The following is a 166,603-nucleotide window of genomic DNA, read 5'->3' on the forward strand; positions in this document are numbered from 1 at the left end:
TGCCCGTAGCCATATGGAGCAATGTTGTTCGGACCGAAGCCATGGCCGTAGCTCGGCAGTCCTTCCGCTATTGGCGGGTTGCCCACTGGAACGTCACCCATCGGCGATACAAACGTCGGATACCCTCCGTACGGTGCATTTGCTAGCGGGAGTTGGGCACCCTGAACAGCAGCGTACGGCGGAACGGCCGCAGGGGATGCAAACGGTACGCCGTATGGCAAGCGGCCCTCCTCGTAATCATTGTCTCCGGAATGAAACTCGGCCGAGTGTTGCGCATTCGCGTCGGCGACGTAATAATATGGCAAAACCGATTGGCCTCCGCAATTGGCGCAGCCGGATTTGTACCCGCTAGGAATATCCCCTTGCGGGTTTGGTGGGCTATAGGAAATATCTTGGTGCGTATACAATCCGTTCATGTACGGATGCGCCGTATTCGCGGCCGGCATAACGCCTTGAGGATAGCCGTATCCGTGAGCGTTGGCGTGCCCGTAAGATTGCCCGTATCCGTAACCCGGGGGCATCGCCATTTCCCCACCCAGACCGGGAAGCGGCTCCGGCATGCCGTATCCGTAATGCGGATGATGTTCATGCTGCGTCTCCTGAATTGGTGGCTGCATAGGCGCATGCATTGGCGGCATGTGATACGTGTGGATCATCTCTACTTGTTCGACATGTACACCGTAAATCGGCGTCTCGACGATCGGTTGAGAGACAGGCGGCATCGGCGCCGGAGCTGGCAACGGTGTCGGTGCAGGCGCTTCCTCAGCAGGCTGAACGGCCGTGTTCTTTTTGCCTCCTGCGGCGGGCATAACCGAATTGTTCGTTTTGCCGCCCATTCCCGTACCGCCGTCGTGTGCTCCACCCGCCGCGTTCCCCGGGGATCCGCCCGTCTGAGGAATGTTTACGACCTCGCCTGTCAGCAGTGCATTCGGGTTTTTCAATTGCGGATTCGCTTTGACAAGATCGCCAAGCTGAACGCCCCAGGCTTTCGACAGCTTCCAGAGCGTGTCTCCTTGCTTGACGACATGTTGATGGATGACGCCGAGCATCGTTTTCGGATGCGACGGAATTTTTACTTTCATCCCGACGTCTATCGCGTCCGGGTTGCTGATGCCCGGATTCGCCTGAATCAGTTCCTCCAAAGGTACGTTGTATTTTTGAGCAATTAAATACAGCGTATCCCCCTGCTTCACCATATGGATTTTCACGCCGTTCCCTCCTGATAGGAAGGCAACGCCCCGGCCCGGGCGGTTGCCCTGATGCAATCCTTACATCCTATGCAGATGTTGGGCGTTTGACCTCTATTCCATACAGAAAATCCGGCAGCCGTCTGGCTTGCCGGATTCAGGTCAATTATGTCTGTTCATAAGGAAGGCTCGGATACGAACCTAGCAAACGCACTTGACAGCCGATCGCTTCGATTTCGGCAATCGCCGCCGGCATGAGCACCGTGTCAAGCGCCAATTCCACATCGATATAGAAATAATAGCTGCCGAGTTTTTTCTTCGTTGGGCGTGATTCGATCTTCGACAGATTGATGCGGCGCCAAGCGAATGCGGACAGCACTTGATGCAGCGCGCCCGGATAATCTTCCGGCAACGTGACAAGGATGCTCGTCTTATACGTCGTCGCAGTCGCATTCTCGTAAGGCGCGTTACCTACGAGAAGGAATCGCGTGAAGTTGTTATCGTGATCGGTCACGCCTTCCTCCAACACGTCCAGCTCCATGTCTGCAGCCGCCAATTTCGTACCGAACGCCGCCCAGCCTTTGCCTGGGTTCGATTTGACCGTCCGCACTGCCTCCGCCGTACTGTTTAGCGTCTCCAGCTCCGCGTGCGGCAGACGGGAACGAACGAACTGCAAACATTGCGCCATCGCGACCGGATGGCTCATCACTTTCTTGATCTTGTCCGCTTCCCAATGCGCGGGATTACCGTCCGACGACAATTCGCTGGCATCTCCGATCAAGTTCTGAATGGAAGGGAACACCCACTCCGCCCGAATCGGCAAATCTACCTCGTGAACGAGCCAGTCAATATGCAAGTTCACCGAACCGTCAATCGTGTTCTCGATCGGGATGACGCTCCAGTCGGTATGCCCGTTTGCCGTCGACTGGAAGACGTCAGCAATCATTTTGCAATAGACGAACTCTACATCCTGACCGCGAAACATATATCGTACCGCCTCGTCAGACACCGTGCCGCGAGGCAACAAAGCTACTTTTTTGCGACTGCTCATACGCTTACCTCCGCTCCCGCCAACGCCAACACTTGATGCGGCTCCATCGCGTAAGCCGGATCGTCGAAACCGACAACCCGCACCCGGGGACCGTGCAAGCAAGGTTCAAGCCATCTGGTCGATACGTCAATGCCTTCACGTGCCATCGTATCCCGAACAAAAGCAACAAGCCCTTCGTTAGCCGCATCGCCGCTTCTTGCAAGAAGCAGCAGCGTCGGCCCCGCTCCGGACAACACGGCGCCAAGTGCACCATGCTGCGTCGCTTCCTTCAGGATCGTCTCCATGCCGGGAATAAGCGCTGCGCGGTAGGGCTGATGCATTTTATCTCTCATCGCCCTGCCAAGCAGATCCAATCTGCCTGAGAACAGCGCCGCCGTTAGCAAAGAACTGTGCGTGACGTTAAAGACGGCATCTTGCATCGGTAGCGTCTTCGGCAACACATTACGCGCCTTCTTCGTCTCCAGCTCGAACGCCGGAATGGCAACGAGCACGTCCATGCCAGCGGGCGGTTCAATGCGCACATAGTCCGCACGCTCGCCGTCCCACGCCGCGGCGATAATACCGCCGAATATGGAAGCGCCAACGTTGTCGGGATGCTTCTCAATCGCCGTTGCCATCTGAAACAGCTCGTCCTCGGACAAAGGGCTGCCTACCAAGGCGTTGGCTGCGAAGAGAGCGCCGACAATCGCGGATGCGCTGCTTCCGAGTCCTCTCGTGAGGGGAATGTCGCTGCGGATGCCAATGTCGAGCTCGGGCACTTCCGCTCCCGCTCTCTCGAACACCGACTGCGCGACTTCGTATATCAAGTTTGTTTTGTCTTGCGGAACGCCGTCCAGGTTGTCACCAAAAAGCGTAATCCGCGTCTTCTCCGCCGGCGCCATGCTTACCCAGGCGTACAACGACAAAGCCATGCCCAAGCTATCGAATCCCGGACCCATATTCGCCGTGCTTGCTGGCACTTTGACAACGACCCGGCCCTGAACTGCATTTATTTTCAACTCGGCTTCCTTATGCATAACAAAGCTCCTTTTGAGTCCGTACGCCGTTCAACGTCCGCTTGCGACGGTCGTTAGCCTTCCACCCGGTATACGCTTTTGATTTCGCGTACGGCAGACAAGCCGCTGAACGCTTGCATCACTTGGTTCATCGCAGCTTTGCTCGCCTGATGCGTAATGATAATGATTTCCGTGCTCGACTTGTAAGGTGCCGAAGGTTGCATCACCGATTCAATGCTCACGTCGCAATTCGAGAATACTTGCGCGATTTGAGCCAGAACGCCCGCTCGGTCTTCGACGTGGAGCAGAAGGAAAAACTTCGATGCAATCTGCTCGTCGGTTTTTAACTTCACGACGTTATAAGGCAATTGCGCCTGGCGACCGTTAACGCCAAGCTTCATGTTCTTGACGACCGCAACGAGGTCCGCCACGATGGAAGTTGCCGTAGGCAATTCACCGGCGCCGGCACCGTAAAACATCGTCTCTCCGACCGCTTCCCCGTGTACGTAAACCGCGTTAAATACGCCGTTGACGGACGCGATCGGATGGCTCGCCTTGATCATCGTCGGCTGCACGCTGACGCTGATCATATCGTCCTGCCGTTCGGCGATGCCAAGCAGCTTCACTTCGTAGCCGAGTCTTTTCGCATAGCGGATATCTAATTGCGATACGCCGCTAATGCCCGCTGCACTAACATCTTCGAGCGACACATTCGCGCGGAATCCGAGCGAGGATAAAATCGTCATTTTGCGGGCGGCGTCGAGCCCTTCCACGTCGGAAGTCGGATCGGCTTCCGCATAGCCTAGCTCTTGCGCTTCCTTCAGCACCTCGGCGTATGCCGCCCCCTCTTGGCTCATTTTCGTCAAAATATAGTTTGTCGTCCCGTTCACGATGCCCATAATTTTCGTAATTCGATCGGACGAGAAACCTTCGACGAGCGTCCGGATAATCGGAATACCGCCGGCTACGCTCGCCTCGTACAAGACGTCGCAACCTTTCTCGCGAGCTTTGGCCAATATTTCTTGACCGTGAAGCGCCATCAGGTCTTTGTTGGCCGTGACGACGTGTTTGCCGCGCTCCAGCGCTTCAAGAATGTAATCCTTCGTCGTCGAGATGCCGCCCATCACTTCGACAATGACGTCGATGTTCGGATTGCGAACGATATCCCAAGCGTCTTCCGTAAGCTTGGCAGGATCGATCGAGACGCCGCGAGCCTTCGTGCGGTCTTTGACTAGAATTTGCGCGATAGAGATCGGGCTCCCGACCTGGTTGGACAAATCCTCTTGATGGCCTTCCACAATTTTCACGACACCGGTGCCCACCGTACCGAGCCCCAGCAATCCTACTTGAATTGCTTTCATCCTATTTCCTCCGCTTCGACTGCCGCGTTTGCGCGTACCGGTCATTATATTAGGGAATGTTGCGAAATAACGAGAAGGATATCCCGTAGCATTTTGTCCCTTAGCTGCGTCCGATCACGGTTGCCCGTTTGACGCCGTCCAACGAACGAAGCTTCTCAAGAAGTTCGGGAAGCGCCCCGTTCACGATTGTCGTGTCCATGGAGACGACGACGTTAGCCATTCCTTGCAGCGGAATGGATTGCGATATCGTCAGCACGTTTCCTTCGCTCTGTGCGAGCATGCCGAGCACTTTCGACAGGACGCCGGAGCGATGCTCCAAATCCATCGACAGCGTCGCGATCGATTCTCTCGAAGCTTGCTCGAGCGCGTACACGCCGTCTTTATATTTGTAGAAGGCGCTCCGGCTCAATCCGACGCGTTCCGCAGCTTCGTGAATCGTCGCCGCTTCTCCGCGCCTTAACAATTCCTTCGCCTGCTCGGCTTTCAGCATGCCGTCCGGAAGCAAATCCTCACGAACGGCATAATAACGTTCCGTCATTTTCCGTCCTCCTAGGAAAGACGAATGTTTGTGTATAGAGGACATTATATCGAATTGGGGATGGGACGGCAATAGGCAATACCAGTTATGACATGCCTGTTATCGCAAAAAAAAGATCCCGCAGCCGCAGCGGCCTTGGAATCCCTTTTCACTTTCACAATTAAGCATCATCGAATATATAGTCGTCCGAACCGCCTTCGAAAAACTCGAATTCGAACTTGCCGATCCGGATTGTATCCCCGTTCTTCGCTCCCCGCTTGCGCAGCGCATCATCGATGCCGGCTCCGCGCAAAATGCGTCCGAACCGCATGATCGCCTCGTGAGAATTGAATTGCGTCCTCCGCATCAACTTCTCGATGGCTTCGCTTTCAACGACGTACACTTCATTGTCGCGCTTGATCTCGAAGTCGAGGTCGCCGCTCGCCTCGTAACGGTAAACGACTCCTTCTTCGGCTTTCGCCTGTTTCTCAATCTCCTCGAGCTCCGACGGCTGTGGCAAGGAGTCGAGCAAGTCCGCGACACGGAACAGCATTTCCTTAATACCTTGTTTCGTCAGCGACGAGATCGGCATAATGACAATATCCGGGCGCGTCTCAGCGACTTGCTTGCGGAATGTCTCGAGATTCGTTTCCGATTCCGGCATGTCCATCTTGTTCGATGCGACGATTTGGGGCCGTTCGGCGAGCCTTGGGTTGTACAACTTCAACTCATCGTTGATTTTCACCCAATCCTCGTATGGATCGCGCCCTTCCATACCGGACATGTCCACGACATGTACGATAATTCTCGTCCGCTCGACGTGACGCAGAAATTCGTGACCGAGACCGACGCCCGTGTGAGCGCCCTCGATCAAGCCCGGTAAGTCCGCCATTACGAAGCTGCGATCGTCGCCGAGATCAACGACGCCGAGATTGGGCGTAATCGTCGTGAAATGGTACGCACCGATTTTGGGCTGCGCGCCGGACACGACGGACAACAGCGTCGACTTGCCGACACTCGGGAAACCGACGAGGCCGACGTCCGCCATCACTTTAAGTTCCAGTGTGACCCAGCGCTCCTGGCCTTCTTCCCCGTTCTCCGCAATCGCCGGCGCCGTGTTGACGGAGCTCTTGAAGCGGATGTTGCCACGTCCGCCACGTCCACCCTTGGCCACAATAACTTCTTGCCCGTGGCGCGTCATATCGGCGATCGTCTCTCCCGTATCGTCGTCGACGACAATCGTGCCGGGCGGCACGCGAACGATCATATGCTCCGCATTCGCCCCGTGCTGCGACTTGTTACGGCCTTTCTCGCCTCTCGTCGCCTTGAAATGCTTCTGATAGCGGAAGTCCATCAGCGTACGCAAGCCTTCATCCACACGAAAAATGACGTGTCCGCCATTGCCGCCGTCTCCGCCCGCCGGTCCGCCTTCCGGTACGTATAACTCCCTGCGGAACGCGACAAGGCCATCCCCGCCGTCTCCGCCTTTTACGAATACTTTCGCTTTGTCCACGAACATCGATTAGTTCACTCCAAGTTGCAACCGGTCTGTTCGGGATTGCGAGCCCCGTATCCGGTAATAGTGTTTGTCAAGCCGATACAGGGAAACGAACGACCATCGTTCGCGCCTGCCCCGTCAATCCAGTCTCATTTTCGACGACCCTGATCGTTCCAAGCCCTTCAACGCATTTCTCCATCTCTGGAACAACGCTGTCCGCCGCTGCCAATTCGCCCTCGTACGAGAGCGACACCGTAACATCGCTCCCATCGCGTGAGAAACCAAGCTTCAGCACGTTTTCTACACCGTTCACGGAACTTGCGGCGCGATAGCGAATAACGCCGACGATGCCGATAATCGCCTTCGCAAGACGATCCGACTGATCCGCGTTCCGATCAAATTGAAAACCGTTCTGTACGGCCACTTCGAGGCGGACCGTATCGCACATCGTGCGGAACGACAGCAAGAATGTCGCCAGCTCGGGATCGCCGATCTGGGATACCCGGCTGTCCTGCTCCATTCTCTCCCTTATTCTGTCCACAATCGCGATCGCCTTATCGGGTTTACTCAATCTCAAATAGCCGTATAAAATCTGAAGCTCGTTCATCCAATCGTGCCGGTGATGGCTTAACGTGCGGATCGTCGACAGTTGCGCCTGCGTAACAATCCTGTCGTTATGTCCGTTGTGCCATCGCTTAGCCAAGCGGACGGAGCCAAGCACGATGCCGAGCGTCCATAGCGCCAGAAAGGCATAGGACCACCATGAGCTGGACCATACCGCCACGACCGTTATCGGCACGATAAGGGAAGCCCATGCAGCAAGCGCCCAAGGCGTCCAATTCTGAATATGCATCCGTCTTCCCCGTTTCGTAGATCCTGTCAACCCGATTGCGGGAACGCAGTTCTCGCGTCTAGTATACCATGGCACGTCCGGATTTCACCATGAATAATGACACGGGCCCGGCAGCCGTCCCCATTGCGCAAGAAACCCCGGCCAATGATGTTGGCCGGGGTCTCGGATGAACCATTAAACTTCAAGCGCGGCGGCTACCGGAGCTTGCTCGACTGGATAAACGCTCACTTTTTTGCGATCGCGTCCCAGACGTTCGAATTTCACGACGCCGTGAACGAGCGCGAAAAGCGTGTCGTCTTTGCCGATGCCTACGTTAGTGCCCGGGTGGATTTTCGTTCCGCGTTGGCGGTACAAAATGCTTCCAGCCGTAACAGCTTGACCGTCCGCTCTTTTTGCGCCAAGGCGCTTGGAGTGGGAGTCCCGTCCGTTTTTCGTCGATCCGACCCCTTTTTTCGAGGCGAATAACTGAAGGTCCAACTTCAACATGGTGTCAACCTCCTTCTTGTTTAAGAATGATTTTCACGTGCTTCCCGTACGAATCTGCGATAGATTCGAGAGCGACGACCATCCCTTCCAGCAAAAGCTGGACTTGAGCGTCTTTCGCGGGATCTTCGCTTCGAGGCGCTTTCGCTTCGAGCAGTCCGCTCTTCGAGAACGCGTCGGGCTCAAGCCCTGTCAGCTTCTCGATCGCATTGACCGCTCCCACGGTTACGGCCGATACGCCGGCACAGACGATGTCTTTGCCTGGATCGTCGTAGAAAGCGTGTCCCGAAACGGTAAATCGTATAATGGCCTTCCTGTCGTCGCGCACGATCGTGACCTTGATCATCTCGGGCAAGCTCCGCTTACGCTTTGATGCTCTCGATCGTCACTTTCGTGTACGGTTGACGATGGCCTTGTTTGCGCTTGTAGTTTTTCTTCGGCTTGTATTTGAAGACGATGATTTTCTCGCCTTTCACTTGTTGCTCGACTTTGCCCGTAACCGAAGCTCCGGACAAGAGCGGGGAACCCGTCGTCAAGCCGCCGTCTTTAGAAACTGCCAATACCCGGTCGAACGTTACGCTGTCGCCTGCGCCTGCGTTAAGCTTCTCAACGAAGATTACGTCGCCCGCTTGGACTTTGTATTGTTTGCCGCCTGTTTCGATAATCGCGTACATCTGGTGCACCTCCTCGTATCTAAGACTCGCCTCGGGGGGTGTCGGTTGCCGCAGCGTTAAACACAGCCAGGGCAGCGCCGATCTTGTCGACCCTGTGGAGAGCGGTTGTAGCCTGCAAAATGTTCAGATTGCACGCACCATGGTATTCTATCACGTACGCACACTAAACACAAACTATTTTTATATGTTGTTCAAAAAACTCGATTATTTACCGAACATAAATTTTGCCTTTTCCTTTGCAAGCCGCGCACGTCTCATAAAAATAGTTCATGACATTGTCGCGGGCTTTCTTGCGTGTCATTTCCATCAGCCCGAGCTTCGTCCAGCCGACGACTTGGCACTTCGTCCGGTCCCGCTTAATCTTCGCTTCGAGCTGCTGAGCGATTCGGTGCCTATGCTCTTCCGTTTCCATATCTATAAAGTCAACAATAATAATGCCGCCGACGTCCCGTAGCCGAAGCAGTCGGGCGACTTCGTCCGCCGCCTCGAGATTCGTCTGGAATACTGTTTCCTCGAGATCGATCGATCCGGTATATTTGCCCGTATTGACGTCGATAACCGTGAGTGCTTCCGTCTGTTCCCAGACGAGATAACCGCCGCTCGGCAACCAGATGCGGGATTGGAACGCCTTGTCCAATTGTTCCTTAATTCCGTATTGCTCGAACAATGGCTTATGCTCCGTATGAAGCCGCACTTTGCTTGCGAGCGCCGGCGCCGCCTGGCGTAAATACGCTTTGGCCGAGAGCATGCTGTCTTCGTCGTCGAAAATCAGCTCTTCCGTATCCGGTGTCACCACATCGCGCACGAGCCTGCCGACGAGCCCCGTATCTCGATGAAGCTCTGCAGGGGCCGGAGCAGATTTGCCCCTAGCGACAATGTCTCGCCATAGTCGCCTCAGATGATTCAAGTCTTCTCCCAGCGCTTCAAGGCTTTCTCCGCCGGCATTCGTTCGCAGAATGACGCCCTCACCCTCCTGGCGGATCGACTCCGCCAGCCCGCGAAGCCGTGAACGCTCCGCCTCGTGCTCGATTTTCTTCGAAATGCCGATATAATCGGCTTCGGGCATATATACAAGCCAACGACCGGGAAGCGAGAAATGCGTTGTTACCCTTGCTCCTTTACCCCCGAGCGGCTCTTTCATCATTTGCACGATCAACTGATCGCCAGCCTTGAGCAAGTCCGAGATCGAAGGTTTCTCTTTCGGCTGCTTGTCCAAGTGCGGATGAAGCACGTCGTCCACGTACAGAAAAGCGTTTTTCACTAGGCCGATATCAACGAATGCCGCCTGCATGCCAGGAAGCACGTTTACAACACGGCCTTTGTACATATTACCGATCAAAGACGACTGTTCTGTTCGCTCGACGCCGAACTCGGTCAGCACCCCGTTCTCGAGCAACGCCGACTGCGTCAAGTTCTGCGAGCTATGGATGAACAACTGCTTCATGCGTACCTCCCGCGTTCGACTCTTTCCTCCATTTTACCTGAAAAGTTTCAAATCCGCATTCCCCGGCGTCAATCCGCCCAGAAATCCGTCGATAATCGTCTTTTCCGGCACGACGTTGGCGATTTTCCCGCGTTTCATGACATAGACGAGGTGGTACTGTTCTTTCATAAACAGCCGCAGAATGGAGGAAAGCGGACGATTGTCCGAGATGACAATGGGCCGCGACAGCTTGCCCTCGTCAATACGGCGCATGCCGGATTCGCTTCTATGTACGAGGAATCGTAAAAACACGAATGGCACGTTCCTCCAGTACGTCCAATTGGATGCAAACAGAAACACGCCGACCGCAAGCAGGTTTAATTGCAGCAATCCGCCCCGAAGCAGCGGCACGAGCGATGCCAAGACGATGGACGCGCTGAACAACAGGCTCGACTTCACGCTCCATAGAAGCGCCTTGTGAAACGGTACGCGAAGGCTTAGCAATGCTTGCGCGATTTTTCCGCCATCCAAGGGAAGAACGGGCATGAAATTAAAAAGGCCGATCAGCGCGTTCGTTTGCACGAATTCGTCCGACCATGCCCGATCAACCCAACCTACAGCCCCGAGCGCGTAGGCGATGCCAGCGAGCAGTGCATTCTGCGCCGGACCGGCCAGCGAGACGATGATCTCCTCTTTGACAGGCAGCGAACCCGCTTCCTCGACTTCAAGAACTCCGCCGAAAGGCAGCAGCTTCACTTCCTTAATTCTCCACCCATATCGAAGGGCTGCGGCCATGTGGCCGAGCTCATGCAATAGTACGATTGAGAACAGCGTAAGCAGCTCCGCAAATCGTCCCGTGACGATCGAAGCTAACATGACAAGCATAAACAACGGATGAAGACGAAACGCGATTCCCCGCCACTTAACCAAAGTTGACCACTTCCGCCGGGTCAAGCGACTTGCCGTTCTGCTGAACGGCGAAATAAAGCGCCCTGTCCGCAAGTTTGCCGCCGGATGCACCGAGCGTGCCGAGCTTCTGCCCCCTGTCCACCCAATCGTTCGTTTTCACAGAAGTCTCAGCCAAGTTGCCGTACACCGTAACGATATGGTTTTCATGCTGCACGATCACTGTAATACCGCCGCTTTTGTTCATGCTCACTTGTTGAACGCGTCCTGTATAAACGGACAACACGCTGCTCCCGGCAGGTGCGGACACTTTCACGCCGGTTCCGTTCTGAGCGAACGTCTGCAGCACTTTGCCCGTTACCGGCGCAACCGTGTCGCTCGCATTAAAAAGCGCCGCTACTTCTTTCGTATCCGGCTCGTCCCGATTAAACGGGAAAAACGTTGGAGAACCGCCGAACGTCGAGCCGTACCACGCTTCTATCGCTTGAAAGTCCATATCCTGCGTTACAGAAGAAACCAGCCACTCTTTCGCATCCGCGCTGCCTGGCAATTCCCATTTGAACCAGCTCCAGGCGCCCCCGAACGCGAGAATCGCCACCGCGAGTTGGATCGCGAAACCTCTTTTCAGCTTATGCCAGCCAGAACCGATGGAGCCGCTGCTATGTACCGAAGGAGCGTTCGATGTCGGCGGAAGCCCTCGGATGCCTTGCCAGCCATCCGCTCGACCGGCTTGCAGCTGCTTCTCCCGCTCTTTCCACCACCGCTCCGGATCATTCATATCGACTTCGCGCTCCCCTGCTGGCGCGCCTTCTTCAATCATTCGAGTCGTGCGTTCCCGAATGCTATCGTGAACCGTCATCGCAAGCCCTCCTTGTCCGCCTGTCGCTCTTAACAATTTATGGCGTACAAGCAGGGAATAGACCTCCGGCCGTCTCGGTACCCATGGAAGTCCGTTGAATTCACGAAACCACAAAATAAACCCAGGCCATATGACCTGGGTTTATTCCTATTCATCCATTTCGAACTTCTCCTGATGCGATTTGATACTGAATATGATGCCGATACACATCATGTTCAGCAACAACGACGTTCCCCCGTAACTGATAAAAGGCAACGTAATGCCTGTAACCGGCATCATGCCGATCATCATCCCAACGTTCTGGAAGATCTGGAACACCATCATCGAGGCGATGCCGATAATAATATACGACCCGCGCCTGTCGAAACATTGGTAGGCAATCAGAATCATTCGGTAAATAAACAAGAAGTAGAGCAACAGCAGCAGCGCCGCTCCCTGAAAACCGAATTCTTCGCCGACGACAACGAAGATCGAATCCGAGTACGTATACGGAATGAAGTTGCGCTTCTTGGACTCGCCTTGCATGTAGCCGTCGCCGGTCAATCCGCCCGAACCGATGGCGATCTGCGCATATTCGGACTGGCGCCGATCGTCCGCGGATGCTTCGCTTGGGTGAATATACGTGTTTATCCGACCATACCAGTGCGACTTGTTGTGCTCTTTTAAATACTGCTCAATCTCTTTGTTGTACGTATTAAACAACGAGACGAACAGCATCAGACCGCCAACGACAACGGTAACTCCGATCAAAACATAGCTGTACCGGATGTTGCCGATCCAAAGCATGCCGAGCACGATAAAAATATAAATCATCGCGTTCCCGAGATCTGGTTGAACCATGACAACAACAAACGGAATAAGCGTCAACGCAGATACGAACATGACGTCCGAACGCATGCGAAGAGGGTCTCCTAGCCGTCTGCCGATCACCGCAGTAACTGCAATGATTAGGAAAATCTTCATCACTTCCGCCGGCTGAAACGACAACCCTCCCGGCAGTTGAAACCAGCCGCTAGCGCCATTGACTTTCGGCGTGAACAAGACAAGACCGCATAAGATAAGACCGATCGCATACCAGACATACCATATTTTCATAATAAGCCGATAATCGATCAGCGTCATAAACAAGACAACGCAGAAGCCGAGCGCATAAAATACGACAGTCGATTTGTCCAGCCCCGTGAATTTCGGGTTGTTCAACGTCGCGCTCCGGACCAGAAGGGTACTGATGCCCATAAACAAACAAAGAATGGCGAGCATCATCCAGTCCATTTTCTTCCATCGGTTCAACAAACTCCGATCATCCCATTCCCAGAAGCTTCTTAACCTTGCTAAACACGCCCGATTTCTGTTCGATCTGCGTGAGCGGCACGGTCTCTCCTAATATACGCCGCGCGATGTTGCGATAGGCGAGCGCGGCGCGCGAATCCGCGTTCATGACAGTCGGCTCTCCGGAGTTCGCCGCTTTGATGACAAGTTCGTCATCCGGAACGATGCCGAGCAGATCGATGGCGAGTACTTGGCAAATATCTTCAACTTCGAGCATGTCCCCGCTTCTGACCAAGTTCGGACGAATCCGGTTAATGATCAGCTTGGGCGAAGGAAAATTACTCTTCTCGAGTAAACCGATGACTCTATCCGCGTCGCGCACGGCCGCATTCTCCGGCGTCGTAACAACGATGGCCTGAGATGCTCCTGCTATCGCATTGCGGAACCCTTGCTCGATGCCTGCGGGACAGTCGATAATAATATAATCGAAATCCGGCTTCAGGCTTTCGATAATCTGACGCACCTGTTCCGGCGAAATGTCGTTTTTGTCTTTCGTTTGCGCGGCGGGGAGCATGTACAGTTCATCGAAGCGCTTATCTTTGATCAGCGCTTGATTAACCCGGCACCGCCCTTCAGCAACGTCAATAAGGTCATAAACGATCCGGTTTTCCAAACCCATGACGACGTCCAGATTGCGCAATCCGATGTCCGTGTCGACCATGCATACTTTTTTTCCGAGCATCGCAAGCGCCGTGCCCAGATTCGCGGACGTCGTCGTCTTGCCGACGCCGCCTTTCCCCGAAGTAACTACGATCGCTTCTCCCATGATCTACACTCCTTTGAACTGCATAACTTCCTTGCGATGCCGGCTCAAGCTCGACATTTTGTCAATGGCCATCGTTCCTTCTCGCAAAAATGCATACTCCATCCACGGCTCCGCGCTCGTCCATTCGTCTGGCGGGCGGCTGATCACATCCGCGATGCGAAGCTGCGTCGGTCTCATGAGCGAAGCTGCGATAATCGCATCGGCGTTGCCTTCCGCCCCGGCATGTACCGTCCCTCTAAGGGCGCCGATGATGTAAACGTCGCCGGTGCAACGGATCGTGCCACCCGGATTTACGTCGCCTAGTAGCAGCAAATGACCGTCGACTTCCACTGTCTGTCCCGAACGAACGATTGTCGACATCGATTGGAGCATCAGAGTCTTTATGACATTCGGGTCGTCCGCGGGAGGGTCGCTCTCTATCGATTGAATGATCAAGTTGCCTTGCTTTCGGAAGATTTCCCGAATGTTTTCCTTATCTTCTTCTATTAGCTGCCTGGAACCCAGCTTAATGAAAATATGAATGATCGGTCCCGTGAACTGCTGCTCATGCTTGGCCAGCTTATCATTCAGCTCTTCCAGCATCGCAGCGAATTCGCATTGATCGTCCAATAGAAATACGAGTCCGTCCTTCGTTCCTTTGATCGTTACGTACGATTTGCCGGCCAATTGTTCCGCTCCTCTCTACGGGTAATGAAATTCTGCCTAAGAGAGCCGAATTCCTGCCTTCCGCGCCAAACGAAGCTAATCTTGCTTGTCTTCGGAAGAAGACAGATCCGGTTTGACCAGGAAACGACGAACCGGAACATAGAACAGGAGAGCAATCAACAGCTGCAAGATGGCCGTCGGAGCGATCTGCCAATAAAATACATAGGAGAACCGCAAGCTCGTTAGACTGAACAGCTTATAAATGCTATACGAGATGGAATCCAGCAGCACTCCGCCGACCAGGGCGACCGGAACGAAAAATCCGATCGTAAAGCTTTTGCGTTCCGCAAGCAGTCCGGCCAAATAACCGATTAACGCCATGCCGAAACCGTACGGCCCGATCAAGTGTCCGTAGGATAGCGTATCCTGGAGCAATCCAAATCCAAGGCCGAACAGGAACGCGGCATGTCGGCTGGCAAAACCGGCAACGAACAGCGTCATGATGAACCCAAGGTGCGGGAGCAGCCTTTCGCTCCACGACGGCGGCACGATCCAGGGCACTATCGCATTCTCAAGCACTAGCAGCACGAGCGTAATCAGAATAAGCCCGTTCATTCTCACTTTCACGGCTCATCCACCCCGGCTTGAGGCACAAAGATAACGAACACTTCTCTCAGATGATCGAATTTCGCTGCCGGCTCGATAATCGCCGTGTACGTCAATCCGAAGTCGCCCACTTGGCTGCTTTTGACGGTACCGATCATTATCCCTTTAGGGAATAAGCTGCCAAGGCCGGAAGTGATAACTTTGTCTCCGTCAGCAGGTTTATCTTTCTCGCCGATCTTGGTCATTTGCAATAGGCCGTTCTCATCATCGTATTCTATAATGCCGAAAGAATCGGGTTTGCCGAGGAATGTCGCCGATACAGGCGTCCCTTTCGAAGAGTTCGGATCTAGATCGGTGATCAGCGTCACAGTGGAAGTAAACGTTTTGACTTTGCTGACGAGTCCGACAAGGCCGTCGACGGTACGAACCGCCATATCCGGCTGAATGCCGTCTTTGGAGCCGAGGTTGATCGTGATCGTTTTCTCGTACGGATTGGATGTACTGCCGACCACTTGCGCGATCACGTAACGATAATCGTCCATTTTTTTCTGCTGCTCCGTAAAATGAAGCTCGTCTTCCAGCCGATTGTTCTTCGCTTCAAGCTGGTTGAACTTGATCTGATCTTGCGTGTACTGAGCAACCGTTCGTCTGAGCTGTTCGTTCTCCTTGTACACGTCGGAAAGTCGGCCGAGGTCGCGGAAGAAATCCGCGACCGCACCGACCGGCTGATAGAGCACCCCTTGCGTGGCGCCGAAAGCGTCGTTAATGAATTTCTCCGGCCAGGTCAATCGTTTCCGGCCTAATGTGAACCCCATAAGGGCGATGAACAGGATCAGCCCGATCATCATAATGAACAAGCGCTTGTTGCGCATGAATCGAAATATTTCGCCCACCTGCTTTCCCCAACCAGTCTAACACCTTTATCGGCTGGACCGGGAAGCGCCGCCTTTGGATTTGAACAAATGGATGTTCTCCAACGCTCGCCCCGTGCCGATCGCCACGCAGTCAAGCGGATTCTCGGCGACGAGAACGGGCATGCCGGTTTCGCGGCTTAACATCTTGTCCAGGTTGCGAAGAAGCGCGCCGCCGCCGGTCAGCACGATGCCTCTGTCCATAATGTCGGCGGACAGCTCCGGCGGACATTTCTCCAACGTCACCTTGACAGCGTCGATAATAGAGTTGACCGTGTCGGACAACGCTTCCGTTATCTCGTCGGACGTAATTGCGAGCGTCTTCGGCAAGCCGGTCACGAGATCGCGGCCGCGAATCTCGATCGACTCCACTTTGTCGAGAGGCATTGCCGATCCAATTTCCATCTTAAGCTGCTCCGATGTTCTCTCGCCGATCATCAAATTGTACAGGCGTTTAATATAGGCGATGATCGAATCGTCCATCTCGTCTCCCGCGATGCGGATCGAACGGCTCGTAACGATACCCCCAAGGGAGATAACCGCCACTTCCGTCGTGCCGCCGCCGATGTCGACTACCATGCTGCCTGTCGGTTCCCATACAGGCAGATCGGCGCCTATTGCCGCTGCGAAAGGTTCCTCGATAATGTAAGCCTCACGTGCACCCGCTTGCTTGGTCGCGTCTTCGACTGCGCGTTTCTCGACGGCTGTGATGCCGGACGGCACGCACACCATGACGTTAGGATGGCGCTGGAACATCGCGCGCGGCTTCTGCGCGTTGCGAATGAAGTATTTGATCATCGTCGCCGTCGTCTCGAAGTCGGCGATAACCCCGTCCTTCATCGGCCGGATAGCCACGATGTTACCCGGCGTACGACCGATCATTTTTTTGGCGTCGGAGCCTACCGCTTCGATTTTTTTTGTATCGGTACGCAGAGCGACCACGGACGGCTCCCTGACGACGATTCCTTTGCCTTTCATGTATACGAGCGTGTTCGCTGTTCCGAGATCGATACCGAGATCCCTTGTAAATCCTCCAACCATGCTGTTACCTCCTGCTATGACCGCGACCGTTATGTAGCGCCTCTGGGGAGCGTCAGTCGTCGGGACAATCTTATTTATTATATTACAAGCAGCCTAGCTCCTTCAAACTGATAAAGCGATTGTCACCGATTACCAAATGATCGAGCAGCTCGATGCCGAGCAGTTTTCCGGCTTCGCCGAGACGTCTCGTCAATTGAATGTCTTCCGGGCTGGGCGTCGGGTCGCCGCTCGGATGATTGTGCGCGCATACGATAGACGCGCTGCTTCTTCGAATCGCCGCTTTGAACACTTCGCGAGGGTGAACGATCGACGCGTTTAAGCTGCCGATCGACAGCGTTTGTCTGCCGATCACTTGGTTTTTCGTATCGAGGAACAAGCAGACAAAATGTTCTTCCCGGTGATGGCGGAGCTCTTCCATCAGCAAGTCGGCAGCATCTTGCGGGCACGTGATTTTCGCCGCCTCCGGCAGCCTCGATCTGGCAGCCCTTCTCCCTAGTTCCAGCGACGCTTGAAGCTGCAGCGCCTTCGCCGGGCCTATGCCGTGAATGTGGGTCAACTCCTCCCACTTGCACTCGGCCAATCTACGCAAACCTCCAACGTCATTTAAGATGCGCTGCGCCAGATGGAGTGCCGATTCCTTGGACGAGCCTGTTCGAAGCAGAATTGCGAGCAGTTCGGCATGACTAAGCGACTCCGCGCCATTCTTCTGCATTCTCTCCCGTGGTCGTTCCTCTGCAGGAAACTCCCTTAATCTTAACGAACGTTGCTGCATGTTTGTTCAACCTGCCTTCGTCATGCCGCGTCGGCCGCGGATTTGGCTTCGTCGTTCAAGCTTTCAAGGAATTGTAATGCCAAAAAGCTCCAATTGAACCGCAAGCTGCGATACTGGCAACCCGACGACGTTAAAATAGCAACCTTCGATCGACTCGACAAGCAGCGATCCGATCTCTTGAATCCCGTACGCCCCTGCTTTGTCCATTGGCTCGCCGGTCGCTATGTATCTCGCGATTTGGTCGTCCGACAGCTTGCGCATCGTTACTTTCGTCACGCGATGGGCCGTGCTCGTCTTGCCATCTGAGACCCGGATGCATGTTACGCCGGTATACACTTCGTGCGTTCGGCCGGCTAACGCGCCAAGCATTCTGAAAGCATCCTGCTCATCACTAGGTTTTCCCATCGCTTCGCCGTTCAACACGACGATTGTATCGCTCCCTACAACGATCGCATCTGCGTCCACTGCGACATCGAGTTCGTCCTTGACGGCTTCTGCTTTACGAAGGGACAATTGCTCCACGATCATGGCCGGCGACCAGTCTGCAGGCGTTTCTTCCCCTACGAGGCTCGGCTTGACGACGACCGGTAGACCAAGAAGAGCGATCAGTTCCTGCCTGCGGGGAGAAGAGGAAGCGAGTACGAGATGAGGCTGCTTTGTTATCGAACTAGGCATCGAACTAGGTTTGGACATGAAATCTTCCTTTCGAAAATTACATTTTGCGGTATAACCAAATGCCTACGCCAGCTCCGATGACGCTGAGCAACGTAAAGTTCACTTTGAGCGTCAGACTATACTTAATGACGGCCAAATCCGCCGCCGGAGACCAGTCGATCGTAATCGCGCGGGTCAGGAACGACAGTCCCTGAACGTCCCGGAGCCCGTTCGCGACAAGTGCGCCGGCCAGCAGCCCGAGAAATACAAACAACAGCAGAATCCAACCGTTTTTCTTCATCGATCTACGTCTCCCACCATTTTTTGACACCCGTCTATTCATTATACGTCCATCGGACAAGCCGTACAACGAATAAAACAAAGACAGCCCCAATGAATCAGGCTGTCCCGTTCGGAAGTCCCTATTCTGTTGCCGTCAATGCGGCCCGAACCCGATGGTCGGCAAGAAGCGCCTTCATCGCTTGGGCCTGAACGCTCCATAAACGAGCGCGAGAAGGCTCTCGAGCGTAATCGGACAATGTCAGCGAAGCGGCGTTCAGCGCCTGTGCAATCGCCTTGGCTTCAGCAACCAGCCCGTCTCCGAATTTGTCCGCCGCAGACGAGGTTTGGCGCCACAATCGCTCGGCTTCCGCCAAAGACTCAGCCGTGTCCTGATCCGGCTTGCCGGCGTCCTCGGCCATCAGCGCATCCTGTGTGAATGTGATCAGCCGGAGCGTGAACACGGCGCTGGCATTCAAATAGGCTGCGCCGGACGAAGGAAGATTGTTTGCCGGTACGTCGATCTCTTGCGATCCGAACGGCTTCACGTATAGTTCCGCCCCCGTCAAACGGGCCGCCAGCCGCTTCGCGTCGTCCTGCGACGAGGCTACTCCCGCGAACACGCGATAACCGTCGCTCGCATCGGTTGCGTACACATAACCTTTCTCTTTCAATTGTTTGACCGCTTCCTGCATGCTTTCTTTGCTCTGAAACTTGCCGAATTGTAACAAATACGCCGGACTAGCGGCGAGTTTCACTTTTCCATCCACCTTCGCGCTTCCTTCTGGACCGGAGACTGTTGCCTTTGGCTCGTCAGAGCGAACATCCGGGGATGAAGGGGAAACCGGGTATTTGCTGAACGTCTCCGCTGACTGCAAGGGGAGAGGTTCATTCGTTCCGGAGGCGGGAATGTCACCCGACGATTTCCCCGGAAACAACGGTTCGCCAGTAAACAGACCAAGCACCAAATATCCAAACAATGCTCCTGTGACGATTGCCGCCGCAACCGATACAAATACACGTCCCCAGGAAGGCCCACCGCTGGAAGGAAGTCGCTCCAAGTCAATCTCATCTCCGTAGCCGGATGCCTGCTCTTCCCGCATTTTCGCATACCAGCTTGAGCTCTCGTACGCAGAAACGCTGGTACCGGCAATCGTGTCGGTCAAAGATTTTGTCCGGAGGGCTTCCGAGGCTTCGATCTCCGAGAGGTCGATTGCCGGTTCCAGACTGGCGACGGTAGAGGCAACCTTCTTCGTTTTCCCTGTGCCCATGGCAGTCGGTTTCCGAAAAAGCGAAGCGGAGTCGATCGGTTGTTGAGGCCGTTCCGTCATACGGATCATCTCTTCCAATGCGCGAATATCGTCTTGATAGGGGCTGTCCCATGCGACGAACGGGCGAACCGGATTTTCGCTGCCATCTTCTGTATGACCGGTCCCGGCAGCATCCTGCGAATCTTCCGCCCAATCGCCCGAGAGCGGACCCGGTGTATTTACGCCATTTCGGACATCCATAGTAATCTCCGTGAATCTTTCTATTCTATCTCCGCTCGCCGCCACATCGTATAAATCGGCTCCTTCGTCCGAAGCCGAAGGCGCTCGCGTCTGTCTAACCGGCTGCTCGATCGCTTTCAGCTTCGGCTTCGGCGGCTCGAATCGGAACGTCATTTTCGTTTTTGGTTGCTGCATGCCGTGCCACCCCTTGTCCCTTAATCTACTAATTAGATTATGAGAGAGCAGGAATAAATATGTTCGGTACAGGCGCGCAACAACGCACAAAAAAACCGCCGGTGCGCCCGGCGGTTCCGAATAAACATCTTAATCCCGCTCCCGAAGGATGCGCGACAGCTCGACGGCCGTTTTCCAAATGTCGCCCGCTCCCATGGTGAGCACGAGATCACCCGGAGCGATTTTGTCCGCGAGCAGATCTCTGACTTCTTCTTTCGTCGGCACATAGGCGACGTTCGGGTTGCTGTTCTGAGCAATCAACTCCACCAGCTTGCGCGAATTGATGCCTTCGATTCTTTGTTCGCCTGCCGGAGAGTAGATGTCCGTAATGATGACTTCGTCGGCGTCGGCGAACGCGCGGCTGAACGCGTCCAGCAAGAAATACGTCCGCGTATAGCGCTGCGGCTGGAACACCGCGATAATGCGCTTGCCCGTCGCTTTCGCTGCCTGGATCGTCGCCTGGATTTCTGTCGGATGATGCGCGTAGTCGTCGACGACCAGCATGTCCTTCACTTCGCCAAGCACTTGGAACCTGCGTTTGGCGCCGCGGAACTCGCGGATCGCTTCCGCGATTGCGGCGAAAGGCACGCCCGCCTCCAGGCATACAATAACAGTAGCGAGCGCGTTATACACATTATGTCTACCCGGTACGGAAAGCGTGACGGAGCCAAGCGACTCTCCTCCGCGATAAACGGCGAATGTCGCGCAGCGATCGCCAAGTTCGATGTCCGTCGCGCGATACTCCGCATCCGCGGAATCGACGCCAAACGTGACTAAACGCCTACCTTGAACTTGGGGAATCAGCTCCCGGACGTTGTCGTCGTCTACGCATACGACGGCACAGCCATCCGCTTTTGTATTGCCTAGGAAAGACACGTAAGCTTGTTTCAGCTTCCCGAAGTCTCCGTCGTAGTTTTCCAAATGATCGGCTTCGATGTTCGTGACGACGCCGATCGCCGCTTCGTACTGAAGGAAGGAGCCGTCGCTCTCGTCCGCTTCCGCTACGACATAATTTCCTTTGCCAGCTTTAGCGTTCGTGCCTACATTTACGATTTCTCCGCCGATAATATACGTCGGATCTAGCCCACACGATTCCATCACGAGCGCAATCATCGAAGATGTCGTCGTTTTGCCATGAGCGCCCGCAACCGCGATTCCGTTCCTTGCGTTCAGCAGACGGGCGAGCATCTGCGCCCGGTGCAATATTGGAATATTGAGCTGTTCCGCTTCCTGACGTTCGACGTTGTCTTTTGACAGCGCAGTCGAATAGACGACGAGATCGGCCCCCCGGACATGCTCCGGTTCATGACCGATATAGATTTGAGCTCCTTTGGCGGCCAGCTTGTCGGTTAATTCCTGGCCTACCACGTCGGAACCGGATACTTGGTAACCCATCTCCAGCATAACGCGGGCGATGGCGCTCATACCATAGCCTCCGATACCGATAAAATGCACATGCTCAGCGGTTCGCAACGACGCTTCACCAGCCTTTTTCTGAATTCTTCCCCTCGAGCAACCAAGACCGAACATCGGCGATCAAATACAAAGTTCCGGTAACGACCGTTAACGTTCGCACGGCGTCCGGCGAGCTTCCGGATAGCGCCGTCAGCCTCTCCAGCGCCTTGCGCCAGTCCGGCTCCACGATGACATCGAGCGGTCTGCCGATCTCCGTGCGGAGCGATTCCGCGACGTCGGCCAGATCGACGGCGTTCATCTTTTTATGAAAATCGGGTTCCGTCACCACAAGCGTATCCACCATTGGTAGTATATGCCGCAATGTCATCTCATGATTCTTATTCGGCATCATCGCCATCATAACGTTAAGCCGGTCGAAACGATAAACTTCCCGCAAAGCGCGGGTCAACGCTTCCATGCCTTCCGGATTATGGGCTCCGTCGATCAGCACGCTCGGCTGACCGGATATCATCTCCAGCCTGCCAGGCCATGCCGTCAGCCGGAGACCTTCACTCAAATCTTCGTCGTCAACGATTAGCGCGTAATATTGCCGCAGCACTTCGAGCACCATGACAGCCGTTGCCGCATTCTCGACCTGGTGCGCTCCATTCAGGGAGATCGTTAACGATTGTACCTTACGAAACGGCCCTTGGAAAATAAACGTTTGCTCATTTTCCTTAGAAGAAGTCGTTTCGTACGTAAATTCGTTGCCAAGGCCGTATACGGTCGCCTTCTTCGCTTTCGCCGTTTCTCTGACAATATCTAGCGACTCGGACGGCTTCACGGCCGTCACGACGGGAACGCCGGATTTAATAATTCCTGCCTTCTCCCGCGCGACATCCGCAAGCGTCGGACCAAGAATGTCCAAATGATCGTGCCCGACATTCGTGATGACACTGATGACAGGCGCAACGATGTTCGTCACGTCGAGCCTGCCGCCAAGTCCAGTCTCCCAGACGACATAGTCGGGGAAAGCGACCGTACCGTAATAAAGCAATGCCAGCACAGTCGTAACCTCGAATACGGTCGGGGAACCGAGATCGCTGAGCGCCATCCGGTCGACAGCCGGCTTGATCCGATTCGCCAAGGCGATAAGCGTATCTTCGGGTATATCCTGACCGTTATATTGCATCCGGTTAGAGAACGACGTCAAGTACGGTGAAGTAAACGTACCTACATCGTAACGTGCCTGACGCAGGACGCTGGTTAAATAGGCGCACACGGAGCCTTTGCCGTTCGTTCCCGCGACGTGGATGAATTTCAGCCGCCGCTGTGGATTGCCGAACTGCTCCATCAACATATTAATCCGATCCAGGCCGGGTCTGATACCGACCGGAATCAAACTGAGAATCCACGCCAGCGCTTCGTCTGCCGAGCGAAACTCGGCATTATCATTTGCCTGTGCCTGCGTCATGATTGCAGCTCCGAGATGCGCGCGAGCACTTTATCTCTCTTGTCGCGGTAATCCGTGCCCTTTGCCCGCTCTTGTTCGACCACGTGCGCCGGCGCTTTAGCAATGTAGCCCTCATTGGATAGCTTCTTCTCGACGCGTTCGACTTCGGCGTTCAAGCTCGCAAGCTCTTTCTCAAGACGGGCGATTTCTTGACCAATGTCGATCAGTCCGGCAAGCGGGAAAAACAGTTCCGCGCCCGTGACGATTGCCGACATCGCTTTGTCCGGAGGCGTAAGCTGGCGGTCGAGCGTATACGACGACGTATTGCAGAACCGCTGAATATATATTTCGTTCCGAGCGAAAATCGCTTCTTCGACTTCGCCTGTCGGCTTCAGCATCAGTTCGACTTTTTTGCCTGGGGACACGTTCACTTCGGCGCGAATGTTGCGGACTGCACGGATCGCCTCCATCAGAAGCTCCATTTCCTTCAGCGACTGAGCCGCCTCGAAGTCTGTGCGGTATTCCGGCCACGCAGCCAGCATAATCGTCTCGCCCGGCTCGTGCGGCAAGTGCTGCCAAATCTCCTCGGACAAATAAGGCATGAACGGATGGAGCAGGCGCAACGTACGATCGAGTACGTATGCGAGCACCGATTGCGTGCTTTTTTTGGCGATCGGATCGCTGCCGTATAGCGTCAGCTTCGAAAATTCGATATACCAGTCGCACAGATCGTCCCAGATGAAGTTGTACAGCAATCGGCCGGTTTCTCCGAACTCGTACGATTCCATCAACCGCGTAATGTCACGTGCCGTCTCATTGAAACGGTGCAAAATCCAGCGGTCGGCCGTCGACAAATCTCCGGTCAGATCGATTTCATCATAAGTGAAGCCTTCCAGGTTCATCAGAGAGAATCGGGAAGCATTCCAAATTTTGTTCGCAAAGTTGCGCGCCTGCTCGACTTTCTCGAAGCGGAAGCGCAAATCTTGCCCCGGCGTGCTGCCGGTCGAGATCATGAAACGCATCGCGTCGGCGCCATACTGGGCAATAACGTCAAGAGGATCGACGCCGTTGCCGAGCGATTTGGACATTTTGCGGCCTTCTGCGTCGCGGACGAGTCCGTGGATAAGTACATCCTTAAACGGAATCGTATCCGTAAATTCGAGCGCCGTAAAAATCATCCGGGCAACCCAGAAGTAAATAATATCGTAACCCGTGACGAGCACCGCGGTCGGATAATAGCGTTTGAAGTCTTCGCTGTTGTCCGGCCAGCCGAGCGTCGAAAACGGCCATAAAGCGGAACTGAACCACGTGTCAAGCACATCGTTGTCTTGTTTCCAAGGGGAATCCGGCGCGTCGGCACCTTCGGGCCCTTCCATGCCCACATAGATTTCTCCGGTCGTCTCGTGGTGCCACGCCGGAATGCGGTGGCCCCACCAAAGCTGGCGGGAAATACACCAGTCGCGCACGTTCTCGATCCAGTTCAAATAAATTTTCTCGAAACGGTCCGGCACGAAGTTAACGCCTTGGCTCGATTTCTGCGATTCGATCGCTCTGGCAGCCAGCGGTTTCATGTCGACGAACCATTGCGTGGACAAATACGGTTCGACAACGGCGCCGGAGCGCTCGCTGTGGCCGACTTGATGAACGTGTTCCTCGATTTTGATGCAAATGCCTTGCTCTTGCATATCTTTCACGATCGCCTTGCGGCAATCGGCTCGATCCATGCCTTCGTACGGGCCGGCGAAGCCGTTCATACGACCGCCTTCGTCCATCACCGTAATCTGCGGGAGATTGTGGCGCGCGCCGACTTCAAAGTCGTTCGGGTCGTGCGCCGGCGTAATTTTCACCGCTCCGCTGCCGAAGTCCTTCTCGACGTATTCGTCAGCGATTATCGGAATTTCGCGGTTAACGATCGGCAGCATAATCATTTTGCCGATGATCGCTTTGTACCGCTCATCTTCAGGATGAACGGCGACGGCCGTATCGCCGAGCATCGTTTCCGGGCGCGTCGTTGCCACCGTAATATGCCCGGAACCATCCGCAAGCGGATAACGCAAGTGATACAGATTGCCGTTTACTTCTTTATATTCGACTTCGATGTCGGACAGCGCCGTGCGCGCTGCCGGATCCCAGTTGATAATTCGTTTCCCGCGGTAGATCAAGCCTTTGTTATACAAACGCACGAAAACTTCGCGAACCGCTTTGGATAAGCCTTCGTCCAGCGTGAAACGCTCTCGGGAATAGTCAAGGCTTAGGCCCATTTTCGCCCATTGGTCGCGTATCGTATTGGCGTAATGCTCTTTCCACTCCCATACTTTCTCCAGGAATGCTTCACGCCCGAGATCGTAACGGCTCTTGCCTTCTTCGCGCAGCTTCTGCTCGACTTTCGTCTGCGTCGCGATGCCCGCATGGTCCGTGCCCGGCAGCCATAGCGCGTCGAAGCCTTGCATGCGCTTAAAGCGAATCATAATATCTTGCAATGTGAAATCGAGAGCATGGCCGATATGCAGCATGCCCGTCACGTTCGGCGGAGGAATGACAATCGTGTATTTCGGCGCGTCCGGACGGCGTCCCGCCTGAAAATACCCTTCCTTCAGCCATATTTCATACCATTTGCGCTCCGCGCTCGTCGGATCATAAGTCGTAGGCATTTCGGTCGCTTGCTTCTGCTCTAATTCTGACATGTGTGACACAACCTCCAAGAGACACAGTTTCGGGCTCTGAAACCTAAAAAACACAAAAACCTCCCGTCGCAAAGGACGAAAGGTTATCTTCCGTGGTACCACCTTCGTTCCGCCCGGCCTCTGCAGGCATGACGGCACTCTGTGCAAAATAACGGTTGCTACCGTTCCGGACTCACGCGCGCCGAAGCGCGGGGTCGTGCGGAAAACTCCAGGGCGACTCGCAGTCAGTCTGTTCCCGCGAAACCTTCCAGCGCCGACGTTCGGCAGTTTCGCTCTCTGTGGGTCGACACGTTTGCTCTTCCCTATCCTTGTCATTGCTAACTATTTTACCTTTCGCCCGTGAGAGAGTCAATATGGCCACATGCCCAGAAGCGAATAGACCCGTCCCCCGCCGGAGCGGAAGAACGGGTCCAAGAAGAAACGAATCGTTACATTGCAGTTCATCTTGCGGCTTTACGGAATGTACAACACTTGACCTTCGGACAAATATGGCTCGTGAAGCCGGTTATGCAGCTGCAGTTCCCTTGCTTGCACATTATAACGGCTGGCGATCGCATCGAGTGTATCTTCCTTCTGGACGATGCACATACGCACCTTACGGAACGATTGGGCTTGCGAACCTGCGTTCAGAAAAAGCCGCGTCCATTCCACTTCGTCGCCGGACGTCTGTGGATTGTTTTTGGCGGCAAGCGCTTGTTCCTCCGCAATCGCGGCTTCCTGCTCCCGCTGCTCGGCTTCCCGCTTCGCGCCCTTATCGCCCAATTGCGACAGCAGGCCAACGCCCGACTGCGCCTGTTGTGCTTGAAGTGCATAAGTATCGAACGACTTGCCTCCGAGTCCCACTCGCAATTCGGCTTTCTCTTCTGCCGGCGCGACAGACTCAACGATGCGCGGCGGCTCTTGCTGCCTGACTTCCGCCTCGGACAATAGCCGTTCCGCCGTCACGTCTCCGAAAGACGATTGCTGCGACTGTTCCAATTGCGGCTCGGCAGCCACATCCTCCCACTGCAATGCCTCCGGCTGTCGAGTTTCCTCTAAATGTTGGAACATCGACAGCCAGCCGTTTTCTCCGGACGGATCCGGGGCGATCGCTTGGTCGACTTCCGCTTGCAATCCCCAGTCATCTTCGCGGCCCTGCTCGGACAATTCGTGCTCTCCCGCCAATGCGGATATGGGCGCAGCCGCGTTTTCATCAAGCTCATTTTCCCGCCATTGACTCGCTTCTTCGGAATCAGCCTGGTGGACAACGGTGAAGCTGTCGTCCCTCCACACCGGACTGTGCGCAGCTTGCACTTGCAGCCCTCTCAAGGCGAGCACTCCCGTCACGTTAAGGGAACGATTCGATACGAGATCGATGTCGAAGTTATCGATCTCCACAGCCAGTTCCTCCACGCTTTGTACCCTGTCTAGCGGCAACGAAATTTCCACCGGGATCCAGTGTTCCAGTTGGGAAACCCCATCTGCTTCCTGCGCCTTGTACACGCCGGACAAAAGCAAATGACCCTTCAACAGCACCTGATCGTCTTCCGACAGCGCCCTCATATGCGGAACCAGCTCGATCTCTTCCAGTTCGGCGATCGCTGCAGCGTCGTCAGACAACTGGACCCGCTCGTAAATATCGAAACGAAGCCCGTTTCTCTCATCCGTCACGATGAAGTCCTCCTTTCGGCATAAGCGCCCGCTCCGGCCGCGAAGCCGGTCCGGGACATACGATTCACTAATTATCTATATGCCGGGGATGGGCGGGCATGCCTGAAATAGAAACAACCCTACTTCCGTTGGCGGCTGAAAAAAGCAAAAACCCCAAGCCATTAACAGCCTGGGGACTTGCTTTGTCCGGATTACAATTTCGCTAGAGCGAAGCGGTGGGCCTCAATCGTCGCATCGATATCGTCTTCGCTGTGAGCGGTCGAGACGAACCAGCCTTCGAACGGCGACGGCGCAATGTTAACGCCGTTGTCGAGCAGTCGACGGAAAACGGTGCGGAACCGCTCCGTGTTCGCCGTTTTCGCCATATCGTAGTTGATGACGTACTTGTCCGTGAAGAACGGACACACCATCGAGCCGACGCGGTTGATCGTCATCGGGATTCCCGCTTCCGCCGCGTTGCGTTCCAACCCGACTTGCAGACGGGCGGACAGTCGCTCCAGCAACTTGTAAGAGTCTTCCGTCATCAGTTTTAACGTCGTATATCCTGCCGCCATCGCAAGCGGGTTGCCGGACAAAGTGCCCGCCTGATAAATCGGGCCGACCGGCGCCATCTGTTCCATGATTTCCCGCTTGCCGCCGTACGCGCCGACAGGCAGGCCGCCTCCGATCACTTTACCCAGACACGTCAAATCCGGGGTAATGCCGTACAACCCTTGCGCGCAATTCAAGTGGACGCGAAAACCGGTCATCACTTCGTCGAAAATAAGCAAGCTGCCATATTTCGTCGTCAGCTCCCGAAGGCCGCTTAGAAATCCAGGCAACGGCGGAACGACGCCCATATTGCCAGCGATCGGTTCGACGATAACGGCCGCGATGTCTTCGCCGTAACGCTCGAATGCCACCTTGGCGGACTCGAGATCATTGTACGGGACGGTGAGGGTGTGAGAGGCGACGCTTTCCGGTACGCCGGGGCTGTCCGGCAGCCCAAGCGTAGCGACGCCGGATCCCGCCTTGATAAGCAAGCTATCCGCATGACCATGATACGAGCCTTCGAACTTCAATATTTTGCTCCGCTTTGTGTAACCCCGTGCAAGGCGCAAAGCGCTCATCGTCGCTTCGGTGCCCGAGTTAACCATGCGCACGACGTCTACGGACGGCACACGCTCGCATACGAGCTCTGCCATCATCGTCTCCAACTCGGTCGGTGCGCCAAAGCTCGTTCCTTTTTCCGCAGTCCGTTTGATCGCCTCGACGACTTCCGGATGCGCGTGGCCCGCAATGAGAGGCCCCCAGCTGAGCACGTAATCTATATACGTCTGCCCGTCGATGTCCGTAATGCGACTGCCGGTCGCCCGATCGATCACAAGAGGAGAGACGCCGACCGATTTGAAAGCTCGTACGGGGCTGTTAACACCGCCGGGAATGACACGTTTCGCCGCCTCGAATGCCGCCTTGGAGCGCGTATCGACGCGCGTTCGCTGATTTTCGCTCATATTCGCCACTTCCTACTATCAGAATTTGAAAAGGCTATGGTACACTGAATGGGATTAACATCCAACAGATAATCCGCCTATGGAACAGGCTTTGCGGGAGTGAACGCGATGATCGAGTGGCTGAAGAAGGTGTCGCTCTTCGACAACCTTAACGACGAACAATTGGAACACATTTTACGGATATCCCACAGAAGGAGTTTGCCCGGGGGCACGATCCTTTTTCATGAGAAAGAACTGGGTACGACGTTCTACGTGGTGCTAAGCGGCTCAATCAAGCTGTTCACAAAAAGCGGCGCCGGCGAAGAGAAAGTGCTTTCCCTTGTCAACGGAGGCGAAAGCTTCGGCGAGCTGTCCCTGCTTGACGGCAGACCCCGTTCGGCTTCCGCCCAGACGCTTGAGGCTACAACAGTGCTGGAACTGACAAGCGAGCACTTTATGACCTTGATGCAGCAACACTTCGACATTACGCGCGGAATTTTGGCCGAACTTTGCCGAAGGCTTCGCGCCACCAACGAACACGTGAACGATTTGACCTTCCTCGACGGCAGGACACGCGTGTTAAAAAGCATCATCACACTCGCCAACAAAAACGGCAAACGGGACGCCCATCTAATCTCCATCCCGATGTCGCTGAATTACGATGAACTCGCTCAAATGGCCGGCGTCGCCAAAACCGTGTTGTCGGACGTCATCCGGGAGCTTGAGCAGCGCGGCGTCCTGCTGTTCGGAATTAACGAGTACAAGCTCAACTTACAGAAGCTCCGGAGCTAAACGTTCGAGCGCGCATCCAGGCGCGCTCTTCTTCATTAGCCGCTCACGTTATTCTGCCCGCAGCCAACGAGCGACATCTTTCGCATGGTACGTAATGATCAGGTCCGCGCCTGCTCGCTTCATGCCCGTCAACGTCTCCAGCACGATCGCCTTCTCGTCGATCCAGCCTTGAAGGGCGGCCGCTTTCACCATGCTGTACTCCGCGCTTACGTTATAGATCGCAATCGGAAGCTCGTAACGATCGCGAAGCATCCGGACGATGTCCAGGTAAGCGAGTCCCGGCTTCACCATCAGGAAATCCGCTCCTTCCGCCACGTCGGATTCGGCCTCTCTCAGCGCCTCGCGTACGTTGGCCGGATCCATCTGGTACGTCTTACGGTCGCCGAACTGAGGCGTCGAATGCGCCGCTTCGCGGAAAGGACCGTAATAAGCGGACGAGTATTTGACCGAGTACGACATGATCGGCGTATTCTCGAATCCTGCAGCGTCGAGTGCTCCGCGGATGGCGGTTACGAAACCATCCATCATGTTGGAAGGCGCGATGATGTCGGCTCCCGCTCTCGCCTGGGAGACAGCCGTTCTCGCCAGCAACTCGAGCGAATCGTCGTTGCCAATGATCGCTCCGTTCTCCGTTTTGTGAACGACGCCGCAATGACCATGATCGGTATACTGACACAGGCAAGTATCCGCAATGACGACAAGATTAGGATGCAACTCTTTCATGCGGCGAATCGCACGTTGCGTAATACCCATTTCTTCAAATGCGGATGTGCCGACGGCGTCTTTACTGTCCGGAACGCCGAACACGAGCACCGCCTTGATGCCTAGCGCAACCGTCTCCGCAAGTTCCTTCTCGAGCGTATCCAACGACCAGTGATACACCCCCGGCATCGAAGCAATCTCTTCCTTGACGCCTTCGCCTTCCGTTACGAAAATCGGATAAATCAGGTCGTTCACGCCGAGAATCGTTTCCTTCACCAAATCGCGCATAGCCGCGCTGCTTCTTAATCTGCGATGTCGTACTGTCGGAAATGCCATTTTGTTATTCCCCTTTCGCTTGACGACGCCCAGCAACGAGCGCCTCTACCAATCCATCTATCGTATATTCATCGGGCATGATCGTCACCGTCAGCCCGTGCTCTTCGGCTGTTCTCGCGGTCACTGGGCCAATGCAAGCGATGTCGACGCCGTTCAGCGCCCGAATAGGATCCTCCATGCCAAGTTCCTTCAGCGCCCGAATCAGATTTACGACCGTGGAAGAACTCGTGAACGTAACGACGTGAATCTCGCCGCCAGCCAACATCTCCGGCAACCACGGATCGCTAGGCACGCACATCGACGTCTCGTATACGTCGATTTCGACCGTTCGCACGCCCTTCGCTCTCAGCTCCGCAGACAAAGTCTCCCGAGCGAGATCGCCTCTTGGCAGTAGCGCGGTTTGCCCCGGCGCGATGAGACCCTCCAGGCTGTCCAGCAGCCCTTCCGCACGGAAGCTCTCCGGCAGCAGATCGGCCCGGACGCCGCGTGCCGCCAGCGCCGCAGCCGTCTTCGGACCGACAGCCGCGAACTTCGCACGCGCGAATTTCCGGATGTCGACGCCGCACCGATCGAGCCAGCGGTAGAAATAATCGACACCGTTAACACTTGTCAACATTACCCAATCATATATTTCCGCTTGAGCGAATGCGGATTCGATTCTCGCGATCTCCCCGGCCGAAGTCGGCAACCGCGTCTCGATCACGGGGAACTCGTACGGCTCCCCTCCTAGCTCGTCTATTCTTTCGACAAGTTCGCTCGCCTGGGCGCGCGCGCGCGTCACGAGCACGCGCCGCCCAAAGAGCGGCTTGCGCTCGACCCATGCGAGCGTCTCGCGTTGTCGAACGACTTCGCCGACGACGATGACCGCCGGAGGTTTGAGGCCGGCTTCCGCCACGATTCCAACGATCGTTCCTAGCGTCCCTGTTACCGCCCGCTGCTCTGCCCTCGTTCCCCATTGAACGAGCGCGACCGGCGTATCCGCGGATCTGCCGTATTTGATCAATTGTTCGCTAATATAATCGAGTTTGGCCACACCCATCAAGAAAACGAGCGTACCCGTCGCGTTCGTCACTTTGTCCCAGTAGATCGAATGATCGAGCTTGTCCGGGCTTTCGTGGCCGGTAATGACGGAGAAAGATGACGCAAGCTCCCGATGGGTAACCGGTATGCCCGCATAGGCCGGAACGGCGATTGCGGATGTAATCCCCGGTATGATCTCGTACTCGACGCCGTTCTCACGCAGCAATCCGGCTTCCTCGCCGACTCTGCCGAATACGGTCGGGTCCCCGCCCTTCAGCCGAACGACATCCTTCCCTTGCAGAGCCAGCTTGACAAGCAGTCGATTAATCTCTTCCTGCTTCATCGTGTGACGGTCAGGCAGCTTGCCGACATAGATTCTCTCGGCATCGGACCGAACGTGATTCAGCAGTTGCGGACCGGCAAGGCGGTCGTATACGACTGCATCTGCCCGCTTAAGCGCTTCAAGGCCGCGTACCGTAATCAGTTTCGGATCTCCCGGTCCCGCGCCGACCAAATACACTTTCCCCTTGTTCATCCGGCTACTCCCTCGCTTCCGCCAGCAATTCGTCCGCGCCGCGGCTTAGCAGCGCACGCGCGACTACAGTACCGACGTTCGACGGGTCGTCGCCTTCCGCCTTTTCCTTCAACACACGCGTACCGTCCGGAGAGGCAACCATGCCGACCAGCCGAACATCATCAGCGTTCGACGTCTCAGCGAAGGCGCCGATCGGCACTTGGCAGCCACCGTTCAGCAAACCGAGAAGCCGTCGCTCGGCAGCCACGTTGCGCGACGTCCGTTCATCGTTCAATCTCGCCAGCACGTCAAGCAAATCCTTGTCGTCTCCACGGCATTCGATCGCCAGCGCACCTTGGCCCACGGCCGGCAAGACGATATCCGGAGACAAGTATTCGGTGATTCGATCTTTCCACCCCATACGGTGCAAACCGGCCGCCGCAAGGAATATCGCATCGAAGCCTTCATCTTCGAGCTTACGCAAGCGAGTATCGATATTACCGCGAATCGACTCGATGCGCAAATCCGGCCGGTAAGCTTTCAATTGCGCAGCTCTGCGCAAGCTGCTCGTACCGACGAGCGCACCGGTCGGCAACTCATCGAGCTTGCGGCCGCCTTTGCCGACAAGGCAATCTCTCGGATCTTCGCGCTCAGGTACGGCGCCGATCATCAGACCTTCTGGCAATTCAAACGGCATATCCTTCATGCTGTGAATCGCCATATCGATTTCCCCGCTCAGAAGCGCCTCTTCGATTTCTTTGACGAAGAGCCCTTTACCGCCCACTTTCGACAACGTCACGTCGAGAATGCGGTCCCCCCGCGTAATGATCGGCTTCACCTCGAACGAATAATCGAGCTTCTCCGCGGCGCATATCCGTCTCAAAGATTCGATCGTCTGGTTCGTTTGCGTAAGCGCGAGCATACTTTGTCTGGACCCAACGACAATATTGCGCATTTATATGATCCCCTTCCTGCAATCGGCGTTAGTTGTGCTTTTCCTATTCCGTCTCTGCGTTGTGCCCGTTTGCGATCTGCCGCAAAATTTCCAACAATTGTGGCAAACCCATCTCTCCGTTATGCTTCCGCCAGATCGCAATCGCTTCATCGCCAGACGCCGCGCGCAACAGCTTACGCCGTTCCGTAGCATCTATTACTTGCGTCTTCACGAACTGGCGGATCTCCTTTAAAGTGTCGACGAGACTAGCATAGTCCGGTCCGTAACTAGTCGCCAATTCTCTCGCTATGCGGGAGGCGAACGCCGGTCCCGCCCCGGAGGCGCTAGCCGCCAAGATGAGCTCGCCGCGCCTTACCGTAGCCGGAACGAGGAAATCGCCCGCCTCCCCGTCGTCCGCAACGTTAACGGGAATGCCTCGTTCACGCGCAGCGTCCGCGATCGCCCGGTTTACGTCCGGATCGTCCGTCGCCGCGAACACAAGCGTCGCCCCTTCGACATCGGTGCCTGCCGCTTGTCGCACCAGCCAGCGCAAACGACCGGTCGCCGCCCATTCCGACAATCTCGGTGTCGCGGCAGGGCTGACGATCGTAACGGAAGCGCCTGCATCCAGCAGCCCTTCCGTCTTTCGTTCGGCTACTTCCCCTCCGCCCACAACAAGACACGGTCGCCCGTCCATTCTCAGTAACAGAGGATACCATTGCGCCATTACGATCGCCCCCCCTTTCGAGTGGTTTTTCAAAAAGTCCGGTTTTGATCGCGAAAATAGTGCACTGTAGTTACGTTTAGTGTAACTAATAGCCTCTCGAAGTCGCGAACGCCCTCTATACCATTTGGTGAAAGGAAGAATCCGAATTCACGAAGAAACCAATCACAAGAAAGCTGTAGCCGAGCAAGTTCCAACCCGCGAGCTTCGAGCCGTCGTCCTTGCCTGCCAATCGGCGAACCAAGTAGACGGCATAAGCGATGCCGGCTGCGAACGACAACAATACTTTACCGTCCAGCAAATCCGCGATCGTACCTTCCGTCAATAACGCGGCCGTCCCTGTCGAAAGCGAGAGCAGAAGCAGCGGAACGCCGATTAAACCAGCCCGGTACGCATATTGATCAATCCATTCCAGGCTCGGCATCCGGTGCATGACGTGAGTCCATTTCTTTTTCTTTAATCTGGTATGAAGAAATAAATACATCAGTCCAAGAACCGCCGTCACTGTCAAAATCGCGAAAGCAAGTGTAATGAATCCGACATGAACGATTAGCAGCCGCCTCGCCACTTCCCAAGGCTGAAGCGATACGTTGTGCTGCGGACGTGCGATGAGATTAAGAGCGAGCACCGCGAAACCGACGACGTTAACGAGTAGGACGAGCAGTTCCGCTCGCATCAGTCTATTGAGTATAAAAGAGACCGACACAAGCAACCAAGAGACAAAAAACAAATAGTCTTTGATGGTGAGCTGCGGAACGGAAAAGCGATCGAACAACAACGCCATTAGGAAACCGCCCTGCAGTATCCACACAAAAACAAGCAGCCCTGTTCCGACCCTTTTCGCACTCCGATTGCCGGAGGCGGCGTCGGAAACGAAAAAGAGCAAGCTCAGGGCGTATATATAAAGAACCGCGTCGGTTAACCAATCCTGTGTAACCATGGGGGGCAACGCCTCCAAATTCCATCGCGTTATCGAAGCGCCCCGGCGAGCTGCGACAGCAACTGGTCTACGCCGCGTACGCCGCTTGCTTTATCCGCTCCATTGCCGGGGGATTCCGCAACAGCGCCGTTTGCTGCCGAAACCGAGCTTGTTTTCCGTGCTTTCTCGGCAGCTTTCGCTTCCGCCTTCAAACGTTCGACATCGTCTTCGAGCGCGAACATCTGCACGAACAGCTTCATCGCGTCGTCGCCTTTTTTGTCGACGGCCAGTTCCTTAATTCTCAATATCGGGTCGTGAATAATCTGATTCACGATGCTTTTCGTCAGCTTGCGGACGACTTTCGTCTGGCGCTCGTCGAGTTCAGGCAGTTTGCGCAGCAAGCTATCCAGCGTCTCTTGCTGGATGGCAGCCGCTTTCTCCTGAAGCGCCCGGATCAGAGGGCTGACGCCAAGCGTCGCGTACCATTGCTGATAAGCTTCCTGCTCCAACTCGATCATGTCCTCGATAATCTCGGCTTCTTTACGTCTTTTCGCCAAGTTTGTCTCTACGATACCTTCCAAATCGTCGATATCGTACAAAAACACGTTGGATAATTCGCCGCAAGCCGGATCGATGTCCCGCGGCACAGCAATATCGATCAGAAACAAAGGCTTGTTGCGCCTAACGGCCATCGCTGCCTCAACGTCTTTGCGCGTCAAGACGAACCGATCCGCTCCCGTACTGCTGATGACGATGTCCGCTTCCTTCAGCTTCACGAGCGCAGCATCGAGCGCCATCGCCGTGCCTTGGAACTTTCTTGCCAGTTCCTCCGCCTTCTCCACGGTCCGGTTCACAACGAATACTTGCTTCGCGCCGTTCGAGTGAAGGTGCTGTGCCGTCAACTCGCTCATCTTGCCGGCACCGACGATCATCACTTTCTTGTCGTCGAATCGGCCGAAAATCCGTTTGCCGAGCTCTACGGCCGCATAACTTACGGATACGGCGTTCTCGCCGATTGAAGTCTCGGAGTGGGCTCTCTTCGCCAGCGTAATTGCTTGTCGGAACAAGCGGTTAAACAACGTCCCCGTTGCTTGCTGCTCTTGCGCAAGTTGGAAAGCATCCCGCACTTGGCCGAGAATCTGCGTCTCGCCAATTATCATTGAATCTAGTCCGCTCGTCACACGGAACAAATGTTCGACAGCGCGCTCGTCCTCGTACATGTATAGGTGCGAATTGAATTGTTGGCGCGGAATGTTGAACCATTGTTCCATAAACGCGCGAATGTAATGGCCGCATAGCTGAAGCCTGTCGACGACGGCGTAAATTTCCGTCCGGTTGCACGTCGCGACGATAACTCCTTCAAGAAAACCCGTGGTCATCTTTAGCCCTTGCAAAGCCGTCGGCATCTCCGCTTCGGCTAATGCGAAACGTTCTCTGATTTCGACCGGTGCGGTTCGATAATTCAATCCGACGACGATAAGATGCATGGCATTCACCTGACTTTCTGCATGGGAGTAAGATCAGACCCGTTAAGCTCAACGATTATTATAACATAATCGCGCAGCGGCTCGTCTTCAAAATATGAAAAGTTTATGAAAACGGCTGCCTGGCATTTCTTTTATTGTCGACCAATATCGATAGCGCTATTCCGGCGTTACCGGGAAATAAAAAAGCCGGGGAGATCGCTCTCCCGGGCTTCGATCGTTGAATTATTTAACGAGCTCGACTTGCTTGATCGTCGGTTCGACGACTTGCATTTCGCCAAGTCCGCGTACTAGCTTCTTCGCGTAAGTTTTTTCCGGCTTGATGACGTCTACGAGATAGTCAATCGCCAGCTGAGGATCGACCGTCTCGCCGCAGGTGTAGCAATCGATTGCGGCAAAGCCTCTCTCAGGATACGTGTGAATGGAGATGTGGCTCTCCGAAAGCAATACCAATACGGTTGCACCTTGAGGTTCGAATTGTTTCGCTTGAACCGAGAGAACAGTCGCACCGCATGCTTCTGCTGCCTCTACCATGTGAGCTTGGAGAAGTTCAGCGTTGTTCAAGATGTCAACGTTTCCTCCCCATGTGTCTACCGCAACGTGCCGTCCGAAAGTCGAATATTCCATCTTTCGGTTCCCCCTTCCTAGGAATAAAATGTGAAACTGATTTCATCCGCTAGGACCTACGTCATTCACTTGGAGGGAATTTGCTCCACCGCATATCCTTGAGTGAATCCTGGTTCCTAATGTATTGCGTTGTCAACGAATCTAAAAATAACATCTATCCCGGGTAAATGCAACCCTTTTTTTTGACGAGTTTCATAGGCTCGTTCCCGCCCGATTTCCAGGCCCGGCTTGAGCGCGGATCCTTATTCCGAGAATGGAAAAGGAGCCATCACCATGGCTCCTTCATCCTATATGCCGTTTGTTCCGTTTTACGCTTCGAGCGCGAAAAGCAGGCGGCTATGATACTTCAATCTTTGGTCGATGTCGGAAAGCAACGCAACTTCCTTCGTCTGGTTGCGCAAGTCGAGAAGCTCGTTGACCGAGCCGCGCAAACGTTCGATTTCTTCTTCAACGCTGCATGATTGGAACCGCGATTCCAGCATGCCGACCGTATCCCGATATTCGTAAACCGTCTTTAGCTGCGTTCCCGCGCTTTCCACGATTCTTACGACACTGCCCTGGATGTAATGATAAATCATCGTAAATTCGTTATAAATCCGATTGACGACCGCGTCTCCCTTAAACGTCGAGACAAGCTTCCGCAAAACGTTGGTCAATTTCGGCTGAACGACTCTGCACGTCAGTACGCATTTGTACTGTCCGTTCATTCTTTCGAAGCGCAGGCGAATGGCTTCCCCGCCGACATCTTCTTCGAGCACGACTTCCTGATTGCCGTTGTCCAGCACAAACACTTGCTGTCTGACTTGCTGAACTTCGCACAAGGCGATCAACTTCGGCATTTCGGTTTCGGTTACTGTCAGGCTGGCATTGACATACTCCGTGGCTACGCGTTGAGCCATAAAAATCTCCTCAATTCCCGTTGTCTTGCGATTGTATTGCGCATGATCTAAATCTAATTATACGCGAATTCGCAAGACGTTTCCTGCGTTCCGAACGTGATTTTTACGGAAAAAACACTCAAAAAACGATTCCTCCCGCGATTGCGGGCGCCTTTTATGCGTTATCCTCTGTTTCCTGCACGTTGTTGGCGGGTTCGGAGGGGGATCCGGCGGCAAGAGCGGCCGATTGCTCGATCAAGCTCCATAATTCTTCTCTTCCCTGCCCTGTCTCGGAGGAAAACAACAACAGCGGAACGTGGCCGGGCATGCCTAAGCTTTGGCGAATAATCTTCATATGTTTCTGCCATTGCGACCGACTCACTTTATCCGCCTTCGTCGCCACGACGGTCATCGGAATCTCGTAGTGGGACAGCCATTCATACATCCGAATGTCGTCGGCGGATGGCGGGTGACGCAAATCGACGAGTTGGAGCACCAATTTGAGCGGCTCGCGTCCGCGCAAATAACGTTCGATCATTTTGCCCCAAGCCTCGCGTTCCGACTTGGATACCTTCGCATAACCGTAGCCGGGGAAGTCGACGAAATAAAGCTCTCCGACATCCCCGTTGATTCGGTAATAGTTCAGCGTTTGCGTTTTGCCGGGCTGCTGACTTGTTCGGGCCAAGTTACGCCGCAGCAGCATTTTGTTAATCAGGGAAGACTTCCCTACGTTGGATCGGCCGGCCAGCGCCACTTCAGGCAATCCGGATTCCGGATATTGGGCTGGACCGACCGCGCTAATGACAAATTCCGTCTGTTTGATCTTCATAACCCGTGATTTCTCCCATCAATGTGTTCCGAGCGGCGGCGTCTCCTCCGGCTCGTCATTCACCGAGGCGGGATGCACGGAAGCATCGGCATCGGCTTTCCTCGGCGAATCCCCAATGTCCGCATTGCCGGGCATTCGTTCCAAAGGCTCGACTAGCGCATGCGCCAGCACTTCGTCTATGTGAGATACCGGAACGAAAGTCATGGTCTCCCTCACGCTTTCCGGGATGTCTTTCAAATCGCGCTCGTTGTCTATCGGAAGAAGCACTTTCGTAATGCCCGCCCGATGTGCAGCAAGAGATTTTTCTTTCAACCCCCCGATCGGCAGCACTCTGCCCCTAAGAGTGATCTCGCCGGTCATCGCGACCGAGCGGTTCACTTTGCGGTTCGACAATGCCGAGATCAGCGCGGTAGCGAGCGTTATGCCTGCCGAAGGGCCGTCTTTCGGGGTGGCGCCTTCCGGGATATGAATGTGTATATCGTTCTTCTCGTGGAACTGAGGATCGATGCCGAGCTCCTTGGAGCGGCTTCGCGTATAGCTGAACGCCGCTTGCGCCGACTCTTTCATCACGTCGCCTAACTGTCCGGTCAACGTCAGCTTCCCGCTTCCCGGCATGACGGTTACTTCGATAACAAGCGTGACTCCGCCCATTTCCGTCCAGGCAAGCCCTGTCGCGGCGCCGATCTGGTCTTCCTGCTCGGCCATGCCGTAGCGGAACTTCGGCGGCCCGAGCCACTCTTTGAGTTTGTCAACGTTAACAACAATCGGAACGACCGAAGGATCAGCGACGATGGCTTTTGCCGCTTTACGGCAAAGGGACGCGAGTTGTTGCTCCATATTGCGCACGCCTGCTTCTCGCGTATAGTGACGTATGAGCGACACAAGTGCGTCCTGCTCCAGCACGAGTTGGTCCGATTCGAGGCCGTGATCCCGCTTCTGTTTCGGAAGTAAATGCCGCTCGGCGATCTGCTCTTTCTCCAGTTCGGTATAACCGGGCACATGAAGAAGTTCCATACGGTCGAGCAACGGGCGCGGAATGTTATGCACGACGTTCGCCGTTGTCACGAACATGACGTTCGACAGGTCGTACGGCACTTCAACGTAGTGGTCGCTGAACGTCGAGTTCTGTTCGGGATCTAGCACCTCGAGAAGCGCTGACGCCGGGTCGCCCCGGAAATCCATCGCCATCTTGTCGATCTCGTCAAGCAGGAATACCGGGTTCGCGGAGCCTGCGCTTTTCATCCCCTGAATGATGCGCCCCGGCATCGCCCCGACATACGTCCGACGATGACCGCGAATTTCCGCTTCGTCGCGTACGCCGCCAAGGGAAATTCGCACGAACTCACGTCCGAGTGATTTCGCAATCGACTTGGCGAGCGATGTTTTGCCGACTCCCGGAGGTCCGACGAGGCACAGGATCGGCCCTTTCAGCTTCTTGACGAGCTTCTGAACGGCCAAATATTCGAGCACCCGTTCCTTCGGCTTGTCGAGGCCGTAATGCTCTTCGTTCAAAATATGTTCCGCCTTGACGATGTCTAGGTCGTCTTCCGTCATCTTCGTCCAAGGCAATGCAAGCAGCCATTCTACGTACGTACGGATAATGCCGCCTTCAGCAGAGGCCGCAGGCATTTTCTCCAGCCTATCGATCTCTTTTGCGACTTTCGTCGCGATCTTCTCAGGCAAATCCGCTTCCGCCAGCTGCGCCTTCAGTTCCTCGACTTCGCCTGCACGGCCTTCCTTGTCACCGAGTTCCTTCTGAATCGCCTTCATCTGCTCGCGAAGATAATATTCCTTCTGCGTCTTCTCCATCTGTTTCTTAACGCGTTGGCTAATTTTACGCTCGAGCTCGAGCACTTCGCGTTCATTGTTCAGATAATCGAGCAGCTTCTCGAGGCGCGGGCGCACTTCGACCGTCTCGAGAATTTCTTGCTTGTCTTTTATTTTCAGCGATAAGTGACTTGTAATGACGTCCGCAAGCCGACCGGGATCGTCGATGTCGGTCACAGCGGCAAGCGTCTCTGGCGTCACTTTTTTCGACAGATTGATGTAGTGCTCGAACTGACTTAACACGGCTCGCATAAGCGCATCCAACTCGGAGTCGTTCGTCTGGCCTTCGACCAATTCGTGCGCGAGCACTTCATAATACTCGTCGCTCGGCAAATATTGCTCGATCTCGGCGCGGCTTACCCCCTCGACCAGCACCCGAATCGTGCCGTTAGGCAGCTTCAGCATCTGGCGTACTTTGGCAATCGTACCTATCCGGTAAATATCCTCCTGCGTCGGCTCCTCGATGTTTACCTCGGATTGAGAGCAGAGAAGGATCATATGGTCGTCGATCATACATTGCTCCAGCGCCTTAACGGATTTCTCGCGCCCGACGTCGAGATGGAGCACCATGCTAGGATAGACGAGCAACCCCCTTAAAGGCAGCAGCGGAATGGTACGGCTTTTCAGTTTGCTCGAACCCATATTTGACGCACCTCGCAGTTTTGGAACGATTTCAAACACTCCCGTCATTGTATCAAATGTGTGAGGCCGCCGCAAAAAAGCAAAGCCGCCCCTCGGGACGGCCATGTATTTACCCCTAGCTCAGTGCGCAAATTATCCTTCGATCCAGCGTCCGCCAGCAGTCGGTCCCATATCCGTGTGCGCGATGCCTGCGTGCAGCACGCCTGCGGGAGCGGCGGCGAAAGCATCCGCGCCGAGAGGCAGTTCGCCGATACGCCATCTGTCGTCCATCCAGGTCTTCTCTTCACCGAACACATGACGGAATACGTCCTCCAGCCGATCGACCGGAATCACTTTGACGCCTTCGAGTCCCTCGAAGATCGCCTGCCAGTTCTCCTTCGGAATGAGAACCGTATCCGCGCCCGACTGGAACGCCGCTTCGACTTTGGCGACGACGCCGCCGACCGGTTTTACCGCTCCGTGTATGCTGAGTTCGCCTGTCATCGCCAGTTTGTTGTCCACCGGTTGCTTCGTCATGGCCGATGCGATGGCGACTGCCATAGCGACGCCCGCCGATGGACCGTCTACGGGCGTGCCGCCCGGGAAATTGATGTGCAGGTCGAACCCGTCAGGATGGAAACCGATTCTTCTCAGCACGGTCAGAACGTTGTCGAGCGATCCTTTCGCCATGCTTTTGCGACGGAGCGTACGCTGACCGCCGCCAAGCTCTTCTTCTTCAACGACGCCGGTAATGTTGATTTGCCCTTTGCCGCTAGGCGCGGGAATGGCGGTTACTTCGATTTCGAGCAATGCTCCCATGCTCGGCCCATATACTGCGAGGCCGTTCACGAAACCGACTTGCGGTTTTTCCGGTACTTTGCGATCCGGTCTTGGCGCCAATTGGCTGCTATTAACGACCCATTCCACATCGGGAGCGCCCAAATCCTGCCGATTTTCCGAAATGGCCAGGCCCGCCGCTAACTGCACGACGTTAACCGCTTCACGGCCGTTCGTCGCATAACGTTTCACGACGTCGAGCGCGTCTTTGCGTGGCTCGAATCCGATTTTCCGAATCGCGTTTTCGGCGATCTCCGCAATTTCGTCCGGCAGCAAAGGACGGAAATAAACTTCCATGCAGCGGCTGCGAAGCGCTGGCGGAAGCTCGCTCGGGGACCTCGTCGTTGCGCCCACAAGCCGAAAATCCGCAGGCAATCCGTTCTGGAAAATGTCGTGTATATACAGAGGAATATTGGTATCTTCGGCATGATAATACGCGCTCTCGAGAAACACTTTGCGATCTTCGAGCACTTTCAGCAGCTTATTCAGTTGAATCGGATGCAGTTCGCCGATTTCATCGATAAACAGAATGCCCCCGTGCGCTTTCGTGACCGCCCCCGGCTTCGGTTGCGGAATGCCCGCCACGCCCATCGCGCCAGCGCCTTGATAGATCGGATCGTGCACGGAGCCGATCAGCGGGTCGGCGATGCCGCGTTCGTCGAACCTCGCCGTCGTCGCATCGATCTCGGTAAATTTCGCTTCCGCGCGGAACGGAGAAAGCTTGTTTTTCTTCGCTTCCTCCAGGACAACACGCGCAGCCGCCGTCTTGCCGACGCCCGGCGGGCCGTAAACGATGACATGCTGCGGATTGCTGCTGCATAGCGCGGCTTTCAGAGCGCGCAGCCCTTCCTTCTGGCCGACGATATCTTGAAGCGTAGCCGGGCGCGTCTTCTCCGACAGCGGCTTCGTCAAGGAAATCGAGCGGAGCTTACGCAGCTTCTCCATCTCTTTACGCGACTCTCTGTCTACCGCGCTGCGATTTGTTTTCTGATTGCGCAGCAGATTCCAAAAATAAACGCCGATTACGACGGCAAAAAACACTTGAACGAGCATAAGCACCATGCTTAACGTCATCTCGTCTCATCCTCCCCGAACTTGCCCGCGGGTCGCAACAAAAAAACAACCGGAACCGGGCTATACCTGGTAGTATTGCCCGATTTCCGGCGAATATAGTCACGTTCTGTTACACGTTCACTTAATCTCCAGCAACTCGCGAATGTCTTCTTCCGTCAAAGCCGACGTGTTCTTCTCACCCGGTTGAATGACATCGTCGATCAAATCTTTTTTGCGCTGCTGAAGCTCCAATATTTTCTCCTCGATCGTGCCTTGGGCGACTAGCTTGATCACCTGCACAACTTTTTTCTGGCCAATCCGATGAGCCCGGTCTGCCGCCTGCTGCTCTACCGCAGGGTTCCACCACAAGTCGAACAACACGACGGTATCCGCCCCCGTCAAGTTCAGTCCCGTCCCTCCGGCCTTCAATGAGATGAGGAAGACATCCTTCGAACCGCCGTTAAAGGAATCGCACATCGCGAGCCTCTCCTCAGACGGCGTTGATCCGTCCAAGTAGTAATACGAAACTTCCCGGTCGTCGAGCTCTTTCCGAATCAAGCCGAGCATGGAAGTGAATTGGGAGAAAATGAGCATCCGCTTGCTGCTCCCCTGGCATTCCTCAATGATTTCCATAAGCTGCTCCAGCTTGCCGGAAGAACCTTCGTAACCTTCCAGGAACAGCGACGGATGACAACAGAGCTGTCGCAATCGCGTCAGCCCGGCGAGAATCTTCATCCGGTTGCGCTGGAAGCCTCCTTCTTGCCCCAAATCGGCAACAACGTCAGATTGGAGCCGCTCCAGGTAAGCCAAATACAGCCCCTTCTGCTCCAACGTCAGCTCGGACGGCTGGACGCTTTCGATTTTGTCCGGAAGCTCCTTCAGCACATCGCTCTTCAGCCTGCGCAAAATGAACGGTCGCACGATACGCGCGACTTTGTCCCGAGGAAGTTCCGAGAACGATTTTTTGCCGCTGAACAATCCGGGGAAAATGGCCTCGAAGATCGACCACAACTCGTCGAGCGAATTTTCTATCGGCGTGCCGGTCAAAGCGAATCGCTGGCCCGCCCGCAGCCGTCTGACTGCGTGGGAAGTAAGCGAAGCGTAGTTTTTGATCGCTTGCGCTTCGTCGAGAAACAACGCGCGGAAATGCTGCTTCTCGTACCATTCGATATCCCGTCTGAGCAGCGGATACGACGTAATCCACACATCTGCGTCTCCGGCGCTAATATCCGACAGCAGTTCATTCCGCTCTTGCCGATCTCCGGCTGCGACGACCGTCCGAAGATCAGGCGCGAACCGCTTGCATTCCCGTTCCCAGTTATAGATCAGCGACGCCGGGGAAACGATGAGCACCGGCGCCGGAGCAGCCTTGCCGTCGGAGCCGTTATCCTTGGCATCGGCGTCTTTCTCCGAGAGCATATACGCAATGCTCTGAATCGTCTTGCCTAGCCCCATGTCATCCGCAAGGATGCCGCCCAGCTTGTAATGCGACAACGTCTTCATCCATTGGAAGCCGTATTTCTGATAATCGCGAAGGACCGGATCCAAGCTTGCCGGGACGTCGAAGTCGAGATTGTCGGGATTGCGCAAATTGTCCCACAGCTTGCGCAACGCCTTGCCCAGTTGAACGTTTCTCGTCGAGTTGCCGAACGGCTCCATAAGCTGAAAGCCGCGCACCGCAGGCAGCCGTATCCGATTTCCTTCGGCCGTGCCCATGTCCGGCTTCTTCAAGTCCAGCTCGTCGAACAGTCGATTGATCTCCTTAAAGCTTTCCTGCTCGAGCGACAGAAACTGTCCGCCAGGCAACCGGTAATATTTCTTTTTCTCCGCCAAATTGCGCATCAGTTGCTGGATATCCCGTTCTTCCAACCCTTCCATGTCGAACGACACTTCCAGCCAATTCGTCAACGGATCGACATCAAGACGCGCCTTCGGCTCATAGGCGACCGCTCCCATAATCGTCCGGACCGATTCCGTAGCGACGATGTCGACATCGTCTCCGAGCTGCGGCAGGATGCCATACAGAAAATCATATACGTCGTCCTCATGGTCAAGATACACGTCTTTGCCGTTGAACTTGAACGAGGCGCGCTCGATCAGCGCCATAATGCGATTTTCTCGGTCCAAATCGCGCATGAGGATGACGTCATCGCGAGCGTTCTTCACGTCCCGCTGCGGGAGCGGCGAAATGACGATGTCGGCATAGACGTATTCAAGCCGCGCTTGCAGCCTGTCGTCTTCGAAATCGAGATAAAGACGCGCATTCAGCGGCGGGTTAATGATTTTGTCCGCGATTTGCGGTGAAATACGCACATCGACGATCTGTTTTAGCCCGCGTACGACTCTGTCGATGAACGGTTCGATCTGCTCGGGAACGATGAGCAGCCTTGCCTGTTTCTCATAGTGGAACATTTTTTTCAAATCGGCGATCCTCTTTAATTGACCCGGATCGGCTTTGAACAACAATCCGTTCACGACGGCGTGTCCGTAGTCTTCCATAATAATCGAGTTTTTTAGACCGTCGATCTCGAGCTGGTAGCCTTCTCCCGCACGGCTAAGTTGGGCGCTGATCGGAAGCGCTCCGCTCATCGTCTCGAACTTCTGTACACCGACGTTTTTGTCTTCATACGTCACGTTAGCCCGTTCAAGCAAAGGGAGCAGCTTCTCCCAAATAGCCGGCGGGACAACAAGAATCCGCTCTTCTCGGTGCGAATAGGAAGAGAAGGAGTGGAACAAATCTTTATAAATTTCCTCGACTTTCATCGCTTCGATTAGCAAAGAGACGATTCGAGAGTCGTTGTCCCGAAATATGTGCTCGGTCGGATCGTAGCTGAAGTGCTTTGCAAACGGCATCGCCGTCCCCGCCCCCACATGAGCGAGAAAGTCTTTAATCCGCTGAACGATGTACATGCGCGTGACGCCGATTTTCATCGACAAAGCAAACATCGGCTTGTTCGTAAAACTTTTGACGATTTTGCAGGCGTATTCGACTTCGAGCTCCGCCGCATCCGCCAGATCGTCTTCCGTGTCATGTATACTTCCCGCTGCTTGCCTGGTCAACACCCGGTCGAACAGAAAAATCGCCTGTTTCGTCAGATGAATGTCTTTCTCGGTAATCGTCTCTTCTCCAGCGTCACTCGTGCCTGCAGCTTCGGCTTCATCGGCGGCCAGCTTTAACAGCGCCGCAGCGATATGTTTGCAATAGGCCATCGGCGAATAGGCGTCGCAACCGCACGACGCCCCGATTTCATCCGTATCGTTCCAGGCCAACTCGACCTCATGCCGGTCGCCCCGCGCGCCTCGAACGATGGCCCGATAGCCGCTGCCGCCGGCCTCTCTCCTAACGGAAAGTACTTGGCCGGCTTTCATATACGCTTCGCCACGCATCGTCGATGCCGCTCCGCATAACTGTTCGATTGCTTGCCGATCGAGAGCGAATGTTCTGGCTTCGCCGGTACGGCCCATCATTTATCAACCCGCATTTCCGTTCTGATCAGCTCTGGGGCATCGGCGTATCGGTCGCTTTTGCATACCCTTTGCTGTACTTGCCATCGATCGCTTGGCGGATTTCCAGATCGCTCTTACCTTGCTCCTTGAGCTGGGCCGTCGTTAAAGCAATCTCTACGCACACGTTACATCTCGTGCCATGATCGTCCCATTCGATCGATCCGTCTTCGCGAATCTCGTGTATAAAACAATTCATATTGCTTTGATGACCTGCACTTTCGCCGCAGCCGCAGTAACAAGGAATCCAGCGCAGCGTGTCTCCAAGAGTAGCAGCCGCCTGATAAGCCACCTGCACGATTGAAGACTGCGTATTCAGGAAGTCGGGAAGCGTGCGGGAAGATGAAGTCAATTCCCGGAGATCTCCGTTGGCCGCATGGTGTACGTTGGAATGAGGTTGTTCCTTAGCCGCGCAGCCGCCAAGCACAAGAGTGCCCAACCCAAGCAAAATAATCGTGGCTCTCTTCATCTTAACCATGTTTGCGCCCCGGAATAACGCCGGTTTCCTCATAAGCGGCGACAATTTGATCGATCTCTTTCTTAAGTTCGCTGACCAGATCCGCTTCCGGCACTTTGCGAATCATTTCCCCGTATCTGAACAACATGCCTTCCCCGCGAGCTCCGGCAATGCCGATATCCGCTTCGCGAGCTTCGCCAGGTCCATTGACGGCACAGCCAAGCACCGATACTTTGATTGGCACTTTCAGCTTCGACAAGTACTCCTCGACCTCGTTTGCCACTGCAAACAAATCAATGTCGAGCCGACCGCAAGTTGGGCATGAAATAAGCGTAGGCGCATCCGTAATGAGGCCAAATACTTTAAGAAGCTCGCGGGCCGCTTTGATCTCCTCTACCGGATCGGCGCTGAGCGAAATACGCATCGTGTTGCCGATGCCGGCATTTAACAGCACGCCAAGACCCGCCGCGCTTTTGACCGTGCCGGAGAACAGCGTACCCGCCTCCGTAATGCCCAGATGAAGGGGATAACGGATGACTTCCGCCGCCTTCGTATAAGCTTCAATTGCCATCGGAACGTCAGACGCTTTAAGAGAAACGATAATATCGTGAAAATCAAGCTCTTCGAGAATGCCGATGTGGAACAACGCGCTTTCTACCATCGCTTCTGCGGTTGGGTAACCGTATTTCTCCAGCAAGTGGTTCTCCAGCGAACCGGCATTCACGCCGATTCGGATCGGAATGCCCCGTTCTTTGCACGCCTTAACGACGGCCTCAACCTTCTCTCGGCGTCCGATATTGCCTGGATTAATCCGTACCTTATCGATTCCGTTCTCGATAGCAAGTAGAGCGAGACGGTAGTCGAAATGGATATCAGCCACGAGAGGAATGCTGATCTGCCGTTTGATTTCCTTGATCGCTTCTGCGGCTTCCTTATTGTTAACCGTTACGCGAACGAGTTGGCATCCCGCCTCCTCGAGCCGCTTGATCTCCGCGACGGTCGCTTCGACATCGGCTGTTTTCGTCGTACACATACTCTGCAGTATGACTTGGTTGTTGCCGCCGATCGTTAAATTTCCGACTTTAACGGCAACGGTATCGGTACGTTTGTACATAATTCTGATTTCTCCCCTGTATACGCCAAAGTCCACCCCGCGATTAGGCGGGGTGGAACCGGCAATGTCAGCGAACGTTATGCGCTCTCTTCTTTTTTCTTGCCTTTCTTGGTCGTGAGCTCCGGCGCCATCTTCTCCTTGATGACTTTCTCGGTCACAAGGCAAGTGACGACATCGTCGCGCGACGGCACTTCGTACATCACGTCAAGCATGACGCCTTCGATGATTGCCCGCAGCCCCCGAGCTCCCGTGTTCCGCTTGATCGCTTCGCGGGCAATCTCTTCGAGCGCTCCGCTTTCGAATTCAAGCTTAACGTTGTCCATCTCGAGCAGCTTCTGATACTGCTTGATGAGAGCGTTTTTCGGCTCGGACAGAATGCGCACGAGCGCCGGCTCGTCAAGCGGTTCCAGTGTCGAGATGACCGGCAGACGGCCAACGAACTCCGGAATCAGACCGAATTTGAGCAAATCTTCCGGTTGCGCAAGCGACAAGTATTCGCCTGGCTTCATATCTTTCTGTCCCTCGAGGACGGAGCTGAAGCCAATGACTTTCTTGCCGATGCGACGTTTAATAATTTGCTCGAGACCGTCAAATGCCCCGCCGCAAATGAATAGGATGTTCGTCGTGTCGATCTGGATAAACTCTTGATGCGGATGCTTGCGTCCGCCTTGCGGCGGTACGGAAGCGACCGTTCCTTCGAGAATTTTCAACAATGCCTGCTGTACGCCTTCGCCGGACACGTCGCGAGTGATCGAAGGATTTTCCGACTTGCGCGCCACTTTGTCGATTTCGTCGATGTAGATAATACCGCGTTCGGCTTTCTCCACATCGTAATCGGCGGCTTGAATCAGCTTCAGCAAAATGTTCTCGACGTCTTCGCCTACGTAACCGGCTTCCGTCAAGGAAGTCGCATCGGCGATCGCAAACGGAACGTTGAGGATTTTCGCCATCGTCTGCGCAAGCAGCGTTTTGCCGGAGCCCGTTGGACCGACCAGCATAATGTTGCTCTTCTGCAGTTCGACGTCTTCGATTTTCGATTGCGAATTGATCCGCTTATAGTGGTTATATACCGCTACGGAAAGCGACTTCTTCGCTTGTTCCTGGCCAATGACGTATTGATCGAGAATGTTGCGAATGTCTTTCGGCTTCGGAATGTCTTTCAGATCAAGCTCTTCCTCGTGGCCGAGTTCCTCTTCCACGATCTCGGTGCAAAGCTCGATGCACTCATCGCATATATAGACGCCGGGGCCGGCGACCAATTTTCGAACTTGTTCCTGCGATTTGCCGCAGAAGGAACACTTGAGCTGCCCTTTTTCGTCGCTAAACTTAAACATGTAAACCCTCCTTAATAAACCGCTTTTCAATGGTAGTGCCGCCCGTTCTCCGAGCGTCGCGGCATAATCCGCTTATTTGGATTCCGGAGTTGCCAGCGTCGTGATAACCCTGTCCACCAATCCGTATTCCACGGCTGCTTCCGCGCTCAAGAAGTTGTCGCGATCGGTGTCGCGTTCGATCTTCTCGTACGGCTGACCGGTGCGTTCCACATAGATCTGATTCAGCTTCTGCTTCGTCTTGACGATCCAGTCGGCGTGGATTTTGATATCCGACGCCTGACCTCTTACGCCGCCGAGCGGCTGATGGATCATGATCTCGCTGTTCGGAAGCGCAAAACGCTTGCCTTTGGCGCCCGCCGTCAGCAGCAAGGAGCCCATGCTTGCAGCCATGCCGACGCAAATCGTCGAGACGTCCGGCTTGATGAATTGCATCGTATCGAATATTCCCATTCCGGCCGTTACCGAACCGCCGGGGGAGTTAATGTACAAGTGGATATCCTTCTCCGGGTCTTCAGCGGCCAAGAAAAGCAACTGGGCGATAACGAGATTGGCGACATCGTCGTCAATCGCGCTCCCGAGAAAAATGATCCGGTCCTTCAAGAGCCTAGAATAGATGTCGTACGACCGCTCTCCGCGATTCGTTTGCTCGACGACCATTGGTACCAGCATGTTGCCAACCCCTTTTCTCATTAGACTTCAAATCTCGGTAATAGTGTATCACGTTCAAAACGGAATGTCATGTTGACGAGCAGCAAACAGGCGTTCTCACGGGATACGGCCGTTCAGGTTATGTATTCGGGGAGAAAAATAAGGCACGCGCGTTAAGCGTGCCTTATCCGTATCTTGATGTCTTTGTTACGCTTGAAAATTACTCTGTTTTGCTGCTCTCAACGAGGAACTTGACCGCTTTGCGCACTTTCAAATCTGCATTCAGCGTATCCAAGTATCCGTTGGACGCGAAAATGTTGCGAAGCTCTTCGGCAGGACGGCTATACAGCTTGGACAGGTTGTCCAGCTCTTCGTTCACGTCCGCTTCGGACACTTCGATGTTCTCGGCTTTCGCGATTTGCTCCAACACAAGGTTGTTGCGAACACGCTTCTCGGCATCCGCTTGCATTTGGCCTTTCAGCGCCGCCTCGTCCTGGCCGCTGAATTGGTAGTAAAGATCCAAAGTCATGCCTTGCTGACGAAGGCGGCTTTCGAAGTCCTTCATCATATGTGTGATTTCGGAGTCGATCATGACTTGCGGAATTTCCACGGTAGCCGCTTCGGTAGCCTTGTCGATAATCGCCGTTTCGCGAGCAAGCTCGGCATCTTTCGCTTTGCGCTCTTGCAGCTTTTTGGAGAGATCGGCTTTGAACTCGTCGAGCGTATCGAATTCGCTAACGTCTTTAGCGAACTCGTCGTCGAGTACTGGCAAGTTTTTACGTTTGATCTCGTGAAGCTTCACTTTGAACACGACAGGTTTGCCCGCCAAGTTCTCAGCGTGGTAATTTTCCGGGAACGTTACTTCGATATCTTTCTCTTCAGCGATGTTCAGGCCGACCACTTGGTCTTCGAAACCCGGGATAAACGAACCGGAACCAAGCTCAAGCGAGTATTGCTCGCCTTTGCCGCCTTCGAACGGCACGCCGTCCTGGAAACCTTCGAAGTCGATGATCGTAACGTCGCCGTTTTGCGCAGGACCTTCGTCCAACGTAACGAGCTCCGCATGGCGCTGCTGCAAGCGATTAAGCTCGGCGGAGATTTCATCCTCGGATACTTCCGCGCTGTCGGCCGGAACGACCAAACCTTTGTACTCGCCAAGGGTTACTTCAGGTTTAACAGTTACTTTTGCTTTGAACTTGAACGATTGGCCTCTGCCGAATTGCTCAACGTCCACTTCCGGACGGTCGATCGGTTCGATGCCTGCTTGATCGATTGCGTCGGAATAAGCTTCCGGAAGCAAAATGTCGATTGCGTCTTGGTACAAGCTTTCGACACCGAAACGAGCTTCGAAAATGTTGCGCGGAACTTTACCTTTACGGAAGCCCGGAACGTTTACTTTTTGCACGACTTTACGAAATGCCTTGTCCAATGCTTCGGTAACTTTGTCCGCCGCTACTTCAACTTCAAGAACCCCTACGTTCTTCTCTATCTTTTCCCAGTTTGCTGTCATCTTATGCTTTCCCCTCCGTAACATCTTGCCGCATCAGGGCGGCCGTTCACATAAACCACTCTATTATAAAACAACATCGTCCGACGTTCAAGACGATCCTTCGTCAAGTCGTCAATCCCTGCTTATCCTGGATCCGCCGAATACTGCCGAAGCCAGCGTAGCGCTTGCTCGTAACGGAACCGAAGCTCTCCCGTAATTCCGTACCGCTCGCGAATGCCGTCGTCGCCGCGCGCTCCGTGTAAACGCTCCATCAGCAATTGGTGAAGAGCCGCGCTCCATAAATCCGACGTTCCGTCGTCTTCCTCTGTCATACTGGAAAACGTCGACGTGCCGTACGCCACCTCGACGCACTCCTTCCACGTCTCTTCCGCGAAATAAGACAAGGACGGGTCGGACACTTCTGCTGCATCTTTAACTTTGTCCAACACTTGATGAATGCCGCGAGGGAACTCGCCGAATACAAGCGGCGTATCCGCGGCTTCTACGGTCACACTTTCACCGTCTCTCCAGAATGAGACCGAACCGGTGCCTCCCTGCTTTTTGATCGCTTGCAGCGCACGGAATTGAACCGGCGGAATATATTCTTGCCTTCCCAGCCATTGACGTAGGGAAAGTTCGATATCCGGATGGATGACATGCATCAGTTGGCCCAAAATAAGCATCTGTTGCTCGGGATCGTCTCCGTTATAGAGAGAAGCCAGTAATTGAGAGATATATTCTCCATCCGTGTGAAGCCGGTCTTGGACTTTGCGCTTCAGCATCGCATCTTCGTCTTCGTCCTCTTCGCCCCCGTCGTCGAACAAACCTGCAAACTCGCCGTTGCCCGCTTCCGGAAACGCCGCTTCCAGCCATCCCAACAACGCCTGCCATTCGGTATGGTGACGTTCGGCTTCGCCCCGGCATTGCAGCAGGAAGGCTAGCAACGCTTTCGCGTCCCCGTAGCGTTCCGTCTCCAACATTTTGGTCAACTGAATTTGATAATAATCCAGTGTCTTTGGGAATAAAACCAAATTATCTATCGTTTGGTCAGCCATAGGCAACCCCCTCCACTGCCGGTCTTTCCCGGCGTTCCGCTCGCCGGATCGGCGGTTAGCGGGAATTGCGATACCTTCGCATTATATCATGAACAAACGCACGATGAAAAAATGACTGACGACCGATTTTTGATCCCCATTCGTCCGGAAAAGCATAGACGATTGGCACGACTTTTGATGAACTAACTGTAGATTTCCAATTCGTCACGTTCGCGGTAAACCTGTTACGCTTCATTTAGCAACGGTACCGATTGTCCTAGTATTGCCCTTCGCCGGCAGGGCAACCGCATTGAATACTAACTCCACTTCCGACGTGGCTCCGAACAGGGAGTTACCTTCAAACTCGCACTATCTCCACTTTCGACGTAGCTCCCTCTGATCCTTCATTTTCGAAAGGGATAGCCCCGCTTTCGTCGAATCGTTGATTTGGTAAACGTCTTCATGATAATATAATGAACATATCTTGTTTTTTCTGCGGGTGTAGTTCAATGGCAGAACGCCAGCTTCCCAAGCTTGAGGCGTGGGTTCGATTCCCATCACCCGCTCCATTATGAAACAACTTCCTCGGATGGGAAGTAGAACCCGAATCTGGGTTCGACCGTCCGTGATAGCTTCCTTGATCCTACCAAGTAGGACGCGCGTCAACCTCTTCCTCTACCGTTCCCGAAGGGAACTTTTCAATCGATGAGGTTGAGTATTCCCATCACCCGCTCCATGAATCAACTTCCTCGGATGGGAAGCGGAACCCGAATCTGGGTTCGACCGTCCGTGATCATTTTTTTTAAACAAGAAGCCCGGGGGCGAGAGCCCCGGGCTTCTTGTTACTTCCTTAATCTTAGCAAAACGGCGAGCGAACGCCAGCCTTCTTCCGTAAACCGCGGATCGCCGATTTTTCCGTTCAGGTCGGCGCTTCCGAACTCTTTAACGAACCAATCTGGCGCTGCGTCCCGTTTCTCCAACTTCGCTACCCGTGCCGCCAACGCATCAAACGCCTTTTTCTCATCGGACGTCATTGCTTCTTCCACCTCCGCCCCGTCGAAACGGTAAAGCCCATAGCCGACCATAATCGACTTCAGCTTGCTCGCATAATCCGGATCGGTCGCATAACCGCACGCGAATAACGCTTCAGCTTGAGCCGACGGCGTCTGGGCCGCACATACCCGGGCATAACGCGCCGTGGCGAATAGCCTGTCCTGGTCTCGGTAGAAATCGTACACGCTGCTGTAAGAGCGCCATACGGCTACCGTCTCGATCCGTTTGCCCCCGATGACTTCCCACGTAGCGGTCGAGTAAACAGACCCTCTCCACCAGGCATTAGGTTTTCCGTCCCCAACCTTAAAACCTCCCAAATTAAAATGCCCGTTTAAATTACAGCCCGTCTCCAGCATGTTTTGCGCCAGTCTGACCGAAGGAAATAAAGGTGACCCTTCCGAACGGGCACGTATCGCTTCGGGCGCCAGCCGTGCAATAAACGCTGCCGGCTTCATTTTCGTCATCTTTTCCTCCCCCCTCAATCCGCATTCGCTATTACAATATTCGGGTTTGAGACAAGCCGTAACGGCGGCTGCATCGAGACGAAAGGCGTCAAGGCAACAACTCGTTGCCAAAAACAACATTTCTCCTTGCGAAGCTGCATTCGATGTGCTAAGATAATTTTTGCGTGTCTGAGCTAATACTTTCCATTACATCTCCCAGTAGCTCAGCTGGATAGAGCACACGCCTTCTAAGCGTGCGGTCGGGGGTTCGAATCCCTCCTGGGAGGCCATTTCACAATCGATAAAACCTGCTCCTCGGTATTTTTTATCCCGAGTGGGCGGGTTTTCTGTTTAAGGAGCATATATGACGATCAAACGGACTGCAACGATCCGGCCATCCGAACCTCGCGATTCGGCATCGCTGGCTGAACTCGTCGTTCTCGCAATCGGCGGCATCGCCAACAAACTTACCGGAGAAAAAGAAGAAACGAAAGTACTGTCGCAGCTCGAATCATGGATTAACGAGGTAGGCAATCGATTCAGCTGTTCCTGTTATCTTGTTTGCGAAGCGTCGGACGGGGTAGCCGGTATGATTTTATGTTACAGCGGGGTTGACGAGGAAAATTTGAACGCCCCGGTGCTCGAACATTTGCGGCAAGTAGGTAATCCTTTAGTAATGATCGACCGGGAGGCTGACGAGGATGAATATTATATCGATGCGCTGGCCGTTCGGCCCGCTCATCAGGGGAAAGGCATCGCCTCTGCCTTGATCGAAGCCGCTGAGCTTCGTGCCGCAGAGCTCGGGCACCCCAAAATCTCGCTTAATGTGGATTTCGATAACGATGGAGCCCGTCGTTTATACGAAAGACTCGGTTACGAAGCGGGCAAACGCATCGAAATTAACGGCAAACCGTTCCGTCACATGGTCAAACGGCTGCGATAATCCATACTTTCGATCGAGCGGGCAATACCGTCGCCAACGATCGAATCGGGAGGGAACATGATGGGCGTGTGGTTCATCTATGCGTTGTTGTCCGCCGCGACGGCGGCGCTTGTCGCCATATTCGGCAAGATCGGCCTCAAGGACATCGACGCCAATTCCGCTACTGCCATCCGCGCTGTCATTATGGCCCTTTTCTTGCTCGGCGTCGTTGCCGTTCAAGGGAAATTCAGCCAGCTCGGGGACATCGTCTCGCAGAAAAGAGCGATGGCTTTCATTGCGCTTAGCGGAGCCGCCGGCGCGGCTTCCTGGCTGTTTTATTTCCTTGCGCTCAAGGGCGGCAAAGTCGCTCAAGTCGGTCCGATCGACAAGCTGAGCGTCGTGCTCGCTGTCGTACTCGCATACTTCTTTCTCGGCGAACGAATTTCCTGGATCAATACCCTGGGCGTCGCAATGATCGCACTCGGCGCAATTTTAGTCGCCTGGAAAGCATAATTTATCACTCTATGAAAGAAGCTGCCCACCCCTGATCCAGGGAGGCAGCTTCTTCTGCTTTATTGGCGATCGTACCGACCAACCTACCGATTATGAGGCTGCGCCGGATTGTTCTGCGCGGGATGGAACGTATTGTTCTTCAACGTCTGCTCGGCGAAATCTTCACCTTTTTTCGCGTATCCGTTTCCTTTGTTTTTCTTGTACTTGTCGCCCATAGCTGTATTTCACCTCCTCGCCTTTTATAAAATCCCCATCGATTCGATATGTTTTTTCGTCTCTTGCGTACCCAGCTTATACAGCATCCGATAGACGTCTGCGAACAGTGAGTTGTACATCCCATCCTCGGAGTCGTTGGAGACGAACGGATTGCCTTCAAAATGCAGCGCTTTATCTTCGTCCGCATCCTGCAGCTCCTCGAACAATTCCTGCAATTGCCGCACTTCATCCTCATCGGCATGGATCGCGAACTCGAAAGAAGCCGCTTCTTTGTCAGCCAGCACCGTTTTCGCGCCTACCGCCACGTAATACGTTTTCTTCGGCGATATGCCCGCTTCGGTTTGATCCATCTGGAACCTTCCCCTTTCCTCGGCGTTTCGCCAACTGTTGTTCACCGTATTTTCTCCATAGGGACATACATTTTATTACCTTTTTCGCATATCCATCTTATGATCGGCTTTGCAGGGAAGGGAGAGAACGGCCCATGTGCGGAATTACCGGGTGGGTGGAATGGAACGAAGACTTGACGACAAGGGCGGCCGTGATCGAGAAAATGACGGAGACGCTCGAGCTGCGCGGTCCGGACGCGACCGGTACTTGGTTGTCCCGACATTGCGCCTTCGGGCATCGACGGCTGTCCGTGATGGACCCCGCGAATGGTGCCCAACCGATGGTTCGCCCCGCCAAAGACTCGGAGACGCATGACTGCGTGCTTGTTTACAACGGCGAGCTGTACAACGCTCCTGAGCTTCGCAAGGAATTGGAAGCTCTCGGATACAAATTCCGAACGACTTGCGACACGGAAGTACTACTTCTTTCCTACGTGGAATGGGGGCCAGGTTGCGTCGATAAGTTAAACGGCATATTCGCTTTCGCCATTTGGCATACCGCGGAAGAGAAATTGTTCATGGCCCGCGACCGTCTTGGCGTCAAACCGTTATTTTATCGTCGCGAAGAAGGACGGCTAATTTTCGGCTCCGAGCCAAAAGCGATATTGGCGCACCCCGACGTGTCTGCGGAAATCGATGCCGAGGGTTTGGCCGAACTGTTCATCATCGGGCCGGCTAGAACGCCTGGGCACGGCATATGGCGAGGCATGAGCGAACTGAAGCCCGGACATTGCGTCCAATATGACCGCAACGGTTTCAAGACGACTGTCTACTGGAAACTTGAATGCGAAGAGCATGCGGATGACGTCGATGCGACCGCCGCCAACGTAAAGCATTTGCTTGCCGATACTGTAGAGCGCCAGCTTGCTTCCGATGTGCCGATAGGTACGCTGCTGTCGGGAGGGCTCGACTCCAGCGCGCTTACCGCGCTCGCAGTCGACTACTATAGGCGAACAAACCAAGGCCATTTGTCGACGTTTTCCGTCGATTACCTGGACAATGACAAACATTTTCACGCGCACGATTTTCAGCCGAACGCCGATGCTCCGTGGATCGAGCGGATGACCGAATTTTTGTCGACCGACCATCATTCGATCCAATTCGATACACCCGATCTCGTTCGGGCGCTTGAGAGCGCAGTCCTTGCCAAAGATTCGCCGGGCATGGCGGACATTGACGCGTCGCTTCTCCTTTTCTGCCGGGAAATCAAAAGCAACGTGACGGTTGCGATCTCCGGCGAGGCCGCCGATGAAATTTTCGGCGGTTATCCATGGTTCCATCGCGAAGATGCCTTAAAGGCCGATACGTTTCCATGGTCGCTCGCGACCGGGCTTCGCGCTAGTTTGCTTTCTCCCGAATTGCAAGAAAAGCTGCGCCCCCAGGAGTATGTCGCCGATCGATACGCGCAAGCTGTCGCCGAAATTCCGACATTTCCAGGAGAAGACGAGACGCTCAGAAGAATGCGGCGCATGTCCTACTTAAACATTACCCGCTTCATGCCGACGCTGCTCGACCGCAAAGACCGGATGAGCATGGCCGTCGGTCTTGAAGTCCGCGTGCCGTTCTGCGATCATCGACTCGTCCAATATGTGTTTAACATTCCTTGGGAAATCAAGACGGCAGGCATGAGAGAAAAAGGCATTTTGCGCAAGTCGCTCGAAGGCGTGCTGCCGGACGATGTGTTGTATCGCAAAAAAAGCCCCTATCCGAAAACGCACAATCCGAATTACTTGAATGCGGTGAGGTCGCTGCTGCTGGAACGACTCGACGATCCTTCCTGCCCGCTGCTGCCGCTGCTGAATGTCACCGACATTCGCAATATCGCGGCGGCGACCGATTCCCGCTCCCATCTCCCCTGGTTCGGCCAACTGATGTCCGGCCCCCAACTGTTCGCCTACCTGCTGCAGATGGATTTCTGGCTGCGTCATTACAACGTCAAATTGGCTCTATAAATAGAAGAAGGGCCTTCCTGCGCCGTCAGAGGCGATCGGAAAAGCCCTTCTTTGTTTTATTGGATCAACGAAAGCAATGCGCGGAGCGCTTTGCCGCGATGACTGATCGCGTTTTTCTCGGCGGGAGTCAGTTCCGCCATGCTTTTGCCGTGCGATGCCAGCCAGAACAACGGGTCGTAACCGAAACCACCTTCGCCGCGAGCTTCGCGCAAAATCGCGCCTTCGACGAAACCTTCCGCATCGATCCGGCTTCCATCGGCAGGATCGTACAGCACAAGCGCACATTTGAACCTCGCGGCGCTAAGTGTCTCCGGCCCCCCGCCGGTCTCCGCCGCGCTGCCGGCGCCTTTCAGCTGCAGCAGTTCCCGCAGCAGCTTCGCGTTGTTGTCCGCGTCTTTCGCCCCTTCTCCCGCGTAACGCGCAGAGTAAACTCCAGGGGCTCCTCCGAGTTCATCCACGCACAGGCCCGAATCGTCTGCCAGCACCGGAATGCCGACTATGTCGGCTGTCTCCTTTGCTTTCAGGAAGGCGTTCTCCGCGAAAGTCGTCCCCGTCTCTTCGATATCCGGTACGCCTTCGACATCGTGCAGATCTTTCACCGCGATGCCGAGCTTGCCGAAAGCTTCGGCGAATTCCTTCGACTTGCCCCGATTGCGCGTAGCGACAAGCACCGTGGTTCCGCTGCCGATCATGGACGACCTCCTCCGATTCGCGCGCCCGCTTCGCCCAGCGTCTCTTGCTGCAGCTTCACAAGCTTCAAAATGGCTTCCTCGGCAAGCGAAAGCATAGCATCAAGTTCCGCGCGCGAGAAAGGCGATTCTTCCCCAGTGCCCTGAACTTCGACGAAAGCTCCGTCGCCGGTCATAACCACGTTCATATCCACTTTTGCTTTCGAATCTTCCTCGTAATTCAGATCGACGACCGGTTCGTTCTGAATGACACCGACGCTGATCGAGCCGAGATAATCGGTCAGCGGGTATTTCTCAAACGGCACTGTCGCCGACAGCTTATGAATCGCTAGCGCCAACGCGATATACGCGCCCGTAATCGATGTCGTGCGCGTGCCGCCATCCGCTTGGAGCACGTCGCAATCAAGCGTAATGGTGCGCTCGCCGAGAGCATGTAGATCGACGACGGAACGAAGCGCTCGACCGATCAGACGCTGGATCTCCATCGTCCGGCCCGTTAGCTTGCCTTTGGCCGCTTCCCTTTGGTTGCGTTGGTGCGTAGCGCGCGGCAGCATAGCGTATTCGGCCGTCACCCAGCCCTTGCCTTGATTTTTAAGAAACGGCGGCACCCGCTCTTCCACCGAAGCGGTACACAATACTTTCGTATTGCCCGCCTCGATCAGGACCGAGCCTTCCGCATATTTATTCGGATGAAGCTGAACCGAGAACGGTCGTAGCTCATTGTTTTGTCTGCCATCGGATCTCATCGTGTGACCTCCCAAATACTCAATCCTTCCCATTCTACCAGAGGACGCACCCAAAAGCATCCTATACGAAAACGTATGTTTCCACAGTTCATGGGCAACCTACCGAAGATGGAAAATCAAGGGATGGGAGGAAAAGGCGATGCTTGAGCAAATCCAGCGGCAATTCAAGGACGCGACGGATCTTTTCACGACGACGCTGGACAATGGATATTGGCGCATGGAGCTTGCCTATTTTCCCGCATTGTGCGACGAGAGAATTAAAGACGGATTGCTCGTCCCGTTCTCCTATCGCTTCGATCCGGACGAGTTCCGCAGAATGCTGCGATCGTTTCCGAAATACGATGTCGCGGACGACCCTGCCAAATGGGACAGCCTGCTGCTGAAAGGTTTCGTGCTCATCGAGCTCGATGGCGTCTGCTACTCCTTCAAATCCGACCGCTCGCTGTTTACCCAGCCGGATCAAACTCAGCTTGAATCGTCGCTGCTAGGGCCGCAATCGGCTTTCACGGAAGATCTCGACCTGAACATGTACATGCTGCGCAAACGTTACAACGTGCCCGAAATGACCGCGGAGCCTTACGAGAAAGGCACTTTATCGCGCACGGCGATATTTGTCGTATACGACCGCAGGTTCGTTAACCCGCAGCTTCTCAAGATGCTTCGTTCGCAAATGGACAAAATCGATTTCGATTTACTGCAATCCTCCGGACAGATGAGCAAAAAACTGACGGACAACAGCCACCGCTTTTTCCCGACGATTCTTCAGACGGAACGTCCCGATCACGTGGCAAAAATGCTTGGCAGAGGCAAAATCGCCGTCTTGCTGAACGGCAGCCGTTTCGCGCTCATTCTTCCCGTGCGGCTGTTCGATTTCATGTTCGCGACGGATGACGATTACGAATCGTTCTGGATCAGTTGGTTTCTAATCGGCCTGCGTTACATTGCCGTCTTTCTCACCATCGTGTTGCCGGCTTCTTATATCGCCATCGTATCCTACAATCCCGAAATATTCCGCGTCCAGCTCGCTTTCACGATCGATGGAAGCCGCGCAGCTGTCCCATACCCCTCCTTCATCGAGGTCGCTTTGATGTTGTTCATCGTAGAAGCGCTCTATGAAGCGAGCATCCGGCTTCCGCGGGTCGTCGGCTCTACCGCCACGACGGTAGGCGGTCTTATTCTCGGACAAGCGGCCCAACAGGCAGGGCTCGTCAGCAGCATTATGATTATTGTCACATCCGTCGTCGCCATCTCCAATTACCTCATTCCAAACTCGGCTTTCAGTCAATCCATCAGGCTGCTGAAATACGGGTTTGTCGCCATCGCCATCGTGTTTGGCATTAGCGGCATCGTCGTCCTGTTTTTCGCGATGATCGTGTACTTATGCCAGCTACGGAGCTACGGCGAACCGTACTTGTCGTTGTTCTCGGAACGACGGCAGCACGAATCCTCCCTAGGAAAGAGTTGATTCGTCTTGTCCCGATACTTCCACTATCATGTTATGTACGTCGGCATGATCAACATTATGCTGTTCGTGCCCTGGATTCTCATTCAACACCGATTTAACGGTTCCATCTCTTCGATCGCTTTGGTCATACCGGTCTGCACGGTTCTCTCCTACATCGCAATCGCGTTGTTCCGGCGTTTTCCCGGGATGGGGCTTCCCGAAATTCTTCTTGGCAACACACCTCGGGCGTTTGCGCTGCTAATCATTTTTCTTACAGCTATCTTCTGGTTTGCCGCGGGCATGCTCGTCATATACGCTTACGCCGCGACGATCCAGCAATTTTTTAACCCGGACATGAATCCTTATTTGTTCTCCGGCCTTATGGTCGTCGCGAGCATCTGGGGTTCAAGCCGTTGCACCCGCTCCGTTCAATTCACGACGGAGATCGTCCTGCTTTTGTCGGCGCCGCTTATTATCGCTATTTTGCTGAAGGCGCTTTTCAACCGATGGCTGGATTGGAACGCCATTCGCGTCGTCGCCGGATACGTTCGCACGAAACCGTCGCTCATCTCGTTCAGCGCTGCATCCCTCGTTTTCGCTGGCCATAACACGCTCGTCGTGTTTAATCGCATGATGCCTCCATCGGCAAAAATTCGCAACCGATGGATCATTCCGCTGTTTTGCACTTTTTTCCTGCTTGTGTCCGTATTCGTTCCGATTGGGTTTCACGGCACGGTCGGCGTCTCCCACTATATATACATATGGAGCATCACCGCGGACTCTATGGTGCTTGAATACGGTTTCGTCTCTCGGGTGCTGTATATTTTCCTCCTGCTCTATACCGCACTTTCGCTGCTATTCGCAATGAATACGTGGCATACGGCGATGGAACTTCTGAAAAGCTTACGCAAAGGGCATAAACCTGTTGTCGAAGAATATCCCGTCAAAGCCGTCAATTGGTGGATCAACATCGCATTCGGCGCGGCGGCGGTCGGGTACGGGATGTGGGCGAACGAGAGGCGCAACGAGTGGGTCAGCCAAAGCTGGCTTAACATCAGATTGTTTTCGGACATCGCGATCGTTTCTTTGCTGGCTTGGCTCGCGTTTCGGTCGTCGAGATCCGGATACCGAGCCAGGGCAAGCGATGGGGGCGGAACATCCGCCGATTCATGAAAGGAGGCGCAGCCGTTGTGATTCTGAGATGGTTCGCTACGGCGGCGATGTTATTGGCATTCGCGATGCTCGGAGGCTGTGGTTTCAAAGACATCGACAAACGATTTTTCGTCGTCACGATGGGAATCGATCCCGGAAGCCAACCGGACACTGTGCGTGTCACTCTCAGACTGGCAATTCCTTCCTCGAAATTCGAAAGCGGGGTGGCGAAAACGGAGATTGAGCAGGAGGAAGCGCCGACGATCGCCGAAGCGGTACGCCATATTAAAGCGCTCGTCGACAAGGAACTCGATTTCGGCCATTGCCGCGTATTCCTACTCGGCAAACCTCTGTTGGAGAGGGGGATCGATGAGCCGATGGAATGGTTGCTGCGACGACGTGACGTTCAATCGATCTCTTTCGTCGGCATTGCGGAACCGGACGCCAAAACCGTGCTCAGTCTGCGCCCGGAATCGGAACGTTATCCGGGAAATACATTGTTTCTAACTTTCGGCAATGAAGGAACGGCATCCTCTTACGTGATGACCGAGTTTATATTCGATTTGGCTAGACGAATGTCGGAAACGGGGAAAGACCCGTATTTGCCGATCGTCCAGATCGACAAAGACCGCAATTCCTACCGCGTCGACAAAGTCGCTTTTCTGGACAAAAAAAAGCTGCGTCTCATCCTAAGCCCGGAGGAGACGCAACTGTACAACTTGTCGGGGCCGCGTTTCGGTCATAACGTGCTTGCTGTCCCCGTTAATGGAACCCGCGTCGTCATGTCGTTGATCAACATCCGCACTCGTGTTCGAATTGAAGGAGGCGAGAAACCCGTTGTCAGGTTTCGCGTTAGTGCCAATGGCGTGATGGAGGAAATGCCTATCCACTTCATGAAAGGAGATATACAGAAAATCGAAAGAAAAATGGAAACCCAATTCAACGAAGAACTCGAAAAGCTGCTGCGCAAAATTCGCGATGCCGGCGTCGACCCGTACGGCCTCGGTCTGCGGTACTTGGCGAGCATTTTGGGCCGAAGCAAAAATTGGGAGTATTGGCAGCAAAATTACCCATACGTCGACTTTCAAGTGGAAAGCAAGTTTTCGATCCGGGAAACAGGCTTGATCGATTAACGTCAACGAGAAAGCGCATTGACATATGTCGGACGCGTCACCGGATGGTCATACGTGTTGTTATCCGAATCTACGAGCGCATCGTCCCCATTCATGGCGACAAGCACTTGGGGCGCCCCGGTCGCTTCGGTCAACGTCAACACGAGCGCATCCATCATTTCCGAAGGAACCGGAGATTTCGGTGCCCACTCTTCCGATTTCAGCGAGACGTCAACGGTGTCCGCAAGTTTCGTGAGTTTCTCGATCGATAAGTCGGAAGTGAGCACCGCCTTCAAAGGCGTTGATGGCAACGGCCCCGCGATCAATTGCTCGAGCGCTGCTTTGGCGGGGTCGGCTTGGCGGTTTATGAGACGGGTGACCGGCACGAAGTAGCCTTCTCCGCCTTTCGTTTGCGCCGAGAAATAAAGCGTAACACCCATGGAACGGCTCAATTCGACGTCTGCCCTTGATTCGATATTAATGCCGAAGCCGCGGGTAAGAACCGTATCTACGGGAAGGTGGGAAGCCGGCATTGCACGGATCGGCTTGCCGCCTACGGACAATTTTACTTTGTCAACACCCGGCAATTCGGTTAACGTCCAGACGAGTGCTTCGATGACTTTACGTTCCTGCTTGGCTGGAATTTGGGAGAACGGAGCGGCGAAATCGACGGAAATGGTATCCTTGATCTGCTTGACGGAATTCGTTGCAGTCCCTTCAGGCAACACTGCCGTGAATCCCGGCGGCAATTGGTCGGTCAGTTGTTTGTTCGCAGTCATCCAGGCGATTGCTTGTTCGGCGCTTGTAGCGGCCGAGTCTTGCGAGCCTCCCGTGCGCAGCGACATTGGGGCGAGGTAACCGTGCGAATCGAGCAAGTACACGGTGACGACATCGCTTGGATCACCGGGCGCGGATGCGGCTTCCGCTTTTTGCAGCATCGATTGCTCGGCGGCGGTAGGCGGAGGGTCGATGCTTTCCGCGGCGTTCTTTGCGGGAGATCCCCCGAGCCCGCATGCCGACAGCAGCGGAAGCAGAGCGAGAAGCAGCGCCCATTTGCCTAACTTTTTTCGTTTGTACAGCTTTGTTTTCATCATGGATTCCTCCTGTTCGAATAAACCGTTAAGGTGAAGCTCCATTTCGTCTTCACCGGAATTGTAGTACTATGTATACGAGCCCTTGGGACAAATATGTATGTTTGTCCCGCATGATCAATCATGACAGAAGCCTGACGGCTTCGGAAAGAGGTGCGACCATGTCCCAACCTAACGTATATCGCCTGAACAGTAAGGAAGTCGCGAAAGCGACGGAAGACTGGCTAACGAAACGGGGAGTCACCAAGGAGCAGATCGGACAACTCGTCATGCTGCTGCAAAAAGATTATTTCCCCGAATTGACGCTCGCCGAGTGCGTATTGAACGTCGAATCCGTCTTGTCCAAGCGGGAGGTGCAGAACGCTGTCCTGACTGGCATCCAGCTCGACATGCTGGCTGAAGAAGGAAAACTGCTGCCGCCGTTGCAAAATATGATCGCTTATGACGAAGGGCTGTACGGCTGCGACGAGGTGCTGGCGCTTAGCATCGTAAACGTGTACGGCAGCATCGGGTTCACCAACTTCGGTTATGTCGACAAGCTGAAGCCCGGTGTTTTGCGGAAATTAAACGATAAAAACAGCGGCGAAATTCATACGTTTCTCGACGATATCGTCGGCGCGATCGCTGCCGCTGCTTCAAGCCGCATCGCTCATCGCAAGCAAGCGGAACGCGAAGAAGCCGCCGAAGCGGGCAGCGGAGAGTAAGGCGAGCGGTTGCGGTTAGTCCAACTAATCGTCTGCTCGGAGTCGCTTTGGCGGGCCGTAGTTGCACAAAAGACAACTAACTTCCTGCTCGAGGCTCCGTGGGCATGCCGTAGTTGCGCAAAAGACAACTGACTTCCTGCCCGAAGCTTAGTGGGAATACTGTAAATGCGCAGTTGCAGAAGTATAAAAATAACGCCGATTTCTCGGGGGCAACCCTGAAAAATCGGCGTTTGCATTTTGTTCAAACAACAGTAGTTTCGTCCAGACCGACTAGTCGGTAGAAGATCCGCTTTGCTCCCGCCTCTGTCGCACCCTCCACCCGGACGGCTGTGCCCCGGCGCACCATGTGCTCGAGATGAGCGATCGTCTCCGCCAAGGCGAACCTTAAGTTGTGCGTATTGCCGCGAAGCCGCGCGCCGAATAAGAGCTCGCATACTTCGAATGCGGATTTATCACTGTCATCTCCGTCTGTGAGCAACTCCGCCATTTTGCGGAGTCGACGCTCGTGGTGTTCAAGCAGTTCAACGACTCTTCCCCGATAATCTCGAAACGGGTCCCGATGGCCGGGATAAACAAAAGTAACATCAAGCGGCTCCAGCTGCCGCAAACTGTCCAAAAAAGAGCCGAGCGGGTCCGGATCTCCTCCCGGCATCCAGCCGATGTTCGGCGAAATATCCGGCAGCACCTGATCCCCGCATAGCAACTGCCCGCTTCCCGCATCGTGGAACAGCAGATGTCCCGGAGCATGTCCTTCCCCGCCGTGGATGCGCCACTCGATTCCGCCCATCCGGAACGTTTCGCCGACGCCGAGCAACTGAATGTCTGTCGGCCTAGGCGACACTTTCGCCGCAAATCCGCTCATATGCGCCAACATATCGTCGATGAGCGCCGCATCCAGCCCATGCTCGATGAGCGCATTCGTCAATTCTTGCGAGAATGTCTCGTTGACTCCCCACAACCGCTCCGCGTAGTTCAGAGCTACTTGCGACATCCATACCGTAGCGCCTGTCTTCTGCTGGAACCAACCGGCCAATCCGTAGTGATCGGGGTGATGGTGAGTTACCACGATCGAGCGAATGTGCCCCCATTCGATGCGATTTTCACCCAGAACATTTTCCCAGAACCGCTCGATCTCCTCCGTCCGCAAACCCGGATCGATCAGCGTCCAGCAGGTCTCTTCTCTTTTCAGCCCATCCTCGTTCCCCATCTCCGGCAGCAAATAAGCATTCACCCATTTCAAAGAATAGGGCAGCGGCACTTTGACTTGAAGCCAGCCGTTCCCAAGCCTCGTAACCGTTCCATCGCCGAATCTATCGTTCATCCGGATCCCCTTCCGTCCATCGCTCTTGTTGTCTGCTGCGCAATCGCCCATTCTCGCGTCGCGACTGCGATTCATTTTCCCGCGTCAGCACTCGCATTGTTCCATCATAACATCGTTCGACGCCAAGTCCCAATCCCTCTAGGTCAATCACCGATAAATATCTGTCCTCATACAATGGAGTATTCTCGCTAGCCCTCGGGAAAGAAGCCTAGGAGAGCCTTCGTCACGTCACGACGACATTCGCAAGGTGGAAGGAGCACCCCACATGTCCACCCCGAAAATCGACGTCCAGGTCATCAGTTCCGGCATACTGTCCGACGACGTCTTGATGCTGGGGGAGTCCTTGCTGAAGCAGTGGAGGATCCCTGCACAGCAGCATCTCGTATTGCAATTCGGTTCATTCCGCCATGCGGTCACGATCGTCCCCGTCCCCCGTTACGAAGGCTTGCGCATCAGCCAGACGCTTGCAAGGCGCATGGGCATTTTCTCGGGTACCCCTCTTCGCCTGCAATATCAGGCGGCCAGCAGGACGCTCGCGCTGGGCCCTTTAATCGGCGTACTCATCAGCCGCGACAATCCGGAGCAATCGGAAAAACCGTTCGGGGACATCACGATGTTCTGCCGGGAACTGACCGACGCCTGCAGAAGCCAGGGGGCATACGTGTACTTCTTCACGCCGAACGCGATCGGGGCGAGCCTGACGACAGTAGAAGGATGGGTTTACTCGAAAGGCTGGCATCGGATGCATTTGCCGGCACCTAACGTCGTGAACAACCGTCTGACATCTCGCAAGCTCGAGAACCGGCCGATCGTGCAGCAGTTCATTCGGGAAATCAAACACCGATACGGCGCGCATGTGTTCAACGAAAAGTTTCTTGACAAGTCCGAAGTGTTCGACGCGCTGAAGAGGGACCCGACCTTGCAAAAATACTTACCCGAATCCCATCTGCTGCAAAACTATACGATGCTCAAAAGCATGTGCTCGCGTTACTCCTCCGTATTCCTAAAACCGGTCAGAGGCAGCCTCGGCAAAGGCATCATTCGGCTGACCCGCATCGGCCCGGAAAATTGGCAAGCGTCATACGCGACCGTCAGCGGCACGAAACGTCAATCGTTCACCAGTCTCGTCAAGCTTTTCTCGTCGATCGCCGGCAAAATGAAAACCGTACGCTATTTGATCCAGCAAGGCTTGAATCTGATCGAAGTCGGCGGACGGCCCGTCGATTTCCGGGCGTTGACGCAGAAAAATGCCACCGGCAAATGGGCGATCACCTCGATTGTCGGCAGAACGGCGGGCAGCCAACATTTCGTATCCAATCTGGCTCGGGGCGGCACGCTGTCCACAGTCAAGGAAGCGGTCGCCAGGTCCAATCTTCCCGCCGCCCAGCGGGGAGACGCTTCTGCGCGCCTGTCTAAGGCGGCACTGGACATCGCCCGCGGCGTAGATGCCTATATTCCGGCTCATTTCGCCGAACTCGGCATCGATCTGGCGCTCGATTCGGCCGGACGCGTATGGCTGATCGAAGTCAACTCGAAACCGTCGAAGAACGACAATACACCGCTTAAGGAAGGAAAAATCCGTCCGTCGGTACGGATGATCATCCAATATGCCAGATATATTTCCGGTTTTTAAATTCAACTCCGCCGCTCCAGACGTCCTTGGCATCCTCGTCTCTGAACGCGACATGTTGCCTCCTTTCGCCGAAAATGCCTTTCTAAGACGGCTCGACCGTATCGGAAAAAAACGAAACCTCCGTATCGTGGCATTCGCGCCGTGGACTTGGGATCGCCGCGACGGTACCGTCAAAGGCTGGACATGGGCGGACGGCGAGAACCGCTGGGTCTCTTCCCGGCAACCGCTCCCCGCCGTCGTCTACGATCGGACGTGGCCGGAGACGGATGACGAGAAGCGCCGTTGCCGAGTTGCGCTGCGCCGCATTCGGGAAAACACGAAGCTAACTCTTTTGAACGGGCGTTTACCGCACAAAGGCAAAGTATACGAATCGCTCGCGGCCATCGGGACGCTACGTAAGCTGATTCCGCCGACCGCCTTGTACCGCGGACCCGATTCGCTTTCCGAATGGCTGGACGCTTACGGCAGAACCGCTTTCCTGAAGCCGATTGCCGGCAGCAAAGGACGGCGAGTCGTCGCCTTCACCGAGCGGAGGGACGGGACTGCGACGCTTACGGGAAGATTGAACGACAATCGTCCTTTCCACATTGAAGCTGCGAATAGGCAGGAGGCGATTGCGCGGCTCGACCGCTGGATCGGCGAGCGCTCTTACCTGATGCAGCCGCTTCTTGAACTTCGCAACGAAGAAGGCGATCCGTTCGACCTGCGAGCCTTGATGCAGAAAGATGCCGATGGCCGCTGGACGCTCACCGGCATAGCAGCCCGGCTCGGGGCGCCCGGCAGCGTAACCGCAAACTTGCACGGTGGCGGAACCGCAGCTCCAGCGTTGGCAACGCTCGCCCGGCAATTCGGAGATGTTCGCGGAAGGAAGTTGCTTCGCCAAGCGACCGATGCGTCGTTCACGATTGCTTCAGGCCTGGAAACATCGTTCGGACGAATGGCCGAAATCGGTTTGGACTACGGAATCGACCGTAACGGGAAACTGTGGTTTTTGGAGGCGAACGCCAAGCCCGGACGCTCAGCCATGGCATCCGCAGGAGCGGGCGCCGCGCGCGCCGCCGCCGAGCGGCCGCTGATCTACGCCCAATCTATCCTGCTTCGACTTGCGACAACCGACAACCGCCAATCGGCATGCGCCGATAGGTAACGGTTGCTCACTTGCGACAACCGACACGCGGCGAGCGCCGCTGGGTATCGGTTTGCGCTTTATCTGGGAGGTTCATTCATGAGTTTGACAATCTGCAACGTCCATTTCACGCAGCAGCCGGAACGTATCGTTTGGTTTTCGAGCCCGCTTGCGAAGCTGCTTAAGCTCGGCGGACGCAAATCGATCAACGTCAAGCTCGGCAAAGACACCGTTCCCGCCACGGTGCGGACGATCAACCGCAAAGGCAATCACGTATACATGTCCGCTGGATTGCGCCGTTCCGTCCGAGTCCCGAAATCCGGCAACGTCTATCTCGCCAACGAAGAAGGCGACGATATCCAGCTTGGACCGTTAATCGGCGTACTGACTGACAATAGCACGCGTTCATCGACAGCTCCTTTCGGTGAACGTACCGGTTTCGTGAAACAGCTGCTCCTCCTCGGGCAGAAGAAAGCGTATTTCTTCGCTTTCACTCCGCGCGATATCAACTGGCAGCAAGAGACGATCCACGGCTGGTTTCTCGATGGCGGCGGCGGTTGGACGCGGCGGGTCGTTCCGCTGCCTGACGTCGTGTACAATCGGTTGCCAAGTCGGCGCGCCGAAACAGGGACTGCGATCGCGACTTTAAGAGAGCGGTTCGTCCGTAAGCGGATCCCCTATTTTAACTGGAGCTTCTTCAACAAATCCGACGTTTATACGATGCTCGACAACGACCCGGAGGCACTTCGCCATCTGCCTGAATCGGTCAACAATCCAAGCCCCGATAAAATCAAAGAACTGCTCGAGAAGCACCAGTTCCTTTATTATAAGCCGACCGCAGGCAGCCTTGGCGCTGGCATTTACCGGCTTACCTACCACCCTCGCAAAGGATATTTCGTCCGCTACCGGGATGGTCGGGGCAACGTGCTTCTTCGATTCAGTCAGTTTACCGGTTTGATGAAAATGCTCCGTTCTCGTCACGGCTCTCAATTAAACGGATACGTCGTCCAGCAGGGCATCCGGCTTATCGAAATCGAGAATTGTCCAATCGACTTCCGATTTCATATGCATAAAGATGGCCGCAACGAATGGGTCGTCGCCGGCATAGGCGCTAAGAAAGCCGGTAGAGGAAGCGTAACGACGCATATTAAGAACGGCGGCTCCCTTATGACGCCCGAGCAAGCGCTCAGTCGCACTTTTGGCTCTAAAGCCGACGATGTGCTCAAAGAAGCGAAAGCGGTAGCGATCAAGCTGTCCGAAGCGATCGAGCGCAACTATTCGCATACGCTGGGAGAGCTTGGGCTCGATATCGGCATCGACCGCGACGGCGCGGTATGGATGTTCGAAGCGAACGCCAAGCCGGGCAGGTCGATCTTTAAGCATCCCGCATTGAAAGAGCAAGGCAGAGCTTCGCTCGAGTATATTCTTGATCACTGTCTATATTTGAGCAAATTCCGCAGGAAGGAAGATGCGTGATGCTTCTGAAACTCCCCCCTGCGAATGTCGAATCGACTGAAGCGGCGGCCGATAAACCGGTCGTCGCGATTTTGACCATTGAAGACGATATTCAATTGTTCCGCGGCAACCGCAGCAATTTCGCGGATTTGATCCGCACAGGCGAAAGTCTCGACATCGTCACGTACGTCGTGACGGTGAAGCACTTGAAACTGGGCGCTCCCCGTGTTCTCGGCTACTCTATTCAACCGGGCGAGGACGTGTGGATTTCTTCCTGGTACCCGCGTCCGACTTTCGTCTATAACCGGATTCCTCAACGGGAAGACGAGCGCCAGCCTCATGTGAAGAAGAAGCTGGCCGCGTTGTCGCGGAGGACGGATGTTCGGCTGTTCAACCGGCGTTTTTTCAACAAGTGGTCGTTGTTTCAATGGTTAAACGAACACAAAACGACGAAAGCCTACATTCCCGAGACGAAGAAGTTGACGGATACCTACGTGCTGAGCAGCCTGCTGAAAAAACATAAGACGCTGTACTTGAAACCGGTCAGAGGCAAAGCTGGCGTCGGCATTATGACCGCATCGGTTCAAGCCGAGAAGAAGCTGCCTTATCGTCTCCAGATGCAAGAGGAGAAAGGCAGCCGGACTTTCCGCTGCGCCACAATGCGCAGACTGTGGGATCGCATCGTTAAGCAATCGGCCAATCTCGGTGAGCCCTATATCGCGCAGCAGGGCATTTCGCTCGCAGCCGTGAACAGCCGGCCGTTCGACTTGCGGGCGCTCGTGCAAAAAAACGGTACCGGTCAATGGGAGTTGTCGGGCGTAGGAGCCCGCGTCGCCGGCGATTCAAGCATTACGACCCACGTGCCGCGCGGCGGATACATCGATGACCCGGAGAAACTTCTCGTGTCTATTTTCGGGAAAGAGAAAACCGCCAAAATGCTCTTTAAGGTACAAGCGGCAGCGGTCACGATCGCCAAACAAATCGAACGTTCCTGCCACAACCGCCTTTGCGAGATGTCGATGGATCTCGGCGTAGATTCCGACGGTCACGTTTGGTTTTTCGAAGCGAACTCGAAGCCGATGAAATTCGACGAGCCTCACATCCGCGTCAAGTCGCTGGAACGGATTTTTCAATATAGTCAATATTTGCACCGGTTGAAGCAAACCGCCAAAGGAGGCACGAGCAGTTGATGCCGATTGGCCGATCGTCTGCGCCTGCCGCTTTCTTCTTCCATCTGTCGACTCACCCTCGTCCCGAAGCTGGAGGTAACCGCGCATGGCCAAACCCGTTCTAGGCATTCTCACCTTGTATTTGAACGAGTCCAGAAAACTAGAAGAACGGCCCGTCTACGCGAAAATGATCGCAGCTGGCCGTAAAATCGGCATTTCCGTGTTTGTATTCACACCGCAAGACGTCGACGACGACGAAAGCAAAATCCACGCCCTCATTTACGATCCCGATACGAAAATATGGAGTCGGCGGTGGGTTCGCTTTCCCAACGTGATTTACGACAGATGCCGTATCCAAAAAAGCGAGCGGTTTCGGCAATTGCTTGCATTCCGCAAAAAATACGCTAATCTGCACTTCTTGAACCGGCCATTGCGCAACAAATGGACCATCTATCAGACGCTCGCCAAAGTGTCCGCTTTCCGCCCTTTTCTTCCGCTTACACGCCCTTTCCAGTCGTCCGACGACGTCGTTCAAATGCTTCGCAAATTCCCGACCGTGTACTTGAAACCGATCAACGGCACAGGAGGCCGGGGCATTCTGCGTATCGACCGCACGAAAAACGGCGGCTTCTTGCTCCAAGGCCGCAACCATTCACGGGCAATCGTGCAGCCGCGCAAAGTTTCTCGCAGCGGCATAACGTCCGCATTGTCCGATTGGGACACTCGCGGTGACCGCTATATCGTTCAGCAAGGGCTTAACATCAAACTGCCGAACGGACGCGTGCACGACTACCGCATGCTCATTCAGAAAAATGGATCGGGCAACTGGCAAGTGACGGGATGCGCAGGAAGGATCGGGCCGTCGCGTAGCATTACTTCGAATTTGCACGGCGGGGGCGAAGCCGCCTCCATGAACACTTTGCTGCGGCAATGGGTCGACGACGAGGCGGACATCGAGATCATTCGGGAAACTGCGGAAAGCTTCGGCATTCGCGTCGCCCGTTATCTTGAAGCGACTTACGGCGCCCTGTGCGAGCTGGCGCTCGATCTCGCCATCGACAAGGGCGGCAATATATGGCTGATCGAAGTTAATCCGAAGCCTTCGAGGGAAGTATTCAAGCTGGCCGGCGAACAATCAACGTACCGCAACGCCATCATAAGGCCGATCGAATACGCATTGTGGTCCTACAAACAGCGCATGCAACATCGGAGCAACAAATCGTCCCAAATGTCCGATGCCCGTTGGGAACCGGACGAAGAGGATATCCCCGAACAACCTTCCATCGAGAACATCATCAATGAATATGATTATTCCCGAGCGTAATGCGTATCGCGGCCCATCGCTCAACGGATCCAGGCATTAGCCCATGCCAAAAGGGGCATCCCGTCGAACTGTGACGGGATGCCCCTCTTTGCAATAGGGATTACGGCAGCAATTGCAAAATTTCCTTGAAGTCGCGAATAACGGCATCAGAACCGTCCAATTCGCCTTCCCTGCGAAAACCCGCGTAGTCGCAACCGACGACGTACAAGCCATTGCGCTTGCCTGCTTCCACATCGGACGATCTGTCGCCGACCATCCATGCAGAAGTTAGGCCGAATCGATCAAGCAGCAATCGGACAAGATCGACTTTGCTTGCCGTCTCGTATTCCCCGGCACTATAGGACGCCTCGAACAGATCGCCGATTTCCCTGCCGGCCGGAACGCCTTTGACGTAATCCTCCAACCCATTGCTCGCAATAAACAATCGGATGCCTCTGCCCCGCAGCTCGCGCAGCGTTTCCGCGACATCCGGGTACAAGATGCCGCACCCTGCGGCCAATTCCTCCATCTCGTATTGCAGCAGCAAGGCGTTAGCCCTCTCGTGCGCTTCCGGCGTTCCTTCCGGCATGACCCGCTTCCAAATATCCGATAGCAACATGCCAAGCGAGCCGAGCAGTGTGTCGATCGGAGGTGTCGGCAACGCATAGAGATCTTCTTCCCGAAGTGTTTCGAACACGCGGCGGTGCACCGTCTCGAGCAGCGTCTCCGTTTGAAACAGCGTGCCGTCTAAATCGAATATCATTGCCTCGGGCATGCCGTGCGGTTGTGTAAATTTGTTCATGAGCGTCTCCCTTGAAATCTTGTCTATAGTTCTACGATAAGCGTCTCCTAACCAGTATAGCAAAAAAGCCCCCTGGAAGGAGGCTCAGAACGTAAACGGAACTATTTGCGGCCACAAGCCATTTCGTACCTGCGGATTTTCCGAAAGATCGAACGGTCCGGCAGTTTGCGGAATATATACGGATCGGGGCTTGTATTCACCTCGATGATCCAGGGCTTCAGCGTTCGGTCAAGCCCGATGTCCAGCCCGACCTCGCACACTCTCGGATACCGACTGCGCATAGCGACTCCCGCGCGGATGCCTAGCCGACCGAGCGAGCGAAGTTTGGCACGAGCCGCTCGCACGCCCATATAACCGGACAACAGCCTCTCCGCCGCGACTAGCTTTCCGCCTCCGTGATAGTTCGTGACGATCTTCCCTGGCGCGGCTACGCGGCCGATAATGCCCGTCGCCTCCCATCTCCGCCTGGGACTCATTTGCGCCATAATGCGCAAATCGAATCTTCTCCCGTTGTAACGAAGCAAATTAATCCCCTTTTGAATGAGGTATCGCTTTCCGCCAATCGTCGCTTTGATAGCCCCATACAGGGCATCGAACGTTCCAAACTCCCTTGCCCGCGTGCCGAGCTGGTACTTGTACCGGCCGCCTCCGGATTGAACTCTCATGACGCCTTTTCCGTGCGTACCGACTACCGGTTTGACGTACACCATGCCATGTTGAATCAGCATTTCCCTAAGGCTTGAACGGCCGAACTTGACCGTGCGGGGAATAAGCGGCCTCAGCGCGCCGTCCGTCCGCAGCGCCAACGTTTTTTTCCACTTGCTGCCCACATGTTGAGCCACGGTCGCATTCCTCCCGGATACGCATAGAGGAATTTCAAAAAGCTCAATTTTGATCACGAAGCTTTTTGAACACTCACTCACGCATTGAACGTTTCGCATCCAGTGTATGTGACGACTCGTCTCAAGGGGACAAAATCAGGCGAGCGTCGTCTATAACAGCGATCGGCAGTTCACCTCCGGTCCCGACGACGATAAAACGCAATACACAAAGCAAGCCATGTCAAACTCGCGGCATAACCCCCAATGACATCGCTCGGGTAATGAACGCCGAGATAGATACGGCTTATACCGATCATTAGCGTAATGCCAAGGCCGAGCACGATAAGGAGCCCTCGAGTTAATGCCTTGTCCGCATGTTTCCACAGCAGAAAAACAAGAACGCCGTATAGGCTGAACGCTGCCATCGAATGCCCGCTGGGAAAACTGAAACCTGTCTCTTCCGCGAGCCTATGAATCGTAGGCCGGTCGCGCCGGAACAACATTTTTAACGCAACGTTCAGCAGCGCCGAGCCAATGACGACACCCGCGAAAAAAAGAAGCTCGCCGCGATGCTTCAAGAAAACATAGAGAACGATCATCGCCGCCACAGTTAAGACGACAACAGGAAGGGTCGAACCGATGAACGAGAAAAATTTCATGACCGAAGTCAGCATTGGCGACTCGCGGCCTTGAACGGCCTCGATGATCCGATCGTCGAACCAAGCGATTCGATGCCAGCCGACCAGAGAAGCGATCACCGCGAAAACGAGTAAACTTGCAATAGCAAGCGCGAATGAACGCGCAAATCCATTTTGCATCACTTTTTTCGATTGCATCCGGGTAATGTTTGAGCTCCTCCTTACCATTCACGAGCATTAAGGGAAATGTCAGAGATCCCCTGGCGTCTATTGTTTCCTTTTCTAAGCCAAAACGTGCATGCTCGCTTTCTCGACGCGGTTCCGTCCTTTGCGCTTCGCTTCGTATAACGCCTCGTCCGCTGCCCTGAACAGCCCTTCCGGACTAACCGAGTCGTTCGGATACGTCGCCATTCCGATCGAGACGGTAATAATACCGCCGGAAGGCGTAACGTTTCCAGCAGCGAAAGCGCGGATTCTCTCCGCATCGCCATCCGTCTCGTTGACCCCTTCGCTTGGTATGAGCACAACGAACTCTTCCCCGCCGAACCTGCAAACAATTCTGTCTTCCCATAGTAGTCGACGCAAGGCGTCAGCGAGAAACTTCAACACTTCATCACCGATATCATGCCCGAACGTGTCGTTCACCTGCTTGAAATGGTCCAGATCGATCACCAGAAGAGAGAACGGTCTTCCATCCGCGATCCATGTTTTCAGAACGCGGTCCATCGTTCTACGGTTATGAAGCCCTGTCAGCGGATCGGTACCGGCTTCGGCGAACAGATCGTCATACTGCAGCCGGAAATGTCTGACCGCCCTGCCGAAAGCTTTATGTAGCTCGTTCGCCTCAAAATTCATGCCGTGAATGCGAGGCAGCTCGTCCGCCGAACTGTTTCTCGGAGAAAGCTGAGAGGCGAACGCCGCCAAGCCGGAAAGCGGCGCGGACAGTTTGCCCGTAACCCAATAGATCAGCGCCAGCAAGACGAGCATGACCGGTATCATATACATCATGATTTTCCCGACAAGCAGACGCGCGGACTCCAAAGCGACCCGCGTCGGCGTCTGTGCGACAATGCCCCAGCCGGGTTCGCGAATCGATGCGAAGCTGGCCAGCATGTCTATGCCTGCAGTATTAACGATACGCATACTGCCTTCGTGTCCCGTAATAAGACGATCAATCGCTTTGTTACCGACAACTCTCTCTCCGATTCTTGTGGCCACGGGATGATACAGCAGAGTCCCGTTCGAGCTGACGACGTACGCATAAGTGCCATTTGATACGGAAGGCATGTTGCCGAGCAGCGTCTGGAACAAACTCGTTTCATGCAGACGAATCGAGCCTCCGATAAACCCCGCGTATTGACCTTGCTTGTCCGTGAAAGGAACGCTGACCATGACGATCAACTTATTTCCCTGAACGCTCACATAAGGCTCGGACACAAGCGGTTTGCGGGCTGCAAGCGCTTGCTTGACACCGATCGATTCGACCTTACCTCCAATATTTTTCGGGTCCGCATTGGAGGCCTCGATCAATCGGCCGTCCTTGTCGATCAAGAAGACGGAGTTGAAGTTCGTTTGGCTCCTCTGATAGAAAACAAGCTGGTCGTGCAAATCCGGTCGGCTTAAATCCGCCGTCAGAAATTGTGCCGTTACGTTTAAGCTGGCACGCATGTTTACGAATAAATTATCGACGGTATCGGCAATTTTGTCCGCGTATAATTTATTCGATTGAGTCGTCATGCGAATCAACGATTCTCGTTCGCTCCGATAGGCGACGAATGAAGCGATGGCAACGGTGGAGATGACCGTCAACATTACGATCACGTTAACGATCGTCCGAAGCTTAAATCCTTTCCTCGGTCCCATTGCACCATCCCCCGCTTGCTGCGCTCGTTCGTATACTTCATTTTATATCGAATAATCGACAAAAATCTACTTCATGTTTCGTTGTATCTGGATAACACAACAAAAAACTCCTATGCTCAAGGTAACGATCAAATCACCCGGCAAAGGAGTTCTGTTGGCTAGCTTAACGAATCATGCCGTATTACGTCAATGCTTACATTGGCTTAACTGTCGTTATCCTTATGCGAACTGATCCGGTTAAGGATGAAGCCGACAGCTATTAGTAGTGGATTGCTTGAGATGATCCTACTTCAAGGGGACCGTGCCGTCCCCTTGAAAACCGTACTGGCCTGGTGTATCCCGACAAGAAGAAAGAAGCGAGGTCAGAAATTGCCGCCCCGAGAAAGTCCGCCCAAAATCGAACGAAGGACGCCTCGCTTCTTGCTCTCTATTTCAGGTCGGGTTGATGGTCTATCATGATGGAAGACACCTCTTCTGTCTGGTAGTGGTAGCTCGACACTCTCACTTTACCAAACGAAGCGGTGTTTTTCTATTTTCGTCAAGCTACGTATTCCATCACTTTCAAATTCATATTGCATCTGCTTTTAAGCTGATTTTTGATCTGCGAAAGTTGAGCTAGTAACTTCACTCGAATTCCAAGCAAATGGCTGCAACGGAATAAGGAGTCGCTTCGAATGTTACGGAATCGCCGTTTGCTTGTAGGAAACAGTCAGTAGATAATTTGCATTCGTTCGTATCTACGTAATAAGCGGCCGACACCGGCTTGAACAGACGCAACGTGGCCGTCGTCCGTTGTCCGGCGGTTTCGTAAACGCGCACGATCCATCGTTTGCCTTCGTTTTCCTCCGGCATTTTCACCGCGGACACCGCCACCGTGCCCTCCGTCAGCCGAAGATAGCTTGCATCGAGAGACCGCGTGCCCTCGTGCGGCGATCCGGAAAGCGCGTTGAACGGATGATTAAACCGGTATGCCGTTTCGATCAATTCACGGTCGCCGATCGAATCCGCAACGCATAACGCGAATTTAATCCGGTGATGATTGCCGATTTCCGGATACGGGTCCGGATCGAATGAACTGCGGATTAACGAAATCGACAACGAATCGTCCGTCCCGCGAAAACCGTATTTGTTGTTCGTGACGAGCATGATGGACGGTTTGCCCGTGTCTTGGCGCAGGCCAAGCGCCCAGCTATTGCCCGGGACATCCATATCGAGCGGTTTGCGTACGACTGTGCCAAACGGCACATCGTATTTGTAAGCCTCGCATGCATAGTCAAACGGCCAGTGGAAGTTCAGTTGAGGAACGCTCTTGTCCGCCTTGCCGATTTCGTGCCAGTCGCACTCCACTTCGAAATCGAGGCGCGAACTGCACCTGTCGAGCGAAACAACGACTTTCAATTTGGAATCGCCGAATTCGATTTCGTATTGCAGGGACTGCCGCACCGTGCCTCTTGAGACCATTTTTAATTTCACGTTGCGGTGTACGTTCTCAATGCTCATATAACGGCCAACCCACCATGCGCTCATCCCTTTGCCGGGATCTTCCTGAATAAGACGGAATAGGCCGGCGGGGCGCGCGGCATCGATCAACTGTTCACCCGTCGCTTTATCGATCATCGATACGACGAGCGCATCGACGGGGTGAAACTTCACTTGGAGAAGTTCGTTTTCCAGCACGTATTCTTCCTCTCGGTCTACCCGGGGGTCGGTCGGCAGGAACGGGGATACCGATCCTGCGCCTTCCGAAACGGTGTAGGTGCTGTACCCGCATGCCGGCGCTTTGGCATGTATGAGCAAACGCATGTAGTGATGTCCCCAATATTTGTTATAGCCTTGATCGATCATTTGATGTACCGCTTCATTACCCTTGCTATCCTTTACAACGATCGCTTTGTTCGGGTTGTTCCAATCCCAAAGCACGAACTCTACCGTCTCTTCACGGTCGTATACGGAAGGATTGAAGAAATGAACGATCCGCGTGTTGCCGCGGCCGCGCTCGACTTGAGCGATCTTGAAATCGCCGACGCCATAGCCGACGCCCGCGCCCTCCGACACCGTCAGCTTATCTCCCGAGCCTTCCAGCATCGACGTATCGATTGCAGCGGCAATGCTTTCAAGCGCCAACTTGCGGTTCGTACTCGCGATCGCCATCGTATTTTGAAACAGTCCGAGCGCATGTTCACGGGTTTCGAGTACGCCGGAGCCGGGGAGTATATCGTGAAACTGATTGAACAGCACATTTCTCCACGCTTCCTCGAACGACGCTCCCGGATAGGCGGCGTTCGCGGCGACCGCCGCCGCCGAGCTGAACGTTTCCGCTTCGTTTAATGTCGCTTCTCCGAACCGGTTTGCCGTCTTAATTCGTGTCTGGGACGTATAGCAACCGGTAAAGACGAAGTTTTGCTCGCCGTTCACGACTGGCAGCTTGTCTGCGATCGATTCGACGAGCTTATAAAACTCGCCGTATGTACCGAAGCGAATGTTCGGATAAATCGGCCAACCGTTCATATCTATAAGGCGCTCCAAATCCCGCCTTGTCGGACCGCCGCCGTGATCGCCGACTCCGTAAACGTTCAAATACGTTTTCAAGCCGGTTTGGCGGCATATTGCCGGAACGTACGATCCGAGAATCGGTTGGGCGTAATCGTTATACCAAGTAGGTTCCCGGTAGACAATGACCGATTTGCCGGACGGTGCCACCCAACGATATAAAATGCGTTCGTCGTTTCCGCGGCAATGATAGTAAAATTTGACGCCGCCATTTGCCAGAATTTCCGGAACATTAACGCTGTGCCCGAAGGTGTCCGGTTCGAAATCGAGATTCAAGCTCTCCGGATCGATGTCGAGCAACTGAGACAAATACCGTTTCGTATAAAGCAGCTGTCGGGACAAACTCTCGCCGTTCGGCATGTTTTTATCCGCTTCCACCCAATGCGACGCCGTCACTTCCCAGCGTCCTTCCTTGACCCGTCTTTTGATTTCCCGTAACATTTCCGGCGCGTATTGCTCTACGATCCTATAAATAGATGCCTGCGATTGGGAAAATTTAAAATCGGGGTACTCGTTCATTAAATTCAGCATCGTTCTGAACGTATCCAAAGTAACCGCTACCGTCTCATCCCAGGACCACATCCAGTTCATATCGATATGGGCATGCGCCGCGCAAATGATATCGTAGCTCTTCGCTTCCGAAGCCACGCTGCTCAGCATGCTCTCGGCGAGCAGCGCCGTGCGGCTGACGATGGCGCCTTCCTCGGCGATTGTACTTTCCACGAAAGCCAGCGCCGCTTCAATCGGTTCGTCGTACTTGCCGCCTTCCACCTTGGAAACTTCATAGGCGAAAACCAATTGCGATAATATCCGTTCACCCCAGTAGCCGGGTTTCGATAAAATTTTTTCATCGAAATAGCTTTCTGGCGTTTTCCCGAGAAGATTCCTGAGTCGAGATTCGATCGATTTCATCCGATATCCTCCAATCGCTGACTAACCCTTTACGCCGACCATTGCAAATCCTTGAACAAAATACTTCTGCAGCCATAAATAAACGACGATGGGCGGAATCATCGCAACCGTCGATATCGCGAAAATAACGGGATAATCCGGAGCCTGCCCGGTCGCAAATTGCCTCGACAACAGTAAAGTCACTCCCGTGGCGATCATTTGTTTATCCAGACTATTAATCGCGACGAGCGGCCACAAATAATCGCTCCAAATCGCCACGAACGTAATGATGGTGCCCGCAACCAAAATCGGTATAACCATAGGAAGATAAATCCGGAAAATTCTGCGAAAAACGCCGGCCCCGTCCACCCGAGCCGCTTCTTCGTATTCGTAAGGGAGCGAGTCCAACATTTGCTTCATTAAAAAAAGGCAATATAACGTGATATATCCGAAGAGTCCTCCCACCAAGAGCGACCCCCAAGAATCGATCATCCCATGGCCGCCTTGCCCCAACCAATTGTTTCCTCCCGCTAACGGCCAACGGGCAAACAACAAGTAGGTCGGAATAAGCGTAACCGTCGAGGGAATCATCATTAGCGTCAGCAACATGAGAAAAACGGCGTTCCTCCCTTTAAAACGAAGCTTAGAAAATACATAGCCGACGACGATCGCGATCAAACCGGTCATGGAAATAAACCAAGCGGCCCTTAGCAGCGTATTGATAAAAAGCTTATACATTTGAGGATTTCGAAACGCTTGCGTGTATCTTTCGAAATGCCATTCCGTAGGGAGCGGTACGATTAAAGTCGAATAATAATCTTTTTGCGTTCCGACGGATGCCAGTATTTGAAACAAAAAAGGGTAGAACATTATCAAGCTGCCTAGGAAAAGCACCCCGAATATGAGAAACGTTTCGAAAAACGAACGTTTGTGCGCCACTGAAATCTTCCTCCCGATAACCCCTCTATGTGATGCTGCGCTGAGAATTGCGATATTGGATGATCGAAAACGTTAAAGTCGCAAGCAGCACCATTACAGAAGACGCGCTCGCCATTCCGAAACTGAATCCTTGAAAAGCGTCTTGATAGATGCGATACAAAATAATATTCGTCTCTCCGTTCGGTCCCCCGCGAGAAATCAACTGAACAGGCTCGAAAATTTGAAAGCTTCCTATAATGCCCGTAATGAGCACAAACATCGTAATCGGTCGCAGCGACGGGATCGTGACGTGCCACAACATCTTCGGTTTGCTCGCCCCGTCTACCCGGGCCGCCTCGTACAACGTCGTATCTATTCCCTGAAGGCCCGCCAAATAAATCACGACCGTTCCCCCGACGCCTTTCCAGACGGTAAGGAGAATGATCCAGAAACTCATCCATAATGCGCTTTTCTGAAATATGATCGGCTCTAACCCGAAACGGGTCATCATTTGTTTCAACAATCCATCTACCGGATTAAGAACGGCAACCGCCATCTGCGAAACGACGGCGAAAGGGACGAGCGCCGGCAAATACCAGATCGTGCGTATCGCCGCGCTGCCGATCACTTTAAGATTCAAGAGAACGGCAATCAAAAATCCGAAGACGGTCGAAAAAAACAAACAAATGAGACCATATGCCCCGGCCCTAAGAAGCGATGCCACGTAATCGCCTTGCGTAAAAAACGCGGAATAGTTTTTTAGGCCCGCCCACACGGGAAGGTCCTCTACCCCATTCCATTCCATAAACGATAAATAGATAACGAACAGAGCGGGAAAAATCGAAAATATCGCAAAGCCCAGCAGCACGGGCGATAAGATCGCGTAACCGATAATTCCGTCCTGATTGCGGCGCAATAACACCCGAAGGCGAGAAGACGATAACTTACGCGGCTGGCTCATTTCAAGAAATCCTCCGATGTATGCAATGAAGTATGTTTCTCAACGCTCTGAAGCATATTCCAAATGGAGATGCACCAGAGAAGTCCGGCTTGTTGTTGGCCGAGCAGCGTAAAATGTTCGCTGTGGAGCTTGTCCGCGCGATGCAGACCTATGCCACCCAAAATATCGGTATCGGGTCCTGGTCCAAAACCCGGCATAGACCAAAGCTCGTTAATCGCCGAGCGGATCCAGCCTTCCTCCTCCGGCTTAATGTAAGCCGTTGGATGGAATGTCGATTTGGCGGGCAACCAAGTGAATGAGAACCCTAGCTTATCTTCCAAAGAAGATTTAATGGACAATATTCGGCTCTTATATACATCCGTAGAAGTGGACTCGATCACGTCGGATTCGCCTTGCTGCCATAACAGGCCCCTAAAGGGGCCTGCCGTTTCTCCGGCGTTGACCAAATTTTCGTACAGTCGCTCTCCGGGCAGCCATTGTCTGGATGCCGTTGCGCCAACCGCTACGTTTACCATTCCGATCGGCACCCTGATTAACGACAGCAAGCCGTTCATCGCCGCCGGCCATATCGACCCTTTGAGTCTCGTATCATTGTCGTTTCTCTCAAGAACGCCAGGCTGCGGGTCATTGGCGATTCTCCATTCTCCCGAAATGGGGTCAAGCGCGCTGATTCTTCCTTCAGGATCTTCAATGCGCAAGATTTCGTCATTGCAGTTCTCCGCATAAGATTGCCCCGCGATGACAAAGACTTCTCCGACGCCTACGGGTTCTACGGCCGACGAGATCGACGCGTTGCTCATCCCGTCCGTATACCGCAATTCCAATCGGTACCACCCTCCGGCAGGAACCGCGACTGTAGCGTTAAACATCGCTTCCGTCCAATCCGCGTCCACGGGAATCCAGTCGAACGCGGTTCCGAACGCATCCTGAAGAAGCAAAATTCGAGCTTCCAGTTTTCCTTTCGGTCGATCTGCTTCAATGCCCGAAATCGTGCCCGAAACCTTCATGGCTCCGTGCCCTAAGCAAGGACCTCCGGGATAATTAGCATAGGCCTTGGCCGGGTCGTAACCGAACCTTTGAACGACCTGATAAGGCATTGGCCGAGTAATCGTAATCGATAAAACATCCAATAGTCTTCTCGCCTCCTCGTCAAGCCCGCCAAGCCGATTGATCGTGCGGCACCGTAACGGTTACTGAACTAACCGCGCTGTTGCCTGCTTTGTCGGCAGCTTGATAGGTGATCGTATAGATTCGTCCGGTGCCTGCACCGGATCTTTCGGCACGCAAATTAAACGAATCGGCTGCCGTGCCAAGCTCGGCTTGAATGTCCCCTAGGCCGCTGTCCGGTTCATTGCTCGTAATGGAGATTAGCTTTACGGATGCGACGCCTGAACCGGCGTCGCTCGCATTGAGCGACGCATGGACGCGTACCATTTTATGATTCGCCGGCCATATGGACGTATTATCCAATTGAACGGAAAGTGATGGCGGCGTTTTGTCGATCTTGACGGTTACCGTATGTTTGGACTCCGTGTTGCCCGCCCGGTCTACGCTCCAATAGGTAAGCGTATGCACGCCGTCTGTTGTCAGCTTAACGGAAGTCCCCGTTTGTCGAGCGCCGCCGTCTACCGAATAGTAGGTTGCGGCGACTCCGGAGCCGCTGTCGCTTGCGCTCAAGTTTACCGTGCAGTCATGATTAATCCATCCGGACGGAGCGTTATCGGTTGTGACGGGCGCCATGTTGTCCGGTGTCTCGGAAGCGATGATAAGGCGATAAATGCTCGGTCCGTTCCCGTCCTGCGGAGTTCCGTCCGTAAATCGGACGAAAACCGTTTTCGACGGATTATTGACGAGCCATCCGCTCAAGTCGCTGCTGTCGATCCTCCTGCTCAGACCGCCATTGGCGCTGGCCGCAGGACTCCAACTTACGCCGTCATTGGAAATATCCACGACGTAGTTCCCGCCGATGTCCATCGTAAGCGTTGCATGATCGATATCGTCTTTCAGATCGAATTTGTATACGATCGACCGGAATTCGTCCGCATAGCGATGATCATTGTCGATCGAGCCCGAATTTTGGATAATAAACTGATTTTCCAAGTAGCTCGGCGCAAGCAAATCCAACTGCGATATTTCCGTCGATATCGTTAGATGGTATAAGCTCGGCCCGTTTCCGTCCTGCGGACTGCCGTCCGAAAATCGGACGTAAATCGTTTTCGACGGATTGTCGGTTAACCAACCGCTGAGGTCGCTGCCGTCTATCGTCCTGTTTAAACTGCCGTTGGCACGAGCCGCGGGGCTCCAATTGACGCCGTCTTTGGAAATATCCACGACATAGTCTCCGCCGATATCCATCGTAAGCGTTGCTTTGTTCACGTCTTCCGCCAGATCGAACTTATAAATCCAACTGCTCGTGCCGTCCGCGAATCTGTGGCCGTTGTCCATCGCCGAAAAATGATCCTCGTACAGGTGAATCGTTTCTTTATCGGAGTTGTCGGCATCGAAGCTGACGCCTCTCAGGTTCGTATTCAATTTGTTGATCGTGGCCACTTCGTCTTGCGGCTTGAGGAAGACGAACTTGCCGGGAAAGTCCCGGTTCAGCCGGTCCACTTCTTCTTTCAAACGATCGAAAAATAACGCTTTGCCGTCGGCATCGACGCCATAGTAGGCCAAAACCGGATAAATATTATGGAACACCGGTTGCGTCGCATCGATGGACACGTTGCTCAAAATCCGATAAATATCTCCGTATTGAAAGATCATATCGCCTTGAGGAACCGTATACATGCCATGGTACGCATTGATGCGCGATGCGTCGTCTCCCCTTAAAAGCCCCGTAACCCCCGAACCGACAAGGCTGTCCGCCATTTTGTTATGGCTTTCGCTGTTCGCCGGTATATGCCATATATTGGAGGTATGCACCCCCGCATCCGTTAACCATTGCTTATTGCGGGCTAACCAAGCGTCGTATCCGGAGCTTGAGTAATTTTCGGGATAGATGAATTGGTAACCGGAAGGTCCGGCAACGAGCTCGATGTTGCTCCCGGCTTTGGAATAAAGGTAGTCCAGCAGCGGCGATCCGACTTCCTGCAATACCGGAGCGATCGAAATGCCTACGGGAACTTGTCCGGCAGTCGGATTCTGAAAGTGGCTAATCAATTGTTGATCATATTGCAGGTTGTCCCCGTCGCTCGTCGTAATCGCTACGTACACTTTGCCGGGCTGCGCATCGACGGCTTGACCCGGCGGCTGCGAATAGGTCTTATTCCCGAAACTGGACCACACGCTGCCGTTGGAAAAGTAATCGGAAACGACGTACCCGACCCCATAAGGGTTTGTCGTCGCATTCAAATCGTCGCCGTCCGGGGAATAACCCATAACGGGAGTTCCCGGCGAATACCCTCCCGTTTGAATGATTTTAACGATCTCGTCTTTTTCGGCGGGAATGCGAGGATCCAGATAGAAAGCAAAAGATTTGCTCGCTACCGCATAATCGAATATCGTCCACGGATGCCCCGTCCAATTACTCTCGGGATTAGGCTCCGTCGTCCTCAAGCCGGCGGAAAAAAGGATTTGCTTATTGAGAGAAGGCATGAGATTGTCCAATGCCCAGTCGTACGCCTCCACTCTCCCGCTCCAGTTATTGCGGAGGTCCTCGACCGTCTTGCTTCCGAATTCGGATAGAATCGCATTCTTTAGACTATTCGTAACGGGCAGCCCGCCCTCAAGAGACCCTTTCATCAATGCGATGTTGAAAGTCCACTCTTGGCTGCCGTCCCATACGATCAGATTGTTTACCGAGTCTTGATAATCCCGGTACATCGTTCTAAATCCAGGATTGCTTCCCGTTACGAGAGGGACGGTCGCATAACTTTTGCCGCTTTCATTCAGCCAAAGTTGATCAAGATCGGCATCTCTAGTCAAAACGTAGATTCGAGCGGAGCTTTGGTTAATGAGTCCTTGCAAAGCCAGCGCGGCAAGTTTCGCCTCCGCCGAATCATTTCTGACGTCATAGACATATACCGTGTCGGCAGATGCCATCTTGGGGAACTCGCCGCTGGCTGCGCTTACGTTTCCAACCTGCAACGTCGTTGAAAGAACGGCCAGAATAAACGTAAAGATCAAGCCCAAATGTATGCCTTTGCTTCCCGTTTTTATCGTCATCATCCTTCTCCTCTCAAAAAGTCGATATGAATGGCGTTTCAGGTTTGATCACCACTTTGACCGTCTCGCCTTTATCTTCTTTGCACAAAGCCATCGCTTTCTCGATGTCGCCAAGAGGTAAGCGATGAGAAATAATGATATCGGCGGGAATCGTGCCGTTTTTCAGCATTTTCAGCACGATCGGGTAATAAAGAGCGGGACTGGCGAAACTCGCCCGAAGCTGAAGTTTTCTGAAATGAAAATCGTTGGCGTCGAATTGAATCGTTCCGGAGCCGTTCCCTATCCCGATATAAGATATGATTCCGCCGTAGGCTAGCAATGAAATCGCTTCCGGAATGATGTGAACCGGGGCGGTGACGAGCACCCGATCGAATTGATGGCGAAGCTCCGTATGCTCCAGAACGGAACGATCGCTGGCCAGCACTTCAGCACCCAGTTTGGAGGCGGCTTCCAGTCTTGCGCGGTTTCTTGTTCTGCCGATGCACACGACTTTGTCCGCGCCGCTCCTAAGCGCGATCGGTATGGCCATCAATCCAATCGGGCCCGGACCGATGACGCAAACCCGATCCCCGTGCTGAATATCCGCTGTTTTAACCATGTCGTACGCGACTCCCGCCGGTTCCGCCAGACTGGCCGCGTCCGGCGTCAAGCCTTCGTAGCGGACGACGCCGCAAGCGGGCGCAAACATATAGTCGCTGAATCCCAAGGAAGGGCCGGCATTCCAAAAATGCGGGGCTTTATTGCACAAATCCACTCTTCCGCTCCGGCACAAATCGCATCTTCCGCAAAATCCGGCCGACTCCAGCACGACCGTATCCCCGACGCTTAACCCCTCGCAGTCTGTGCCCAGCTTTTCGATCACGCCGGCGATTTCGTGCCCGAACGGCTGCCACTCCGCCAATTTGTCTTCCGCGTTGCTCAAATCCGTACCGCAAATGCCGCACGCTTCAACCCGGATCAGCACGTGTTTGTCGGGAACCTGATCCGGCAGGTCAATCTCGCGAAGCGTACATTGCCACGGCGATTTCAAATATGCGCTTCTTATTCGCATGGCTTCTATCTCCTATCCGTAAGGTGACTAGCTCCGGATGCTTGCCGCGGCAAAAATATCGTCGATGAGCCGATCCACGGCTAACGCCTCATCCGCTGTCGCCAAAGGCACTTTCTCGCCGGACAGCGCCATCTTGATCAAGCGATATTCCTCTTCGAAGTTGTCCACCATTCCCGCATTGTACGACTCTTTCGTCTTGAGCGATTCGTCCCACAGCTCCGCGACCGGAGATTCATATTGCGGCCGCTCCCAGAATGTCGTATGCAGCGTACCCAACCCGGAATCGCCGCGAAGCTCGAGCAGTTCGTCCCATCCGTTTTCCCGTTTCCCGACGCCGAATAATGGAAGCCATCCGCATTCCACCGTAACGGTCGCGCCGTTTTCCATTTCAAGAAGCGCGTGCGTCATTTGATCGACTTTCGGGCAGCAGCCTTCCTGGTACTGCATGCGGGCCGCCAACACCTTCTTTACCGGTCCCGCGAATCGAAGCAGCAAATCCAGCATATGGCTACCCGCGTTGACGAACACGCCGTCCATCGGAGCGTCCGGGAATTGCGCAAGCCGATCCCGAACGAACGTCCAACTGTCTTGAGGCGTCGGATGGTATACCCGTACCAAGCCGCTTCTCATATTACCGATACGCGCCGCATATTCTTCGAACTTCCGAACCGTTGGATGCACTCGTTTCATATACCCGACGAAAAACGGCTTTTCGGTTTGCCGGACGAGTTCCGCCAATTGTTTGGAATGCTCTGCCGAACGGGTCATCGGTTTTTCGCACAGGACGGCGTGTCCCGCCTTAACGGCCGCTGTCGCGACATCGAAGTGATAAGCGTTCGGGACCGCTACGGTCACCAGATCGGACTTCTCCGATAACAATAGCGCCGCATCCGTCGTCCAACGACAGCCGTACTTTTCGGCAAAACGCTTCGCCGAATTTTCGTTTTCGTCCGCAACGATTCCCAATTGATATCCCAATGCCTTGATCGACCGCGCATGATAATCCGCGATGTTGCCTGCGCCTATGATGTTTACCTTCATCATCAAACTCCTTTTTGAATGAATAAGAGACAGAGCAGGCAGCGGACATTTCTGTCCGCGTGCCGCCCGGCTTATAAACAACGAGTGATTATTTCAATAGTTCCTCTGCCGTCTTCTGGGCTTCGGCAAGCGACGCTTCGACCGGCTTATCGCCTACGAGCACGGACTCTTGCGCTTTGTACCAAGCCTCCCATACCTTAGGACCGTTTTTCGGATATACCGGAAGCGGACCGGCTTCCTCATTTCCCACGATCTCTTCGTATACCGCCAATTGCGGAATGGCTTTAATCAATTCGGCATTCTCGCCGGCCATTTTGTTAGACGGCATTCTGCTGGACGCAAGCGCGAATTTTTCTTGGTATTCTTGACTTGCGATAATCCTCAAAAATTCCATTCCCGCTTCTTGATGCTTCGATTGCTTCAGCACGAACCATAATGTATTTCCGACGATCACGTTAGCTCGCTTCCCGCCTTCCGGCACAGGTAACGGCGCAAAACCGCAATCGCATTTCTCGGTCGCTGACCAAGCGATATGCCAAGGTCCAGCCACGCCGAATGCCGCTTTCCCGTGATGCACCATGTTATATAAAGCGCCTTCGTCATTTAAGGCGGTGGAGCCGGTAGGCGCCGTTTTGGATAACTCCTTCAGGAAAGTCAACGCTTTCACGTTTGCCGGCGAATCGAACGTAATCTTCTGCCAGTCCGGCGTCGTCAAGTCGCCGCCGAGTTGTCTCATAAACGGCGCAATGCGGAACGTACCACCGAGACCCGTCGTTTGAACGACGGAGCCGAAATATTCGCCTTTGCCCGCCGCCGTAATTTTCTTGGACATATCCAACCATTCGTCCCACGTTTTCGGCGGCTGATTCGGATCTAATCCCGCCTTTTTCATGACGTCTTTGTTATACATCAAAGCAAAAATCCCCGTCATGCCGGATACCGCATAGTTTTTGCCTTCGTACTCAGCTGCCGCCATCGGCCCTTTTACTAAATCTGTTGTATAATCGGCAGGCACTTCGGAAAGAGCGTTCATCTTGGCGAATTCGGGTACGAAATCCTCGCCGAACGATACGTCAGGCGGATTTCCGGCCATCACGGATACCATCAGATTTTGCCGAAGATCATCCGCCCAGCCTTTATTGACGTAATCGATTGTAATTCCGGGAAACTTCTTCTCCATTTCGCCCTGAATGTATGTAAAAATGCTCTGGTTTTTGGCGATGTCATCCTCGCTGGTCAAGTTATCGTTCGTCGGCAACGATAGGCTCGGCGTCCCCCATACAGTTAACGTAATCGGTTCTTTACTGGCCGGGCTTGAATCTGTTGACGAGCCTTTTGATTCATTCGCAGACGAACAGGCTGCCAATAATAAGGTCATAACCACGGTAACCGTAAGCAAGATAAACGATGGTTTTCTGCTGCTCTTCATGTTTTTCTTCTCCCCTTTTGCGTACTGGTGTAGATGACTTTCTTCAAACGTTCTTCCAATCACGTAAGCACCCGAACCGCCTATTCACCGTTTTGAACGTCTGGTTGCGTCCCCCCTGCCTAAAAAGATGGGCAATTCATTCGACTCAACGATTACTGCTGGCAATCAGATTTTTAGCACAATAGAACAATTTAGTCGATTATTATAATACATTTAATATTGTAATGCGTCAATATACCATTTGTGACCCCATCGATCTATATACCAACGTATTCTCTAGTACCTTCTCATAATCAAGCTTAAATGTCATGGATTATTTTGGAACTTCATTGAACGCCATCCACCTTTATGCTATTATCTTATAATAATATACCATTTGGTGTTTATCCATATTTCAGTGGAGGGTTTTATGAGCGATAAAGAAAAAAGCATACCGCTTTATATTAAAATCAGAGAATACATTAAAAGCCAAATCGAGATGGGCATCCTTAAACCGGGAGACCAAATTCCGACCGAGACGGATCTGACGAATAAATTTCAAGTTAGCAGAATCACGATTAAAACGGCCTTAAGGCATTTGGTAGACGAGGGCTTGATTTTTCGCGTGGCAGGCAAAGGCTCGTTCGTCTCGTCGAGCGAGCTGCAAAGTTCCGTCCAAGAAGAATTGTCGGATTATCCGGCCAAGAAAAAAATCGGCTTTTTGATGCCGCAGCTTGGAGATTTCTTAAGCATTCAACTGCTTCGGGGAATCGAGGAAGTATGCCGCGAAGAAGGACTCCTCTTGATGGTTACCTCCGTATTGACTCAATCGGAGGAGCGTACCGCCATTCGCGAGATGATTGCAGCGGGGGCCGAGGGGTTAATTATTTTTCCGGTCGATGGCGAGGCCTATAGCGAAGAAATTCTGAAGCTTAAATCGGACCGTTTTCCATTCGTGTTGGTCGATCGTTATTTGCCCGGAATTAAAACCAACGCCGTCTTCTCGGATAATCAGCAAGGAGGAAATATCGGAACGGATTATTTGGCCAGCCTGGGACATAAAAATATCGGCATCGTATCCTTTACCAAATCCAAAACGTCAAGTTCCGAAGACCGATTCCGCGGTTATCTCGATGCCGCCAAAAAAAATCAGCTTCAGCTTCAGCACAATTATTGGTTGACCCAATTCGACGATGTCTCATATCAGGACGAGCAGAGCATGATTGAAACGATATTCGATTGGCTTCAACAAGAACAAGATATTACCGCCGTATTCGCGTTTTCTCCGCAAATCGCTATTTACATCGTTAAGGCAGCGAAAAGGCTTGGGAAAAAAATTCCCGAGGATCTTGCGATAATCTGCTTCGATAATCCGCAAATAAGGGATGTGGAGAACGATTACTTTACTTGGATCGAACAAAATTTCGAACTTATGGGGACCGAAGCCGTTCAGTTATTATTGAATGTCATTCGCGACCCTTCAACGTTAGAACAAATCGTGATCCCCGTATCTCTTCATGAAGAGCAAAGCTCCATCATCCGAGCGAGCTTGGACATCTGAAGGATGGTAGAGTTCCCAATGAGGTAAAGGCATACAAAAAGGCGCCGATTCGTTAAGAATCGCGCGCCTTTTTGTTGCTCAATACACCTTCTTCTGCTCCCGGTCCGCCTTCAAAATCTCGACCGCTTCCTTAAAGCGCAAGCTATGCACGATTTCCCGCTCGCGCAAAAATTTCAACGCATCTTGGATATCGACGTCGTCCGTATAGTCGATCAGCCACTGGTACGTCGCTCTTGCTTTCTCTTCGGCGGCGATATCCTCGTACAGATCGGCGATTGGATCCCCCTTAGCAGCAATATAGGCCGCCGTCCAAGGTATGCCCGCAGCGTTGTTATAGAACATCGCACCGTCGTGATTGACGAAATTCGCCCCCAGTCCCGCTGCTTCGAGCTGCTCCGGCGTCGCGTCTTTCGTCAGTTTGTAGATCATGGTGGCGATCATCTCGAGGTGGGCGAATTCTTCGGTCCCGATGTCCGTCAACAATCCGATGACTTTGTCTGGAATCGTGTAGCGCTGATTCAAATAACGAAGCGCAGCGGATAGCTCCCCGTCGGCGCCGCCATACTGCTCGACCAAATATCTCGCCATCCGCGGATCGCACTTGCTGACGCGAACCGGATACTGCAGCTTTTTTTCGTATATCCACATAGAACCGCCCCCTCCCTATACCTGCCAAGGCCAAGGGCTCTCTGCCCACCGCCACGGATATCTTGTAAAACTGTGACCAAATTGCATTAGCGGGCCATACTTCATCTCGAATTCCGCGGCAAGTTGCTGCCTTCGTTGCGCGAGCTGGTTAAATTGCTGCACCGCCTGCATATCGGTTGGGTGGGTATCCAAATAAAGCGTCAACTCGACGAGAGCAAAATCAACCCTTTGCAATTCCAGCAAATCCAGGTCATACGCCGCATTGTCCCGTTCAAGCTGCTCAGGCGTTTTCTTTTTGTCCGTGCGCTCCGGACGATCGGCGCGTTCGTTACGCTCCGCCATACGTCTTGCCTCCTCCCCTGGCCCCGCGTCTACTCGGATAAGGGCTATAAAGCGCCGGCCACAACGTCCCTCTCATTAGCGCTTCCTCCAACGGAAATTGAGGCAAATTGGGCGGCTGAAAAACGATAAACTGGTTCGGCGGCACGACATACCATTTGACGCGAATCGGCGGACACGGATCATGGGGGCTGACGTAAGGAAACCAGTCCCGCCACTGGGCATCGTACATAGGCATTAACCTCCTCGTGCTCATGCTGACGTTTATTCCGCGACAAGCAGCGGCGTTCTGCCAGGCGCATACTTTTTTATCCTATGGAGGCGTATGGCAAAAAAGACCGCCGGCAGAAATGCCATGCGGCCCGAGAAATCGACCTTATTGAAATTTAATTTTGAAATCGAATAATCCAGCCTTGCGCATCGCGGTGAAGACAATCACGACGATCGGGCCGAGGAACACGCCGACGACGCCGACAAGCTCGTACCCGACGTAAAGACTGATCAAGGCGGACAACGCGCCAATGCCGACTGCATCTCCGAGTATTTTCGGTTCGACGATTCTGCGCACGACAGTGATGACGAGGAACAGAATAATAAGGCCGATTCCCGTGTACGTGTCACCGATCGCGATCCGGTACGCCGCCCAAGGAATAAGGGCCGAACCGACGCCGAGAATCGGCAGAATGTCGACGACAACGATCAGAAGAGCTATCGCTAGCGGGTACCCCGTTCCAATCAGCAGCAACCCTACGAACGACATCGAATAAGTGATCACGCTAATGAATAATTGCGCCCGCAGGAAACCGAACACGGATTGTCTCAAACTGACAAGCACTTCCTCCACTTGCTGCTTCGATTTATCTTCGAACATGGAGAGGAACGAGCTTCTCATTATAGGCAAGCTGACCGTAAACAAATAGACTGCGACCAGAAACACGATAAAGAAAATAAAGAAATCTGGGATGCCGGACGCAAACCCGAACAAAACACTGGACAGCTTCGTCGATAGTTGGCCAAGCGCCCCTGTAATATTGGATAGCCATTGCTCCAGTTGATGCGGGACCGGATCCTCGCCTTGATTGGAATATCGCTGGGCCCGATCGATCAAATCGGTCATATAAGCGTTCGCGTTGTTCAGCGTATCCGGCAATCTGTCAAGGAACGTTCTCAGTTCGATTATCAGCTTCGTGCCGATCAACCCAAGCAGACCAAGCAGCAGGGCGGTGAACAGCGTGCTGGATATCGTCGATGCCGCCAGCCGATTCATTCCGGTTCGCCTGATGATCTGTTGCGTGAGAGGTTCCAGGAATATCGCGGTTACAAGCGCAAGCAGGAAAGGCGCGCCGACGGTGAAGAGCAAATACAAGAATAGAAGCGAAACGACGATGAACAGCAAGGTGCGAATCGGCATTGCCCATCCTCCCACTTGTTCGCGGTTCTTCTATGTGGCGGAATCCTCCTGCTGCTTATCCGTATCGACGCTTTTGGGCGCCGGTGTGACAACGCTTTTGTAAATATGCACCCTTTGCACTCTTAGACGCTCCGTCTGAGCGATCTCGAACACGTATCCGTCGTGGATGACTTTCTGTCCTTTGGAAATGTTGCCTTCAAGATGGTTGAACAACCATCCTCCGATCGAGTCGACTTCCTCTTCTCGAATATCAAGTCCAAGCAGATCGTTGACGTCTTCAATAAGAATACGCCCGTCCACCGAAGTTAATTCCCCTTTTACGACGACTGTAGGAAGTTCGTCGTCAAATTCGTCGTGAAGCTCTCCGACGAGTTCCTCCAAGATTGTCTCCGCGGTCAGCATCCCCGCCGTCCCGCCGTATTCATCTACGACGATAGCTACTTGCGATTTCTTGCGTTGCATGAGCTTCAACACTTTGCTGATTTCCATGGACTCCGGTACGCTAAGAATCGGCCGTAAAAATTGTTTAAGATTATGTTCTTCGTCCGGGTCGGATGTCAGCAAGTCGGTAATGTGAACAAAACCGAGAATTTGGTCTTTGTCTTCGAGCGCGACCGGATAACGCGTATGTTTGGTGGCATATACGGTTTTCATATTCTCTGCGAACGAATCATTCGCGAACAAGCAGTCCATGTCGGTCCGAGGGAGCATCACTTCGCGTGCGACGCGGTCGGCGAACTCGAACACGTTATCAAACAACGTCATTTCATCCTTGTCGATAATGCCGCTTTTTGCGCTTTCGTCCATCAGAATGCGGATTTCTTCTTCTGTGTGCGCCGCATCGTGCTCGCTCGCGGGCTCGACGCCGAACAGACGGAGCAGCTTGTTCGCCGAACCGTTAAGAAACCAAATAACCGGCAGGAACAGCCGGTAGAACAGAAGCAGAGGCCAACTTAGCCACAAGGAAACGCCAACGGAACGCTGAATGGCGAGCGATTTCGGCGCAAGCTCACCAAGTACGATATGCAGGAAAGTGATAATGCAGAAAGCAACCGCAAACGAGATCGTGTGGATGACGGTCTCGTCGGTGACGCCGAAGTCGTGCAGCAGCGGCGAGATGATCAGATCCGCGATCGCGGGTTCCCCTACCCAACCGAGACCAAGCGAGGCAAGTGTAATACCGAGTTGGGTTGCGGACAAGTATGCGTCAAGTCTCTTGTTGACTTTAAGCGCGTATTTCGCCCGCACATTGCCTTCATTGCTGAGTTGCTGCAGCCGCGACTGGCGTACTTTCACAAGCGCGAACTCCGATGCGACGAAAAAGCCGTTGAGAAAAACGAGAAACAGGACCAGAACCACGTTCCAGAAAATCATACCCCATTGAAATTCCAATTGTCTCGCGTTCCTCCTTATGTAGGAAAGGTATTCGATCGTCTCGCGGCGCTCCGTTAGACGATCGCTTTCCTTGCCTTGAAGTCTACTCCTTTATAATACATATCGGATACGAGCAGATTCGGACCGCAGCAACCTGCGGACGGGCAATGGCAATTGACTGCCTGCTGCATCGGGTGGTTCTGCCATTTGGCGAAAACATCGTCCAGCTTTTCCTTGCTGATGTTGCCGAAAGGCGGGATTGAAGCGAAGTCGGTCACGTAAACGTCGCCGGAGAACAGGTTCACGTTCACCCGGTTTCTCCCGTCGGGATCGTTACGTACGGTCACGTTAGTTTCTTCCCGAAGACGCCGGACTAACCGTTGCTCGGACTCGTCTACGGTGCATGCGAAAAACGGCAAAGTGCCGAACAACATCCACATATCAGGATCGCGAATGTCGAGCAGCGTCTCTACTGCCGCAACCATCTGATCTCTCGTAATCGCAGGAAGACCGGAAGCGAATGAGCTGGGGTACATCGGATGCACTTCATGACGGACGCAGCCCATTTCACGGATGAGTCTGTGGATGTCCGCGATTTTGTCGTGCGTGCGGTAGTTAATCATCGACTCTGCGGAAACGAACAGCCCGCCGTCCGCGAGCCTTCGTGCATTGTCGATCATACGCTCATACATTTTCGCCGACATGCCGGAAGATACATTCCTTCCGGTACGCGCAAAACCGACCTCATGGAAATCTTGCGCTTTCGTATAGTTAAATGAGATATGCATGACGTCAAGGTAAGGCGCAATCATCTCGTATCTATCGTAATCCATCGTAACGTTCGAATTGAGTTGGGTACGGATGCCCCGTTTTCTAGCGTATTTCAACACGGGAACGAGAATGTCGCGGACGGTATCCATGCTGAATGTCGGTTCTCCCCCGGTCATGCTGATCGTCTCCAGACGTTCGACTTCGTCGAGCCTTGCGAACAGGAGATCGAGCGGCAAATGCGGCGCCTCACGGGTTGTGAGACTGTCGCCGACGGCGCAGTGCTCGCATCTCATGTTACACAAGTGGGTTACGGTAAGCTCAACGCTCGTTAGTTCGTGCCGGCCGGAAGCGCCGAGCGATCGGATCGGGTCCCACGGATCGTATTCGGGCGATAGCGGGGTCCATCCCGGAGGCGCTGCGAACGGCAGCGTGCCTGCCGATCGGGAAATTGCTTGCATCGTTCATGCTCCTGTCTTCTGTTGCGTTCCTTTTATTGTACTGGGCTCAAGGTTGAAATACAAACGTTTCGGCGCAAGTAAAAACGCCTTAAGTTTGAACCAATAAATTCCATATCGTCAAAAAGGCCGTTCCGACACTTCGTCGCAACGGCTTGTAGGCTTATACGGTCAATGGGCTCAACTCTTCTTGGCCGAACGCCACCTGAGAGACGAGAACGTTCAAATGTTTGGACAAGTCCATGTCGTATGGTGCGTTCAAATTGCGCCCGTACTCATCCGTCAGTACCCGGATAACGGGGCGATGGGCGCACGTCGAGTTAATATCGGTCACTACGGCCGTCTGGCCCGTGTTTAGTTTCAACGACATCCCGATCGGATAGATTGCTACTTTGTCTCGGAACAATCTAAGCATCGAGGTCTCGTATAACGTACCGCTTCCAGAATAGAGTGCTTCTACCGCCTGGTGAGGCAGTATCGGCGTCCGGTAAATTCTGTGGCTCGTCATCGCGTCGTATGAATCGACGATGCCGATCCATTTTGCAAACTCGTGGATTTCGTTGCCCTTAATGCCGCGGGGGTAGCCGGAGCCGTCAAGACGCTCGTGATGCTGAAAAGCGCAATGCGCCGCGAGCAACGGAATGTTCGGCTCGTCTTTAAGCAAATAGTAGCCGCGCTCGGTATGCCGCTTCATCTCCTCGTATTCGAAATCGGACAGTTTGTCCGGTTTCAGAAGCACCTTCAAAGAGATTTGCGTTTTCCCGACGTCATGCAGCAAAGCGCCCATGCCAAGCGTAACCATCTGCTCGTCATCATAACCGTATGCCATGCCGAGCAGCGCCGTATAGACACAGACGTTTAGAGAATGCCGGTACAAGTAATTGTCCACCGTCTGCATGTTCATCAGCATAATCATCGCGTCTTGATTGCGGCTCAAGTCGTCCAAAATCAGATGCATCGCCTGACGCATGTTTTTGCCCACGTACGGATACGTGACGCCGCGTCCTCGACCCTGCGGATCCATGAACCCTTTGAACGCCGTCTTGACCGCCCGAAGCACGCTGCGCTGCGTCTCTTCGCTGATCAATTCTCGAACGACGACGTCAGATGTGATGTCATCTTGAATGTACAAGTAATTGATGCCGCATTCTCCAAGCCTGCGGATGAGTTTCGCATTTAGTTCGACCCCTTCCGCAAGTAACACGATGCCGTCATCGGAATATATTTTTTTGGCTAGCCTCATACCCGGCTGACTCGCTGCAATCGGCACCATGCGCATTCCGTCAATGCTCCCCCCTTCGCTGCTAGGATGCAGGCATAAAGACGCAAATATCCTTATCCCTATCATCGGTAAAATTTAGAGAGGAGTAAAGAGTTTTTCGCACTTATTCGCGCATTTTCTTCATTCAGTGACAATAATCGACACAACGGCCCGTTTAACGCATGATGAACAAGTAAAATAAAGCCGCCACCGCGAAACGATACCAAGCGAAATATTTCAGTTTCAGCTTCTGCAAGGCCCGCAAGAAAACGATAACGACAAGCCAGGCAACGACGAACGAGACGATAAAGCCGGTCAGCAGGAAGCCGACGTCGATCTGGCCGGAACGGAAATTGTCGATGTTGCTTAGCAATTCGTAACCTGTCGCAGCCGTCATGATCGGAATGGCGATAAAGAAAGAGAAATCTGCCGAGGCGCGGTAACTGACGCCGCCGAGCATCCCTGCAGCTATCGTCGAACCCGAGCGGGAGAACCCTGGCCAAAGCGCGGATAAGCATTGCAACACGCCGATTAGCAGCGCCTGCCGATAAGAGATGTCGTCCATCGTTTCCGCCGTGCGTTTGATTTTGCCGGAATCGTAGAGATATTCCGTTATCCACATGTAAATGCCCCCCGCGACAAGTGCCCAAAGGACAGGAGCGGTGTGAAACCCGATCTCCTTAATGAAATCCCGGAAGATGAACGCGATGCCCAGCGGCGGTACGATGCCAAGTATGACATGGAGCATATTTAAGCGCCGTTTCGGCATTGCGTCGACGGACAGTCCTTTGACGACGTCTTTGCGGCCTAACCCGAATACTTGCAAAATTTTGTGCCGATATACGATTGCGATGGCGAGAATGGCGGCGAATTGAATAACGATTTCGAACGTTTTCAGTTGCTCCGGCGTTTCCTCGCCGTACCCGAGCAGTTTGTTCGTCAAAATCATGTGGCCCGTTGAAGATACCGGCAGAAACTCCGTTAACCCTTCCACGATACCAAGAATAATAGAATCAAACCAATGCAGCATAACGTCAATCCACTCCTCGTCGTCATCAGTCCTTGCTCCGCTAGCGAAAGCGGGCGGTATAGCTTATAAAATGCTTATAAATAGGTCCAGCGAGAAATGTTGGCTTGTTCAACGAGCATCTCGTCGCTCAGCGCCATGGACAACAAATCGCGAATGTAATCCGGAAGAAAATAGTTCACGTTCCGACCTTCTTTCAGGCCGATGTAACCGGCGCCGAACGTAAACATGTCGAGCGTGCCGACCAAATACGACCGTTCCCGGACGAGCGGCTCGCCGCCCACCGTTGCCTTGAGCACTTTAGCGAACGGCGGCGAAGACAGGTCCGCCGTTACCTCCATCCCGTCTAGGCACAACGTGCCGAGCACGCGACCTCTGAATCCGAAGCCTCGAATTTCGAGCTGCTGGCGCTCCGGGAGCAAACTTTCTTCGAGCGCTTGAAGCAACTGGTCGCCGGTCAATTCAGTCGTGCACGGGTTGATCGGAGACGGACAAATTGCGTGAACGTCCCCCTCCGTCACTTCGCCTTCAGGCAAGCTGTCCAGCAATTGTCCCGCATTCACAAGTCCGATCTGTGCGCCTGTTGCGCGCCTTACGGCTGCGGCCAGCAACGTCGGCAGCGCCGATTCACGATCGTATCTCAGCGACAGCGGCGCCTTCAACCTAGCGATTGGCTTGCTCATCGCTTGCACCGCCTGCTCGCGATGTTTGGCGACGAGTCGATCGAAACTTTCATCGGACGGCCAATCGTCTGTAGGAATTGCCCCGCCGTCGATGGCGGTTAAACGACATGAATCGTCAAAGCGAAGCTCGAGCCTTCCAACGTAATTGCCATACTTGCTCGCGGCGCATATCGCGGTGTTGCCGACGCGGAGCGGCTTCTCCAGCAAATGGTGCGTGTGACCGCCGAGAATAAGGTCGATGCCCGGAAACGTCTCAGCGATGCGCTCATCCATGCGGATGCCGAGATGCGACAGCAAAATAAGCACATCCACATCAGGACGAAGTCGGTTCACCTCTTCCTCCAACGCCTCCATCGGATCGGCGACTTCCCAGCCCAGCAGCTCGTAATAACTTGTATATGGCGCGGTCAGCCCTATCACCCCGATCCGGACACCTCTTCTTTCCAGGCGAACGGACGGCGACATCCAGGACGGTCGCTGATCTGTAATGGCGAGTTTCATATTCGCGCAGACGATCGGGACCGCCATACCGCTGAACAAGTCATCCAGTTCCTCGATCGTATAGCTGAGCCCCTCGTTATTGCCAAATGCTGCGGCATCGTAGCCGATCAATTCTAGTGCCTCACGGTTGACTGCCGCTTGTGAGCCTTCGGTCTCCATACGTGCGCGATCGAGGAAATCCCCGCAATCGAAGACAAGAAGCCCTTCGGGATCCGCCTCGCAACGCACGTTCGAAATGTATCGGGCAATTCGGGAATGTTGCTCCAGATGACTGTGCAAATCGTTCGTATGAATCAACGAGATCGTGAAGCCTGCTTTCGTCATTGGGTGTTCAATCCTTTCCTCCTAACCGCCGATTTGCGACATCCGGCGCTCTGTCGGCCTATGACTTTGCTGCTCATCTGTGAGCCGGGCGGCCATCTCGTGGTTTTTCGGTTTGATGTCCATCGCCCTGTAGAACAGATTTTCCATCGCTTCGGATGAGCCCAGAGCGGGCTTGACGTTTAATTCGTCCACCCAGTAGAGACACGGCTTCAAATTGCCGTCGGCCGTCAACCGGAGACGGTTGCAGCTTTGGCAGAAATGGTCGCTGACCGGATGAATCAGGCCGAAAGTGCCGGCTGCGCCCACGATCCGCCAATCGTCCGAAGGTCCGCTACCGCCCGGTCCTTCCGCCTTCTCGAGCGCAAAGCCAAGTCGTTCCGCCTCTTCCAGCACACGAGAGAGCGGCAAGTAATAGCTGCGCCACCCCGAGTCGTCATGTCCGATCGGCATATATTCGATGAACCGGACGTGAAGCGGCTGATCGACGGACAGTTGAAGAAATTTGCCGATCTCGTCTTCGTTGACACCTTTAAGCAGAACGCAATTGAGCTTGATCGGTCCAAGTCCGACTGCAGCCGCAGCTTGCACGCCTTCCCATACTTTATCAAGATCCCCCCGCCTCGCGATAAACTTGAACCGAGTCGGATCCATCGTATCCAAGCTAATATTGACCCGCTTCAATCCGGCTTCTTTCAGCTTCGCCGCTTGTGGAGCAAGCAGAAGGCCGTTCGTCGTAAGCGAAATGTCTTCTACGCCGGGAAGCGCCGCGATGCCGGCAATCAGCTCTTCCAAGCCGGGCCGGACGAGGGGTTCTCCACCGGTTATTCTGAATTTGCGAATGCCGAGGCCGGCTGCCGTCCTGGCGACTTCGACCATCTGCGCATAGCTCAGCAAACGGTCGTGTTCCAAGAACTTCATCCCTTCCTCCGGCATGCAATACAGACAACGCAAATTACACCTGTCGGTTACGGAAATGCGCAAATACGTATGTTTTCTTCCAAATCTGTCTGTTAGTTGCGACATTCCGTCCACCCCCTCCCCTCCTCTTGCAAGCCCTTCTAGCATAACATTTTCACAGGCGATATGGTATGCTTGTCAAATGCAATGATGAATGCGGATTGACGTGAAGGGAAGGAAGTCGAATACCAGATGGCATCGAAATGGAACATCATCTTATTCGCTGGACTGGCCGAAAAGCTCGGAACGCGCGCGGTTTCGCTTGAATGGGAAGCGGACCGGATGACGGCTGGAGAACTTAAGCGACGTCTCGCTGAAAAATATTCGGAGCACGCAGATTTGTTGTCCGTCTGTTTCGTTGCTCGCAATCAAACTTTCGCCCCGGACGGAATGACGATAGAAGCCGGAGACGAACTCGCATTGCTGCCTCCAGTGTCCGGAGGATCGGGCGTCGAGGATCATTCGTCCACTTCTGGAGACAGCGAGGAGTTTAAACGCTATTCGATTACGGATGCGGTTCTCACCCCGAGCTCCGTCTTGAGTCGTGTCTATCATCCCGACCATGGAGCAGCGATCGCTTTCGTCGGCACGACCCGGGAATGGACGAAAGGCCAAAAGACGGTCACCCTTGAATACGAAGCTTATGTGCCGATGGCGGAAAAAGCACTCGCGCAAATCGGCGATGAAATTACAGCGCGTTGGCCGGGGACGCTGACAGCGATCGACCATCGAATCGGCACGGTCGGCATCGGCGAGATCAGCGTTGTTATCGCCGTCTCTTCCGCCCATCGCGCAGACGCTTACGACGCGAGCCGCTATGCGATCGAACGATTGAAACAAATCGTGCCCATCTGGAAAAAGGAAGTATACGAAGACGGCACGGAATGGAAAGGGCATCAGCTCGGGCCTTGGGATCCGACCGTAGCGCCCGACGCGCCCTCGACGAAGCCAGAAGGCGGCAAGTTATGACTTCGCCTCACGGAGAAGATTCGCGTTACGTCAGGCAAATGCGTTTCCCTGCGGTCGGAGAAAGCGGTCAAGCTAAGCTGCTTGCTTCGTCGGTCGCGATCGTCGGAGTCGGAGCTCTCGGCTGCGTCGTCGCGAACCATCTGACCCGGGCCGGCGTCGGCAAGCTCACACTCATCGACAGAGACATCGTCGATCGCAGCAACTTGCAGCGGCAAATGCTTTACGACGAAGCGGACGCGGCATCCGGAGCGCCCAAAGCGATCGCCGCCGCAGCCCGATTGAAGGCGATAAACGGCGACATCGCGATCGAGGCGCGCGTCGCAGATTTAAACGCTTATAATGCGGAGACGCTTCTGGGGGGCGCCGACCTGATCGTCGACGGCACCGACAACTTCGGCGTCCGTTATCTGATCAACGAATTTTCCGCGAAGATCAACGTTCCCTGGATCTACGCCGGGGCGGTCGGTTGCTCCGGCATGACGTTTACGGTGCTGCCTGGCCGTACTCCTTGTCTCCGCTGCCTATTTCCGGACACGCCCCCGGGCGGGGCGCTCGACACTTGCGAGACAGCCGGCGTGTTGTCTCCTATTGTCGATACGATATCGTCCGTACAGACAATGGAAGCAATCAAGCTGTTGACCGGCCGAACGGAAGCGCTTCGAGGGACCTTATTGCGGATCGACCTATGGGATAATCAATGGCAGTCGATCGATGTCAGCAACGCAAGTAACGAAAGCTGTCCCGTATGTGCAAAACGCGAGTTCAACATGCTGGAAGGAGACGAGCCGGCAGGGGCGGCAACCGTGTCTTTATGCGGAAGAAACACTGTTCAAGTGTCCCCTTCTAGACCGCTGTCGCTCGATCTCCAAGCACAGCAAATCCGATTGGCTCAGACAGGCGAGTCAGAGCTGACGCCCTTCTCGCTGCGGATTCGATTGTCAGGCGGCCTGACGTTCGTACTGTTCGAAGATGGTCGCGCCCTCGTCATGGGATCGGACGATCCGATAGTTGCCAGACGAATTTACGCGGAACTGATGGGCGAATAAAGCCTATCGCGACTTTCTCAGGTCAATTACAGAGCGCCTCGCAGCAGACAGTGTAACCCAAGGCAGAGCGGGCATCCAACTATTGACATCCATGCGCTCCTTCTCCTACACTGACTCTATAACAAAGCCGTTATATGGCTCGCGAAACACGCAGCCGCTTTTTCGGTCAGCCCCGCGCTGAACCGGAAGAGCGGCTTTATTTTTTCCTGAGGGGGGCAGGACTCGTGGATTTCAACACGGCTTACACGCAATGGCTATCAAAGCATCGCAGCTTACGTCAGGGCGAAAGGCTAAGGCGGCTGGATGAAGGGCATGGCTACTTGGAAAAGCTGATACTCGAAAACGTATGGTGGCCAGCCGTAGGGCATTTCGATGATTTGCATCCCGAATACGAAGTGTTCGACTTTCGAGATGGTACGCGGTTCCTTGATTTCGCGTGGCTGCCTGGCACCGTAAAACTGGACATTGAAGGTGATGGATTTGACACCCATGCCCGCAAGATCAGCTTGACCGGGTTCGACGATGACCGAATTAGACAAAATCACCTGGTCATTGATGAGTGGAAAGTGCTTCGTTTTACGCACAACATGGTCAACGAACGTCCACGCTTGTGCCAGCAAATGCTGCAACAGTTCATCGGCGCAGTATACGGCAAACGGGGGCTGAGCGAACGTGCGACAAATCGTTTAAACTCCGAGGAGAGAGACATCATACGTCTGACCTTGCGGATACGCCAGACCGTTTCTCCTGCGGATGTGTGCAAACTACTTGATGTCGAGGCGCAGAAGGCCCGGAAACTACTGCGAGGTCTGGTCGCCAAAGGCGTTTTCGTGGCGGCTGGTGCAGGTCAGCAGCGCATCCACGCCTACCGGCTGTCTCAAACGGTGCAACTTGAAGACTGGGGAATGTAGCCAGCTGCGGGTGAATGACTGGGCAGAATGGATCAGTAACGAGGAAACAGACCAGTAGGCGGATTGGTGCGATGTTTACCATCGTTATTGCCCTGTCATAGTGTGTAGACTGACCGTTTTCTTCTCGCTAGCGATGAAAAACATCGCAACAGCGGCGGAATGGGTCAGTTGAGTGAGCGATACGATGTATTTCATCGTTATTGCCCCGTCATAGACGGGAGACTGACCGTTTTCTCCTCGCCAGCGATGAAATAACAGCGGCGGAATGGGTCAGTCGGGCTAGTGCAAAGAGTCAAAACGAGAGAAACGATCAGGGCGGAGACGAGGGGTTTAGGAAAGGTGATGAAATAGAGCTTTCTGGCAGGTTAAACAAAGGGCTATCCCGCAAAATCATCGGCTGATGACTTGTGAGATAGCCCCTTTTGGCGAAAGTCGGTACAGTTATCTTTTGGCAGCGCCGCGACCTACGCCAGCCATTCTCCGATTGTAATCCGCGGCAACAACGCTTCGAAATCGTTCGCCTTCACGTCGCCGGCGACCGTAGACAATGCGTTCGCGCAGCCCGCCGCAGCGGCATGTCGCAAACAAGCTTCCGCGCTCCAGCCCCGCGAGCTGCCGTATGCATATCCCGCAACGAACGCATCGCCGCAACCGACGGTATTCACCGCCTGCAGCTTCGGAATCGTTACCCGGTAAGCAGCGCCGTCAACAATCGCCGCTGCTCCGTCGCCGCCCAGAGTGACAACGACGTTACGAATACCATGCGTGGATAATGATTTCACGCCCTCAAACAAATTCCCGTCGCACTGGCCAGCCAATAATGGGACGATTTCGTCCTCGTTCGGCTTGATGAACGCCGGTTTCGCTGCCAGCGCCTGTGCAAGCGGAGCGCCGCTTGTGTCCAGGAACGGCTCCGCGCCCGAGGCACGGACGAGCTCGATCAGCTCCGCATACAACGACGGAGGTGCACCCTTCGGCAAACTGCCCGACAACACGACGACGGCGGACCGCTGCGCCAATTCGGAGACTTTGCTCTTTAATGCGGCGATATGCTCGTCTTCGACTTGAGGTCCCGGTTCGAGTATTTCCGTCGACGAGCTGTCCGCGGCATCGATAAAGTTCAAGCAGAGCCGCGATTCTCCGTTTGCTTCCACGAATTCCGCTCCGATGCCGGACTCTCGGATTCGGTCTACAAGAAATCGCCCGTTATAGCCTGCGGCGAAACCTGTCGCTACGACATCCGAATGGCCGAGCTGGTGCAGCACGCGGGCGACGTTAACGCCTTTGCCCCCCGCCATGCTCAGCACTTCCGTCGCCCGCATCACCGTACCTTTAACGAGCGCCGGCACGTAATACGTTTTGTCGATCGCCGCGTTCAGCGTCACCGTCGTAATCGTATCGCGCATGTTCGATTACGCCTTTCCGATCGAGCCGCACAGACGCATTTTCTCGATCGCCGCCAATTTCAGCGCCTTCTTCGCAGGCACCATGTATTTACGCGGGTCGTTCTCGTCCGGATTGGCCGCGAACACTTCTTTGATCGCGTCGGAGAACACGATACGCAGCTCCGTCGCCACGTTCATCTTCGACATGCCCAGCGACACCGCCTTGCGCACTTGCGCTTCCGGAATGCCGGAACCGCCGTGAAGAACGAGCGGTACGGATACTTTCGCAGCGATGCGACCGATACGATCGAAGTCGATGTTCGGCTCGCCTTTGTAGATGCCGTGAGCGGTGCCGATTGCCGGGGCCAATGTATGAACGCCCGTCAGCTCCACGAACTTTGCACACTCGTCCGGGTCCGCGAGCAGCGCGTCGCGCTCGTCAACGACGATATCGTCTTCGACGCCGCCGACTCTGCCAAGCTCGGCTTCCACGTTCACGCCAACCGCCGATGCGGCTTCGACGACTTTACGCGTCGCTGCAACATTCGCATCGAACGGATCATGCGAAGCGTCGATCATGACCGACGTGTAGCCCGCGCGGATACATTGCATAATGATGTCGAAGTCGGAGCAGTGGTCCAAGTGGAGCGCGATCGGCACGGACGCACGGTCCGCCGCCACCTTAGCTGCTGCAGCGATGTAGTCGGCGCCAAGATGTTTGACCGTACCCACGGTAGACTGAATGATAAGCGGGGAACGCGTCTCTTCCGCCGCCTCAACGACGGCTTGCAGCATTTCAAGCGTATGAACGTTAAAAGCACCGATACAGTAACCGCCGTCTCTCGCGGTTTGAAGAAGGGGAGTCGATGAAACAAGTGCCATGATGAGTTCCTCCGTTTCGATAATAAACTCGATAATCCTTGCTGTGATGCTGGTCAAAATACGATATTAACGTCCGCTGCGCTCCGAAATCCGTTTGTTTGCGTACAACGCGCTGCCGATAATGCCCGCCTCGTCATTGTTATCCGCCACGACGACTTTTAAGCCTTCACGGAAATCAGGCAGCAGCAGTTCGTTCAATTGTTCGCGGAGCGGTCCCATTAGCCTATCGCCGGCGAGCGCGCCTCCGCCTCCGACGATAATGATCTCAGGGCTGATTGTCATGACTGCCGCGGCAAGCGCCCTGCCGTTCAATACGCCGGCGCGAGTCATAATGCCGGTCGCCAGTTCGTCGCCTTCGTCCATCGCTTTGGATAAATCCGCAGCCGTCAACCCATCGAAGTTCTCATCGCCCGGATACCAGTTACGCAATACGCTTTCGCGTCCTTCGAGCAGAGCCTTTCTAGCCTGCCGTACCATGCCGGAAGCTGAAGCGACCGTCTCCAGACAACCGTACAGGCCGCATGCGCAGTTTTCTTCCACGCCGTCCATGCGAACGTGCCCAATTTCACCCGCCATCGATTTGAAACCATGAAAGATGGTCCCATCGCTCACAAGCGCTGAAGCAATTCCGGTGCCGATCGTAATGCCGAACACGTGCCGACAATCCCGACCCGCTCCGGCAACGGCTTCTCCGTAGACGTACAGCTTCACATCATTGTCGATCACGACCGGCAGGCCGGTACGTCTCTCCAGTTCCTGAACGACCGGCACATTGCGCCAACCGAGATTGCCCGCGAACCGGGACATCCCCTCTTCCGGATCTACAAGTCCCGGAATGCCGACGCCGACTGCCGTCACTTCGGAGCCTTCGGCAATGCTTGCTTGCAAGTCCGTAACGACTCCGGCGATCCGGTCGAGCACGATGGCACTACCCGCATTCGCTTCAGTCGGACGTTTGATTTTGTGAAGGATTTCTCCCGACTGTCCGACAACGCCGCCGACGATGTTTGTTCCTCCAACATCAATGCCGATTGATACTTTCATCCTTGGCCCTCCTTTTCGCCCGTTGAACCAGCTGCAGACGGACTTGCGCGGTAAACGTCCACGTTGGCGGACATCAAAGCTTCTCCAAGCTCCGGCCCCGGAGCTCCGTCCGTAATGCACGCTTTTAGCTCCGAAAGCGATGCGACATGGAACAGCGACGGCTTGCCGATCTTCGTATGGTCGAATACGGCAATCGTTTCTCCGGATCGCTCCATAAGCCGCTTCGCAATATTAGCTTCCAGTTCGGAATACGTGCTGACTCCATGTACAGCCACTCCGTCGACACCCATGAACATTTTATGAATGTTAAGCGACTGCACCGCCTGCTCCGCCAGCGGGCCGCACAGCTCGAAGCTGTTACCGCGCAACACGCCGCCCGTCAAAACGACTTGCAGAGACTCGCTGTCCGCCAGCTCCATCGCAATGTTTACCGCATTCGTCACGATCGTCAGATTACGCTTTTTTTTGAGCGCTCGCGCGATCATGAACGTCGTAGAACCGCCCGTCAAACCGACGACGTCGCCTTCCGACACGAGGGAAGCCGCTTTCTCGGCGATCGCTTCCTTCTCGGGGTACAATTCGCTTTGTTTCTCATGAAAAGAAACTTCGCGAACGCCGCCGCTGCCGTATTTCGCCCCGCCGCCCATTGTACGAATGAGACGACCGGTTTTCTCCAGCTCCTCAAGATCGCGTCTCGCGGTCGCTTCCGAGCATTCGAACTTCTCGGTCAGCTCTTGCAAGCTGATGGCTCCGAACCGCTCCAAATAATCCAGAACAAGTTGTTGCCTTTCCGATTTGTTCCGAGTCATGAGACAAGTCTCCTTATCCGCGCCAAAATGATTAAATTTTGACGACTTGGGTCAAATTTCTCGGATGGTCCGGATCGACGCCCCGCTTCATCGCCGTGTAGAAGCCCAAATACTGCAAAGCAGGCAAATACAGCACCGAACGAGCTTCGTCGCTAACCGCCGCGCCGCCGACTTCGAACACCGCGTCCGCAAATGCCGTATCCGCTCCAGCTTTTGCAGTTACAAGCAGAACGAAAGCGCCGTACTCTTTCATCTCTTCCGCAACTTTCAGTTCATACGCTCTCGCTTGTTCCGATACAAGCAAGCAGACGAGCGTGCCTGGCTCGACGACCGATTTCGGGCCGTGACGGAACTCGAGCGTGCCGAAGCTTTCCGTCCAGACATAGGACATTTCTTTAAGCTTCAGGCATACTTCCTGCGCCAATCCGAAATAAGCGCCCATGCCCAAGTAAATATATTTATTGAAGTCGTTCTTCGCTACAAGTTCGTCAGAGAACGCATGCGCACGGGAGACTACGTCTGCATCCAGCGCCAGCACGTCTTCCATCTGCGCAGGAATCGCACCGCCCGCCGCTTGCGCAATCGCCGCTTGCATCATAAACGTCATGCTGCTGAACGACTTCGTCATGACCGTGCTTTTTTCTTGTCCGAGCGGAGATACGAGACATTCCGCCATCGTTCCGAGACGGCTTTCCTCGTAACAGGTGATGCCGCAAGTCGTCCAATTCGGAAGATCTTTCACCGAATCAAGCGCCAATATCACTTCCGACGATTCTCCCGAACGGGATACGCCGACGAGCAACGTTTTTCTTCCTTTGGCTACCGATTGATCGCGGAACAGGAACACGTCGGAAGACGGCAACGCAATTGCGCTGCGTCCGAGCCACAGCCTGAACGTAGTCGCCATCGTCTGCGCTTGATAGTACGACGAGCCGGAGCCGATGAAGACGACTTCCTCGAACGTCGCGTCTTTCAAATATTTGTTCACCCATTCGCCTTGCGCGCTCAATTGCTTCCACGCCGCCTCCAAAGCTTCCGCCTGGCTTCCGATTTCGGGCAACGTCAATACTCCTCTTGTCACTTCTCCCAGCTCCTTCGTAATCATTTAATGACTATAATGAAACGATACAGCAGAATTATGAAAAATTCAATCATAAAATGAAAAAAGCAATCACGATTAATGCGATTGCTTTGCATTGACTAGCAGTCTAAATTGCATGACGGAGTAAGCGTTTCGGGTAAAAATAAATCTTGCCTAACTCAAACATCCTGTTTTAAGTTCCTTGATTCACTACACTATCTCCGTTTCATCGCCAGTCCCTTACAATTAATCCTCGAAGTCTCTGTCCGTCCGGTACATTTTCGGGCTGATTCCCGTCGTTTTCTTGAAAATCCGACTGAAATGCTCCGGGTTCTCGTAACCGACTTTCTCCGCCACGTCATATATTTTGCTTCCCGCCTGCAAATACAATTTCGCCTGTTCGATGCGCAAGGAAGTCAAATAGGAGATAAAGCTCGTTCCCATCTCTTTGGCGAATTGTTTGCTCAAATAACTTTCGCTGACGCCAACCAGTTCGCTTAAGGAAGACAGATGGACTTCTTCGTGAAAATGCTTCTCCATGAGCGCCTTCGCTTTGGCAACCGGAAGACTGAGCCTTGTCTCTGCCGGTTTAGGCACGACAGTCAGCGCGTCGCGAATCGCGCGGAGCAGACGTTCGAGGAGACGCTTCGTTTGCTCGAGCGTGTCGAGTTCACTTGCGAGTTCGACCGGATGCAATGTCGCGGGAAATGCCCCCTTCCACGACATGCCTTTCTCGTACAGCAGTGAGCCGACGTCCCAGATCAGCCCTCCAATCGCCGCCTTAAACGGCGTCGGCTCCGCCCCGTAACGTGACTTAAGCATGGTGAACGAGTCCCGTAACGCCGATTGCCATCCTTCGCCCGATTCCTTCAGCTTCTTCGCAAGCGTCTCGCAACTTGCCGTCCACTTCGCAGCCCATTCTTCCGCCGTCTCTGCCCCGACAGTAGAGAATGATCGTTCCGCTTCTGGATAGATGAGCCTATCATAACCAAGGAAGTAGCTAAGCGCGGCAAGACGTTCCGCTTGCCCGAACAGCCGCCCCCATTGTTTGCTGCCGTCTGCAATATCGCTGACGCCGACCGACGAGCTTAAATTGAGGAACCTTTTCAAGCGGATCATGACATCGGTCAGCACGCCGTTCAAATGCTGGCGAATGTCGAGCGCGCTCGCTTTGCCCGGGAATGCGAAGAAGAGCGCGAAATGACGATCGTCGTAGCGACATGCTTGACATTTGCCCGCATTCGTTCCGGAATCGGTAACAGACCGGATTGTCTGCAAAATCGTCTTCTGGGTATATTCAAGAGGAGCGGCGGAAGCCAGTCTGACAAAAGCGACGGCTTGGTTCGTATCGCCGAGTTTCTCGCGAACGTAAGCCGCTTCTTCATCCGTGAAGGTGTCCCGCTCCGTCGAACGGTCCGCGGCGAAACGTTGAAGGATACCGCATAACGCCTCATCGTTTCCTCCCGTCTCGCCTTCGGACACTGCGCTCTCGGCCAGCTTCTCCAAATGGGCGATCAGCTTGCCCAGCACCGGCCCGATATACTCTTCATCCAAATTCGCCTTCAACATATAGTCGAAAGCGCCAAATACGAAAGCTTCCCGCACGTAGTCGTAGTCGCCGTACGCGCTAAGCATCACGACTTCGCCCCTGCTGGAGAACGGCGTTCCGCGCAAAGCGCCAAGCAGCTCAAGGCCGTTCATTCGCGGCATCTGAATATCCGCGAAGACGATGTCAACGCCGGGGCGTTCGTTCAGGAGGCGCAGCGCCTCTTCGCCGTCCCCGGCCTCGCCTACGATATCGATGGCCGACGTGGCGAGTCCGATATACTCTCGTAACGCGAGACGCACGAGCGGTTCGTCATCCACGATGATCGCTTGAAACTTCCTCAACGCGTCCCGCCTCCATTTCCTTTATCCTTTTACAGCGCCGTCCATCAACCCTTTGAAAATATACCGCTGAAACACGGAATAGACAATGATGTTTGGCAGCAAAACAAGCACGATGCCTGCGCATAACAACGTCCAATCCGAACCGCGCTCGCCTACGAACGTCATGAGAGAGGTCGACAAGGTGGCCAGATTTTTCGAAGGCAAGTACAAATACGGGGTGTAAATATCGTTCATGATCGTTACTGCTTTCAAGATCGCAAGCGTTGCGGTCGCCGGCAGCAGCAACGGGAAAATAATGCTGCGGAACGTGCGGACGTAAGATGCGCCGTCGAGCATAGCGCTCTCATCAAGTTCTGTCGATATTTTCTCCAGGAACTGCATGTAGATATAGATTTGCATTATATCCGTTCCGATGTATATCAGAAGCGGTCCCATCAGCTTATCGTAAAAACCAAGCGTATGGATAATTTGGAACCGTGCGATTTCCGTCGTGTACGAAGGAATAATCATCGCGGCCATGAACATCAGAAAAATCGGAGTTCTGAGCTTAAAACGAAAACGGTTCAGCACATACGCCGTCATCGTGCCCAGCACCGCATTAAATACGATCGTGACCGACGTCAGCGTAAATGTATTGCGCAAGCCTGTCAACAAGCGGGCTTCCTTATAGGCGTTAACGAAATTGTCCATATTGAACAAGTTGCCGGGAAGCGCCAGCGGCGAAGTGCCCGCAAGCTCGTCCGGAGTTTTAAGCGCGCCGAACAGCACGAGAAAAATCGGAACAAGCACGATGACGACGATAAATGCGTAGATCGCGTAATAAATGGCATTCGATCCGAACAAACGAATAGATCGGCTCAACGACGGCTCCCCCTCTCTTTGACTAACCAATTCTGCAAGACGGAGAAGACGATGATCATCAGAAGCAATATAACGGCCATCGCGGACGCCAGTCCGAAACTGTTAAATTTGAAAGCCGTAAACAGAGAGAAGAGACCGAACGTGCTGCTTGCGTTGCCCGGACCGCCGCCGGTCATGACGAACGGAATGTCGAACTGCAGCAGCGCTCCCGAAATATTCATGAACAGGATAATTTCCATGACGCGTCTTACGCCCGGGAACGTAATATGGAACTGTTTGCGCCAGAAGCCCGCTCCATCCACTTCGGCCGCTTCGTACAAGTCTTTCGGAATCGCCTGCAAGCCTGCCAGGAACAAAATGACGTGAACGCCGCTGAAACGCCATATGGATACGACCACGAGCGAATAATTGACAATATCGGGATTGCTTAGCCACTTCTGAATCCAGCTTTCCAGGCCGAGAGAAGTGAGCAAGACGTTTAAGGGGCCGTTAAACGGATAATAGACGTAACTGAACATATAAGCGACGGCTACCCCATTGATGATATACGGAAACAAAACGGAAAAACGGAAAAACGAGCTGCCTCTCATCGCCCGGTTCAGCAACACTGCCAGCAGCAATTCAAGCGGAATGGCTATTGCGTGAATGATGAAGTAGATCCCGTTGTTCCGTATCGCATGCCAGGCATCCGGCATATCGAAGAGCACTTGCTTGTAATTGTCGAAGCCGATATAGGTCATCGTCGGGCTGTAGCCATCCCAATTCGTGAAGCTGTAACGGAACAACTCAACCGTCGGGTACGCCAGAAACAATAACAGCAAGGACACGGGGACGAACAAAAATCCGAAGATGACCAAATTGCGTTGCGTTCGCAGATTCACTGCCATTCCTCCCCGGATATCGAAGCGGGTACTCCGACCGAAGACCGGAGTACCCGCCGCTCAATCCTCTATAATTATTTCACGGATTCGACCGCTTTCTTCCAGTTGGCGTTCAATTTCTTCTCTACATCTTCCACTTTGGCTCCCGCGAAAATATCCGCTGCCGTTTTCTTCTCGTCGTATTGCGCCGCCGCTTTCACTTTCGCGAAACGTTCGTCGCTGCTGTTGACGAAGAACGGAGTGAAAGGATGCTCGGAATCGGCTTTCACGAAGAACGGCAAGTTCGCCGTCACGTCTTTTACCGTAGAAGTGTTCAGCTTCACGTCGATATACGCTTGATATACGTCTTTGCTGAACATCCATTCGTAGAACGCTTTCGCTTCTTCGACGTTTTTGGAATCTTTGTTAATTCCGATATATTGATCGGCCATCGTCAAGGACGTAAGCGGCTCGTCTGCGGTCGCTCTCCAAGGCAGCGGGAAAGCTGCCAAGTCGTCGTCGTTGCCCGCTTTGCCGAGGTGGTCGGCGTAGTACCATTGACCAAGCGCGATCATGGCCGCCTTCTTGGCGCGGAACAAATCCGTCGCTTGGTCGTAACCGATCGCTAGGGCGTCCGGACCGGCCAGGTCGTCTTTCGCGATCGTTTTGACCATGTTCGCCACTTTATCGAAAGTCGATCCCGTACCGAACGGCTCAGGCGTAGTCGCCAAGTTTACAAGATAGTTCGAATCTTTGGACAGCACTTGTGGACCGAACTCGGAGATCGGATAGAACGTCCAATCGTCTTTGCCGCCAATCGCCAACGGAATGTATTTGCCGCCCGCTTTGATTTTCTCCATTGCGGCCATGAATTCGTCAAATGTCTTCGGCACTTCCACGCCGGCTTCCTGGAAAATGCTCGGATGATAATACACGTACTCGGAGAACGAAACGAGCGGAAGTCCAAGCACTTGATCGCCGAGCGTGCCCGGATATTTGTTGTTCGCCGTCGCTTGAAGATCGCCTACAGGAAGCAGGTTCTCTTTGTAGATCGGCAGATGGTTCGGTTTCATCATGAACAGATCAGGCAAATCGTTCGCGGCGAGACGAACTTTCAAATATTGTCCGCTGTTGTCGGGAACGGTTTCAACTTCGATCGTCACGTTCGGCTTCTGTGCCGTGTATTCCTTTACTTTCTCCGTCCAGAACTTGATGTCCGTGTCCGTCTCCCACATCGCGAACTTCAGCTTGACAGGCTTGCCGTTCGACGACGAAGCCGCAGGCGTCTCGCTCGCATTCCCGCTTGCCGGCGCACTGGCGCTTGGCGAAGATTGATCATTGTTATTACTTCCGCATGCGGTCAGCAACGACGTCGACATTAAGCCGACCGCCAAAGCCGAGCCAAACCACTTTTTGACTTTCATCCAAAAAGCCCCCCGAGTAAATATTTTTTGAGTTGGAAATGATGGCGCTTACACCAACTTGACTCTCATCATAAAGGGCGGACGCCTTGAAGAACATGACGTTTTATGAACGAATTTGATCTATTTTGATCGGAAAAATCATGAATTTGATAAAATCAATCCATTGTCCGTTCGAACGCTCCTACGTCAGTAAGCAGCAGGGGAAGCCGCAATTGAGCCTTCGTTCCCCGCGGCTCATTCTGCGAATAACTCAAGCCGTATCGGGTACCGTAGTGGAGCCTGATGCGCTGATGAACGTTCGCGATGCCCATGCCGCTGAACGAGCTGGTAACTTTGCCGGCAGGCAACTGCTCGATCAACCGATCCGGCATCCCTGCGCCATTGTCCGCGATCTCGACGATCAGGTCGTCACCCTCTGTCGTAGCCGAGATGTCTAGTCTAGCCGGATAATCGATATCCTTCAGTCCATGAATGATGCTGTTCTCCACGATCGGTTGCAGCAGCAACTTCAGCAGCATGTTGTCGGAAACGGCTTTCTCGACGCGCCATTCCGTTTGGATCGATCTGCCGAAGCGGATCTCCATGATATATAAGTAATTTTTCAGATGCTCCATCTCGTCGGCGACCGTCGTCATGTCCCCTCCGCGGTTCATCGTAGATTGAAGAAGCCCGGTCAGCGCATGAGTCATTTTGCGAATGTTGTCCGCTTTACTCATAAGTGCCATGAACTTGATTGCATTCAGCGTGTTGATCAGGAAGTGCGGATTGATCTGCGATTGCAGCGCGGCGAATTCCGCCTTGCTTTTCTCCTTCTCCTGTATTTCCCGCTGAACGATCAACTCTTGCACCCGTTCCGTCATATGATTAAACGATTGTCCCAGCTTGACGAGCTCCATACCGCCCGACACATTGATTCTGGCATCGAGATCTCCTCCTGTCACGCGGACCATCTGACGCAGCAGCGCCCGAATCGGCTTCGTGAAAGACGACACGAAATACATCGAGACGAGCACGACGGCCAAAACAACAACTCCGGTCACAAACCATACGAAAGAAGAGACATTCCGGTAATTCACGATCAAATCCTTAACCGGGATTTGCTGCACAATGCTCCAATCCGTGCCTTCGACCTTCGCGTAAGTAATCAACGTGTCGTCTCCGCTTGCGTCATCGACGAAAGAACCTGATCTCCCTGCGCTGACTTTCGATATCCAAGCCGCCGGAATGGCGCTACCGCGCTCGCTCAGCGTATTGGAAGCGACCTGGCGGCCGGCCTGTGTCACAATTGCAATGACCGATTTCTCGTTGTCGCGGTTTTGGAGAATGTTATCGAACAAACCGCTTTCAAACATAAAAAGCATCATAGACAAATTGTGCACCGGGTTAAAGCCGTCGCGAGGGGATATCGTCGCTCCCATCATGTAAGCATTGAAGTTGCCGTACAGCATATTCGGCATCATCCCTAGAAAATGGACTCGGTCCGGCGATTGAAGCGATTGCTTGTACCAATCGCTTTCCCGTACTTCCGATTCCGGGACCAGCATGTTTTTCAAATAGGAGTACGATCCGCCATCATTAAAGAAAAAGTTGATTCCAAGGACTTTGCCGCTAACGGATGCCGTATACTTCTCGATCATGATACGCAGTTCCCCGATTGCGTTCTGCTTCTCGATCCCCGTTGCAGCCTGAATGCGCGACGCAGTCGTCAGCACATCCTGATCGACGCCGATGGAGGCGAACAAGCCGACCATTCTGCTAATTTCCTGCTCTACCGAATAAGAGACCGCCTGAGCCGTCTGCAACGACCTCTCCGTGTTCTGGTTCAGCAAGTCCTGCTTGTACATCCGCAGCGTCACGAAACTGATCAGGAGCAATGGCAACACAGCGATAAGTACGAAAAAAAGTCTTAATGTTGTTGAAATTCTTCGATTGTGTCTCATCGGTTCTCCCTCTCGCAAAGGACGGGAAAGATCATCTCTGGAATGACCTTTCCCGTGAATATTCCTATTATCCCAAATCCGTCTGATCGGTCAAGATGCCCGTTCGGATCTATGTCTGAAGACCGGATAATAAGCTCGATCAAGCACTCGAAATAAAAGTTGGGACTAAATTCCTAATTGCATGTAAGCACTTTAGTTGGTAGCATAGGGAGAGGAAAATTTTAACGAAATAGCTCGAACATTCACATATTCTGCCGAGGTGTCGTATAAATGAGAGTCCATATTACCGACTTGCTGGCGGGAGATAGACTGTCCGAAGACATCTTTAACTCTTTCGGGCTTCATGTTCTTTCCAAGGGAACCGTTCTTAACGACAAAGAAATTTCAAGAATGTACCAGCATCAAATGGATTATATTGAAATCGAAAAACGCGAAAGCATTATGGCAGCCTCGGTCGATGATGAAGACGAGATCGGCGACGATTCTGCTTTCTCGTCGTACAATCCGCTTCTCCGACCGCTCTATTTCGATGCGGTCGCCGGCGCTGAGCAATTGTTCACGCGTGCGCTGGAGGAAGGGCGCATATATGAGGAAGACGTTAAGGAAAGCTTCCAGCCGCTTGTAGAAAATTTCCGCACCGAGCGGGACGTTGTTTCATTATTGCTTATGTTGAACAGCCAAGATGACTATACCTACCAACATTCTGTTCAAGTAGGCATGCTCAGCTACTATATCGCGCGATGGCTGGGGTGGCCCGAGGAAGAGACGGTCAGGGCAGGCAAAGCCGGTTTCCTTCACGATGTCGGCAAATGTAAAATCGCGGAAGCCATTCTTAATAAACCTTCCGGACTGACAAATGAAGAATATGGAGAAATGAAAAATCACCCGCGATACGGCTACGAAATTTTGAAAAACTCTTTAGACGATCCCGCCATCGCTTTAGCAGCGCTGCAGCATCATGAGCGCATGGATGGTAAAGGTTATCCGCAAGGATTAACTGGCGATCAAATTCATCCGATGGCCAAAGTCGTCGCCGTAGCGGACGTCTATAGTGCTATGATTTCGACTAGAGTGTATCGGGAGAAGCGGGATTTGCATTTTGTGTTACGCGAGTTGTACGAATTAAGTTTCGGCGAGCTTGATCCGGATATTACGCATACGTTCATTCGCCACATGCTTCCAAACTTCATCGGAAAAAGAGTCGAACTGTCTTCGGGAGAAAGCGGTACGATCATCATGTCGCATCCGCACGATTTTTTCCGTCCGCTGATCAAAGTCGGCGATCAGTTCATCGACTTGTCTGCTTTCCGCGACAAAGAAATCAAACAAGTATTCATGTAATCGAGCAATATATTGGACAAACGAGAACAGCGCCTCCTCAGAGTGGCGCTGTCCTCGTTTATTGGCATCTTTCAGTTTATTCTTTGAGAGGGTAATGCTTGGCGTAAAGGAATGTCGTTTTCCAATACGCTTTGTTAATTGGGGTAATCTGTACGCCATCCTGCGGTTTTGGGCTCGCATGAATCATGTTACCGTCACCCATATAGATACCTACATGGCCGACGGTCTCATCGCTCTTGAACCTGCCGGGCACATAAAAGAAAAGCAAATCCCCCGGATGCAAATTGTCTCTCGAGACGTACGTCCCACTCTCTGCCTGCTGTCTTGCGACCCTAGGTAAAGTGACTCCAAAGCGCTCAAAAACATACTGGGTGAACGAGGAGCAGTCGAACGTACCGCTTTCGCTGTAAGTGGCGGTGCCGAACTCGTACACTTTCCCGAGGTATTTCCTGGCGAACGCGATGACCGGGTCATCGGATCCGCTGTTGGCGTCGGCGCTGACCGTCTCCTTGCTTGCATTGCTCGTGTCCGCCGCTTCATAACTATTCGATTCTGCTATTGCGGGTTTGGCTGGGTGGGCGGACTTGATTGGCCTCGCATCGGCAAAATTCAGGCTTGACCCCGTCACTCCCGTCTCGCTTGCGGTCGGTTTCGGAAAAAAGGCGACATCGCTTTCCTCGACCGCAAATACCGTTACGTCGCCGAACAACTTCTGCAGCGCGCTAACCGGCACGAATAGCCTGCCGTCTGATTTGATCGCGGATGCCGGCATCGTCCAGTTGCGGCCCGCGATAGAGACGGTGCTTTGCCCCGTTCTGAACACCCACGCCGCATCGTAATCGCCAACTCCGTAAGCTCCGCCCCTAATCCAGGCGCCGTGAAACCCTGTCGCCTTGGCGATGTCGTCCAGGGAAACATAGCCTGTATTCTGCAGCGTTCGGATCGGCACGATATGCCGACCTTCAGTCAGATCGGATGGCGACGCGCCACCGTTTGATTGCATGCGCACAGGCGCAGGTTGGCGATTCGGCTCAGCAGTATGTCCAGTATTATGCGCGCAACCAGTCATAGTCGTTGCCACTGCGGTTAAACCGACCGTAAACGCGAGAGTGTGGATCAATTTCATCGGATCATCCGCCTTTGTGTTAGATGTTTGTCTACGTCTTTGGCGTTCTATGCTGCAGTAGTTCCGAGACGGTAACCATCTTGTATCCTCTTTTGCGCAGCTCCGGCAAAATCTTCCGAAGCGCCTGCACAGTCTGAACCGAACCGTCTACATGATCGTGCATAAGGACGATATCTCCGTTTCTCGCATTTTTCAGCACTTTGTTCACAATGCGGTCCGTTCCTGGGGCAAGCCAATCTTTCGTATCCTGGTGCCAAGACCACAAAATGACGGTGTAGCCCTGGCCCCTTACCGTATTGATGACTTTATCATCGTAAAACCCTCCCGGCGGACGGAACCATTGACAATGTTTCCCGGTGAGGTCGTCGATTTTCGCCTGTGTCAATTGGAGCTCCTCAACGAGTTTCTTCGGACTGAACCCTTTTGTGAAGTAAGCATGGCTGTACGTATGATTTGCCACTTCATGCCCTTCTAACGCTTCGCGCCGTACAATATCCGGAAAACGCTCCATCCGTTTGCCGACAACAAAAAACGTCGCCTTCGCCTCATTCTGGGCGAGCAGATCGAGGATTTGCGGTGTCGTTCGCGGGTTAGGCCCGTCATCAAACGTGAGCGCGATCAATTTTTCTTTCATCGGCACTTCCCACACGATATCGCGATGAGCCTCGTAATATTGCCGCGATTTCTTCGCCGGCTGATAGGAGAACCCGCTCGCCACTCCTATGCACGCGACGCTCAAACACGCAATCGTCTTCCACTTTATCGCCAAAGCCACCCCTCCAACGCCTTTCAGTCGTCTTCAGAGTAGGTTGCGAAATATAGTACGGAATTATGCCGACTGGGAAAACAAAAATAAGCGTCCGACCGCTGGAGCTTGTAAGCTCCAAACGATCGGACGCGTATTTCGACTTGTTAGCCGATGCTGCCTTCCATTTCCATTTTGATTAAGCGATTCATTTCGACCGCGTACTCCATCGGCAATTCTTTCGTGAACGGCTCGATGAAACCCATGACGATCATTTGCGTCGCATCGGCTTCCGATAATCCGCGGCTCATGAGGTAGAACAATTGATCCTCGGATACCTTGGATACGGTCGCTTCGTGCTCAAGCGTAATGTTGTCGTTCATGATCTCGTTGTACGGAATCGTATCGCTCGTCGATTCGTTGTCGAGAATGAGCGTATCGCATTTGATGTTCGCTTTCGCGCCTTCGGCATTGCGTCCGAAAGAAGCGAGACCGCGATACGTAACTTTGCCGCCGTGTTTGGAGATCGACTTGGAAACGATCGTCGAGCTCGTGTCCGGCGCCAGATGAAGCATTTTAGCGCCTGCGTCCTGGTGCTGGCCTTTGCCCGCAACGGCAATGGACAGAACCATACCTTTCGCGCCGCGGCCTTTGAGCACGACCGCAGGGTATTTCATCGTCAGCTTGGAGCCGATGTTGCCGTCGACCCATTCCATCGTCGCATTTTCTTCGGCGACGGCGCGTTTCGTGACGAGGTTATAAATGTTCGGAGCCCAGTTCTGGATCGTCGTGTAGCGGACGCGCGCGTCTTTCTTGACGATGATCTCAACGACAGCACTATGCAGCGAGTTAGTGCTGTATACCGGGGCCGTACAACCCTCGACATAGTGCACGGAGCTGCCTTCGTCGGCGATGATCAGCGTTCGTTCGAATTGCCCCATGTTCTCGGAGTTAATCCGGAAGTACGCTTGAAGCGGAACCGTACATTGCACGCCTTTCGGCACGTAAATGAAGCTGCCGCCGGACCATACTGCGCTGTTCAGCGCCGCGAACTTGTTGTCCGCAGGCGGAATGACCGTCCCGAAATATTCTTTGAAAATTTCCGGATGCTCGCGGATCGCAGTGTCAGTGTCCATGAAAATAACGCCCTGCTTCTCGAGATCCTCCTGCATGCTGTGGTAGACGACTTCGGACTCATATTGAGCCGATACACCGGCAAGGAATTTCTGCTCGGCTTCAGGGATACCCAGTTTGTCGAACGTCGCTTTAATTTCCTCGGGCACTTCTTCCCAAGTCTTGCCTTGCTTTTCCGAAGGTTTAACGTAGTATTGGATATCTTCGAAATCAAGATCATCCATGTTGCCGCCCCACTTCGGCATTTCCATCTTACGGAATTGCTCCAGCGATTTCAGACGGAATTTCAGCATCCATTCCGGTTCGCCTTTCATCTCGGAAATCGTACGGACGATTTCTTCGGTCAACCCTTTACCGGATTGGAAAATGGCTTTATGCTCGTCGCGAAAGCCGTATTTGTATTCGTCCAAATCGGGCATTTGCTTCGCCATGTTCATCAACCTCCTCGTTTATTGTTCGATGCCTTCGTGTTTGCCGTGCCCGTGTTCCACGCCTTTGCGCAGTGCGTTCCAAGCGAGCGTCGCGCACTTGATTCTGGCCGGAAATTTATTGACGCCCGATAACGCCTCAAGATCTTCGTAATCGTCGAACTCGACGGCTTCGCCTTTCATGAGCGCGGAAAATTTGTCTGCAATCGCCAGCGCTTCTTCACTCGTCTTGCCCATAACCGCTTCCGTCATCATCGAAGCAGACGACATGCTGATCGAGCAGCCTTCGCCCGTGAACTTCACGTTGCGGACAATGCCGTCCTCGATCTGAAGCTGGAGCGAAATGCGATCTCCGCAAGTCGGGTTGTTCAAATTGACGGTGACCGAGTCTTGCTCGAGCTCTCCGCGATTTCGTGGCGTTTTGTAATGATCCATAATGACGCGACGGTACAAATCATCTAGTTGGCTCATAACCGAAAAACTCCTTTGTCTTTACCAGCGATTCGGCCAGCCGGTCGACATCGTGCTCGGTATTGTACAGATAGAAGCTTGCCCTTGCCGTTGCACTAACTTTCAGCCATTTCATGAGCGGCTGCGCGCAATGATGCCCCGCCCTCACGGCGACACCGTTCGTGTCCAGCACCGTCGCCACGTCGTGAGGGTGTACGTCGCCGAGATTAAACGTCACAAGCCCGACGCGTTCCTCGCGAGGACCGTAAATCGTCAGCCCCTCAATAGCGGACAATCTCTCCATTGCATACCGGGTAAGCTTGATTTCGTGGTTGTGAATATGATCGAGACCGACTTGCTCGAGGAAGTCGATTGCGGCACCGAGGCCGACCGCTCCCGCAATTATAGGCGTCCCACCTTCGAACTTCCACGGAATTTCTTTCCACGTCGAGTCGTACAAGTCGACGAAATCGATCATCTCGCCGCCAAATTCGATCGGTTCCATATTTTCGAGCAGCTTCGCTTTCCCATAAAGCGCCCCGATTCCGGTCGGACCGCACATCTTATGGCCGGAGAACGCATAGAAGTCGATATCGAGCGCCTGCACGTCCACTTTCATATGAGGCGCGCTTTGCGCACCGTCTACAACGATGATCGCGCCGTTGCGATGCGCGATTTCAGCGATGCTCGCGATCGGATTGATCGTGCCGAGCACATTCGAAGCATACGCGATCGCGACGATTTTCGTGTGACTGGTAACCGTAGCTTCGACGTCGGCAATCGCGATCGTACCGTTCGATTGAAGCGGAATATATTTCAGCGTCGCACCTGTCGCCTTGGCGGCTTGTTGCCAAGGAATCAAGTTAGCATGGTGCTCCATCTGCGTAATGACGATTTCGTCGCCTTCGCGCAACGTCTGGCGCGCATACCCCGATGCGACGAGATTTAGAGCTGTCGTCGTACCGCGGGTAAAAATAATTTGGCGAGACGCCGGAGCGTTCAGAAACTTCGCGACTTTCTCGCGAGCTCCTTCATACGCGTCCGTCGCGCGCGTTCCGAGCGTATGAACGCCGCGATGAACGTTCGCATTATCATGCTCGTAATAACGCTTGACGGCTTCGATGACCGACCGCGGCTTCTGCGTCGTCGCCGCGTTATCCAGGTATACGAGCGGATGCCCGTTAATATCCTGATGGAGTATCGGAAATTCCGCTTTTAATGCGATCGGATCCATGGTCAGCCCAGCTTTCTTTCTAAAATGCGATGCAGTTGCTCGCGCAGCCCTTCCAACGGAATTTCGGAGACGACCGGATCAAGGAAGCCGTGAATGATCAGTCTCTCCGCTTCTTTGCGTGTAATGCCCCGCGACATCAAGTAATACACTTGATCGGCATTTACTTGGCCGACGCTAGCTGCGTGACCCGCTTTAACGTCGTCCTCGTCGATCAGCAAGATCGGGTTCGCATCGCCGCGCGCTTTCGGACTCAGCATGAGAACTTTCTCCGTCTGCTGTCCGTTCGCTTTCGTCGCGCCTTTCTCGATCTTCGTAACCCCGTTGATAATCGCCGTCGCTTCTTCTTTCATTACAGCGCGGGTAATCATGTCGCTCTCTGTAGAGCGACCGAAGTGAACTGCCTGCGTCGTCAAGCTCATGCGCTGGCTGCCCGTACCGATCGAAATGATTTTGGAATCGGACGTAGAGCCATTGCCTTTCAGAACTGACTTCGTATCCGTTATGGCATTGCCGTTATGCAAATCTCCGACGATCCATTCGACGCGGGAGTCGCTTTCGAGCACCGCGCGGCGATAGGCTATATCGATGGCGCTGGCATCCATTTGATGGACGGCTGCGTATTGAACGACCGCTCCGGATTTCGCGAACACTTCGACCGCGCTGTTGTGCAGCAATGTGGTAGTTGCGTCCGCAAGTCCGGAAGCTAACTGTTCCACGAAAGACACCCGGCTGTTCGTATCCGCAACGACGAGCACGTGCGGCATAAACGTCGCTTCCGCGTCATCCGCGAACAGAAGCGCCTGAATCGGCTCTTCGATGACGACGTTTTTCGGTACGTATAGGAACACGCCGCCATTCCAGAGCGCTCCGTGAACCGCAGACAGCTTGTGCTCATCTTTGGTATAGGCGGTCATGAAATGGTTGCGGAACAGGTCTTCGTGGTTGCGAGCCGCATCTTCCAAGCTCGTCAGTACGACGCCTTGCGCCTTCAACTCGTCAGAAAGCTTAACGAATACGACGGATGAATTGTGCTGGACAATTAGGGAACCGCTGTTCTCTGGCAACAGTGCGGCTATCGGAGCAGGCAGATCAGCTGCTGAAGAAACAGATTGTCCCGGGCGATTCGATCCGTACTGATCGAGCGTCCATTTGGCAAGTGAAAGCTTCTCTGGTTTCGGCAATTCGAGCTGTGCGGCAAGCGCTCCGGCTTCCTCACGCTGCGCTACGAGCCAAGCAGGCTCATTCTTGCTGCGAGCAACAGCTCCGGCGGCCTCACGGCCGAAAGAGGTGGTTGGTGTACTCATCGATGCTGGCCCCCTCTTAAGCTTGGCCGACGGTCTCGTCGACGATGCCCAGTTCTTCTTTAACCCAATCGTAACCTTCGGCTTCCAGACGGTGAGCGAGCTCCGGTCCGCCGGATTTCACGATGCGTCCTTGCATCATGACATGAACGAAGTCTGGCGTAATATAGTTCAGCAAACGCTGGTAGTGAGTGATGATCAAGAAGCCGCGTTCTTCGGAACGCATCGCGTTCACGCCTTCGGCGACGATGCGAAGAGCATCGATGTCGAGACCGGAGTCGATCTCATCGAGGATGACGAGCTTCGGATCGAGCAGCATCATTTGCAAAATTTCGTTGCGTTTTTTCTCGCCGCCGGAGAAGCCTTCATTCAAGTAACGGTGCATGAACTCTGGGTTCATTTCCAGTTCTTTCATTTTGCCTTCCATCTGGCGAACGAACTTAATAAGAGAAATCTCGTTGCCTTCGCCGCGACGAGCATTGATTGCGCTGCGCAGGAAGTCGGCGTTCGTGACGCCCGTAATTTCGCTTGGATATTGCATAGCGAGGAACAGACCTGCGCGTGCGCGTTCGTCAACGCCCATCTCCAGCACATCTTCCCCGTTTAACGTCACGGAGCCGTCCGTCACTTCGTATTTCGGATGTCCCATAAGTGCGGACGCCAGCGTACTTTTACCTGTGCCGTTCGGTCCCATGATCGCGTGGACCTCGCCGCCTTTGATTTTCAAATCGATTCCTTTCAATATCTCTTTGCCTTCGATAGACGATTTCAAGCCTTGAATTTCAAATTGAGTAGACATTCGCAAACCTCCAAGTTTCTAAGCGGATCAATCGGTTTAATTAATCCTTAATTATAATCATTTTAATTTGATTCTCACTGATTCTCAATAACAATTTTATGAAAGAAACGTCGAAAAAGCAAACCGGGCCTTCTCCCTCTTAGGGAAGTAAGGTCCGGAACAAATGCAATCAGCCGGCGATTGCTTGCTTTACTGCAGCGGCCATTTTTTTGAAATCGCTATCATTGATAACAGGCTTCATAAAGTCAGACCGTCCCCCTGCGTCTTCGATCGTCAGCCAGGATTTGCAACCACCGTAACTTTCGAGCATCGGAATTTCCTTCGGCTCTTCAAGCGTGTATACCCGGAGGACGAGCACGTGCAGCGGCTTCGTTTTTTTCCACTTTAGACGTTCTTCCGCGTAATCTTCGGTCCAAATATGCAAAGCGTCCAGTCGGCGCAGCGTCTCCGCATCCGTTACTTCAATATCGTCCGCCACTTCGGCATAGGATGTAATGCGAGCACGACCGGCAAATGCGGATGCCTCGGCTTCCGTCAATCCAACCATGTCTCCCGCTTCCGGCTTCACCAGGTGCGGCCGTTGATGCTCGAACGACGGAAATAAATAAAATGCCGGGCTTTCCAGACGAAATTCCTTCGTCTCCTCGGCAATACCGCCTTTGCGCAATACGATAATCTGACGTCCCGCCTCAAGCGCCTTGACGGCGACCGCCCACTCTCGCAATGCGATAACGCATTCCATTCGATTTCTCCTCCGATCTTGACATATGGCACGCACAATTATAGCACAGAAGCCAAAGTTTCATATAAAAAAACGCTGGAAGGCAGGCTTTTGCACCGTTCTCCAGCGGCAGTCGCTTATGGCTTTGCATCCCGATCAAGCTTCTCGATCTCCTGAAGAGACAATGCGGTCACTTCGGCAATACGATCATTATAACACAGATTTCCTTTTTCGAGTCCGTTCGTCCGCTCTCTAATCCACTCGCTTATTCGTCTTCCGGCAATGATACTTATTCGCCCGTCAGCGTTACGACCGGAATGTATATTTCGATACTGGCATTACTCCAGTCCGTTATTTGCTCCGTATAATATTCGAAGTCGGCTTGGACTTTCGGGTCCAGCTTATAACCCGAAGATGGAAACCATTCGTCATAAATGTATCGGAACATACCTGACAAAGACGATATAGGGCCTCGATAGGAAAATACCGCATAGGTTGCTTCCGGTACTTCCTTCGCGTACATACCTCCCGGCACGTCCTCGATTCGCTCAACTTCCGCTGCCGCAATATAATGGAATTCCGGGAACTGCCCAGGCTTCATCTGCGTCTCTCTCGAATAATCTTCGAATCCGAGCAGCGCGCCCGACGGCACTCGGCTGCGGATCTCCTCCAGCCTTCTGTGTAAAGCGTCCCACGCCTCGCGAATATCGGAAATGCCGTTAGCGGTATAGCGATCTTCGCCGACCAAATAAAAGCTTTTCTTTCGAACGAACTGCGGGTTCACAGACATAAGTTCACGCTCCTGATCGATTCACTTGAAGTTATATTTTCGTCTTTGTTACCATTATTTCCTTCTTGCCCTGAAAAAATTGGAAAAAGGTCGCGGCACGCCCATCCGATCTCGGATGGGCGTGCCGCGACCTTCTCAACTTTCCGATCTAGACAATGAACATCGCTACGACCGTCGTGACCGCAAGTCCAAACAGCACTGGCTTTAAGTTGCGACGAGCGAGCTCAAACGGGCTTACCCCGCATATTGCAGCCGCGGGAATAAGCGCCCACGGGATAAGCGTTCCGCCTCCGACCCAGATCGCCGCCACCTGACCGAGCGCGGTTAACGTCGCCGCCCCGCCTCCAATAGCGGTAGAAAACATGTGCGCGATGGAGCCGACAAGCGAAATGCCGGAGAAACCCGAACCGTCAAGCCCCGTAATCGCCCCCGTTACCGAAAGCGTAGCAGATGCAACCGCTCCGTTCATCGGTACAGCATTCGCGAGGGCGACGCCGAGATCGTTGACGATGCCATGCGAACCGTCCGGCAATCCGTTGCCGAACAAATCTTTGAACGCCGAATCGCCCAAATAAAAAAAAGCGGCGATTGGAATAACCGGACCGAACACGCGGAAGCCAAATTGAAAGCCTTCTATTAAATGGGCGGTCGTCTCCTCAAGCCCTTTGTTACGATGGGCAATCAGCGTTACGCAAGCCAGGATGAACACCGCAGTGCCGCCAATAAGCGCTGTTGCATCTCCCCCTTGCAAATCGAACCGGAACATCGCAACAACGTCAATGGCGAACAAGACGGGAATGGCGATTGCAAGCGCTCTCTTCATGCTTTCCGGAAGTTTCACGGTAGCCGTCGATTCTCCTACTGCAGTGCCCGCTCCACCTTCGACGAGACCATTGTTCCATTTGCCGTTTTTCATATCCCGTCTCATCATCCAGAAAGCGACGATCGTCGTTACGAGTCCCATTACGATAACGAGAGGCACGCTTCCTTCCATCACCTTCGATACTTGCAGCCCCGCAGCGTCAGCAGTCAGCTTGGGTGCCCCTTGAATAATGTAGTCTCCCGACAACGCGATACCGTGTCCGAACAAATTCATGGCGATCGCCGCGCCAAGCGCCGGCAAACCAACCCGAAGCGCGACGGGAAGCAGCACGGCCCCGATTAGGGCAACAGCCGGCGACGGCCAGAAAAACAGCGACGTTACCATCATGATAATGCCGATGCCCCAGAAGGCGAGTGTCGGCGTTCGCAGAAAACCGGTAATCGGTTTCACCATCGTCTCATTAATACCCGTAATAATGAGCACGCGGCTCATAGCGACAATGATGGAAATGATAAAGATCGTGCCGATAAGCTCTTTCGTCGCATAGATGAAACTGTTGAATATGCCTGACACGGACCCGCTTAAGCTTTCCGTCGCGATAATCCCCAGGGTGAAAATACCTGCGACGCATATTAAAGTCGTATCTCTCTTTCTTACCAGCAGCCCTAATATAAATACGATAAAAGCCAAATACACCCAGTGCAGCGAAGTTAACTGAATGTCCAACTTGCCTCACTCCCGTCATACGTGTATGTGATACATCGTATGCTTGCGGGTGGATAGGCGTTCTTCCCGGCTTGCCTTTCACATGTTCGCGTTGGACATTTGATTGCGATTCTTTGCTTGGATTTGATTAACGCCGTTGTCTAGTGCCGTTCTCGGATCTTTGCCATTATCCCAAATGTCGGCCATAGCTGCTTTCATCGGATCCCATACGTTGCCCATTTCAGGAATGTTCGGCATCGGACTGGATTTATTAAATTGATCCAGCATAATGACAGCAAACGGATCGGATGAAACTTGAGGATCTTTAACCGCCTCCTTATTAGAAGGTAGGAAGCCCATCTCCTTGTAATACATCAATTGCTTATCTTTTGACGATGCAAAATGAGCAAACAACTTCGCTGCATTTGGATATTTCGTGAAGGAACTGACTGCGAAACCTTTAACACCTGAGAACCATACGCCAGATTTGCCGTCAATCGAAGGCAAAGGAGCGATGCCGAAGTTGATACCGGATGCTTTCAAATCGGAAATCACCCATGGGCCATTAATGTCCAAAGCGAGCTTACCACTATTAAACAAGCCTTTCTTTGCATCGAACGTTACGTCTGCTACCTTCATCGGCAAAATCTCACGCAGCTTCTTGTACATTTCCGCACCTTTGACAGCTCCATCATTGTTAAGCCCGATATCACCTGAGTCGGATCCGTTTTGACCGAATACATATCCTCCAGGCGTAGCCAGGAAGCTGTACTCATAATAAAAGTTCGAGAGTTCCCACATAATCGCATATTGACCCTTTTTATTGAAAGATTTCGCGAAAGCGAAAATCTCGTCATAGGATTTGGGAGGTTCTGAAATCAGATCTTTGTTGTAGAACATCGCATACGTTTCAACCGCAATCGGGTAGCCATACAAAACATCCTTAAGCGTAAACGACTTCGTAGACGCTTCGGAATTTGCTTCAGTCGTATCATTATGGAAGTAATCGTTTTCAAGTAAAATTCCGGCAGCGACCGCTTTACCCAGATTATCGTGAGGGAAGATGACGACATCGGCACCGGCGGGGCCATCGTTGATCAGTTTGTTGATTTGTTCCGATTCTTCGACCTCTTCAACCTTAACTGAAATGTTATATTGCGCTGTAAATTCCTGTGCAACTTTCTCCAGGCTCTCGAGAGGTTTTCCTTTCGATTCCCATACGACGAGGGATGCGCCAGCTTCAGGTTTCAGTTCATGGTCTATCGTTGGAGACCCAGATGGATTTGCAGTTTCCGACAACGCAGGCAACGTTGCGGTCGGCGAAAAATAAGTCTCATCATTCTCCTTTTCGCTGCACGCCGACATGACCAGCGTCAATGCTACTACAGGGGGAACGATAAATGCTTTATATTTGTTTGTAATACTGACGACCCCCTTCTTGATTTGAATCTATTGGCACGTTGCATAATCGGCTATCTTTCGTTTTCCATTTTTTATTTATTATATCATCGTTGGTACATCTTTCCGCAAGATTCATTCGCTCGGTCACATTTGGCCATAGTTACTTTAAACCGCTAATAAAGTGCATTATACTAACATCTAGACGTGTTATCATTAAATACAACTGAACCAATCGGAAAACCAGTGGAGGCGAACGAATTGAGCAACTATCATCCATTAACCGAGTCCGAAGCGATCCAAATCGCCCGTTCCATTGCCGGTATATTCGAAACGCAAGGTGAACTCATCTCCCGCGAGATCGGAGACGGAAATCTGAATCTCGTCTTTCATGTCAGCCAGCCTTCGAGCGGCCGCAGCCTGATCGTGAAACAAGCGCTGCCGTATGCAAAAGTCGTCGGAGAATCATGGCCGCTTTCGCTCGATCGCGCTCGCATCGAAAGCGAAGCTCTATTACTCGAATCGCGCCTTGCTCCTGGGCTTGTCCCTCTCGTGTACCACACCGACCACGATCTGGCGCTGACCGTCATGGAAGACTTGAGCAGCCACAAAATCATGCGGCAAGGATTAATCGACGGCGGTACGTACCCGCTATTCGCAGGTCACATCTCCGAATTCCTCGCTAGAACGTTATTTTTCACTTCGGACCTCGGCATGAACCAGCAAGAGAAGAAAACGCTCCTCGGCTCGTTCATTAATCCTGACCTGTGCAAGATTACCGAAGATCTGATCTTCGATCATCCTTATACAGATGCTGACACGAATAATTTCGACGAACATTTGCGCGACGATGCGAAGCAGCTGTGGACGGATGAGACGTTGCATCTGGAAATCGCGCTGCTGCGCGAGAAGTTCCTGACGCATGCGCAAGCGCTCCTTCACGGGGATTTGCATACGGGTAGCATTTTCATTACGCCGGAATCGACAAAGGTGATCGATCCTGAGTTCGCTTATTTCGGACCGATCGGCTTCGACATCGGTGCCGTATTCGCTAATTTGCTATTGCACTTCGCCTCGCAAGAGCATTGGACTACGGAGACATCTGCCCGCTCCGACCGCAGACAATATTTGCTTGGTACGATAAGCGAAATCTGGACATCGTTCGAAAGCAAGTTCCGTGCCCTCTGGGACGAGCACGGTATCGATCGTGTCGCGAAACTGAAATCTTACCAGGATGATTACTTGAAGAGGCTGCTACAAGATACGATCGGTTTCACCGGGGCCAAAATGGTACGCAGAATCGTCGGTCTAGCCCACGTCGCGGACATCGACCGCATTCCGGACGCAGACGTACGCGCGAAAGCGCAGCGGATCGCGCTGGAGATCGGTAAATCATTGATCAAAATCAACCGCCAAGCCATTTCCATCGAACAATTGATCGACATCGCCGAGGCTTCCGTACAAGGCTAAGACTCGCCATATCGAAAGGAGCAACTTCATGAGCAATGAACTGAATTCGAAAGACTCCCCGCGCGAAGCGTTGCAATCGCTGCGCTGGGAGAACGATTCTTTATCCCTGCTGGATCAACGTCTATTGCCCGAGCAAACTGTATATTTGCGCTTGACGACCCCCCAGGATGTCTGGGAAGCAATTCGCGAACTAAAAGTGCGCGGAGCGCCTGCCATCGGCATCGCCGCCGCTTACGGTGTCGTCCTCGGCGTAGCCGGCTTCGAAGGAACCGCGGCCGATTGGCTCTCCGAAGCGGAGAAACACGCCGCTTACTTGGCGACTTCGAGGCCGACAGCCGTTAATCTGTTCTGGGCGTTGGACCGGATGAAGGCACGTGCGCGCGATCTCGCTAGCGAAGGAACGCCGACTGTAGCGATGACCGCGGCTCTTCTCGACGAGGCGCTGCGCATCCAGGCTGAAGACGAGGAGACCAATCGCCGGATCGGCGAACACGCGCTGACCTTGTTCGAAGACGGCATGGGCGTATTGACGCATTGCAATGCGGGCGGGCTCGCCACAGCGAAGTACGGTACGGCGCTTTCACCTTTCTACCTCGCGCTTGAGCAAGGCATGAAATTAAAAGTATTTGCCGACGAGACTCGCCCGGTGCTGCAAGGAGCTCGCTTGACCGCATTCGAGCTGCAGCAGGCGGGAGTGGACGTAACGCTAATCTGCGACAACATGGCCGGACATGTTATGTCTAAAGGCTGGATTCAAGCCGTCATTGTCGGTACGGACCGCGTCGCCGCGAACGGTGACGTCGCTAACAAAATCGGTACGTACAGCGTTGCCGTATTAGCCAAGGCACACGGAATCCCATTCTACGTCGCTTGTCCGCTTTCCACGATTGATCTGTCGACGCCGACCGGCGCCGACATTCCGATCGAAGAACGCCATGCGGACGAAGTCGCCGCCGGATTCGGTAAACGTACCGCCCCGCATGGCGTAGCCATCTACAACCCTGCATTCGACATTACGCCAAACGAGTACGTTACCGCGATTATTACCGAAAAAGGCATCGTACGCGCACCATACGCGGAGAACCTCAAAAAACTGTTCATTAACTGATGAATCCCGGGAAAACCAGAACTCCCGGATGTGCCGATCAAGTATGCGTTGCCATAATCCGTAACGCATCTTGACCGGTCATTCCCGCATGGATGCCAAGCGACTCCGCGGCGTCCGTAACGGACTCTAGCGGCGCCTCGAGCAGTTGTTCGAACGTGCGTACCCCGACGGCGCGACCAGCTATGATACCGCGGCTTTTCAAACGCGTGTTCAGTAAATGAATGTCCAACGCGCCGCACATTATATAACCATCGTCCACTGAAATCGAAAGCAACGTCGTTTTCGGTAACAGCACTTCAACGCCGATCGCCGTCCATCCATCGAACTGGAACGGTACGACTTTAACCATGCTTCCACCTCCCCGGCTCCCCCGATTGCTGGGCGCATGAAATACATTCGCTATAGATTATGCTCCTGCACGATCATTTTTCAGGGCGATAGGACCATTAGCTCTATATTGGGCTCGGATCTCGTGATATAGTGGGATTAAAGGCATGGTTTTATCGAACTAAGTAAGGAGGCCTCAGAATGAACAATTCCCCCAATACAGCCGACGGCTCCTTTTCGTTTCAAATCGATATCCGGATTTCGGCAGCCTCCGAGGCTGCTGCTCTCGTCCAATTGATTGCCGCCCTGAATGGCTCCGGACTGGATTATAAGATCGGCGGACCAAACGGGAAGTCTGATGCCGCAAGAACGGGCAAATCATCCGCTCCGGCGAAAGCCCCCGAGCAAGCCAAATCGCCTGCTTCCAAGCCGGTAGAGCCGTCTCAGTCGCCTCAGCCTCAGCCTCAGCCGACGCCGCTTGAGCTTCGGATTTTGCATGTAATCGAGACCAAGCAATTGATCCGGCTTCGCATTAACAAAGGCCGTGGCGTCAAGATGGACATCCCATGCCGCATCCTTAATTTCGATGCGAGTACGAATCTGATGACCGTCTATCATGTGGACGAGAAGCAAGTGTATACGGTTGGCCTGACTGAAATCGACGACTTCGAGCAGTAACGCTCCTCAACGTGAGCAAGCAACGATTACGAGCAACGGATTACACAAGAAACCCTCGGGCAGAGCGCGATATTCGCGTCTAACCCGAGGGTTTCTTGATAAGCCGGCATTAAGCGGTAAATCCGTTTCCTGTCGACGGCCGCACGGAGATCGCCGGCCGGTTCAGCTTATCCCGCAACAGTTTGCCGATTTCCTCGCTGCATAGCGGCGGACTGCCATAATAGCCTTGCATTTCGTCACAGCGATGAGACCGCAAGAAATGCACCTGATGCTCCGTCTCTACCCCTTCGGCGATCACCTGAAGCGACAGATTATGCGCCATTGCAATTATCGCCGCAACGATGGCCGCGTCGTTCGGGTCTTGTTGAATGTCTCTGACGAAGCTGCGATCAATTTTCAACCTTGCGATCGGCAAGTTTTTCAAATAGTGGAACGAGCTGTATCCGGTGCCGAAGTCATCGATGCTAATGTTTACCCCAAGCTCTGTCAATTCCTTCAAACATTGCGATGCGCGCTCAACGTCCATCGTCATGCTCTCCGTAATCTCCAGCTCCAGGTAGCGTGGTTCAAGCCCTGATGAACGCAAAATGTCGGCCACTTTCTCATTCAAATTGCGCTGAGAGAACTGCCGGATCGACAAATTGACGGATACGGGAATACGAGGTATTCCTTCGTCCTGCCAAGCTTTGTTCTGCCTGCAAGCTTCCTTGATGACCCATTCGCCTAGCGGCACGATGATTCCGCTCTCCTCGGCTGCCGGAATGAAGTCGCACGGCGGAACAAGTCCCCTTTTCGGGTGCTTCCAGCGAATGAGCGCCTCCATGCCTACAATCTGGCCGGAAGAAAGATCGTATTGCGGTTGGTAATACAATTGGAACTCGTCGTTCAGCAGCGCCTTGCGCAGGTCGTGCTGCAACGTGAGCTTATGCAGCGCGACCGGGTCCATCTCTCCAGAGTGAAGCAAATAATCGTCCTTGCCATTCTCTTTCACCCGATGCAGCGCCGTATCCGCCCGATTGAGCAGCGTCTCCGCATCCTCGTCGCCGCCATCGAAGACGGCTACGCCAATGCTTGCCGTCACATGAATCGGTACGCCATTCAATTCGAACGGCTCTTCAAGAACGGCCATTAGACGGTCCAGTCTCGCATTCACGCCTCCGTCTTCCGCCGAGAAGCTGAAACTGGCAGCGAACTCGTCGCCTTCCATTCTCGCCAGTTCCCCGGGATCGCTCTGAACGCGGCTAAGTCGCTCCGCGATCTGCATCAGCAGCATGTCGCCGAAGTCCCGGCCGAATGAGGCGTTAACTAACTTAAAGCGATCAATGTCCAAGTAGCAGACGGCAAGGCTCCGTCCGTTCTTGCGCGCATCCTCGACTTTTGCTTGCAGGCTGTTCATGAACTTTCTACGGTTAGGCAACCCGGTCATGTCGTCGTAATAAGCCATATAACGTATTTTTTCATGCGACCGCTTTCTTTCGCTAACGTCCTGAAAAAATACGAGAATGCCAACAGCTTTGCCGCGCCTCATCAGAGGAGATGTATAAATATTCAAATCGATCGTATGACCTTGCTTATGAATAACTTTGACCTCGTGCGTGTCTTTTTCCCCGTTCAGCGTGCGAAGGAAAACTTGACGCGTCGACTCGAGCGAACTCTCGTGAAGCAGCGACGCAAATGTCTTTCCGCTCATCTCTTCCTTGTCATAGCCGACGACATCGGAAGGGTCCCGATTTATGTTCAGGAAACGTCCTTGCCGGTCGATGACCGCGAATGCGATCGGACTATACTTGTGCAGGGAGTCGAGCAATTCCGTCTCGTAAGAAAATGCGGGACTGGAAAATTGCTTCCGGTATTTCTGCTTGGCGAAGTGCCAACCCAATGAAGCGGCCCCTGCGGCAAACCCTGCGCCGGAAGTGAGCGCAGCCAGCCAGATGTCATTGTCGGACCATCCGTTCAATAAGTGGACTCCTTCCTCCGCAAATGGAAAACTGAGAATCCAAGTCCTTTCCATTATAAAGCAATCTGATCGGTTGTATAGTCATTTGCCAATAAAGTCGAAAGCTCGGGGCATCTACGCAACCAACGATGAATTGGCAGTGCCCCTTACTTGCGGCTTACAGCTGCAACGGCAACGCATATCCAACCGGCGATAAAAGCAATGCCTCCAAGCGGTGTGATCGCTCCGAGCACTTTCACCCCGCTCGTTGCCAGAGCGTACAGGCTGCCGGAGAACAGGACGATGCCGACCGTCAGAAGTTTTCCCGCCCATTCGCCAAGCCTGCGGTTCGGCAGTTTGTCCATCAGAAGGCCAATGACCAGCAATCCGATCGCGTGGAACATGTGATACTGGACGCCTGTTTCGTAGACATCCAAGTCCTCCGCACTGATCTGATCCTTCAGCATATGCGCGCCGAACGCCCCTATTGCCACCGCGAGCATCGCGAAGATCGCACCGATTCTTACATATTTATTCATATTATCTGCTCCTCCTTACAAACTTCCGATCATGCTGTTACTATCATACCGTTAACCGAGGACAAAATCATGAACAAGCCGTGCAAAATCATGAACAATTTAAGAAATGAAATTCGTAAGTTGGCGGAACAATCGAAGGTTCGATCGAGGAAGTCGGAGGAATTACAAGCGTCGTTTTCCGGCAGCGCGCATCGCGCGCTGCTGGAACAACGGAATGAGCATTACGCAGACAATCGTAACGCTAACCACGAAAGCAAACCCCGCTCCCCCCATATTCTTCAGCGGCAACGTTAAACCCAGCAGCACGCAACGCGTTACGACTAGCGTACATTCCCTCCAAACGAGGAACGAAGCACGGCCATTCGGCTCGGCATGCTGAATAAATCGAAACTGCTGCGCGTTCCACACCGTAGAGAAAAAGAACATACCGAACGATGTGAGCACGTTGGACAAAATAAGCGCAGCCGGCTCGCGGAATAGCACGATAACGAATCCGACCGCCATCAGCGACATTCCGAACCAGAGCCATTTCGTTTCGTCGACTGACTTCACTTTCCGGTACAACAGCAATCCAAGCAGCGAGCAGCACGTATAGAGCATGTTCAGCAGCGCGATCAGCAATTTGTCCTGCGTCACTGTAAAAGTGAACAGCAGCGTGAACAAATTCTGGAACTGCAAGAAAATGCCCGATACGAGAATTGACAATAGGATCCACTTGGAGCCAGGATAACCGAATGCAGCCCGGAAACGGAACTTGCCTCTCTCAGGGTCTCGCGGCTCTCCAGTTGCGCCGGCTAGCGTAATCCTCGGCATAAATGCGGAAAACCCGAGCATCAGCGCCACGAAAGACAACATAAGCCCGAACGATCCGGCATAACCGAAGCCGTTGATCACTTGAGCGGCAGCGAACGGAACAGCCATCGCCAGCACCTGCGAGATGATCATCATGACGGAGAAGTACGCGGAGAATTCCGCCCCCCTTCCTCTTAGCGTCAGACTGACATTTTGCGAAGCGCTAGAGAAACCGAACATCCCCCCAACCGGCAGCCCCAACAACGCAATCCACAGCATCCGGTTATCGAGCTCGAAAGCCATTAAATACGCAAAAGCAGCGGCCCCGCAGATCGCGGAAACCGCCAATGGCAATCGGATGGAAAATCGGGAAAGCAGCTTGGTTGCCGTCAGGAACGAAATGCCCCAGAACACGAACATCGACATGTTGTACAGCGACACTTCGGTGATCGAATGCTCGTGCTCCCAGATGTAAAGATTGATGAAAATCCCGTTGTAGATCGCCACGATCGAAGAGATCGTGTTCATGATCAGCAACTTTCGCATGTCTTTGGACAAAACAAGCAACTCCTGCCTAGTAGCTTTTCCTTGAATTATTTTACCGCCCCGGCTGTAATGCCGCTTGCGATTTGACGCTGGAAGAAAATATAGATAAGCAGTACGGGAACGATCGTAATAAGCAGCGCCGCGAACAGCGGTCCCCATTCCGTACGGTATTGCATCTCCGCCTGCATAACGCCGATCTCTACGGGCAGTGTGTACATTTTCGGATCGTTGACAAGAATCGTGCCGACGATGTATTCATTCCAGATGTTCAAAATGTTGATGATTGCAATCGTAATCAGTCCCGGCTGCGCCAGAGGAAGCATCACTTTGAAAAACGTTCCGTAATACGATGCACCGTCTACGATCGCCGCCTCTTCGAGCTCCTTCGGCAGCGATTTGAAGAAACCGACGAGAACAAAGATGCCGAACGCGAGCACGCTGGAAGCATAGACGATGATCAAGCCGAACCGCGTATTGATGAGGTGCATCGAATTCATCAGGAAGAAAAGCGGAATGAGCGCGAGCACGAACGGGATCATCATCGAAGCAATGTACAGCAAGTACAGCGCATTGCTCCCGCGGAACTTGTACCTGGCGAGTACATAAGACGTTGTTGCCGATAGTACAAGGCCTAGCGCGGTGGAGCCTACGGTAACGACGAGGGAGTTGACGAAATAATCGCTAAAATTATATCGGCTCCACACGTAAGAGAAGTTAGACCAGAGGAACGGTGCTTTCGGGAGCGCCCAAGGTTTGTTGAAAAAGAACTGCTGGTTATCCTTTAACGCGTCCAGCAGTGTCCACAGTAGTGGATACAGCACAGAAATGCTCCAGATGACGAGAAAAGCATAGAAAACGACTTTGGCTACCGGATTTTTTAATTGCGCATTCATGTTGTCGCCCCCTTAGCTCATCTCGACGTTATCGTGACGCATTAACCGTTGCAGCACGATCGTCGTAATGAACGACAAAATCAGGATAATGAAGCCGATGGACGCTCCATAACCGAAATGATATTGACGGAAAGCCATCTGATACAAGTAAGAGCCCATAACTTGCGTGCTATTGTCGGGTCCGCCCTCCGTCATAATCCAGACGATAACGAACGAACCGTTGAGCGTCGTCATCATGATGTTCAAGACCGATACTTTAATCTGCTCCCAGATGAGCGGAACGGTAATGCCGGTGAATTGACGCCACTGGTTGGCGCCTTCCAGTTCTGCCGCTTCGTAATAGGAGGCGGGAATGCCTTGGATGGCCGCGATCAGCAAAATCATGTAAAAGCCGATACCTGCCCAGATCGCCGGAGGCAGCAGCATCCAGATCGTATGGCTCGTGAAGCCAAGCCACGTAATCGTCACTTGCGTCTTCGAGAACAAGGAGAGGAACGCGTTCAGGAACCCGATTTGCGGGTTGTATATGAAGTTCCACAATACGCCGATAACGACGACGGAAATTACGTTCGGAATGAAGAAAATCGAGCGAAAAAATGCGGCCATCTTAAGGCCGAATCGCGTTAGCGCAACCGCGAAGAACGTCGCGATCATCATAATGCCGATCACTTTGCCCGCGACGAGGAAATAATCGTTCCCGACCGCTCTCCAGACGATCGGATCGTGAAACATGTCCTTGAAATTATCAAAACCGATAAACGTCATATTGTTCGACGCGCCGGACCAATCGTAGAACGAGTAATACAATCCTTTTATGACCGGGTAAATCGTGAACACGCAGAAAAATAATAATGTAGGGACGATAAACGATGCGATAAATAGGTTGCGTTGCCATTTTGCCGTTCCCGAGTTCATACTGCCCTACCATCCCTCCGGATCAAATTCGCGAAAGATGATCGAGGCGTCTGCCTCGATCACCTTCCTCGCGACTCTCATTCGAACTTTATTTGCTTACTTTTTTCACGACTTCGACGACGCGTTCCACCCATTGTTCAGGAGTGATTTTGCTGATCGTCAGCGCATCCGTTGCGTCTTGCATCGCTTTGTCGACGTCCGCGTTGTACGTGATCGTCGGGATAACGACGGTGTTCGGATCGGTCAAGTATTTCGCCGCATCCTTAACGAAATTCGGTGCGTTGGAGCTCGAGATGTCGCCTTTGATGTTGGAAGGCGCGCCGCTCAGCTCAGCCCATTGGGAAGCTTGCGCTTTGGAGAAGATGTACTGCAGGAACGCTTTAGCCGCTTCCTTGTTTTTACCGTTTTTCGCGATTGCGACCGTTGCGGTCGACGTGTTCGCTACGACTTTACCGCCAGCATCTTGCGTAACCGACGGGATGAAGCCGAAATCGAAGCCTTGCGGTACGTCTTTCGACATTTCGTTCGGAAGCCAGAGGCCGTTCGGGATGAACGCGTCTTTGTTTTGCAGGAACAGCATTTGCGAATCGGTGTGGTTAATTTGGATCGACGCTTTGTCGATGAACCCTTTGTCGCGCAGCTCGACGATTTTGTTCAAAGCGGTCAGAACGGCAGGGCTTTGGAACGCTTCGACTTTGTTCGCCGCCATGTCTTGCAAAATTTTGTAGTCGTTGTTGTTCGCGGATACGATTGCCGGATAAAGGATCGAACCGTTGATGTAGTAAGGATATTTGCCGGTGTGGATAAACGGCGTTACGCCCGCTTCTTTGATTTTCGCGCTTGACTCGAGGAACGAAGGGAAGTCGGTCGGTTCCGTCCAGCCTTTTTCCTTAAACAGCGCTTTGTTCCAGAACACGCCCCACGAGTTCAGTACGAGCGGGATGTTGTAAATTTTGCCGTCATACTGTTGCGGCGGTTGCGCCAAAATATCGGAAATCAGATCGCCGTCGATGTTTTTGGCCGTTTTCATCCATTCCGTCAAATCTTCCAACTGGCCGTCTTCGACCATTTGACGGTCGTTCAAGCCTGCGCCGTCGATATACACGAAATCCGGCGGATTGCCTCCGATCCAGCGGGGTTTCATTTGATCGTTGATTTTCGGGCCGCCCGATTCGATGACATTCAAGTCCGGGTTAGCTGCTTTGAAGTCTGCAATGACTTTTTTCCACCATTTGTCGCCGTAGCCGCCAACGAAATACTGAATTTCGAAGTCACCCGACAATTTGACCGCGTTGTCCGTAGAAGCGGGAGCCGAAGGGCTGGCGGAATCGGTTGCCGCAGGAGTCGAAGCCGACGGGGAAGCCGATGGAGATTCCGATGCGCTGTTGTTTTTGGAACCGCATCCTGCCAACGTAGCTGCCGCAACGAGCGAAGCAGCGCCGAGCATTGCTAGCTTTTTCTTTTGGATCATAAAAGCAAACCCTCCCACGAATGATGAATCTGAAGCGTTTCGTTCGTTCTTGCGATCGAACTCTAGCGCTTGATTCCATCATAGAGCGGGAGGGCCAATGTCTCTATCGAATATCTTCCACGAATTCTTTGTTTTCTTCTCAAAGGATGTTTAAAAGCTCGATTTTGATCACGAAGCTCATTCAATGGAGCGGATTCGACGTCGAATCTTGAATGCTGCACGGGACTTCCGGTGCTCACGTAGGTTTGCCTACGCTCCGCTCCTCATTCCCGTGCTTCATCCAACCTTCTCGGTGCTGAAAACCGAGCTTTTAAACTTTTATTTCAAGTAAGCAGCGCTCTTCGACACGGCGAAACGCTGAAGTTCGTCTAGCGCCGCCTGCGGCGTCAAATGCTCGTACAGCACGGCGTCCCCGAGCTTGCGGGCATAGTCGAGCACCGCTTGCCAAGAAGGCTCTTGTAACGGATAAAACTTCGCGCCGCCGAGCGCCTCCAAGTTCGCTTTCATCGCCTCGTCTTGCCCTGACAGCACATCACCGACCGTGCTCGTTACCGGCAAGAACCCCTCCCTCAGAACCATCTGGCGATACGAATCGTCATCGTAGAGGAAGTCTAGAAACTTGGACAACGCCGCCTTATCGGTATGGTCCGTCTTGAAAGAGACAAGAACGTCGTGTACGCCGAATGTAATTGGCGGCGTGCCGTCTTTGACCGGAATCGGCCCAACGCCCCATTTCAAGTCGGGGAACTCTTTCGGCACGACGGAAGCGAAGTAGTTACCGGAGATCATCATGCCTAGTTCGCCATCGCCCAGAATGCGCTGCTTCTCGTCCCTTGTCGTAACGGTCGGCTCAGGGTCCATCAACCCTTGGTCGAACAGTTCTTTAAGCATTTTCAAGCCTTCGACGTTCTCGGGCGAGTTGATCGCCCACTTCCCGTTTTTCGTCCATCCGCCGCCCGATCCGAAAAAGACGTAAGACAAAGTCGCTTGAGTTTCATTATCGGTCAAGTCGACGCCAAAACCGCTCGCAAGACCGGTATCTTTCACTTTACGCGCGTCTGCGGCCAGTTCGGACCACGTGCGCGGCGGCGATGTAATTCCCGCTTTGGCGAACAGTTCCTGGTTATAGTAAAGCTGTCGAATGGTCGCGACATAAGGGATCGCGTACTGCGTACCCTCGATTCGATCCATCCCCATCAAATGCGGATACAGCTTGTTCGCCAGCTCAGGGGACAAAATATCGTTAAAATCGTTCAGCAGTCCATCTTCCGCGAAGTGTGCGTACACATTCGTATTCAACAGATCGGGCGGCTGATTTTTACTGATCATTGTCGTGTAGATGCCGTCGAGAATGTCCCAGTTGGCCACTTGCAGCTCGACGTCGATCAGCGGGTTTTGGATTTCGAATTCCTTGACAAGTTTCTCTAGCAACGGCTTCGTCTCCGTGCTGTACTCGGACGCGACAAAGCGAATAAGCGCTCTCTTCTCTTTCGGCGTCTCGTCGACCGCCGGGGCCGATCGCGCGCAAGCAGCGAGCACGACCGGGACAAGCAGCCCGATCGCGACGCGGCGAAGCGTCTTGAAGACGGACATTGGCATACGATTCGCCTCCTTCCTGAATTAACGGTTACTGCCGATGAAAGGGAACAAAAGCTTCTGATTCTCGGCCGTGTACATATTGTTCATCGTAATGACGTTCGATTCGATGTAGGTTGCCTGCGGCACTTTTTTTCCGTCGATCAGATTGAGCGCCGTCTTCACGCCTAGATAACCCATATTAAACGGTTTCTGAACGATCGCCGCGTCAAGCGTGCCGGATTCAAGCAAGCCGACTTCGGAAGCGGAACTATCAAAACCGATCAGGCGAACGACGCCTTCAAGCCGTCTTTCCTGAAGAAGTTTGGCGATGCCGAGCGTTGTCGGTTCGTCCATTGCGACGAAAGTATTGAGCGGCCGACCCTCTTCGAGTAATTGCTTCGCCATGCTGTATGCGCGTTCTTCCGATTGCTGTGCGTAATACACGCCATACCAACTGTCCTTATACGACTCCAACGCCTTCTTCAAACCCTTTAGCCGCTCGGAGGAGGCGGCTGACTCCGGCTCATCGCTCATGACCGCGACAATCGGATGACCCTTTGTCTGCGCTACAGCCGATTCGCCGGCGAGTTTGCCCGCTTCGACATAGTCGTTCGTTACAACGACAGGAGACGGATCCAGACGGAACAATGAATCGATGACAACCAGACGAATGCCTGCGGAACGCGCCTTCGCCAGAAGATTGTCGAGGCGCTCGTCATTGTACGGCGAGATGACGATCGCGTCGGGCTTACGTGCGATCGTCTCCTCGAGAATTCTCATCTGGCTTTCCGCGTCGTTCTCCGTCAGAGGACCTAGCGCGTCGAGTTCCGCCCCCATTTCTTTCGCAGCCGCAGCGGCTCCGTTGTTGACCGCTTGCCAGAAATCAAGCTGCACGTTGGACGATTTCATAATGAGCGCAACCGTTTTCTCCCCATGCGAACCGAAAATGCCAAAAAACGTTCTGTAATACACGCCCAAATAAACGGCAATGGACAGGAGCGCTACGATGAGCCCGATCGTAAATGGATGTTTGCGCATCGGTTTCCTCTCCTATTCAAGCTTCGGAATCGTAATCGTCACGCAAGTGCCGACTTCGATCTCGCTGCGGATTTGAATGCCGTATTCATGTCCGAAAAACAGCTTGATCCGCTCATTCACGTTGCGGATTCCGATGCCTTTGTCCCCTTCGCTCACACTCGCAAGCCGAAGTTGGCTCAACTGCTCCGGCGTCATGCCAAGCCCGTTGTCCTCCACTTCAAATACGATCTGATCACCTGACAATTTGCCGCGAATCGTGATCATGCCGTCGTCGCTGCCGTACATTTTGCGTATGCCGTGATAAATCGCGTTCTCGACGAGCGGCTGCAGCAAAATTTTTAACGTTTTGTAGCCCCATATCGATTCGTCGATGTCGATTGTGTAATCGAGGTCTTCGTTGTAACGCATTTTCTGAATGAGCAAATAGTTCGTGATATGCTCGACTTCCACCCGGATCGGCACAAGCTCCTGGTCTTTCGTAATGCTCGCTCGAAACAGCTTGGCCAATGCGGACGTCATCAGGACCACTTCCTCGTGCTGTTTCTGCTCAGCCATCCAGACGATCGAATCGAGCGTATTGTACAGGAAGTGCGGATTGATTTGCGACTGAAGGAGCAGCAGCTCGCTCTTGCGTTTGCTCTCCTGGTTCAGAATCGTCTCCTCCATAAGGAGTTTCGTACGGGTGACCATCACGTTAAACGACCGGCCAAGCTGTCCGATCTCGTTCATCTGCTCGATTTTCGTCTGAATGTCAAAGTTGCCTTTCTCGACTTGCTTCATGTCCGATTGCAGCACCTTGATCGGCTTCGTGAGCCGGTGCGACAGCCAGATCGAGATCAGCAGCGATATCGTCAAGCCGAGCAGCGAGTACAGCAATATCGAGTTGCGCAAATCTTTCTGGCTCGCGATCAAATCGTTCGTGTAGGCGACGCCGGCGATTTTCCAACCGAAGTTCGTGTCTTGGACGGAATAAATTCGCTTGCCTTCCCCGTCGTTAACTACGAACGAACTGCCGCTAGCCGCTTGGATAACGTCGTTGACCCGCTCCGTCCTCAGTTTGCTGTCGATCAATTGCTGTTGCGGGTGATAGACGATATTGCCGTCGTTGTCGACGATAAACAGATAACCCTTTTTCCCCAAATTTATCTTGCTGCAAATGTCGTTGATAATGCTGAGGTTCAGATCGACGAGGAAAACGCCTTCGGCCGTAATGCCGTCCGTGCTTTTCAGCTCGCGGCTTAAAGAAACGACCCAGCGATAGTCGTTCTCGATCACGTTCTGCACGTGTGGCGCGGATATTACCGCCTTGCCGCCTGCCGCTTGAGCCGACTTGTACCACGACTGCTGCTCCAAACTCGCGAACCGATTCAAGTTGGTAATACGCCGATCTGAGACGTAACGTCCGTTGTAACCGAACACCATAATCGATGAGATGTCCTGCCTCGTGTACAAGATCGCCTGAAACAGGTCGGATATTCTTTTCTCATAGGTCCGTCTGTCCTCCGAGCTAATGAAACCGTTATCCGAAATATAGTACTTGACGTCTTTGTTCGTCATCGCCAGCAGCGAGATGTTCTCCATGTTGTCGACGTAGGACTGCAAATTCATATTGACTTGTTTGATGATTTCTTCAATATAACCTTTGGAATTACTTTCCACCGCATCGACAGAAACCCGGTAGCTGACGAGGCTTGTCAAGACAATGGCGGCGAGGATCAATAGCGAGAACGCGAGCGAGATGCTGGACTGGATGCTCTTCAGCGGAAAAAAAGGAAGGCGCAGGTTGAATTCTTTCTGCATGTTACACTTCGCGCTCCTTCGCCGATGACTCTCGGTACTCCTTCGGCGTCATCCCCGTGTTTTTCTTGAATAAAATGCTGAAGTAGTTCGGGTCTTTGTAACCGACTTTCTCCGCGATTTCGTAAAACTTCAGCGATGTGCCGCAGAGCAATTCCTTCGCTTTACCGACACGGACGCTAGTCAAATATTCGATGAACGTCTCCCCCGTGTGTTGTTTAAAGACGAGACTGAAATAGCTCGTGCTCATCAGGACATGGCGGCATAAATCCTGGAGCGACATTTTATCGTTCATATAATTCGTCTCGATATATTCCACCGCTTTGCGAATTTGGGAAATCGTCAAATGGTTGCGGCTGTCGGAAATTGCGGCGACAACGGAACGCACCGCTTCTTTTAACCACGCCTCGACCTCGTCCAACGTTTTGAACCGGTACACGTCCATCAGCTTCATCTGCCAATCGATTGGCGATTGTTTATAATCGGCCGTAAGCTCCTGAATCGTATTCATGAGCGTCAGGGCTACCTTCTGCACTTCAACCAAACAAGGCTCGAGCGACGCCAGAGACGCCTTCATCTCCGCCACTCCGTCTTCTATGAGCCGATACGCCTCCTGAAGCGATCCCGTCTTCACCGCCGAAGCGAGTTTGCGGTCCCAATCCATAGGCGCGGCAATGGACGTTGATGGCTTGTCTTCGAAGTCGAGAATGCTGAGCACCCGGTTTTTGCCGAGCAGGAATCGGTAATCGAGCACGGACAATGCGCTCTTGTATGCGTCCGGCAACTTCTCCGGAGAGGCGCACGAGCGGCCGATTCCGATCGTCACCGTAAATTTCAAGTATTTTTCGATATGGTGGCGAACTTCCTCGGCCATCGAAAATACCCGTTCGTAAAGCAAGCTTTCATTCGGTTCTCCCGAAACAATCGCGACCATCCTCTCTTCGCGTGTACGAAAGATGAGGACGTTGTCCCTTTCCAACGTTTCTTTGAAAATATCGAAAGCGGCGAACCGCAAAAATTCGACGTCGTGCTCGTACGAAAGCAGCTCTCGATCGCCAAAATCGTCGATGTCCGCAACCATGACGAGTTGCAGCGGCACAGGTACGGGGATGGAGAACGCCGAGAAACGATCGGTAATTTCCGATTTGCCGAAGCCGACCGCCACAAGGCGCTCAAGGAATCTTTCCCTAAGCAATGGCAGGCTCTGATTCAATTGTTTCTTGAGCCGGCCGAGATCTTCGCGCCGCTCCGTTTCCTCGTCCATCTCCGCCTTGACGCGGTCGAGCAACGTGCGCATTTCCTTCGCCGTAATCGGTTTCAAAATAAAGTCCGACACTTTCAGCCGAATCGCCTGCTGGGCGTATTCGAACTCGTCGAAGCCGGTCAGAATGATCATTTTAATATAGGGATACTGGGCCGCGATTAAACCGGCAAGCTCCAGCCCGTCCATGAACGGCATGCTAATATCCGAAATGACAAGCTCCGGTTTTTGAAGCTCTATTGCTTCCCAGGCTTCCCGACCGTTCGCATAATCGCCGATGAGTTCAAAGCCGTGTTCGCGCCAATCGATCGTATTTTTGAGCCCTAAGCGGACGACCGCTTCGTCGTCGACGATGATGACTTTGTACATGGATGCTCCCCCAGCTAATAGTGAGAATGTAGTTTGCGTGCCGAATCTTCTACTAGTCATTATGACTCATCTTTTGAATCCTTACAAAGAGAAATTCTGCAACGCCCGGGGCTGTGATCGGATTACGAACATCAGCGGCGAAGTCGTATCTCTTCCCTTTTGCCCATATCCCCTTCGCTCAGTTAACAACTGAAGAGATCGAGTGCGAGGATATCGGCCATCCTGTCGTCGCATTCCGCAACTCAAGCGCGACAAAACCACCTTAACCTCGCTCACGCCGAACGATTCGTCTTTTACGGCTTGTTCATGATGTGGTGTTTTCTCGCAAGGTCATGGCAGCGCCGGAGCGATTAGCGGTGCGTGGCGCCATTATTTCGGCAAGGTGAGCGAATTTGAGCGATTAGAGGTGCGCGGCGACGTTATTTCGGCGAGGTGAGCGAATTTGTGCGATTAGCGGTGCGTGGCGCCATTATTTCGGCGAGGTGAGCGAATTTGTGCGATTAGCGGTGCGTGGCGCCATTATTACGGCGAGGTGAGCGAATTTGTGCGATTAGAGGTGCACGGCGACGTTATTTCGGCGAGGTGAGCGAATTTGTGCGATTAGCGGTGCGTGGCGACGGGGCAGCAGAGTTAGCAGGTGAAGGTGCGTTAGCAGGATGGCTGGTTAGTATCAGATCGTAGAAAAAAAAGCCGTCGCCCACATCCATAGCGGGACGCAGAGAGACGGCTTTCTTTTATTTCAGCACAAACGCCGTACGGCTGTACCCTTCCTTCGTCTTGCTCACTTCTAGGACGGCGGGGAATGCCGCTTTCAGTTCCTGCACGTGCGAGATGACGCCGATCATCCGGCCCGACCGCTGCAAGTCGGCAAGCGTAGCGATCGCTTTATTCAGCGAATCTTCGTCGAGCGAGCCGAAGCCTTCGTCGATGAACATCATCTCGATGGAGACGCCGCCTTGATAGGACTGTATGACGTCCGTCATTCCAAGCGCGAGGCAGAGCGATGCGTTAAACTTCTCGCCGCCGGACATCGTCTTCACGTCCCGATTCTGCCCGGTGTACGCGTCATAGACGTCCAATCCTAGCCCGCTCTGCTTGCCTCGTGTCTCCAGCCGATCGCTGCGTTGCAGCAGAAACTGGCCGTTCGACAGATCGTTCAGGCGCACGTTGGCCGCACTCAATATTTGTTCCAAGTACTCGATCAGAATATAGCGTTCGAACGAAATTTTGAGCGCGTTGTCCCCCTTGAGCATCTGGTAGACGTCGGCGACTTGCTGCTGCTCGCGCTCCAGTTCGCGGAATTGCCCAACCGTCCGTGCGATCGCGGACGATAAGCGTTCCGCCTCTTCCTTATGTCGACGAGCGGTGATTTGCTCCGCCGAAGCGGTCTCAAGCGCCGCTTTCGTCTCGGCAATCGCCGTGTGAGCCGACTCCAGATCCGGCTGTGCCCGGTTCGCCAACTCGCGCTCCAATTCCTCGACTTGCTGTCTCAGCGCCGCGGCATTCGCCCGATGCGCCTCGATCTGCCTCCGCAGCTCCTCTCTGCGCTCGACGCTCATCTTTACCGCCGCGTAAGCATCCGCTGAGGCGAAGCCGGCGGACGCCAGCTCCTCAGCGAACTTCAGCTTCGCCTGATTCGCCCGCACCGCTTCTTCCTCAAGCTGCGCACTTAGCTGCGCGACATTCGTCCGCTCTTCAACGAGACGTGCTTGCGTTGCTTGCAACCGCCGCTGCACTTCCTGCCAAGCTTCGACGAGACGACGCTGCAGCCCTTCCTGCTCTCCGATACGCGCGGCAAGCTTGTCCGGCGTTCGCAGCACCTCCGGGATACGGTTTAGCTCGCTATCTAGCAGCGTCTTCTTCGCGATCAGTTCCGCAGCCAGTACCTGCCTACGTTCCATCAACCGGTCTTTAGCCGCTTGCGCCTGCTCGAGCGCCTGCTCCATCCGCTCGATCTTCTCGCGGAGCGGCTGCAATTGCTCCGACTGCCGCGTAAGCCGCTCCGTCTCCACCCGCAGCCGCTTGCCTTCCGCCTCGGCTGCGGCAAGCTGCGCCGCGAACGGCTCCGCCGTCACGCCGTACTCCGCCCGCTCATCCGCGCGTCCGTCTTTGCCGGCCGACGCGGCGGCCGCCTGCGCCTTCGCTTCGCTCAGCGTCTGCTCGGCTTGGCGCAACCGCTCCTTCGCCGACTGCAAAGCCTCCTTCGTTGGCACATCGGCGACCGATGCCGCCTTCGCGGGATGCTCCGCGCTGCCGCATACCGGGCACGGCGCGCCGTCATGGAGGTGCGCCGCCAATAAGCCGGCTTGCCCTTCCAACCATCGCGACTCCAATTCGTCGTGCGCTGCCTTTAATGCAGCGGCCGCCTTCGCGCTTTCCGCCTCCGCCTTGGCGAAAGCTTCCGCTCGCCCATCAAGCTCGAGCAGCTCCTTTACGAGCCGATATTTGATCTTCACGCGTTCGAACTTGCGCTCCGTCTCGGGACGAAGCCGCTCATCCGCCTCCAGCGCCTTCAACTTCTCGCTGTCTCCGCGTTTATCCTCGCGCAACTTCGCCAGTTCGCGCTCGCTAGCTTCGAGATTGGCCCCTATCTGCCGCTCTTCGGCCGCCAGCCTCTCCGCTTCACTGCGGCGTTCCTCCAACGTACGAACAGTCGGCTCCAGATCCGCCAACTCCCGCAGCCGCTGCGCCGCTTGCTGCCGCTCGGGCTCGCGCGCTTCTTCTACGGCGTAAGCTGCTTGCTCCGCTACAAACGCACGCTCGGCCGCTGCCGCCTCCTCGCGCTTCGCTGCTAGTCGGGCGGTTTTCGCCGCGTGGTCCCGTTCCGCTTGCGACGCTTGCTCCTCGTAAGGCTCGATTCTAGCCGCCTGTCCAGCGAGCTGGACGGCTTGTTCCAATGCGCGTACTTCGGGTTCGCGCGCTTCCGACTCCAAGCGCTGCCCCCGTTTCTCCCCAAGCTGCGTGAATCGGCCGGCAAGTGCAAGCGCTTCGCGCAGCGCGGCTTCCTGGATATTTAACCGCCCGGCTATCTCATCTCTCGCATGAGCCGCCGCAGCTTCACGTTCACCGTAAAACGAGATTTCCTCGGCGAGCCCTTCTTCCACCTGCGCCATCGCAACATATTCCTGCTCGAGCACCGCCCTAAGCTTGCTATCCTCGCGATTCGGTAACGTTTCCCGCGCCTGAGCCGTATAAGCGTCCTGCGTCGCTTTCGCTTGCTTTAACGCCTCCATCAGCTCCCGATTCCGCTGCTGGAACCGCTCTTCGAGCTTCTCGTACAAACCTGTCCGGAAAATGCGCCGCAAAATATCTTCTTTATTTTCCGTATCGGACGTGAGCAGCTTGCGGAATTCCCCTTGAGGCAGCATAACGATCTGGCTGAACTGTTCGCGGGTCAAGCCTAATACCGACTCTAGCTTCGCGTTCACATCCGAGATCATAAAGCGGTCGACGAACGGAACGTCTTCGCCCGACGTCGTCTCGTACAGTTCGGCTTTGCCGGGAGTTTCGCTCTTATTCCCTTTCTTACGATGACCCAGTTGCCTGAACACGCGGAACGACCGCTTCCCGACCGAGAACGTATAATCGACTGCTGTATGTACGTCGTCATCCACGAAGTGGCTCCGTAACATTCTCGCTTCGGCGCGATCTTCGCCGCTGGCGCTTCCGTATAACGCGAAACAGATCGCGTCGAATATCGTTGTCTTCCCCGCGCCCGTATTGCCGGAGATGACGAACAGCTGGCGATCCTCCAACAAGCTGAAATCGATCGTTTCCGTGTCGCGATAAGGACCGAAGGCGGTCATCTGTAGTCGAATCGGTTTCATACGGCGCCTCCTTCCTCGCGAAGCAATTTCGCGAACTCATCGGCGAACAGCGCACGTTTGTCCTCTGCAAGCGGAATGCCCTTCACTTCTTCGTAAAAAGCAGAAAATAGTGCGACTGGATCGGCATCCCTGCGCGAAGGCGATCCCCGCTCTTCCTCAGCATTTTCCACGCTCCCCTTTATCGCGCTGGCCATCCGACGCTCGACATGCAAAGCGTTCGGGTATATCGCCCGCACCTTCTCCATCGGGAACAACACCGGGTTATCGTTCAGCAGCGTTACGAACACATAGTCATCGCTCGGCGCATGCCGTTCGATTTCCTCGATCGGCGCGGCGACGCGGCGCATGTCTCGCAGCGGCCGGAAATCTCTTTTCTCCACGGTAACAGCGCCATCGCCGCCGAGTTCCACAATCAAATACCCTTTACGGTGCGACTCTTCGGATATCGAATATTTCAGCGGAGAGCCTGAATAACGAATCTTCTCGTCTCCGACATGGTGCGCCTGGTGAAGATGGCCAAGCGCAACGTAAGCAAATTTCCCAAAATGCGCCGCGTTCACATACTCCGCCCCTCCGATCGAAAGCGGCCGCTCAGACGTGCTCGTATTTTCTTCCGGTCGCGCGCCCGGCGTTACGAACGCATGGCCGACGAACACATGACGCGCCGCTGGATCCATCGTCTCTTCGATGCGTCCTACAATCGCCTTCATCGCGTCGTCATGGGACTTAATCATCTCGTCCCCGTACGCGAAACGAACTTGCGCCGGATCGGCGAACGGAACGAGATGGAAGCATACATCCCCATGCTCGTCCTTAAACACAACCGATTGGCACTCTGCCTTGAATTGCCCGACAAGGTGCAAACCTCTCGACTTCATGATCTCCGTGCCAAAAGACAATCTGTCCGGGCTGTCATGATTGCCGGAAATCGCGAGCACCGGCGTATTCAAGCCAATGACGATCCGCTCGAACAGCTCGTCCAGCAGCAAAGCCGCCTCCGTCGGCGGAATCGCCCGGTCATACAAATCTCCCGCGACTACAACCATATCCGGCTTTTCCGCTTCCACCGTTTGTACCAATTGCGTAAGCACATAACGTTGATCCTCTGTCATGCTGACGCCTTGCACAAGCTTGCCTAGATGCCAATCCGCAGTATGTATAAATTTCATGAGGCACCATCCCCCTATAACGACAATAAACTATCTATCTCATCTATATTAATCGATTGAAACCGAATTAGGGAACTAGGGCGTGTCTGCCAACTCACTCAGTGGCACCTTTCACCGCCTTTTCTCCCCCTGCTGCGTCACTTTTGCTTAACGTAGCCCCAGTACGCATTCACAAAAGTTCCTTGCATGGAACGAAAATTCGGCAAAATTTGCTGCCCTCGGAGTTAGCAGACACGCCCTAGCGGATTTTGGCAACGCGAAAATGTGCATGTCCGACCTTCCTTATTGCGCACATCGTTTGATCGCGGCTGAATATATTGTTTAATACATCCTTTCAAAAATAAAGCGATAGGGGGTTGCCCATGAATCAGCCGTCGTTTATTTTATCCCGGGAAGACTGGTCGCTGCATCGCAAAGGCTATCAGGACCAAGCCCGTCACCAGCAAAAAGTCCGCGACGCAATCAAGCAGAATTTGCCCGATCTTGTCTCGGAAGAGAATATCGTCATGTCCGATGGGCGCCAAATTATTAAAATTCCGATTCGCAGTCTCGACGAATATCATTTTATTTACAATACGAACAAGAAAAAACACGTCGGCCAAGGGGACGGCGACAGCCAGGTTGGAGATGTGCTCGGCGTCGATCCGAAGCCCGCCAACGGCAAAGGAGAAGGGGCAGGCTCGGAGCCGGGAGACGATGTCGTCGAAGCCGAAATTTCGATCGCAGAGCTGGAGACAATGCTATTCGAGGAGCTCGAACTGCCCTATCTGAAGAAGAAAGACAAGCAGCAGATCGAAGTAAAAGACGTGCGGTTCACCGACGTCCGGCGCAAAGGCATTATGAGCAACATCGATAAGAAACGGACGATTCTCGAGAACCTGCGGCGCAATTCGCGGGACGGGCGCGCCGAGATCGGCGGCATCAGCCCGGACGACTTGCGGTTCAAGACGTGGGAAGAAATCGTCAAACCGCAAAATAACGCCGTTATTCTGGCCATGATGGACACGTCGGGGAGTATGGGCAGCTTCGAGAAATATTGCGCGAGAAGTTTCTTCTTCTGGATGAGCCGCTTCTTAAGGCACCAGTACGAGAAGGTCGATATCGTGTTTATCGCGCACCATACGGAAGCGAAGGAAGTGACCGAGGAAGAGTTCTTTACCCGCGGGGAAAGCGGCGGCACGATCTGCTCGTCCGCCTATATTAAAGCGCTCGAAATCATCGACAGTCGTTATCCTCCTTCGCTTTACAACATTTACCCGTTCCACTTCTCCGACGGAGACAACTTGACGAGCGACAACGAGCGGTGCGTCCGGCTCATTAAGGAGCTGCTCGAGCGTTCGAACATTTTCGGCTACGGGGAAGTGAACCAGTACAACCGGTCGAGCACGCTTATGTCGGCCTACAAGCATCTGGAGCATCAGCAGTTCCTGTACTATGTCATTAAAGAAAAGGCCGAGATTTACTCTGCGCTGAAGACCTTCTTCAAAAAGCGCGAAGCGGCGGTATGAATGCGCAAAAAAGCGATCGCCTCCTTGCGGGACGGTCGCTTTCCGATTAAGGGAGGAGATAAGAATGACTTTGGCGAAAATCATGCGTTGCATGACGTTCGTGAACAAGTTCATCGGCTGGGGGAAGTAGCAGAAAATCTATGAGTAACGCCCGTCGCGCGCGAGGATGCGACGGGCGCTCATTTTTAATGTCTGGCAACGATCATTTTCTTGCGGGTGTAGAACTCTACTCCGTCTTTACCGTTCGCGTGTAGATCGCCGTAGAACGACTTCTTATAACCCGAGAACGGGAAGAAGGCCATCGGCGCCGGCACCCCTACGTTAACTCCGAGCATTCCGGCGTCCATATTCTCGCGGAATTCCCGGATCGCGCCGGCGCTATCCGTATAGATGCAGCCGCCGTTGGCGAATTCCGATCGGTTCGCAATCTCGATTGCCTCGCTCAGCGTGTCTGCTCGGATGACTTGCAGCACCGGGGCGAAAATCTCGTCGTTCCAGATCGCCATGCCCGGTTTGGCATGATCGAATATCGTCGGTCCCAAGAAGTAGCCTTCGCCTTGGGCCGCCTCATGGTTTCTGCCGTCCAGGACGAGCTTAGCTCCCTCTTCCTCGCCTTTCACGATATATTGGATCGTTCTGTTCTTATGAGAGTCCCTGATGACGGGTCCCAAGAACACCTTCTCATGAAGACCGTTGCCGATGCTCAGCCCTTTAGCCGTTTCAGTCAAACGTTTCACGAGAGTATCCGCGATATCGCCGACGGCAACGACGACGGAGCAAGCCATGCAGCGCTCGCCCGCGGAGCCGAATGCCGCATTCGTAATTTCCTTGACCGTCAGCTCCATGTTCGCGTCCGGCATGACGATCGAGTGGTTTTTGGCACCGCCCAGCGCTTGAACCCGTTTACCGAATGCCGCAGCCGTTTTGTACACGTATTCCGCGACCGGCTGGGAGCCGACGAAGGAAATCGCCTGAACGCCCGGATGCTCGAGCAGTCCGTTCACGACATCGTGCGCGCCGTGCACGATATTGAATACGCCGTCGGGCAGTCCCGCTTCCGCCAGCAATTCAGCCAGCCTGTTCGCCAAAAGGGGCGTTCTTTCGGAAGGTTTCAGAACGAACGTGTTTCCGCAAGCGATCGCGAGCGGGAACATCCAGCAGGGCACCATCATCGGAAAGTTAAACGGCGTGATACCGCCTACGACACCGATTGGGTACCGATACATGGCGGACTCCAAACCCGTCGCGATATCCGGCAGCACGCTTCCCATCATGAGGCTCGGCGCGCCGGCGGCGAACTCTACGCATTCGATGCCGCGAAGCACTTCCCCGTATGCCTCCCCGTAGCTTTTGCCGTTCTCGAGCGTAACCAGCTCGGCCAACTCTTTCCAGTTATCGACGAGCAATTGTTGATATTTAAACAGAATACGCGCGCGTTTCGGCACTGCGACGTTTTTCCATTCTTTGAACGCTTCCGAGGCTGCCTTGACCGCGAGATCCAAATCTTCTTTGGAAGACAGCGGAACTTTCGCGATGAGCTCTCCCGTAGCAGGGTTGGGGACGTCGTCCGTCTTGCCCGACGTTGAATGGATCCACTGTCCGCCGATATAATTTTTCACCAATTGTGCAGTCATTCCTGAATCCCCCTTATTTTTCGTTCCGATCGATGACCTCTTGAATCTGCTCTACGGTCGGCATCGCATCCGAACAGCTGTGGCTGGCTACGACGATGGATGCCGAAGCGCTTCCGAACTTCTGGCAACGATCGACGCTCCATCCTTGGAACAAGCCGTAGATGAACGCGCCCGCAAAAGAATCCCCCGCCCCGAACGTCTTGATCACTTTCGTCGGATAAGTGCCGGAACGGAACGTTTTGCCGTCGTTCGTGAAACAGATCGAGCCGTTCGAGCCGTGCTTAACCATCACCAGCTTCGCTCTATGACGAAGCCAAGTTTCCGCGGTATACCAGTCATCGTGCCGCAGTTCTCCGAACGGCGCTTCCATCAGATCGAATTCTTCCCTGCCGGCGATGATGACATCGCTTTTCTCCGCGACCATGCGGCAATAGATGCCCGTTTCCTCCGGCGAATTCCACGAATACGGACGATAATCCACATCGAAAAACACGAGAACGTTATGCTTAAGCGCATATTCCAAAGCGATGAATACCGCTTCCCGGGACGGACTTTTGGATAGCGCCGTTCCGGAAATCAAGATCGCTTTCGATTGCCGGATATACTCTTCCTTGACGTCCTTCGGCTCCAGCTTGAGATCGGCCGCATTGTCGCGATACATCAGAATGCTGCAATCTTCGGGCGATTTGATCTCGGTAAAAGCAAGGCCCGTCACGGCGCCGGTGCGGTCGACGACGACGTTCCCGGTGTCGATTCCTTCTTGCGCCAAATATTTCGATATATAATTGCCGAATTGATCATTGGAGACTTTGCCGATAAACCCCGTTTTCATCCCCAACCTGGCGGCGGCTACCGCGATATTCGCGGGGGATCCGCCTAAATATTTCGTGAAAGTCAGCGTTTCCTCCATGGGACGATTGATCTCGTTGGCATTCATATCGATGCACAGGCGCCCGATGGCTATGAGATCAAGAGGACGGTCTTGAGGCCATGTTATAGGGTTCATTCGGATTTCTCCTCTTTGACCGGCGGCATGAACAACCATTCGTGAGCCGGGTCGTTATGAAATTTCCACGTTCTGACCGGTCCGGCCATGACGTTCAAATAATAAAGATCGTACCCCGGAACCGCCGAGACGGGATGATAACCTTCGGGCACGAGCACGGCATCTCCGTTCATGACCGACATCGTTTCATCCAACGACCGGTCATCCGTATATACTCTTTGTACGGCAAAGCCATGATCCGGATTTAACCTGTGATAATAAATTTCTTCCAAATAAGACTCATGCGGCAAGTTCTCTTGATCGTGCTTATGCGGCGGAAAGCTGGACCAGTGTCCGTTCGGGGTAAACACTTCCACGACGAGCAGGCTTCCCGCATCTTCCTGTTCGGGCAATATGTTGTGCACGCGCCGCGTCATATTTCCGTATCCGCGAATCTCCACTTTAACGTCCTCAGGCCGAATCAATCTGGACGGATACGCGACGGACGGATTGCCCGCGGCGACGGAGACCGCGATTTCAATATCCGACAAGGCTTTGATTTCGATAAAATCGTTCATCGGTACGTACACCGAATACGGGGGCACCTCTTCGAAAATACTCATTCGCCGTCCGATATTCGCGTAATTCAGCTCGGTCGTTACCGCATCTGCCCGACCATGGAGCAGCGTAACGCACATCTCCATGCCGCCCGTGCTCCTCCGCATCGATTGTCCGGCCTTTAGCCGGTAAATATCCAAGCCGATGTATTTCCATCCCGCAGATTCCGGAGTAATGGATAACACTTTTCCTTCCGCGTCCGGCCGCTCGCTGGGCACGATTAATTTCGACATCTTGGCATCTCTGCTCCTCTCCGGAACTTGAGCTTATTTCGCAGCTTCAAGTTTGCTTTGGAAATTTCGATAAGCCTCGTTTACTTTGGCGCTCTCGGACACTTCGGCTACGTCGACCCTCCACCAGGATTCGTAGCCGGAGGTGTTCGTTCCCGGCAGCACCCGGATATGAATGAGCGTTGTCGTTTGTTCGTTTCTCGCCGCCTTCAAAGCATGCTTCAGCTCTTCGATCGTGTTCGCCGTATAAGCTTTGGCCCCCATGCCGCGGGCCTGGGCGGCAAAATCGAACGTCATATAATCACCGGACAATCCCCTCCGTTCGGGAGAGTAATAGCGGAATTCATTGCCGAATCCGTCGCTGCCGTTTTCTCTCTGCAAGTTGTGAATACATTGGAAGCCGTGATTGTCGAGGAGCAGCACGGTAATCTTCCGCCCTTCCTGAAGACTGGTCACGAGTTCCGAGTGCATCATCAAATAGCTGCCGTCCCCGACCATCGCATACACTTCGCGATCCGGATCGGAGAGCTTGGCGCCGAACGCTCCCGCAACCTCGTATCCCATGCAAGAGAAACCGTATTCCATGTGATACGTTTTCGGCCGGGTCGTTCTCCAGAGCCGATGCAGATCTCCCGGCATACTGCCGGCCGCGCCGATAATGACGTCTTCGGGCTGAACGAATGCGTTGATTTCCCCCAGCACCCGCGTCTGCGCCAGTCCGTCTTCCCGCTCTATCGCGTACAGCCGATCGACTTCGCTAGTCCATTCGGCTTTCAATTGCGCCAGCCGATCGGAATCATAGCCGGAGGAATACCCGAGAGCCTGCAGGTCTTGGGTCAATTGACCCATCGCCAATCGCGCGTCCGCTTGAACGGATACGCTGCTCAGCTTGGCCGCGTCGAGGCCGTTGACGTTGATTTGGAGAAATTCCGCTTCAGGGTGCTGGAATAAGCTTTTGGAAGCCGTCGTGAAGTCGCTCATTCGCGTTCCGACGCAGATGACGAGATCGGCGTTCTTGGCCAAGCGGTTCGCCGCTAGCGACCCGGTGGCCCCGATCGCCCCCATGTTGAGCGGATGATCCCAAGCCATTGCGCTTTTGCCCGCTTGCGTCTCGCCGACGGGAATGCGGAAAGCTTCCGCGAATTCGCGCAGTTCTTCGGTTGCCAGAGAGTAATGCACTCCGCCCCCGGCGATGATCACCGGATTTTTCTTGCCGGAGATCAGCTCTACGGCGCGCTTGCGGGCCGACTCCGACATCGGTCTTCGATCGATGATATGAACCCGCTTCTCGAAGAAAGAGACCGGATAATCGTAAGCTTCGCACTGTACGTCTTGGGGAAGGGAGATCGTTACGGCCCCCGTATCCGCCGGGTCCGTAAGCACGCGCATGGCGTGGAGCAGCGAGGACATCAACTGCTCCGGTCTTACGATCCGGTCCCAGAACCGGCTTACCGGCTTAAAGGCATCGTTAGCCGAGATCGTATAATCGGACGGATTCTCGAGTTGCTGGAGAACGGGATCCGGTTGTCTCGTCGAGAAAATGTCGCCCGGAAGAAACAGAACCGGAATTCGGTTCACAGTCGCAGTCGCGGCGGCCGTCACCATGTTCAAGGCGCCCGGGCCGATGGAAGAAGTGCAGGCGAATATGCCCAGCCTGTTGTTCTGCTTGGCGTATGCCATCGCCGCGTGAGCCATTCCTTGCTCGTTTTTCCCTTGGATAAACTTTAAGTTTCCAGGCGAGCGCTCCAGTGCCTCTCCGATTCCCGTAACGTTGCCATGTCCGAAAATGCCCATCACGCCGTGCACGAATTTTTTCTCCTGATGATCGATTTCAATGTATTGGTGGTCCAGGAAGCGAAGCAAAGCCTGCGCCATCGTTAACCGGATCGTCGTCATTCCTATCCCTCGATTCTTGATATAAGTTAAAGTCCCAGCTTCTCGGCCATCTTCACCAGATTCGTCAAGCTGACGTCCAAGCTGTCGAAGGGACTTCCCGGACATTCGTCCTGTTCCACGGCATACCATTCGACCCCGTTCTGCTCGCCCCATGTCAAGATCGGTTCGAAATCGATCAGCCCCGTCCCGACTTCGGCGTAAAATCGGCTGCCGTCGGCTTTCATGTCTTTCAAATGGAGGACCGGAATGCGGCCTGGGAATTTCCGAATATATTCGAGCGGATCTTGGCCTGCGTATTTCACCCAGTAGGTATCGATTTCGGGATATAAGAACTGATTGCCCACCGGCTTCATCAAATAATCAAGAGCGATTTGTCCTTCGACCATCGTCTGGAATTCGAAGTCGTGGTTGTGGTAACCGACCCGATAACCGAAAGGATTCACTTTGGCCGCGGTCGCGAGCAATTCTCTTTTCGCTTGAATATAGCCGTCGACATGCTGCATGTCGTCTTCCAGGTAGTGGCAGAAAAAATCCTTCGTTCCGAACGCTCTGCCCTCTTCCAATACGGCCTCAAGCTCGTTGTTCATCCGGTCCAGTCCGACATGCATGCCCGCTGCCCGAAGTCCGGTTTCTTTCAATACTTGAGCAATTTCGTTTGGTCTGAGACCAAACAAACCATCGATCTGAACGGCCTCCCAACCCATTTTCTTTAATCTGCGCAACGTCGCCGGAAAATCCTTCTCCAATTCATCCCGTAGCGTATAGAGCTGGGCGGCGAATTTATGTTTCACGCTTATTCCTCCCCTTGCGCATGATTCCGGATGAAAGCCGCTGCCTTGTCGTCCACGAACAATTCGAACCGGGCATGTCTCCGAAGCAGGCTCGAAGGGACATCGTCCGTCATCTCTCCGAGCACCGTCGCCTTCACGATCTCGGCTTTTTTGTCCCCGTCGGCAAGAAGCAGCACGTCTTTGCTCTCCATAATGTGTTTCATCCCCAGCGTAATCCCGTGGTTCAAGTTTTTTTGTTCGTTGAAGTATTTCACCGACACCGTCCGTGTAACATCGTCCAGCTCTACGACGTGGGAATAGGTGTCCATCTCGCAGCCTGGCTCGTTAAAGCCAAGATGTCCGTTCAAGCCTACGCCAAGGACGATGACATCGATGGGACCATGTTCTTCGACGAATAGATCCGTTTTTTCGCATTCGCCGTTCAAGTCGGTGCTCCGGCCGTCGTAGAAGCGGATCTGCTCCTCCCTGATGTTCAACGGTTCAAAAAAGTGTTGATCCAATGTGCTTCTGCAGCTGCCTTCGTCCCCGCCGCCTAAGCCGACCCACTCGTCCAAGCTAACGAATTTGCAGGCCGAGAACGAGACCCGATTGTCCTTTGAAGCTTCTATTAAGTAGCGGAACGTTCCTAGCGGAGTCGAGCCTCCGGCGATCGACAGGAGCGCATTCGGTTTCCGATGAACCGTTTGGATAATATGTTCCGCGGCCATCTTGGACATTTCTTCGTAATGATCCGCAATGTTGATTTTCATGTCCGATTTTCCCTTCTCTATTAATTGATGACATCCTGAACGTTATCGAAGGAATAGGAGATGATTCCTAATACGCCGGAATTCTCGCCGACTTGAGTCGGTTCGATCCGCGTTTGAATCGGCGTGATTCTTTCCACCGTTTGGCGCACTTCGGGCAACAGCTCTTCCATATAAGTGCCTAACTCTCCGCCGATAATGACCTTCTCGGGGTTCAGCAGGCTCACCATATTGGCAATCCCGAGAGACAAGTGGTTAATAAACCGCTGAACGACCCTAACCGCCTGGATCTCGTTTCTTTTGTACTGCTCGAACACTTCCCCGATTGACGATGCGTATTGAGACAAAGCATCGACCGACACTTTTTTATCGAAAGTCCCGAAATGACCCAGCGTATTCACCTTCTGGGACAGCAGGTCTTCTTCGAACGCAAAGTAGCCGAGCTCGCCCGCCATAAAATCTTTCCCTTGAACCAGTTTGCCATTGCAGACCATCGCGCTGCCGATACCGGCTTTAATCGAAATATAAATGAATTCGTCGACATTCTGGCAGGCGCCGAGCCAACGCTCTCCAAGGGCGGCGCAGTTAACGTCATTATTGATGAATACCGGCTTATCGAGAAGCTTACGGAACTGCGCGGCCAGATGAACGTCGTTCCAATCCAATTCGGGAGCGCCGACGACGATGCCGTCTACGCTGTTCGTTAAGCCCGGAACGCAGAAGCCGACCGAAATCACTTTGTCGAGCGGCACGTCCGCTTGTTCGACCGTTTCGAGCAGATGGTCCCTGATCTTCTCCAAAACCGGTTTCTCTTTATACTTCACCAGGGAAACGATCTTCCCGTCGAGATCGGACACGCAGATTAGATAGCCCTTTTCATTTAATTCGATTCCGACGCCATAAGCCGAGCTCGGGTTAAAGCTCAATTGAATCGCCCTTCTCCCGCCTTCTCTGGTCGAGGAGCCCAGGCCTGTCTCGGATACGAACTTCTTCGCGATCAGTTCGTCGACGATCAAAGAAACCGTCGATCTGCTCAACCCGATTTTCTGCGAGATCGATGCCCTGCTAATGGGCTGATCTATACGAATCGTATCCAACACCAAATCGCGATTTATTTTTTTGATCAGGTCAAGATTAGCTGATTTCATTGTCATCCATGCCCCTTCAACAAACTGGAATAGTCGCTCGCGGTTTGTAACGAACCCGAACAAAACGAACTATCTCCAGTATTGCATAAATACCGTTTTCGTCAATCTTCCTTTCCCTGATGCTTATTTCACCGCTCCGGCCGTTAACCCTTCGATCAGGTAACGTTGGAAGAAAAGGATAATCAAAATCGGGGGGATAATGCCAATAAAACCGGCGGCCGCAAGCAGTCCGTAGTCGACCGTAAATCTTCCCAGAAATTCGTTGATCGCTACGGGCATCGTCTTGGCGACCTGGCTGGAAGTCAAGACGAGCGGGGTAAGAAAATCGTTCCACGAGTTCATGAACGCGAATACCCCCGTCGCGAACAATCCCGGCGTACTGATCGGCAGAATAATCCGAAATAGAGCACCGAACCGTCCCAAGCCGTCGATGAATGCCGCCTCCTCCAAATCCTTTGGAATGGAGGAAAAGAAACTTCGCATGATCCAGATGATAAAGGGCAGGTTAAACGCCATTTGCGCCATAATAATGGAAGTTTTCGTGTCGAGAAGGCCCATCTGGCGAAAAATGACGTAGATCGGAATGAGCACCGCAATTCCGGGGATCATCTGGGTGACCAGGACAAGCAGCACGAAGCTATCGCGAAAGCGGAAATTCAGTCTCGCGAACGCATAAGCGCCTAACGCGCCGAACAACAAACAGAGAATCGTAGTTACCGCCGCCACGATCAGGCTGTTGATCATGGAGGACACGAAACCCGACAATGCTGCCTGTCCCATAATGGCCTTATTGAAGTTCGCAAACGTGGCATGCGTAGGAAAAAAACGATTGGCGCCGCTGATAATATCCTGGTTTGTCGATAAGCTTGTCGTTAACGTCGAGAGAAAGGGAGCAAGCGTAAAAGCCATAAGCAAGGCTAGTCCCGCATACATCATCAGCTTTTTCAAAAAATACGTCCCCTTCCCCTAAGAAATGTTTTGAACCTTCATTAATCTGATGTAGACGAATACGAGAATAAGGATAACGAACGTTACGATATAACTTCCCGCGGCGCTTCCGCCGAAATTCGCGAACGTAAAGCCTTGCTTATATAAGTAAAGGCCGACAGCTTCCGTACTGTTTGCCGGTCCCCCTTTTGTCAAAGCGAAAATGAGATCGAACGAGCGGAACGCGTCGATGGTCCGCAAGATGAGTAAAACCAGCGTCGTCGCTTGCAAATAAGGCAACGTAATGTGCCGGAATGCCTTGGATTTCGTTGCTCCGTCGACGGATGCGGCTTCGTACAAATCCTGCGGAATCGTAATCAGGGCCGCGAGGTACAACAGGGCTACGAAAGGAAACGATCTCCAGATTTCGGAGAGAAACAACATGACGAGCGACCACTTCGTATCGGACAGCCAAGCGATATTGTGTTGAATGATGCCGAGTTTGATCAATAACGCATTCAAAGACCCGTAATTCGGATGAAGAATCAACTTCCAGATCATGCCGACAATGACAAGCGGGATCGCCCACGGGATGAGGATCAAGGTACGGAACAAACCGCGCGCTCGAATTTTGCCGTTCAGCAAAAGCGCAGCGCCTAGTCCGACCAGCAAGCTGCCGATGACCGTTACCCCTGAAAAATAAAACGTGATTTTTAAGCTATTCCAAAAAGCGGGATCGTTCAGGTTGTCCGCGAAGTTATTGAAACCGACGAATTGCGTGCCGATGTCCGGATTCGTGATATTCAAGTCAACAAAGCTTAAATAAATGGAATAGATAAGCGGATAAAGCAATAACCCCAATATGAGAAGCAAGGTCGGCGTGAGCAAGATAAGGGCAAACCGGCCTTCCGACATAATCTTCGCGTTCTGCTTCACTCTAGTTCCCCCCGATCAATAACAAAAACCTATCTCCAACGGTTGTTCGTCGGGCAATAAGGAAGATCCGCGGATGGAACGTTATTCGTTCGCGCTCCATCCGCGGCTTCCTCATCTCTTCCGCAGTAAAGACAGATTCCGGTTTTACGAATTATTTAGAATATTTGTCGATGATTTTTTGAGTTTCTTGCTCCGCTAGCTGCAAAGCTTCCTGAGGCGTCTTGGATTTTAGAAGCGCCATTTGGATATAATCCTGCATCATGGAGGACCATTCTTGGTACCAAGGCAACTGCGGTCTGGCCAGAGCCGTCTCCGCTTGTTTCATGGCCGTCTCGATGCCGGGCAGGTTGCCCTTGATTTCCGGATCGTAGGCAACGCTTTTCCATGCGGTGAATTTATCCGTGCCGCCCGTTTTTAAGATCATATCCTTTTGACCTTCCGGACCGTTGAGGAATTCGATGAAATCCCAAGCTTCTTTCGGATTTTTGGAGCCTTTGGAGATCGCTTGAACGAAAGAGCCGATCGTCGAAGCCGAGTTGACTTTGCTCGGGAACAGAGACAGATCCGTCTTATTGGCCACTTGAGAATTTTCGGGTTTATTCAGATCGACCAGCGGAATTCCCCACTGGAACTGGAACGCGGTTTGCCCCGCCGCGAATGCGGCGTTGACATCGCTTTCACCGAACTGAATCGAAGCCGGATCGACGATCTTGTATTTGTAGATCATGTCGTACATGAGCTGTAGCGCTGCCAGCCCTTTTTCGTTGTTGAAGTTGGGCTTTCCGTCTTTGAAAGGCTCTGCGCCCATCGTTCCCATAATGGCGACGAAATCGCAAATTACGGCTTCCATTCTGCCCCAACTCCAAGCGGACGCATAAGACACGACGCCATCCTGCTGCAATTTCTGGCTGATCTGAATGAATTCGTCCCATGTTTGCGGAGCGTGATCTATTCCGATTTTCGACAGCATTTCCTTGTTGTAACCGAACGTTTTCCAAGCGGTGTACCAAGGAAGACCGTACGTTTTGCCTTTGTATTGAATGAACCGGTTCGCGTAGCTCATTAAATCTCCTTTGAGCTTGTCGGTCATATATTGATCAACCGGAACGATCCAGCCTGCGTCCGCGAATTTGGCGACGTAGATATCGTCGATGCCGATGATGTCGTAGGTATTCGAATTGGCGACGGCGTCGTTCGTAAGCTTGGTAATGATATCGTTCCAGGCCACGACTTCGATTTTGACTTTCACGCCGGTTTTCTCCTCAAACGCTTTGGCTCTTCCGTCGTAATACTCTTCCATCCCCGGCGGCGTAATCGCCGTAAGCGTAATTCCTTTACCTGGGTTCGCGGATCCATTCCCCGCGCTGTTCGAATTTCCTTTGGAACCGCATGCCGACAGTAATAAAGCCACGCACATCAGGATAACAAAGCTTTTCATTTTTTTATTCATGTGCTCGTTTCCCCTTTTCATTCCGGTTGTCGAATTATTTAACTGATGTAGAAGATCCCTTACAAATCAAGCACGGTCGTTGGCGAGAATCACCTCCTTCAATCCGAAGGCCGTTCGTTAAGCTTAGGCAAGATCGCTTGTCTTCAAGTCCAGCCAATCCATCTCGGACGGGCTCAAAGAAATGTCCGCCCCCGCGAAACTCGACCGCATTTCTTCGACTTTCTCCGGTCCGATCAGGGCAAAGGTCGGGAATCTTTGGTGAAGCACGTAAGCCAGAGCGATTTGTATCGGCGTCACGCCTTTAGCCGTCGCCAGCCTCGTTGCCCGGTCAAGCCTCTCCCAGTTGTTATCGCTATAATACACGCGCACCATGTCTTCGTTATCCCGAATGTCGGGAGAGAACCGTCCGGAGAAAAATCCGCCTGCCTGGGATGACCACGCGAGTAACGGAACCTGATGGCTCTCGTGCCATCTGCAGAAATCTTCATCCGCCGAGACGCACCCCGGCCAATGCGGCTCCAAAGGTTTCGCCAAACTGAAACTCGGACTGTTAAAAGAAAATCCTTGGAGATGATTGTCTTTAGCGTATTGGTTAGCTTCGATGACGCGGTTCAGCGTCCAGTTCGACGCTCCGATCGTTCCGACATATCCGGCGCGAATAGCATCGTTCAGAGCTTCGACGATTTCTCCGACCGGAATCGTCATATCGTCCCTATGAAGCGCGTACATGTCCACGTTTTTGACGCGGAGCCGTTCAAGACTCTCCATCATATCTTCTCGAATGAACTTTGCGCCCACTCTCGGTCCGGGACTGCCGTCGTCGGGATGGCAGCCTTTCGTGAGAATGACGATGCGATCGCGAATATTGCGTTTCTCCATCCACCGCCCAAGCGCTTCTTCGCTGCCTTCGTATTGATGGGCGGAATCGAAAGTATTGCCGCCTAATTCGATGTAAGCATCCGATAGCCGGGTGACATGATCCATATTGTCCGGGTGGTAAGCGTCTCCCCCCGTTCCCATCACCAATTGGGTCGACGCCATCTTAACGCCGGGAATTAGAATTTTTCTCATATTCTCACTCCATCCTCATATTATTCCTTCTGCTTGGTAAGCTTATTTATTAGAAAAGCTGCAGCGCCGTAAGCGCCGGCATTCTCGCCCAATGTAGAGCACTCGATCATTACGGGGACAGGCGACATCTTGCCGACCTGCTCGCGCAAACGATCCAGCTCCTCCGACAGCGCTTGCGAGACCCCGCCGCCGATGATGACCTTCTGAGGATTCAACAAGCTCGATAAATTCGCGATCGTTATCGATAATGTCCTTAGGTATGCCGAGAAGATCTCATAGCCTTCTCCATGACCCTCTTTGTATTGCTTAATAATCAGATCGGGAGGAATACGATGACCGGACAGCGCTCTTCCGGAAATTTTTTCTTCGAGCGCCCCGAAGCCTTTGAACGTATATTCCTTGTTTTCATGCCAGTCTTCTTCGGATAACAAGTAGCCGATCTCGCCGGCCATGAACTTGCTGCCGTACAGAATGTTTCCGCCGTTCACGATCGCCGCGCCGACTCCCGTTCCGATCGCGATGAACACGAAATCGTCTGCCGATTGGGCGGAGCCGAGCCACCGTTCTCCTAGCGCCGCACAATTCACGTCGTTCTCTACCGTAACCTTGCTCTGTAAAAGCGCTTGCATTTGTTCGACGAAATTCAAACCGTGCCATTGCAATGCCGGGGCTTCGATGACGATCCCACGATGGATGTCGGTTACTCCGGGGACGCCGAACCCGTAACCCGCGATTTTATCTTTGTTCACTTTCGAATCGGAAACGCATTCATGAACAATCCGGGCAATGTTATTCAAGTCGCTCGAAGTTCTAGTTTTTTGCCTAGAGACGACTCGTCCATTTCGGTCGACGATTTGGACAATCACCTTTGTTCCACCTATGTCGACACCAACATAAAGGGCATCGGAATCTTTCTGACTTAGATCGATCACGGGTGTACCTCCATACGCTTATGTTAGTTTGTTCCGAGAATGAACTAACTGAAATTAATATAATCCATTTCAAAAACCTCGTCAATCCCCTATAAGAAAAGGGTGTCGTTGTGCTGTGATAATGTCACCCTATAACTGTTCTGAGATAATGTCACTATGAGACAGGAGACAGTGACATTGAGCAGAGCCGAATTGAAGAAGG

144 protein-coding genes and 2 tRNA genes (1 of these 146 running past the window's edge) are annotated in these 166,603 nt (G+C 53.6%); 25 read left to right on the plus strand and 121 right to left on the minus strand.

The window, feature by feature from the left end; all coding sequences use genetic code 11:
- From ACFPOF_RS04910 to hemL, 28 genes are all read right to left on the minus strand, one after another.
- Window positions 1-1,208, minus strand: the 5' portion of a protein-coding gene (locus ACFPOF_RS04910) for a LysM peptidoglycan-binding domain-containing protein (RefSeq protein ID WP_378130170.1). 253 nt of this gene lie to the left of the window's left edge; only the first 1,208 of its 1,461 coding nucleotides appear in the window; the start codon lies at window positions 1,206-1,208; its stop codon lies off the left edge, out of view.
- 145 nt (window positions 1,209-1,353) lie between these two features.
- Window positions 1,354-2,238 carry a prephenate dehydratase gene (pheA, locus tag ACFPOF_RS04915; protein ID WP_378130172.1) on the minus strand — a complete coding sequence of 295 codons (885 nt, stop codon included), beginning with the start codon at window positions 2,236-2,238 and terminating at the stop codon, window positions 1,354-1,356.
- The gene (thrB, locus tag ACFPOF_RS04920; RefSeq protein ID WP_378130174.1) at window positions 2,235-3,254 is read right to left on the minus strand and encodes a homoserine kinase; all 1,020 of its coding nucleotides are present in this window, start codon (window positions 3,252-3,254) and stop codon (window positions 2,235-2,237) included. Before thrB ends, pheA begins: the two co-directional genes overlap by 4 nt.
- A gap of 53 nt (window positions 3,255-3,307) precedes the next feature.
- Window positions 3,308-4,594: a homoserine dehydrogenase gene (locus tag ACFPOF_RS04925; RefSeq protein WP_378130176.1), complete on the minus strand. Its 1,287-nt coding sequence runs from the start codon at window positions 4,592-4,594 to the stop codon at window positions 3,308-3,310.
- Between the two features lie 100 nt (window positions 4,595-4,694).
- A complete protein-coding gene (locus ACFPOF_RS04930; protein WP_378130178.1) occupies window positions 4,695-5,132 on the minus strand; it encodes an ACT domain-containing protein in 438 nt (145 codons plus the stop codon).
- A gap of 160 nt (window positions 5,133-5,292) precedes the next feature.
- Window positions 5,293-6,630, minus strand: a complete 1,338-nt coding sequence (gene obgE / locus ACFPOF_RS04935) for a GTPase ObgE (protein WP_378130180.1) — start codon at window positions 6,628-6,630, stop codon at window positions 5,293-5,295.
- A 70-nt stretch (window positions 6,631-6,700) separates the two neighbouring features.
- A complete protein-coding gene (locus tag ACFPOF_RS04940; RefSeq protein ID WP_378130182.1) occupies window positions 6,701-7,462 on the minus strand; it encodes a Spo0B domain-containing protein in 762 nt (253 codons plus the stop codon).
- A gap of 174 nt (window positions 7,463-7,636) precedes the next feature.
- Window positions 7,637-7,948: a 50S ribosomal protein L27 gene (rpmA, locus tag ACFPOF_RS04945; protein ID WP_378130184.1), complete on the minus strand. Its 312-nt coding sequence runs from the start codon at window positions 7,946-7,948 to the stop codon at window positions 7,637-7,639.
- Between the two features lie 4 nt (window positions 7,949-7,952).
- Window positions 7,953-8,291: a ribosomal-processing cysteine protease Prp gene (locus tag ACFPOF_RS04950; RefSeq protein WP_378130186.1), complete on the minus strand. Its 339-nt coding sequence runs from the start codon at window positions 8,289-8,291 to the stop codon at window positions 7,953-7,955.
- Window positions 8,292-8,307: 16 nt separating this feature from the next.
- Entirely contained in the window at window positions 8,308-8,619 is a 312-nt protein-coding gene (gene rplU, locus ACFPOF_RS04955; RefSeq protein ID WP_378130188.1) for a 50S ribosomal protein L21, read from the minus strand.
- Window positions 8,620-8,827: 208 nt separating this feature from the next.
- Entirely contained in the window at window positions 8,828-10,063 is a 1,236-nt protein-coding gene (locus ACFPOF_RS04960) for an Rne/Rng family ribonuclease (protein ID WP_378130190.1), read from the minus strand.
- A gap of 33 nt (window positions 10,064-10,096) precedes the next feature.
- The gene (locus ACFPOF_RS04965) at window positions 10,097-10,972 is read right to left on the minus strand and encodes a M50 family metallopeptidase (protein ID WP_378130192.1); all 876 of its coding nucleotides are present in this window, start codon (window positions 10,970-10,972) and stop codon (window positions 10,097-10,099) included.
- A complete protein-coding gene (locus ACFPOF_RS04970; RefSeq protein ID WP_378130194.1) occupies window positions 10,965-11,807 on the minus strand; it encodes a peptidoglycan DD-metalloendopeptidase family protein in 843 nt (280 codons plus the stop codon). The genes ACFPOF_RS04965 and ACFPOF_RS04970 overlap by 8 nt, the downstream gene beginning before the upstream one ends.
- A gap of 147 nt (window positions 11,808-11,954) precedes the next feature.
- The gene (locus tag ACFPOF_RS04975; protein WP_378130196.1) at window positions 11,955-13,100 is read right to left on the minus strand and encodes an FtsW/RodA/SpoVE family cell cycle protein; all 1,146 of its coding nucleotides are present in this window, start codon (window positions 13,098-13,100) and stop codon (window positions 11,955-11,957) included.
- 7 nt (window positions 13,101-13,107) lie between these two features.
- Window positions 13,108-13,902, minus strand: coding sequence for a septum site-determining protein MinD (gene minD, locus ACFPOF_RS04980; protein ID WP_378130198.1), 795 nt, complete (start codon window positions 13,900-13,902; stop codon window positions 13,108-13,110).
- A gap of 3 nt (window positions 13,903-13,905) precedes the next feature.
- Complete coding sequence (gene minC / locus ACFPOF_RS04985) at window positions 13,906-14,568, minus strand: septum site-determining protein MinC (protein ID WP_378130200.1); 663 nt, start codon at window positions 14,566-14,568, stop codon at window positions 13,906-13,908.
- Window positions 14,569-14,643: 75 nt separating this feature from the next.
- Window positions 14,644-15,174 carry a rod shape-determining protein MreD gene (mreD, locus tag ACFPOF_RS04990; protein WP_378130202.1) on the minus strand — a complete coding sequence of 177 codons (531 nt, stop codon included), beginning with the start codon at window positions 15,172-15,174 and terminating at the stop codon, window positions 14,644-14,646.
- Window positions 15,171-16,046 carry a rod shape-determining protein MreC gene (mreC, locus tag ACFPOF_RS04995; RefSeq protein ID WP_378130204.1) on the minus strand — a complete coding sequence of 292 codons (876 nt, stop codon included), beginning with the start codon at window positions 16,044-16,046 and terminating at the stop codon, window positions 15,171-15,173. The genes mreD and mreC overlap by 4 nt, the downstream gene beginning before the upstream one ends.
- Before the next feature lie 27 nt (window positions 16,047-16,073).
- A complete protein-coding gene (locus ACFPOF_RS05000; RefSeq protein WP_378130206.1) occupies window positions 16,074-17,105 on the minus strand; it encodes a rod shape-determining protein in 1,032 nt (343 codons plus the stop codon).
- 82 nt (window positions 17,106-17,187) lie between these two features.
- On the minus strand, window positions 17,188-17,877 hold the full coding sequence (gene radC, locus ACFPOF_RS05005; RefSeq protein ID WP_378130208.1) for a RadC family protein: 690 nt from the start codon (window positions 17,875-17,877) through the stop codon (window positions 17,188-17,190).
- Between the two features lie 63 nt (window positions 17,878-17,940).
- A complete protein-coding gene (locus ACFPOF_RS05010; RefSeq protein WP_378130210.1) occupies window positions 17,941-18,570 on the minus strand; it encodes a Maf family protein in 630 nt (209 codons plus the stop codon).
- Between the two features lie 19 nt (window positions 18,571-18,589).
- The gene (locus ACFPOF_RS05015; RefSeq protein ID WP_378130212.1) at window positions 18,590-18,832 is read right to left on the minus strand and encodes a DUF4321 domain-containing protein; all 243 of its coding nucleotides are present in this window, start codon (window positions 18,830-18,832) and stop codon (window positions 18,590-18,592) included.
- 121 nt (window positions 18,833-18,953) lie between these two features.
- The gene (locus ACFPOF_RS05020; RefSeq protein WP_378130214.1) at window positions 18,954-20,495 is read right to left on the minus strand and encodes an SPOR domain-containing protein; all 1,542 of its coding nucleotides are present in this window, start codon (window positions 20,493-20,495) and stop codon (window positions 18,954-18,956) included.
- Window positions 20,496-20,624: 129 nt separating this feature from the next.
- Window positions 20,625-22,007 (minus strand): UDP-N-acetylmuramate--L-alanine ligase, encoded by a 1,383-nt coding sequence (gene murC / locus ACFPOF_RS05025; RefSeq protein WP_378130216.1) that lies wholly within the window; start codon window positions 22,005-22,007, stop codon window positions 20,625-20,627.
- 7 nt (window positions 22,008-22,014) lie between these two features.
- On the minus strand, window positions 22,015-23,406 hold the full coding sequence (locus ACFPOF_RS05030; RefSeq protein WP_378130447.1) for a bifunctional folylpolyglutamate synthase/dihydrofolate synthase: 1,392 nt from the start codon (window positions 23,404-23,406) through the stop codon (window positions 22,015-22,017).
- Window positions 23,400-26,066 (minus strand): valine--tRNA ligase, encoded by a 2,667-nt coding sequence (locus ACFPOF_RS05035; RefSeq protein WP_378130218.1) that lies wholly within the window; start codon window positions 26,064-26,066, stop codon window positions 23,400-23,402. The genes ACFPOF_RS05030 and ACFPOF_RS05035 overlap by 7 nt, the downstream gene beginning before the upstream one ends.
- 453 nt (window positions 26,067-26,519) lie before the next feature.
- A complete protein-coding gene (locus ACFPOF_RS05040) occupies window positions 26,520-27,716 on the minus strand; it encodes a LysM peptidoglycan-binding domain-containing protein (RefSeq protein WP_378130220.1) in 1,197 nt (398 codons plus the stop codon).
- Between the two features lie 191 nt (window positions 27,717-27,907).
- A complete protein-coding gene (gene hemL / locus ACFPOF_RS05045) occupies window positions 27,908-29,209 on the minus strand; it encodes a glutamate-1-semialdehyde 2,1-aminomutase (protein ID WP_378130222.1) in 1,302 nt (433 codons plus the stop codon).
- A gap of 108 nt (window positions 29,210-29,317) precedes the next feature.
- Here hemL and ACFPOF_RS05050 point away from each other — a divergent pair, with 108 nt between their 5' ends.
- Complete coding sequence (locus ACFPOF_RS05050; RefSeq protein WP_378130224.1) at window positions 29,318-29,980, plus strand: Crp/Fnr family transcriptional regulator; 663 nt, start codon at window positions 29,318-29,320, stop codon at window positions 29,978-29,980.
- A 48-nt stretch (window positions 29,981-30,028) separates the two neighbouring features.
- Here the strand turns inward: ACFPOF_RS05050 and hemB are convergent, their stop codons facing one another.
- The 18 genes from hemB to ACFPOF_RS05140 all read right to left on the minus strand — a co-directional run bounded on the left by hemB (window position 30,029) and on the right by ACFPOF_RS05140 (window position 52,886).
- On the minus strand, window positions 30,029-31,018 hold the full coding sequence (hemB, locus tag ACFPOF_RS05055) for a porphobilinogen synthase (RefSeq protein ID WP_378130226.1): 990 nt from the start codon (window positions 31,016-31,018) through the stop codon (window positions 30,029-30,031).
- A gap of 4 nt (window positions 31,019-31,022) precedes the next feature.
- On the minus strand, window positions 31,023-32,573 hold the full coding sequence (gene cobA / locus ACFPOF_RS05060; protein ID WP_378130228.1) for a uroporphyrinogen-III C-methyltransferase: 1,551 nt from the start codon (window positions 32,571-32,573) through the stop codon (window positions 31,023-31,025).
- Between the two features lie 4 nt (window positions 32,574-32,577).
- Window positions 32,578-33,507, minus strand: a complete 930-nt coding sequence (gene hemC / locus ACFPOF_RS05065; protein WP_378130230.1) for a hydroxymethylbilane synthase — start codon at window positions 33,505-33,507, stop codon at window positions 32,578-32,580.
- 43 nt (window positions 33,508-33,550) lie between these two features.
- Window positions 33,551-34,213: a precorrin-2 dehydrogenase/sirohydrochlorin ferrochelatase family protein gene (locus tag ACFPOF_RS05070; protein ID WP_378130232.1), complete on the minus strand. Its 663-nt coding sequence runs from the start codon at window positions 34,211-34,213 to the stop codon at window positions 33,551-33,553.
- A gap of 115 nt (window positions 34,214-34,328) precedes the next feature.
- Complete coding sequence (gene ccsA / locus ACFPOF_RS05075; protein WP_378130234.1) at window positions 34,329-35,150, minus strand: cytochrome c biogenesis protein CcsA; 822 nt, start codon at window positions 35,148-35,150, stop codon at window positions 34,329-34,331.
- Between the two features lie 29 nt (window positions 35,151-35,179).
- A complete protein-coding gene (gene hemA, locus ACFPOF_RS05080; RefSeq protein WP_378130236.1) occupies window positions 35,180-36,616 on the minus strand; it encodes a glutamyl-tRNA reductase in 1,437 nt (478 codons plus the stop codon).
- 222 nt (window positions 36,617-36,838) lie between these two features.
- The gene (speD, locus tag ACFPOF_RS05085; RefSeq protein ID WP_378130238.1) at window positions 36,839-37,240 is read right to left on the minus strand and encodes an adenosylmethionine decarboxylase; all 402 of its coding nucleotides are present in this window, start codon (window positions 37,238-37,240) and stop codon (window positions 36,839-36,841) included.
- Window positions 37,241-37,548: 308 nt separating this feature from the next.
- On the minus strand, window positions 37,549-38,139 hold the full coding sequence (locus tag ACFPOF_RS05090) for a non-ribosomal peptide synthetase module (protein ID WP_378130240.1): 591 nt from the start codon (window positions 38,137-38,139) through the stop codon (window positions 37,549-37,551).
- Between the two features lie 154 nt (window positions 38,140-38,293).
- Window positions 38,294-38,947: a ribosome biogenesis GTP-binding protein YihA/YsxC gene (gene yihA, locus ACFPOF_RS05095; protein WP_378130242.1), complete on the minus strand. Its 654-nt coding sequence runs from the start codon at window positions 38,945-38,947 to the stop codon at window positions 38,294-38,296.
- 18 nt (window positions 38,948-38,965) lie between these two features.
- Window positions 38,966-41,416: an endopeptidase La gene (gene lon, locus ACFPOF_RS05100; RefSeq protein WP_378130244.1), complete on the minus strand. Its 2,451-nt coding sequence runs from the start codon at window positions 41,414-41,416 to the stop codon at window positions 38,966-38,968.
- 132 nt (window positions 41,417-41,548) lie between these two features.
- The gene (gene lonB / locus ACFPOF_RS05105; protein ID WP_378130246.1) at window positions 41,549-43,306 is read right to left on the minus strand and encodes an ATP-dependent protease LonB; all 1,758 of its coding nucleotides are present in this window, start codon (window positions 43,304-43,306) and stop codon (window positions 41,549-41,551) included.
- Between the two features lie 117 nt (window positions 43,307-43,423).
- Window positions 43,424-46,753, minus strand: a complete 3,330-nt coding sequence (locus tag ACFPOF_RS05110; RefSeq protein ID WP_378130248.1) for a DEAD/DEAH box helicase — start codon at window positions 46,751-46,753, stop codon at window positions 43,424-43,426.
- A 25-nt stretch (window positions 46,754-46,778) separates the two neighbouring features.
- Window positions 46,779-47,258, minus strand: a complete 480-nt coding sequence (locus tag ACFPOF_RS05115) for a PCYCGC motif-containing (lipo)protein (RefSeq protein ID WP_378130448.1) — start codon at window positions 47,256-47,258, stop codon at window positions 46,779-46,781.
- Between the two features lies 1 nt (window position 47,259).
- On the minus strand, window positions 47,260-48,360 hold the full coding sequence (gene ispG, locus ACFPOF_RS05120) for a flavodoxin-dependent (E)-4-hydroxy-3-methylbut-2-enyl-diphosphate synthase (protein WP_378130250.1): 1,101 nt from the start codon (window positions 48,358-48,360) through the stop codon (window positions 47,260-47,262).
- 77 nt (window positions 48,361-48,437) lie between these two features.
- The gene (gene clpX / locus ACFPOF_RS05125) at window positions 48,438-49,694 is read right to left on the minus strand and encodes an ATP-dependent protease ATP-binding subunit ClpX (protein WP_378130252.1); all 1,257 of its coding nucleotides are present in this window, start codon (window positions 49,692-49,694) and stop codon (window positions 48,438-48,440) included.
- A gap of 72 nt (window positions 49,695-49,766) precedes the next feature.
- On the minus strand, window positions 49,767-50,363 hold the full coding sequence (gene clpP, locus ACFPOF_RS05130) for an ATP-dependent Clp endopeptidase proteolytic subunit ClpP (protein WP_378130254.1): 597 nt from the start codon (window positions 50,361-50,363) through the stop codon (window positions 49,767-49,769).
- 199 nt (window positions 50,364-50,562) lie between these two features.
- Window positions 50,563-51,852 carry a trigger factor gene (tig, locus tag ACFPOF_RS05135; RefSeq protein ID WP_378130256.1) on the minus strand — a complete coding sequence of 430 codons (1,290 nt, stop codon included), beginning with the start codon at window positions 51,850-51,852 and terminating at the stop codon, window positions 50,563-50,565.
- Between the two features lie 122 nt (window positions 51,853-51,974).
- Window positions 51,975-52,886 carry a hypothetical protein gene (locus tag ACFPOF_RS05140; RefSeq protein ID WP_378130258.1) on the minus strand — a complete coding sequence of 304 codons (912 nt, stop codon included), beginning with the start codon at window positions 52,884-52,886 and terminating at the stop codon, window positions 51,975-51,977.
- 474 nt (window positions 52,887-53,360) lie between these two features.
- On the opposite strand from ACFPOF_RS05140, the gene ACFPOF_RS05145 reads away from it, so the two are divergent.
- Window positions 53,361-53,434 (plus strand) — tRNA-Gly (locus tag ACFPOF_RS05145).
- Window positions 53,435-53,707: 273 nt separating this feature from the next.
- On the opposite strand, the gene ACFPOF_RS05150 is transcribed toward ACFPOF_RS05145, so the two are convergent.
- Complete coding sequence (locus ACFPOF_RS05150; protein ID WP_378130260.1) at window positions 53,708-54,382, minus strand: glycoside hydrolase family 73 protein; 675 nt, start codon at window positions 54,380-54,382, stop codon at window positions 53,708-53,710.
- Window positions 54,383-54,574: 192 nt separating this feature from the next.
- Between ACFPOF_RS05150 and ACFPOF_RS05155 the strand changes: the two genes are divergently transcribed.
- The 3 genes from ACFPOF_RS05155 (at window position 54,575) to ACFPOF_RS05165 (ending at window position 55,796) form a co-directional block, all read left to right on the plus strand.
- Window positions 54,575-54,651: transfer RNA gene (locus tag ACFPOF_RS05155), tRNA-Arg, on the plus strand.
- A 74-nt stretch (window positions 54,652-54,725) separates the two neighbouring features.
- Window positions 54,726-55,304 carry a GNAT family N-acetyltransferase gene (locus tag ACFPOF_RS05160; RefSeq protein ID WP_378130262.1) on the plus strand — a complete coding sequence of 193 codons (579 nt, stop codon included), beginning with the start codon at window positions 54,726-54,728 and terminating at the stop codon, window positions 55,302-55,304.
- 60 nt (window positions 55,305-55,364) lie between these two features.
- The gene (locus tag ACFPOF_RS05165; protein ID WP_378130450.1) at window positions 55,365-55,796 is read left to right on the plus strand and encodes an EamA family transporter; all 432 of its coding nucleotides are present in this window, start codon (window positions 55,365-55,367) and stop codon (window positions 55,794-55,796) included.
- An 83-nt stretch (window positions 55,797-55,879) separates the two neighbouring features.
- Here ACFPOF_RS05165 and ACFPOF_RS05170 read toward each other — a convergent pair whose 3' ends face one another.
- Together ACFPOF_RS05170 and ACFPOF_RS05175 are read right to left on the minus strand one after the other, a co-directional pair.
- Window positions 55,880-56,011, minus strand: a complete 132-nt coding sequence (locus tag ACFPOF_RS05170; protein WP_378130264.1) for a hypothetical protein — start codon at window positions 56,009-56,011, stop codon at window positions 55,880-55,882.
- A gap of 24 nt (window positions 56,012-56,035) precedes the next feature.
- A complete protein-coding gene (locus ACFPOF_RS05175) occupies window positions 56,036-56,407 on the minus strand; it encodes a hypothetical protein (protein WP_378130265.1) in 372 nt (123 codons plus the stop codon).
- 89 nt (window positions 56,408-56,496) lie between these two features.
- Between ACFPOF_RS05175 and asnB the strand changes: the two genes are divergently transcribed.
- Window positions 56,497-58,353 carry an asparagine synthase (glutamine-hydrolyzing) gene (asnB, locus tag ACFPOF_RS05180; protein WP_378130267.1) on the plus strand — a complete coding sequence of 619 codons (1,857 nt, stop codon included), beginning with the start codon at window positions 56,497-56,499 and terminating at the stop codon, window positions 58,351-58,353.
- 56 nt (window positions 58,354-58,409) lie between these two features.
- Here the strand turns inward: asnB and rdgB are convergent, their stop codons facing one another.
- Window positions 58,410-59,045 (minus strand): RdgB/HAM1 family non-canonical purine NTP pyrophosphatase, encoded by a 636-nt coding sequence (rdgB, locus tag ACFPOF_RS05185; RefSeq protein WP_378130269.1) that lies wholly within the window; start codon window positions 59,043-59,045, stop codon window positions 58,410-58,412.
- Entirely contained in the window at window positions 59,042-59,788 is a 747-nt protein-coding gene (rph, locus tag ACFPOF_RS05190; protein ID WP_378130271.1) for a ribonuclease PH, read from the minus strand. The genes rdgB and rph overlap by 4 nt, the downstream gene beginning before the upstream one ends.
- 139 nt (window positions 59,789-59,927) lie before the next feature.
- Here rph and ACFPOF_RS05195 point away from each other — a divergent pair, with 139 nt between their 5' ends.
- The 3 genes from ACFPOF_RS05195 to ACFPOF_RS05205 are packed head-to-tail and all read left to right on the plus strand — an operon-like array spanning window position 59,928 to window position 63,517.
- Window positions 59,928-61,253: a spore germination protein gene (locus ACFPOF_RS05195; RefSeq protein WP_378130273.1), complete on the plus strand. Its 1,326-nt coding sequence runs from the start codon at window positions 59,928-59,930 to the stop codon at window positions 61,251-61,253.
- Window positions 61,254-61,259: 6 nt separating this feature from the next.
- Window positions 61,260-62,405, plus strand: a complete 1,146-nt coding sequence (locus ACFPOF_RS05200; RefSeq protein ID WP_378130275.1) for a hypothetical protein — start codon at window positions 61,260-61,262, stop codon at window positions 62,403-62,405.
- A gap of 17 nt (window positions 62,406-62,422) precedes the next feature.
- The gene (locus tag ACFPOF_RS05205) at window positions 62,423-63,517 is read left to right on the plus strand and encodes a Ger(x)C family spore germination protein (protein ID WP_378130277.1); all 1,095 of its coding nucleotides are present in this window, start codon (window positions 62,423-62,425) and stop codon (window positions 63,515-63,517) included.
- A 2-nt stretch (window positions 63,518-63,519) separates the two neighbouring features.
- On the opposite strand, the gene ACFPOF_RS05210 is transcribed toward ACFPOF_RS05205, so the two are convergent.
- On the minus strand, window positions 63,520-64,590 hold the full coding sequence (locus ACFPOF_RS05210) for a GerMN domain-containing protein (protein ID WP_378130279.1): 1,071 nt from the start codon (window positions 64,588-64,590) through the stop codon (window positions 63,520-63,522).
- Between the two features lie 158 nt (window positions 64,591-64,748).
- On the opposite strand from ACFPOF_RS05210, the gene ACFPOF_RS05215 reads away from it, so the two are divergent.
- Entirely contained in the window at window positions 64,749-65,291 is a 543-nt protein-coding gene (locus ACFPOF_RS05215; protein WP_378130281.1) for a phosphatidylglycerophosphatase A family protein, read from the plus strand.
- 241 nt (window positions 65,292-65,532) lie between these two features.
- Here ACFPOF_RS05215 and ACFPOF_RS05220 read toward each other — a convergent pair whose 3' ends face one another.
- Window positions 65,533-66,612 carry an MBL fold metallo-hydrolase gene (locus tag ACFPOF_RS05220; RefSeq protein ID WP_378130283.1) on the minus strand — a complete coding sequence of 360 codons (1,080 nt, stop codon included), beginning with the start codon at window positions 66,610-66,612 and terminating at the stop codon, window positions 65,533-65,535.
- Between the two features lie 265 nt (window positions 66,613-66,877).
- Here ACFPOF_RS05220 and ACFPOF_RS05225 point away from each other — a divergent pair, with 265 nt between their 5' ends.
- From ACFPOF_RS05225 to ACFPOF_RS05245, 5 genes are all read left to right on the plus strand, one after another.
- The gene (locus ACFPOF_RS05225) at window positions 66,878-68,245 is read left to right on the plus strand and encodes a YheC/YheD family endospore coat-associated protein (RefSeq protein ID WP_378130285.1); all 1,368 of its coding nucleotides are present in this window, start codon (window positions 66,878-66,880) and stop codon (window positions 68,243-68,245) included.
- Window positions 68,220-69,392 carry a YheC/YheD family endospore coat-associated protein gene (locus ACFPOF_RS05230; protein WP_378130287.1) on the plus strand — a complete coding sequence of 391 codons (1,173 nt, stop codon included), beginning with the start codon at window positions 68,220-68,222 and terminating at the stop codon, window positions 69,390-69,392. Before ACFPOF_RS05225 ends, ACFPOF_RS05230 begins: the two co-directional genes overlap by 26 nt.
- Before the next feature lie 78 nt (window positions 69,393-69,470).
- Window positions 69,471-70,847 (plus strand): YheC/YheD family protein, encoded by a 1,377-nt coding sequence (locus ACFPOF_RS05235; protein ID WP_378130289.1) that lies wholly within the window; start codon window positions 69,471-69,473, stop codon window positions 70,845-70,847.
- Complete coding sequence (locus ACFPOF_RS05240; protein ID WP_378130452.1) at window positions 70,847-72,016, plus strand: YheC/YheD family endospore coat-associated protein; 1,170 nt, start codon at window positions 70,847-70,849, stop codon at window positions 72,014-72,016. Before ACFPOF_RS05235 ends, ACFPOF_RS05240 begins: the two co-directional genes overlap by 1 nt.
- Window positions 72,017-72,101: 85 nt before the next feature.
- A complete protein-coding gene (locus ACFPOF_RS05245; RefSeq protein WP_378130291.1) occupies window positions 72,102-73,319 on the plus strand; it encodes a YheC/YheD family endospore coat-associated protein in 1,218 nt (405 codons plus the stop codon).
- Between the two features lie 100 nt (window positions 73,320-73,419).
- Here the strand turns inward: ACFPOF_RS05245 and ACFPOF_RS05250 are convergent, their stop codons facing one another.
- The 12 genes from ACFPOF_RS05250 to ACFPOF_RS05305 form a co-directional block, all read right to left on the minus strand.
- Window positions 73,420-74,100 (minus strand): HAD family hydrolase, encoded by a 681-nt coding sequence (locus tag ACFPOF_RS05250; RefSeq protein WP_378130293.1) that lies wholly within the window; start codon window positions 74,098-74,100, stop codon window positions 73,420-73,422.
- Between the two features lie 101 nt (window positions 74,101-74,201).
- Entirely contained in the window at window positions 74,202-74,942 is a 741-nt protein-coding gene (locus ACFPOF_RS05255; protein WP_378130295.1) for a YheC/YheD family protein, read from the minus strand.
- Between the two features lie 170 nt (window positions 74,943-75,112).
- Complete coding sequence (locus ACFPOF_RS05260) at window positions 75,113-75,739, minus strand: phosphatase PAP2 family protein (protein ID WP_378130454.1); 627 nt, start codon at window positions 75,737-75,739, stop codon at window positions 75,113-75,115.
- A gap of 102 nt (window positions 75,740-75,841) precedes the next feature.
- Entirely contained in the window at window positions 75,842-77,422 is a 1,581-nt protein-coding gene (locus ACFPOF_RS05265) for a sensor domain-containing diguanylate cyclase (RefSeq protein ID WP_378130297.1), read from the minus strand.
- Window positions 77,423-78,046: 624 nt separating this feature from the next.
- Window positions 78,047-80,884, minus strand: coding sequence for a glycoside hydrolase family 38 N-terminal domain-containing protein (locus ACFPOF_RS05270; protein WP_378130299.1), 2,838 nt, complete (start codon window positions 80,882-80,884; stop codon window positions 78,047-78,049).
- A 21-nt stretch (window positions 80,885-80,905) separates the two neighbouring features.
- Window positions 80,906-81,802 carry a carbohydrate ABC transporter permease gene (locus tag ACFPOF_RS05275; RefSeq protein ID WP_378130301.1) on the minus strand — a complete coding sequence of 299 codons (897 nt, stop codon included), beginning with the start codon at window positions 81,800-81,802 and terminating at the stop codon, window positions 80,906-80,908.
- Between the two features lie 25 nt (window positions 81,803-81,827).
- The gene (locus ACFPOF_RS05280) at window positions 81,828-82,742 is read right to left on the minus strand and encodes a carbohydrate ABC transporter permease (protein ID WP_378130303.1); all 915 of its coding nucleotides are present in this window, start codon (window positions 82,740-82,742) and stop codon (window positions 81,828-81,830) included.
- The gene (locus ACFPOF_RS05285) at window positions 82,739-83,872 is read right to left on the minus strand and encodes a sialate O-acetylesterase (RefSeq protein WP_378130305.1); all 1,134 of its coding nucleotides are present in this window, start codon (window positions 83,870-83,872) and stop codon (window positions 82,739-82,741) included. Before ACFPOF_RS05285 ends, ACFPOF_RS05280 begins: the two co-directional genes overlap by 4 nt.
- Window positions 83,873-83,891: 19 nt before the next feature.
- On the minus strand, window positions 83,892-86,909 hold the full coding sequence (locus ACFPOF_RS05290; protein ID WP_378130307.1) for an OmpL47-type beta-barrel domain-containing protein: 3,018 nt from the start codon (window positions 86,907-86,909) through the stop codon (window positions 83,892-83,894).
- 10 nt (window positions 86,910-86,919) lie between these two features.
- Entirely contained in the window at window positions 86,920-87,957 is a 1,038-nt protein-coding gene (locus tag ACFPOF_RS05295) for a zinc-dependent alcohol dehydrogenase (protein WP_378130309.1), read from the minus strand.
- Window positions 87,958-87,984: 27 nt separating this feature from the next.
- Window positions 87,985-88,998, minus strand: a complete 1,014-nt coding sequence (locus ACFPOF_RS05300; protein ID WP_378130310.1) for a Gfo/Idh/MocA family protein — start codon at window positions 88,996-88,998, stop codon at window positions 87,985-87,987.
- Between the two features lie 88 nt (window positions 88,999-89,086).
- The gene (locus tag ACFPOF_RS05305) at window positions 89,087-90,427 is read right to left on the minus strand and encodes a sugar ABC transporter substrate-binding protein (RefSeq protein ID WP_378130312.1); all 1,341 of its coding nucleotides are present in this window, start codon (window positions 90,425-90,427) and stop codon (window positions 89,087-89,089) included.
- A 409-nt stretch (window positions 90,428-90,836) separates the two neighbouring features.
- Here ACFPOF_RS05305 and ACFPOF_RS05310 point away from each other — a divergent pair, with 409 nt between their 5' ends.
- Window positions 90,837-91,967, plus strand: a complete 1,131-nt coding sequence (locus tag ACFPOF_RS05310; protein ID WP_378130314.1) for a GntR family transcriptional regulator — start codon at window positions 90,837-90,839, stop codon at window positions 91,965-91,967.
- A 78-nt stretch (window positions 91,968-92,045) separates the two neighbouring features.
- Here ACFPOF_RS05310 and ACFPOF_RS05315 read toward each other — a convergent pair whose 3' ends face one another.
- The 10 genes from ACFPOF_RS05315 to moaA all read right to left on the minus strand — a co-directional run bounded on the left by ACFPOF_RS05315 (window position 92,046) and on the right by moaA (window position 101,784).
- The gene (locus ACFPOF_RS05315; protein ID WP_378130316.1) at window positions 92,046-92,615 is read right to left on the minus strand and encodes a manganese catalase family protein; all 570 of its coding nucleotides are present in this window, start codon (window positions 92,613-92,615) and stop codon (window positions 92,046-92,048) included.
- A gap of 15 nt (window positions 92,616-92,630) precedes the next feature.
- Window positions 92,631-92,957: a spore coat protein CotJB gene (locus ACFPOF_RS05320; RefSeq protein WP_378130318.1), complete on the minus strand. Its 327-nt coding sequence runs from the start codon at window positions 92,955-92,957 to the stop codon at window positions 92,631-92,633.
- A complete protein-coding gene (locus ACFPOF_RS05325) occupies window positions 92,944-93,186 on the minus strand; it encodes a spore coat associated protein CotJA (RefSeq protein ID WP_378130320.1) in 243 nt (80 codons plus the stop codon). Before ACFPOF_RS05325 ends, ACFPOF_RS05320 begins: the two co-directional genes overlap by 14 nt.
- A gap of 144 nt (window positions 93,187-93,330) precedes the next feature.
- Window positions 93,331-94,365 carry a sporulation integral membrane protein YtvI gene (gene ytvI / locus ACFPOF_RS05330; protein WP_378130322.1) on the minus strand — a complete coding sequence of 345 codons (1,035 nt, stop codon included), beginning with the start codon at window positions 94,363-94,365 and terminating at the stop codon, window positions 93,331-93,333.
- Between the two features lie 30 nt (window positions 94,366-94,395).
- Window positions 94,396-95,739 (minus strand): hemolysin family protein, encoded by a 1,344-nt coding sequence (locus ACFPOF_RS05335; RefSeq protein ID WP_378130456.1) that lies wholly within the window; start codon window positions 95,737-95,739, stop codon window positions 94,396-94,398.
- A 74-nt stretch (window positions 95,740-95,813) separates the two neighbouring features.
- Window positions 95,814-96,968 carry a radical SAM/CxCxxxxC motif protein YfkAB gene (yfkAB, locus tag ACFPOF_RS05340; protein ID WP_378130324.1) on the minus strand — a complete coding sequence of 385 codons (1,155 nt, stop codon included), beginning with the start codon at window positions 96,966-96,968 and terminating at the stop codon, window positions 95,814-95,816.
- 160 nt (window positions 96,969-97,128) lie between these two features.
- Window positions 97,129-98,244: an HD-GYP domain-containing protein gene (locus tag ACFPOF_RS05345; RefSeq protein ID WP_378130326.1), complete on the minus strand. Its 1,116-nt coding sequence runs from the start codon at window positions 98,242-98,244 to the stop codon at window positions 97,129-97,131.
- A 157-nt stretch (window positions 98,245-98,401) separates the two neighbouring features.
- Window positions 98,402-99,256 carry an undecaprenyl-diphosphate phosphatase gene (locus ACFPOF_RS05350; protein ID WP_378130328.1) on the minus strand — a complete coding sequence of 285 codons (855 nt, stop codon included), beginning with the start codon at window positions 99,254-99,256 and terminating at the stop codon, window positions 98,402-98,404.
- A gap of 74 nt (window positions 99,257-99,330) precedes the next feature.
- Complete coding sequence (locus ACFPOF_RS05355; protein ID WP_378130330.1) at window positions 99,331-100,761, minus strand: bifunctional metallophosphatase/5'-nucleotidase; 1,431 nt, start codon at window positions 100,759-100,761, stop codon at window positions 99,331-99,333.
- A gap of 21 nt (window positions 100,762-100,782) precedes the next feature.
- On the minus strand, window positions 100,783-101,784 hold the full coding sequence (gene moaA / locus ACFPOF_RS05360) for a GTP 3',8-cyclase MoaA (protein ID WP_378130332.1): 1,002 nt from the start codon (window positions 101,782-101,784) through the stop codon (window positions 100,783-100,785).
- A gap of 126 nt (window positions 101,785-101,910) precedes the next feature.
- Between moaA and ACFPOF_RS05365 the strand changes: the two genes are divergently transcribed.
- The 3 genes from ACFPOF_RS05365 to ACFPOF_RS05375 all read left to right on the plus strand — a co-directional run bounded on the left by ACFPOF_RS05365 (window position 101,911) and on the right by ACFPOF_RS05375 (window position 104,644).
- A complete protein-coding gene (locus ACFPOF_RS05365; protein WP_378130334.1) occupies window positions 101,911-102,687 on the plus strand; it encodes a molybdenum cofactor biosynthesis protein MoaE in 777 nt (258 codons plus the stop codon).
- Window positions 102,684-103,733: a ThiF family adenylyltransferase gene (locus ACFPOF_RS05370; protein ID WP_378130336.1), complete on the plus strand. Its 1,050-nt coding sequence runs from the start codon at window positions 102,684-102,686 to the stop codon at window positions 103,731-103,733. The genes ACFPOF_RS05365 and ACFPOF_RS05370 overlap by 4 nt, the downstream gene beginning before the upstream one ends.
- Window positions 103,734-103,957: 224 nt before the next feature.
- Complete coding sequence (locus ACFPOF_RS05375) at window positions 103,958-104,644, plus strand: DNA-binding response regulator (protein WP_378130338.1); 687 nt, start codon at window positions 103,958-103,960, stop codon at window positions 104,642-104,644.
- 464 nt (window positions 104,645-105,108) lie between these two features.
- On the opposite strand, the gene ACFPOF_RS05380 is transcribed toward ACFPOF_RS05375, so the two are convergent.
- The 10 genes from ACFPOF_RS05380 to ACFPOF_RS05425 all read right to left on the minus strand — a co-directional run bounded on the left by ACFPOF_RS05380 (window position 105,109) and on the right by ACFPOF_RS05425 (window position 116,820).
- Window positions 105,109-106,050 carry a 1-phosphofructokinase family hexose kinase gene (locus ACFPOF_RS05380; protein WP_378130340.1) on the minus strand — a complete coding sequence of 314 codons (942 nt, stop codon included), beginning with the start codon at window positions 106,048-106,050 and terminating at the stop codon, window positions 105,109-105,111.
- 6 nt (window positions 106,051-106,056) lie between these two features.
- A complete protein-coding gene (gene fba, locus ACFPOF_RS05385; RefSeq protein ID WP_378130342.1) occupies window positions 106,057-106,911 on the minus strand; it encodes a class II fructose-1,6-bisphosphate aldolase in 855 nt (284 codons plus the stop codon).
- A 66-nt stretch (window positions 106,912-106,977) separates the two neighbouring features.
- Entirely contained in the window at window positions 106,978-107,955 is a 978-nt protein-coding gene (locus tag ACFPOF_RS05390; protein ID WP_378130344.1) for an ROK family protein, read from the minus strand.
- On the minus strand, window positions 107,952-108,764 hold the full coding sequence (locus tag ACFPOF_RS05395; protein WP_378130346.1) for a DeoR/GlpR family DNA-binding transcription regulator: 813 nt from the start codon (window positions 108,762-108,764) through the stop codon (window positions 107,952-107,954). Before ACFPOF_RS05395 ends, ACFPOF_RS05390 begins: the two co-directional genes overlap by 4 nt.
- A 31-nt stretch (window positions 108,765-108,795) precedes the next feature.
- On the minus strand, window positions 108,796-109,845 hold the full coding sequence (locus ACFPOF_RS05400; RefSeq protein ID WP_378130348.1) for an SIS domain-containing protein: 1,050 nt from the start codon (window positions 109,843-109,845) through the stop codon (window positions 108,796-108,798).
- 246 nt (window positions 109,846-110,091) lie between these two features.
- A complete protein-coding gene (locus ACFPOF_RS05405) occupies window positions 110,092-111,735 on the minus strand; it encodes a response regulator transcription factor (protein WP_378130350.1) in 1,644 nt (547 codons plus the stop codon).
- Between the two features lie 21 nt (window positions 111,736-111,756).
- A complete protein-coding gene (locus tag ACFPOF_RS05410) occupies window positions 111,757-112,596 on the minus strand; it encodes a carbohydrate ABC transporter permease (protein ID WP_378130352.1) in 840 nt (279 codons plus the stop codon).
- Window positions 112,593-113,477, minus strand: a complete 885-nt coding sequence (locus tag ACFPOF_RS05415) for a carbohydrate ABC transporter permease (RefSeq protein WP_378130354.1) — start codon at window positions 113,475-113,477, stop codon at window positions 112,593-112,595. Before ACFPOF_RS05415 ends, ACFPOF_RS05410 begins: the two co-directional genes overlap by 4 nt.
- Before the next feature lie 74 nt (window positions 113,478-113,551).
- Window positions 113,552-114,880 (minus strand): ABC transporter substrate-binding protein, encoded by a 1,329-nt coding sequence (locus tag ACFPOF_RS05420; protein WP_378130356.1) that lies wholly within the window; start codon window positions 114,878-114,880, stop codon window positions 113,552-113,554.
- 155 nt (window positions 114,881-115,035) lie between these two features.
- Window positions 115,036-116,820, minus strand: a complete 1,785-nt coding sequence (locus tag ACFPOF_RS05425) for a sensor histidine kinase (RefSeq protein WP_378130358.1) — start codon at window positions 116,818-116,820, stop codon at window positions 115,036-115,038.
- Window positions 116,821-117,090: 270 nt separating this feature from the next.
- Here ACFPOF_RS05425 and ACFPOF_RS05430 point away from each other — a divergent pair, with 270 nt between their 5' ends.
- Entirely contained in the window at window positions 117,091-118,161 is a 1,071-nt protein-coding gene (locus ACFPOF_RS05430) for an HD-GYP domain-containing protein (RefSeq protein ID WP_378130360.1), read from the plus strand.
- Window positions 118,162-118,237: 76 nt separating this feature from the next.
- Here the strand turns inward: ACFPOF_RS05430 and ACFPOF_RS05435 are convergent, their stop codons facing one another.
- The 11 genes from ACFPOF_RS05435 to ACFPOF_RS05485 all read right to left on the minus strand — a co-directional run bounded on the left by ACFPOF_RS05435 (window position 118,238) and on the right by ACFPOF_RS05485 (window position 129,782).
- A complete protein-coding gene (locus ACFPOF_RS05435) occupies window positions 118,238-119,287 on the minus strand; it encodes a C40 family peptidase (RefSeq protein ID WP_378130362.1) in 1,050 nt (349 codons plus the stop codon).
- Window positions 119,288-119,318: 31 nt separating this feature from the next.
- Complete coding sequence (locus ACFPOF_RS05440) at window positions 119,319-120,050, minus strand: polysaccharide deacetylase family protein (protein ID WP_378130458.1); 732 nt, start codon at window positions 120,048-120,050, stop codon at window positions 119,319-119,321.
- 149 nt (window positions 120,051-120,199) lie between these two features.
- Complete coding sequence (sufB, locus tag ACFPOF_RS05445; protein ID WP_378130364.1) at window positions 120,200-121,597, minus strand: Fe-S cluster assembly protein SufB; 1,398 nt, start codon at window positions 121,595-121,597, stop codon at window positions 120,200-120,202.
- An 18-nt stretch (window positions 121,598-121,615) separates the two neighbouring features.
- Entirely contained in the window at window positions 121,616-122,065 is a 450-nt protein-coding gene (sufU, locus tag ACFPOF_RS05450; protein WP_378130366.1) for a Fe-S cluster assembly sulfur transfer protein SufU, read from the minus strand.
- Window positions 122,049-123,278, minus strand: coding sequence for a cysteine desulfurase (locus tag ACFPOF_RS05455; RefSeq protein ID WP_378130368.1), 1,230 nt, complete (start codon window positions 123,276-123,278; stop codon window positions 122,049-122,051). The genes sufU and ACFPOF_RS05455 overlap by 17 nt, the downstream gene beginning before the upstream one ends.
- A 2-nt stretch (window positions 123,279-123,280) precedes the next feature.
- Entirely contained in the window at window positions 123,281-124,582 is a 1,302-nt protein-coding gene (gene sufD, locus ACFPOF_RS05460; protein ID WP_378130370.1) for a Fe-S cluster assembly protein SufD, read from the minus strand.
- Between the two features lie 16 nt (window positions 124,583-124,598).
- Window positions 124,599-125,378, minus strand: coding sequence for a Fe-S cluster assembly ATPase SufC (gene sufC, locus ACFPOF_RS05465; protein ID WP_378130372.1), 780 nt, complete (start codon window positions 125,376-125,378; stop codon window positions 124,599-124,601).
- A 169-nt stretch (window positions 125,379-125,547) separates the two neighbouring features.
- A complete protein-coding gene (locus ACFPOF_RS05470; RefSeq protein WP_378130374.1) occupies window positions 125,548-126,120 on the minus strand; it encodes a DUF1802 family protein in 573 nt (190 codons plus the stop codon).
- Between the two features lie 268 nt (window positions 126,121-126,388).
- Window positions 126,389-126,889 (minus strand): GyrI-like domain-containing protein, encoded by a 501-nt coding sequence (locus tag ACFPOF_RS05475; RefSeq protein WP_378130375.1) that lies wholly within the window; start codon window positions 126,887-126,889, stop codon window positions 126,389-126,391.
- A gap of 148 nt (window positions 126,890-127,037) precedes the next feature.
- Window positions 127,038-128,438, minus strand: a complete 1,401-nt coding sequence (locus ACFPOF_RS05480; RefSeq protein WP_378130377.1) for a hypothetical protein — start codon at window positions 128,436-128,438, stop codon at window positions 127,038-127,040.
- A 78-nt stretch (window positions 128,439-128,516) separates the two neighbouring features.
- Entirely contained in the window at window positions 128,517-129,782 is a 1,266-nt protein-coding gene (locus ACFPOF_RS05485; RefSeq protein WP_378130379.1) for a sugar ABC transporter substrate-binding protein, read from the minus strand.
- Between the two features lie 294 nt (window positions 129,783-130,076).
- Here ACFPOF_RS05485 and mtnK point away from each other — a divergent pair, with 294 nt between their 5' ends.
- Both mtnK and mtnA read left to right on the plus strand, forming a co-directional pair.
- On the plus strand, window positions 130,077-131,285 hold the full coding sequence (mtnK, locus tag ACFPOF_RS05490; protein ID WP_378130381.1) for an S-methyl-5-thioribose kinase: 1,209 nt from the start codon (window positions 130,077-130,079) through the stop codon (window positions 131,283-131,285).
- A 28-nt stretch (window positions 131,286-131,313) separates the two neighbouring features.
- A complete protein-coding gene (gene mtnA / locus ACFPOF_RS05495) occupies window positions 131,314-132,393 on the plus strand; it encodes an S-methyl-5-thioribose-1-phosphate isomerase (RefSeq protein WP_378130383.1) in 1,080 nt (359 codons plus the stop codon).
- A 37-nt stretch (window positions 132,394-132,430) separates the two neighbouring features.
- Here the strand turns inward: mtnA and ACFPOF_RS05500 are convergent, their stop codons facing one another.
- Window positions 132,431-132,742, minus strand: a complete 312-nt coding sequence (locus ACFPOF_RS05500; protein WP_378130385.1) for a YunC family protein — start codon at window positions 132,740-132,742, stop codon at window positions 132,431-132,433.
- 179 nt (window positions 132,743-132,921) lie between these two features.
- On the opposite strand from ACFPOF_RS05500, the gene ACFPOF_RS05505 reads away from it, so the two are divergent.
- Entirely contained in the window at window positions 132,922-133,398 is a 477-nt protein-coding gene (locus ACFPOF_RS05505) for a hypothetical protein (RefSeq protein WP_378130387.1), read from the plus strand.
- 109 nt (window positions 133,399-133,507) lie between these two features.
- On the opposite strand, the gene ACFPOF_RS05510 is transcribed toward ACFPOF_RS05505, so the two are convergent.
- The 12 genes from ACFPOF_RS05510 to ACFPOF_RS05565 all read right to left on the minus strand — a co-directional run bounded on the left by ACFPOF_RS05510 (window position 133,508) and on the right by ACFPOF_RS05565 (window position 151,529).
- Window positions 133,508-135,355, minus strand: a complete 1,848-nt coding sequence (locus ACFPOF_RS05510; protein ID WP_378130389.1) for a putative bifunctional diguanylate cyclase/phosphodiesterase — start codon at window positions 135,353-135,355, stop codon at window positions 133,508-133,510.
- 146 nt (window positions 135,356-135,501) lie between these two features.
- Window positions 135,502-135,873 (minus strand): DUF423 domain-containing protein, encoded by a 372-nt coding sequence (locus ACFPOF_RS05515; RefSeq protein WP_378130391.1) that lies wholly within the window; start codon window positions 135,871-135,873, stop codon window positions 135,502-135,504.
- A 162-nt stretch (window positions 135,874-136,035) separates the two neighbouring features.
- Entirely contained in the window at window positions 136,036-137,223 is a 1,188-nt protein-coding gene (locus ACFPOF_RS05520) for an MFS transporter (RefSeq protein WP_378130393.1), read from the minus strand.
- A gap of 35 nt (window positions 137,224-137,258) precedes the next feature.
- Window positions 137,259-138,104 (minus strand): carbohydrate ABC transporter permease, encoded by an 846-nt coding sequence (locus ACFPOF_RS05525; RefSeq protein ID WP_378130395.1) that lies wholly within the window; start codon window positions 138,102-138,104, stop codon window positions 137,259-137,261.
- 12 nt (window positions 138,105-138,116) lie between these two features.
- Complete coding sequence (locus ACFPOF_RS05530) at window positions 138,117-139,019, minus strand: carbohydrate ABC transporter permease (RefSeq protein ID WP_378130397.1); 903 nt, start codon at window positions 139,017-139,019, stop codon at window positions 138,117-138,119.
- A gap of 88 nt (window positions 139,020-139,107) precedes the next feature.
- The gene (locus ACFPOF_RS05535; RefSeq protein WP_378130399.1) at window positions 139,108-140,490 is read right to left on the minus strand and encodes an ABC transporter substrate-binding protein; all 1,383 of its coding nucleotides are present in this window, start codon (window positions 140,488-140,490) and stop codon (window positions 139,108-139,110) included.
- Window positions 140,491-140,808: 318 nt separating this feature from the next.
- Window positions 140,809-142,089 carry an extracellular solute-binding protein gene (locus tag ACFPOF_RS05540; RefSeq protein WP_378130401.1) on the minus strand — a complete coding sequence of 427 codons (1,281 nt, stop codon included), beginning with the start codon at window positions 142,087-142,089 and terminating at the stop codon, window positions 140,809-140,811.
- Between the two features lie 21 nt (window positions 142,090-142,110).
- The gene (locus tag ACFPOF_RS05545; protein ID WP_378130403.1) at window positions 142,111-143,106 is read right to left on the minus strand and encodes a substrate-binding domain-containing protein; all 996 of its coding nucleotides are present in this window, start codon (window positions 143,104-143,106) and stop codon (window positions 142,111-142,113) included.
- 12 nt (window positions 143,107-143,118) lie between these two features.
- Window positions 143,119-144,906 carry a cache domain-containing sensor histidine kinase gene (locus tag ACFPOF_RS05550; RefSeq protein ID WP_378130404.1) on the minus strand — a complete coding sequence of 596 codons (1,788 nt, stop codon included), beginning with the start codon at window positions 144,904-144,906 and terminating at the stop codon, window positions 143,119-143,121.
- A gap of 1 nt (window position 144,907) precedes the next feature.
- Window positions 144,908-146,533: a response regulator gene (locus ACFPOF_RS05555; protein WP_378130406.1), complete on the minus strand. Its 1,626-nt coding sequence runs from the start codon at window positions 146,531-146,533 to the stop codon at window positions 144,908-144,910.
- Between the two features lie 734 nt (window positions 146,534-147,267).
- A complete protein-coding gene (locus ACFPOF_RS05560; RefSeq protein WP_378130408.1) occupies window positions 147,268-150,360 on the minus strand; it encodes an AAA family ATPase in 3,093 nt (1,030 codons plus the stop codon).
- Entirely contained in the window at window positions 150,357-151,529 is a 1,173-nt protein-coding gene (locus ACFPOF_RS05565) for an exonuclease SbcCD subunit D (protein WP_378130410.1), read from the minus strand. The genes ACFPOF_RS05560 and ACFPOF_RS05565 overlap by 4 nt, the downstream gene beginning before the upstream one ends.
- Before the next feature lie 362 nt (window positions 151,530-151,891).
- Here ACFPOF_RS05565 and yhbH point away from each other — a divergent pair, with 362 nt between their 5' ends.
- Window positions 151,892-153,037: a sporulation protein YhbH gene (gene yhbH, locus ACFPOF_RS05570; RefSeq protein WP_378130412.1), complete on the plus strand. Its 1,146-nt coding sequence runs from the start codon at window positions 151,892-151,894 to the stop codon at window positions 153,035-153,037.
- Window positions 153,038-153,181, plus strand: coding sequence for a hypothetical protein (locus ACFPOF_RS05575; protein WP_378130414.1), 144 nt, complete (start codon window positions 153,038-153,040; stop codon window positions 153,179-153,181). It begins immediately after the preceding gene.
- A 41-nt stretch (window positions 153,182-153,222) separates the two neighbouring features.
- On the opposite strand, the gene ACFPOF_RS05580 is transcribed toward ACFPOF_RS05575, so the two are convergent.
- The 12 genes from ACFPOF_RS05580 to ACFPOF_RS05635 form a co-directional block, all read right to left on the minus strand.
- On the minus strand, window positions 153,223-154,671 hold the full coding sequence (locus ACFPOF_RS05580) for a CoA-acylating methylmalonate-semialdehyde dehydrogenase (RefSeq protein ID WP_378130416.1): 1,449 nt from the start codon (window positions 154,669-154,671) through the stop codon (window positions 153,223-153,225).
- A gap of 13 nt (window positions 154,672-154,684) precedes the next feature.
- Window positions 154,685-155,677, minus strand: a complete 993-nt coding sequence (iolC, locus tag ACFPOF_RS05585; protein ID WP_378130418.1) for a 5-dehydro-2-deoxygluconokinase — start codon at window positions 155,675-155,677, stop codon at window positions 154,685-154,687.
- A complete protein-coding gene (iolB, locus tag ACFPOF_RS05590) occupies window positions 155,674-156,507 on the minus strand; it encodes a 5-deoxy-glucuronate isomerase (RefSeq protein ID WP_378130420.1) in 834 nt (277 codons plus the stop codon). Before iolB ends, iolC begins: the two co-directional genes overlap by 4 nt.
- A gap of 33 nt (window positions 156,508-156,540) precedes the next feature.
- A complete protein-coding gene (gene iolD / locus ACFPOF_RS05595; RefSeq protein ID WP_378130422.1) occupies window positions 156,541-158,400 on the minus strand; it encodes a 3D-(3,5/4)-trihydroxycyclohexane-1,2-dione acylhydrolase (decyclizing) in 1,860 nt (619 codons plus the stop codon).
- A gap of 26 nt (window positions 158,401-158,426) precedes the next feature.
- The gene (locus ACFPOF_RS05600; RefSeq protein WP_378130424.1) at window positions 158,427-159,191 is read right to left on the minus strand and encodes a sugar phosphate isomerase/epimerase family protein; all 765 of its coding nucleotides are present in this window, start codon (window positions 159,189-159,191) and stop codon (window positions 158,427-158,429) included.
- Between the two features lie 2 nt (window positions 159,192-159,193).
- Window positions 159,194-159,940: a glucosamine-6-phosphate deaminase gene (locus ACFPOF_RS05605; protein ID WP_378130426.1), complete on the minus strand. Its 747-nt coding sequence runs from the start codon at window positions 159,938-159,940 to the stop codon at window positions 159,194-159,196.
- A gap of 20 nt (window positions 159,941-159,960) precedes the next feature.
- The gene (locus ACFPOF_RS05610; RefSeq protein WP_378130428.1) at window positions 159,961-161,085 is read right to left on the minus strand and encodes an ROK family transcriptional regulator; all 1,125 of its coding nucleotides are present in this window, start codon (window positions 161,083-161,085) and stop codon (window positions 159,961-159,963) included.
- A 123-nt stretch (window positions 161,086-161,208) separates the two neighbouring features.
- Window positions 161,209-162,033, minus strand: coding sequence for a carbohydrate ABC transporter permease (locus tag ACFPOF_RS05615; RefSeq protein ID WP_378130430.1), 825 nt, complete (start codon window positions 162,031-162,033; stop codon window positions 161,209-161,211).
- 18 nt (window positions 162,034-162,051) lie between these two features.
- Complete coding sequence (locus tag ACFPOF_RS05620) at window positions 162,052-162,948, minus strand: carbohydrate ABC transporter permease (RefSeq protein ID WP_378130432.1); 897 nt, start codon at window positions 162,946-162,948, stop codon at window positions 162,052-162,054.
- Between the two features lie 151 nt (window positions 162,949-163,099).
- Window positions 163,100-164,398 carry an extracellular solute-binding protein gene (locus ACFPOF_RS05625; RefSeq protein WP_378130434.1) on the minus strand — a complete coding sequence of 433 codons (1,299 nt, stop codon included), beginning with the start codon at window positions 164,396-164,398 and terminating at the stop codon, window positions 163,100-163,102.
- Between the two features lie 123 nt (window positions 164,399-164,521).
- Window positions 164,522-165,469, minus strand: a complete 948-nt coding sequence (locus ACFPOF_RS05630) for an aldo/keto reductase (RefSeq protein WP_378130436.1) — start codon at window positions 165,467-165,469, stop codon at window positions 164,522-164,524.
- A gap of 20 nt (window positions 165,470-165,489) precedes the next feature.
- Entirely contained in the window at window positions 165,490-166,401 is a 912-nt protein-coding gene (locus ACFPOF_RS05635) for an ROK family protein (protein ID WP_378130437.1), read from the minus strand.
- Between the last annotated feature and the right edge of the window lie 202 nt (window positions 166,402-166,603).

This window comes from Cohnella soli, from assembly GCF_042655525.1.
Classification (GTDB): Bacteria; Bacillota; Bacilli; order Paenibacillales; family Paenibacillaceae; genus Cohnella; species Cohnella soli.

Coding starts and splice junctions, on each gene's coding strand:
- ACFPOF_RS05010 (WP_378130210.1), bottom strand. CDS start 18,570: ATGTCCAAACCTAGTTCGATGCCTAGTTCGATAACAAAGCAGCCTCAT.
- ACFPOF_RS05580 (WP_378130416.1), bottom strand. CDS start 154,671: ATGACTGCACAATTGGTGAAAAATTATATCGGCGGACAGTGGATCCAT.
- ACFPOF_RS05470 (WP_378130374.1), bottom strand. CDS start 126,120: ATGGAATGCGTTATCGCATTGCGAGAGTGGGCGGTCGCCGTCAAGGCG.
- ACFPOF_RS05160 (WP_378130262.1), top strand. CDS start 54,726: ATGACGATCAAACGGACTGCAACGATCCGGCCATCCGAACCTCGCGAT.
- ACFPOF_RS05565 (WP_378130410.1), bottom strand. CDS start 151,529: ATGAAATTTATACATACTGCGGATTGGCATCTAGGCAAGCTTGTGCAA.
- ACFPOF_RS05050 (WP_378130224.1), top strand. CDS start 29,318: ATGATCGAGTGGCTGAAGAAGGTGTCGCTCTTCGACAACCTTAACGAC.
- ispG (WP_378130250.1), bottom strand. CDS start 48,360: ATGTACAAACGTACCGATACCGTTGCCGTTAAAGTCGGAAATTTAACG.
- ACFPOF_RS05235 (WP_378130289.1), top strand. CDS start 69,471: ATGAGTTTGACAATCTGCAACGTCCATTTCACGCAGCAGCCGGAACGT.
- ACFPOF_RS05220 (WP_378130283.1), bottom strand. CDS start 66,612: ATGAACGATAGATTCGGCGATGGAACGGTTACGAGGCTTGGGAACGGC.
- ACFPOF_RS05315 (WP_378130316.1), bottom strand. CDS start 92,615: ATGTGGATATACGAAAAAAAGCTGCAGTATCCGGTTCGCGTCAGCAAG.
- asnB (WP_378130267.1), top strand. CDS start 56,497: ATGTGCGGAATTACCGGGTGGGTGGAATGGAACGAAGACTTGACGACA.
- ACFPOF_RS05560 (WP_378130408.1), bottom strand. CDS start 150,360: ATGAAACCGATTCGACTACAGATGACCGCCTTCGGTCCTTATCGCGAC.
- ACFPOF_RS05335 (WP_378130456.1), bottom strand. CDS start 95,739: ATGATTTTCTGGAACGTGGTTCTGGTCCTGTTTCTCGTTTTTCTCAAC.
- ACFPOF_RS05605 (WP_378130426.1), bottom strand. CDS start 159,940: ATGAAAATCAACATTGCGGATCATTACGAAGAAATGTCCAAGATGGCC.
- ACFPOF_RS05365 (WP_378130334.1), top strand. CDS start 101,911: ATGGCATCGAAATGGAACATCATCTTATTCGCTGGACTGGCCGAAAAG.
- ACFPOF_RS05245 (WP_378130291.1), top strand. CDS start 72,102: ATGGCCAAACCCGTTCTAGGCATTCTCACCTTGTATTTGAACGAGTCC.
- ACFPOF_RS05370 (WP_378130336.1), top strand. CDS start 102,684: ATGACTTCGCCTCACGGAGAAGATTCGCGTTACGTCAGGCAAATGCGT.
- ACFPOF_RS05625 (WP_378130434.1), bottom strand. CDS start 164,398: ATGAATAAAAAAATGAAAAGCTTTGTTATCCTGATGTGCGTGGCTTTA.
- ACFPOF_RS04930 (WP_378130178.1), bottom strand. CDS start 5,132: ATGACGGAACGTTATTATGCCGTTCGTGAGGATTTGCTTCCGGACGGC.
- ACFPOF_RS05420 (WP_378130356.1), bottom strand. CDS start 114,880: ATGAAAGTCAAAAAGTGGTTTGGCTCGGCTTTGGCGGTCGGCTTAATG.
- ACFPOF_RS05610 (WP_378130428.1), bottom strand. CDS start 161,085: ATGAAATCAGCTAATCTTGACCTGATCAAAAAAATAAATCGCGATTTG.
- ACFPOF_RS05535 (WP_378130399.1), bottom strand. CDS start 140,490: ATGATCCAAAAGAAAAAGCTAGCAATGCTCGGCGCTGCTTCGCTCGTT.
- ACFPOF_RS05515 (WP_378130391.1), bottom strand. CDS start 135,873: ATGAATAAATATGTAAGAATCGGTGCGATCTTCGCGATGCTCGCGGTG.
- ACFPOF_RS05550 (WP_378130404.1), bottom strand. CDS start 144,906: ATGCAGAAAGAATTCAACCTGCGCCTTCCTTTTTTTCCGCTGAAGAGC.
- fba (WP_378130342.1), bottom strand. CDS start 106,911: ATGGCACTTGTTTCATCGACTCCCCTTCTTCAAACCGCGAGAGACGGC.
- ACFPOF_RS05355 (WP_378130330.1), bottom strand. CDS start 100,761: ATGACGAAAGCAGGCTTCACGATCTCGTTGATTCATACGAACGATTTG.
- ACFPOF_RS05090 (WP_378130240.1), bottom strand. CDS start 38,139: ATGGCTCAACGCGTAGCCACGGAGTATGTCAATGCCAGCCTGACAGTA.
- tig (WP_378130256.1), bottom strand. CDS start 51,852: ATGACAGCAAACTGGGAAAAGATAGAGAAGAACGTAGGGGTTCTTGAA.
- clpP (WP_378130254.1), bottom strand. CDS start 50,363: ATGCTGGTACCAATGGTCGTCGAGCAAACGAATCGCGGAGAGCGGTCG.
- ACFPOF_RS05240 (WP_378130452.1), top strand. CDS start 70,847: ATGCTTCTGAAACTCCCCCCTGCGAATGTCGAATCGACTGAAGCGGCG.
- yihA (WP_378130242.1), bottom strand. CDS start 38,947: ATGAAGATCAAACAGACGGAATTTGTCATTAGCGCGGTCGGTCCAGCC.
- ACFPOF_RS05390 (WP_378130344.1), bottom strand. CDS start 107,955: ATGAAAGTATCAATCGGCATTGATGTTGGAGGAACAAACATCGTCGGC.
- ACFPOF_RS05140 (WP_378130258.1), bottom strand. CDS start 52,886: ATGGCTGACCAAACGATAGATAATTTGGTTTTATTCCCAAAGACACTG.
- ACFPOF_RS04970 (WP_378130194.1), bottom strand. CDS start 11,807: ATGACGGTTCACGATAGCATTCGGGAACGCACGACTCGAATGATTGAA.
- ACFPOF_RS05110 (WP_378130248.1), bottom strand. CDS start 46,753: ATGATGGGCCGTACCGGCGAAGCCAGAACATTCGCTCTCGATCGGCAA.
- ACFPOF_RS05380 (WP_378130340.1), bottom strand. CDS start 106,050: ATGCGCGATACGATTACGACGGTGACGCTGAACGCGGCGATCGACAAA.
- rdgB (WP_378130269.1), bottom strand. CDS start 59,045: ATGATCGGCAGCGGAACCACGGTGCTTGTCGCTACGCGCAATCGGGGC.
- hemB (WP_378130226.1), bottom strand. CDS start 31,018: ATGGCATTTCCGACAGTACGACATCGCAGATTAAGAAGCAGCGCGGCT.
- ACFPOF_RS05325 (WP_378130320.1), bottom strand. CDS start 93,186: ATGTACGATGCCCAGTGGCGGGACTGGTTTCCTTACGTCAGCCCCCAT.
- radC (WP_378130208.1), bottom strand. CDS start 17,877: ATGCAGCAACGTTCGTTAAGATTAAGGGAGTTTCCTGCAGAGGAACGA.
- clpX (WP_378130252.1), bottom strand. CDS start 49,694: ATGTTTAAGTTTAGCGACGAAAAAGGGCAGCTCAAGTGTTCCTTCTGC.
- speD (WP_378130238.1), bottom strand. CDS start 37,240: ATGGAATATTCGACTTTCGGACGGCACGTTGCGGTAGACACATGGGGA.
- ACFPOF_RS05265 (WP_378130297.1), bottom strand. CDS start 77,422: ATGGGACCGAGGAAAGGATTTAAGCTTCGGACGATCGTTAACGTGATC.
- hemL (WP_378130222.1), bottom strand. CDS start 29,209: ATGAGCGAAAATCAGCGAACGCGCGTCGATACGCGCTCCAAGGCGGCA.
- ACFPOF_RS05305 (WP_378130312.1), bottom strand. CDS start 90,427: ATGAAGAGCAGCAGAAAACCATCGTTTATCTTGCTTACGGTTACCGTG.
- sufB (WP_378130364.1), bottom strand. CDS start 121,597: ATGGCGAAGCAAATGCCCGATTTGGACGAATACAAATACGGCTTTCGC.
- ACFPOF_RS05195 (WP_378130273.1), top strand. CDS start 59,928: ATGCTTGAGCAAATCCAGCGGCAATTCAAGGACGCGACGGATCTTTTC.
- ACFPOF_RS05435 (WP_378130362.1), bottom strand. CDS start 119,287: ATGAAATTGATCCACACTCTCGCGTTTACGGTCGGTTTAACCGCAGTG.
- ytvI (WP_378130322.1), bottom strand. CDS start 94,365: ATGCCGATTCGCACCTTGCTGTTCATCGTCGTTTCGCTTCTATTCTTG.
- ACFPOF_RS05165 (WP_378130450.1), top strand. CDS start 55,365: ATGGGCGTGTGGTTCATCTATGCGTTGTTGTCCGCCGCGACGGCGGCG.
- ACFPOF_RS05035 (WP_378130218.1), bottom strand. CDS start 26,066: ATGTCAGAATTAGAGCAGAAGCAAGCGACCGAAATGCCTACGACTTAT.
- cobA (WP_378130228.1), bottom strand. CDS start 32,573: ATGAACAAGGGGAAAGTGTATTTGGTCGGCGCGGGACCGGGAGATCCG.
- ACFPOF_RS05150 (WP_378130260.1), bottom strand. CDS start 54,382: ATGACGAAAATGAAGCCGGCAGCGTTTATTGCACGGCTGGCGCCCGAA.
- lonB (WP_378130246.1), bottom strand. CDS start 43,306: ATGACGTTAAGCATGGTGCTTATGCTCGTTCAAGTGTTTTTTGCCGTC.
- ACFPOF_RS05270 (WP_378130299.1), bottom strand. CDS start 80,884: ATGAAATCGATCGAATCTCGACTCAGGAATCTTCTCGGGAAAACGCCA.
- ACFPOF_RS05345 (WP_378130326.1), bottom strand. CDS start 98,244: ATGCGCATGGTGCCGATTGCAGCGAGTCAGCCGGGTATGAGGCTAGCC.
- ACFPOF_RS05505 (WP_378130387.1), top strand. CDS start 132,922: ATGAACAATTCCCCCAATACAGCCGACGGCTCCTTTTCGTTTCAAATC.
- ACFPOF_RS05555 (WP_378130406.1), bottom strand. CDS start 146,533: ATGTACAAAGTCATCATCGTCGACGACGAAGCGGTCGTCCGCTTAGGG.
- ACFPOF_RS04950 (WP_378130186.1), bottom strand. CDS start 8,291: ATGATCAAGGTCACGATCGTGCGCGACGACAGGAAGGCCATTATACGA.
- ACFPOF_RS05540 (WP_378130401.1), bottom strand. CDS start 142,089: ATGCCAATGTCCGTCTTCAAGACGCTTCGCCGCGTCGCGATCGGGCTG.
- yhbH (WP_378130412.1), top strand. CDS start 151,892: ATGAATCAGCCGTCGTTTATTTTATCCCGGGAAGACTGGTCGCTGCAT.
- ccsA (WP_378130234.1), bottom strand. CDS start 35,150: ATGGTTACACAGGATTGGTTAACCGACGCGGTTCTTTATATATACGCC.
- ACFPOF_RS05020 (WP_378130214.1), bottom strand. CDS start 20,495: ATGCAGCAACCAAAAACGAAAATGACGTTCCGATTCGAGCCGCCGAAG.
- ACFPOF_RS05485 (WP_378130379.1), bottom strand. CDS start 129,782: ATGTCGGCGTGCAGCGAAAAGGAGAATGATGAGACTTATTTTTCGCCG.
- ACFPOF_RS05070 (WP_378130232.1), bottom strand. CDS start 34,213: ATGGCGCAATGGTATCCTCTGTTACTGAGAATGGACGGGCGACCGTGT.
- ACFPOF_RS05500 (WP_378130385.1), bottom strand. CDS start 132,742: ATGGTTAAAGTCGTACCGTTCCAGTTCGATGGATGGACGGCGATCGGC.
- obgE (WP_378130180.1), bottom strand. CDS start 6,630: ATGTTCGTGGACAAAGCGAAAGTATTCGTAAAAGGCGGAGACGGCGGG.
- sufU (WP_378130366.1), bottom strand. CDS start 122,065: ATGAGCCAACTAGATGATTTGTACCGTCGCGTCATTATGGATCATTAC.
- ACFPOF_RS05455 (WP_378130368.1), bottom strand. CDS start 123,278: ATGGATCCGATCGCATTAAAAGCGGAATTTCCGATACTCCATCAGGAT.
- hemA (WP_378130236.1), bottom strand. CDS start 36,616: ATGCATCTTATCGTCGTCGGATTGAATTATCGAACCGCACCGGTCGAA.
- ACFPOF_RS05300 (WP_378130310.1), bottom strand. CDS start 88,998: ATGAAGGTAAACATCATAGGCGCAGGCAACATCGCGGATTATCATGCG.
- iolC (WP_378130418.1), bottom strand. CDS start 155,677: ATGAACCCTATAACATGGCCTCAAGACCGTCCTCTTGATCTCATAGCC.
- iolD (WP_378130422.1), bottom strand. CDS start 158,400: ATGACGACGATCCGGTTAACGATGGCGCAGGCTTTGCTTCGCTTCCTG.
- ACFPOF_RS05295 (WP_378130309.1), bottom strand. CDS start 87,957: ATGCGAATAAGAAGCGCATATTTGAAATCGCCGTGGCAATGTACGCTT.
- ACFPOF_RS05320 (WP_378130318.1), bottom strand. CDS start 92,957: ATGGCGGAGCGTAACGAACGCGCCGATCGTCCGGAGCGCACGGACAAA.
- ACFPOF_RS05310 (WP_378130314.1), top strand. CDS start 90,837: ATGAGCGATAAAGAAAAAAGCATACCGCTTTATATTAAAATCAGAGAA.
- ACFPOF_RS05395 (WP_378130346.1), bottom strand. CDS start 108,764: ATGACTCGGAACAAATCGGAAAGGCAACAACTTGTTCTGGATTATTTG.
- ACFPOF_RS05545 (WP_378130403.1), bottom strand. CDS start 143,106: ATGCGCAAACATCCATTTACGATCGGGCTCATCGTAGCGCTCCTGTCC.
- ACFPOF_RS05015 (WP_378130212.1), bottom strand. CDS start 18,832: ATGAAGAAAAACGGTTGGATTCTGCTGTTGTTTGTATTTCTCGGGCTG.
- ACFPOF_RS05575 (WP_378130414.1), top strand. CDS start 153,038: ATGCGCAAAAAAGCGATCGCCTCCTTGCGGGACGGTCGCTTTCCGATT.
- ACFPOF_RS05280 (WP_378130303.1), bottom strand. CDS start 82,742: ATGAGCCAGCCGCGTAAGTTATCGTCTTCTCGCCTTCGGGTGTTATTG.
- iolB (WP_378130420.1), bottom strand. CDS start 156,507: ATGTCGAAATTAATCGTGCCCAGCGAGCGGCCGGACGCGGAAGGAAAA.
- ACFPOF_RS05215 (WP_378130281.1), top strand. CDS start 64,749: ATGTCCCAACCTAACGTATATCGCCTGAACAGTAAGGAAGTCGCGAAA.
- minD (WP_378130198.1), bottom strand. CDS start 13,902: ATGGGAGAAGCGATCGTAGTTACTTCGGGGAAAGGCGGCGTCGGCAAG.
- ACFPOF_RS05530 (WP_378130397.1), bottom strand. CDS start 139,019: ATGAACTCGGGAACGGCAAAATGGCAACGCAACCTATTTATCGCATCG.
- moaA (WP_378130332.1), bottom strand. CDS start 101,784: ATGTCGCAACTAACAGACAGATTTGGAAGAAAACATACGTATTTGCGC.
- ACFPOF_RS05225 (WP_378130285.1), top strand. CDS start 66,878: ATGTCCACCCCGAAAATCGACGTCCAGGTCATCAGTTCCGGCATACTG.
- ACFPOF_RS05210 (WP_378130279.1), bottom strand. CDS start 64,590: ATGATGAAAACAAAGCTGTACAAACGAAAAAAGTTAGGCAAATGGGCG.
- ACFPOF_RS04925 (WP_378130176.1), bottom strand. CDS start 4,594: ATGAAAGCAATTCAAGTAGGATTGCTGGGGCTCGGTACGGTGGGCACC.
- pheA (WP_378130172.1), bottom strand. CDS start 2,238: ATGAGCAGTCGCAAAAAAGTAGCTTTGTTGCCTCGCGGCACGGTGTCT.
- rplU (WP_378130188.1), bottom strand. CDS start 8,619: ATGTACGCGATTATCGAAACAGGCGGCAAACAATACAAAGTCCAAGCG.
- sufC (WP_378130372.1), bottom strand. CDS start 125,378: ATGTCTACTCAATTTGAAATTCAAGGCTTGAAATCGTCTATCGAAGGC.
- ACFPOF_RS05425 (WP_378130358.1), bottom strand. CDS start 116,820: ATGAGACACAATCGAAGAATTTCAACAACATTAAGACTTTTTTTCGTA.
- sufD (WP_378130370.1), bottom strand. CDS start 124,582: ATGAGTACACCAACCACCTCTTTCGGCCGTGAGGCCGCCGGAGCTGTT.
- ACFPOF_RS05170 (WP_378130264.1), bottom strand. CDS start 56,011: ATGGGCGACAAGTACAAGAAAAACAAAGGAAACGGATACGCGAAAAAA.
- rpmA (WP_378130184.1), bottom strand. CDS start 7,948: ATGTTGAAGTTGGACCTTCAGTTATTCGCCTCGAAAAAAGGGGTCGGA.
- ACFPOF_RS04960 (WP_378130190.1), bottom strand. CDS start 10,063: ATGAAGCAGTTGTTCATCCATAGCTCGCAGAACTTGACGCAGTCGGCG.
- ACFPOF_RS05525 (WP_378130395.1), bottom strand. CDS start 138,104: ATGAATGCGCAATTAAAAAATCCGGTAGCCAAAGTCGTTTTCTATGCT.
- ACFPOF_RS05290 (WP_378130307.1), bottom strand. CDS start 86,909: ATGATGACGATAAAAACGGGAAGCAAAGGCATACATTTGGGCTTGATC.
- ACFPOF_RS04940 (WP_378130182.1), bottom strand. CDS start 7,462: ATGCATATTCAGAATTGGACGCCTTGGGCGCTTGCTGCATGGGCTTCC.
- ACFPOF_RS05350 (WP_378130328.1), bottom strand. CDS start 99,256: ATGCTGCATTGGTTTGATTCTATTATTCTTGGTATCGTGGAAGGGTTA.
- ACFPOF_RS05260 (WP_378130454.1), bottom strand. CDS start 75,739: ATGCAAAATGGATTTGCGCGTTCATTCGCGCTTGCTATTGCAAGTTTA.
- ACFPOF_RS05630 (WP_378130436.1), bottom strand. CDS start 165,469: ATGAGAAAAATTCTAATTCCCGGCGTTAAGATGGCGTCGACCCAATTG.
- thrB (WP_378130174.1), bottom strand. CDS start 3,254: ATGCATAAGGAAGCCGAGTTGAAAATAAATGCAGTTCAGGGCCGGGTC.
- rph (WP_378130271.1), bottom strand. CDS start 59,788: ATGAGATCCGATGGCAGACAAAACAATGAGCTACGACCGTTCTCGGTT.
- hemC (WP_378130230.1), bottom strand. CDS start 33,507: ATGCGCAATATTGTCGTTGGGTCCAGACAAAGTATGCTCGCGCTTACG.
- ACFPOF_RS05230 (WP_378130287.1), top strand. CDS start 68,220: ATGCCAGATATATTTCCGGTTTTTAAATTCAACTCCGCCGCTCCAGAC.
- ACFPOF_RS05115 (WP_378130448.1), bottom strand. CDS start 47,258: ATGAAGAGAGCCACGATTATTTTGCTTGGGTTGGGCACTCTTGTGCTT.
- lon (WP_378130244.1), bottom strand. CDS start 41,416: ATGGGTTCGAGCAAACTGAAAAGCCGTACCATTCCGCTGCTGCCTTTA.
- ACFPOF_RS05250 (WP_378130293.1), bottom strand. CDS start 74,100: ATGAACAAATTTACACAACCGCACGGCATGCCCGAGGCAATGATATTC.
- ACFPOF_RS05430 (WP_378130360.1), top strand. CDS start 117,091: ATGAGAGTCCATATTACCGACTTGCTGGCGGGAGATAGACTGTCCGAA.
- ACFPOF_RS05475 (WP_378130375.1), bottom strand. CDS start 126,889: ATGTCTGTGAACCCGCAGTTCGTTCGAAAGAAAAGCTTTTATTTGGTC.
- ACFPOF_RS05000 (WP_378130206.1), bottom strand. CDS start 17,105: ATGGTTGGAGGATTTACAAGGGATCTCGGTATCGATCTCGGAACAGCG.
- mtnA (WP_378130383.1), top strand. CDS start 131,314: ATGAGCAATGAACTGAATTCGAAAGACTCCCCGCGCGAAGCGTTGCAA.
- yfkAB (WP_378130324.1), bottom strand. CDS start 96,968: ATGCAAGCAATTTCCCGATCGGCAGGCACGCTGCCGTTCGCAGCGCCT.